The 225774-nt window shown below is 65.9% G+C and carries 194 protein-coding genes and 3 pseudogenes (1 of these 197 cut by a window edge); 104 read left to right on the top strand and 93 right to left on the bottom strand.

Annotated elements, in window-relative coordinates:
- Positions 1–310: 310 nt before the first annotated feature.
- Positions 311–808: a DUF4142 domain-containing protein gene (locus ABKS89_RS15300; RefSeq protein ID WP_242015402.1), complete on the bottom strand. Its 498-nt coding sequence runs from the start codon at positions 806–808 to the stop codon at positions 311–313.
- Positions 809–1033: 225 nt separating this feature from the next.
- Between ABKS89_RS15300 and ABKS89_RS15305 the strand changes: the two genes are divergently transcribed.
- Together ABKS89_RS15305 and ABKS89_RS15310 are read left to right on the top strand one after the other, a co-directional pair.
- Entirely contained in the window at positions 1034–2989 is a 1956-nt protein-coding gene (locus ABKS89_RS15305) for a hybrid sensor histidine kinase/response regulator (protein WP_348589979.1), read from the top strand.
- A 65-nt stretch (positions 2990–3054) separates the two neighbouring features.
- Positions 3055–3264, top strand: coding sequence for a hypothetical protein (locus tag ABKS89_RS15310; protein ID WP_138215778.1), 210 nt, complete (start codon positions 3055–3057; stop codon positions 3262–3264).
- A 178-nt stretch (positions 3265–3442) separates the two neighbouring features.
- On the opposite strand, the gene ABKS89_RS15315 is transcribed toward ABKS89_RS15310, so the two are convergent.
- Positions 3443–3787 (bottom strand): hypothetical protein, encoded by a 345-nt coding sequence (locus ABKS89_RS15315; protein WP_138215777.1) that lies wholly within the window; start codon positions 3785–3787, stop codon positions 3443–3445.
- Between the two features lie 383 nt (positions 3788–4170).
- Between ABKS89_RS15315 and ABKS89_RS15320 the strand changes: the two genes are divergently transcribed.
- The 3 genes from ABKS89_RS15320 to ABKS89_RS15330 are packed head-to-tail and all read left to right on the top strand — an operon-like array spanning position 4171 to position 8226.
- Complete coding sequence (locus ABKS89_RS15320; protein WP_138215776.1) at positions 4171–5718, top strand: AMP-binding protein; 1548 nt, start codon at positions 4171–4173, stop codon at positions 5716–5718.
- Positions 5719–5729: 11 nt separating this feature from the next.
- Positions 5730–6899, top strand: coding sequence for an acyl-CoA dehydrogenase family protein (locus ABKS89_RS15325; protein ID WP_348589981.1), 1170 nt, complete (start codon positions 5730–5732; stop codon positions 6897–6899).
- A gap of 52 nt (positions 6900–6951) precedes the next feature.
- Positions 6952–8226 (top strand): MFS transporter, encoded by a 1275-nt coding sequence (locus tag ABKS89_RS15330; protein ID WP_138215774.1) that lies wholly within the window; start codon positions 6952–6954, stop codon positions 8224–8226.
- A gap of 21 nt (positions 8227–8247) precedes the next feature.
- Here ABKS89_RS15330 and ABKS89_RS15335 read toward each other — a convergent pair whose 3' ends face one another.
- Positions 8248–9195 (bottom strand): LysR family transcriptional regulator, encoded by a 948-nt coding sequence (locus ABKS89_RS15335; RefSeq protein ID WP_138215773.1) that lies wholly within the window; start codon positions 9193–9195, stop codon positions 8248–8250.
- 314 nt (positions 9196–9509) lie between these two features.
- Between ABKS89_RS15335 and ABKS89_RS15340 the strand changes: the two genes are divergently transcribed.
- The 5 genes from ABKS89_RS15340 to ABKS89_RS15360 are packed head-to-tail and all read left to right on the top strand — an operon-like array spanning position 9510 to position 14300.
- Positions 9510–11339, top strand: coding sequence for a DUF1302 family protein (locus ABKS89_RS15340; RefSeq protein ID WP_518301047.1), 1830 nt, complete (start codon positions 9510–9512; stop codon positions 11337–11339).
- A gap of 13 nt (positions 11340–11352) precedes the next feature.
- Positions 11353–12705, top strand: coding sequence for a DUF1329 domain-containing protein (locus tag ABKS89_RS15345; RefSeq protein WP_348589985.1), 1353 nt, complete (start codon positions 11353–11355; stop codon positions 12703–12705).
- A 13-nt stretch (positions 12706–12718) separates the two neighbouring features.
- A complete protein-coding gene (locus tag ABKS89_RS15350; RefSeq protein ID WP_138215770.1) occupies positions 12719–13084 on the top strand; it encodes a YidH family protein in 366 nt (121 codons plus the stop codon).
- Positions 13081–13401 (top strand): DUF202 domain-containing protein, encoded by a 321-nt coding sequence (locus ABKS89_RS15355; RefSeq protein ID WP_348589987.1) that lies wholly within the window; start codon positions 13081–13083, stop codon positions 13399–13401. The genes ABKS89_RS15350 and ABKS89_RS15355 overlap by 4 nt, the downstream gene beginning before the upstream one ends.
- Positions 13402–13403: 2 nt before the next feature.
- Entirely contained in the window at positions 13404–14300 is an 897-nt protein-coding gene (locus tag ABKS89_RS15360) for a LysR family transcriptional regulator (protein ID WP_348589989.1), read from the top strand.
- Here the strand turns inward: ABKS89_RS15360 and ABKS89_RS15365 are convergent.
- The 4 genes from ABKS89_RS15365 to ABKS89_RS15380 all read right to left on the bottom strand — a co-directional run bounded on the left by ABKS89_RS15365 (position 14297) and on the right by ABKS89_RS15380 (position 20390).
- Positions 14297–15868: a sensor domain-containing diguanylate cyclase gene (locus ABKS89_RS15365; RefSeq protein ID WP_138215767.1), complete on the bottom strand. Its 1572-nt coding sequence runs from the start codon at positions 15866–15868 to the stop codon at positions 14297–14299. The genes ABKS89_RS15360 and ABKS89_RS15365 overlap by 4 nt on opposite strands.
- Before the next feature lie 153 nt (positions 15869–16021).
- Positions 16022–17215 (bottom strand): aminotransferase class V-fold PLP-dependent enzyme, encoded by a 1194-nt coding sequence (locus ABKS89_RS15370; RefSeq protein WP_138215766.1) that lies wholly within the window; start codon positions 17213–17215, stop codon positions 16022–16024.
- Positions 17216–17371: 156 nt separating this feature from the next.
- Complete coding sequence (locus ABKS89_RS15375) at positions 17372–18808, bottom strand: aminotransferase-like domain-containing protein (protein ID WP_348589990.1); 1437 nt, start codon at positions 18806–18808, stop codon at positions 17372–17374.
- 127 nt (positions 18809–18935) lie between these two features.
- Complete coding sequence (locus ABKS89_RS15380) at positions 18936–20390, bottom strand: high affinity choline transporter 1 (protein ID WP_192295768.1); 1455 nt, start codon at positions 20388–20390, stop codon at positions 18936–18938.
- A 383-nt stretch (positions 20391–20773) separates the two neighbouring features.
- Between ABKS89_RS15380 and ABKS89_RS15385 the strand changes: the two genes are divergently transcribed.
- From ABKS89_RS15385 to ABKS89_RS15395, 3 genes are all read left to right on the top strand, one after another.
- A complete protein-coding gene (locus tag ABKS89_RS15385) occupies positions 20774–21367 on the top strand; it encodes a DedA family protein (protein WP_348589991.1) in 594 nt (197 codons plus the stop codon).
- 82 nt (positions 21368–21449) lie between these two features.
- Entirely contained in the window at positions 21450–22331 is an 882-nt protein-coding gene (locus tag ABKS89_RS15390; RefSeq protein WP_348589992.1) for a Dyp-type peroxidase, read from the top strand.
- 255 nt (positions 22332–22586) lie between these two features.
- A complete protein-coding gene (locus ABKS89_RS15395) occupies positions 22587–23000 on the top strand; it encodes a cupin domain-containing protein (RefSeq protein WP_348589993.1) in 414 nt (137 codons plus the stop codon).
- Between the two features lie 110 nt (positions 23001–23110).
- Here ABKS89_RS15395 and ABKS89_RS15400 read toward each other — a convergent pair whose 3' ends face one another.
- Complete coding sequence (locus ABKS89_RS15400) at positions 23111–24445, bottom strand: MFS transporter (RefSeq protein ID WP_138215761.1); 1335 nt, start codon at positions 24443–24445, stop codon at positions 23111–23113.
- A gap of 541 nt (positions 24446–24986) precedes the next feature.
- Between ABKS89_RS15400 and quiC the strand changes: the two genes are divergently transcribed.
- Positions 24987–26897: a 3-dehydroshikimate dehydratase QuiC gene (gene quiC / locus ABKS89_RS15405; RefSeq protein ID WP_348589995.1), complete on the top strand. Its 1911-nt coding sequence runs from the start codon at positions 24987–24989 to the stop codon at positions 26895–26897.
- 98 nt (positions 26898–26995) lie between these two features.
- On the top strand, positions 26996–27661 hold the full coding sequence (locus ABKS89_RS15410) for a TetR/AcrR family transcriptional regulator (protein ID WP_138215759.1): 666 nt from the start codon (positions 26996–26998) through the stop codon (positions 27659–27661).
- A 242-nt stretch (positions 27662–27903) separates the two neighbouring features.
- Here ABKS89_RS15410 and ABKS89_RS15415 read toward each other — a convergent pair whose 3' ends face one another.
- From ABKS89_RS15415 to ABKS89_RS15440, 6 genes are all read right to left on the bottom strand, one after another.
- Entirely contained in the window at positions 27904–28752 is an 849-nt protein-coding gene (locus ABKS89_RS15415) for a shikimate dehydrogenase (protein ID WP_348589996.1), read from the bottom strand.
- Positions 28753–28757: 5 nt separating this feature from the next.
- On the bottom strand, positions 28758–29198 hold the full coding sequence (gene aroQ / locus ABKS89_RS15420) for a type II 3-dehydroquinate dehydratase (RefSeq protein ID WP_348589998.1): 441 nt from the start codon (positions 29196–29198) through the stop codon (positions 28758–28760).
- 411 nt (positions 29199–29609) lie between these two features.
- Complete coding sequence (lpdA, locus tag ABKS89_RS15425) at positions 29610–31016, bottom strand: dihydrolipoyl dehydrogenase (protein ID WP_348589999.1); 1407 nt, start codon at positions 31014–31016, stop codon at positions 29610–29612.
- A gap of 14 nt (positions 31017–31030) precedes the next feature.
- Complete coding sequence (locus ABKS89_RS15430) at positions 31031–32314, bottom strand: dihydrolipoamide acetyltransferase family protein (protein WP_348590001.1); 1284 nt, start codon at positions 32312–32314, stop codon at positions 31031–31033.
- Positions 32315–33367, bottom strand: coding sequence for an alpha-ketoacid dehydrogenase subunit beta (locus ABKS89_RS15435; protein WP_081519779.1), 1053 nt, complete (start codon positions 33365–33367; stop codon positions 32315–32317).
- Complete coding sequence (locus ABKS89_RS15440) at positions 33364–34596, bottom strand: 3-methyl-2-oxobutanoate dehydrogenase (2-methylpropanoyl-transferring) subunit alpha (RefSeq protein ID WP_151187004.1); 1233 nt, start codon at positions 34594–34596, stop codon at positions 33364–33366. Before ABKS89_RS15440 ends, ABKS89_RS15435 begins: the two co-directional genes overlap by 4 nt.
- 273 nt (positions 34597–34869) lie before the next feature.
- Between ABKS89_RS15440 and ABKS89_RS15445 the strand changes: the two genes are divergently transcribed.
- On the top strand, positions 34870–35331 hold the full coding sequence (locus ABKS89_RS15445) for an Lrp/AsnC family transcriptional regulator (protein ID WP_015477328.1): 462 nt from the start codon (positions 34870–34872) through the stop codon (positions 35329–35331).
- A 218-nt stretch (positions 35332–35549) separates the two neighbouring features.
- Here ABKS89_RS15445 and ABKS89_RS15450 read toward each other — a convergent pair whose 3' ends face one another.
- Positions 35550–36512 (bottom strand): GlxA family transcriptional regulator, encoded by a 963-nt coding sequence (locus ABKS89_RS15450; RefSeq protein WP_348590002.1) that lies wholly within the window; start codon positions 36510–36512, stop codon positions 35550–35552.
- A 260-nt stretch (positions 36513–36772) separates the two neighbouring features.
- Between ABKS89_RS15450 and ABKS89_RS15455 the strand changes: the two genes are divergently transcribed.
- On the top strand, positions 36773–37015 hold the full coding sequence (locus ABKS89_RS15455) for a DUF2790 domain-containing protein (protein ID WP_138215752.1): 243 nt from the start codon (positions 36773–36775) through the stop codon (positions 37013–37015).
- A gap of 1 nt (position 37016) precedes the next feature.
- Here ABKS89_RS15455 and ABKS89_RS15460 read toward each other — a convergent pair whose 3' ends face one another.
- From ABKS89_RS15460 to ABKS89_RS15505, 10 genes and pseudogenes are all read right to left on the bottom strand, one after another.
- On the bottom strand, positions 37017–37772 hold the full coding sequence (locus ABKS89_RS15460) for a methyl-accepting chemotaxis protein (protein ID WP_518301048.1): 756 nt from the start codon (positions 37770–37772) through the stop codon (positions 37017–37019).
- A 150-nt stretch (positions 37773–37922) separates the two neighbouring features.
- Positions 37923–39140, bottom strand: a pseudogene (locus ABKS89_RS15465) (cache domain-containing protein); the annotation flags it as partial.
- Between the two features lie 32 nt (positions 39141–39172).
- Positions 39173–40510: an alginate export family protein gene (locus tag ABKS89_RS15470; protein ID WP_192295756.1), complete on the bottom strand. Its 1338-nt coding sequence runs from the start codon at positions 40508–40510 to the stop codon at positions 39173–39175.
- Between the two features lie 217 nt (positions 40511–40727).
- Positions 40728–41675, bottom strand: a complete 948-nt coding sequence (locus ABKS89_RS15475) for a helix-turn-helix domain-containing protein (RefSeq protein WP_138215749.1) — start codon at positions 41673–41675, stop codon at positions 40728–40730.
- A 92-nt stretch (positions 41676–41767) separates the two neighbouring features.
- A complete protein-coding gene (locus ABKS89_RS15480) occupies positions 41768–42802 on the bottom strand; it encodes a phosphotransferase enzyme family protein (RefSeq protein WP_348590005.1) in 1035 nt (344 codons plus the stop codon).
- Between the two features lie 9 nt (positions 42803–42811).
- Positions 42812–44086: an aspartate aminotransferase family protein gene (locus tag ABKS89_RS15485; protein WP_348590007.1), complete on the bottom strand. Its 1275-nt coding sequence runs from the start codon at positions 44084–44086 to the stop codon at positions 42812–42814.
- Positions 44079–45398, bottom strand: coding sequence for an amino acid permease (locus ABKS89_RS15490; protein WP_348590009.1), 1320 nt, complete (start codon positions 45396–45398; stop codon positions 44079–44081). The genes ABKS89_RS15485 and ABKS89_RS15490 overlap by 8 nt, the downstream gene beginning before the upstream one ends.
- 299 nt (positions 45399–45697) lie before the next feature.
- Positions 45698–46030, bottom strand: coding sequence for a YegP family protein (locus ABKS89_RS15495; protein WP_138215745.1), 333 nt, complete (start codon positions 46028–46030; stop codon positions 45698–45700).
- A 147-nt stretch (positions 46031–46177) separates the two neighbouring features.
- A complete protein-coding gene (locus ABKS89_RS15500; RefSeq protein ID WP_348590011.1) occupies positions 46178–47443 on the bottom strand; it encodes a carbohydrate porin in 1266 nt (421 codons plus the stop codon).
- A gap of 107 nt (positions 47444–47550) precedes the next feature.
- Positions 47551–49977: a glucose/quinate/shikimate family membrane-bound PQQ-dependent dehydrogenase gene (locus ABKS89_RS15505; RefSeq protein ID WP_348590013.1), complete on the bottom strand. Its 2427-nt coding sequence runs from the start codon at positions 49975–49977 to the stop codon at positions 47551–47553.
- Positions 49978–50317: 340 nt separating this feature from the next.
- Between ABKS89_RS15505 and ABKS89_RS15510 the strand changes: the two genes are divergently transcribed.
- From ABKS89_RS15510 to ABKS89_RS15525, 4 genes are all read left to right on the top strand, one after another.
- Positions 50318–52315 (top strand): TonB-dependent receptor family protein, encoded by a 1998-nt coding sequence (locus tag ABKS89_RS15510; protein WP_348590079.1) that lies wholly within the window; start codon positions 50318–50320, stop codon positions 52313–52315.
- A gap of 109 nt (positions 52316–52424) precedes the next feature.
- Entirely contained in the window at positions 52425–53048 is a 624-nt protein-coding gene (locus ABKS89_RS15515; RefSeq protein WP_348590015.1) for a hypothetical protein, read from the top strand.
- Positions 53049–53348: 300 nt separating this feature from the next.
- Positions 53349–54734, top strand: coding sequence for an NAD(P)/FAD-dependent oxidoreductase (locus ABKS89_RS15520; RefSeq protein WP_348590016.1), 1386 nt, complete (start codon positions 53349–53351; stop codon positions 54732–54734).
- A gap of 10 nt (positions 54735–54744) precedes the next feature.
- Entirely contained in the window at positions 54745–55089 is a 345-nt protein-coding gene (locus ABKS89_RS15525) for a cupin domain-containing protein (protein WP_169939025.1), read from the top strand.
- Here ABKS89_RS15525 and ABKS89_RS15530 read toward each other — a convergent pair.
- A complete protein-coding gene (locus ABKS89_RS15530; protein ID WP_348590018.1) occupies positions 55079–56566 on the bottom strand; it encodes a PucR family transcriptional regulator in 1488 nt (495 codons plus the stop codon). The genes ABKS89_RS15525 and ABKS89_RS15530 overlap by 11 nt on opposite strands.
- Before the next feature lie 263 nt (positions 56567–56829).
- On the opposite strand from ABKS89_RS15530, the gene ABKS89_RS15535 reads away from it, so the two are divergent.
- Complete coding sequence (locus ABKS89_RS15535; protein WP_138215738.1) at positions 56830–57870, top strand: ABC transporter substrate-binding protein; 1041 nt, start codon at positions 56830–56832, stop codon at positions 57868–57870.
- 801 nt (positions 57871–58671) lie between these two features.
- On the opposite strand, the gene ABKS89_RS15540 is transcribed toward ABKS89_RS15535, so the two are convergent.
- Positions 58672–60033, bottom strand: coding sequence for an MFS transporter (locus tag ABKS89_RS15540; protein WP_348590019.1), 1362 nt, complete (start codon positions 60031–60033; stop codon positions 58672–58674).
- Between the two features lie 199 nt (positions 60034–60232).
- Positions 60233–61969, bottom strand: coding sequence for a response regulator (locus tag ABKS89_RS15545; RefSeq protein ID WP_348590020.1), 1737 nt, complete (start codon positions 61967–61969; stop codon positions 60233–60235).
- Positions 61970–62117: 148 nt separating this feature from the next.
- Here ABKS89_RS15545 and ABKS89_RS15550 point away from each other — a divergent pair, with 148 nt between their 5' ends.
- The 5 genes from ABKS89_RS15550 (at position 62118) to prrA (ending at position 68167) form a co-directional block, all read left to right on the top strand.
- Positions 62118–65048 carry an autotransporter outer membrane beta-barrel domain-containing protein gene (locus ABKS89_RS15550; protein ID WP_348590022.1) on the top strand — a complete coding sequence of 977 codons (2931 nt, stop codon included), beginning with the start codon at positions 62118–62120 and terminating at the stop codon, positions 65046–65048.
- A 48-nt stretch (positions 65049–65096) separates the two neighbouring features.
- Positions 65097–66653: an EAL domain-containing protein gene (locus ABKS89_RS15555; RefSeq protein WP_348590024.1), complete on the top strand. Its 1557-nt coding sequence runs from the start codon at positions 65097–65099 to the stop codon at positions 66651–66653.
- A 30-nt stretch (positions 66654–66683) separates the two neighbouring features.
- Entirely contained in the window at positions 66684–67088 is a 405-nt protein-coding gene (locus ABKS89_RS15560; protein ID WP_348590025.1) for a hypothetical protein, read from the top strand.
- A 397-nt stretch (positions 67089–67485) separates the two neighbouring features.
- Positions 67486–67851, top strand: a complete 366-nt coding sequence (prrT, locus tag ABKS89_RS15565) for a type II toxin-antitoxin system prophage regulator toxin PrrT (protein WP_348590027.1) — start codon at positions 67486–67488, stop codon at positions 67849–67851.
- On the top strand, positions 67844–68167 hold the full coding sequence (gene prrA, locus ABKS89_RS15570) for a type II toxin-antitoxin system prophage regulator anti-toxin PrrA (protein WP_348590028.1): 324 nt from the start codon (positions 67844–67846) through the stop codon (positions 68165–68167). The genes prrT and prrA overlap by 8 nt, the downstream gene beginning before the upstream one ends.
- A gap of 101 nt (positions 68168–68268) precedes the next feature.
- Here the strand turns inward: prrA and ABKS89_RS15575 are convergent, their stop codons facing one another.
- The 16 genes from ABKS89_RS15575 to ABKS89_RS15650 form a co-directional block, all read right to left on the bottom strand.
- Positions 68269–69063 (bottom strand): hypothetical protein, encoded by a 795-nt coding sequence (locus tag ABKS89_RS15575; RefSeq protein WP_348590030.1) that lies wholly within the window; start codon positions 69061–69063, stop codon positions 68269–68271.
- A gap of 566 nt (positions 69064–69629) precedes the next feature.
- On the bottom strand, positions 69630–70085 hold the full coding sequence (locus ABKS89_RS15580) for a hypothetical protein (RefSeq protein WP_348590031.1): 456 nt from the start codon (positions 70083–70085) through the stop codon (positions 69630–69632).
- Positions 70086–70323: 238 nt separating this feature from the next.
- Positions 70324–70785 (bottom strand): hypothetical protein, encoded by a 462-nt coding sequence (locus tag ABKS89_RS15585; protein WP_348590032.1) that lies wholly within the window; start codon positions 70783–70785, stop codon positions 70324–70326.
- Positions 70782–71357, bottom strand: coding sequence for a type VI secretion system amidase effector protein Tae4 (locus ABKS89_RS15590; protein ID WP_348590033.1), 576 nt, complete (start codon positions 71355–71357; stop codon positions 70782–70784). The genes ABKS89_RS15585 and ABKS89_RS15590 overlap by 4 nt, the downstream gene beginning before the upstream one ends.
- Positions 71358–71439: 82 nt before the next feature.
- Positions 71440–72072 (bottom strand): PAAR domain-containing protein, encoded by a 633-nt coding sequence (locus ABKS89_RS15595; protein WP_348590034.1) that lies wholly within the window; start codon positions 72070–72072, stop codon positions 71440–71442.
- Positions 72069–72566 carry a hypothetical protein gene (locus ABKS89_RS15600; RefSeq protein WP_348590035.1) on the bottom strand — a complete coding sequence of 166 codons (498 nt, stop codon included), beginning with the start codon at positions 72564–72566 and terminating at the stop codon, positions 72069–72071. Before ABKS89_RS15600 ends, ABKS89_RS15595 begins: the two co-directional genes overlap by 4 nt.
- A 155-nt stretch (positions 72567–72721) precedes the next feature.
- Positions 72722–73135, bottom strand: coding sequence for a hypothetical protein (locus ABKS89_RS15605; protein ID WP_348590036.1), 414 nt, complete (start codon positions 73133–73135; stop codon positions 72722–72724).
- A gap of 116 nt (positions 73136–73251) precedes the next feature.
- Positions 73252–73632 carry a hypothetical protein gene (locus ABKS89_RS15610; RefSeq protein ID WP_081520400.1) on the bottom strand — a complete coding sequence of 127 codons (381 nt, stop codon included), beginning with the start codon at positions 73630–73632 and terminating at the stop codon, positions 73252–73254.
- Positions 73633–73820: 188 nt separating this feature from the next.
- On the bottom strand, positions 73821–74567 hold the full coding sequence (locus tag ABKS89_RS15615; RefSeq protein WP_348590037.1) for an AraC family transcriptional regulator: 747 nt from the start codon (positions 74565–74567) through the stop codon (positions 73821–73823).
- Positions 74568–74899: 332 nt separating this feature from the next.
- Positions 74900–75637 (bottom strand): type I methionyl aminopeptidase, encoded by a 738-nt coding sequence (gene map, locus ABKS89_RS15620; RefSeq protein ID WP_518301049.1) that lies wholly within the window; start codon positions 75635–75637, stop codon positions 74900–74902.
- Between the two features lie 26 nt (positions 75638–75663).
- Positions 75664–75873: a ParD-like family protein gene (locus ABKS89_RS15625; RefSeq protein ID WP_081520395.1), complete on the bottom strand. Its 210-nt coding sequence runs from the start codon at positions 75871–75873 to the stop codon at positions 75664–75666.
- Between the two features lie 96 nt (positions 75874–75969).
- On the bottom strand, positions 75970–77244 hold the full coding sequence (locus tag ABKS89_RS15630; RefSeq protein WP_348590039.1) for a CaiB/BaiF CoA transferase family protein: 1275 nt from the start codon (positions 77242–77244) through the stop codon (positions 75970–75972).
- 26 nt (positions 77245–77270) lie between these two features.
- A complete protein-coding gene (locus ABKS89_RS15635) occupies positions 77271–78593 on the bottom strand; it encodes an MFS transporter (RefSeq protein WP_348590040.1) in 1323 nt (440 codons plus the stop codon).
- 80 nt (positions 78594–78673) lie between these two features.
- Complete coding sequence (locus tag ABKS89_RS15640; RefSeq protein ID WP_348590041.1) at positions 78674–79672, bottom strand: acyl-CoA dehydrogenase family protein; 999 nt, start codon at positions 79670–79672, stop codon at positions 78674–78676.
- An 8-nt stretch (positions 79673–79680) separates the two neighbouring features.
- A complete protein-coding gene (locus ABKS89_RS15645; RefSeq protein ID WP_518301050.1) occupies positions 79681–80829 on the bottom strand; it encodes an acyl-CoA dehydrogenase family protein in 1149 nt (382 codons plus the stop codon).
- Positions 80826–81299: a MaoC family dehydratase gene (locus ABKS89_RS15650; protein ID WP_138215721.1), complete on the bottom strand. Its 474-nt coding sequence runs from the start codon at positions 81297–81299 to the stop codon at positions 80826–80828. Before ABKS89_RS15650 ends, ABKS89_RS15645 begins: the two co-directional genes overlap by 4 nt.
- Before the next feature lie 110 nt (positions 81300–81409).
- Between ABKS89_RS15650 and ABKS89_RS15655 the strand changes: the two genes are divergently transcribed.
- Positions 81410–82309 carry a LysR family transcriptional regulator gene (locus ABKS89_RS15655; RefSeq protein WP_348590043.1) on the top strand — a complete coding sequence of 300 codons (900 nt, stop codon included), beginning with the start codon at positions 81410–81412 and terminating at the stop codon, positions 82307–82309.
- On the opposite strand, the gene ABKS89_RS15660 is transcribed toward ABKS89_RS15655, so the two are convergent.
- From ABKS89_RS15660 to ABKS89_RS15690, 7 genes are all read right to left on the bottom strand, one after another.
- Positions 82306–83541, bottom strand: a complete 1236-nt coding sequence (locus tag ABKS89_RS15660; RefSeq protein WP_348590045.1) for a hypothetical protein — start codon at positions 83539–83541, stop codon at positions 82306–82308. The genes ABKS89_RS15655 and ABKS89_RS15660 overlap by 4 nt on opposite strands.
- Positions 83538–85028, bottom strand: a complete 1491-nt coding sequence (locus ABKS89_RS15665; protein WP_348590047.1) for a VWA domain-containing protein — start codon at positions 85026–85028, stop codon at positions 83538–83540. The genes ABKS89_RS15660 and ABKS89_RS15665 overlap by 4 nt, the downstream gene beginning before the upstream one ends.
- A complete protein-coding gene (locus tag ABKS89_RS15670) occupies positions 85029–86003 on the bottom strand; it encodes a VWA domain-containing protein (protein ID WP_348590048.1) in 975 nt (324 codons plus the stop codon).
- The gene (locus ABKS89_RS15675; protein WP_348590050.1) at positions 85990–86484 is read right to left on the bottom strand and encodes a DUF4381 domain-containing protein; all 495 of its coding nucleotides are present in this window, start codon (positions 86482–86484) and stop codon (positions 85990–85992) included. The genes ABKS89_RS15670 and ABKS89_RS15675 overlap by 14 nt, the downstream gene beginning before the upstream one ends.
- Positions 86481–87431, bottom strand: coding sequence for a DUF58 domain-containing protein (locus ABKS89_RS15680; RefSeq protein ID WP_348590051.1), 951 nt, complete (start codon positions 87429–87431; stop codon positions 86481–86483). Before ABKS89_RS15680 ends, ABKS89_RS15675 begins: the two co-directional genes overlap by 4 nt.
- Positions 87412–88386, bottom strand: coding sequence for an AAA family ATPase (locus ABKS89_RS15685; protein WP_348590053.1), 975 nt, complete (start codon positions 88384–88386; stop codon positions 87412–87414). Before ABKS89_RS15685 ends, ABKS89_RS15680 begins: the two co-directional genes overlap by 20 nt.
- A gap of 86 nt (positions 88387–88472) precedes the next feature.
- Positions 88473–90065 (bottom strand): arylsulfatase, encoded by a 1593-nt coding sequence (locus ABKS89_RS15690; RefSeq protein ID WP_348590055.1) that lies wholly within the window; start codon positions 90063–90065, stop codon positions 88473–88475.
- 341 nt (positions 90066–90406) lie between these two features.
- Here ABKS89_RS15690 and ABKS89_RS15695 point away from each other — a divergent pair, with 341 nt between their 5' ends.
- The 3 genes from ABKS89_RS15695 to ABKS89_RS15705 all read left to right on the top strand — a co-directional run bounded on the left by ABKS89_RS15695 (position 90407) and on the right by ABKS89_RS15705 (position 96236).
- A complete protein-coding gene (locus ABKS89_RS15695; protein ID WP_348590056.1) occupies positions 90407–92263 on the top strand; it encodes a DUF1302 domain-containing protein in 1857 nt (618 codons plus the stop codon).
- 27 nt (positions 92264–92290) lie between these two features.
- Positions 92291–93658 (top strand): DUF1329 domain-containing protein, encoded by a 1368-nt coding sequence (locus ABKS89_RS15700; protein ID WP_348590057.1) that lies wholly within the window; start codon positions 92291–92293, stop codon positions 93656–93658.
- Positions 93659–93818: 160 nt separating this feature from the next.
- Positions 93819–96236 carry a helix-turn-helix transcriptional regulator gene (locus ABKS89_RS15705; RefSeq protein WP_348590058.1) on the top strand — a complete coding sequence of 806 codons (2418 nt, stop codon included), beginning with the start codon at positions 93819–93821 and terminating at the stop codon, positions 96234–96236.
- Here the strand turns inward: ABKS89_RS15705 and ABKS89_RS15710 are convergent.
- Complete coding sequence (locus tag ABKS89_RS15710; protein ID WP_348590059.1) at positions 96216–97130, bottom strand: LysR family transcriptional regulator; 915 nt, start codon at positions 97128–97130, stop codon at positions 96216–96218. The genes ABKS89_RS15705 and ABKS89_RS15710 overlap by 21 nt on opposite strands.
- A 155-nt stretch (positions 97131–97285) precedes the next feature.
- Between ABKS89_RS15710 and ABKS89_RS15715 the strand changes: the two genes are divergently transcribed.
- The 5 genes from ABKS89_RS15715 (at position 97286) to ABKS89_RS15735 (ending at position 102808) form a co-directional block, all read left to right on the top strand.
- Complete coding sequence (locus ABKS89_RS15715) at positions 97286–98113, top strand: HTD2 family dehydratase (RefSeq protein WP_348590062.1); 828 nt, start codon at positions 97286–97288, stop codon at positions 98111–98113.
- Between the two features lie 47 nt (positions 98114–98160).
- The gene (locus ABKS89_RS15720; protein WP_081520377.1) at positions 98161–99321 is read left to right on the top strand and encodes an acyl-CoA dehydrogenase family protein; all 1161 of its coding nucleotides are present in this window, start codon (positions 98161–98163) and stop codon (positions 99319–99321) included.
- Between the two features lie 18 nt (positions 99322–99339).
- On the top strand, positions 99340–100689 hold the full coding sequence (locus tag ABKS89_RS15725) for an MmgE/PrpD family protein (protein ID WP_348590063.1): 1350 nt from the start codon (positions 99340–99342) through the stop codon (positions 100687–100689).
- Positions 100690–100769: 80 nt separating this feature from the next.
- Positions 100770–101960, top strand: a complete 1191-nt coding sequence (locus tag ABKS89_RS15730) for a CaiB/BaiF CoA transferase family protein (RefSeq protein WP_138215708.1) — start codon at positions 100770–100772, stop codon at positions 101958–101960.
- 14 nt (positions 101961–101974) lie between these two features.
- A complete protein-coding gene (locus ABKS89_RS15735; protein ID WP_138215707.1) occupies positions 101975–102808 on the top strand; it encodes an HpcH/HpaI aldolase/citrate lyase family protein in 834 nt (277 codons plus the stop codon).
- Positions 102809–103121: 313 nt separating this feature from the next.
- Here the strand turns inward: ABKS89_RS15735 and ABKS89_RS15740 are convergent, their stop codons facing one another.
- Entirely contained in the window at positions 103122–105842 is a 2721-nt protein-coding gene (locus tag ABKS89_RS15740; RefSeq protein WP_348590065.1) for a winged helix-turn-helix domain-containing protein, read from the bottom strand.
- A 273-nt stretch (positions 105843–106115) separates the two neighbouring features.
- Here ABKS89_RS15740 and ABKS89_RS15745 point away from each other — a divergent pair, with 273 nt between their 5' ends.
- The 22 genes from ABKS89_RS15745 to ABKS89_RS15850 all read left to right on the top strand — a co-directional run bounded on the left by ABKS89_RS15745 (position 106116) and on the right by ABKS89_RS15850 (position 129940).
- A complete protein-coding gene (locus ABKS89_RS15745) occupies positions 106116–107246 on the top strand; it encodes a CaiB/BaiF CoA transferase family protein (RefSeq protein ID WP_348590066.1) in 1131 nt (376 codons plus the stop codon).
- 49 nt (positions 107247–107295) lie between these two features.
- Positions 107296–108984, top strand: a complete 1689-nt coding sequence (locus tag ABKS89_RS15750; RefSeq protein ID WP_348590067.1) for a GMC family oxidoreductase — start codon at positions 107296–107298, stop codon at positions 108982–108984.
- A gap of 368 nt (positions 108985–109352) precedes the next feature.
- A complete protein-coding gene (locus ABKS89_RS15755; RefSeq protein WP_348590068.1) occupies positions 109353–110909 on the top strand; it encodes an acyl-CoA synthetase in 1557 nt (518 codons plus the stop codon).
- Positions 110910–110944: 35 nt separating this feature from the next.
- Positions 110945–112129: a lipid-transfer protein gene (locus tag ABKS89_RS15760; RefSeq protein ID WP_138215702.1), complete on the top strand. Its 1185-nt coding sequence runs from the start codon at positions 110945–110947 to the stop codon at positions 112127–112129.
- 16 nt (positions 112130–112145) lie between these two features.
- Positions 112146–112589 carry a MaoC family dehydratase N-terminal domain-containing protein gene (locus ABKS89_RS15765; RefSeq protein WP_348590069.1) on the top strand — a complete coding sequence of 148 codons (444 nt, stop codon included), beginning with the start codon at positions 112146–112148 and terminating at the stop codon, positions 112587–112589.
- Positions 112590–112599: 10 nt separating this feature from the next.
- Entirely contained in the window at positions 112600–113007 is a 408-nt protein-coding gene (locus tag ABKS89_RS15770) for a MaoC family dehydratase (protein WP_081520367.1), read from the top strand.
- A gap of 15 nt (positions 113008–113022) precedes the next feature.
- Complete coding sequence (locus ABKS89_RS15775) at positions 113023–113850, top strand: SDR family NAD(P)-dependent oxidoreductase (RefSeq protein WP_138215700.1); 828 nt, start codon at positions 113023–113025, stop codon at positions 113848–113850.
- A 77-nt stretch (positions 113851–113927) separates the two neighbouring features.
- Positions 113928–115076: an acyl-CoA dehydrogenase family protein gene (locus ABKS89_RS15780; RefSeq protein ID WP_138215699.1), complete on the top strand. Its 1149-nt coding sequence runs from the start codon at positions 113928–113930 to the stop codon at positions 115074–115076.
- A gap of 67 nt (positions 115077–115143) precedes the next feature.
- Entirely contained in the window at positions 115144–115935 is a 792-nt protein-coding gene (locus ABKS89_RS15785; protein ID WP_138215698.1) for an enoyl-CoA hydratase/isomerase family protein, read from the top strand.
- Positions 115936–115965: 30 nt separating this feature from the next.
- Positions 115966–117372 carry a coniferyl aldehyde dehydrogenase gene (locus tag ABKS89_RS15790; RefSeq protein WP_348590071.1) on the top strand — a complete coding sequence of 469 codons (1407 nt, stop codon included), beginning with the start codon at positions 115966–115968 and terminating at the stop codon, positions 117370–117372.
- Between the two features lie 9 nt (positions 117373–117381).
- Positions 117382–118473, top strand: coding sequence for a Zn-dependent alcohol dehydrogenase (locus tag ABKS89_RS15795; RefSeq protein WP_348590072.1), 1092 nt, complete (start codon positions 117382–117384; stop codon positions 118471–118473).
- A 16-nt stretch (positions 118474–118489) separates the two neighbouring features.
- Complete coding sequence (locus ABKS89_RS15800; RefSeq protein ID WP_348590074.1) at positions 118490–119467, top strand: NAD(P)H-dependent flavin oxidoreductase; 978 nt, start codon at positions 118490–118492, stop codon at positions 119465–119467.
- Positions 119464–119916 carry a PaaI family thioesterase gene (locus tag ABKS89_RS15805; RefSeq protein ID WP_348590075.1) on the top strand — a complete coding sequence of 151 codons (453 nt, stop codon included), beginning with the start codon at positions 119464–119466 and terminating at the stop codon, positions 119914–119916. The genes ABKS89_RS15800 and ABKS89_RS15805 overlap by 4 nt, the downstream gene beginning before the upstream one ends.
- Before the next feature lie 14 nt (positions 119917–119930).
- Complete coding sequence (locus tag ABKS89_RS15810; RefSeq protein WP_138215693.1) at positions 119931–120320, top strand: Zn-ribbon domain-containing OB-fold protein; 390 nt, start codon at positions 119931–119933, stop codon at positions 120318–120320.
- On the top strand, positions 120317–121468 hold the full coding sequence (locus ABKS89_RS15815; RefSeq protein ID WP_138215692.1) for a thiolase family protein: 1152 nt from the start codon (positions 120317–120319) through the stop codon (positions 121466–121468). Before ABKS89_RS15810 ends, ABKS89_RS15815 begins: the two co-directional genes overlap by 4 nt.
- Positions 121469–121828: 360 nt before the next feature.
- Positions 121829–123022, top strand: a complete 1194-nt coding sequence (locus tag ABKS89_RS15820; protein ID WP_348590076.1) for an acyl-CoA dehydrogenase family protein — start codon at positions 121829–121831, stop codon at positions 123020–123022.
- Between the two features lie 13 nt (positions 123023–123035).
- Complete coding sequence (locus ABKS89_RS15825) at positions 123036–124175, top strand: acyl-CoA dehydrogenase family protein (protein WP_348590077.1); 1140 nt, start codon at positions 123036–123038, stop codon at positions 124173–124175.
- Positions 124176–124326: 151 nt separating this feature from the next.
- Positions 124327–125076 carry an electron transfer flavoprotein subunit beta/FixA family protein gene (locus tag ABKS89_RS15830; protein ID WP_348590078.1) on the top strand — a complete coding sequence of 250 codons (750 nt, stop codon included), beginning with the start codon at positions 124327–124329 and terminating at the stop codon, positions 125074–125076.
- Entirely contained in the window at positions 125076–126005 is a 930-nt protein-coding gene (locus ABKS89_RS15835; protein ID WP_518300941.1) for an FAD-binding protein, read from the top strand. The genes ABKS89_RS15830 and ABKS89_RS15835 overlap by 1 nt, the downstream gene beginning before the upstream one ends.
- Positions 126006–126184: 179 nt before the next feature.
- Complete coding sequence (locus ABKS89_RS15840) at positions 126185–127588, top strand: DUF2252 family protein (RefSeq protein ID WP_518300942.1); 1404 nt, start codon at positions 126185–126187, stop codon at positions 127586–127588.
- Positions 127589–127712: 124 nt separating this feature from the next.
- Positions 127713–129050, top strand: coding sequence for a putrescine-ornithine antiporter (gene potE, locus ABKS89_RS15845; protein ID WP_348586089.1), 1338 nt, complete (start codon positions 127713–127715; stop codon positions 129048–129050).
- On the top strand, positions 129047–129940 hold the full coding sequence (locus ABKS89_RS15850) for an amino acid ABC transporter substrate-binding protein (RefSeq protein ID WP_138215686.1): 894 nt from the start codon (positions 129047–129049) through the stop codon (positions 129938–129940). The genes potE and ABKS89_RS15850 overlap by 4 nt, the downstream gene beginning before the upstream one ends.
- A gap of 45 nt (positions 129941–129985) precedes the next feature.
- Here ABKS89_RS15850 and ABKS89_RS15855 read toward each other — a convergent pair whose 3' ends face one another.
- The gene (locus tag ABKS89_RS15855) at positions 129986–130660 is read right to left on the bottom strand and encodes a MarC family NAAT transporter (protein ID WP_138215685.1); all 675 of its coding nucleotides are present in this window, start codon (positions 130658–130660) and stop codon (positions 129986–129988) included.
- 180 nt (positions 130661–130840) lie between these two features.
- Between ABKS89_RS15855 and ABKS89_RS15860 the strand changes: the two genes are divergently transcribed.
- Complete coding sequence (locus tag ABKS89_RS15860; protein ID WP_348586090.1) at positions 130841–132568, top strand: SulP family inorganic anion transporter; 1728 nt, start codon at positions 130841–130843, stop codon at positions 132566–132568.
- Here ABKS89_RS15860 and ABKS89_RS15865 read toward each other — a convergent pair.
- From ABKS89_RS15865 to ABKS89_RS15890, 6 genes are all read right to left on the bottom strand, one after another.
- Positions 132565–133581, bottom strand: a complete 1017-nt coding sequence (locus ABKS89_RS15865) for a DUF2955 domain-containing protein (RefSeq protein WP_138215683.1) — start codon at positions 133579–133581, stop codon at positions 132565–132567. The two genes, ABKS89_RS15860 and ABKS89_RS15865, sit on opposite strands and share 4 nt — an antisense overlap.
- Positions 133571–134695, bottom strand: a complete 1125-nt coding sequence (locus ABKS89_RS15870; protein ID WP_138215682.1) for an HlyD family secretion protein — start codon at positions 134693–134695, stop codon at positions 133571–133573. Before ABKS89_RS15870 ends, ABKS89_RS15865 begins: the two co-directional genes overlap by 11 nt.
- Positions 134692–136212 carry an efflux transporter outer membrane subunit gene (locus ABKS89_RS15875; RefSeq protein ID WP_348586091.1) on the bottom strand — a complete coding sequence of 507 codons (1521 nt, stop codon included), beginning with the start codon at positions 136210–136212 and terminating at the stop codon, positions 134692–134694. The genes ABKS89_RS15870 and ABKS89_RS15875 overlap by 4 nt, the downstream gene beginning before the upstream one ends.
- A 13-nt stretch (positions 136213–136225) precedes the next feature.
- Positions 136226–137329, bottom strand: a complete 1104-nt coding sequence (locus ABKS89_RS15880) for an AI-2E family transporter (RefSeq protein ID WP_348586092.1) — start codon at positions 137327–137329, stop codon at positions 136226–136228.
- A gap of 11 nt (positions 137330–137340) precedes the next feature.
- Positions 137341–139167 (bottom strand): monovalent cation:proton antiporter-2 (CPA2) family protein, encoded by a 1827-nt coding sequence (locus tag ABKS89_RS15885; protein ID WP_348586093.1) that lies wholly within the window; start codon positions 139165–139167, stop codon positions 137341–137343.
- 324 nt (positions 139168–139491) lie between these two features.
- Positions 139492–140220, bottom strand: coding sequence for a hypothetical protein (locus ABKS89_RS15890; RefSeq protein WP_348586094.1), 729 nt, complete (start codon positions 140218–140220; stop codon positions 139492–139494).
- 590 nt (positions 140221–140810) lie between these two features.
- Here ABKS89_RS15890 and ABKS89_RS15895 point away from each other — a divergent pair.
- From ABKS89_RS15895 to ABKS89_RS15905, 3 genes and pseudogenes are all read left to right on the top strand, one after another.
- Positions 140811–141365: pseudogene (locus ABKS89_RS15895) on the top strand (iron ABC transporter permease); the annotation flags it as partial.
- Positions 141366–141406: 41 nt separating this feature from the next.
- A pseudogene (locus ABKS89_RS15900) lies at positions 141407–141502 on the top strand (hypothetical protein); the annotation flags it as partial.
- 27 nt (positions 141503–141529) lie between these two features.
- Positions 141530–142612, top strand: coding sequence for an ABC transporter ATP-binding protein (locus tag ABKS89_RS15905; protein WP_348586095.1), 1083 nt, complete (start codon positions 141530–141532; stop codon positions 142610–142612).
- 76 nt (positions 142613–142688) lie between these two features.
- Here the strand turns inward: ABKS89_RS15905 and ABKS89_RS15910 are convergent, their stop codons facing one another.
- The 3 genes from ABKS89_RS15910 to epsC form a co-directional block, all read right to left on the bottom strand.
- Entirely contained in the window at positions 142689–145652 is a 2964-nt protein-coding gene (locus ABKS89_RS15910; protein ID WP_348586096.1) for an autotransporter family protein, read from the bottom strand.
- Positions 145653–145996: 344 nt separating this feature from the next.
- The gene (gene dapA, locus ABKS89_RS15915) at positions 145997–146863 is read right to left on the bottom strand and encodes a 4-hydroxy-tetrahydrodipicolinate synthase (RefSeq protein ID WP_138215671.1); all 867 of its coding nucleotides are present in this window, start codon (positions 146861–146863) and stop codon (positions 145997–145999) included.
- A 341-nt stretch (positions 146864–147204) separates the two neighbouring features.
- Positions 147205–148158, bottom strand: a complete 954-nt coding sequence (gene epsC, locus ABKS89_RS15920) for a serine O-acetyltransferase EpsC (protein ID WP_138215670.1) — start codon at positions 148156–148158, stop codon at positions 147205–147207.
- A 381-nt stretch (positions 148159–148539) separates the two neighbouring features.
- On the opposite strand from epsC, the gene ssuD reads away from it, so the two are divergent.
- Positions 148540–149682, top strand: coding sequence for an FMNH2-dependent alkanesulfonate monooxygenase (ssuD, locus tag ABKS89_RS15925; RefSeq protein WP_348586097.1), 1143 nt, complete (start codon positions 148540–148542; stop codon positions 149680–149682).
- Positions 149683–149793: 111 nt separating this feature from the next.
- Positions 149794–150012 carry a hypothetical protein gene (locus ABKS89_RS15930; RefSeq protein ID WP_138215668.1) on the top strand — a complete coding sequence of 73 codons (219 nt, stop codon included), beginning with the start codon at positions 149794–149796 and terminating at the stop codon, positions 150010–150012.
- A gap of 9 nt (positions 150013–150021) precedes the next feature.
- On the opposite strand, the gene ABKS89_RS15935 is transcribed toward ABKS89_RS15930, so the two are convergent.
- The gene (locus ABKS89_RS15935; RefSeq protein ID WP_138215667.1) at positions 150022–150267 is read right to left on the bottom strand and encodes a hypothetical protein; all 246 of its coding nucleotides are present in this window, start codon (positions 150265–150267) and stop codon (positions 150022–150024) included.
- A gap of 94 nt (positions 150268–150361) precedes the next feature.
- A complete protein-coding gene (locus ABKS89_RS15940) occupies positions 150362–150601 on the bottom strand; it encodes a hypothetical protein (RefSeq protein WP_138215666.1) in 240 nt (79 codons plus the stop codon).
- A gap of 185 nt (positions 150602–150786) precedes the next feature.
- Here ABKS89_RS15940 and ABKS89_RS15945 point away from each other — a divergent pair, with 185 nt between their 5' ends.
- The gene (locus ABKS89_RS15945) at positions 150787–151047 is read left to right on the top strand and encodes a hypothetical protein (RefSeq protein WP_138215665.1); all 261 of its coding nucleotides are present in this window, start codon (positions 150787–150789) and stop codon (positions 151045–151047) included.
- Between the two features lie 6 nt (positions 151048–151053).
- Here ABKS89_RS15945 and ABKS89_RS15950 read toward each other — a convergent pair whose 3' ends face one another.
- Entirely contained in the window at positions 151054–151278 is a 225-nt protein-coding gene (locus tag ABKS89_RS15950; RefSeq protein ID WP_348586098.1) for a hypothetical protein, read from the bottom strand.
- 348 nt (positions 151279–151626) lie between these two features.
- Here ABKS89_RS15950 and ABKS89_RS15955 point away from each other — a divergent pair, with 348 nt between their 5' ends.
- On the top strand, positions 151627–151794 hold the full coding sequence (locus ABKS89_RS15955) for a con-10 family general stress protein (protein WP_138215663.1): 168 nt from the start codon (positions 151627–151629) through the stop codon (positions 151792–151794).
- A 125-nt stretch (positions 151795–151919) separates the two neighbouring features.
- Here ABKS89_RS15955 and ABKS89_RS15960 read toward each other — a convergent pair whose 3' ends face one another.
- The 3 genes from ABKS89_RS15960 to ABKS89_RS15970 form a co-directional block, all read right to left on the bottom strand.
- Entirely contained in the window at positions 151920–152093 is a 174-nt protein-coding gene (locus tag ABKS89_RS15960) for a hypothetical protein (protein WP_171039446.1), read from the bottom strand.
- Between the two features lie 59 nt (positions 152094–152152).
- A complete protein-coding gene (locus ABKS89_RS15965; protein WP_138215662.1) occupies positions 152153–152545 on the bottom strand; it encodes a response regulator in 393 nt (130 codons plus the stop codon).
- 450 nt (positions 152546–152995) lie between these two features.
- Positions 152996–155545 carry a bifunctional diguanylate cyclase/phosphodiesterase gene (locus tag ABKS89_RS15970; RefSeq protein ID WP_348586099.1) on the bottom strand — a complete coding sequence of 850 codons (2550 nt, stop codon included), beginning with the start codon at positions 155543–155545 and terminating at the stop codon, positions 152996–152998.
- A 296-nt stretch (positions 155546–155841) separates the two neighbouring features.
- Here ABKS89_RS15970 and ABKS89_RS15975 point away from each other — a divergent pair, with 296 nt between their 5' ends.
- Positions 155842–156483, top strand: coding sequence for a phosphoribosyltransferase (locus ABKS89_RS15975; protein WP_138215660.1), 642 nt, complete (start codon positions 155842–155844; stop codon positions 156481–156483).
- Positions 156484–156694: 211 nt separating this feature from the next.
- Here the strand turns inward: ABKS89_RS15975 and ABKS89_RS15980 are convergent, their stop codons facing one another.
- Positions 156695–157735: a LacI family DNA-binding transcriptional regulator gene (locus tag ABKS89_RS15980; protein WP_348586100.1), complete on the bottom strand. Its 1041-nt coding sequence runs from the start codon at positions 157733–157735 to the stop codon at positions 156695–156697.
- A gap of 234 nt (positions 157736–157969) precedes the next feature.
- On the opposite strand from ABKS89_RS15980, the gene ABKS89_RS15985 reads away from it, so the two are divergent.
- The 4 genes from ABKS89_RS15985 (at position 157970) to ABKS89_RS16000 (ending at position 163682) form a co-directional block, all read left to right on the top strand.
- Complete coding sequence (locus ABKS89_RS15985; protein ID WP_348586101.1) at positions 157970–160228, top strand: TonB-dependent receptor; 2259 nt, start codon at positions 157970–157972, stop codon at positions 160226–160228.
- Between the two features lie 107 nt (positions 160229–160335).
- Entirely contained in the window at positions 160336–161658 is a 1323-nt protein-coding gene (locus tag ABKS89_RS15990; protein ID WP_348586102.1) for an LLM class flavin-dependent oxidoreductase, read from the top strand.
- A 46-nt stretch (positions 161659–161704) separates the two neighbouring features.
- Entirely contained in the window at positions 161705–162748 is a 1044-nt protein-coding gene (gene mgrA, locus ABKS89_RS15995; RefSeq protein WP_348586103.1) for an L-glyceraldehyde 3-phosphate reductase, read from the top strand.
- A gap of 4 nt (positions 162749–162752) precedes the next feature.
- Positions 162753–163682 (top strand): sulfonate ABC transporter substrate-binding protein, encoded by a 930-nt coding sequence (locus ABKS89_RS16000; RefSeq protein WP_348586104.1) that lies wholly within the window; start codon positions 162753–162755, stop codon positions 163680–163682.
- A gap of 107 nt (positions 163683–163789) precedes the next feature.
- Here the strand turns inward: ABKS89_RS16000 and ABKS89_RS16005 are convergent, their stop codons facing one another.
- The gene (locus tag ABKS89_RS16005) at positions 163790–164539 is read right to left on the bottom strand and encodes a DUF899 domain-containing protein (protein ID WP_138215654.1); all 750 of its coding nucleotides are present in this window, start codon (positions 164537–164539) and stop codon (positions 163790–163792) included.
- Positions 164540–164634: 95 nt separating this feature from the next.
- Here ABKS89_RS16005 and ABKS89_RS16010 point away from each other — a divergent pair, with 95 nt between their 5' ends.
- From ABKS89_RS16010 to ABKS89_RS16040, 7 genes are all read left to right on the top strand, one after another.
- The gene (locus tag ABKS89_RS16010; protein WP_348586105.1) at positions 164635–165831 is read left to right on the top strand and encodes a winged helix-turn-helix domain-containing protein; all 1197 of its coding nucleotides are present in this window, start codon (positions 164635–164637) and stop codon (positions 165829–165831) included.
- A gap of 41 nt (positions 165832–165872) precedes the next feature.
- Complete coding sequence (locus ABKS89_RS16015) at positions 165873–166523, top strand: Vgb family protein (RefSeq protein ID WP_348586106.1); 651 nt, start codon at positions 165873–165875, stop codon at positions 166521–166523.
- Positions 166524–166588: 65 nt separating this feature from the next.
- Positions 166589–167038, top strand: a complete 450-nt coding sequence (locus tag ABKS89_RS16020) for a methyltransferase family protein (RefSeq protein WP_138215651.1) — start codon at positions 166589–166591, stop codon at positions 167036–167038.
- A 96-nt stretch (positions 167039–167134) separates the two neighbouring features.
- Positions 167135–167836 carry a response regulator transcription factor gene (locus tag ABKS89_RS16025; protein WP_138215650.1) on the top strand — a complete coding sequence of 234 codons (702 nt, stop codon included), beginning with the start codon at positions 167135–167137 and terminating at the stop codon, positions 167834–167836.
- Positions 167836–169224 carry a HAMP domain-containing sensor histidine kinase gene (locus tag ABKS89_RS16030; protein WP_348586107.1) on the top strand — a complete coding sequence of 463 codons (1389 nt, stop codon included), beginning with the start codon at positions 167836–167838 and terminating at the stop codon, positions 169222–169224. The genes ABKS89_RS16025 and ABKS89_RS16030 overlap by 1 nt, the downstream gene beginning before the upstream one ends.
- 72 nt (positions 169225–169296) lie before the next feature.
- Positions 169297–171531, top strand: a complete 2235-nt coding sequence (locus tag ABKS89_RS16035; RefSeq protein WP_138215648.1) for a TonB-dependent siderophore receptor — start codon at positions 169297–169299, stop codon at positions 171529–171531.
- A gap of 16 nt (positions 171532–171547) precedes the next feature.
- The gene (locus ABKS89_RS16040) at positions 171548–172441 is read left to right on the top strand and encodes an alpha/beta hydrolase (protein WP_348586108.1); all 894 of its coding nucleotides are present in this window, start codon (positions 171548–171550) and stop codon (positions 172439–172441) included.
- A 152-nt stretch (positions 172442–172593) separates the two neighbouring features.
- On the opposite strand, the gene ABKS89_RS16045 is transcribed toward ABKS89_RS16040, so the two are convergent.
- Entirely contained in the window at positions 172594–173487 is an 894-nt protein-coding gene (locus tag ABKS89_RS16045) for a LysR family transcriptional regulator (RefSeq protein ID WP_348586109.1), read from the bottom strand.
- 89 nt (positions 173488–173576) lie between these two features.
- Here ABKS89_RS16045 and ABKS89_RS16050 point away from each other — a divergent pair, with 89 nt between their 5' ends.
- Positions 173577–174353, top strand: a complete 777-nt coding sequence (locus ABKS89_RS16050; RefSeq protein WP_348586110.1) for an NAD(P)H-dependent oxidoreductase — start codon at positions 173577–173579, stop codon at positions 174351–174353.
- Positions 174354–174467: 114 nt separating this feature from the next.
- On the opposite strand, the gene ABKS89_RS16055 is transcribed toward ABKS89_RS16050, so the two are convergent.
- Complete coding sequence (locus tag ABKS89_RS16055; protein ID WP_348586111.1) at positions 174468–175283, bottom strand: aminotransferase class IV family protein; 816 nt, start codon at positions 175281–175283, stop codon at positions 174468–174470.
- Positions 175284–175422: 139 nt separating this feature from the next.
- Here ABKS89_RS16055 and gcvA point away from each other — a divergent pair, with 139 nt between their 5' ends.
- Together gcvA and ABKS89_RS16065 are read left to right on the top strand one after the other, a co-directional pair.
- The gene (gene gcvA, locus ABKS89_RS16060) at positions 175423–176337 is read left to right on the top strand and encodes a transcriptional regulator GcvA (protein WP_138215643.1); all 915 of its coding nucleotides are present in this window, start codon (positions 175423–175425) and stop codon (positions 176335–176337) included.
- 90 nt (positions 176338–176427) lie between these two features.
- Positions 176428–176769: an FKBP-type peptidyl-prolyl cis-trans isomerase gene (locus ABKS89_RS16065; protein ID WP_138215642.1), complete on the top strand. Its 342-nt coding sequence runs from the start codon at positions 176428–176430 to the stop codon at positions 176767–176769.
- 15 nt (positions 176770–176784) lie between these two features.
- Here ABKS89_RS16065 and ABKS89_RS16070 read toward each other — a convergent pair whose 3' ends face one another.
- Positions 176785–178761, bottom strand: coding sequence for a UvrD-helicase domain-containing protein (locus tag ABKS89_RS16070; RefSeq protein WP_348586112.1), 1977 nt, complete (start codon positions 178759–178761; stop codon positions 176785–176787).
- Positions 178762–178927: 166 nt separating this feature from the next.
- Between ABKS89_RS16070 and ABKS89_RS16075 the strand changes: the two genes are divergently transcribed.
- Positions 178928–179695 (top strand): ATP-binding cassette domain-containing protein, encoded by a 768-nt coding sequence (locus ABKS89_RS16075; protein ID WP_138215640.1) that lies wholly within the window; start codon positions 178928–178930, stop codon positions 179693–179695.
- Between the two features lie 226 nt (positions 179696–179921).
- On the opposite strand, the gene fhuF is transcribed toward ABKS89_RS16075, so the two are convergent.
- The 4 genes from fhuF to ABKS89_RS16095 all read right to left on the bottom strand — a co-directional run bounded on the left by fhuF (position 179922) and on the right by ABKS89_RS16095 (position 184025).
- Positions 179922–180677 (bottom strand): siderophore-iron reductase FhuF, encoded by a 756-nt coding sequence (gene fhuF / locus ABKS89_RS16080; RefSeq protein ID WP_348586113.1) that lies wholly within the window; start codon positions 180675–180677, stop codon positions 179922–179924.
- A gap of 31 nt (positions 180678–180708) precedes the next feature.
- Positions 180709–181695 carry a GNAT family N-acetyltransferase gene (locus tag ABKS89_RS16085; RefSeq protein ID WP_348586114.1) on the bottom strand — a complete coding sequence of 329 codons (987 nt, stop codon included), beginning with the start codon at positions 181693–181695 and terminating at the stop codon, positions 180709–180711.
- A 99-nt stretch (positions 181696–181794) separates the two neighbouring features.
- The gene (locus tag ABKS89_RS16090) at positions 181795–183129 is read right to left on the bottom strand and encodes a lysine N(6)-hydroxylase/L-ornithine N(5)-oxygenase family protein (protein WP_348586115.1); all 1335 of its coding nucleotides are present in this window, start codon (positions 183127–183129) and stop codon (positions 181795–181797) included.
- Positions 183130–183518: 389 nt separating this feature from the next.
- A complete protein-coding gene (locus ABKS89_RS16095; RefSeq protein WP_518300943.1) occupies positions 183519–184025 on the bottom strand; it encodes a sigma-70 family RNA polymerase sigma factor in 507 nt (168 codons plus the stop codon).
- Positions 184026–184151: 126 nt separating this feature from the next.
- Here ABKS89_RS16095 and ABKS89_RS16100 point away from each other — a divergent pair, with 126 nt between their 5' ends.
- From ABKS89_RS16100 to fhuB, 5 genes are all read left to right on the top strand, one after another.
- Positions 184152–185195 carry a FecR family protein gene (locus ABKS89_RS16100; protein WP_348586117.1) on the top strand — a complete coding sequence of 348 codons (1044 nt, stop codon included), beginning with the start codon at positions 184152–184154 and terminating at the stop codon, positions 185193–185195.
- 283 nt (positions 185196–185478) lie between these two features.
- Positions 185479–187167 carry a cyclic peptide export ABC transporter gene (locus tag ABKS89_RS16105; RefSeq protein ID WP_348586118.1) on the top strand — a complete coding sequence of 563 codons (1689 nt, stop codon included), beginning with the start codon at positions 185479–185481 and terminating at the stop codon, positions 187165–187167.
- A gap of 170 nt (positions 187168–187337) precedes the next feature.
- Positions 187338–189728, top strand: a complete 2391-nt coding sequence (locus tag ABKS89_RS16110; protein ID WP_348586119.1) for a TonB-dependent siderophore receptor — start codon at positions 187338–187340, stop codon at positions 189726–189728.
- A gap of 141 nt (positions 189729–189869) precedes the next feature.
- Entirely contained in the window at positions 189870–190775 is a 906-nt protein-coding gene (locus tag ABKS89_RS16115) for an ABC transporter substrate-binding protein (protein WP_138215632.1), read from the top strand.
- Positions 190768–192777: a Fe(3+)-hydroxamate ABC transporter permease FhuB gene (gene fhuB, locus ABKS89_RS16120; RefSeq protein WP_348586120.1), complete on the top strand. Its 2010-nt coding sequence runs from the start codon at positions 190768–190770 to the stop codon at positions 192775–192777. The genes ABKS89_RS16115 and fhuB overlap by 8 nt, the downstream gene beginning before the upstream one ends.
- A gap of 256 nt (positions 192778–193033) precedes the next feature.
- On the opposite strand, the gene catA is transcribed toward fhuB, so the two are convergent.
- Both catA and hpaC read right to left on the bottom strand, forming a co-directional pair.
- Positions 193034–193966: a catechol 1,2-dioxygenase gene (catA, locus tag ABKS89_RS16125; protein ID WP_348586121.1), complete on the bottom strand. Its 933-nt coding sequence runs from the start codon at positions 193964–193966 to the stop codon at positions 193034–193036.
- Positions 193967–193999: 33 nt separating this feature from the next.
- Positions 194000–194521: a 4-hydroxyphenylacetate 3-monooxygenase, reductase component gene (hpaC, locus tag ABKS89_RS16130; protein ID WP_081519852.1), complete on the bottom strand. Its 522-nt coding sequence runs from the start codon at positions 194519–194521 to the stop codon at positions 194000–194002.
- Positions 194522–194803: 282 nt separating this feature from the next.
- On the opposite strand from hpaC, the gene ABKS89_RS16135 reads away from it, so the two are divergent.
- Positions 194804–195430 (top strand): response regulator transcription factor, encoded by a 627-nt coding sequence (locus ABKS89_RS16135; protein ID WP_138215629.1) that lies wholly within the window; start codon positions 194804–194806, stop codon positions 195428–195430.
- 29 nt (positions 195431–195459) lie between these two features.
- On the opposite strand, the gene ABKS89_RS16140 is transcribed toward ABKS89_RS16135, so the two are convergent.
- Positions 195460–196449, bottom strand: coding sequence for an asparaginase (locus tag ABKS89_RS16140; RefSeq protein WP_348586122.1), 990 nt, complete (start codon positions 196447–196449; stop codon positions 195460–195462).
- 89 nt (positions 196450–196538) lie between these two features.
- On the bottom strand, positions 196539–197981 hold the full coding sequence (locus ABKS89_RS16145) for an alanine/glycine:cation symporter family protein (protein WP_138215627.1): 1443 nt from the start codon (positions 197979–197981) through the stop codon (positions 196539–196541).
- Positions 197982–198149: 168 nt separating this feature from the next.
- Here ABKS89_RS16145 and ABKS89_RS16150 point away from each other — a divergent pair, with 168 nt between their 5' ends.
- Positions 198150–198968 (top strand): helix-turn-helix domain-containing protein, encoded by an 819-nt coding sequence (locus ABKS89_RS16150; RefSeq protein WP_138215626.1) that lies wholly within the window; start codon positions 198150–198152, stop codon positions 198966–198968.
- A gap of 52 nt (positions 198969–199020) precedes the next feature.
- On the opposite strand, the gene ABKS89_RS16155 is transcribed toward ABKS89_RS16150, so the two are convergent.
- Entirely contained in the window at positions 199021–199905 is an 885-nt protein-coding gene (locus ABKS89_RS16155) for a DMT family transporter (protein ID WP_138215625.1), read from the bottom strand.
- 516 nt (positions 199906–200421) lie between these two features.
- Between ABKS89_RS16155 and ABKS89_RS16160 the strand changes: the two genes are divergently transcribed.
- Entirely contained in the window at positions 200422–201672 is a 1251-nt protein-coding gene (locus ABKS89_RS16160; RefSeq protein ID WP_348586123.1) for an OprD family porin, read from the top strand.
- Positions 201673–201851: 179 nt separating this feature from the next.
- On the opposite strand, the gene ABKS89_RS16165 is transcribed toward ABKS89_RS16160, so the two are convergent.
- Positions 201852–203078, bottom strand: a complete 1227-nt coding sequence (locus ABKS89_RS16165) for a PilT/PilU family type 4a pilus ATPase (protein WP_171039445.1) — start codon at positions 203076–203078, stop codon at positions 201852–201854.
- Between the two features lie 185 nt (positions 203079–203263).
- On the opposite strand from ABKS89_RS16165, the gene ABKS89_RS16170 reads away from it, so the two are divergent.
- From ABKS89_RS16170 to ABKS89_RS16190, 5 genes are all read left to right on the top strand, one after another.
- Positions 203264–203542, top strand: a complete 279-nt coding sequence (locus tag ABKS89_RS16170) for a peptidylprolyl isomerase (protein WP_138215623.1) — start codon at positions 203264–203266, stop codon at positions 203540–203542.
- Between the two features lie 50 nt (positions 203543–203592).
- Entirely contained in the window at positions 203593–203955 is a 363-nt protein-coding gene (locus tag ABKS89_RS16175) for an MmcQ/YjbR family DNA-binding protein (RefSeq protein WP_138215622.1), read from the top strand.
- Positions 203955–204509: a putative glycolipid-binding domain-containing protein gene (locus ABKS89_RS16180; protein WP_138215621.1), complete on the top strand. Its 555-nt coding sequence runs from the start codon at positions 203955–203957 to the stop codon at positions 204507–204509. The genes ABKS89_RS16175 and ABKS89_RS16180 overlap by 1 nt, the downstream gene beginning before the upstream one ends.
- A 260-nt stretch (positions 204510–204769) precedes the next feature.
- A complete protein-coding gene (locus ABKS89_RS16185; RefSeq protein ID WP_348586124.1) occupies positions 204770–205951 on the top strand; it encodes an MFS transporter in 1182 nt (393 codons plus the stop codon).
- 282 nt (positions 205952–206233) lie between these two features.
- Positions 206234–207511, top strand: coding sequence for an OprD family porin (locus ABKS89_RS16190; RefSeq protein ID WP_138215619.1), 1278 nt, complete (start codon positions 206234–206236; stop codon positions 207509–207511).
- 87 nt (positions 207512–207598) lie between these two features.
- Here the strand turns inward: ABKS89_RS16190 and ABKS89_RS16195 are convergent, their stop codons facing one another.
- Together ABKS89_RS16195 and ABKS89_RS16200 are read right to left on the bottom strand one after the other, a co-directional pair.
- Positions 207599–207880, bottom strand: a complete 282-nt coding sequence (locus ABKS89_RS16195) for a hypothetical protein (protein ID WP_138215618.1) — start codon at positions 207878–207880, stop codon at positions 207599–207601.
- Positions 207881–208034: 154 nt separating this feature from the next.
- Positions 208035–208985 (bottom strand): phospholipase D family protein, encoded by a 951-nt coding sequence (locus ABKS89_RS16200; protein WP_138215617.1) that lies wholly within the window; start codon positions 208983–208985, stop codon positions 208035–208037.
- A gap of 247 nt (positions 208986–209232) precedes the next feature.
- Between ABKS89_RS16200 and ABKS89_RS16205 the strand changes: the two genes are divergently transcribed.
- Complete coding sequence (locus tag ABKS89_RS16205) at positions 209233–210822, top strand: ABC-F family ATPase (protein WP_138215616.1); 1590 nt, start codon at positions 209233–209235, stop codon at positions 210820–210822.
- A 110-nt stretch (positions 210823–210932) separates the two neighbouring features.
- Here the strand turns inward: ABKS89_RS16205 and ABKS89_RS16210 are convergent, their stop codons facing one another.
- Both ABKS89_RS16210 and ABKS89_RS16215 read right to left on the bottom strand, forming a co-directional pair.
- Entirely contained in the window at positions 210933–211946 is a 1014-nt protein-coding gene (locus ABKS89_RS16210; protein ID WP_138215615.1) for an alpha/beta hydrolase family protein, read from the bottom strand.
- Positions 211947–212144: 198 nt separating this feature from the next.
- Positions 212145–212753 carry an FMN-dependent NADH-azoreductase gene (locus ABKS89_RS16215; protein ID WP_348586125.1) on the bottom strand — a complete coding sequence of 203 codons (609 nt, stop codon included), beginning with the start codon at positions 212751–212753 and terminating at the stop codon, positions 212145–212147.
- Positions 212754–212884: 131 nt separating this feature from the next.
- On the opposite strand from ABKS89_RS16215, the gene ABKS89_RS16220 reads away from it, so the two are divergent.
- Entirely contained in the window at positions 212885–213790 is a 906-nt protein-coding gene (locus tag ABKS89_RS16220; RefSeq protein ID WP_138215613.1) for a LysR substrate-binding domain-containing protein, read from the top strand.
- 31 nt (positions 213791–213821) lie between these two features.
- Here ABKS89_RS16220 and ABKS89_RS16225 read toward each other — a convergent pair whose 3' ends face one another.
- Entirely contained in the window at positions 213822–214532 is a 711-nt protein-coding gene (locus tag ABKS89_RS16225) for a DUF1294 domain-containing protein (protein ID WP_348586126.1), read from the bottom strand.
- A 17-nt stretch (positions 214533–214549) separates the two neighbouring features.
- Positions 214550–215380: an undecaprenyl-diphosphate phosphatase gene (locus ABKS89_RS16230; RefSeq protein ID WP_138215611.1), complete on the bottom strand. Its 831-nt coding sequence runs from the start codon at positions 215378–215380 to the stop codon at positions 214550–214552.
- A gap of 628 nt (positions 215381–216008) precedes the next feature.
- Here ABKS89_RS16230 and fapA point away from each other — a divergent pair.
- The 6 genes from fapA to fapF all read left to right on the top strand — a co-directional run bounded on the left by fapA (position 216009) and on the right by fapF (position 220971).
- Positions 216009–216461: a functional amyloid chaperone FapA gene (gene fapA, locus ABKS89_RS16235; RefSeq protein ID WP_348586127.1), complete on the top strand. Its 453-nt coding sequence runs from the start codon at positions 216009–216011 to the stop codon at positions 216459–216461.
- A gap of 1 nt (position 216462) precedes the next feature.
- Positions 216463–217041, top strand: coding sequence for a fibril amyloid subunit FapB (gene fapB / locus ABKS89_RS16240; protein WP_138215609.1), 579 nt, complete (start codon positions 216463–216465; stop codon positions 217039–217041).
- A gap of 55 nt (positions 217042–217096) precedes the next feature.
- Entirely contained in the window at positions 217097–218101 is a 1005-nt protein-coding gene (fapC, locus tag ABKS89_RS16245; RefSeq protein WP_138215608.1) for an amyloid-like fimbrin subunit FapC, read from the top strand.
- 75 nt (positions 218102–218176) lie between these two features.
- The gene (gene fapD, locus ABKS89_RS16250) at positions 218177–218857 is read left to right on the top strand and encodes a fibril amyloid maturation endopeptidase FapD (protein ID WP_045217496.1); all 681 of its coding nucleotides are present in this window, start codon (positions 218177–218179) and stop codon (positions 218855–218857) included.
- Between the two features lie 46 nt (positions 218858–218903).
- On the top strand, positions 218904–219644 hold the full coding sequence (fapE, locus tag ABKS89_RS16255; protein ID WP_348586128.1) for a fibril amyloid subunit FapE: 741 nt from the start codon (positions 218904–218906) through the stop codon (positions 219642–219644).
- Positions 219645–219696: 52 nt separating this feature from the next.
- Positions 219697–220971, top strand: coding sequence for a fibril amyloid transporter FapF (fapF, locus tag ABKS89_RS16260; protein WP_348586129.1), 1275 nt, complete (start codon positions 219697–219699; stop codon positions 220969–220971).
- Positions 220972–221249: 278 nt separating this feature from the next.
- On the opposite strand, the gene ABKS89_RS16265 is transcribed toward fapF, so the two are convergent.
- Together ABKS89_RS16265 and ABKS89_RS16270 are read right to left on the bottom strand one after the other, a co-directional pair.
- Positions 221250–222584: a sigma-54 dependent transcriptional regulator gene (locus ABKS89_RS16265; protein ID WP_081519827.1), complete on the bottom strand. Its 1335-nt coding sequence runs from the start codon at positions 222582–222584 to the stop codon at positions 221250–221252.
- Positions 222585–222715: 131 nt separating this feature from the next.
- On the bottom strand, positions 222716–224206 hold the full coding sequence (locus ABKS89_RS16270; protein WP_138215605.1) for a RimK family ATP-grasp domain-containing protein: 1491 nt from the start codon (positions 224204–224206) through the stop codon (positions 222716–222718).
- A 141-nt stretch (positions 224207–224347) separates the two neighbouring features.
- On the opposite strand from ABKS89_RS16270, the gene ABKS89_RS16275 reads away from it, so the two are divergent.
- Positions 224348–225442, top strand: coding sequence for a peptidase C39 family protein (locus tag ABKS89_RS16275; RefSeq protein ID WP_518300944.1), 1095 nt, complete (start codon positions 224348–224350; stop codon positions 225440–225442).
- 2 nt (positions 225443–225444) lie between these two features.
- Here ABKS89_RS16275 and ABKS89_RS16280 read toward each other — a convergent pair whose 3' ends face one another.
- On the bottom strand, positions 225445–225774 hold the 3' portion of the coding sequence (locus ABKS89_RS16280; protein ID WP_348586131.1) for a response regulator. 327 nt of this gene lie beyond the right edge of the window; only the last 330 of its 657 coding nucleotides appear in the window; its start codon lies beyond the right edge, outside the window; the stop codon is at positions 225445–225447.

Consider the following 225774-nt stretch of genomic DNA (forward strand, 5'->3'; position numbering starts at 1 on the left):
CGAACGCCTCCAGCAGTTCGTTATCTGTGTAGAACCGATGACTGCCCAGCCAGTCGAGTGTTCATACAACCTGACCGGGCAGCCAACCGAGGAGCACCGCATGAACGACGCCGACCGCCCACGATTTCCCGCTCCCTGACCTTGCCTGCGCGCCCCGCCCCTACAGGACTGGGGGAGCGCATGGGCGCCAGAGCCTGCCGGAACAGCTCCATGCGGAAACCCCGGCGCTGATTGGTGGCGCCGGATTCGCCGTGTAGGAGCGCGCCATGCCCGCGATCGCGCCCATGGCGCGCTGCTACAGGTCAGCTAGTTACTTCGACGGATGCGCCTTGACCAGTTCCTGCGCCATTTCCAGGTGCTGCTGCAGCACCGGCAGAGTCTTCTGCGCAAAGGCCTTGATCTCGGTATCGGAGGAGTTGTTCGCCGCATCGGTGAACAGCTTCACCGCGTCCTCGTGGGCGCCCACCTGGTTTGTGGCATAGGCGGCATCGAACGACTCGTCCCGTACATCCAGCACCTTCACCTTGGCCTGGTCGACCATGCCTGGCGAGTCGGACAGCTCCAGCTTCTGTTTCCGGGCGATGGCCTTGAGCTCCTCGCCGGCCTTGGTGTGGTCGTCAATGATGTGCTGGGCGAAGGTCTTCACATCGGCAGACTGGCTCTTCTTCAGCGCCAGCCTGGCGGCGTCGATCTCCGCCATGCCGGCGGCGGAAGCTTCGCTGGCGAAGTTCTGCGCCTGCGAGTTGGGATCGTCGGCCAGCAGCGGGCCGGCGAACAGCAACGCGGCCGATACGATCGCGCCGCGCAAGATGGCTGATCCTTTCATGGCTGATCCTTTCATGGGGAGTCTCCCGGTCGGGTGGACTGATCCTCGCCAGGCTGGGCGTCTGTCGAGGCACAGTCGGTTGACGGGTGGCCCCGCGCGGGGTTCAGAGTTTTCCGTCAGTGGCGCGCAGCGCGCCGTCCGGCGGCATCCGGGGTAGGATGGCCGCGCCTATGCTTTGCTCCAAGGAGCCAGGGGAGCCCGGACCACATGCCAGAAACCATCGCCAGCACCGCTCAACTCGTCGAAGACGCGCGTTACCGCCTGCTGGTCGAGGCGGTGACCGACTACGCCATCTACATGCTCGACCCCGATGGCCGCGTCAGCAGCTGGAGCTCCGGAGCGCAGCGCCTCAAGGGCTACGCCGCCGACGAGATCCTCGGCGAGCACTTTTCGCGTTTCTACACCCCCGCCGACCGCGAGGCCGGGCTGCCCGAGCTGGCGCTGGGCGAGGCGGCGCGGGTCGGGCGCTTCGAGAGTGAGGGCTGGCGCCTGCACCGCGACGGCAGCTCGTTCTGGGCCCACGTAGTGATTGACGCCATCCGCGACGTTTCCGGCGAGCTGCTGGGCTTCGCCAAGATCACCCGCGACCGCACCGAGCAGCACGAGACCGAGCAGGCCCTGCGGCGCAGCGAGCAGCATTTCCGCCTGCTGGTGAATGGCGTCACCGACTACGCGCTGTACATGCTCGACCCCGAGGGCAATGTCACCAGCTGGAACCCTGGTGCGGAGCGGATCAAGGGCTACCATCCCGAGGAAATCATCGGTCGTCGTTTCGAGTGTTTCTACTGCGACGAGGATCGCCAGGACGGCGTTCCCGAGACCAGCCTGAGCACCGCGCTGGCCGAAGGGCGCTATGAGGAAGAGCGCCTGCAGATGCGCAAGGACGGCTCGCGCTTCTGGGCCAACATCGTCATCGACCCGGTATTCGATGACACCGGCAAGCTGCTGGGTTTCGCCAAGATCACCCGCGACATCACCGACAAGCGCCGTGCCCAGGAAGAGCTGGAGCGCGCCCGCGACGAACTGATCCAGTCGCAGAAGATGGAATCCCTCGGCCAGCTCACCGGCGGCGTCGCCCACGACTTCAACAACTTGCTGACGGTGATCCTTGGCGGGCTGCAGCTGCTCGAACGACAACTGCCCAAGGACAACGAGAAGGTTCAGGCCATCTGGCGCAACGCGCTGGAGGCGACCCGCCGCGGCGCCCAGCTGACCCAGCGGATGCTGGCCTTCGCCCGCAAGCAGCGGCTGTTCCCACAGCCGATCCAGCTGCCGGCGCTGCTGCAGGACATGAGCGAGCTGCTGGTCAGCTCCCTGGGCCCGACCATCAGCCTGGAGACGCGCTTTCCGCTTCAGCTGGACTGCGTGATGAGCGACCAGAACCAGCTGGAGCTGGCGATCATCAACCTCGCCACCAACGCCCGCGACGCCATGCCTGGCGGCGGCAGCATCACCTTCTCGGCGCGCAATACCCAGGTCGGGCCGCGCCAGAGCGGCAAGCTGGCGCCGGGGGAATACGTGTGCCTGGCCGTCACCGACTCGGGGCAGGGCATGGACGAGGACACCCTGCGCCGCGCCGCCGAACCCTTCTTCACCACCAAACCGACCGGCAAGGGCACCGGGTTGGGCCTGTCCATCGTCCACGGCCTGGCCCAGCAGCAGGGCGGGGCGCTGCTGTTGCGCAGCACACCGGGGATGGGGACCTCGGCGGAAATCTGGTTGCCGGCGGTGAAGGTGAAGGTCAAGGCGGAGCCGGGGGCGGTGGATGAAGCGCCGGCGGCCGCTGCCGAGGTCGAACTGACCGAACCACTGGGGCTGCGGGTGCTGGTAGTGGACGACGATGCCCTGGTGCTGGCCGGCACCAGTGCGTTGCTCGCAGACCTTGGTTGCCAGCCCGCGCGGACCGACTCGGCGCGGGCGGCACTGCAACTGCTGGAGCAGTCGGACTTCGACCTGATGATCACCGACTTCGCCATGCCGGACATGGACGGCATGCTGCTGATCCAGCAGGTGCGCCAGTCCCACCCCGCATTGACCTGTGCGCTCACCACCGGTTACGCGGGACGGCTGGACACCCTGGCCGACCCGGCGCTGCGCCTGCCCAAGCCGTTCGACCGCGAGCAGTTGCTGGCGCTGTTGCTGCAGGTGAAGCGCACCGGGTAGAAAAAACGAACCTCCGCGGGCGTGGCGTACCCAATGGTGACTGCCATTGCCCCGGAGGATTCGCCATGTATGCCCATCCCCATGTGCCGTTCCACGCCCATTCGCCTGCGTTGCTCCATGCACAGCGCCCCGAACCCATGGAACCGCCCCCGGACCGCGAAAGCCAGATTCCCGAGGATTTCCCCGAGGAAGTGCCGATGGAGCAGCCTCCCGAGGAGCCGATTCCGGCGCCGGAGCAGCGCGCGTTCCGCTTCTCGACGGGAGCCTTGGCATAAAACGTTCGTACGGCACCGATCGTAGGGCGCATAACGCGCCAGCGTTATCCGCCACCGTGGCATTCGGCGGATAACCCGTTCCGGGTTATGCGCCCTACGTGGCTGGAGCGCGCGGTGCCCGTGACCGGACGCATGGCGCGCTTCTGCTCAAGGTTGGTAATTGTCGTGTAAGGCGATGTCAGTGTCCCGTGGTCCCGCGCGCGGGGCGCAGGCCTTCGGCGACTTCCATCTCGATCAGCGATCCGGGGTCTTCATTGCCCGGGTCGTTGATGGAAGGCTCGGCCATGGCAGGGTCCAGGCTGCCCTGGGGCATCAGGCCTTCGCTGCGGTCGCGGCGGTCGAGCAGCGGCAGCAGGCCATCGTGGAACTCCTGCTGCTGCGCCTCGGAAAGCGCGGCGAAGCCGTGGTTGAGGATATAGCGGGCGAGGACTTCCTGGCGGCTGTCAGCCTCCAGCACTCCTTCGTCGAGCAGGCGGCGAAGGCCCTCTGAGCGTTCAAGTTCGCTGTGTTCGTTGCAGCCCATCGTTCGCACCTCCCAGGTCTGTCCAGCGAGAGTGGTTAAGCGTGAGCGGCTCGGTATGAGCACTGGCAGTGGGCGACGTCTGTCGCGCCGCCTTATCGAATGACAGGCGCCGGGGCTGGCTGTTCACGGCGAGGGACGAACGGTCCCCGCTACTGGCTCACGGTAGGAGCGGGCCACGCCCGCGATCCGTCGGTGGGGCCGACGGTCAACCCGGTCGCATTCCTGCCAGCGTACGCGGGCAGGGCCCGTTCCTGCTCAGGTACGGCGCGTGCGGCGGGCAGCCATCGCATTCCGGCATGGCCGGCATCGACCTATGGTATTGGCCGGGTCCGGCACGCGGCTCTTAGCATCTCGTGCGTTTCCCCTGACAACGAGAACAACAAGTGGACCTGGGTAAAATCCTGCGCCGTAGCGCGCTTTACTGGCCTGACCGCGAAGCCGTGGTCGACTCCCGCCAACGCATTACCTTTGCCAATCTCGAGCGCCGCACCAATCGCCTGGCGTCCGGCCTGCTGGCGCTGGGACTGGAGCAGGGAGCCCACGTGGCGATCCTGGCACTCAACCGCGTCGAGCTGGTGGAGGCGGAAGTCGCCCTCTACAAGAACGCCATGGTCAAGGTGCCGATCAACGCGCGGCTGGCCCCCGATGAAGTGTTGAGCGTGCTGAAGGATTCGCGCAGCCAGGCGGTGATCGCCGATGCCGCCTTCGCCGCGCTGATCGACCAGCGCCGCGCCGAGCTGGCGGACCTGAAGCTGATCGTCCCGCTGGCGGACGAGGGCGCCGACGTGCCCTACGAGCAGGTGCTCGAGCGCGGCTCGGAAGCGCCGATCAGTTGCGACCCGGCGGACGATGCGCTGGCCGTGCTGCACTACACCTCCGGCAGTTCCGGCGTGCTCAAGGCCGCCATGCTCAGCGTCGGCAACCGCAAGGCGCTGGTGCGCAAGAGCATCGCCAGCCCCACCGGCCGTTCCGGCCCCGGCGATGTGATGGCCCATGTCGGCCCGATCACCCATGCCAGCGGCATGCAGATCATGCCCCTGCTCGCCGCCGGCGCCTGCAACCTGCTGGTGGAGCGCTACGACGACCGTCTGCTGCTGGAGACCATCCAGCGTGAGCGCGTCACCCGGCTGTTCCTGGTGCCGGCGATGATCAACCGCCTGGTGAACTTCCCCGGCGTGGAAACCTATGACCTGAGCAGCCTGCGCCTGGTGATGTACGGCGCCGCGCCCATGGCTCCGGCCCTGGTGCGCCGCGCCATGCAGGTGTTCGGGCCGATCCTCGCCCAGGGCTACGGCGCCGGCGAGACCTGTTCGCTGGTCACCGTGCTCACCGAGCAGGACCACATCGCCGCGCTGGACGACCCCAGGCGCCTGGCCTCCTGCGGGCGCTGCTATTTCGACACCGATCTGCGGGTGGTCAACGAGGACTTCGAGGACGTGCAGGCCGGCGAGATCGGCGAGATCGTCGTGCGCGGGCCGGACATCATGCAGGGCTACTGGCAGGCACCGGAGCTGACCGCCGAGGTCATGCGCGAGGGCTACTACCTCACCGGCGACCTCGCCACGGTGGATGAGCACGGCTACGTGTTCATCGTCGACCGCAAGAAGGAAATGATCATTTCCGGCGGCTTCAACATCTACCCCACCGAGGTGGAGCAGGTGCTCTACAGCCTGCCGGAAATCTTCGAGGCGGCGGTGGTCGGCGTGCCCGACGAGCAGTGGGGCGAGGCGATCAAGGCAGTGGTGGTGCTCAAGCCCGGCATGCAGCTGGACGAGGCGCGGATCATCGAGCTGTGCGCCGCGCAGCTGGCCGGCTTCAAGAAGCCGCGCAGCGTGGACTTCGTGCGCGAACTGCCGAAGAACCCCAACGGCAAGGTCGTGCGCCGCCTGGTGCGCGAACCCTACTGGCAGAACCAGGATCGGCGGATCTGAGGAGCATGACCATGCAAGCGATTCAACCCAGCCCCAAGGCGCAGGCGATCATCGACGACCTGCGCGGCTTCATCCGTGAAGAACTGCTGCCGCTGGAGCAGCGCCAGGGCATCCGCTTCGGTGAGAAGCACTCCCGCGAGCTGCTGCGCAACCTGTGGAAACGCTCCTGCGAGCGCGGCTTCTACAACATCATGCTGCCCGAGGAACTGGGCGGCGCCGGCCTGGGCATCGCTGACCTGTGCGCGGTGAAAGAAGCCGCCGCCAGCAGCGGCGCAGTGCTGGCCGCCCATGTGCTGGGCGAGCTGAGCGGCCCGCCGCGGGTCGGCCACCTGTTCCGCGTGGCCAGCGAAGAGCAGATCGAGCACTTCCTGCGCCCGGTGTGCCGCGCCGAGAAGGCCGTGTGCTTCGCCCTGACCGAGGCCGAGGCCGGCTCCGACGCCACGGCGATCAAGACCAGTGCGCGCCTGGAAGGCGACCACTACGTGCTGGACGGCGCCAAGCGCTACATCTCCGGCGCGCCCTACGCGGACTTCGCCGTGCTGCTGGCGGTGACCGGGCCGGGCAAGGGCGCGGAAGGCATCTCGGCGTTCTTTGTCGATCTTTCGGCGCCGGGCGCCAAGGTGGTCTCCGACTACCAGGCCATGTCCGGCCCCGGCACCCACGGTGACATCCTCCTCGAAGGGGTGAAGGTGCCGGTGGCGCACCGCATCGGCGAGGCGGGGAAGGGCTTCAAGCTGGCCATGGGGCGCATCACCCTGAATCGCCTGCTGCATTGCGCGACCATGCTCGGCATGGCCGACCTGGCGCTCAACCTGTCGGTGGATTATGCCCGCACGCGGGTGCAGTTCGGCCGGCCGATCGGCATGTTCCAGGCGGTCAGCCACATGATCGCCGACATGGCCACCGAGCTGTATGCCGCGCGCAGCATGATGTACGCCACGGCAGCCAGCTATGACGCGGGCGGCGACATCCGCACCCAGTCGTCGATGTGCAAGGTGTTCAGCTCGGAGACCGCCTTCCGCATCGCCGACCGCGCGGTGCAGGTGCACGGCGGCGCCGGGTTGATCAACGGCCATCCGGTGGAGTGGCTGTTCCGCGCGACCCGTATGATGCGCATCCTCACCGGGACCAGCGAAATCCAGCGCAACACCATCGCCAAGGGCATCCTGATGCCCGATTGACCGGCAGACCTGACAGCGCAGCGCCCACAAGAACAAGAGAGAGACAAGCAACATGCACGATGCTCATGCCTTCCAGCCCCGCAAAGCCTGGACTGTCGCCTTCCTGCTGGCGGCGATGATGCTGGTGAACTTCCTCGACAAGGTGGTCACCGGCCTGGTGGCGGTGCCGATGATGAAGGAGTTGAACCTGACCCCGGCCGAGTTCGGCCTGGTCGGTGGCAGCCTGCACTGGCTGTTTTCCATCTCCGCGGTGGTCGGCGGCTTCCTCGCCAACCGCCGCTCCACCCGCTGGATGCTGCTGGGCATGGGCGCCTTCTGGGCGCTGGTGCAGTTGCCGATGCTCTATGCCACTTCGCTATGGACGCTGGTGGCCTGCCGGGTGCTGCTCGGTGTGGGCGAGGGGCCGGCGTCGCCGGTCGCCACCCACGCGCTGTACAAGTGGTTCCCCGACGAGCGCCGCAGCCTGCCAGTGGCGCTGCTGCACTCGGGCAGCGCCATGGGCCTGCTGATCGCCGGGCTGATGATCCCGTGGATCAGCACCCACTACGGCTGGCGCAGCAACTTCGCCATCCTCGCGATTCTCGGAGCGGTGTGGTGCGCGGCCTGGTTCTTCTTCGGCCAGGAAGGCCGGCTGGGCGAGGTTCGTCAGGGCCAGCCGGGTGGCGAACGCCTGCCGTACCGCCGCCTGCTGGGCGACAGTACGGTGCTGGCCAACTACTTCTGCCACTTCGCCGCCAACTGGTCGCTGGCGCTGACCCTGACCTGGGTGCCGGCCTACCTGGAAAGCGGCCTGGGCCTGAGCGGGATGAACGCCGGGCGGCTGTTCGGCCTGTTCGTGCTGGTGACCATGCCGCTGAGCCTGTTCATGGCGTGGCTGTCGCAGCGCATGCTGCGCGCCGGGGTGTCGTCGCGGGTGGCGCGGGGTGTGTTCGTCTCCGCCTGCCTGATGGCCAGCGGCGTGCTGTCCATCAGCCTGCTCGCGGACATGCCGGTGGTCCTGCGCATGACCTACATGACCCTGAGCGGCGGCCTGGCGCTGGTGATGTATTCGGTGGGCCCGGCGATGCTGGCGGAAGTCACGCCCACCGCCCAGCGCGGCAGCATCCTCGCCATCGGCAACGCCTTCTCCTCGCTGGCGGGGCTGAGCGCGCCCATCGTCACCGGCTTCCTGGTGCAGCGCTCCGGCGGCCTGGACGGCGCCGGCTACGCCCACGGCTTCGCGGTCAGCGGTGTATTGCTGGTGGTGGCGGGGCTGGTCGGGCTGGCCTGGCTGCGCCCGCAGCGTTCGCGGGCCCAGTTGTCCGCTGAGCTGGCCACGGCCAGCTGATCGGGGGCGTTGAAAAAGCGGTCAATCGACGAGATGGACCGCCGGCAGAGGCGAGCGCTCGATCAGCTCGCCTTTCCACGTTCCGTTGCGCACCGATTCCACCAGCAGTTCGCGCACCAGGTCGTGCACGCAGGACGCCGCGAAGCTCAGCGGCTTGTGCGCCGAGTGGGCGATGGAAATGGTGCGTTCGATCTGCGGCTCGACGATGCGCCTCGCCAGGGACTGCGAGCCCACCTCGATGGGCGGCCAGTTGCTGATCGATGCCGCCAGCCCGCTGACTACCAGGCCCGTGATGCCGTAGGCGGACTGCTGCTCGTACTTCACGTTCAGCTCCAGCCCGGCTGCCATGGCCGCCTGCTCGATGCGCCGGCGCAGGTGCATGCCCCGTGGCGGCATCACCAGCGGCTGGCTGAGCGCCTCGGCGAGGGTAATGGTGTCGCCCTCGCTGGCCAGCTGCATCTGCCCGACCCAGTAGAGCTGCTCGACGAAGATCGGCTCGGCGATCACGCCCTCCAGCTCCTCGGCATTGGGCACGATGCCGAAATCCACCTTGCCCAGCTCGATGGCCTCGCCGCCTTCCTTGCTCAGGCCGTCGCGCACTACCAGGTCGATGCCGGAGAACTTCTCCTGCACGCGCTGGATGATCGCCGGCAACAGCAGGGCGGAGGTGGTCACGGGGATCGCCACGGACACCCGGCCGCGCGGGTCGCCCCGGCTGGAGACCAGCTCGTCCTTCACCGAATCGATCTTCTGCACCACCGAGCGCGCCACTTCGTAGAGGCGCCGGCCGGCGTCGGTGAGGTCCACGCCGTCGTGTTGGCGCAGCAGCAGTTGCACCTCCAGTTCGCTCTCGAGCATGCCGATCTGCCGGCTCAGCGCCGGCTGGGCGATATAGGCCTTGCGGGCGGCGGCGGAGAAGCTGCCGGCCTCGGCGATGGCGATCAGGTAACGCAACTGCTTGAGGGTCATCGACTTGCCTTCCGGCCATGCCGGTTTGTTATGGGGTCCATCTGAAGACGATATTTGTTCGCGCTTCAGGGGCTATTTAGTATCGACTCATCGCCACAGATCAAGGGTCGGTAACGATAAGCCAACAATCCGAAAAGTGTTCCGCAAGTTAATCCGAAGAGTAACTCTTCGACTACAAATATCCAGACAATTCAATCATATGCGCTCGAATCCTCACGTGACCTCATGTGATTTCGAGATTGGCTTTGTATTGCCTGAAGATCGCTCGAACAAGAATAAAGAGGATAAGAGTGATGACGCCGAAAGTTCGCATCATGGTGCGAGGCTCATGGCTATTGGTCGCAACTTGCACCTGCCATTCCGCCTGGGGTTACAACTTCGAGATCGGGGAAATCCAGGGTCAGCTCGACTCTGCGCTGTCGCTGGGCGCCAGCATGTCCACCCACAACCCGGAGCAGCGCCTGATGCGCAGCGCCTCGGGCGATGACGGCCGCCGCAACTACAAGGCCGGCGATGTCTTCTCGAAGATCTTCAAGGGTCGCCACGACCTGGAACTGAAGTACAACGACAGCGGCGTGTTCCTGCGCGGCAGCTACTGGTACGACTACGCCCTGCGCGACGAGAGCCAGCGCTTCAAGGACGTCGAGGACAACGGCCGCAAGAACCCCAACAAGTCCGCCGGCTTCGAGCTGCTCGACGCCTTCGTCTACCACAACTTCCAGATCGCCGATGAGCCGGGCTCCGTGCGCCTGGGCAAGCAGGTGGTGAACTGGGGCGAAAGCACCTTCATCCAGGGCGGCCTGAACGTGGTCAACCCGACCAACCTGTCGGCCATCCGCCGGCCAGGCTCGGAGGTGAAGGACGCGCTGGTGCCGGTGAACCTGTTCTACGTCACCCAGAATCTCAGCGAGAACCTCTCCGCCGACTTCTTCTACCAGCTGGACTGGGAACAGACCAACCTGGACAACTGCGGCACCTTCTTCTCCAGCAACGACTACATCCCCGATGGCTGCTACGGCCTGGACGTGGGCAAGAACCTGCAGGGCAATGCCGCTGCCGTGCGCGCGCTGTCGCCGTTCGGCGTCGACCTGACCAGCGAAGGCATCCGCCTGCAGCGCGCCGCCGACCAGGACGCGCGCAACAGCGGGCAGTGGGGCCTGTCGCTGCACTGGTTCGTGCCGATCCTGGACACCGAGTTCGGCGCCTACGCCGCCAACTACCACAGCCGCCTGCCATACACCGGCTCGATCAGCAGCCCGTACCTGACCAATACCAACTTCGTCCCGCAGCTGTGCGGCAACCTCGGCCTGTCCGGTGCGGCCTGTAACGGCCTGATGAACAGCAGCGCCGGCAAGACGCTGACCGATGCACTGCGCATGGGCACTTCCAGCTACTTCGTCGAGTACCCCGAAGACATCCGCCTGTACGGCCTGACCTTCGCCACCACGCTGTCGAGCGGCACCGCGCTGCAGGGCGAGATCAGCTACCGGCCGAACCTGCCGCTGCAGTTCAACGGCCCGGACCTGATCCAGTCCGGCCTCGGTGATCCGTCGCGCACGCCCTTGTACAGCAGCGGTGTCGTGGCCTACGCCGACAGCAACGCCACCGACGGTTACCGCCGCAAGGAAGTGACCCAGGCGCAGATGACCGCCACCCAGACCATCAGCCAGGTCATGGGCGCGGACCAGCTGGTGCTGGTGGGCGAGGTGGGCGCCACCTTCGTAGGCGGCCTGGAGGGCAACGGCGGCCCGCGCTACGGGCGCAACAGCACCTTCGGCTCGGGCGAGCTGGCCAACAACGCGGTGTGCATCGCCAACTCGGCCACCCCGGAGAACTGCAACAACGAAGGCTTCGTCACGTCCTTCTCCTGGGGCTACCGCGCCCGGGCGATCTGGAGCTACGCCAACGCCATCGCCGGTATCGATCTCAAGCCCGGCCTCTCCTGGTCCCACGACGTGAAGGGCTACGCCCCGGCGGAGGTCTCGGGCTTCAACGAGGGCTCCAAGGCGGTCGGCGTCTCGCTGGATGCGGACTTCAACAGCACCTACACCGCCGGCATTTCCTACACCAACTATTTCGATGGCGACTACGGCAACCGCGGCGACCGCGATTTCGTCTCGCTGTCGGTCGGCATCAACTTCTGACGGAGCCTGCCCCTTGAAACGCATCTACTGCCTGTTCTCCGCCATCCTCCTGGCCCACGGCGCGCATGCCGCCGTGCCGGCCGGGGAGGCTGCCAAGCTGCAAGACAGCCTGACTCCCCTGGGCGCCGAGCGCGCCGCCAGCGCTGACGGCAAGGTCCCTGCCTGGCAGGGCGGGCTGTCCGGCGACGGCCTGAAGATCCAGGGCAACGGCACGCCAGCCGACCCTTACGCCGGCGACCAGCCGCTGTTCACCATCGACTCCAGCAACTACCAGCAGTACCAGGCCAACCTCACCGCCGGCCAGATCGCACTGCTCAAGCGCTACCCCGGCCAGTACAAGCTGCCGGTGTATCCGAGCCGCCGCAGCGTGGGCATCTCGGACTCGGTGAAAGGCTGGGTGGCGCAGAACGCCACTGGCGCCAGGCTGGTCAACGAAGGCAACGGCATCGAAGGCTTCCATGGTGCGGTGGCGTTCCCGATTCCGCAGAACGGCCTGGAAGCGATCTGGAACCACATCACCCGCTACCGCGGAGGCAGCCTGCTGTCGGTCAACGACAGCGCGGCGCCCCAGGCCGGCGGCGACTACGTGATCACCACCACCGAGCAGCGCTTCACCATGGCCGACCAGGTGAGCAACTACGCGCCGGGCAAGGTGGACAACATGCTGTTCTATTACAGCCACCGCATCACCGCGCCGTCGCGCCAGGTGGGCGAGGTGGTGCTGGTCCACGAGACGCTGGACCAGGTCAAGCAGCCGCGCCTGTCCTGGGTCTACAGCTCCGGCCAGCGTCGCGTGCGCCGTGCCCCGGACAACGCCTACGACGCTGCCGGGCCGACCACTGCCGGCCTGCGCACCGCCGACAGTCGCGACATGTACAACGGCGCTCCGGATCGCTACGACTGGAAGCTGATTGGCAAGAAGGAGTTGTACATCCCCTACAACAGCTACCGTCTGGCCTCGCCGAGCCTGAAGTACGCAGACTTCCTCAAGCCCGGCGTGATCGACGCCGCGCCGACCCGCTACGAGCTGCACCGCGTCTGGGAGGTGGAGGCGACCCTGAAGCCCGGCGCCCGACACATCTACTCCAAGCGCCGCTTCTACCTCGACGAGGACAGCTGGACGGTGGTGGAGAACGACCAGTACGACAGCCGTGGCGAGCTCTGGCGGATTGGCGAGAACCACACCTTCTACCGCCCGGACGCCCAGGTATTGCTGTCCGCCGCGCAGGTGTTCTACGACCTGCAGGCCGGCCGCTACATCGCCTCGAACATGAGCAACGAGCAGTCGCGCGGCTATGACTTCGGCTTCCGCGCGACTACCTCAGACTATTCGCCGGGCGCCCTGCGCGGGCTGGGCATCCGCTGATGGCGCAAGGGCAATGAGCAGCGGCCGCAGCCGCCTGGCCGACCGTCTGCTGGGCGGCGGCCAGGAGCCGGACCCGCGTTTCACCCTGGCCAACGAGCGCACTTTCCTCGCCTGGATTCGCACCGCCATGGCGCTACTGGCCGGCGCCATCGCCGTGGACGCCTTTGCCGAACCCGCGCTGCCGGGCCCCGCACGGACTTTCCTGGCGCTGGTGCTGGCCGGCCTCGGCCTGCTCACCGCCGGCGCGGCAGGGTTGCGCTGGCTGGGCGTGGAGCGCGCGCTGCGCCAGGGGCGGCCCTTGCCGGTGCCGCTGCTGGTGCCGCTACTGGCACTGGCCTGCGTGGTGCTGGCTGCCGGGCTGATCGGCTACCCGCGATGAGCAGCGACAAGGGATTGCAGGCCGAGCGCACTACGCTGGCCTGGACGCGGACCCTGCTGGTGCTGCTGGTGTTGGCGGCGCTGGTGCTGCGGCGGATCGGCGAGCTGTCCGCACTGGCGCTGATACCCGCGGCGCTGCTGGTGAGTTGCGCGCTGGTCTGCCTGGTCGGGCAGGGCGGCCACTACCGGCGCAGTTGCCTGGCGCTTGCGGGTGACTGCCGTGGCGGCAATGGCCGCGCCGTGGCCTGCCTGTGCCTGGCGCTGATGCTGGCCGCCGGCTTGCTGCTCGGCCTGATCCTGCTGCACGACGAAATCTGACCATGCACGACCTGTACGACCTCGACCTGAACCTGCTGTCGGTATTCGATGCCATCTACCAGCAGCGCAGCATCACCCGTGCGGCGCGGCTGATGGGGCTGAGCCAGCCGGCGGTGAGCAACGCCCTGAGCCGCCTGCGCAAGCATTGCGGCGACCCGCTGTTCATCAAGAGCCACCTGGGCGTGACGCCCACCGTGGCAGCGCACCGCTTGGCCGACCACGTGCGCCTGGCCTTCGAGAGTCTGCGCGAAGGCTGGCGGCAGGTGCCGGGGTGCGAGCCTTCCACGCCGGAACTGCGGGTCAGCTGCATCGACTGCCTGCAGCCGCTGTTCCTCGACACGGCCCTGGCGCGGCTCGGCGAGGACTGGCGGGTGACCTTCTACCAGCCGCAACGCCGCGCGGCCTTCGACGAACTGCGCGGTGGCCAGCTGGATATCCTGCTGGACATCGATCAGGTGGTGCCGTTCGGCTATGGCATCGAGCGCATCACGGTCCCGGCGGATCACTACGTCTTCGCCCATGGCGCGGCGCTGGAGCGGCCACCGGAAAGCCTCGCGGACTACCTGCGCCAGCCGCAGATCCAGGTCTCCGCCCGGCGCGGCGGCCTGTGCCCGGTGGACCTGCAATTGGGTTTGCGCGGGCTGCGCCGCCACATCGCCTGCCGTGTGCAGAGTGCGTTGGCCGCGCGGCTGATGCTCGACCGTCATCCGCTGGGGGTGACGTTGCCGGCGCGCATGGCGCGGCTGCTGGGCCTGAGCTGCCAGCCGTTGGCGCTGGACGAAACGGTGGCGTTCCCCGTGGCCATCTACATCGCCCCCGGCCTGGGCGATGGCGGGCGGATCGCCGCTCTGGCACGGGCCCTGGCGTCGCGCCTGGCGACGCTGGATGCGGCGGCTTAGGTTTCGTCGCTGCTGACGACGCGGTTGCGACCGGTCTGCTTGGCGCTGTACAGGCGCTGGTCGGCGAGCTTGAGCACCGCCTCCGGGGTCAGGGCCCGTGCGCCGAGATCGGCGACGCCGATGGACAGCGTGACCAGCCCCACCTGCGGTATCTGCGTGACGGCCACGGTTTCGCGGATGCGCTCGGCGATGGCGGCGGCGGTTTCCAGAGGCGTCTGTGGCAGCAGCAGGACGAACTCTTCGCCGCCGGCGCGGCAGGCCAGGTCGCCGGCGCGGGAGGAGTCGCGCAGCACCGCCGCGATCCGGCGCAGGGCTTCATCGCCGGCATCGTGGCCCCAGGTGTCGTTGACGCGCTTGAAGTGGTCTATGTCCACCGCGAGTACCGAGTAGGCCACCCCGGATTGTTCCAGCGCATCCAGCGCCACACCCAGCGCGCGACGATTGGCCAGGCCGGTGAGGGCGTCGCTTTGCGCCTCCTGGCTCAGCTGGCCGAGCTTCTGCTGCATCAGCCCGACGCCGGTGAGCAGCGCCTTGCGGATCGCCGCCGCTTCGCGGTACCAGGTGTTGATGTCCTGCAGTTCGCGCGGCGTTTCCGGGTTCGACAGTTGCTCGGCGCTCTGTGCCAGCTGACGCAGCGGGCGGGTGATCAGCAGGGTACCGGCCCAGATCGCCAGCACACCGATCAGGCTGGCCGGGATCAGGCCGAGAAACATGTCCTTCATCAGCAGGTGCAGCGGCGAAAGGCTGAGGTCTCTCGGCTGCTGGGCGACCACCGCCCAGTTGGCATCAGGCACCTGGGCGAAGCCGGCGAGCATGGGCACGCCCTTGTAGTTGAGCACTTCCATCGAGCCGCTCTCGCCGCGAAGGGCGGCGTCCACCGTGGTGCTATGCCCGAGCAGCTCGCCGACGCGCTGGCGGTCGGGATGGTGCAGCAGGCGGCGGTTGGCGTCGGCGACGAAGGCGAAGGTTCCTTCCTGCTGGAAGTGGCTGCCGATGATGCTGTGCAGCACGCTGGGCTTGAGGATGTACACCGAGCCGCCGACCAGCCCCAGGTACTCGCCGCTCGGGCTGGTGATCGGCTGCGAGATGAGCACCACGAGGTTGCCGGCGATGGACTCATAGGCCTGGCTGATCTTGGGTTGCTTCAGGCGCAGGGCTTCCTGTACGGCCTCCGAGCGCAGCGTGGTGCCAACGATCTGCAGCGAGTCGGGGTAAGCCTGCAGGACCTTGCCGCTGGCGTCGACGATGATGATGGAGTTGAAGAAGGTGTCCTGAGCCTGCAGGCGCATTGCTTCGGCGTGCAGCACCGGCGGCTCGTGGAAGTGGTTGGCGAGTATCCCGGAGCTGTAGGCCAGGTTGCGCCGCGCGGAGCCGAGGAACTCGTGGATGCTCGACGCCACCTTGGCCGCATAGGCGCGGTTGGCCTCCAGGGTCGAGTGGATCAGCGCGCTGCGTTGCACGTTGTAGGCGACCACCAGGCTGTTGCCGAGGGTAGCCAGCGCGGCGAGCAGCACGAAGACCAGAATCAGCATTCGCAGGGTCAGCGGTTTGCGGCTCCAGCGCTTCATGGGCTGGCCTGCAGGATGGGACGTGTTCGCGTTGTCGGGGTCTGATCCATGTATGCGTCGGCGCTGGTGAAAGACGTGCAGCCTACCCGCCGATCCTCGACGGGGCGAGGTTCAGGATAGGCAGGCTTGCGGCGTCCGTCACATCGCCGGCACTCAATCGTCCAGGCGGATCAGCGCTTCCAGCAGGCGGGCGAGGTCCTGCTCGTCGTTGTAGGCGTGGGGCGTCACGCGGATGACTTCGCCGACGGCCTGCGCCTGCGGGGCCAGCGGCATGTAGCCGGGCAGGTTGAGCGCGGTCTCGATACTGTGCCGGCGCAAGTGGGCATGCACTTCACGGGTGGCGTGCCCGGCCAGGGTAAAGGTGACGATGCCGGTCAGCTCCAGGCCGTGGTCGTGGACCCGTACGTCGGGACCCATTTCCTCCAGGGCGTGGCGCAGGGTCTGCGCGAGGTGGCGAATGCGCGCCTGCAGTCGCGGCACGCCGCACTGGTGGGTATAGTCCAGCGCCGCGCACAGCCCCAGTCGCACGGCCACCGAATGCTCGGCATTTTCGAAGCGCCGGGCATCGCGGCGTGGCTGCAGGCAACCCTCGATGATGGGCGCGGAGAAGTAGTCGACCATGACCGGGCGATGGTTTTCGAGGAAACCGCGGTTCGCGTAGAGCAACCCCGTGCCGCGGGGCGCCCGCAGCCATTTGCGCCCGCTGGCAGCCAGCAGGTCGCAGCCCAGTTCGCGTACGTCCAGCGGTACTTGCCCGAGCGCCTGTGAGGCATCGATCAGGTAAGGAATGCCGGCGTTCCTGGCAATGGCGCCGACCTTGGCGGCCGGGTGCAGAACGCCGTTGCCCGAGGGCGCCCAGCACAGTTCGATCAGGCGCACGCGCTGGTCAATCATCTCGCGCAGCAGATCCGGATTCAGACTGCCGTCGGCGTGGCACGGCACACAGCGGATATGCGCGCCGTGGCGACGCGCGTGGCCAACCAGCGCTGCGTAGTTGCCGCCCCAGATCGATGGGGTGGTGAGGATCACGTCGCCGGGCTTCAGCTCGATCGCTTCCAGGGCCAGCTGCCAGGCGCGCGAGCCGCTCTCGACGAAGGCGATCTCGTCTGCCTGCGCGCCGATCAGTTCGGCGGCGCGGCCGTAGCCAGCGAGCAGGCGCTCGTGGACTTCTTCGGCGGCGCGATAGGCGCCCAGGTTCGCCTCGCGGGCGAGATGCGCCTGCACGGCCTGCTGCACCGGCAGAGGCATCAGGCCTGCGGCGCCGTTGTTGAGGTAGGTGGTGGCGCAGCCGGGGGTGTCGTTGCGCAGCGCCTGGAGGTCCAGCGGCCCGGTGGTGGTCGGGGTCATGCATCAGTCCCTGAGTGGCTCGAGGACGGGGATTCTAGGAACCGCTGCGCGATGGATACAGAAGCAAAACCGGGCGATTTCGATGGTGACAGTTGCGCTCCGGGTGGCCCAGTGGGCGTGATGCGCCCTGCGGTGGAATCCGATCAGTCACAGGAATCAGGCGATGCGAGACTCGTTGGATTCCTGGCTGATTTCATGGGCCAGCCGCCCCAGCGTGGCGATGGCATCCGCGTATGCCGCATCGATCACCTGGCAGCAGGACATGCGGAAGCATTGCCTATAGCGCGCGCCCTCCGAGTAGACCTGCCCTGGCATGATCACCACGCCGGCCTCGAAGGCGCGCTCGAACAGGTCCAGGCTGTCCACTTCCGGCGGCAGCTCGACCCACAGCAGGAAGCCGCCCGAAGGCCGGGTGGCGCAGGTGCCCTCGGGAAAATGGCGGGCGATCAGCCCGCGCGCCTGGTCGATCTGCACCGCATAGAGCCGGCGCAGGTTGCGGATGTGGTGCTCGTAGCCGCCGCTCTCCAGGTAGAGCCCGACCGCCTCGCTGAGCAGGCTCGACTCGCAGCCGCTGGAGGTCCACTTCAGAGCCTGCACGCGGCTGGCGTAGCGCCCGGCCTCCAGCCAGCCGATGCGGTAGTCCGGCGCCAGGGTCTTGGAGAAGCCGGAGCAGACCAGCACCCAGCCTTCGCTATCGAAGGAGCGTACCGTGGGGTCCGGCGGATCGGCGAATTGCAGTTCGGCGTAGACGATGTCCTCGATCAGCGGCGTGCGGTACTGGCGCAGCAGCCCGGCCAGGCGGCGCTTGGCGTCCAGCGGCATGCTCGAACCCAGCGGGTTGTGCACCGTGGGTGTGGCCACCACGGCGGCGATGCGACGTTGCTCGAGCAGCGGCTCAAGGCTGTCGAGGTCCAGGCCGTCGCGCGGGTGGGTGGGGATCTCCAGCGCGCGCAGGCCGAGACTTTTCAGCAGTGGATAGAGGTTGTAGTAGGCCGGCGCTTCGATGCCCACGGCATCACCCGGCTGGGTGACGGCACGCAGGGCCAGTTGCAGCGCTTCGGTGGCGCCGTGGGTGATCAGCACGCTGCTGGCATCCAGCTGCATGCCCAGGCGCAGCGAGCGCCGTGCGATCTGTTCGCGCAGCAGGCTGGAGCCCGGTGGCAGCGCGTAGGTGGTGGCGATCTCGCTCCGGCGGCGCAGCAGGTTGCTGGTCAGGCGGTTGAGTTTTTCACCGGGGTAGAACGGCTTGCCGCCGGGGCAGGCCAGGGCGAGGTTGAAGTAGCCGCCGCGATGCTCGGCCTCGAAAACACGGGTCATCAGGCTTTCCTGGTGCCGTCCGGTGGCCAGGGTCGGCGTGCGGCGCAGCGATTGCCGCGGCTCGGCCAGCGTGCTGCTGACGTAGAAGCCCGACTGCGGGCGCGCTTCCACCAGGCCCTGGTCCTCCAGCAGGCGGTAGGCGGCGGTCACGGTGTTCAGGCTCATGCCGCGCTGGCTGGCGCATTCGCGCAGCGAGGGCAGGGCGCAGCCGCCGGACAGCCGGCCGCTGCGGATGGCGTCGGCCAGTTCGGCCGCCAGTTGCTGGTATCGGTGCACGTCGGGCCTTCCTGGCTGGAGCGGGGGCGCTATTCAATCACAGGGGGCGGCTTGCAGGAGTGGGGCATTCCCGCAGCCATGAAAAAGCCCCGCACAAGGCGGGGCTTTTTCTTTATCTATTGCGTGATCAGTTGGCAGCGGCAGCGGCGGCCATCTCCGACACGCTCTCGCCACGGTGTTGGCTGAACTGCGGAGCCAGGGAGCCGGCGATCATGCCCAGGGCGCTGCAGATCAGGCCCACCAGCTGCGGCGGCCAGAAGTCGCCTTCCTGGTGGCCCAGCTCCAGCGACACCCAGCCGATCAGGCCACAGGCGATGGCGGTCAGGGCGCCCTGGGTGGTGGCGCGCTTCCAGAACAGGCCGAAGAACAGCGGCACCACGGCGGCGACCAGGGTCACCTTGTAGGCGTTGCCGACCATCTCGTAGATGCTGGCGTTGGACAGCAGGGCGAACAGGCAGGTGGCGACGGTCATCGCCAGTACGCTGCAACGCATGGCCAGCAGGGCCTGGCGGTCGTTCATGTTGGGCAGGAAGTGCTTGACGATGTTTTCGGTCAGGGTCACCGACGGGGCCAGCAGGGCGCCCGAGGCGGAGGACATGATGGCCGAGAGCAGGGCGCCGAAGAACATGATCTGGGCGAACAGCGGGGTACGCTCCAGGATCAGGCGCGGCAGGATCTGCTGGGAGTCTTCGGTCAGCCAGTGCTTGACCATCTCCGGCTCGATCATCTGCGCGGCGTAGATCAGGAAGATCGGCAGCATGCAGAAGACCAGGTAGCAGCAGGCACCGGTCATGGTGGCGCGCTTGGCGATCGTCTCGGTCTTGGCCGACATCACGCGGGCATACACGTCCTGCTGCGGAATGGAGCCGAACATCATGGTCACCGCGGCGCCGAGGAAGGCGACGATGTCCTTGGCCGAGGTGCCGTGCAGGAAGGTGAACTTGCCTTCGCTGGCGGCGTGGCTGATCACGTTGACCGGGCCGCCGGCCATGTCGCCGATCAGCCAGACCAGGTAGAACAGACCGCAGACGATGATGATCATCTGCAGGAAGTCAGTCAGCGCCACCGACCACATGCCACCGAACAGGGTGTGCAGCAGGACGATGATGGTGCCGATGATCATGCCCTGGGTGGTGGTGATGCCGCCGTCGGAGAGCACGCTGAACACCACGCCCAGCGCGGTGATCTGTGCGGCGACCCAGCCCATGTAGGAAATGATGATCACCAGGCTGGTGAAGATTTCCACGTGCTGGCCGAAGCGCTTGCGGAAGAAGTCACCGATGGTGAGCAGGTTCAGGCGGTACAGCGGGCGGGCGAAGACGACGCCGACCAGCATCAGGCAGCCGAAGGAGCCGAAGGGGTCTTCGATGATCCCGGCGAAGCCTTCTTCGAGGAAGGTGGCGGGAATGCCCAGCACGGCTTCGGAGCCGAACCAGGTGGCGAACACCATGGTCACGACGAGGGGGAAGGACATGCTCCGGCCAGCGGCGGCATAGTCCGAGGAGTTGTGCACGCGGGTGGTGGCGTAGAAACCGACAGCTACGGTGATCACCAGATACACCGCTACAAACCAGATCAGCATTTGTTCGTTCCGTTGGCTCGCCGAGAACCTTGCTGCCGAGACGAAGCTCGGGCAGGTGGGCCACGACTGACAAAGTTGTTTTTGTTGGGTTGCGCGGCCGAGGTCATCCGGTGCACCAGGCAGTGGGAGCCGGAAAAACGTAACCAGTTGCGACAACGGGCCGCAGTCTGCCAAATCCGTCAAATATGTCAAACACTTGAATTGCTCATGAGCGAAAAAAATTACATCTCAAGACGAATGGCGTAGTTAAAGGATTGATTTGATTGGTTGCTAACGATCCTGACTGACCAGTTAGTCGTTTATTTTTTACAGGCGATGTTCGATAAGCAGAACATTCGCCAAGCCGCTAGGCTCTTGGCACGGCACGTTTTCGAAGGACCTTCATGTTCGAGCATCTCGACCTCGCGCAACTGCTTTCCAGCTACGGCTATCCGGTGCTTTTCCTCGGTTGCCTGCTGGAGGGCGAATCCATGCTGCTGTTGGCGGGCATCGCGGCGCACCAGGGGTTGCTCGGCTTCACCCCGGTAGTGGTCTGGGCGACGCTGGCCGGCACCCTGGGCGATCAGTTGCTGTTCTGGGGCGGCCGCCGCGCGGGCGACCGTGCCGTGCCCTGGCTGCAACGGCGCGGGCTGGCCATCGAGCGGGTCACCGGGTTGATCGAGCGGTATCCGCACCTGTCGATCTTCGCAGTGCGCTTTCTCTACGGCATGCGCCTTGCCGGGCCGCTGTTGATCGGGGCGAGCCGGGTAGGGCCGCTGCGTTTCCTGCTGATCAACCTGCTCGGCGCCTTGTGCTGGGCGCTGCTGTTCGCCAGCGCCGGATACTGGGCCGGCGAGTTGCTGGAACAATGGCTGGGCAACCTGCGGCCGTACCGTCTGCCGGTGTTCGTCGCGGTGCTGCTGGTGTTCGGCGGCCTGGCGTTGTGGCGCTACGGGCGGCATCGACACAAGCGCAAGCTCGACACATCCGCGAACTGATCGCCAAGTCCTTGATACAGAGCGGTTTGGATTCGCGCGCGGCGCGATTAGAATCGCCGCTCTTTCGTTCAAGGACGCTGTCATGAGCCTTTACCAGCCCGGCATTCTCGCCACCCCGGTTCCCGCCCACGCACGCCATCTGTTCTTCGATCTGAAGTCGCTGCAGGACCTGCCCGCCGCGCTGGATCGCCTGATGCAGTTCGCCGATGGCGAACGCGCGGTGGTCGGTTTCGGCGAGTCGCTGGTGCGTGCGCTGGGCCGCCGCATCGAGGGGCTTCGCGAGTTCCCGGCGATCTCCGGCGTGGGCGTCGACAACCCGTCCACCCCGCATGCGCTGTGGGTCTGGCTACGTGGTGACGAGCGCGGTGACTTGCTGCTGCGTACCCAGGAAGTCCAGTCCCTGCTGGCCCCGGCGCTGGAGCTGGGCAGCCTGACCGAGGCCTTCCGCCACGGCAGCGGCCACGACCTGACCGGCTACGAGGACGGCACCGAGAACCCGCAGGACGACGACGCCATCGCCGCCGCCATCATTGAGGGCGATGCCGGTATGGCCGGCGGCAGCTTCGCCGCGATCCAGCAATGGCGTCATCAACTGCAGGACTTCGCCGCGCTGCCGCAGCACGAACGCGACGACATCATGGGCCGTCGCCTGAGCGACAACGAGGAGCTGGACGACGCGCCGGAATCCGCCCACGTCAAGCGCACCGCCCAGGAGAGCTTCGAGCCGGAAGCCTTCATCGTGCGCCGCTCCATGCCCTGGACCCAGGGCCAGGACGCCGGGCTGATGTTCCTCGCCTTCGGCTGCACCCTGGATGCCTTCGAAGTGCAGCTGCGCCGCATGAGCGGACTGGAAGACGGCATCACCGATGCGCTGTACCGCTTCAGCCGGCCGCTGACCGGTGGCTACTACTGGTGCCCGCCACGCAAGGATGGGCTGCTGGACCTGAGTGCGTTGCTGGGCTGATCCTGCCGCTGCGCAGCCAAATCCCTGCCGTAGTGCGGGGCTTTTTTGTGGCCGCTGCGCGGCCAGATCGCGGGCATGGCCCGCTCCTACAGGGGCCGCGTGCTGTTGTAGGAGCGAGCTTGCTCGCGAACCCGACGTCGCACAAAACCACCGGCGTTTGCCAATGGCACCCCGATCTTCCGCCGAATTGGCTGTTGGCCCTACTGGCCGCCGGGCGTAGCGTGGACTCACCTTCCCGCTGCCGAGAACGCCGCCATGCCTGCCACCACTTCCCTGAAATGTCTCCTTGCCGGCCTCGGTCTGGCCCTGAGCCTGCCGCTCTTCGCCCACGACGCCACCCAGGAAAAGATCGAGGTCCAGCAGGAGCACAAGCTTCCCGACGCGGTGGGCAAGAAGGGCCTGATGATCACGGTTTCCTATGCGCCCGGGCAGTCTTCCGGGGCCCACGTGCACAGCGGCTCGGTGTTCGCCTACGTGCTCGAAGGCGCGGTGATCTCCCAGCTGGAGGGACAGAAGCCGGTGACCTACCAGGCCGGACAGTCCTGGTACGAGGCGCCGAACACGCCGCACCTGGTCTCGCGCAACGCCAGCAACGAGAAGCCGGCCAAGCTGCTGGTGTGGATGCTGCTGGACGAGAAGGCCCCGGTGCTGACGCCGCTGAAGCAGTGAGCGCATAACGAAGAACCCCGCCGATTGGCGGGGTTCTTCGTTACAGCACCGGCCCGTAGGGCGGATAACGCGCCAGCGTTATCCGCCACAGAGGTCCGGCGGATAAAGGATCACTCCGGCGCGCCGGGCACCTTGCGCGGCGCCATGAAGAACATCCAGGCCAGGGCGAGGAAGTACATGGTCGGGATGATGGTGAAGAGGATCGCGTAGTTGTTGTGGGTCGCGGTGAGGATGTAGCCGACGATCTGGGTCATGAACATGCCGCCAATCGCCGCGAACATGCCGCCAAAGCCGAATACCGTGCTCATCAGGTGCTTGGGCGTGTAGTCCATCACCAGACTCCAGATGTTCGCCGTCCAGGCCTGGTGCGCGCCCACGCCCAGGGCGATGGCAGCCACGGCGACCCAAAGGCCGCTGGCCTTGGCGGCAAAGATCACGCCGATGATGGCGCAGGCGCAGATGAACATCGACAGCAGGCGCGCATGGATGGAGTTCATGCCGCGGCCGATCAGCCAGGACGAGAGAATGCCGCCGCCGATGCTGCCGAAGTCCGCGGTCAGCCAGATCAGCATCAGCGGGATGCCCATCTGGGTGACGCTGATACCCAGGCCGTACTGCTGGTTGAGGAAGGGCGGCAGCCAGTAGAGGTAGAACCAGAACACCGGCGCGGTCAGCGAGTAGGCCAGCGCAAAGGCCCAGGTGCCGCGCATGCGCAGGATGGTGGAGAAGGGCACGCGCTCGGCGGGCGGCTCATCGGCTTCCTGGATGTAGTCCAACTCGCTCTGCTTCACCGTCGGATGTTCTTCGGGGTTGAAGTACTTCAGGCTCCACAGCACCACCCAGACGAAGCCCAGCGCGCTCATGCACAGGAACGCCGCCTGCCAGCCCCAGGCCGCGAGGATCAGCGGCAGCAGTGCGGGGGTGACCATGGCGCCGACGTTGGTGCCGGCGTTGAAGATGCCGGTGGCCATGGCCCGCTCGCCGGCGGGGAACCACAGGCGCGTGGTCTTCACGCAGGCCGGGTAATTGGCCGCCTCGGTCAGGCCGAGGATGAAGCGGCAGACCATGAAGCCGGCCGCCGAACTGGCCAGGCCGTGGGCGCCAGTGGCGAAGCTCCACAGCAGCACGGCGAAGAAGAACGCGCGCTTCACGCCGATGCGGTCGATCAGCCGGCCCTGCAGCACGAAGCCGATGGCATAGCCGACCTGGAACCAGAAGTTGATGTTGGCGTAATCCATGGCCGTCCAGGCCATTTTCTCGGCGAGTACCGGCTGCATCACGCCCAGCGCGGCGCGGTCGATGTAGTTCAGGGTGGTGGCGAAGAACACCAGGGCGAGCATGCCCCAGCGCACCTTGCCGACGGCCATGGCGCCACGCACCTTGCCGAAGAAGGAGGAACCGTGCGGGGCGACCGCAGCGAGGGGAGCGGATTGCGTATGGATCATGATCGGGGCCATCCGTTATCGGGCTGACGCGCAGCCTCAGGAATTATTGTCGTGCCGCAGGCATTGCGCGTGGTCCGCCGCCGATCGGCGTGGACTGACACAAGGACGTGCGGTGGCTGGCGAAAATCAGTGCGCGCGACTGCGCCCGAGCAAGCAGCACAGGCCTGGCATCAGGCGGGCCAGGACGGTTTTCCGATGGGGGATGGAGGCGGCGAGGCGAGGGTGGGGGATGTACATGAGCATTTACCCGTTCTTGAAATTGTTATGGATGACACGCAGGCCATCTCGCAGCGGCTTTCAATACTTCTCCAGGCAAAGGCAGGTGGCTGGAGAGCAGCCGGATTGCGTCGACGTGGCTAAATCTTGAGCAGCGGCCGGAACAGCGTCAATTCGATAAACGGCCTTTGGTTCGGTAATCGAACACAAAACTAACCAGTTAGTACACTTTAAATTGCCGGCAACCCGGACCGCCAGAATAATCAGACTCAGCCGGAGACCGATTCCAACAAGCCCCTCAGCAGATCCGGCAGGAGTCAAAGAAATGCAACGTTCGATCGCCACCGTTTCCTTGAGCGGGACCCTGCCGGACAAGCTCGAAGCCATCGCCGCCGCCGGTTTTGATGGCGTGGAGATCTTCGAGAATGATCTCCTTTATTACGGCGGCAGCCCGCGCGAAGTGCGCCGTGTCTGCGCCGATCTGGGGCTGGCGATCACCCTGTTCCAGCCGTTCCGCGACTTCGAGGGCTGCCGCCGTGACCGCCTGCCGCGCAACCTCGACCGCCTGGAGCGCAAGTTCGACCTGATGCAGGAGCTGGGCACCGACCTGGTGCTGATGTGCAGCAACGTTGCCGCGGATTCGCTGGGCGAGCGCGAATTCCTTCTCGAAGACCTCGGCCTCGCCGCCGAACGTGCCGGCGCCCGTGGCCTGCGCGTGGGCTACGAAGCCCTGGCCTGGGGCCGCCACGTAAACACCTGGCAGCAGGTCTGGAATCTTGTGCGCGAGGTCGATCATCCGGCGCTGGGCGTGATCCTCGACAGCTTCCACACCCTCTCGCTGAAGGGCGACCCAGCCGGTATCGCGCAGATTCCGGGGGAGAAGATCTTCTTCGTGCAGATGGCTGACGCACCGGTCCTGGCCATGGACGTGCTGGAGTGGAGCCGGCATTTCCGCAACTTCCCCGGCCAGGGCGAGTTCGACCTGGCGGGCTTCCTCGCGCCGATCCTCAAGAGCGGCTATCGCGGCCCGCTGTCGCTGGAAATCTTCAACGACGGCTTCCGTGCCGCACCGCCGCGCGCCAATGCCGCGGACGGACTGCGCTCGCTGCTGTACCTGGAGGAGAAGACTCGCGAGCGCCTGCTCGGCGAAGGCACACCGCAGGCGCAACTCGATTGCCTGTTCGCGCCGCCGCCGGCCAGCCAGCTGGATGGCGTGGAGTTCCTCGAGTTCGCTGTCGACGAAGCCCTCGGCGCACGCCTGGGCAACTGGCTGGAACGACTTGGCTTTGCCCGTGCGGGCGAGCACCGCTCCAAGGCGGTGAGCCTGTTGCGCCAGGGCGATATCAATATCGTGCTCAACGCCGAACCCTATTCCTTCGCCCACAGCTTCTTCGAGGCCCACGGCCCGTCGCTGTGCGCCACCGCGTTGCGCATGCGTGACGCCGCCAGCGCGCTGGAGCGTGCACAGGACTATAAGGGCCAGCCGTATCGCGGGCTGGTTGGCCCCAACGAGCGGGAGATTCCTGCGGTGCGCGCACCGGACGGCAGTCTGATCTACCTGGTGGAGGAACGAGCCGCCGGGCAGACCATCTACGACATCGACTTCCGCCTCGACCCTGAGGCCAAACCTGGCGGCCAGCTGCAGCGCATCGACCACATGGCCATGGCGCTCCCGGCGGACGGACTCGACAGTTGGGTGCTGTTCTACAAGGGCCTGTTCGACTTCGAGGCCGACGACGAAGTGGTGCTGCCCGATCCCTACGGCCTGGTGAAGAGCCGCGCCCTGCGCAGCGCCAACGGCAGCGTGCGCTTGCCGCTGAACATCTCCGAGAACCGCAACACCGCGATCTCCCATGCGCTGTCCAGCTATCGCGGCTCCGGCGTCCACCACATCGCCTTCGCCTGCGAAGACATCTTCGCCGAGGTGGCGCGGGCGAAGGACGCCGGAGTGCCGCTGCTGGAAATCCCGCTGAACTACTACGACGACCTCGCCGCGCGCTTCGACTTCGATGACGAGTTCCTCAGCGAGCTGGCCTACTTCAATGTGCTCTACGACCGTGACGCCAGTGGCGGCGAGCTGTTCCACGTGTACACCGAGCCGTTCGAGGAGCGCTTCTTCTTCGAGATCATCCAGCGTCGCGGCGGCTATGCCGGCTATGGCGCGGCCAACGTCGCCGTGCGTCTGGCGGCCATGGCCCAGGCGCGCAACGGCACCACGCGGCGGCCGAAGGTCTGAGTCGCCGCGCTTTGCCTGAATGGCGTGGGGACGCGCATAATCCGCGCACCCCTTCACCACAGCAGGCGCCCCTGGCGCCTGCTCGACGATGCAAAGCCATGACCGACAGCGCCACCCAGCCGATTCCCGCCGAAACCGCTCGCCGGGGCCGCAAGAACAACCCGGAGAAGACCCGCGAGGACATTCTCCAGGCGGCCATCGTCGAGTTCGTCCAGCAGGGCCTTTCCGGCGCGCGGGTGGATGCCATCGCCGAGCGCATGAACACCTCGAAGCGGATGATCTACTACTACTTCGGCAGCAAGGAGCAGCTCTACCAGGCGGTGCTGGAGAAGCTCTACGGTGATATCCGCGGCACCGAGCAGAGCCTGCACCTGGCCGAGCTGGAACCGCTGGAGGCCATGCGCCGGCTGGTGGATTTCACCTTCGACCACCATGACCGCAACGTGGATTTCGTGCGCATCGTCAGCATCGAGAACATCCATTACGGCCAGTTCGCCTCAGGTTCCGAGGCGATCCGTTCGATGAACAGCAACATCCTGCGCACCATCGAGGACATCCTCCACCGCGGCGCCGCCAGCGGTGCGTTCCGCGATGGCCTGCAGGCCATCGACGTGCACATGCTGATCAGCGGGTTCTGCTTCTATCGCGTGTCCAACCGGCATACCGTCGGCTCGCTGTTCCAGGTCGAGCTGGAGGACCCGGCGATCAAGGCGCGGCACAAGGACATGATCATCGAGGCGGTGTTGCGGTACGTGCAGCCGTAAGGTGGGCTGACCCTGTAGGAGCGGGCCATGCCCGCGACTGCATCCGGCGCGTGTTGATTCACCCGGTAACTTCGTGCCGTTCCAGCGCCGGCCCTGCCGGCGGATCGCGGGCATGGCCCGCTCCTACATGTTGGAATCGGCGTAGGAGCGGACTTTGTCCGCGATCGACTTATCGCGGCTCCGGTCGACCAGGAAGCTGGGCCAATCCATCGCGGACGGAGTCCGCTCTTACGCTCCGTGGGTCACATCGCGGCGAAATGCGCCAGCATCCGCTCACTGTCCGCTTCGACGCCACTGAACAGCTCGAAAGCCTTCACCGCCTGGAACACCGCCATGTTGCCGCCATCCAGCGTGCGGCAGCCGAGGCTGCGGGCATGCCGGAGCAGCTCGGTCTCCAGCGGGAAGTAGATGATCTCTGCCACCCACAGGCCGGAGTGCAGCAGCTCCAGCGGCAGCGGCGCGCCGGGCAGCTTGGCCATGCCCACCGGCGTGGTGTTGACCAGCCCGTCCGCTTCGGTGACTGCTCCAGCCAGGTCGTGTCCGACCCGCGCGCGCTGGCCGCCGAAATGGGCGTTGAGGTTGTCCACCAGCGCCTGGGCGCGGGCCGAGTCCACTTCGAAGATCGTCAGTTGCCGCACGCCTTCGCTGAGCAGGGCATGGGCGACCGCAGCGCCCGCGCCGCCGGCACCCAGTTGCACCACGCGCTCGCGCGGTGCGTCGCTGAGGTTGCGCCGGAAGCCTTCGGCAAACCCCAGGCAGTCGGTGTTGTGGCCGATGCGCCTGCCATCGCGGAGCACCACGGTATTCACCGCGCCGATGCCGCGCGCCTCGTCGGACAGCTCGTGCAGCAGCGCAATCACCGCCTGCTTGCAGGGGAAGGTGATGTTCAGCCCGGTGTAGCCCATGCGCTCGGCTGCGGCGAGCAGGTCGGGCAGGGCGCCGGCATCGACGCCGAGGGTGTCCAGGTCAATCAGCCGGTAGAGATAGCGCAGCCCCTGGGCGTCGCCCTCGCGCTCGTGCAGGGCCGGAGTGCGCGAAGCCTGGATGCCGGCACCGATCAGGCCGGCGAGTACGGTGCGGTATTCGGTCATGGTGCTCATCCCTTCAGCAGCTTGGCGAAGTGCTGGATGCCGGCGCGATAGCCGTCGCTGCCGAGCCCGGCGATGACGCCCACGGCGATGGCGGAGACGAAGGAGTGATGACGGAACTCCTCGCGCCGGTGCACGTTGGACAGGTGCACCTCAATCACCGGCAGCTCCACGGCGGCGAGCGCGTCGCGGATGGCTACCGAGGTGTGCGTCCAGGCTGCCGGGTTGATCAGGATGCCTGCGCAGCGACCGCGCGCCTGATGGATCCAGTCGATCAGCTGGCCTTCGTGGTTGGTCTGGTGGAATTCGATTTCCAGGCCGTTCTCGGCGCCGGTGCGCTGGCAGAGCGCAGCGATGTCGTCGAGGGTTTCGTGGCCGTAGGTGGCGGGTTCACGGGTGCCGAGCAGGTTGAGGTTCGGCCCGTTGAGCACAAGCAGGGTGTGGGGCATGAGGGTGGCTCCGTTGTTTTTGTATGGCCGAGTCGGGAATGGCCTGCAGGAGCAAAATGTACCAAATAGTTAATTTGGTCAATGCGGCGATAAAGTGGTGGGTTCTGTAGCGATCTGACGGGTTAAAACCATTTAATTGGCCTCAATGGCGTCGATCTCTCGATGAGATGCGCATGAGTGGCGGCGGAAGCAGAACGACAATCCGTGCGGTGATCGACCACGGAGCGTAGGGGCGGACGTTGTCCGCCGTTCGCGGGCATGGCCCGCTCCTACAGGGAGCCTCATGCTTTTGTAGGAGCGGGCCATGCCCGCGATCCGCCCAGCGCCAAACCCGCCGGAAAAAAAAGACCCGCCAGAGGGCGGGTCAGGAGGGGGAAGCCTGGAGGCCAGGCCAGTTGGAGAGATCAGACTTCAGACGTGCAAGGCATGCCCCAGCGCGCGCAGCGCAGCTTCCTGCACCGCTTCACCGAGGGTCGGATGGGCGTGGATGGTGCCGGCGATGTCTTCCAGGCAGGTAGCCATTTCCAGCGACTGCACGAAGGCCGTGGACAGCTCCGACACCGCCTTGCCCACGGCCTGCCAGCCGAGGATCAGGTGGTTGTCCTTGCGGGCCACCACGCGGACGAAGCCGTCGCTGGACTCCAGGGTCATGGCGCGGCCGTTGGCGGCGAACGGGAAGCTCGCGGTCAACACCTCATGGCCGGCAGCCTGGGCCTGTTCCGGCGACAGCCCGACCGACACCACTTCCGGATCGGTGAAGCACACCGCCGGGATCGCCGTGGGGGTGAAGGCGCGGCGCTTGCCGGCGATGATCTCGGCGACCATCTCGCCCTGGGCCATGGCGCGGTGGGCCAGCATGGGCTCGCCGGCGATGTCGCCGATGGCCCAGACATCGCGCATGGAGGTGCGGCACTGGTCGTCGATCTGCACGGCGCGGCCGTTCATGTCCAGGCGCAGGGTGTCGAGGTTCCAGTCGGCGGTGTTGGGATGGCGGCCGACGGCGACCAGCACCTGGTCGGTCTCGATCACCCGCTGTGAACCTGCACCATCCTGCACGCGCAGTCCTTTGCCGTCCGGCTCCAGGCCCATCACGCTGTGGCCCAGGTACAGCTCGATGCCCAGCTTGCGCAGGGAGTTGGCGACCGGCTTGGTCAGTTCCTCGTCATAGGTCGGCAGGATGCGCGGCTGCGCTTCCACCACCGTGACTTCCACGCCGAGCTTGCGATAGGCGATGCCCAGTTCCAGGCCGATATAGCCGCCGCCAACCACCGCCAGGCGCTTGGGCAGCGCCTTGGGTGCCAGCGCCTCGGTGGAGGAGATGACGTTGCCGCCTACCGGCAGGAAGGGCAGTTCCACGGATTTCGAACCGGCCGCCAGCAGCAGGTGTTCGGTGTGGATGTGCTGGATGCCGCCTTCGGCGAGATCGACCTCGACGGTCTTGCCGTCGACGATCTTCGCCCAGCCGTTGACCACGGTGACGCCGTGCTTCTTCAGCAGCGCTGCAACGCCGGTGGTCAGGCGGTCGACGATGCCGTCCTTCCATTCCACGGTGCGCTGGATGTCGATGCTCGGCGCCTGCACGCTGATGCCCAGCGGCGACTTGCCGGCGAACTCGCGGGCCTTGAGGTATTCCTCGGCGGCGTGGATCAGCGCCTTGGAGGGGATGCAGCCGATGTTCAGGCAGGTGCCGCCCAGGGCGGCGCCTTCCACCAGCACGGTGCGGATGCCCAGCTGGCCGGCGCGGATCGCCGCGACGTAGCCGCCGGGGCCGCCACCGATCACCAGCAGGGTGGTTTCGAGAGTCTGGTTCTGTTTCACGATAAGGCTCTCCGTCAATCGATGAACAGGGTGGCGGGGTGTTCGAGCAGGGCGCGCACGGCCTGAATGAAGGCTGCCGCGTCCATGCCGTCGACCACCCGGTGATCGAAGGACGAGGACAGGTTCATCATCTTGCGCACGACCACCTGGCCGCTGACCACCATGGGCCGCTCGACCATGCGGTTGACGCCGACGATGGCGACTTCCGGGTAATTGATCACCGGCGTGCTGACGATGCCGCCCAGGGCGCCGAGGCTGCTCAGGGTGATGGTCGAGCCGGAGAGCTCCTCGCGGCTGGCCTTGCCATGGCGCGCGGCTTCGGCGAGGCGCGCCACTTCCGCGGCATTGCCCCACAGGTCGCGGGACTCGGAGTTGCGCAGCACCGGCACCATCAGCCCGTTGTCGCTCTGGGTGGCGACGCCCAGGTGTACCGCGCCGTAGCGGGTGATCACATCGGCTTCGTCGTCATAGCGCGCATTGAGCTGCGGGAAGTCGCGCAGGGCGACGACCATGGCGCGGGCAATGAACGGCAGCAGGGTGAGCTTGCCGCGTGCCGCCGCGTGCTTGGCATTGAGGTGCACGCGCAGCGCTTCGAGGTCAGTGACGTCGATTTCCTCGACGTAGCTGAAGTGCGGGATGCGCCGCTTGGCCTCGGCCATCTTCTGCGCGATCTTGCGACGCAGGCCGATCACCGGGATCTGGTGTTCGTCGTGGCGCGCGGCGTAGCCGGAAGCGATGGTCGCGCCGCCGTGTTCCAGGAAGTGTTCCAGGTCTTCGCGCAGGATGCGCCCGGCCGGGCCGCTGCCCTGGACGAACTGCAGTTCCACGCCCAGGTCGCGGGCACGCTGGCGCACTGCCGGCGAGGCCAGCGGCTTCTCGCCCGGCGCGCGGCGCGGGGCCGGCGACGGAGCAGGGCGCGCGGCCGGGGCTACCGGTTTGCTCTCGACGCGCGGCGCAGGCTTGGGTGCCTCTGCGACGGGGGCCGGCTTGGCTTCCGGCTTCGCGGGGGCTTCTTCGTGAGGCTTGGGTTGCGCGGCTTCACGATGGTTGCCGTGGCCTTCCACTTCCAGGCGGATCAGCTCGCCGCCCACGGCCATCACCTGGCCGGGCACGCCGCCCAGGGCGATGATCTTGCCGGCCACCGGCGAGGGGATTTCCACGGTGGCCTTGTCGGTCATGACTTCCGCCAGCAGCTGGTCCTCATGGACCTCGTCGCCGACCTGGACATGCCACTCCACCAGCTCGACCTCGGCGATACCTTCGCCGATGTCCGGCATCTTGATGACGTGAGTGCCCATTCAGACCTCCATGGCGCGCTTGAAGGCCGCGCCGACGCGCGCGGGCCCCGGGAAGTAGTCCCATTCCTGGGCGTGCGGGTAGGGGGTGTCCCAGCCGGTCACGCGCGCAATGGGGGCTTCGAGGTGGTGGAAGCAGTTTTCCTGGACCAGCGACATCAGCTCGGCGCCGTAGCCGCAGGTGCGGGTGGCTTCGTGGACGATGACGCAGCGCCCGGTCTTCTTCACCGACTCGACGATGGTGTCCAGGTCCAGCGGCCAGAGGCTGCGCAGGTCGATGATCTCGGCATCGATGCCGGTTTCCTCGGCGGCGGTCTGGGCCACGTAGACGGTGGTGCCGTAGGTCAGCACGGTCAGTTCCGAGCCAGGGCGAGCAATGGCTGCCTTGTCCAGCGGCACGCTGTAGTAACCCTCCGGCACCTGGCTGGCCGGGTGCTTGGACCAGGGCGTCACCGGGCGGTCGTGGTGGCCGTCGAACGGGCCGTTATACAGGCGCTTGGGTTCGAGGAAGATCACCGGGTCGTCGTTCTCGATGCAGGCGATCAGCAGGCCCTTGGCGTCGTAGGGGTTGGACGGCATGACGGTACGCAGGCCGCAGACCTGGGTGAACATCGCCTCCGGGCTCTGGCTGTGGGTCTGCCCGCCGTAGATGCCGCCGCCGCAGGGCATGCGCACGACCATGGGTACAGTGAAGTCGTTGACCGAGCGGTAGCGGATGCGCGCGGCTTCCGAGACCAGCTGGTCGGTGGCCGGGTAGACGTAGTCGGCGAACTGGATTTCCACCACCGGGCGCAGGCCGTAGGCACCCATGCCGACGGCGGCGCCGATGATGCCGCTCTCGGAGATCGGCGCGTCGAACACCCGCGAGGTGCCGTATTTCTTCTGCAGGCCTTCGGTGCAACGGAACACGCCGCCGAAGTAGCCGACGTCCTGGCCGAACACCACGACGTTGTCGTCGCGCTCGAGCATCACGTCCATGGCCGAGCGCAGCGCCTGGATCATGGTCATGCTGGTGACCGCCTGGGCGTTCTCGTGTTGCTGGTTCATGGCATTCATACCCCGAGCTCCTGGCGCTGCCGGCGCAGGTGTTCCGGCAGGTCCTTGTAGACGTCGTCGAACAGATTGGCGGCGCTGAACACATGGCCGTCCACCAGCGAGCCGTGGCGTTCGGCTTCCTTCTGCGCGGCGATCACTTCGGCTTCCAGTTCCTTCTTCAGCGCTTCCTGCTGCTCCTCGGACCAGATGCCGAGGCCGATCAGGTGCTGCTTGAGGCGGGCGATGGGGTCGCCCAGGGGGAAGTTGGTCCAGTCGTCAGCGGGGCGGTACTTGGACGGATCGTCCGACGTGGAGTGCGGGCCCGCACGATAAGTGACCCACTCGATCAGGCTCGGGCCATGGCCACGGCGGGCGCGCTCGGCAGCCCATTGCGAGGCGGCGTAGACGGCGAGGAAGTCGTTGCCATCCACCCGCAGCGAGGCGATGCCACAACCCACGCCACGGTTGGCGAAGGTAGTGCCTTCACCGCCGGCGATGGCCTGGAAGGTGGAAATCGCCCACTGGTTGTTGACCACGTTGAGGATCACCGGCGCGCGGTAGACGTGGGCGAAGGTGAGGGCGGTGTGGAAGTCGGATTCGGCGGTGGCGCCGTCGCCGATCCAGGCGGACGATATCTTGGTGTCGCCCTTGATCGCCGAGGCCATGCCCCAGCCGACGGCCTGGATGAACTGGGTGGCGAGGTTGCCGGAGATGGAGAAGAAGCCCTTCTCGCGGCTGGAGTACATGATCGGCAGCTGGCGACCCTTGAGCGGGTCCTGCTCGTTGGAGAGCAACTGGCAGATCATGTCCTTGAGCGGGTAGTCGCGGGTGATCAGGATGCCTTGCTGACGGTAGGTCGGGAAGGTCATGTCACCGTCGCGCAGGGCCATGGTGTGGGCGGTGGCGATGGCCTCTTCACCCAGGCACTGCATGTAGAAGGACATCTTCTTCTGGCGCTGGGCGGTGAGCATGCGCGCGTCGAAGATGCGCGTCTTGAGCATCAGGCGCATGCCGCGCAGCAGCTGCTCGTGGCTCAGGTCCGGAGCCCAGGGGCCGACGGCGTTGCCGTCTTCGTCGAGCACGCGCACCAGGCTGAAGGCCAGGTCGGTGGTCTGCGCGGGTTCCACGTCGATGTCGGGTTTGCGCACCTCGCCGGCGGGCGACAGGTGCAGGTAGGAGAAGTCGGTCTTGCAGCCCGGACGCCCGGTGGGCTCGGGGACGTGCAGGCGGAGCGGGGCGTAGTCGGTCATGGCGGGTCTCCAGTTGTGATCGTGGGTGTGGATCAGCAGACGGAAGAGGCCATGCCTGGCGGGCGCACCCGGCCGGGTAGGGCTACGGTGCGGGTGCCGCGCGGGGTCGCGTGGCGGGTGGTGACATCACTCATGGTGAGGTCCTCGGTTGTTGTAGTTGTGGTTTCAGTATAGGTGTGACCGGTTGGTTTTTTGCTCCAAATTGACTAGCTATAAGCTTCGGGATTAGTGTGTTTGAACTATAAAAACAACTTTCCGTAGTACTGAGGAAAAATGGCTGATCTCGACCGCACCGACCTGAAAATCCTCCGCGCCCTGGCCGACGATGGCCGGCTCTCCTGGCGCGATCTGGCGCAGAACATCGGCTTGTCGCTGACCCCGACCCTGCGCCGGGTGCGCCGCCTGGAGGAGGAGCAGTACATCCAGGGTTACTTCGCGCGCCTCGACGAGGAGCGCCTGTCCGGCGGCATGAGCGTGTTCGTCTCGGTGTCCCTGGAAAAACAGACCGGCGACTACCTCGCCCGGTTCGAAGAACGCATCGTCCAGGCGCCGCAGGTGATGAGCTGCTTCCAGATGACCGGCGACGCCGACTACATGCTGCGGGTGGTGGTGAAGGACCTGTCGGCCTACCAGCTGTTCCTCACCAACACGCTGACGCAGATTCCCGGCGTGGCGGGGATCAAGTCGGCGTTCGCGCTGAAGTCGGTGATGCTGCGCTCGGCGCCGCCGATCTGAGTCGCTGGGTGGGCATGATCCATTGTAGGAGCGGGCCATGCCCGCGATCGCGCGCATGGCGCGCTCCTACAGTAGAGCTCGCGCAGGAGCTATCAGTGTGCGCATAGGTAGGATGGGAGGAGCGCAGCGATACCCATGCTGATCGTGCGTCGGATTGATGGGTATCGCTGCGCTCCACGCCATCCTACGACGAGGTACGCCGGCCACCTGGATGCATTTCAGGTCTCGCGGCGGAACTGCTCGCGATACTGCGTCGGCGTCACCCCCAGGCGCTGGGCGAACACCAGGCGCATGCGCGCCGCGCTGCCGAAGCCGCAGCGCCAGGCGATCACCTTCAGCGCCAGATCGCTGCCTTCCAGCAACCCACGAGCGGCATCGATGCGGGCGCGCTGAACGAACTCGGCCGGCGTCACGCCTGCTTCGCGGACGAACACGCGGGCGAAGCTGCGCGGGCTCATCGCCACTTCGGCGGCCAGTTGCGGCACACCCAGCGGCTGGTCGAGGTTCTCCTGCACGTAGCGCTGGATGCGCGCCACCGGCGAGCTTTCGTCGGCCGGCGCCTGCAGGAAGGGGCTGAACTGCGACTGCCCGCCCTGACGCTGCGCGACCACCAGCAGCCGTTTCGCCACCGCCAGCGCCACCGCCGCGCCATGGTCCTCGGCGACCAGGGCCAGCGCCAGGTCGATACCGGCAGTCACGCCGGCCGAAGTCACCAATGCACCATCGCGCACATGAATCCGATCCGGCTCGACCTGCGCGAGCGGGAACAACCCCGCAAGGCGCCGCGCATCGCTCCAGTGGGTCGTCACGCGCTTGCCGTCGAGCAGCCCGGCATGACCGAGCAGGAAGGCGCCGGTGCAGATCGAGCCGTAGCGCGGGGAAGCTGCGCAAGCACCGCGCAACCAGTCGAGCAAATCCGGCGCAGGCGATTCATCCGGCAAGGCCGGCCCGCCCGGCACCAGCAGGATGTCGGCGGCGCCATGGCCCTGTTCGAGGCTGAAGTCGGCGCCGAGCCACTGGCCGTTGGAGGCGCGCAGCGGGAAGGGCGGCGCGGCGAGGGTCACCACCTGGTAGCCCTGGCCGGCAGGGACGAAGGCATTGGCCTCGGCGAACACGTCCAGCGGCCCGGAAACATCCAGCGCCTGTACGCCAGGGAAAAGCAGCATGGCCACGCGCTTCATGGCGCCTCCCGATCCGATCGATGGCGTTAATTCTTGCGGGAGAAAGCGCTGGCCGCAAACGCTTCGGGGGTTCGAATGCTGCCAATCAGCCAACAGCCGGCGTGACAATCACCAGTCGGGAAGGCTCGCAAATCGCCATTGTTACGCGATCTGCAGAAATCCATTGTCGAAGTCGCGCTGTGTCCCGAGCGGCTGCTCAGCTAGATTTATGGCTGTGGGCCACGATCGACGCGACCCGCGTGATCCCTGAGGTTCCTGCCATGAAATCCACCCTTAGCGCACTCTTCGCTATCCCCGCCTTGCTGTTGTCCTTCAGCACTTTCGCCGACGATGCGGCCGTGTACCACTACGGCATGCCACTGGATGTGGCCAAGGTGCTGAGCATCTCCCAACCCAACGAGCGCTGCGAAGTCAGCCAGGCCACCATGGTCTACCTGGACTCCAAGGGCGAGCAGCATACCGTCAAGTACCTGCGCCAGACCCCGATGTGCAGCAAGGTCTGACTCAGGCGCGGAACTGCTCCACCAATCCCTGCTGCCGGCTGGCCAGGTCGTTCAGTGAACGACTGGCGCTGGCGGCTTGCTGCGCGTGATCGGAAATGGTCTGGGTGACGTCGCGGATGCCGGCGATGTTGCGGTTGATCTCCTCGGCGACGCTGCTCTGTTCCTCCGCCGCGCTGGCGATCTGCAGGTTCATCTCGCTGATCAGGTTCACCGCCTCGCCGATCCGGCGCAGCGCGTCGATCGCCTGGCGCGCCTGATCGACGTTGCCCTGGGCCTGGGTGAAGCTGCCCTGCATCGCGCTGGTCACTGACTGACCGCGCGCCTGCAGGTTTTCGATCACCTCGCGAATCTCTTCCACCGATTCCTGGGTGCGCCGGGCCAGCCCGCGTACTTCGTCGGCGACCACAGCGAAGCCGCGCCCGGCGTCGCCCGCGCGCGCCGCTTCGATGGCGGCGTTGAGGGCCAGCAGGTTGGTCTGCGCGGCGATGCCGCAGATGACTTCGAGGATCGAGCCGATCTGCTCGTTGCTCGCCGCCAGCTGCTGCAACTCCGCCATCGCCTGGTTCATCCCGGCGGCGAGCAGGTCGATGCCGCTGTTGGTGGCGTCGAGGGTGCGGAAGCCATCGTCGCAGGCCTGCTCCGCGGTGCGTGCGGCTTCGGCGGCGCGGGCGGCGCTGCGGGCCGAGTCTTGGGCGGTAGCGGACATCTCCTGGAGCGCCGTGGCAACCATGTCGATCTCGCGGAATTGTTGCTGCATGCCGTCGCTGGTCTGCCGGGCGATCTGCGCCGAGCGGTCGGCGGTGGAGTGTGCCTCGCGGGTCGCCGACTGCACGGCGGCGATGCTCGGCTGCAGCTTGTCGAGGAAGCGGTTGAAGGCAGTGGCCAGGCGGCCCAGTTCGTCGCGGCGGGGGTAATCGAGGCGGCGGGTGAGGTCGCCTTCACCGTCGGCGATATCTTCCAGCATCCGCGCCAGGCGCAGGATCGGCCGGCTGATGCCGAGCGCGGTGAGCGCCACCAGCAGCATGCCGAGCAACCCGGCAGCGATGCCGACGCCGGTTTCCAGCGCGGTGCTTTTCCAGCGCAGGTCATCCAGCGTGCCCTTGAGGCGCTGCGCCGGTGCGAGCATCAGCGCGCGCGGCACGCTGAGCAGGATGCCCCAGGGCGCGGCGTCCTGCACCGGGGCGAGGCTGTGCAGCACGCTGATGGATTCGCCGTCATCAAAGGACTGCGAGCGTCCGGCGGCGATTTCCTCGAGCACGGTTTTGTCTTCGAATTTCTGCCCCAGCTTCGAGGCGTCGCCGCTGTCGCTGGCGATCAGGCCGTTGGGGCTGAGGATGCGGATACGCCCCTGGCCGTCGAACAGACTGCGGCTGCCTTCCGCGCTGCTTTGCTGCAGGGCCGCCAGGTCGATGTCGAAGCCCACGGCGGCAATCGCCTTGCCGTTCTCCAGCAGCGGCAGGGTGACGCTGGTGACCAGCCGGCGCTGGCCCGAGGCGTCGTCGAAATACGGGTCGAGCACACAGGGGCGGGCATGCCCGGTGGAGCAGGTGAAGAAGGCGTTGTAGGGCTGGCCGCTGGGGCCGGGCGTGGTGTCGCCGAGAACCTGCTCGGTGCCGATCACCCGCTGGGTATCCTTGCCGTTCTGCAGCAGGTAGAGGGCGAAGCGGCCGGTCTCGTTGCTGCCCAGGTCTTCGCGGGCGGCGAACTGGCTGTCGGCGGCGTCCAGCGCATCGGGCTGGAACACCAGGAACAGGCCGAGCAGCTCCGGGTGCGCGCCGAGGGTATCGGCCATCGAATGATTGAGGGCGGTGCGCAGTGCGGCGGGGTCGAGGACGCCCTGCTGCTGTTGTGCGCGCAGGGTCTGCACGCTGCGCAGCAGTCCTTCGCCGAGCAGCAGGTTGTTCTGCAGGCGTTCGCGGATCAGCAGGGCCTGAACCTGGCCCTGGGTTTCCAGGTTGTGCCGCGCGGCAACGGCGAACAGTTCGCCGCTGTCGTGCTGGATGGTGCGGCTGTCCTGCCGCGCCTGGTACAGCGAGAGGCCGATCAGGACGCTGGCGACGAGGATCAGGCAGAGGCCCGCCAGCCAGGTGATACGGCCCTGGATTGACGTCAGGAGGCTGGGCATGGCGGGCTTTCCTCAGGCTTTGAATCCGTGGATCAGAACGTGGTGGAGAACAGCAGCTGGCTGTAGAGGTTGCTGTTGTCGTTGCCGATCTGGGTGCCGCCTTCGGCTGCGCTCTTCTTCGGCTGGTACAGGCCCACCAGCGGAATGATCACCAGGTGCTCGTTGATCGCCCACTCGGCGTAGAGATCCAGCTCGCGACCGTCGGTGTTGCCCAGGTCGGTGTCCAGGGTGTGGAAGTCGAAGTACTGCGCGCCGATGGAGAGGTTCTCCAGCGGGGTGACCTTGGCGCCGACGTTGTGTACGCGCGTGTTGTTGTTGAACGGGCCGGAGTAGTTGCCCGCCACCTCGCCCTGGAACCAGGTGCCGAAGCCACGGCTGAAGCCGTAGAAGAGGGTGTCGTAGCCTTCGGAGAAGCGGCTGAAGCGGTAGCTGATATAGGGCTTCCAGGTGACGTCGGAGAAGGTCCAGCCGGCCTCCAGGTACCAGGCGTTGGCGGTGTCGTCGGTGTACTGGGCGTCGCGCTTGTCCTGCCAGGCGTACTCGCCGGAGAGGAACAGGTTCTCCACGCCGGCGTTGCCGGTGCCGCGCAGGCTGTAGGTCTTCATGTCCTTGCGGTCGAGCTGGATGGGGGAGGCGTAGCGCTCGTCCACGTCGGTGACGTCGATGTAGGTCAGGCCGAAGGTGGCTTCCGGGGCGACGTGTTCGAGGGTGGCGACATACAGCTCGGAGTTGGCCTGGGCGCGGTTGTCCGACTTCAGGCGCATCAGGTCGCCACGCCAGCCTTCCTTGCCGCCAATGCGCAGCACGGCGGTTTCATCGAAGTCGCGGCGCGCCGCCAGGTAGTAGCCGCCACCACGGTTGTATTCCCCATCGGCCAGGCCCTTGCCCATGTTCAGGGCGTCGCCGTCGATCAGGAAACCATCGCCGACCACGATGTTCTGGCGGCCGAAGGACAGGTCGATGCCATCGTCACCCAGCACCGGGAACAGCCCGGCCGAGCGCCAGCCGGCGTAGGCGTCCTCGATCTTGGTGGTGCGCTCGGAGCCGTCGCTGAAGCCGGCGGCGTCGCCGTCGCCCCAGGTGCCGGAGCTGAGCAGGTTGAAGGCGCCGTAGGCGGTGCCCGCGCCGCCCAGCTTCTGGTCGCCGCTCAGGCCGTACTTGATGAAGCCTTCCTGCCAGGACGACGAGCCCTCATCCAGGGTGCCGGTCATGTTGTAGCGTTCCTGGCTGTGGAACAGCCCGAAGGTCGCCGAGAGGTCGGCGTTCAGGTGCGTGTCGTCGGTCGCGTACAGCTCGTAGGCGCTGGCGGAACTGGCCCCGGCGATGAGCAGGGCGAGCAGGGTGGGGCGCAGCACGGCGGCGTGGGTCATGGTGAAGGCATCCGTTTCGTTATTGTCGATTGAGGGGATGTGACTTCTGCCGATGCTAAGTAAGGGCTGGCCCTGTGCCGTTGCTCCTGTCTGCCAAGTGATTGGGTGTGGTTGCCAGATCGGACGGAGCGAGTTTTTCCGGGCCGCGCCGCACCCTGTAGGAGCGCCCCATGGGCGCGATTGCGGGCATTGCCCGCTCCTACACGTGGCTGGGACTTCAGCGTGCGCGGGAGATGACGGAGGGTTGTTCGGCGTACAGGCGCTTGTAGAGCGCCGAGAAATGGCTGGAGCTGGCAAACCCCAGATCCAGCGCCAGGTTGGTGATGCTCTGTTGCGGCTCCTGCTTGAGCCGGCGGCGCGCCTCGGCCAGGCGCAGGCTGAGGAAGAACTGCTGCGGCGTGCTCTGGCAGATCTGCCGGAAGCAGTACTGCAGGGTGCGCTGGCTGGTGTTCAGGCTCTGGCTCAGTTCCAGCAGCGACAGCGGTTCGGAGAGGTCCGCCTGCATGCGCTCGATGGCCGCCAGCACCAACCGGCGATGCTGCTGCAGCGAGCGCGGCGCGCCTTCGCGGTCATTGCCGGGGAGGATTTCCTCCAGCGCCTGCAGCACGTGGCTCAGCACCAGGGCAACCGCGTGCCCGGCCTGTTGCGGATCGTCCACCCGCCAGGGTTCGCCTTCGAAGGCGGCGAGGGCGTCGCACAGGCTGCGGCGCAGATCGCCGGCCCCGGTCGGCGACAGTTGCAGGCGCCGTTGCTGGAGCGCGCGCTCGAACAGCTCGCGCTCCTCGGCACCGAGCAGGCGTTCCAGCTGCGGCTGGCTGAAGGTCAGGCCGAGCATGTGGATTTCCCCGGCGGCGCAGATCTCCAGCTCGCGGCCGCCTTCGAGCACCAGCAGGGTGTCGTCGTGCAGGGCCTGGCCGTTGAAGCGCGAATCGGCACTGGCGCGCAGCGGGATGCCGATCACCAGATGGCCGGCCGGCGGCGCCATGTTTTCGTGCAGGTGCAGGTTGGAGTGTTCGTAGATCAGCGAGGCGTCGGGCAACTGAACATGCAGCAGCTCTGCCTGCAGGCGGCCATGGCCGAGCTGGGTGTAGTCCTGGCTCCAGCCGGCGAGGGCGCAGGCCAGTTCATCGGAGTCGGTTGCCTGGTGGCGGGCTATGCCGGTCATGGCGGTTCACCTCGGTTGTGCGCCGAGTATCGGCCAGTGCTGGCGCACAGGCTTGTGCCTGTGCGCCAGGGTGTTGCGGCGCTCTGCCAGTTTCAGCGGCCGGCGAGGTAGGCGGCGGCCAGTGTACAGGCGCGCTCGATCAGCATGGGCGCCAGTTCCCGGGCGGTTTCGCTGTTGCGTCGGGTGTGTACCCAGCCCAGGTAGGTGGTGCCGCGCAGGGCGAGGAACAGCGGCAGGGCGGCGCGGTCGGCAGCGGACAGCGGCTTGACCGAGTCGTAGCCGGCCAGCAGCGCCGCCTGGATCCGCGCCAGGCGCGGGTCGTCCAGGCAGAAGTACAATGCGGTGGCCAGCTCGAACATGTGCCAGCCGAAGCCGGCATCGTCGAAGTCGATCAGCTGCAGTTCGCCGCCTTCGAGTAGCAGGTTTTCCGGCACCAGGTCGGCGTGGATCATGCCGAAGTTGCCCAGGTTGCGGCCGTAGCGGCGCAGGTCGAGACGCGCTTCCTGGCGCGCGCGCTGGAGCAGTTCGTGCTGCTCGGCGCTGAGCAGGTCCAGCTCCCAGAAGCGTCCCCAGAACGGGTTGGCGCCGACCAGACCTTCCTCGTCCCAGGCGTGCCGGGTGAATTCGTTGGGCTGGCGCCACTGCGCTGAATTCAGGTGGATGCGCGCGGCCACGGCGCCGGCCTGATGGAACAGCGCTTCGATGTCGCCGTCGGCGCTCAGACCTTGCTCGGCGGAGCCCAGGGTACTGCCGGACAGCCAGCCGAGCATGTCGACGAAGCGCGGCTCTGCCAGGGACGCGCTGCGCACCTCGGCCAGGTGTTCGCCGCTGCGGGTGCGGATGATGCTCGGTACGCCGATGCCACTGGCGGCCAGTTGCTCCATCCAGGTCAGCTCCGAACGCAGTGCCGCTTCGCTGTGGTAGCCGCCGCGGTGCACGCGCAGGGCGCTGCGCGTGCCGTCGCTGCGGGTGGCGCAGAACACCGCGTTCTCGCGGTACTTGAGCAGTTCCAGGCCGACGAAATCGCCGTCCCAGTGGCGCAGGGCGTCCAGCGCCAGGTCGCGCAGGCAGGCGATCTGCTGGTCGTGATCGAGCTCTGCGAAACAAACCTTGGAAAAGTCGTTCATGGTGGCTCCTCAGAGTTCGCTCAGGACCTGGTCCAGGGTGTCGATGAACAGCTCGCCGTGCTCGGCCTCGAACACCAGCGGCGGGCGAATCTTGAGGATGTTGTCGTCGCCGCCGATCTTGCTGATCAGCACGCCACGCTGGCGCATGCTGTTGACGATGCGCCGCGCTTCGAGGCCGGCCGGCTCGCGGCTGGAGCGGTCGCGCACCAGTTCCACGGCGAAGAACAGACCCTGGCCGCGAACGTCGCCGATGATCGAGTGGCGCTCGGCGAGACGGTGCAGCTCGGCGCTGAGCTTGGCGCCCTGGCGCCGGGCGTTGCCTTGCAGGTCCTGCTCGGTGATCACGTCCAGCACCGCCTGGCCGACGGCCGCGGCCACCGGCGAGCCGCCGAAGGTGTTGAAGTACATGTTGCTGCGGCCGAAGGTCTCCACGCGCTCGCGGCTGGTCACCACGCCCGCCAGGGGGAAGCCGTTGCCCATGGGTTTGCCGAGGGTGACGATGTCCGGCACCAGCGGGTGCGACTGGTGGCCCCACAGGTGGTCGCCGGTGCGGGCGAAGCCCGATTGCACCTCGTCGGTGATCAGCAGGCCACCGGCCTCGCGCACCAGCTTCGCCACGCGCTCCAGGTAGCCTGCCGGCAGGCGCGGGATTCCTTCGTTGGCGAACAGGGTGTCGATCAGCATGGCCGCCAGGCCGACGCCGGCCGCCTGCAGCTCGGCGATGGCCTCGGCGACCTTGGCTACATAGCGGTCGGCCACTTGCTCGGGCGTGCCATCGGCATGGTAGAGGCAGGGGATCGGCACGGCCCGCGCATGCATCGAGAACGGCTCGGAGCTGGGCAGCGCGGTGGTCACCGCCGCCAGCGTGGTGGTGTTGCCGTGGTAGTTGTAGTCGCTGACGATCACGCCCTTGTTGCCGGTGGCGAAGCGCGCCATGCGCAGGGCCAGTTCGTTGGCCTCGCTGCCGGTGCAGGTGAACATCAGGCTGTCCAGCGGTTCGGCAAAGGTCGCGGTGAGGCTCTCGGCGTAGCGCACCACGCGCTCGTTGAGGTAGCGGGTGTGGATGTTCAGCGTCGCCGCCTGTTCGGCCATGGCCGCCACCACCTTGGGGTGGCAGTGGCCGACGCAGGGCACGTTGTTGTAGCAGTCCAGGTAGCGCTTGCCGGCGGCGTCGATGAGCCAGACGCCTTCGCCTTTCACCAGCTCCAGCGGCTCGTCGTAGAACAGCGGCGAGGCATCGCCCATGACCTGGTGGCGGCGTTGCAGCAGGGTCGATTCAGACATTCTCGGCATTCTCCAGGGGCTTGCCGGCGCGGGATGCGGCGCGCAGCAGGTAGTTGAGGATCAGGGCGGCGACCACCAGCGCCAGGGCACTGAGCATCGCCACTTCCAGCTGGAAGCAGGCGGCGATCACCACCAGCGTCAGCAGCATGCCGACGCTGGCCACGAGCGGGCCGCCGCGCAGGCGGAAGGGGCGCACCAGGCCGGGCTGGGTGCGGTGCAGGCGCAGGTAGGCGGCGAACAGCACCAGGTGGCAGCTGCCCAGCAGCAGGACGATGCACAGCAGGAGCTTTTCCGGCGGCACCAGGGTCAGCGGCAGGCCGATCACGGTCAGCATCAGCAGGGCGACGTAGGGCGCGCCACGGCGGTTGGTGCGGGCCAGGGCGGCGGGGAAGAAGCCGTCGCGGGCCAGGGCGAACAGCTGGCGGGAAGCGGAGAACACCACCGAGAAGAAGGTCGCCAGCAGGCCGCACACGGCGCCGGAACCGACCAGCAGAGGCAGCCAGTCACGCTCGCCGTAGAGTCCGCCGTGGGTCATGGCGGCGTACAGCGGGTCACCGGCGTTGCCGACCACTTCCACACCGGCGGCGCCCGGCGCGCTGATCACTACGGTCAGGGCGGTCAGCAGCAGGGTGCCGACGGCGGCGATGATCCCGCGCGGCATGCTGCGGCCCGGTTCAGCGGCTTCCTCGGCGGCCGAGGCCACCTGCTCCAGGCAGATGAACATCCAGATGGCGAAGGGTACGCAGGCAAATACGCCGCCGACGCTCACGCCCGGCAGGGCGCTGCCGGCGCTGGGCAAGAGGTTTTCCCAGTGCACGTGGGGCAGCATGGCGCCGCCGAAGGCCAGCAGTGCGATGGCCGCCACGGCGCCGGCCAGCAGGGTCAGCCCGAGAGCCTCGCCGACGCCGATGATGTGGATGCCGATGATCAACGCGAACAGGCCGATGCGCACCGGCCAGCCGCCGAAGCCGAACACCGACTCCATATAGGCGGCGAGGAAGTTGGCGGCCGCGCCGGTGCCGATGGTCAGTGCCAGCGCGCAGGCGGCGCCGACCAGGTAGCCGACGAAGGGCCCGAAGGCCAGCTGCGCGTAGGCGAATACACCGCCGGCATGGGGCCGCGCGGTGGAAAGTTCGCACACGCAGAGCGCCAGGCCGCCGCAGAGCACGGCCATCAGCAGGGTGGCGACGAGCATATTGGCCCAGCCGCTGCTGGCCAGGCCGTAGTTCCAGCCGGAGAACTGCCCGGCGATGACCAGTGAAATGCCGAGCCCGGCGATCTGGGGCCAGCGGAGTACGCCTTGTTTGAGCATGGTGAGTGTCCCTTGCCTGTGAGTGATGGAGGTTGAACGGCAGTCAGCCGCGCGCGCCGGAGCGCAGCGGGCAAGGGAAGTGTTCGGCGGGTGCCGACGGTTGGATGCGTGGAGTCATGGGGCGGCCCTTCTTTTTGTTTTATGGGTTGGTGCACGCGCCGGCCGTCAGGTGCGGCGGGCAGGGAGAAGGTACGAAGGGCGCGGGGTGGGGCGATATCAGAAATGCGCAAAGTCGCGGAGCGGGCGTGCGCCCACAAAAAAGCCCCGCATTGCGCGGGGCTCTTTCATTCACTCGTCACTCAGGCGTGCTTGCGCAGCTCGGTGCTGAGGCCGGCCTGGGCGATCGTTGCGATCGCCTGGTCCCGTGTGGCCTCGGAGTCGTACAGCTTGCTGGTCAGCAGTTCTGCACCGGTGTTATCGCGGATCACGAAGAAATTCTTGCCGCCGGGGGACATCTGGCGCTTGTAGCGCTCGACGGCCGCACAGGAGCTGCGGAGGCTGTTGATGGCCTGCTCGGCTGCCTCCTGTGTCGGGTAGGCCAGAGTTTCCAGCAGAGTACCGTGGGCAGTGTTCTTGAGCAGAACGCGACGGTTGCCGCTGCTGAGTTCCTTGATTTCATACCAACCGGGCATGTGTAGCTCCATATAACCGGTGTCAACGTCCTGCGGGTGTTCCCGCAGGGTGACAGGCCAGTTTAGGAGTACGGGCGTTCTATTTGTATAGGAAAAGTCCTATGAATCATGAGGTTACTGTATCAATTTGTCTCAGGGTCGCAGGTTTCAGAACGTCGCCTTGACCTGAAGGCCGAGCAACAGGGTGTTGTCGATGTCCTGGCCGGAGAAGGCGCCCGGCTCGATGACGTATTGCAGATCCGGGCGCAGGGTCAGCCAGGGCGTGGCCTGGTAGCCGTAGCTCAGTTCGATGAGTTGTTCGCCGCTGTCCAGGTCCGGGTAGTCCTGGCCGTTGGCGAGAGCGTTGTTCTCCTGTACCTCGCGGCTGCGCGGGTTGGGTACGGCGCGGCCATAACCCAGTGCGAGGCTGTCCTTCGGGCGGCTTTCGAAGGGCTTGTAGAGCACGACGCCGGCGCCATACCACTTGGTGAAGGGCGAGGCGGCGCTGCTGGCGGCCGAGGCCTGGCCGAAGACGTGCAGGCTGCGCCCCCTGGAGGTCGGGTCGCTCCACACGGCCTGGTCCACCAGCAGGTAATGACCGCTGCGGCCGGACTCCTGCTTGTCGCTGCCGATGCGCTGCACGTCGGAGCTGTCGTAGTACCAGCCCAGTTTGTACTCGCCGGGCAGCTCGCCCTGAGGTTTGTAGATCAGCTCGATGGGTACCACCGTGCCGGTGGTGTGCTTGGGGGTGAGGTGCCAGGCGCGGCTGGAGTTGCCGTTGCTTTCCGGGTCGACGTTGAAGGCGGCGATGCGCAGTTGCCAGTCCGGCGCGAAGCTGTACTTCACCCGTGCGCCCAGGTGCGCGTTGGGGTAGTTGGTCCAGCCGCTGCCGCCGGACATGTTCAGCGGGTGGCCGCAGAAGCCGGCGTTCATGAAGTTGCAGAGGATGCCGCTGTCCAGTCCGCCGACATCGTTGCCCATGGCCATGTAGCCGAGCTTGAGGTTCACCGCCCGGCTCAGGTCGCGCTCGTAGCTCAGCTCGGTCAGGCGGGTGTAGAGGCCGCCGTAGTTTTCCTGCACCGGCAGGCGGTTGCCCACCAGGTCTTCCGAGGCGCTGTTGCCGCGGCGGTCGTTGATGGTCAGCTGGACCTTGCCGCCGTTGTCCAGGCCATAGAGTTTCGACAGGTCGAACTGCACGCCCAGCTTGATGTTCTGCGAATAGCGCGCCGAGCGGTGCAGGCCGCCGTGGGCGTTGTAGGCGGTCTCGCCGCTGTAGTCGCCGGTGAACTTGACGCCATCCTGCTCCATCTGGTGGCGCAGGCCGCCCCAGTCGCCGGTCATGGTGGGTCGGTCGAGCAGGCCTTCTTCAGCCAGCGCAGGCAGCGAGGCGACGCACAGCAGCAGGCCGGGCGTGAGGCGAAGGGAAGTGCGCATGGGATTTCCTGAACGTGAAGCGAATAAAAAAAGGCGCGGTGGTAGTGCCGCGCCGGAAGGAGACGCCCGCACGAGGCGGGCGCGATGGGATCGTTACGCCGGGCCGCTCACTGCTTGTCGGGCAGCGCGTAGGCCATCACGTAGTCGCCGCGGTCGGTGGACTGGCGCGCACCGCCAGCGGTGATGACGATGAACTGCTTGCCGGTCTTGGGCGACACGTAGGTCATCGGGCCGCCCTGGCTGCCGACGGGCAGGCGGGCCTTCCAGATTTCCTTGCCGTTGCCGCTGTCGTAGGCGCGCAGGTAGAAGTCCTGGGTACCGGCGATGAACACCAGGCCGCCCTGGGTGGACAGCGTGCCGCCGAGGGTCGGCAGGCCGATGGGGATCGGCAGGTGCATGCGGATGCCCAGCGGGCCGGTGTCTTCCACGGTGCCGACCGGTACCTGCCAGGCCACCTGGCGGGTCTTCATGTCGATGGCGGTGAGGGTACCGAACGGCGGTGCCTGGCACGGGATGCCGGCCACCGAGAGGAAGCGGTTCTTGTTCACCGCGTAGGGCGTGCCCTTGAGCGGTACGGCACCCATCCCGGTGTTCAGCGCTTCGCCGCCGCCGGCCGCCGCGCCCTTGTTGGCCGAGGGAATCATCTGGATCCACAGGCCCAGGCGCATGTCGTTGACGAAGATGAAACCGTGCACCGGGTCGGTGGAGAGGCTGCCCCAGTTCATGCCGCCCAGGGAACCGGGGAAGCTCAGCGACAGGTCGGTGCCCGGCGCGGTGTAGAGGCCGTCGTAGCGCATCTTCTTGAAGTCGATGCGGCACAGCAGCTGGTCATACGGCGTGGCGCCCCACATGTCCGATTCGGTGAGGGTCTGCGCGCCGATCTGCGGCATGCCGACGGATTTCGGCTGGGTCGGCGAGTAGGGCTCGTTGGGGATATTGCTCGGTTTGACCGGCACGTCCTTCACCTCGGTGAGCGGCTTGCCGGTGGCGCGGTCGAGCACGTAGATCTGCCCGGCCTTGGTGCCGATCACCACGGCCGGCACGGTCTTGCCGTCGTCTTTGGTGAAGTCGATCAGGCTCGGCTGCATCGGCAGGTCGAAGTCCCAGAGGTCGTTGTGCACGGTCTGGTAGACCCACTTCTCGGCACCGGTGGTGGCGTCCACGGCGAGGATGGAGGCGCCGTAGGTGTGGTCGAGCTTGCTGCGCTCCACGCCATAGATGTCGGTGGAAGAGCTGCCCATGGGCAGGAAGACGGTATTCATCGCCGGGTCGTAGGACATCGGCGCCCAGCTGTTGGGGGTGCTGCGCACGTAGGTCTTGCCGTCCGCCGGGGCCTGCTTGTCCTCCGGGTTGCCCGGGTCGAAGGCCCAGCGCATGGCGCCGGTGATGACGTCAAAGCCACGGATCACGCCGCCGGGCATGTCGGTCTGGACGTTGTCCGCGACGCGGCCGCCGACCACCACGGTGGTGCCGGCCATCAGCGGGGCGGATGAGAGCTGGTAGTAGGAATCGGGCACGTCACCCAGGCCGGCCTTGAGGTCGACCTGGCCATTGTTGCCGAAGCCCTGGCAGAACTCGCCGGTGTCGGCGTCCACCGCGATCAGGCGCGCGTCGATGGTGTTGGTCAGCAGGCGACGCTGGCAGTTGGCGCCGGCCGGAACGCTGGCGGCGATGACTTGCGAGCTGTTCGGCTGGGTCGGCTGGACGATCTCTTTGGTGGCATCGAAATAGGCCATGCCACGGCAGCGCTGCCAGACCTTGGACTGGGCGTTGATCTCGTTCTTCCAGAGTTCCTTGCCAGTGTCCGCGTCGAGGGCGATCAGGTTGTTGTGCGGGGTGCAGATGAACACCTTGTCGCCGACCTGCAGCGGGGTGAGCTGGTCTTCCGCGCCGTTGCCGTCGCTGATCGCCACATCACCGGTGTGGTAGGTCCAGGCCACCTTGAGCTTGTCGACGTTGCCACGGTTGATCTGGTCCAGCGCAGCGAAGCGGCTGCCGCCCTCGGTGTTGCCGTAATGGGCCCAGTCCTTCTGCGCGTGGGCCGGGTCAACCGGCGTCAGGCCAGGACCGTTGCCAGTGGGGGCGACGCTGGGGTGGGCGACGAACATGTTGCCGGCGGCAATCACCACCAGCACTGCCAGCACGCCAGCGATGCCGTATGCACCCCTACCAGCCTCGCGGCCTGCGGAGCGGGCCAGCAGCGGGTAGACCAGAGCAACTACCACGCCGATCGCGCTGAACATGAACAGGCGCGAGAACAGCGGCCAGAACACCAGCCCGGTGTCGGCCATGGCCCAGACCGCGGTTGCCACCAGGAACGCGGCGAACAGCCAGGCGCCGGCCGGCTTGCGAAGGGCGATCAGCATGCCGGAAAGGGCCATGGCCAGACCGCCGATGAGGAAGTACCAGGAACCGCCGAGGCTGACCAGGCGGATGCCGCCGGCGGCCAGGGCGAGGCCGAGGAGGGCGATGACCACACCCAGGCCGAGGAGGATGAAAGTGCTCACGCGGGAGGCGCGCTGTATCGGTTTCATACAGAAGGTTCTCACTGTTGGATTCGCCGATTATACTCTTAGCAAGCTAATTAACTAGATAGTACAATCGTCGAAGATGCAAAACCGGACGAATGAAATAGCCTCCCGCACCGGTTCTTACCCAGAACATCCTGACCCACAATACCCCTGTGCAGCGGCTGCCGAGACTGTCAGCATCGCTGCTCGGTCCTACAGAAGAATCCTAGCTGCCGTGCCTGTTTCCCGCTCCGTTGTGCCCGCCCGACTCAAACTGCTGCCGCTGCTGATCTGCGGTGTTGCCCACGGCCAGCTGGCCCGCGCGGCTGACCCGCAGAGCACCGAGCAAGCCCTGGCCGCGCCCATGGTGGTGACGGGCGCCTATGCGCCGGTGTCGAGCTTCGACCTGCCGTTCTCCATCGACACCGTGCAGCAGCCGCAGCTCAGCGATGGCCAGCTCGGCGTCAATGCCTCCGAAGTGCTGCAGCGCGTGCCCGGCCTGGTGGTGCAGAACCGCCAGAACTACGCCCAGGACCTGCAGATTTCCTCCCGTGGTTATGGCGCGCGCTCGGCCTTCGGCATTCGCGGGCTGAAGCTGCTCAGCGACGGCATCCCCGCCAGCACGCCGGACGGCCAGGGCCAGGCGGCGACGCTGAACCTCGACGCCGCCGACCGCATCGAGGTGCTGCGCGGCCCGGCCTCTACGCTCTACGGCAGCAACAGCGGCGGGGTGATCCAGATGTTCTCCCGCGACGGCTACGGACCGCCGAAGGTCGGCGCGGAAAGCACCTTCGGCAGCGACGGCTTCAACAAGAATCACCTGTATGCCGAGGGCGGCACCGACCAGGCCGGGTTCCTGCTCGACGCCTCGCGCATGGACACCGACGGCTACCGCGACCACAGCGCTACACGCCGCGACCAGACCTTCGCCAAGCTCAACTTCAAGCCCGACGAAGACAGCCGCATGGCGCTGATCTACAGCAGCCTGGAGCAGAACAACACGCAGGACCCGCTGGGCCAGACCTGGGACGCCTATAAGCACGACCCGCGCTCCGTCGCTCCAGCTGCCGAGCTGTACAACACACGCAAGAGCATCGATCACCAGCAGCTGGGCATGAACTACGAGCGCTATTTCGGCGATGCGACCCTGCAGTTCAACCTCTACGCCGGCCAGCGCAGCGTGGTGCAGTACCTGTCGATCCCCCGGACCGTGGCCTCCAACTCCCAGCGTGGCGGCGGGGTGGTGGACTTCGACCGCGAATTCCACGGCGGCACCCTGCGCTGGATCCAGCCGGTGCACGGCGTGCCGGGCGAGCTGACCGTCACCACCGGGGTGGACTACGACCGCAGCGAGGATGACCGCAAGGGCTTCCAGAACTTCAGCGGCGACCAGTTGGGCGTGAAGGGTGAGATGCGCCGCAACGAGAACGACATCGCCACCAGCCTCGACCCTTACGTGCAGGCACGCTGGGAACTGGGTAACTGGACCTTCGACGCCGGCCTGCGGCACAGCACCATGAAGATGGAAGTGGACGACCGCTACCTGGCCAACGGCGACTCCAGCGGCTCGAAGAAGTACCAGCAGAACAACCCGTCGCTGTCGGTGATGTACGCCTTCACCCCCGAGCTGCACGGCTACGTCAGTGCCGGCAAGGGCTTCGAGACTCCGACCCAGGCCGAGATGGCCTATGCGCCAGGGCTGGCCGAAAGCTTCAACTTCGGCCTCGACCCGGCCACCAGCACCCAGTACGAGATCGGCCTGAAGGCCAAGGTCGCCGGTAATACGCGGGTCAACGCGGCGATCTTCGAGATACGCACCGACGACGAGATCGTCGTCGCCAGTTCCAGCGGCGGCCGCACCAGCTATCAGAACGCCGGCAAGACGTTGCGCCGCGGCTTCGAGCTGGGCGTGCAGAGCGACCTGTCTGACCACTGGCAGGCCAACCTGGCCTACACCCGCCTGGATGCCACCTACGACGAGGACTTCGTCGAGAGCGGCGCTACCATCGACAAGGGCAACCACCTGCCCGGCGTGCCCGGCAGCAGCCTGTTCGGCGAGCTGGTATGGAAACCGCAGGATGGCATCAGCATGGGCGTCGAAGGCCAGTACCGCAGCAAGGTCTATGTCGAGGACAGCAACGAGGACAAGCCGGCTCCCAGTTACGCGGTGTTCAACTGGCGCACCCGCTTCGAGCAGCATGTCGGGCCCTGGACCTTCCACCAGCTGGTGCGCCTGGACAACCTGCTGGATCGCCAATACGTCGGTTCGGTGATCGTCGGCGACAGCAACGGGCGCTATTACGAGGCGGCGCCGGGGCGGTCGTGGTATGCGGGGGCGGGGCTGGAATACCGGTTCGAGTGAGCCGGCGGCAGGATCACCTTCCAATGTTCCGATTGTCGTCTGCGGGGCGCCATGACGCCCCTGAATCCTCTATCCTCGCGTCCTTTGCATTTCCTGAGACGAGTTTGTAATGGGCAGATGGGTAATGGGCGCACTGTTGATGTGCGTGGCGGGCATGGCGTCGGCGGCTGATCCGCTGTTCGGCAAGTACAACTACGGTGCGGCGCAGAAAGGCTTCGGCAAGCAGCAGGGCTTCGTCGAATGCCTGCAGCCCATGGGTGTCACCGCGCGCTGCAAGGATGGGGTGGACTACGCGGGCACGCGCTTCCGCCTGGCGCTGACCTTCGACAAGCAGAAGCTGGTCGAAGCGGTGCTCTACAGCGAATACAACGACGCCGCCTACCGGCGCGTGCTGCAGGAAGTGGCCAAGCGCTTCATGCTGGTGGCCATCGCCGACGACAAGAACGTGGTCGACGTCCTGGCGCACACCCTCAACCCGAACCGCACCGAGGCCGACGCCAAGGCCATCGGCGACTTCGAGACCCATGCGCTGCGCAGCGGGATGATCAGCTATCGCCTCTACGAGCAGCTCGACAAGTACATCAAGCCGGGCCTCGACGCCCGCCAGGTACTGGCTACCGTGCCGGCGAGCATTCGCGTGGCCGAGGTCACGGTGAAGCACGGCAAGTCCGATAACTGGCTGATCGTGAAGTTCTCCAAGCCGGGCCTGGCGCCGAAGAAGCCCAAGGCCTGATCCGCACTCGCCTGATCGCGGTTACCCCTGTAGGAGCGGGCCATGCCCGCGAATTCGCCGGCAGGCGAATGGGCGTTCAGGCTGAATCCGAGCCTGCATCCCTCGCGGACAACGTCCGCTCCTGCGGAAAACACCTGCGCAGGGGAAGCTCGGGCACTGCTCCGGACGAACAACCCCTTCGCCCACCGGCTTCATATCTTCGTATGAGGCCTTCCCCCGGATTGCATGGAATGGACGATTGTTCGCCACTGGCCTGACGCAGGACAGTGGCGCCACTACCGTTCAACCTGGAATCCGCACATGAAACGTTCCCTGTGGCTGGAGGAAATCGCCTCCGAGCTGACTCCGCTGCCTGCGCTGGAAGGCCCGCTCGACGTCGACGTGGCCATCGTCGGCGGCGGCTTCGTCGGCCTCTGGACCGCGCTGCGCCTGCTGGAGCTCAAGCCTGACTGCCGTATCGCCATCATCGAGCGCGACATCTGCGGCGGCGGCGCCTCGGGGCGCAACGGCGGCTTCGTCATGTCCTGGTGGCCAAAGATCAGTTCGCTGGCCGCGCAGTGCGGCAAGGACGAGGCACTGCGCCTGGCCCGTGCCTCGGCGGCGGCCATCGGTGAGATCGAGGATTTCTGCAAGGCCCACGACATCGACGCGCACTTCCGCCGCGCCGGCTGGTTGTGGACTGCCACCACCGACGCCCAGCGCGGTGCCTGGAAGGGCGTGCAGCAGACCTGCGAGCGCCTTGGCGAACCGGTGTTCCAGTCACTCTCCGACAGCGAAGTGGCGCGCCGAGCGGGCTCCGCGAAACACCTCGAAGGCGTGCTCGAAGCCAGCAACGCCACCGTGCAACCAGCCCGCCTGGTGCGCGGCCTGCGCCGGGTGGCGCTGGAAAAGGGCGTGCGCATCTTCGAGAACACCCCGATGCTCAGTTTCGAGCGCGGCCGGCCGGCGGTGATCCGCACCCCCGGGGGCGAACTGCGCGCACCGAAGGTGGTGATGGCGACCAACGCCTGGGCGGCAGCGATTCCCGAACTGCGCCGCACCATCCTGCCGGTGACCAGCACCGTGGTCGCCACCGCGCCGATCCCCGAGCGCCTGGAGCAGATCGGCTGGACCGGCGGCGAAGCCATTACCGATTCGCAACTGATGGTCGACTACTACCGCACCACGCAGGACGGCCGCATCGCCTTCGGCAAGGGCACCGGGATGATCAGCTTCGCCAGTCGCATCGACGAGAGCTACGACCACAACCCGCAGCTCAGCGAAGACACCGAGCAGGACCTGCGCCGCACCTACCCGCAGCTGGACGACGTGGCGGTGACCCACAGCTGGTCCGGCCCCATCGACCGTACCTACGACAGCCTGCCGGTGTTCGGCCACCTCGATGGCGCGCCACACATCGTCTATGGCATCGGCTGGAGCGGCAACGGCGTCGGCCCGAGCCGCCTGGGCGGGCGCATCCTCGCCAGCCTGGCACTGGGTATCGATGACGAATGGAGCCGCTGCGGCCTGGTTGGCCGGCAGCCCAAGCGCTTCCCGCTCGAACCGGTGCGCTACGTCGGCGGCCTGATGGTGCGCGGCGCGGTGCAACGCAAGGAGCAGGCCGAGGCGCAGAACCGCAAGGGCGGCTGGCTCGACCGCACCCTGGCCGGCTTTGCCCCGGCGGGGCTCGAAGACAAGGACCTCTAGGAGAAAAACCATGCCCCAACCGATCCTGCTCACCGGCACCGCCGGCCTCGAACTGCCGGCGCCGCAGCCGGTGAAGGAACCCCTGGGTACGCCGGTATCCAGCACCGCAACCCACGCCGAGGAAGGCGAGGGCGGCCTGCTCACCGGTGTCTGGGAATGCACGCCCGGCCGCTGGCGGCGCCAGGTGCTGTCGCGGGAGTTCAGCCACTTCATCAGTGGCCACTGCCTGTTCATCCCGGACGACGGCGAGCCGATCGAATTGCGCGCCGGCGACGCCGTGCTGTTCCCGGCGAACTGTCAGGGCACCTGGGATATCCGCGAAACCGTGCGCAAGAGCTTCGTCATTATTCCCTGATCCCAGCGTCTATTCCGGCAATCTGCGCCGAGCGCAGCGCGATCCAGAGGACGGCCACGTCCTCGGTGCAGTCCAGCGAGCGCTCGGTGATTTCCTCGATACGGCGGATGCGGTAGACCAGCGTCTGCTTGTGTACGTTGAGCCGTTGCGCGGCCTTCTGCCAGGAGCGGTTCTGCTCGAGGAAGACGCGCAGGGTGTGCTGCAACTGGCCGCCCTGCTGCGCGTCGTAATCCGCCAGCGCGCCCAGCACCCGGCGATGCACGCGCCGTGCTTCTTCCAGGCTCGCCGGCAGCCAGGACTGCTCGCCCTGGGCATCGGCGTAGGCCACCAGCGGCCGCTGACGGTTGGCATGGGCCAGTGCAAGACGCGCCTCGCGCAAGGCTTCCACCGCCCGTAATGCATGGCCCAGCGGGTTGCTGTGGCCAAGGGTGCAGTCCAGCTCGGACTGGAGGGTTTCGGCCTGCGCCGGATCGCTCAGCAGCAGGATCAGCTCGTTGCCCTGATGACGCACCAGCAGGCCCATTCCCAGTCGCTGAAGGCGTTGCTGCCAGTGCCTTGGCAGCTCGCCGGCGGCGCGCGCCAGTACCAGGCAGGCGGCATCCACCGGGCAATTCAGCTGCGCCAGCCGCTCCTGCGCGGCGCGCTCGATGAGGCGCTGCTGCAGCAGGTCGTCCAGCAATTCAGAACCCAGGCGCAGCATGCGCTCGTGCTCGACCTGGGCGCGCTCCAGCTCGATCCCCAGTACCGCCACGATGTGATGCAGCAGGCCGTAGTCGAGCAGCTCGCCGCCGGTGGCGAGGATTTCGCAGGTGGTCAGCGACGGCAACGGCATCACCAGCGCTTCCTGCTCGCCATTGCTGCAGCGGGTCACGGTGTCCGGTACCGAGCGGCGCTGGGCGAGGGTTTCCCGCCAACTGGCCGGCAGCGGCGGCAGGCCCTCTTGCCAGGGTTGCAGGGTGGCCGAGTCGAACAGATAGAGCTGCGCGCGCACGTCGCTGCACAGCCGGCGCAACAGCCCGGCGAGGCCGAGACCGCGCAGGCCGATGCGGGCGCTTTCATAGATGCGCGTCACGGCGCTGCGGCGCTCGTGTTCTTCCTGCTTGCTGGCGTCGACGATGGCGCGGGTCACGGCGGAGAAGGGCACCGCGTAATCGGTCATCAGCAGCGGGAAACCCAGTTGGCAGGCTTCGTCCTGCAGGGCCTGGATATCCGCCGGGGCCTGCATGTTCTCGCCGATCATCAGCCCCGAAATGCGCGCCCCGGCCAGCCGCTTCAGGTAATCCCGCTGTGCCTGTGCCTGGAGGGGAATGCCGATGCCGGTGGTCATCAGCAGGTCACCTTCGCCCAGCCACTCGGTCGGGTCCGCCAGCTCGCACACATGCGCCCAGCGCAGGCGCCGGCCGACGCCCTCGCTGCCGCCGAGCAGGCGGGTGCGCAGGGAGGCGTTGTCGAGGATGTCCTGGATATGGAAAGGCATGGCAGGTCCGCGGGCAGGAGTGACGATCGATCGGGCCGGCAAGCATGCCACCAAGCGCGAGGCCTTGTCGCGCCTGGCTTGAGCGAGCCTTGCGGGCTTCGTACCGGGATACGAGCAGGGCCCTTCGAATTGTAGTTCCGTCTGATTGTGGAGCCTGGCGGCGGCCCCAAGACTAGCTGGCAGTGCGCCATGCGAGCCCTTGGAGGCCCCGGATGGCGCCGCCTGCCGCGAGGCGGGCCGTCTACTCACCGGAGACCATAACAATGAACAAGATCCTGAGTTCCTCCATCGCCTGCGCCCTGGGCTGCGCGGCGACTTTCCCTGCTTTCGCCGACCTCACCGTGGTCTCCCACGGCGGCGCCAACAAGGCTGCCCAGGTCAAGGCCTTCTACCAGCCCTACATGCAGCAGAGCGGCAGCCGTCTGATCGCCGACGAGTTCAACGGCGAGATGGCCAAGGTCAAGGTGCAGGTCGATACCGGCAGCGTCTCCTGGGACGTGGTGGAGATGGAAATGCCGGAACTGGCGCGGGCCTGCGACGAGGGCCTGCTGCAGGAAATCGGCGAGCAGCCAGGCATCGCCAAGCTCGCCCCGGATCTGCTGGACGGCGCGGTACAGCCGTGCGGCGTGGGCTTCTTCGTCTGGTCCACGGTGTTGGCCTACAACGCCGACAAGCTCAAGAGCGCGCCAACCGGCTGGGCGGATTTCTGGGACACGCAGAAATTCCCCGGCAAACGCGGCCTGCGCAAGGGCGCGATGTACACCCTGGAGTTCGCCCTGATGGCCGACGGCGTGGCGCCGAAGGACGTCTACGCCGTGCTCGGGACGAAGGAAGGCCAGGATCGCGCCTTCAAGAAGCTCGACCAGATCAAGCCGAGCATCCAGTGGTGGGAAGCCGGCGCCCAGCCGCCGCAGTACCTGGCTTCCGGCGACGTGGTGATGAGCTCTGCCTACAACGGCCGGATCGCCGCCGTGCAGGATGAAAGCCAGCTGCGCGTGGTGTGGAACGGCGGCATCTACGACATGGACGCCTTCGCCATTCCCAAGGGCGCGAAGAACACCGAGGAAGGCCTGCGCTTCATCCAGTACGTGCTGCAGACCGAGCAGCAGAAAAACTACGCGCAGCAGATCGCCTACGGTCCGGTGAACCGCGCCGCCGTCCCGCTGGTGGACGCCGCCCGCCGCACCAACATGCCCACCGACGAGGCCAACCTGGCCGGCCAGGTGGCGATGAACGCGGCCTTCTGGGCCGACCATGGCGAGCAGCTGGAGCAGCGCTTCAACGCCTGGGCCGCCAAGCAGTAAAACTTCACAGTGTGCGGCGTCGCCGCACTTTCAGGCCGCCTCAGGGCGGCCTTTTTTGTGGGCGCTCCTACAACGACTAGCACCGTGACTCCCTTGTAGGAGCGGGCCATGCCCGCGAACCGCGGACGAAGTCCGCGCGTCCCGTCGTGCATCGGTACCGTAAGCCCTGCTTACGGATCGCGAGCATGGCTCGCTCCTACAAAGACCAGCACCGCGACGCCCTTGTAGGAGCGGGCCATGCCCGCGAACCGCGGGCGAAGTCCGCGCGTCCCTTCGCGCGTTGGTACCGTAAGCCCTGCCTACGGATCGCGAGCGTGGCTCGCTCCTACAAAGACCAGCACCGTGACTCCCTTGTAGGAGCGGGCCATGCCCGCGAACCGCGGACGAAGTCCGCGCGTTCCTTCGTGCGTCGGTACCGTAAGCCCTGCTGACGGATCGCGAGCATGGCTCGCTCCTACAACGACCAGCACCGTGACTCCCTTGTATGAGCGGGCCATGCCCGCGAACCGCGGACGAAGTCCGCGCGCCCCTTCGTGCGTTGGTACAGTAAGCCCTGCTTACGGTTCGCGAGCATGGCTCGCTCCTACAAAGACCAGCACCGTGACTCCCTTGTAGGAGCGGGCCATGCCCGCGAACCGCGGATGAAATCCGCGCGTCCCGTCGTGCATCGGTACCGTAAGCCCTCTTACGGTTCGCGAGCATGGCTCTCTCCTACAGGGAACTCCGTGCCTGGCCGGATCGCCGGGCACAAAAAAGCCCATCGGCGCTGCCGATGGGCTTTGGGTCAAACGCGAGCGCGGATCAGGTCGCTAGGCTCAGCGACGCCGACTGCTGCAGCGAACGGCCCTTGGTTTCCGGCGCCCAGGCCAGGCAGATGAAGAACGCCAGCAGCGTGATGCCCGCACCGATCAGCAGGGTGGCCTGCAGGCCTATGGACTCGATGCCGATGGGCATCAGGTAGGTGCCGGTCGCCGCGCCGATGCGGCTGAAGCCGACCGCCACGCCGACAGCGGTAGCGCGCACGGAAGTGGGGAACAGCTCGTTGGGGTAGATCCACTCCAGGATGCTCGGGCCGCCGGAAACGAAGGCGTAGAAGGCGAAGGCGCCGACGATGAACCAGGCCGGCGCGTCCGCCCACAGGCCCAGGGCCAGCAGCGGCAGCGCCATCAGCGCGAAGGGCACCACCACCATGGGGCGGCGGCCCCAGGTTTCCACCAGTTTCAGTGCCGGGATCACGCCGATGGCGAAGAGGATGGCGATCATCAGCTCGCCCAGGGTGGAGGAGTTCTCGCCTTTGATGCCGGCGGTCAGCAGGATCATGCTGCCGAAGGTGTAGAGCACGTATTGCGGGGTGATCTGCGCGAAGTAGAGCATGCCGCACATGATGGTGCGCTTGAGGTAGCCGCCCGAGGAAATCATCTTCAGGTCGCTTTTCCACGAACGATGACGGCCACCGTCGTTCAGCTCGGCGACGTCGGCAGGGGTGATCACCACGTCCTTGCCGTAGACCAGCTTGATGACCTTCTGCGCTTCCTCGATGCGCCCCTTGCTGGCCAGCCAGCGCGGCGATTCCGGGATGCCGCGGCGGATCAGCACGACGATGATGCCCACCACCGCGCCGCTGAACAGCATCCAGCGCCACAGCGAGTGGTCACCGGTCCAGGAGACCATCAGGTAGCCGACGATGAACGCGGTCATGGCACCGCAGGACCACGCCAGCCCCGACACGCCGATCATGAAGCCACGGCGCTTGGACGGGGTGAACTCGGTGAGCAGCGAGGTGGCGATGGGGTAGTCCGCGCCGACCGCGAGACCGATGACGAAGCGCAGCACGATCAGTTGCCAGGCCTCGGTGACGAAGGCCGACAGGCCGCAGGCGATCACCAGCACGGTGAGGTCCAGGGCGTACATGGTTTCCCGGCCGATGCGGTCGGTGATGGCGCCGAACACCGTGGCGCCAAAGAAAATGCCCAGCAGCGAGGCCGCGCCGATCAGGCCGGTTTCCACCGAGGTGGCGGCGATGTCCTGGCCGAAGCCGATCAGCGCGATGCCGATCAGGCTGAGGATGTAGCCATCGAGGAAGGGACCGCCGCAGCAGGCCAGCAGCAATTTCCGGTGAAATTTCGATACCGGGGAATGTTCAATGACATCAAACACGCTCATGGGTACAACCTTTGTTGAATTTATAAGTGGCCGGGCAGGCAGCTTTCTGGAGCCGGCAGCGGGCGGCAGGAGCCCGCGTTCAGCGGCCGGCAAGGAGGAGGGAGAGGGTGCAGGGGGAGGCCTGGGCGGACAATTCACCCAAGGTAAGAAGCAGCGCAGAGGGCTTTGTACGATCGTATGAGCGGCGCCGCTGTGGCGCTCAGCGTGTGCTGGCCTGTTGCAGCAGCAGGTGCACGGTGGCGCAGCAGCCTTGCCCCGGCAGGTGGGAAACCTGCAGCTCGCCGCCGATGCTGTTGATCAGGTGCTGGGCGATATTCAGGCTCAGGCTGTTGCGGGCCGGGTTGCGCGCGGGGTAGTCGCGGGTCAGTTCGGACAGGGAATAGGCGCGCATTTCCCGGCGCTTGCTGCCCGGCAGACCTTCGATGGTGATGCGCACGCCCATCTGCTGCTGTTTCGGGCTGGCGGCGATGCGCAGCTGGACGCTGCCGTCGTCGGTCAGGTCGATCACGTACAACCCCAGATGGCGCAGGGCCTCGCGCAGGGACTTGGCGTCGACCAGCAGGGATTTGCGCGAGCGACTGTCAGCCTCCAGTTGCAGCGGCAGCCGTTTCTGGTCGGCCGGTGCGTGCAGGACGTCGAGGACCTCGGCGGCGAGCTCGTCCAGCCGCGTCGGCATCAAGGGTACGTCGTCCTGGGCGACGAGCGCCCGCTTGAGCGAGGCGCCGTGGACCTTCAGTTCCTCGAGTATCGCCAGGGCCTGGTCTAGGTCCTTGGAGTCGGGCTGCGCGAGGGTGTCGGCGAGCGCCTCGATACGCTCGTTGAGATGGGTCGTCGCGCTGGTGAACAGATCGGTCAGTTGCTGGTGCGCCAGTTCGCTGGCTTCGGCGCGGCTGCGCAGTTCGTTGAGCTGGTCGTAGCGCTCGGTGATATCGGTACTGCAGCAGATCATCCCGAGCAGGTTGCCGTCGCTGTCGCGGTAGGGCGTGCCCCAGTGGTGCAGTACCCGGCGCTGGCCATGGACGCTGAGTTCGATGTCCTTGTTGAAGGACTGCTCCTCGCTGATGGCCCGCTGCAGGAAGCGCAGCATGTTGCGGGCGTCGCTCGGCTGGTACCAGTCCACCTCGGTGGTGCGGGTGCCGAGCACATCGTCCAGCTCCGACTGGTACAGCTCCAGGTGCGCCGGGTTGGCGTACACCAGGCGTGCTTCGGTATCTCGGACGTAGAAAGCCGCCGGCAGGCTTTCCACCATGGAGCGCCACATGGGTGCTTCGCCGCCGTCGGCGCCCGAGTCATGGGTATGACTCGCCGGTGCCGCGAGATGGTTGCGGCGGGCGAAATCGATCAGGTCCAGCATGCTGGAGAGGTTGAGCTTGCTGCGCATGCGGGCGCGGTAGGTGCTGACGGACTTCTCGCTGATGGTCAGCTCGTGGGCGATTTCCTGGTTGCTGTACCCACTGGCGAGCAGGCTGAGCACGCTCAGTTCGCGGTTGGACAGTGAGGCCACGCGCTCGGCATCGTTCTCGTGGACGCTGCCGCGGTGCACGCTGCCGAGCATGTCAACGGGGAAGTAGCTGTGCCCGCGCAGGAGCACCGCCAGGGCTTCCTTGAGCCGGTCGATGTCCTGGTGCTTGCTGACGAAGCCCGAGGCGCCCACCTGAAGGAAACGGCCGACGTAGTGCTCTGAATCCTGGGTGCTGTAGCCCAGGATCGGCAGCGTCATGCCCCGGCTGCGCAGGCGCGAGATGACGTCCAGGCCGGTGAGCTGCGACAGGTCGATGTCGATGATCAGCAGGTCCGGCGCGAGGCGGGTGGTCAGGCTCAGCGCCTCCAGGCCGTTGCAGGCTTCGCCGACCACGCTGTGGCGCTCCGCCTGCAGCAGCATGCGCACCGCGTAGCGGGTCATCGGGTGTTCGTCCGCGATCAGTATCCGCGCCATCTCATCCCCCAGGTTTGCCCTTCACTCTAGGGCATGGCGATCTTTCTCGTGTAATCATTTTCCTACAAATCGTGACTGGTTTTCGCATCCTCACTGGGGCCGGGCACGCAAAGAATGGCGTCATCCGCTTCTCCCAAGGTGACTCGCCATGGAACCCCTCACACGCAGGCCCAACCTTTCCCACACGCCGTTGGCGCTGATTATCGCCATGTTGATCGCCACCCCGGTGCTGGCGACGGACTTCACTGCTCCCCAGGTTTTTACCGCCGCCAGTGGGCAACCCCACGCGCTCTCGCAGTCGCGCGTCGATATTCCCGACAATGGCCCGGCCATCAGCGTGCAGGGCACGGATTTCTCCCTGCGCGATGTGCTGCTGCGCAATGCCGGTAGCGGCGGCGCTCTGCAAGCGCTGGGCGGCGCGGCACTGAGCGCGACTACACTCGATGCCGAGACGCTCGGCGCCTCGAGCCCGGCCATCCGCGTCGACGGCAGCGATCTGCAACTGAGCGATTCGAGCCTGGTGACGCGGGGCATCCTCAGCCAGGGCATCCACCTCGGCGCGCAATCCGGCCTGCTGGTTCAGCGCACGACCATCGAAACCTTCGAGTCCAGCAGCACCGGCATTCTGGAGGAGAGCAACGCGCTGAGCGGCAGCGTCAGCGATTCCGCTATCCACACGCACAAGGCTGAAAGTGCCGGCGTGGGCATGACCGACAGTGGTCCGCTGGCGCTCATCAACACCCGAATCGTCACGGAGGGCACCGGCAGCGAGGGTGTCACACTGCGCAATAACAGCCGTGCGGCGCTGAGCCAGGGCAGCAATGTTCATACGCTGGGGGACAACGCTGCGGCGCTTGCGTCCGCCTACGGCTCTGCACTCAGCATGAGCGACGGCACGCTGTTCACCGAGGGCCGCCGGGCCACGGGAGCCTGGGCGCGCAACAGCAGCAGTATTGACCTGCAGCGCACCCAGGTACTGAGCGCTGGCACCCAGGCGCCGGCCCTGGAAATCGACGGCGACAGCCGCATCAGTGTGCTGGAAGGCTCGGTGGCCAACGTCGACGGCGGCACCGTACGGTTCACCGGCAGCTCCGGCGTCGGCCAGTTGAGCCTGACCGACACCGCGCTGACCGGGCAGCAGGCACTGATCGAAACCACCGGTGGCAGTCACGGACAGGCTACCGTGCAAGGCACCCGTTTGAATTCCAGCGGTGGCGCCGCCTTTGCCGTCGCGGCGGACAGCACGCTGGCGGCCGACCTGAGCGGCAGCACGGTCGATGCGCCGATACTTGCCAGCGTCGCCGGCAACGGCCAGCTGGCACTGGCTGCGGACGGCAGCTCGCTGCGCGGCAACACCTTCCTCCAGGACCCGTCCCGCGGCCGTCTGGACATGGACCTGCACTCGGGCAACTGGTCCTTCGACAGCCACTCCGCCGTGAGCAACCTGAAGCTGCAGGACGCCACGGTGTTCTTCAGCGGCACCGGCTACCAGGTGCTGACGGTCAACGGCGACCTCAGCGGGAACGGCAAATTCCAGATGAAGACCGACCTTTCCAGCTCCCAGGGCGACCTGCTGCAGGTGCTGGGCCAGGCCCAGGGCAGCCACGAGATACTGGTGGCTGACAGTGGCCGGGACGCCCAGGGCGCCCCGCTGAAACTGGTCGGCACTGGTGGCGGCGCCGGGCAATTCAGCCTGCTGGGCGGCCACGTGGATGCTGGCGCCTTCCGCTACGGCCTGCAGCAGCAGGGTAATGACTGGTACCTGGTGCAGAAAGGCCAGTTGGCCCCGATGCTCGCGCTGACCCCCTCGAAACAACCACAGCAGGTGCCGGTGCCCAACGGCTCCAGCATCCCGATGACCGCACTGACGCCTGCCATGCTTCCGCAGAAGGTGCCCGTGCCCACCGGCAGTACGCTGCCGATGACCGCACTGACCCCGTCGCTGCCCCCGCAACGGGTGCCGCAGCCCAATGGCAGCAGCATTCCGATGACCGCCTTGACTCCCTCGATGCCGGCCCAGCTCCTGCCCCAGCCGCAAGTGAAGCCCGACACGCAGCCGATGACCGCGCTGACGCCGGCGCAGCAGACGACGCTCACCACCAGCGTACCCAGTGTGGCCATGAGCACCCTGACCCCGGCAACCCGCCCGACCCATCAGGCACAGCGCCTGTCCAGCGGCGCGAATGCCGCGCTGGGCATGCAGACGGCGGCCGCCAACCTCTGGCAGAGCGAGCTGGGCACCCTGACGCGTCGCCTGGGCGAGCTGCGCCAGGGCCATGACCAGGGTGGCCTCTGGACCCGCGCCATGGGCGACAGAATGAATGTGGACACAGGCGACAGCCGCGCCTTCGAACAGAGCCTGAGCGGAGCCGAGATCGGCGCCGACCGCGCCTTCGAACAGACTGACGGCACCCTCTACGTCGGCGGCATGCTCGGCGCCGGCCATGCCGACCAGGACTTCGGCGAGCACAGCTCCGGCGATCTCGACAGCCGCAGCGTCGGCCTCTACGTCACCTGGTTGCGCGAAGACGGCTGGTATCTCGACTCAGTGCTGAAGTACGACCACCTGCGCGGCGAGGTAAAGGTGCCGACCAACATCGGTGGCCAGGTCCGCGGCCACTACGACTCCGATGCCTACGGCGCCAGCGTCGAGGTGGGCCGCACCCTGCAACTGGGCCAGGGCTGGTTCGTGGAGCCGCAGGTGCAGCTTTCTGGCGCCCATCTGCAAGGGCCGCAGTACACCAGCAGCGACGAACTGGAAGTGGACGGCGACGCAGTGGACTCCGTCCAGGCTCGGGCTGGCGGGCGTGCCGGGCGCAACTGGCAACTGGACTCCGGCGCGCAGTTGCAGGGCTACCTCAGCGCCTCGTGGATCGATGAGCTGGCCGGCGACAGCACGGTCAAGGTCAACGGCCACGAGCTCGATAACCAGCTGCCGGGTTCGCGCGCCGAACTGGGTGCCGGCGGTTCGCTGCTGGTCAGCGCCCACCAGAAGCTGATGGTCGAAGTCCACTACGCCAATGGCCACGAGATCGAGCAACCGCTGTCGCTGACCCTCGGCTACCGCTACCTCTGGTAGTCGACCATTCCGCTCGGGCGCACGCCGTGCGCCCTCTGGAGACCCATCATGAGTCGCGCTCGCATCGTCAGGACCGGCGCCATCGCCAGTCTGCTGGGTGTTGCTCTGGTACTGGCCGGCACCGGCTACCTGGCCTGGAGTCTGGTCGTGCAACACACCGGCGAACGCCTGGAGACGCTGGCCAGGCTCGCCTCCCAACGGGCGGACGACACCTTCGCCCAGGCCGCCGCAACGCTGCGCGAGCTGAACCGCTCGCCGCTGCCTCCATGCTCGGCGGAAGGCATCGAGCAGATGCGCCTGCTGGCCATCGACACACTGGCGGTGAAGGCGGTCGGGTACGTCGAGGAAGAGGTATTCGTCTGCAGCTCCTGGGGCCTGGTCGGACGCCCGGCGGAGCGCTGGCCGGAAGATTTCCGCACCCGCGAAGGCATGGGCGTATCCATCAACGTGCAGCCCTACGTGGCGCCGGCCAAACCCATGCTGGCCCTGCGCGATGCGGCGTTCAACCTGCTGATCGACCCCGAGCACTTCCTCGAAACCTCCCTCGCGCCCGGCGTCAGCCTGGCGTTGGGCACGCCGGCAGGGCACTGGCTGGGCACGCCGGCCGCCGGTTTCGCCCAGGTTCTCACGCGTATCCACAGCGAACCGCACACCGCGCTGCGGGACGGCTACCTCTATACGCGGGTCAACCACGGCAACTGGCAGACGGTGGCCGCCGTCAGCCGCGAGGCGTTGATCCGCGACCTGTGGCGCGAGCTGCTCATGCTCACGCCGCTGGCCCTGCTGCTTTCCGGCCTGTGGTGCTGGGTGATCGCACGCCGCGTGCGGGCCTACCTGTCACCGCTGGCAGTACTGACGCGTGCCGTGGCAAATGACGAATTCACCGCCTTCTACCAACCCATCCTCGACCTGCGCGACGGCCGTTGCATCGGCGCCGAGGCACTGGTGCGCTGGCTTCGCAAGGACGGCTCGGTGGCCATGCCCGAGAGCTTCCTGCCCCTGGCCGAATCCAGTGGGCTGGTCGAGTCGATCACCGCGCAGGTGATCGCAACGGTCTGCCGCGACCTGGGCGCCAGCCTCGCCTCGGGGCAGTTGCAGCACGTGTCGATCAACCTCTCCGCGCTCGACGTGGCAAGCGGGAATTTCCTGCCGCACCTGGTCGAAGCACGGCAGCAGGCGGGCATCGACCCCGGCAGCATCTGGCTGGAAGTAACCGAAAGCTGCCTGTTGAGTATCGACGCCGCGCACCGGACACTGGCGCAAAGCCGCGAGGCGGGCCACCCGATCGCCCTGGACGACTTCGGCACCGGTTACTCCAGCCTGCAATACCTGCGGCGCCTGCCGCTGGACCTGCTGAAGATCGACCGTTCCTTCGTCCAATCGCTGTCGGCCGGCGCGCCTTGCCCGGTGACCGACCACACCATCGCCATGGCCCGCCAGCTGGCCTTGCTGATGGTGGCCGAAGGCATCGAGACCGACGAACAACTGCAGTACCTGCGCCAGCGCAGCGTGCAGTACGGCCAGGGCTGGCTGTTCGGCAAGGCGATGCCGCTGAACGAATTCCTCGCTTACGTCGCCGGCCAGACCTGGCTGGTGGCCTCATGACTTCCAACCCCTGACCACAGGATGATCACCATGAAAACCTCCCTGCTGCTGTTCTGCCTGCTCAGTGCCACCCCGGCACTGGCGCTGGCCGCCGATACCGTCACCACGGTCCCGGTGCACTTCGCCAAGGGCGCGAGCAGCACCACCGTCAAAGGCAGCTTCAAGGGCTACGACACGGTTCTCTACAAGCTGTCAGCCAAGGCTGGGCAGCACATGAAAGTCGCTGTCAGCGGCAGCAACAACGCCAACTTCAACCTCTACGCGCCAGGCGACGAACCCGGCGAATCCACCGCTCTGGGCAGCGGCGCCGTCGGCCAGGACTGGAGCGGCGCGCTGCCAGCCTCCGGCACCTACAGCGTGCAGGTCTACCAGATGCGCGCCACCGCCCGCCGCGGGACGAAGGTGGACTACAGCATTCGCTTCGGTATCGAGTGAGGCTGCGACCACAGTTGTTGATCGCAGACGCTGCGCTTGTTGTGGCACTAGTCTGAGAGCATGGGGGGCTTCGCTAAATTCCGACTCAATGCGAAGAGCCCCATTGCTTATACGTAGAACTGCTGGCCTGTTCTCGTTAATAGTCATAAATGGCCAAGGCTGGACGGCACTAAGGCTGGAGAGGAGAGGGCAGGTTACGTTCTGTGCTATGCCGGCCTGTATTGGCGAGTGATTTCGACACTTTTTCGACATGCGGAACGGGGCTGCTTCGCTGGTCCTGGTGCGTCCACCTAGTGCCGGGTCGTCTTCAGGACCCCGTGCGCTTCGGTCCGTTGCCGGGAAGTGGTCACTTTCAGTAGGATTCCTTTGATAGAATATTCCATGGAGGTTATATTCTGTGGCGTGGGATATCGAGTACACCGACGAGTTCGGTGATTGGTGGGGTTCCCTGTCCGAGGATGAGCAGGAGTCTCTAGCTGTGACTGTTCGCTTGCTGGAGGAGCGAGGGCCATCCCTGGGGCACCCCTACAGCAGCGGCATCAATGGCTCCCGCCATGGGCATATGAGAGAGCTACGGACTCAACACGGCGGGCGACCTTTCCGAACGCTTTACGCGTTTGATCCCAGGCGTTCGGCGATACTGCTGATCGGTGGCGACAAGACTGGCGATGATCGTTGGTACGAATTGAACGTGCCCATTGCCGACCGCCTGTATGACGAACACTTACATCAGCTCCGTGAGGAGGGACTGATCGATGGCTAAGAAATTCTCCGACCTTCGGGCGCAGATGTCGCCTGAGGCACAAGCCCGCGTCGAGGCCAAGGCCCAGGAACTGCTCGTAGAAATGCCGCTGAATGAGTTGCGCCAGGCTCGGGGCTTATCGCAGAAGATGCTGTCGGAAGTGCTGCACGTGCAGCAACCCGCTATCGCCAAGATGGAGCGGCGTACGGATATGTATATCTCCACTTTGCGCAGCCACATTGAAGCCATGGGCGGTCAGTTGGAAGTGATTGCACGCTTCCCGGATGGCGCGGTGAAGATCAGCAATTTCGCGGATATTGAAGAGGCGGGCGCCTGATGTGTGTCTTTCGATATCACGTCCGTTCTGTAAGTTGTGAGAGATAGTCCTCTGAGGATCACTAGATCGGATGATAGGCAGATTCTTACCCTATCACTTAGCTAAAGAAGACGAGGGATAGTTACGACTGCAACTGCCAATAGCACTAATAAACAGCAGAAAACTGCATTTGCTATGAAGTTAAATAGAGCGCTATCGCCATAGAGGGCTTTCATGCCATGCCCTTTGTTCCTGGCTTCCAGCAGAACTAGTAAGCCGATTGCGCAAAATATAACGGCGGCTATTGGTGTGTGGGTATTTAGGTACTCAGAAATTCTCTGTGCATTGCCTTCGGATTTCCAAAGGGCAAGAACGGTTAGATGAGCAGCGCCTGAGAAAATCAGCGCCCAGGCCGATGTTGATACAACAAAGTATTTAAGCGGTGCATCGTGGAGATGGGGCGCCCATTTCTTCAGGAGCTTTATAAGGCCGAAGTGATAGAGCCAGTGAGAGTAAGCTAGAGAATAAATTGTCACCGCTGCGAAAAAGAATGCGCCCCAAGAGTAAAGACTCTTCTTCGAGTGCAACAGAGAGAAGAGTTCGTCTGCGGGGATTTTCGCTTTTTGGGAATGCACGGAAAACCAAAAAAACCAATCATAGAAGGAATCGAATGCCGATTTATATATTGCGGCGACTAGAATTGGTGCGGCCATTAGCCCAGGAAGTTTTGCGTAAAGAGGCTGAGGTTTGCCGAGAGTTTTTGAGAACGCCAACGGCTTGATGAACATCGGGCAAAGTAGAAGGAAGATATAGAGCGTTGGCTTGGAATTTCGCACAATACGCCAAGCGTTCTTGATGTTAATTGCTGTTATCATTGGCTGCCTGCTGTCCTGGTTGGATGATTGAATAATTTTCAAGGTTCTCTAGGCTTCGTGTCGACACATCATTCCGGAAAAAAGCCCCTGGTATTCATTGGTAGAAGCAATATTCATGCTGAAATAAGTGCTCAAGAATTTAGTCGCCACTCATCCTCAATGGATTTTTATCTTCTCCCCAGAGCATATTTCGAAGGTGGCTCTACTTGCTCTTGAGGAATTCTTTCACGAACCTATCCAGGTTGTTCGATTGGTAAAAATCCATGCACTTTGCGAAAACTGTATTGTAGGGGCGCGGCCCTTCCTTCATTGCCATGGATGTATCATTGATATGAAAGTTTTTCGTGTTTTTCTTGACAAAATTTCGGAAGGCAGTAGGGCGGCGACCGGTCCCGTCTCGATCAAATGTAACCTTTTCGACATAGTAGGAGACATCGTATTGGTACGCAGGGTTATCGCCGGATATGGCTCTATAGTTGTTTAATATGCACTGCTGTAGCGCCAATTGTTTTACTCGCTCCGGCGAGAGGGTTGCTTGCTTTGCGAGGAGAGGGCTGGAGAGCAAAGGAATGCAGATAAATAGAGCTGCCTGTATTGGTCGGATCATTTCATTCTTCCAGTTTTTTAATGAATTCGATTAGTTCGCGAGATTTGTAGAAATGCATGCAGCGCGCAAATATGGCGTTGTAGGGCGGGCTTTTTTCCATTTGTATAGGGAGGTTTTCCGTGTAGAAGTGCCCGGTCTTTTTCGCTATAAAATTTGTGAGCGCCAAGCTTTTTTCGGTATCCAAGGTGCTTTCTATTTCTGAGTAGTCTCTTAAATCTTCTGTCTTATAGGCTCCGATCTTTTCGTAATTTATATTTAGGCAGTAACGAAGCGCGGCCTCGCGCTGAGTAATTAAATAGCTTCCACCTAAGGGTTTTTCTGCAGGAATCGCTTCTCTGAGTGTTCTTAATATAATTTTTTCCTGTGGCGTTGAGGCTGGTGCATTTTCGGCTTGAACAGGAATAGGAGCTAGTTGTAGAGCTGTTGCTGCAATTGCGGCCAACGATCGCTGTTTCATTTCAATCCCCCGGAAAATAGGTTTGTACAGCCCGCTTTGGGAGCGCTGGGGAATAGTTGGAATACAAGGTTTTCTACTCTAGTAGCCATAGGTTGCTGGGCTGTCGCGACTCGCATATGCGGTGCTCTGAGCGTCTCGTAGAATGAGCTATTGATGAGTTCATGGGGCCATTCAAGCGACTGCCACCCTGTTAGGCAGGTTGTAATTCATTGCGACGGGAGATTGGGCTGCAAATAATTTAATTTTCGTGCTCCAGATTTTGAATGAAATCGCTTAGCCCTTGAGATTTATAGAAATGTATGCAGCGACCAAATATTGCGTTATAGGGGGGCGGGTGCGACTCTGATTTTATTGGGAGATTTTCAGTGTGAAAGAAGCTCGTGTGAGCTTTTGTAAAGTCTATGAGTTTTAATATCTTAGCCGGTGGCATATTTTTACTTAAGCTAGTGTGATCCATCAACTCCTTGGCCTTGTAGGAGTCGAGCTTCTCGTAGTTTGTGTCAAGACAGGTTTTTAATGCGAATTCTTTCGGGGAAATTGTATAGTCCCCCTCGAGCATCCTTATCGGTGGATATGGGTCTTTTAGCTCGACGCTCGAACTGCTTGAATGTCCCGGTAGGGTTGTCTCCATAGCTTGTGAGGTTAATGGATATATTGCCGCCAATGTTAGTGTGTAGATATATTTTTTTGCGGCCTTCATTTTAACTCCCAAAAAGTAACCTTTACTGTTTGTACTGCGACTTGTTCTTTTTCATTGAATTGTGCGAACCAGAAGTAATAGGCAGTGGTAGTGTCGTCATTGTGATAACCATCACCCACATAAACTAAATCACTTCCATTCCATAGCGTAAAATGTCCAGTTGCGCCATCCCAACCTTTAACATCAAAGACAATAATTCCATGCCTTCCTTGAATTTTTCTTATTATATTTTCGCGTGCTTCTTCGGCTCTTTTTAGCATTTCAGATTTATGTGTTATGGGGCTCAGTTCGTACTCCACGTCTCCATCGCGAAACCGATCTCTGAGATATTTTTTTAAGTCTCTGACTCTTATCCAGTAGTAGCGACCATCGTCTCCTTTGAGCGTGCCTCCTTTGGGGGAGGTTTCTGATGGTAATTTTATTCCGCTTCGGTTCAATGCGTATGACATTCTGATTGCGCAAGTATTCTCCCAGGCCTTATCATTCTCTTGATAGAGCCGGACAAGTTGCGCGGAAATCATTGGGTATAAGGTTTCCCGAGAAACATCCTCCCCCATGTAGTTCTTGCTCATATCTTTCCAGGATGGTCTATTTGGTTTTATGCCAGCTGAGACGTCGCCGCTTCTTGCAATAATGGATGTCATAATTATTCCCTTATTTGAGGTTCAACGTTCCGTTCTTGAATAGATTCCTGAAAATCACAGCGCCCTGAGTATTCGTGGTTCCCGTTAGGTTCAATTGCCTTGCGTCATTAATCAGCGCGTCGCCGTCGGCGTACTCGATGATTACACTGATAGATTCACCCGGCTGGTAGTTCTGGGTTTCGGCGTGGAGATTCAGATCGACGTAGTGACGGGATGGGCCGTTTAGGCGAATGAAGCTGTCGCCGTACGACCAAAAGAGTTGAGTGACCTTTTTTTCGGGTTTTTGATTCACTCGTTCAGTACCAGCCAACGCTGGTCGCGTTACGCTGCCAGATGTGCTGGTGGACAACAGCCCCAATGGCGCAATGATCCGATTGCTTCCATCCGGACAGTCGCAACTGACGATGCATCGGTCCACGGCAATCGGGATTCCCTCCCAGCTGTAACCTTCAACACCTTCGACAATGACGCCGGGTTTCCCGCATTTGGGGCAGTCCGTGGTTTTATCGCCGCGCAGCACGAATCCTCGTCCGTCACAGCTTCCCCAGGGGGTGATGTAGCTGATGAGCAAGGCGCCGGTGGTGGTTCTGTCACCGGCAAGCGCCTGGCCTTTGCCGTCGATATCGGGACGATACAGCGTCATGCTTCATCCTCCAGGGCGGGGAGGAAGTCGCTAGCCACCGGTGTGTCTCTTCGTATGCAGATACTGCCTGTGTGCTGCCGGGTATTGATGATTTCATCGCCGTTATCCAGCCGGCTGCCAACCAGGGCGAGGTTGCCATTGGCTTTGCCGGCGCCGGTCTTGACGTAGGCAAGCGAGCCATCGGGGTATTGGATTGGGTCGCCGGTTCGGGCAACGGTCAGCTTTTCACCGGATTCGGTAAGGATGACGAGGGGGGAAGTGCCTTTCTGGATGACGCCGCCACGCTTGGTCTGGCTGCCTTCGGTTGCGAATAGCCGAATGCCTATTGCCGGGTTCGCGAGTTGCGCTGCCTGGTTTTGCCGAATAATTGCCGCTGCTTCGGGGGCAAAGGTTTGTATTTGCTCTTCGGTGAAATAGGGCGTGTTCAGTTTGTGCAGGCGTTCTGGTGTTATGTCGTTGGTATAGAAGGGCGTGGAGGGTTGATTGGCGGTCATGCTCTTTGCTCCAGAAAGTAGAGGTGCAGCTGATTTGTTCAGCGGCTAACCGGACTCTACTCAGGAGCTGATTGGCAAGTATGTAGGAATAGGCTCTGTGGCGCGGTGCTTATTCAGCGTGGGGCGAGGAAAGTGTGGGGGAGCTGTCCGATTATTTACTCTTCATCTAATTCCTTGAGTCCGGCTAGAACGATATAAAGCTCATCCACGCTCATGACTTGCTGTCGAGGATTACTGGCGGAAAACATCCAGCACATTACGCGGCTTTCAGTTACTGGGTAGCCTTGGGTGTGAGCGGCCGCGACCAAGTCCTGGGTTCTCTTTTTGCTAGTGACGAGCTTGAGTATTTCGTTGGGCGTTATATAGGGGCCGATTTCCGTAATGTCGGCTCGACCATCGCACAGTGCGCTGTGTAATACCTCATCTCCTTTGCTGATGCTGGCCAGAGGGCGCTGTGCTCGAAGGTCACCACGCCGTAGCAGGCGACGATAAGTCTCCCACGCGGCGGCTTCGTTTGATGTGGCCGTGATGAGTTCATTGTTCAGCGTTACGCGGTACTGATCGGGCATTGCTGTGCCTCTAGGGCAGGCTGTGATGCCGCTCTCTGTTAGAGCGGCTCGATAACGGTCGGTGCCATGGTAGCGGCTATCGGATGCAGCGCAACAGCCGCGCCAAGGCATCCCGCTTAGGTTCCAGAAGAGTGAGCGCTACCCTTGTTTAGGCGATCCCAAGCGGAGTGGACGTGCATACGCAGCAGGTGGGCCAGCGTCCATTCCGCAGCCTTCGTCCCGGCCGGGCCACCTATCCCTGCACGGATATCGAGTTGAGTCACGCCAGATTCCAGCTTCGCCAGCTCCACCAGTATGTCGACTTTACCGATGAGGTTTTTGGCGTGATCGAGGTCTTCGGGGGTGGGCGGCTGGCGCGCCGCGCGGATGACGAACAAGGTTGTAGCGACGCCGTCGATCAGTTGATCGATAGGATTCTCGGGTCTTCTGGCTTGGATGTATCTTTCATCGTCCGCTGCAATTTGCAGAACGGGGTTGGAGCAGGGCTTCTTTTTCATTTTGTCCTCGTAGATGGAGGAAGTTAAAGGAAAGAGCGCAGCCCCGATAAAGTGCCGATTCCGAGTATTCAAAACAACGCGGCTGATCAGACAGACTGAGTGGATCGTTCCGACAAAACTGTAAGGCCGCTCTTTCAGCTCGGACCACTAGTACGGCGGTTTCTATTCATCTCGATTGCCGGCAAGCCTCAGGCCCGCTCCGCCCGATACTGGCTGGGCAATCGCCCGAGAACCCGCTTGAAGGTCTGCGAGAAGGCGCTCGGGCTCTGGTAGCCGTGTTCCAGCGCCACTTCCAGCACCGAGGCGCCGGCGATCAGGCGTTGCAGGCTGAGGACCATGCGCACGCGGGTGCGCCAGTCGCCGAAATTCATTCCCAGCTCGCGCTGGAACAGCCGGGCGAGGGTGCGGCTGCTCATGTTCAGTTGTTGCGCCCAGTCCTCCATGCCGGTTTCGTCCGCGGGTGTGCCGATCACCGCGTTGCACAGCCGCAGCAGGCGCGGGTCCTGCGGCATGGCGAGGTGGATGCCGACTGTCTGCGCCGCGTCCATCTCCACCAGCAGCAGTTCGTGCAGGCAGCGGCGGCGGTGCTCGTTGCCATCGCCGGGCTGCATCGCACTGGCGGCCACCAGCAGCTCGCGCAGCAGTGGGGTTACCGCGATCAACTGGCACTGCTGGCCGCCCCGGGGCCAGGTGGAGGCGGGCATGAACAGGGTGCGCATGCGCACGTTGCCGAACATGCGGATCTGGTGCTCGGTGCCTGGCGGTACCCACAGCGCGTGGCCGGCCGGCACCACCCAGTTCTTCTGCGCCGCGCCCACCAGCATCACGCCGGAGATCGAGTGGATCAGCTGTGCGTGAGCGTGGCAGTGCGGCAGGATTTCCTCGCCATCCTGGTGGTCGTAGGCCAACGCTTCGAGGGAGAGGGCGCAGGTCATGGCGGGCTTCCTTGCAGTGAGCGGAGAGGGGCGCAGGGCATCTGGAGTTCTCCGGGTTGGTGGGAGAACAGTGTATGGGAAGCGGCTGGCTGATTTGTGGCGTTCAGTTGCGATGGAATGGCTGTGATGGCAATAAAATCGCGCAAAAATCGATTCTTGCGCAATATAAGGTGATGGTTTGTCCCCGGCAGCCCGGTGCCAGGGCTGTCGCAGGCATGGCCAGCTCCTACAGGGAGAGTTCCGGAGTTCACCTGTAGGAGCGGGCCATGCCCGCGAATTCGCCGACAGGCGAATTGAGCTCCGTATCGGGCCGGTCGCTTGAATGGCCCAATCTATGCGAGCGCGCGCTCCTCGGGGCGCAGGGTGAGGACTTCGAAGCCCGTGGCGGTCACCGCCACAGTATGTTCGAACTGCGCGGAGAGCTTGCCGTCGAGGGTGACCACGGTCCATTCGTCCGCCAGGGTTTTCACCCCGGAATGCCCCTGGTTGAGCATCGGCTCGATGGTGAAGGTCATGCCTTCCCTGAGCACCTGCCCGGTGCGCGGGCGGCCGAAGTGCAGTACCTGCGGCGGCTCGTGCATCTCGCGGCCGATGCCATGGCCGCAGTAGTCCTCGACCACGGTGTAGCCGTGCTGCCGGGCGTGCCGCTCGATGGCGTGGCCGACGTCGCCCAGGCGCGCGCCGGGCTTCACCGCGCGGATGCCTTTCCACATTGCCTCGTAGGTGATGTCGACCAGTCGCCGGGCGGCGGGTGAGACGTTGCCTATCAGGTAGGTCTTGCTCGAATCGGCGATGAAGCCGTTCTTCTCCAGGGTGATGTCGAAGTTGACGATGTCGCCGTCCTGCAGGCGATCCGTCTCGGACGGCACGCCATGGCAGACCACCTGGTTGCGCGAGGAGTTGAGCACGTAGGCGAAGCCGTACTGGCCCTTGCTGGCCGGCCGCGCGTGCAGCTCATCGACGATGTAGCGCTCGACCCGGTCGTTCACTTCCAGGGTCGTCATGCCTTCCAGCGCCAGCGTGTCGACGAAGCCGAAGACCTTCGCCAGCAGCCGGCCGGATTCGGCCATCAGTGCCAGTTCCGCCGGAGTCTTGGTCACTTGGCGCCTCCGGCGGCGGAGTATTTGACCCCGGCTTCCTGCAGTTCGCGGGTGATGATCTCGTTGAAGCTCAGGGTCGGTTCCAGCTCGCAGAGCATGCCGATCTTGATCCAGAACGCCGCCTGGGCGTTGATCGACCGGCAGGCCACGGAGCTGGCGCGGCGCAGCTGGTCGTGGAGGTCGTCGTCCAGGTTGATGATGCCCATGATTCTCTCGCCTCTCTCTGACGCAATTCGCTATGAAGCATTACAAAACATATATGCATCATATTGATCGAGGCGAGGGAATGCAAAGCCGGCGGCTCAGCCCACCTGCGAGACGGGCTCCGCCAGTGGCTGGGCCAGGGCAATCGCGCCCTTGCCAGCCAGTTCCGCCAGTTGCTCGGTGGCCAGTCCCAGTTGCTCGGCCAGTACCTGCGCGGTGTCCTGGGCGAACATCGGGGGCGCCAGGCGGTAGGTCGGCGGCGAGGCGGAGAAGCGCGCCGGGTAGCCAAGCAGGGTGACTTGGGTGCCGTCCTGCCGGGTCAGGGTCTGCAGCAGGCCGCGGGCCTGTACCTGCGGATCGGCGAGGGCTTGCTGCAGGTTGTTGATCGGCCCGCCGGGCACGCCGGCCTTTTCCATGGCCGCCAGCAGGTCGGCGGCGCGCCAGCCGGTGATGCTTTTCGCCAGTTCCACTTCCAGTTCCCGGCGGTGCTGGCTGCGGCCGGGGTTGCGGGTGAAGCGCGGGTCGTCGCCAAGGTCGTCACGGCCGAGCAGGCGGCACAGCGCCTGGAACTGCCCGTCGGATCCGCAGGCAACGAGGATGTAGTCGTCGTTGCAGGCGAAGTCGCGGTACGGCACCACGTTGGGGTGGGCGTTGCCCAGGCGCTGCGGCACCTGCCCGCTGACCAGGTGGTTCATCGCCTGGTTGGCCATCAGCGACAGCTGGCTGTCGAGCAGCGCGCAGTCGATGTGCTGGCCTTCGCCGCTGGTGTGGCGGTGGTTGAGCGCGGCGAGGATCGAGATGGTCGCGTACAGGCCGCAGAACAGGTCGCTCACCGGCAAACCGACCTTCAGCGGCCCGGCGCCAGGCTCGTCGTCGCGGCGCCCGGTGATGCTCATCAGCCCGCTCATGCCCTGCACCAGGAAGTCGTAGCCGCCGCGCCCGGCGTAGGGGCCGGTCTGGCCGAAGCCGGTGACCGAGCAGTAGATCAGCTTCGGGTTCAGTGCCTTGAGCGCCGTGTAATCCAAGCCGTAGCGCGCCAGGGTGCCGACCTTGTAGTTTTCCACCAGCACATCCGCCGAGGCGGCCAGGCGGCGCAGCAGCGCGGCGCCGTCGGGGTGGCCGAAGTCCACGGCGATGGCGCGCTTGTTGCGGTTGGCGCAGAAGTAGTAGGCGGCGTCCCAGGTGGGGCTGCTGTCTTCCAGGAAGGGCGGGCCCCAGGTGCGGGTGTCGTCGCGCCGGCTGGGGCGTTCCACCTTGATCACGTCCGCGCCCAGGTCGCCGAGTATCTGCGTGGCCCAGGGGCCGGCAAGGACCCGCGACAGGTCGAGGACGCGCAGGCCCGAGAGCGGGCCGTGCTGTTGAGTGTTGCTCATGCTTCTCTCCAGTTCGCTGCGGGGCTTCAGTGCAGGTCTTTGCCACGGGTTTCGGGCATGCGCACGAAGGCCACCAGGGTGATCACCGCCATGACCGAGACGTAGACCAGGAACCACTGCTCCTGGCCGCGGCTCTGCAGCCAGGTCATCAGGTAGGGCGTGGTGCCGCCGAAGATCGCCACCACCAGGTTGTACGGCAGGCCGATGCCCAGGGCGCGGATGTCGGTGCTGAACAGCTCCGACTTGATCGCCGGGGCGATGGCCGAATACAGCCCGTAGAGCAGCAGGCCGAACAGTTCGACGGCGAGGATCGAGGTGAACGAGGCGTTCATCGAGCGCACTACCGGGTAGAGCAGCGCGGCGTAGCCCAGGGCGAAGACGATCAGCTGCGGGCGCCGGCCGATGCGGTCGGACAGCCAGCCGAACAGCGGCTGGGAAATCATGAACACCACCAGCGCCAGGCTGCTGGCGGCATAGGCGGTGCCCGGCTCCACGCCGAGGCTGCGGATGGCGTGCACCGGCAGGTAGCTGACGAACAGGTAGAAGGCGAAGGCCCCCAGCAGGCTGATGCCGACCAGGCGCTTCACGGCTTCCGGATGCTCGCGCCAGAGGGTGCGCAGCGGCTGCTCGATGCGCTGGCCGTGGCGCTGTTCCTGGCCCTTGCGGAAGGCCGCGGTTTCCTCGACGCCATGGCGAATCCAGAAGCCGGCGAGGCTGCCCAGGCCGCCGATGAAGAACGGTATGCGCCAGCCGAAGTCGATCAGTTGTTCACGGCTCAGCCACTGGCTCAGCACCCAGGCCAGGCCCGAGGCGAACAGCAGGCCGAGGGCGATGCTGGCGAAGAAGAAACCCGAGTACAGGCCGCGCTGGCTGGCCGGCGCCGATTCGGCAAGGAAGGTCGCGGCGGCGCCGTACTCGCCACCTACCGAGAGCCCCTGGACCATGCGCGCCAGCACCATCAGCACGGGCGCGGCGATGCCGATGGTGGCGTAGGTCGGCATCAGGCTGATCAGCAGCGAGGGCAGCGCCATCATCAGGATGGTCAGGTTGAGCGCTGCCTTGCGCCCGGCGCGGTCATTGAAGATGCCGATCAGCCAGCCGCCCAGCGGGCGCATGGCGAAACCGATGGCGAACACCGCGAAGGAGGCGAGCAGGGCGGTGGTCTCGTTGTCCGAGGGGAAGAACTGGTGGCTGAAGTAGAGCGCGAAGGCGGTGTAGACCGTCCAGTCGAACCACTCCACGGTGTTGCCGACGCTGCCGGCGATGATGGTGCGCCAGGCGATGGGCCGGGCGCTGGCGGCCGCGTCCGCTGAGGCGGCGCGGTGCGGTTGGCTGAGAATGTGGGCCATCGGTGTTCTCCATTGTCATTATTTTGAGAAGCACGGTTTGAGAAGCAGGTTGCGAAGGTGCCGCCGGTAGGCGGCACGCTTCAGGCCGCGGGCAGGTGCCGGCGCAGGAAGGCCAGGCTGTCGCCGCTCTCCCGCAGGGCTGCGCGGCCGATCTGCGGTTGCCAGTACGCCTCGCTGCCGAAGTCCGAACGCCAGGCATACAGGCGTCGCGTGTAGAGCTGCAGCTCGCATTCCTCGGTGACGCCGATGGCGCCGAAGACCGCGTGGGCGATGTTGCAGATGCGCACCGCCGCGCTGCTGCAGCGCGCCTTGGCCACGGAGGCGGGGATGCCTTGCGGCCATGTCGACCCGCGCAGCGCCAGTTGCGCCGCCATGCGCGCGGCGAAGACTTCCTCGGCGAGCACGCTGATCTGTTGCTGGATGGCCTGGAAGCCACCGACCGGCTTGCCGAACTGCTGGCGGGTAGTGGCGTAGTCCAGGGTCAGTTGCAGCACCCGCTCGGCGGCTCCGGCGATCAGTGCTGCGCTGAAGGCCGCGCCGAGAGCGCGCCAGTCACGATTTGGCGGCAGGCGCTGGGCGTTGTCCGGCAGGCTCGGCCAATGCAGTTCCTCGGTGCTGCTGGCGTGGACGCCATCCGCCCGCCGTTGCGCGCTTTCTGCCGGCAGCAGCCAGGCGCCTTCCGCCAGCGTCGCCAGTACCCAGCAGGATTGCGCGGCAAACGGCACCGCATGGCAGCGCAGGCCCTGACCATCGCGTTCGCCATTGGCCAGGGCGATGGGCCCTTCGGGCAGCGCGAGGCCAGCTTCGGCCAGCGCCAGGCGCGCCCACCAGGTGCTGGCGAGCGGCAGCGGCAGGGCCGCGCCGCCGGCAGCGAACAGCAGGTGACAGGCGGTTTCCGCGCTGGCCGCCGCGCCGCCGAGCTCCTCGGGCAGCAGCAGATCGGCGAAGCCGTGTTCGGCCAGCGAGCGCCACAGCCCGTCGGCGGATTCGCCCAGGTCTATGCGGCGCACGCGCTCGGCGCTGACTTCGCCTTCGAGCCACTGGCCGAAGGCGTCGAGAATGAGGTTGTCGAGGCTCATGGGGGTTCCTATCGCAAGCCGAGGCCGCGGGCGATCACGCCGCGGAGGATTTCGCGGGTGCCGCCGCGCAGGGAGAACACCGGGGCCATGCGTTCCAGGTAGGCCAGGGTGCGTTGCAGCAGGTGCGGAGCGGCGGCGCCCTGCACCGCGCCCAGCAAGTCGCCGAGCAGGGTCGGGATGGATTGCTCGAAGCTGGTGCCCAGGTCTTTCACCAGCGCCGCTTCCACCACCGGGCTGCGGCCGTCCGCCAGTTGCGCGGCGAGGCTGACCGACAGCGCACGCAGCACCATCAGCTCGCTCAGAAGTTGGCCCAATAGACGTTCCTGGCCCGCCTGCGGGTGGGTGCGCAGCCAGTCCAGCCAGGCATCGAGCAGGGCGATGCTGGAATAGATGCGCTCCGGCCCGCTGCGCTCGAAGGCCAGCTCGGCGGTCACCTGCTTCCAGCCGTCGCCCTCCGCACCGACCAGCGCCTCGGCCGGTAGCTGCACGTTGTCGAAGAACACTTCGCAGAAGTGCTCGGCGCCGGTGAGGTCGCGGATCGGGCGGATGCTCACGCCCGGCAGGGACAGGTCGACCAGCACCTGCGACAGCCCGCGATGGCGGTCCTGGGCGCTGCCGGAGGTGCGCACCAGGGCGATCATGTAGTGACTGTGCTGGGCGTAGGTGGTCCAGATCTTCTGTCCGTTGAGCAGCCAGCCGCCGGCATTGGCTTCGGCGCGGGTGCGCACGCTGGCCAGGTCCGAGCCGGAGTTCGGTTCGCTCATGCCGATGCAGAAGAACTGCTCGCCGCGGCAGATCGCCGGCAGGTGCAGGCGCTTCTGCTGCTCACTGCCAAAGCGCAGCAGCAGCGGGCCGCTCTGGCGGTCGGCGATCCAGTGCGCGGCCACCGGTGCGCCGGCGCAGAGCAGTTCTTCCACCACCACGAAGCGCGCCAACGGGTCGAGACCGGCGCCGCCATACTCCTGCGGCAGGGTCAGGCCGACCCAGCCGCGCTCGGCCAGCACGCGGCTGAAGTCGGCATCGAAGCCTTGCCAGCTGCGTGCTCGCAGATCAGTCGGATAGTCCCGCAGGCGCTCGGCGAGGAAGCTGCGCAGCTCCTCGCGCAAGGCCTCGTGCCGCGCCGGCAGCGCGCGGAAGTCGAGGGCTTCGAGCATCAGCCTTCACTCCGTTCGGGGCGGCCGGCGAGCAGGCGCTTGACCTGGTACTCCATCACCGTTTCCTCGCGCTGGTTGAGCACGAAGACGCGGGAGGTGACCACGGCGCGGTTGTTCTTCGAGGTCGGGCGGACTTCCTCGATCTCCACCACGGCTTCCAGGGTGTCACCCACGACCACTGGGCCTTTCACACTCTTGTGCAGTTCCAGCAGGGCCAGGCCGGTGCCTTGCAGCATGGTCTGCATGAGGATGCCTTCGATCAGGCTGTAGCTCAGCGCCGCCGGCACCGGGCGGCCCTGGATGGCGCCGTTGAAGGTGCTGTCGATGAAGATCACTTCGGTCTGCCCGGTGACGCCGACGAAGCCGATCAGGTCGGCCTCGGTGACGGTCCGGCGGAAGGTGCGGAAACGCTGGCCGGCTTCGATCTGCTGCCAGTAGTAGCCTTGCCCGAGGGCGATTTCGTTGTGCGCCATGCACCACTCTCCTGTTGGGATTGTTGTCGTCGAGTGGGGTCAGGCTATGGGCAGGGCTCGTACTCATCCAATATTATTTGGAGAACGATTGATACACATGGAGTATCAGTATGGAGCTGCGCCAGATTCACCAGTTCCTCGCCCTGGCCGAGACCCTGAATTTCCGCGAGGCCGCCGAGCGCCTGCACATGTCCCAGCCGCCGCTGTCGGTGTCGATCCGCAAGCTGGAGGAGGAGATCGGCTTGCCGCTGTTCGAGCGCACCACGCGCCAGGTGGCCCTCACCGAAGCCGGCGAGGCGGTGCTGCCGGAGCTGCGCAAGGCGTTGCTGCATCTGCAGCAGGCGCGGCGCTACGCGCTGGAGGCGGGGGCGGGCGAGCGCGGGCAACTGACGCTGGGCTCGGTGGGCTCGGCGACGCTTTCGCTGATTCCGCAGCTGATCCCGGAGTTCCGCCGGCGCTATCCGGGTATCGCCCTGGAGCTGCGCGAGCTGCCTTCCAGCGGCGTGCTGGAGCTGGTGGAGAACGGCGGCGCCGATGTCGGTCTGGTGCGTTTCCCGCTGCCGCAGCCAACAGCGCTGAAGCTGATCCCGCTGGTGTGGGAGCCGATGATGCTGGTCGTCCCGCAGGACAGCCCGCTGGCACTGAGCGGGCGCAGCCGCGTGCACCTGGCGGAAGTCGCCGACCAGCCGCTGATCGATTACCCGCACACCGAAGGCCTGCACTACGTGCTGCTGCAGCTTTGCCAGGCGGCAGGGTTCGTGCCGCAACTGGTGCATTCCACCACCCAGGTGCAGGCCGCCATCAGCCTGGTGGCCTGCGGCCTGGGCGTGGCGCTGGTGCCGGCGCTGCATGCGCGCAACTCATCGGCGCCGGTGTGCTTCCTTGAGCTGGAAACCCCGCATCAGGAACGCACCGTGGCGCTCGCGCTGGTCTACAACCCGGACAACGAAAGCCGCGTGGTGCGGCAATTCCGCGATGTGGCGGTGGAGTTGCTGGCGACGGAAGGCTAAGGGTTGAGCTTGTGCAACGCCGGCGGGTGGGATTGGCGCTCGCCACGCAGACGGCGCAGCTTCGGCAGCAATCCACGCAGCATGCGCAGGCCCCGTTCGGCATCGGGTGTGCTGCCGTACAGCAGGCGCAGGGTCCGTTGCAGCTCGGCCGAGCGCACCTGCCGCTTCTGCAGCCAGAGGTAGAGACCATCCAGGCGCGTAGGCCGCTGCTGCAGTTGCCGGTGCAGCCGACGCCAGGCCCGATGTTCCGAATGCCGGTAGCGTTGGCGCAGCCGGCTGACGAGTCGCTGCAGCCATTGCAGGGCCGCTGCGGCTGGCGGGGCCAGCCAATGCCAGCCCAGTGCCAGACCGCCGATCAGCAGCAGGGCGGCCAGCGCGTGCTGTTCGATCCACAACCCCAGTCGATCGCGCCACGCCATAGGGTTCACCGAAGGCGGTGCTGCGGCTACCTCCAGCGTCAGGCCCGGCAGCTGCTCCACGTGCAGTTCGCCGCTGCCGGCTCCCCGCCAGCTCAGTTCCAGTGGCGGCAGCTCGACGCGTCCCGCGCGCTCGAACTGATAGGCGACGCTGTCGACACGCAACGCGCCATCGCTGTGGCCGCGTCCGTCGTCGAGCTCCTGTAGTTGGACGGGGTTCGGGTACTGGCGGGTGCCTTCCACGGCGGTGAATTCGGCGGGAGGCAACAGCTCCATCGGAGCTCCGCGCACTCGCAGCTCGACGCGGCGTTCCAGGCTGTCCCCTACCTGAAATGCAGCGGCTGATGGTTGCAGAATCTGCTGCAGTTGCACCGAGTCGGCGACCAGGCGGGCGCCGTCGTCCGGTGCGGGCGCTACCTCGAAGTTCAACGGCAGGCTGTTGGCGTGAAGTGCGGCCGTGGCTTGCCCGACCTGCGCGCTGACCTCGAGCGCGGGAATCTCGAACCGCTGTGCCTGACGGGGTGTGACCCGGTACTGGTAACGCAGGCCGAAGAAGGTCTGCCCGTCACGCTCCACCGTCAGGTGCACGGGAGAGCCGGCGGGCTCGGCCACGCGGGTGCCTGGCAGCTGCAGGACCGGGAGTTGCGGCGCGGCGGTGAACCAGGTGTCGGTCAGTACGTCCAGTTGCAGGGTCAGCGTCGCGCCAAGACTTACCTTGGAATCGGGGAGAAGCTGTGCTTCGACGCGCAATTGTGACCCGTCTGCATACGCGGCAGTGGCGAGCAGCATCAGCAGCAACTGCAGGACACGCTTCAAGGCCGGGCCTCCCTGGCGTGGCTGGCCTGCGCGCGGAACTTGTTGCGCAGGAAGGCGGCGGGCGAGGTCTGCAGGCTGTCCAGCCAGTGCTCGTCGGCCGGTCGTTGGCCCGAGGGCTGGGCAATGCTGCGGCCCTTGTCCGCCGAGTCGTCGATGACTTCATCGTCGCCGCGTTGCTTGGGTGCGTTTTGCTCGGCGTCTTCTCGGTCCTTTTCCAGCGCTTCCACCAGCGCAAGGTTGGCGCGGGCTTCGGGGAAGTCGGTCTTCAAGGCCAGGGCCCGGCGATAGGCTTTGATGGCCTCGGTGAGGCGGTATTGTCGGGCTTGGCTATTGCCTGCGTAGAACTGCGCCTCGGCCGTGTCCAGGCGGGAGAACAGCGCGAGGGCGCCGGCGTAGTCCGCTGCCTGATAGGTCGCCAGTGCCTTCCAGTAGGGATCGTCGAAGCGCTCCGCGGCCAGTGCCGGGCGCCCGTGCTGGAGAGCCCAGCGGCCTTGCTGGTCTGCACTGGCGAAGGCGTCCAGCCAGCTGGCGGCCATGGCGGGCTGGCTCGGCAGGGCACAGCCCAGGGCCAGCAGCACAGCTCCCAGCCAGTGGACCTTGCAACCGCGGCGCAGGCTGAGCAGTACGAGCGGCAGCAGCGCCCAGCTCAGCCAGTAGCCCACCTCCCGCGAACCGTCCGTGGCCTGCTGGCGGGACTGGAAATGCCGCACGGCTTGCCGGCCGATCCAGCGCACGTCGCTGTCGTCCGGGCTCAGCGCGCGCAGGCCGGCATCCAGGGCGCTGGCCAGCTCGGTCAGGGGGGCGGAGCGACCTGAGGGCGCTGCGCTGCAATCCACCAGCAGCCATTGCAGCGCATCGCTTGCGTGGCGCTGCAGGTCTTTGAGTTCGCGCGGGTCCGCGCTGTCGGCGAACAGAACCAGGCTGGCGGGCGCGCCCGCTTCCTCCGAAAGGCTCGCGGCCAACCGCTGGACGCCGCGCAGGTCACTGCCGGATGTTTCGATCAGAGCGGTGGATAGCGCCTGTACGTAGCTTTGCAGCAGACCGGGGTCGTCGGTCGGCGGCAGCACCAGATGCGCGTGGCCGGCATAGGCGATCAGGGCGGTGGGCGCGCCCTGGCGCTCCTTGAGCAGATCGCGCAGCTTGCGCTTGGCGGCTTCGAGGCGGGTGGGGCGCAGGTCCGGCGCATCCATGCTGGGCGACAGCTCGACGGCGAGGATCAGCAGGCCGCGGTCATCGGCCAGGTCCGCGGCGTGCCCCGGCCAGAGGGGGCCGGCAGCCGCTACCGCGCCAAGGCAGAGGAACAGCGTCAGCAGGTGTGCGGGGCCGAGCCGGCCCGTACCGGGCTGATCGAGCAACAGGTGTTGCAGCAGGTGCGGGGCGATGCGTTTGGCGAGCCGCTGGCCGAGGTTCTGGCGACGGCGCCAGAGTTGCAGCAGCAGGAGCGCCACGACGATCAGCAATAGCCAGAGCGGCCGATGGAATGGCATTCAGGTTCTCCGCAGACTGGGCAGGCGCAAGGCGCCGGCGCCCAGCAGATGGCCGCAGCAGGTTAACAGCAGGGCCAGCCCCAGCGGCCAGTAGAAGCCTTCATGGCGGGGGCGGGGGCCCATTCTTGGCTGCGGATGGGGGGCGTTGCGGTCCAGCTCGGCGTAGACACCGGCTAGCGCCTGCCTGTCCTCGGCACGGAAGAAGCGCCCGCCAGTTGTCTCGGCCAGGGCCTGCAGGCGCGCGCTGTCGACTTTCTCCGCACCTTGCCCACCGCTGCCACCGATGGCGATGGTCTGCAGCACGACGCCGCGCTGCACCGCCAGTGCAACCGCGCGCTCCGGAGGAACGGCGCTGGCGTTGTCGCTGCCGTCGGTGAGCAGCACGATCTGCCGTGCACGCGGCGCCGGCCCGTCCAGCACGCGCAGACTCAGGCCGATGGCATCGCCGATGGCGGTGTCCGCCCCGGCCATGCCGATGGCGCTGTCGTCCAGCAGGCGCAGCAGGGTTTTGTGATCGAGAGTCAGCGGGGCCTGCACGTAAGCACCGCTGCCGAACACCACCAGGGCGAGACGGTCGCCACTGCGCCGGGCAATGAAGTCGTGCAGCACCTGCTTCACCGCCGCGAGCCGGTCCAGCTGGCGGCCGTTGGCGTCGCGATAGTCGCGGGTGGCCATGGATTGCGACAGGTCCAGGGCCAGCACCAGATCGCGCGCCGGCTCGACCAGCATCTGCGGCGGTTCATAAAAGGCGGGGCGGGCGAGGGCCAGCAGCAACAGGCACCAGTTGAGCTGGTTCAGCCAGCCCTGCCAGCGTGCGGGAGCCTTGCCCAAGGGGGCGTGATGCACGCGGCGCAATTCGCTGAAGAACGGCACGCGCAATGCCGTGCGCGCCACGCGCTGCTCGGGCAGCAGCCAGATCGCCAGCAGGCCCAGCGGCCACAGGGCCAGCACCCAGGGATAATCAAGCTGCCACACGGTGGGCCTCCAGCCAGAGGCGCGCCTGGGCGAAGAGGGCGTCCCAGTCCGCTTGCGGCCAGCGCTGCAGTTGCGCGGCGGGGACGTAGGCGAGCTGCGCCAGGCGTTCCGCGAGATCGGAAGCCAGCGGTCGCGGACAGTGACGCTGCAGGAAGGCCTGCCAGGCCGGGCCGTTCAGCGTGGTGATCTCCGCGCGGCGATTGCGCAGCGCGGGGATCGACAGCGCGCAGCGCTTGAGCAGCGCCGCCAGCTCGCGACGTTGTTCCGGGGCTTGCTGCGTCAGGAGATCAAGTTGTGCCAGGGCTTCACGCCGGTACTGCTGGCTGCGCCAACGTTGGTAGCGACGCAGGCCGAGCAAGGCGGCCACGACGATCAGGGCCATCAGCAGCACCCACCAGCCCCAGGCCGGCGGCCAGTAGGAAGGCAGTGGCGGCAGCGGCAACTCCTGCAATTGCCGCAGGTCCGGTGCCACGCTGCTCACGCGAGGACTCCGGGGCGCAGCAGTTCGCGGCGCAATTGGTCCAGCGGCGCTTCGGCAGTGCTCAGGCGCAGCAGCGGCACCTGGGCCAGGCGCAGGTGTTCCGCGACGCTGTCCAGGCGCCCACGCAGGTAGTCCTGCACGGGATGGCGCACCGGCTTGCGACGCAGGTCGAGCTCCAGCCAGTCGTTGCCGCCGCTCAGGCTCAGTGGCGTGTCGCCGTGCAGCTGCAGGACCAGTGGGTCCTGTACCTGCAGCGCAAGAATTCGGTGGCGCCGAAGCAGTTGCTGCAGCAGGTCACGGGTACGCTCATCGCAACCGGAGAAGTCGCTGATCAGATACAGCTGTCCGCCACGCTCCGGGCCACTGAGCAGCGTTTCCAGCAACGAGTTCAGCCGCGCACTGTTTGCCGGGGCGCTATCGGCGGACAAGGCATGGTTGTGTCGCAGCATCGCCGCGCAGAAGGCGCGAATGCCGGCCGGGTTGCGGGTGGGGCGCAGGCGCTCTTCCTGGCGGTCACCGAACACCAGCCCGCCGACCCGGTCGCCGCCGTGCAGCGCGCTCCAGGCCAGCAGTGCGCCCAGCTCCACGGCCAGGGTGGATTTCAGGTAGCGCCGCGAGCCGAAGAACATGTCCATGCGCTGGTCGACCCAGATCAGCGCCGGACGCTCGCGCTCCTCGCTGAAACTGCGTACCAGCGGCGTGCCGTGACGCAGGCTGGCGCGGCTGTCGAGACGCCGCAGGTCGTCACCGGGGCGGTAATGGCGCAGTTCCTGGAAGTCCAACCCGCGCCCGCGCAGGGTCGAGGCGTGTTGGCCGATCAGGCTGGCGGCGGCAAGGCGGGTGATGCGTGCGCTCAGGCGCCGCGCGGGCATTTCCAGGGCCAGCAGGCGACCGAGGTCGGCGTAGGCCAGGCCGTCGGCGCGGCGCTCAGGCGGGAATGGCGACATGGTCGCGCAGCCGGCAGAGCACGGCGTCGGTATCGATGCCCTCAGCCACCGCCTCGTAGCTGAGCAGCAGGCGATGGCGCAGGACCGGCAGCAGCACTGCGTGGATGTCGTCGGGCAGGACGTGGTCGCGGCCTTCCAGCCAGGCGTGGGCGCGTCCGGCGCGGTCCAGGCTGATGGCGCCGCGCGGGCTGCAGCCAACCTCGATCCAGCGCGCCAGTTGCGCGTCGTAATCGGCGGGGCGGCGACTGGCGCGCATCAGGTCTACCAGATAGCGGTCGATGCTCGGCGCCACTTCGATGGCGGCGACCTGCTCCCGCGCGGCCAATAGGATCTCGGCGTCCAACGGCTCCACGGCCTCGCGGGCGCGTGCGCCGCCGCAGCCTTCGGCACGCAGCAGGCGCAGCATGGTTTCCTCGTGCTCGGGGGCCGGGTAGTCGAGCTTGAGTTTCATCAGGAAACGGTCCAGCTGCGCTTCGGGCAGCGGGTAGGTGCCTTCCTGCTCGATCGGGTTCTGCGTCGCGAGCACCAGGTACAACTCGGGCAGCGGGTAGCTGCGGCCGGCGCAGGTGATCTGGCGTTCTTCCATGGCTTCTAACAGCGCCGCCTGGACCTTGGCCGGCGCGCGGTTGATCTCGTCGGCGAGGATCAGGTTGCCGAACAGCGGGCCGGGCTGGAACTGGATCTCGGCATGCCCGCCATGGGCGTGGAGGGTTTCCGCGCCGGTGATGTCCGAGGGCAGCAGGTCGGGGGTGAACTGGATGCGACTCATCCTGCCGTGCAGGTGTTGCGCCAGGGCCTTGACCGTGCGGGTCTTGGCCAGCCCGGGGAGGCTTTCCAGCAGCAGGTGGCCGTCGGCGAGCAGGGCGATGAGCAGTTGCCGGATCAGCGTTTCCTGGCCCAGCACGACGCGGCAGAGGTTGCGCTCCAGGTCCAGGAGCGGGGTGCGAATGTCCAAGAGGGGGCTCCGTGCGGTCACGCCTGGGGTTTTACAGCGCGCGGTGAAGCACCACACCCCTCGTAACGGAGGGGTGTGGTGGTGGCTCAGGGCTTGGCGGCGGCCTGTTGCTGCCTGGCCTTCTCGGCGATCTTCTGGTACACGGCCTGCTGCACCTGGTCGATGGTGAAGCTGGCCGGGCGCTGGCTCGGCGGCCAGTCGACGAAGGTCTGCAGGAATTGCGCGGATTTCATGGTGGCGATGCCGAGCAGGTAGGCGTTCTTCACCAGCCAGTCGCTGTACTGGTCGGAGACGATGTCGGCGGTCTCGTACGGGTCCATGCGCAGGTTGAACAGCTTTGGAATCCGCAGGCAGACGAAGGGCTCGCTCCACACCTCGAAGCCGCCGGGCTTGCGTTGCTCGCAGAACACCGCCTTCCAGTCGCCGAAGCGCATGGCCACCAACTGGCCGTCGTCGTTGAAGTAGAAGAACTCGCTGCGCGCGCTCTTCGGGCTCTTGCCGGTCAGGAAGGCGAGCTGGTCGAAGCCGTCGAGGTGGACCTTGAAACTGGTGCCGCCGGCAACCGGCGCCCAGCCCTTGAGCAGCTTTTCCTTGGCGTCGGGCACGCCGACGGCGGAGAGCAGGGTGGGGAACCAGTCCAGCCCGGAGAACATCCCGTTGGTGACCTGTCCCGCCTCGATGTGCCCCGGCCAGCGGACCATCGCCGGCACGCGGAAGGCGCCCTCGTAGTTGGAGTTCTTCTCGTTGCGGAACGGCGAGGTGGCGGCGTCCGGCCAGGTGAAGCGGTTCGGCCCGTTGTCGGTGGTGTAGATGACGATGGTGTTTTCGGTGAGTTTCAGGTCATCCAGGGTCTTGAGCAGTTTGCCGACGTCGCCGTCGTGCTCGAGCATGCCGTCGGCGTACTCGTTGCCGGGCATGCCGCTCTGGCCCTTCATCGAGTCGCGCACGTGGGTGTAGAGGTGCATGCGCGTGGTGTTCATCCAGACGAAGAACGGCTTGTCGGCCTTGGCCTGCTTGTCGATGAAGTTGATCGCCGCCTGGGTGGTCTCGTCGTCGATGGTCTCCATGCGCTTCTTGGTCAGCGCACCGGTGTCCTCGATCTTGCCGTCGGCGTAGGAGTGGATCACCCCGCGCGGGGAGAAGAGCTGGACGAAGGGGTTGCTCGGGTCCTTGGGCCAGTACGGGCGCTCGGGCTCTTCCTCGGCGTTGAGGTGGTAGAGGTTGCCGAAGAATTCGTCGAAACCATGTTTGGTTGGCAGGTATTCGTCGCGGTCGCCCAGGTGGTTCTTGCCGAACTGGCCGGTGGCGTAGCCCTGGCCCTTGAGCGCCTGGGCCAGGGTGATGTCGCGGTCCTGCAGGCCAACCGGCGAGCCCGGCACGCCGACCTTGGTCAGCCCGGTGCGCAGCGAGGCCTGGCCGGTGATGAAGGTCGAGCGTCCGGCGGTGCAGCTGTTCTCGGCGTAGTAGTCGGTGAACAGCATGCCTTCCTTGGCGATACGGTCGATGTTCGGCGTGCGGTAGCCGACCACGCCCTGGGAATAGGCACTGATGTTGGTCTGGCCGATGTCGTCGCCGAAGATCACCAGGATGTTCGGTTTGTCGGCCGCCTGGGCGCCGGCTCCTGCCAGCAGGCCGACGGCCAGGGCGAGCCGCGGCAGCCAGCTGCGTTTGCGGGTCATAGCACGGTTCTCCGTGATGCTTGTTGTTGTGGTTTGCAGGCCCTGGCGCAGGTGGCCGGGCACAGGGCGCCATTGAACGCGGCAAGGGGTGGGGTGCAAATCACCCGTTGGGGTGGTTCGCCGGATTGTCGTGAGAGGGCGATGCCCAGGGGGGTTACGTGGGGTATCGCGGGGTCGGCTCGCCCCTGGGGAAAGGCTCGCGGGAAAGCAGTCGGATACTGCGAAAAAAACCGGAATCACCTGCACGGGTGAGGGCGAAAATCACCTGATCGGGCGGTTTTGGCCGGCTTCGGGCACTGCCAGCATGCGCACTCCAACACCTGGACCACCTGGAGTACCGCATGCCAACAATAACAATGCGCGGACACTTTCGACCGCAGGCGCTGGCCCTGGCCATCGCCCTGGCGAGCGCACCCTGCGCACACGCCGTGAACTTCAATATCGGGGAGATCGAGGGGCAGCTGGATTCGTCCGCGTCCCTGGGGATGAGCTGGGCCCTGAGCAATCCGGACCCGAAGTTCATCTCCAACTACAACGTGGTCGGCGCCAAGGGCAAGGCCGCCTCACGCACCGCCGACGACGGCCGGCTGAACTTCAGCAAGGGCGACGTGTTCTCGAAGATCTTCAAGGGCACCCACGACCTCGAACTCAAGTACGGCGACTCCGGCGCCTTCCTGCGCGGCAAGTACTGGTACGACTTCAAGCTCAAGGACGAGGACCTGCGCTACTACAACATCGACGACCATGGCCGCGACCAGTCGGCCAAGGCCTCGGGCGGCGAGTTCCTCGACGCCTTCCTCTACCACAACTACCAGCTGGGCGACCTGCCGGGCAACGTGCGCTTCGGCAAGCAGGTGGTGAGCTGGGGCGAGAGTACCTTCATCCCCAACTCGATCAACTCCATCAACCCGGTGGACGTCTCGGCCCTGCGCCGCCCCGGCGCCGAGGTGAAGGAAGCGCTGGTGCCGATCCAGTTGCTGTACTTCTCCCAGGGCCTCTCCGAGAACGTCACCGCCGAGGCCTTTTACCAGATCAAGTGGGACAAGACAGTCACCGAGAACTGCGGCACCTTCTTCGCCGTGGACGCCGTGGCCAAGGGCTGCGACGACCGCCTGGTGATCGCCGGCCCGGACTTCGCGCCCAATGATCCGCGTGCCAACGCCGGGAGCATCCTGGATGTGGCGGGCAATCGCGCCAACGCCTACATCCCGCGCACCGACGACCACGAGCCGGGCGACTCAGGGCAGTTCGGCCTGGCCATGCGCTGGTTCCTGCCGGACTTCAACGACACCGAACTGGGCGCCTACGTGATGAACTATCACAGCCGCAACCCGTTCCTGAGCTTCACCCGCACGACCTTTGCCGGCGCTTCCAACGCGCTGACCACAGCCAGCCGCGTGCGCGGCGCGAGCTACTTCGTCGACTACCCCGAAGACATCCGCCTGTACGGCCTGAGCTTCCAGACCAACCTGGCGGGCGTGGCGCTCAACGGCGAGGTCAGCTTCCGCCCGAACATGCCGATGCAGATCAACACTGCCGACCTGAACCTCGCGGCGGTCAACCAGGTCGGTCTGGTCAACGGCGTAGCCACGGCGGTTTCGCCGGTGTTCGTCGATGGCCAGGCGACCAACGCGCCCGGCGCGGCCATCGAAGGCTACAAGCGCCTGCCGTTTACCCAGGTGCAGGTCAGCGCCACGCAGTTCTTCGATCAGGTGCTGGGCTCCGAACGCCTGACCCTGGTGGGCGAGGTTGGTTACGACCACATCAGCGGTATCGGCAACTCGGTGGGCGACCTGCGCTTCGGCCGCAGCCCGACCTTCGGCGCCGGCGAGCTGCTCGATCAGTCGGTGTGCGTGGGGACAGCAGCCGGCACCAAGTCCGCCAGCAACCCGCAGCAGGAATGCAACAACAAGGGCTTCTACACCACCAGCTCGTGGGGCTACCGCGTGCGCGGCATCCTCGACTACCCGAACGTCATTGCCGGCATCAACTTCAAGCCGAACATGGCCTGGTCGCAGGACATCAACGGCACCGGCCCGAGCTTCGAGGAAGGTGCCAAGGCCATCAGCCTGGGCGTGGATGCCGACTACCAGAACACCTACACGATGAGCCTGAGTTACACCAACTACTTCGGCGGCGATTACAACACCCTGACCGACCGCGACTACATGTCGGTCAGCGTCGGCGTGAACTTCTGACCCCCGCCCGCAAGCACTGGAGAGCACATGCAAGCAAAGACAATGATCAAGGGCGCCATCCTCGGCCTCAGCCTCCTGGCCTGCTCGGTGCAAGCCGCCGTGTCCGCACAGGAAGCGGACAAGCTCGGCAGCGCGCTGACTCCCATGGGCGCGCAGAAGGAAGGCAACGCCGACGGCAGCATTCCCGCCTGGACCGGCGGCCTCAAGCCCGGCGCGGCGAAGGTGGATAACGGCTTCCTCGCCGATCCGTTCCCCACTGACAAGCCGCTGTTCGTGATCACCGCGGCCAACGCCGACCAGTACAAGGACAAGCTCACCGCCGGCCAGCTGGCGATGTTCAAGCGCTACCCGGACAGCTACAAGATGCCGGTCTTCACCACCCGCCGTACCGCCGCGAGCCCGCAGGCGGTGTACGACGCAGTGAAGCAGAGCGCGGTGACCACCCAGGAAGCCAACGACGGCAACGGCCTGGCCAACTTCAGCTCGCACTACTACGCCTTCCCGATTCCGCAGAACGGCGTGCAGGTGATCTGGAACCACATGACCCGCTACCGTGGCAGCAACCAGCACCGCGAGACCGTGCAGGCCACGCCGCAGACCAATGGCTCCTACAACACGGTGAGCATGGTCGAGGACATCGCCTACCCGCAGACGCTGACCGGCGGCGCCGACAGCAAGCAGAGCGAGAACGTGCTGTTCTACTACAAGCAGCAGGTGACCGCGCCTTCGCGCCTGGCGGGCAACGTGCTGCTGGTCCACGAGACCATCGACCAGGTCAAGGAACCGCGCCTGGCGTGGATCTACAACGCCGGCCAGCGCCGCGTGCGCCGCGCCCCGCAGGTGGCCTACGACGGCCCGGGCACCGCTGCCGACGGCCTGCGCACTGCCGATGACCTGGACATGTACAACGGCGCGCCGGACCGCTACCAGTGGAAGCTGGTGGGCAAGAAGGAAATGTACGTCCCGTACAACAACTACCGCCTGTGGTCCACGCAGCTCAAGTACGACGACATCCTCAAGGCCGGGCACATCAACCCTGAGCACGCACGCTACGAGTTGCACCGCGTATGGGTGGTGGAAGCCACGCTGAAGCCAGGCGAGCGGCACATCTACGGCACCCGTCGGATGTACGTCGACGAGGACACCTGGGCGATCGTCGCCACCGACCAGTACGACGGCCGCGGCCAGCTCTGGCGCGTGGGCGAGGGCTTCCAGGTGAACGACTACGAGCAGGGCATCTCGGTGTACGCGGTGCAGTCGCTGAACGACCTGATCGCCGGGCGCTACATCGCCATGGGGCTGGTCAACGAGTCCCGCAAGGGCGCTCAGTTCGGCGTCAGTGCCGCGATGAACGACTTCACCCCCGCGGCCCTGCGCAACGCCGGTATCCGCTGATCCGCTCTGCCTGAAACAGCCCGGCGCCGCGACTCTCGTGGCGGCGCCGGGTCAGGGCTAGTCCTGCGGCTAGTCCGAACGACCGATTGTCCCGCCTCGCCCCGCAATGATCTTCTGACACCCCGACGCAGCACGAACTACAACGATAACGGGTGTCGCCATGTCCAGTTTCCCCGCCATTGCCGCCGGTACGCCGGTCGCCCTGCAACTGCCCCGCGAGCCTCTGCTGCACGCCCTGCTGGAATCGCCCCGACGCCTGAACCTGCTGTGCGCCCCGGCCGGCTACGGCAAGAGCGCACTGGCGCGTGCCGTGCTGGAACGCCTGCCGTCGAGCTGCGCCCGCGTCTGGCTCGACTTCGCCGGGCAGCCCCTGGCGTTGAGTGCCTGCTGCGCCCAGATCGCACGCCAGCTGGGCTTGATGGACAGCGACCCGGCCAGCGTGCAACTGGCCCTGCAGTCGCGCCGGCAACCCCTGTGGCTGGTGCTGGACGACTACCCTCAGGCCGCCGACCCGGAGCTCGACGCCTGGCTGCAGCGCCTGCTCGGCCTCGCAGAAGCACCGCTGTATCTGCTGGTGAGCAGCCGCCAGCGGCCGGCCTGGAATCTCTCGCGCCTGCTGCTGGATGAACGCCTCTGTGAACTGGGCACCGCGCGCCTGGCGTTCAGCCGTGACGAATGCGACCTGCTGGCGCTGGCGCAGGGTTACGACGCCGACTGCCGCGAGCGCCTGTGGGCCGCGACGCAGGGCTGGTGCGCCGGCGCGCGACTGGTGCTCAGCGCGCGCGACGGCGTGCACGCGCCGGGGGAGGTGGCTTCCTGGCTGCGGACCTACCTGTCCCAGGAGCTGCTGGGCCGACTCGATGCCGAGACCGGCGCGATGCTCTGTGGCCTTGCCTACCTGCCGCGCTTCAACCGGGAAATCTGCGCCAGCCTGTGGGAAGAGCAGGGCGGCGTCCTGTTCGACCGCCTGCACCAGGGGCAGGGCTTCTTCCTCGCCCTGGATGCCGAGGCCAGCTGCTTCCGCCTGCCGCCGCTGGTGGCCAAGGCATTGCAGTGCCATCTCCAGGGACCGGCGCTGACCCGCCTGCGCCTGCGCGCCTGTGGCGTGCTGGGCCAGGCCGGCTGGCTGGACGAAGCCATCGAGATGGCGCTGGAAGCCGGCCAGCCGGAAGTCGCCGCCGGCTACATGGACCGCCTGGACATGGACTGGCTGTTCAGCGGCCGCCACCTTGGCCTGTTGCTGGAGTGGCGCGAGCGGCTACCGGCGACCTTGCTGGAAAGCACGCCACGACTGATCAGCCTGAACGCCCGCGCGCTGCTGTTCAGCTGGCGCCTGGACGAAGCGCACCACTGCATCGAACGCCTGGGCAACTTCCTGCCGCAGCCCCAGGCTCCACGCAACCGCCGCCTGTTGGCCAACTGGCTGGCGCTGCGCGGTGCGCTGGATGGCATGCACGGTCGCCTCGAACAGGCCCGCGACCACTGCAACGCGGCGCTCGAAGACCTGGAGCCGCGCGACTGGCGTTCGACCCTGCTGTGCCTGACCACCCTGGCGCGGCTGGACATGGCCACCGGCGCGCTGCCGCAGGCCCGGCGCATCCTCCAGGCTGCGCTGGAGCTGGCGCGACGTCAGGGCTGCCTGGCCAGCGAAGTACTGATCGACTTCGACCGCGTGCGCCTGTGCCTGCTGGCCGGCGAACGCGAACAGGCCCGCAGCCTGCTGGACGCTTGCCGCGAACGGCTGCCGGCCAGCGGCGAAGGGCATGAATTGCTGCGCGGACGTCTGGCCTTCCTCGATGGCGAACTGCGGTTGCTGCAGGGCGATGCCATGGCTGCTGCGGCCGCGCTGGAAAGCGGGCTGGGCCTGGCGCGTGCCTGCGCCGATCCCTACATCCTGCATGGCCTGCTGGGCCTTGGCGAAGCGGCCTCGCGCAGCGGTGACGCAGCGTCCGCGCAACGCTACTGCGAGGAAGCCGAACGCCGCATGCATTGCTGGAACGTGCAGCCTGACTGCTACCGGCTGTCGCTGGAGAGCCTCAAGCTGCGCCTGCTGGCGCGCCAGGGACAATGGCTGCGCCTGCACCACGAGGCGACGGTGCTGGACGGGGAACTGGAGCAACGACCCGAGCGGGTCGCGCCGCTGCATACACCGTCACTGCCGCAGCGCGTGCGTTACCTGCTGGCGCTGGCCGAGGCCGGTTGTGGCCGGATCGAGGCTGCTCGGGCCCGTCTGCTGCGGTTGCGCGAAGAGTGCCAGGCCCTCGGCTATCAGGCGTTGGCAGGTGAGACCGAACATGCCTTGAACAGTCTGCGGGTCGAGATCGCCCCGGAGCGCCTGCCCAGCCTGTTGCCGACGTCCAGCGGCGAGACCGAGGACAGCGCCCACGGTCTCACCGCGCGGGAAGTGGCCGTGCTGCGCCTGCTCGCCGAGGGCCTGTCGAACCAGGAGATCGGCAACAGCCTGTTCATCTCGCTCAACACCGTGAAAACCCATGCCAAGAAGATCAACGTCAAGCTCGGCGTGCGCCGGCGCACCCAGGCCATCGTCCGCGCCAAGTCACTGGGGCTGCTGGGTTGAACCGGCCTCCTGCCGGCCGCGCAGCAGGTCCACCAGCGCGCGGGCGCAGGCGGGCAGGGCCTCGCGGTCGCGCAGCAGCACGCTGCGTTCGCGCACCACCCAGGGCTCGTCCAGCGGCAGTATCCGCAGGTTCATGGTGCGGCTGTGGCGGATGGCGGCGGTCTCCGGAATCACGCCGATGCCGACCCCGGCCTCGACCATCCGGCAGATGGCTTCGAAGCTCGCTACCTGGATGCGCAGGTTGAGGTCGCCGCCCGTGCGCTCGACCCGTTCGCGCAGGAAGCTCTGCAGGGTGCTGCCTTCATGCAGGGCGATGTGCGGATAGTCCAGGGTGTCGGCCAGGGTCAGGCGGGGCAGGGCGCACAACGGGTGGTCGGGCGCTACCGCGAGCACCAGCCGGTCGGTGCTGAAGTGGACGATCTGCAGCCCTTCGGCACGCACCGGGCCGGCGACTATGCCCAGGTCCGCCGAGCCGTCGAGGATGGCGCGGACGATATCGCGGTTCAGCCGCTCCTGCAGGTCGACGCTGACGCCGGGGCGCTCGGCGAGGAAGTCCGCCAGCAGCTCGGGGAGGAATTCGGTGACCGCCGTGGTGTTGGCGAAGATGCGGATGTGCCCGACCTGGTCGCCGGCCTGGCCGCTGAAATCGCTTTTCAGGTGGTCCACCTGGCGCAGGATCAGCCGCGCGTGCTGCAACAGGCGCTGGCCCGCCGGGGTCAGCTCGACGCCACGGTTGTCCCGGTAGAGCAGGCGGCAGTCGAGCTGGCCTTCCAGCGCCTTGATCCGCGCGCTGGCGGCGGCCGCCGAAAGATGGGCGCGGCGCGCGCCCTGGGTCAGGCTGGGGGCTTCGGCGATGTGCGCGAAAAGCCGCAGGTCGGCGAGGTCGAAATGCATGGGGCGGTTCTCCGCGAAGCGACAAACAGCAGCGCTAGGCTTGAAGTGTGGAAATGGCGTTAGGCTTTGCCTAACGCTGGATTATGAAAATGTGGATTCGACGAACGCAAGCCCTGTTGCATGCTCCGTTCATCAAACCTGCCTAGAGGTCCGCAATGAGCGATTCACCCTACGCCGACTGGATCGGCCGCTCCCAGGAGCGCGAGGAAGAACTGAGTACGCTGCTGGTCCGCCGTCTGGCGGTGACCCTGGCCGAAGACGCCCCGGCCGCCGGCGAGGCGCTGCCGCCGCTGTGGCACTGGATGTTCTTCCAGGATGAAGTGACTGAGCCGGGCCTCGGCGCCGACGGCCACCCGGCGCGCGGCGGCTTCCTGCCTCCGGCCGATGGGCGCAACCGCATGTGGGCTGGCGGCCGCCTGGAATTCCACGAGCCGCTGCGTGTCGGCGGCGTGGCGAAGCGCACGACCACCATCCTGAATGTCGAGGAAAAGCAAGGCCGCACCGGCTCGCTGCTGTTCGTCACCCTGCGCCACGAGTTCACCCAGGACGGCCGTCTGGCGTTCAGCGAGGAGCAGGACATCGTCTACCGCGAGCCCACTCCGCCCAAGCTCACCAGCGGCGATGCAGTGCCCGCCGGCGACTGGAGCGAGGCCGTGGTGCCGTCGCCGATCCTGCTGTTCCGCTACTCCGCGCTGACCTTCAACGGCCACCGCATCCATTACGACTGGCCCTACGTCACCGAGGTCGAGGGCTACCCCGGCCTGGTGGTGCACGGCCCGCTGATAGGCACTCTGAACCTGCGCGCGTTCTGCCGCGCCAACCCCCAGGCACGCCTGCGCCGCTATGCCTACCGTGGCTTGCGCCCGCTGATCAGCCCCGAACCGTTCGAAGTCGGCGGCCGCCTGAACGGCCCCGGCAAGGCCGAAGTCTGGGCCGGCAACGGCGCCGGCATCGCCCAGCGCGGCGAAGTGGAATTCGACTGACCGCACCGCTTCCGGTGCCTCCAACAAGAAAGACATGAGGTGTTTCGATGACGTCCACCCCCGAAGAACTCCAGGCCATCCGTGACGGCGTGCGCGCCCTGTGCGCGGAGTTCCCTGCCGAGTACTGGCGCAAGATCGACGAAGAGAAAGGCTTCCCCGAGGACTTCGTCCGCGCCATGACCGAAGCCGGCTGGCTCTCGGCGATGATCCCGGAAGAGTACGGCGGTTCCGGCCTGGGCCTGGCCGAAGCCTCGGTGATCCTCGAGGAGGTGAACCACTGCGGCGGTAACTCCGGCACCATCCACGGGCAGATGTACAACATGTTCACCCTGCTGCGTAACGGCAGCGCCGAGCAGAAGGCCTACTACCTGCCCAAGCTCGCCAGCGGCGAACTGCGCCTGCAGTCCATGGGCGTCACCGAGCCCACCACCGGTACCGACACCACCAAGATCAAGACCACCGCCGTGCGCCAGGGCGACAAGTACGTGATCAACGGCCAGAAGGTGTGGATCTCGCGCATCCAGCACTCCGACCTGATGATCCTGCTGGCCCGCACCACGCCGCTGGCCGAGGTGAAGAAGAAGTCCGAAGGCATGTCGATCTTCCTCGTCGACCTGCGCGAGGCCATCGGCAACGGCCTGACCGTGCAGCCGATTGCCAACATGGTCAACCACGAGACCAACGAGCTGTTCTTCGACAACCTGGAGCTGCCGGCCAGCAGCCTGATCGGCGAGGAAGGCAAGGGCTTCAAGTACATCCTCGACGGCCTCAACGCCGAGCGCACGCTGATCGCCGCCGAGTGCATCGGCGACGGCCGCTGGTTCACCGAGAAGTCCGCGCAGTACGCCCGTGACCGCGTGGTGTTCGGCCGCCCGATCGGGCAGAACCAGGGCGTGCAGTTCCCCATCGCCGAGGCGCATATCGAGATCGAGGCCGCCGACCTGATGCGCTGGCGCGCCTGCCAGGAGTACGACAGCGGCAAGAACGCCGGCGCCGCCGCCAACATGGCCAAGTACCTGGCGGCCAAGGCCAGCTGGGAAGCGGCCAACGCCTGCCTGCAGACCCACGGCGGCTTCGGCTTCGCCAACGAATACGACGTCGAGCGCAAGTTCCGCGAGACCCGTCTGTACCAGGTGGCGCCGATCTCCACCAACCTGATCCTGTCGTACGTGGCCGAGCACCTGCTCGAACTGCCGCGCTCCTTCTAAGCCGGGACGAGAAGAACAATGAACAATACCCACGCCCTTGCCGAGTTCCTTGCCGGCCTGCGCTACGAAGACCTGCCCACGTCCGTGGTCGAGTACACCGAGGAACTGTTCCTCGACTGGCTCGGCTCGGCCTTGGCCAGCCAGAACCGCCACCCGATCCCGCTGTTCCAGCGCTACGCCCAGCGCATGGGCCCGGCCAGCGGCAAGAGCCGCGTGCTGGTGGACGGCACCTCGACCTCCGCGTATTTCGCCGCGCTGGTCAACGGCGCCAGCTCGCACCTGGTGGAGCAGGACGACCTGCACAACAGCTCCGTGCTGCACCCGGCCACCGTGGTCTTCCCGGCGGCCCTGGCGGCGGCGCAGGAGCTGGGCAAGTCCGGCCGCGAGCTGATCCTCGCCAGCGTCGCCGGCTATGAAGCCGGCATCCGCATCGGCGAGTTCCTCGGCCGCTCGCACTACCGCATCTTCCACACCACCGCCACGGTCGGCACCCTGGCCGCCGCAGTGGCCGTGGGCAAATTGCTGGGGCTGGACAGCCGGCAGTTCGTCAACTGCCTGGGCAGCGCCGGCACCCAGGCCGCGGGGCTCTGGGAGTTCCTCCGCGACGCCGCCGACTCCAAGCAGCTGCACACTGCGAAAGCCGCCGCTGACGGCCTGCTCGCCGCCTACCTGACGGCCGACGGCCTGACCGGCGCGCAGAATATCCTCGAAGGCGAGCAGGGCATGGCTGCCGGCATGTCCAGCGACGCCGACCCGAGCCGTCTGGTGGACGGCCTGGGTACCCGCTGGGCGCTCTGCGAGACCTCCTACAAGTTCCACGCTTCCTGCCGCCACACCCATCCTGCCGCCGATGCGCTGCTGGGCCTGATGCAGCGCGAAGGGCTCAGCCATGGCGACATCGCCAAGGTCACCACCCGCGTGCACCAGGGTGCGATCGATGTGCTCGGCCGCGTAGTCGTGCCGCAGACCGTGCACCAGGCGAAGTTCTCCATGGGCACCGTACTCGGCCTGATCGCCGTACACGGCAAGGCCGGTCTGGTGGAGTTCGAGGAATTCTCCCTGAGCGATGCCCAGGTCTCGGACTTCCGCGAGAAGGTCAGCATGCAGCTCGACCCTGAAGTGGACGGCGCCTACCCGCGGCGCTGGCTGGGCCGCGTCGACGTGCTGACCACCGACGGCCGCCAGCTGCACGGCGCCATCGATGAGCCCAAGGGCGACCCGGGCAACGGCCTGAGCCGCGCCGAACTGGAGGACAAGTTCCGCCGCCTGCTGGCCTTCGCCGGCCAGCGCAGCCAGGCCGAGGCGGATCGTCTGGTGCAGGCCAGCTGGGCTCTGCACCAGTTGCCAAGCCTCGACGTCTTCCACTGAGTCTGCTGCGGGCGGCTGGATGGCCGCCCGGTACTACTGACTATGCGCGTCGGCCAGCCGGCCGGCGTCTGGAGTTGCCCATGAGTTCGCGTCCCCTCGACGGCATCACCGTCGTCAGCCTGGAACACGCCATCGCCGCGCCGTTCTGCACCCGTCAGCTGGCCGACCTTGGCGCCCGTGTGATCAAGGTCGAGCGCCCCGGCGTCGGCGACTTCGCCCGTGGCTATGACGAGCGCGTGCGCGGCCTGGCCTCGCACTTCGTCTGGACCAACCGTTCCAAGGAAAGCCTGTCCCTGGACCTCAAGCAGGAACCGGCGCAGGCAGTGCTGGAGCAACTGCTGGAAACCGCCGACGTTCTGGTGCAGAACCTCGCGCCGGGCGCCGCCGCGCGTCTTGGCCTGTCCTTCGACGCGCTGCATGAACGCTTCCCGCGGCTGATCGTCTGTGACATCTCCGGCTACGGCGAAGGCGGCCCCTACGAGCAGAAGAAGGCCTATGACCTGCTGATCCAGAGCGAGAGCGGCTTCCTCTCGGTAACCGGCGGACCGGGCGCCGACGAGATGGCCAAGGCCGGTTGCTCGATTGCCGACATTTCCGCCGGCATGTACGCCTACAGTGGCATCCTCTCCGCGCTGCTGCTGCGCGGCCGCACGGGGGAGGGCAGCCGCGTCGAGGTGTCGATGCTCGAGGGTATGGCCGAGTGGATGGGCTTCCCCATGTACTACGCCTTCGACGGCCAGTCGCAGCCGCCGCGCGCCGGCGCTGCCCACGCCACCATCTATCCCTACGGGCCGTTCCCCACCGGTGACGGCGGCAGCGTCATGCTCGGCGTGCAGAACGAGCGTGAATGGAAGCTGTTCTGCGAAGTGGTCCTGCAGCGTCCGGAGCTGGCGGTCGATCCGCGTTTCACCGCGACCAGTCTGCGAGTGGCCAACCGCGACGCCCTGCGTGGGCTGATCGTCGAAGCCTTCGCCAGCCTTGGCGCCGAGCAGGTGGTCGAGCGTCTGGAGCAGGCGCAGATCGCCAACGCCCACGTCAACGACATGCGTGGTCTGTGGCAGCACCCGCAGCTGGCCGCCCGCGATCGCTGGCGTGAGATCGACAGCCCGGCCGGCCGCCTGCCGGCGCTTTTGCCGCCGGTGAACAGCAATGCCTACGCGCCGCGCATGGATGGCGTGCCAGCTTTAGGTCAGCAGACCGATGACGTATTGAAGGAACTGGGTTATACCCCCGGTGATATCCAGCGCCTGCACGAGCAGGGCGCGGTATGACCCAGGAGAACCCAATGATTCAGCAAAGCCCGGCGGATTCCATCGTACGAACCGCGCTGTTCGTCCCCGGCAGCCGCCCGGAGCGTTTCGCCAAGGCCCTGGCCAGCGGCGCCGACGCGGTGATCGTCGACTTCGAGGACGCCGTCGAGACGTCGCTCAAGGCCCAGGCTCGCGACAATCTGGAAGCCTTCCTCGGCGCCAACCCGGAGGCCCGCGTGCGGGTGCGGGTGAATGCCGCTGGCGATCCGGAACAGGCCGCCGATCTTGAACTTTGCCGGCGCCTGCCGGGCGTCATCGGCATCCTGTTGCCCAAGGCCGAGCGCGCCATGCAGGTGCGGATCGCCGCGTCCTGCGGCAAGCCGGTGTGGCCGCTGATCGAGAGCGCCCGCGGCCTGCTCGCACTCGGCGAAATCGCTGCCTGCGAGGGCGTGGAACGCCTGACCTTCGGTGGCCTCGACCTGGCGCTGGATATCGGCATGAGCAGCGGCACCCCGGCTGCCGCGGTGGTCTACGACCAGGTGCGCCTGAGCCTGCTGCTGCATTCGCGGGTGAACGACCTGCAACCGCCGCTGGATACCGTGTTCCCCGCGTTCGACGACGCCGAAGGCTTCGCCGCGACCATCCGCCATGGCCGCGACCTCGGCTTGCTGGGTGCGCTGTGCATTCATCCCAAGCAGGTGGGCGTTGCCCATGCGGCGCTGGCCCCGAGCTCGGACGAGCTGGACTGGGCGCGGCGGGTGGTGGCTGCGGCCGAGAGCGGCGCGGCGGCCTTCCAGGTCGACGGGCAGATGGTCGATGCCCCGGTGCTGGGCCGCGCCCGGCGGTTGCTGGCCAGCGCTGGCGACTGACGGCTCTACTGCTTGCTCGCGAACGCCACATAACGCCGGCGCATCCGGTGCTGTGCGATCGCGAGCAAGCCCGCACCTACACTCGGGGCCAACTTGTAGGAGCGGGCCATGCCCGCGATCGCGCGCATGGCCCGCTCCTACAGGTCAGCTCCGCGCTTGCGCTTCCCCCTCACCCCAGCCCTCTCCCTGAGGGAGAGGGCTAGTACGTAGGGCGCCTAACCCGGAACGGGTTATCCGCCGATTGCCTCGCGGCGGATAACGCTAACGCGTTATGCGCCCTACGATCTGACCCGCAGCAGTGCGCCATGCACGCTCAATCCAGCAAGCCCCGCGCCCGAGCAATCGCCACGGCCTCGGTGCGCCCCTGGGCGCCGAGCTTGGCGTTGATGTTGCGCAGGTGCGACTTCACGGTGAACTCGGAGAGGAACATCTTCTCGGCGATCACCTTGTTCCGGTGGCCGGCCGCCAGCAGGCGGATCACCTGGATCTCGCGGGTGGTCAGGCCTTCGCCGGCGGCGCCAGGCGCCTGGCCGTTGCTCGGCGTCTCGCCGTGGCCGACGAAGCGCTGTAGCAGCGTGGTGAGGAAGCGCGGCTCGATGCCCAGCGCCCGCGACTGTGCCTGGTGCGGCACCGCCCAGCGTTGCAGCAGGCTGCCCAGGCGCGGGCCCTCGTCGAGGAAGGTGCGCATGAAGCCTTCATGGCTGGCGAAGCGCAGGGCCTCGCTGAGTGCCTCGAAGGACTCCTCGGTGCGCTCCAGGGCACTGAGCGCCAGGGCATGCAGCAGGCGCAGCTTGAGTTCGCGGCGATGGTGCTGGCGGATGTTGGCCTCGGCCATGGCTTCGCGCAGCTCGCGCTCGGTGTCCTCGCAGTCGCCCTGGGCGATGCGCAGGCGGAAGCGGGCGATGCTCGGGGTATCGACGTCGTTGCCATGCAGCAGGATGCCCGGCCGCTCCCAGTCGCCATGCAGTTCGGCATAGCGCAGGGCCTGGCGGGCCGATTCCAGGCGATTCTCCAGGGTCGCCGCGCGGGCACGCTCCAGCCAGGCCGAGCAGATCACCCGCGCCGAACCGGACTGCTGGCCGATCTGCTCCAGGTCCGCCAGCAGGCGTAGCCAGGCGTCGCGGTCGCCCTTGAGCAGGGCCACGCGGGCCAGCAGCACATGGCAGGAAATCAGTGAATCCGGCGGGCTGCTTTCCTTGGCGTGGGGCAGCACTTCGCCCAGCAGCTGTTCCACCTCGTCCAGCGCGTCGGTTTCGTAGAGCGCAATGGACAACGTGATCTCCAGCGACGGCCGCCCGGCGAGAATCTTCTCCGCGCCGCCCGCGGTCTGCGTCGGGAAGGCCGCCTGCAGGCGCGCCACGGCATTGCCCAAACGCCCCTGAATCATGTCCAGCGCGCCCTCCAGGCAACTGGCGACGCTGCCCATGGACTGGGTGCGGCTCTGCGAGCAACGCAGGATCGCCCGCGACAGCAGGCGTCGGGCCTCTTCGTAACGGCCGGTGGAAACCAGGCTGTAGCCCAGGCAGTTGGCGATCACGCCGTACTGGAACTGCTCGTCATCGGGGATGCGCTGGATATGCGCCAGGCCCGCCTCGCAGCAAGCCTCCACCTGGTCGGCGAGGGCGAACAGCAGGCAGCGGATGGTTTCCGCTTCCAGCGCCAGCGGTTGCTCGCCGTCCTCGGTGGCACCACGGATCAGCGCGATGCTGGCCAAGGCGTCGGTGTAGCGGCGGTGCAGGGCGAGGGTCCAGGAGTAGCCCAGGCAGAGGTTCGGGTAGCGTTGCAGGGTCTGCGGCGGAATCTGGTCCAGCCAACGCAGCAGCAGGCGCGAACGGCCGACGTCCATGAATTCGCCGACATGCCGGGTCAGGTGCAGGGCGGCCTCGTCGCGGGCTCCGGCCTGCAGCAGGTGGTCGATGGCTGGCACCGGGCGCTGCTCGGCTAGGTACCACTGGGCCGCCAGCTGGTGCAGCCGCGCGGCATGGCCGGGGTAGTAGCGCTGCAGGGCGTCGCGCAGGTAGCTGGCGAACAGGCTGTGGTAGCGGAACCACTGGTGCTCGCTGTCCAGCGGGAACAGGAACAGGTTGGCGCGTTCCAGGTAGGCGAGCATTTCCTGGCCGTCCTGCCCGCCGGTGACGGCATTGCACAGCGGCACGCTGAGCTGGTCGAGCACGCTGGTGAGCAGGAGGAACTGCCGGCAGGCCTCGCTCTGCCGCGCGAGGATGTCCTCGGTCAGGTACTCGGCCAGTTCCAGGTTGCTGCCGGAGAAGCTGGAGACGAAGGCCGCGTGGTCGTTGCGCCCCTGCAGCGACAGGCTGGCGAGGTAGATGGCGGTGATCCAGCCCTCGGTGCAGCGGTAGAGCGTGGCGATCTCGGCGTCGCGCAGCGGTAGTTCGCGCTTGTCGCGGATGAAGCGGGTCGCCTCTTCGAGGGAGAAGCGCAGCGCACCGGGGTTGAACTCCAGCAACTGGCCACGGGCGCGGATGCGCCCCAGGCCGATGTCCGGGGTCGAGCGCGAGGCCAGCACCAGAACGCCGCAAGGCGGCAGGGTGTCGATCAGCTGCTGGACGAAGTTGAGCACCGCCGGGTTGTGGATCGCCTCGAACTCGTCCAGCAGCAGGGCGAAGGGGCGGGTGCGGTCGGAGAGTTCTTCCAGCAGCGTCTGCATCTGCTGGGACAGGCCCTGTAGCTCGCCGGTCGGCGTGGCGTCGAGTTGGCGCAGGCCGTTGCCGAAGTGCGCGACGAAACGTTGCAGGTCGTTGTCCGCAGCATCCAGGTTGAGCCAGAGCACCTGGCGCTCCTGGGCCAGGCAGCGCTCGCGGTACTGCTGCAGGAGGGTCGTCTTGCCGAAGCCGGCGGCGGCGCGGATCAGGATCAGCCGCGCGCTGGACTGTTCCATCTGCTCCAGCAGGTGCAGGCGCGGCAGGTGGCTGGCGGAGATGGACGGGGTGGCGAACTTGCTCGACAGGATACGCGGTGGCGCGGTGGCCCCGGAGACAGAGCTTGCCGAGGTGGCAGGAAACTGGGCAGACATGGCGACTCCGCTGGCCGGTCGTGTGGCTGCGCTGGGCGCGCCGCCGGCTCGATTGTTTTTCTATGTCGCGGCATCTTGCCACGGCCGGCGGCGGGATCGCAGTCGTCCATTCGAACTACTCGACAGTTTGAGGCACGCCAGAGCCCCGAAATGCGGCCCGAGCGGACTAGTCCGTGTTTCGTCCGTTCGATCCATTGTTGCCCGCTGGCCCGTCGCTAGGCTGGGGAGCCGCCGGATACCCCGGCGCTTGCACAGCCAGACAGGAGCGATGCGATGGCGGGCCCGCTGACGGGATTGAAGGTAATCGAGATGGTCGGCCTGGGGCCGGCGCCGTTCTGCGCCATGCTGCTGGCCGACATGGGCGCCGAAGTGATCCGCGTGCAACGCCCCGGCCAGGCGCTGGGCGAGCGGGCGCGCTTCGACGTACTCGGTCGCGGCCGCCGCGCCGTCGCCCTGGACCTGCGCCAGAGCGAAGGGGTGGAAACCCTGCTGCAACTGGTGGAGGGCGCCGACGCGCTGATCGAAGGCTTCCGCCCTGGCGTGATGGAGCGCCTGGGTCTGGGGCCGGAGCAATGCCTGCAGCGCAACCCGAAGCTGGTGTTCGGCCGCATGACCGGTTGGGGCCAGAGCGGCCCGCTGGCCCAGGCCGCCGGCCACGACATCAACTACATCGCCCTGGCCGGCGCGCTGCACGCCATCGGCCGGCCCGGCGAGAAGCCGGTGGTGCCGCACAACTACATCGGCGACTTCGGCGGTGGCGGCATGCTGCTGGGCTTCGGCGTGCTCTGCGCGCTGCTGGAAGCGCAGCGCTCCGGCAAGGGGCAAGTCGTCGACGCCGCCATGACCGATGGCACCGCGCTGCTCTCGGCAATGATGTACGGCTTCCGCGCGGGCGGCCGCTTGAGCGACGAGCGCGGCGCCAACCTGCTCGACGGCGGCGCGCACTTCTACGACACCTACGCCTGCGCCGACGGCCGCTTCATCGCCCTGGGCGCCATCGAACCGCAGTTCTACGCCGAGCTGCTGCAGCGCTGCGGCATCGACGACCCGCAGTTCCAGCAGCAGATGGTCCCGCGTCAGTGGCCGCAGCTCAAGGCCAAGCTCACCGCGCTGTTCCTCCAGCGATCCCGCGCCCAGTGGTGCGACCTGCTCGAAGGCAGCGACGCCTGCTTCGCCCCGGTGCTGGACTGGGCCGAGGCCGCCGAGCACCCGCACAACCGCGAACGCGGCACCTACCTCGAACTCGGCGGCGTGCTCCAGCCGGCGCCGGCGCCGCGCTTCAGCCGCACACCCGCCGCAACACCGACGCAGGCCGCGGGTGAACCGCAGAGCGAGGCGGTGCTGCGCGACTGGGGACTGAGTGACGAACGCATCGCCGACCTGCAGCAGGCCGGCGTCATCTGAACCCCGCAGCGGCGGGGGCCACAAGCACAACAACAAGAAAGGTGAACCGATGGAACGCTTGTACGAATACATAGTGGTAGGCGCCGGCTCGGCCGGTTGCGCAGTGGCCGGGCGGCTGGCCGATGCCGGCTGCAGCGTGGCGCTGCTGGAAACCGGTGGCCACGACCACACCGGCAAGATCACGGTGCCGGTGGGCCTGGTGCTGACCATCCCGCGCAAGGGCGACTACAACTACGCCTATGAAAGCGCCGCGCAGCCCAGCCTGGCGGGGCGCGCCAGCTACCTGCCGCGCGGTCGCGGGCTGGGCGGCAGCTCCTCGATCAACGGCATGCTCTACCTGCGCGGGACGCCTTCGGACTATGACGGCTGGGCCGCTGCCGGCTGCGAAGGCTGGAGCTGGAACGAGGTGCTGCCGTACTTCAAGCGCGCCGAGAACAACGAGCGCGCCGCCGGCAAGGACGACGCGCTGCACGGTGGCAGCGGCCCGCTGCACGTCACCGATCCGCGCTCGCCGTGCTCCTGGGCGCGCCATTTCATCGAGGCGGCGGCCAGCGTCGGTCACGCCTACAACCACGACTTCAACGGACCGCAACAGGAAGGCGTGGGGTATTTCCAGGTCACCCAGTTCAACGGCGAACGCTGGAACGCCGCACGCGCCTACCTGCACCGTGGCAATGCCGACGATGCGACGTACAACGGCGGCCGCGATAACCTGCAGGTGCTGACCGGCAGCCGGGCGCTGCGCATCCTGTTCCAGGGCAAGCGCGCCACCGGCGTACTGGTGGAGCGTGACGGCCAGGAAGTGGCGCTGCATGCCTCGCGGGAAGTGATCGTCTGTGCCGGCAGCCTGGTGTCGCCGCAACTGCTGATGGTTTCCGGCATCGGTCCGGCCGCGCACCTGCGGCAACTGGGTATCGCGCCGCTGCACGACGCGCCCGAAGTCGGGCAGAACCTGCAGGAGCATCCGGACCTGATCCTGCACAAGCGCATCTTCAGCACCGACCTGTTCGGCGTGACCGTGCGCGGCGCGCTGAGCTACCTGGGGCAATGGCGCAAGTACAAGCGCGAGCGCGGCGGCCTGTTCACCCGTACCTTCACCGAGGCCGGGGCCTTCCTCAAGACCGATCCGACGCTGGCCGATCCGGACATCCAGCTGCATTTCGTGATGTCCTCGGGCGACAACCACGGGCGCACCTTCCACTACGGCAGCGGCTATTCGATCCACGTCTGCGTACTGCGCCCGCACAGCCGCGGGCAGATTCGCCTGCACAGCGCCGACATGCGCGTCGACCCGCTGATCGAGCTGAACCTGCTCAAGGACGAACGCGACATGGCGACCATGCTCAAGGGCGTGAAACTGGTGCATGAAATCCTCGAGCGGCCGGTGCTCACGCGGTTCGGCGGCAAGCCGCTGTTCCATGGCCACCTGAAGTTCGACGGCAGCGACGACGAAGCGGTGAAACAGATGATCCGCGAGCACTGCGACAACGTTTACCACCCGGTGGGCAGTTGCCGGATGGGCGGCGACGAGCAGTCGGTGGTTGACCCGCAGCTGCGCGTGCGCGGCGTCCAGGGCCTGCGCGTGGCGGACGCCTCGGTGATCCCGCTGCAGGTGGGCGGCAACACCAACGCGCCGACCATCATGATCGGCGAGAAGTGTGCCGACCTGTTGCTGGCCGAGCGCAACGACGCCCAGCCAGGCCGCGCCGCATCGCTGGGTGAACTGCAGCCCAGCTGATACGCAGGTTGTACGGGGGAGGGCCAGGCGGCTTCGGGCGCCTGGCCCTTTTTTTGTGCGCGGCTCCCTCGTAGAGCGGATAACGCCAGCGGCGTTATCCGCCAGCGCGGCGGATAACCCGTTCCGGGTTATGCGCCCTACGTGCCTGCCTCCGGCTCGCTATTCCCCTGTAGGAGCGGGCCATGCCCGCGATCGCGCGCATGGCGCGCTCCTACACCCAGCGCCATGCCACCCGGAGAGCGCGGAGCGATCTAGTCCCTTCGAACCACCCGCCAAACCACCGCAGCTTCATCCCTTCGACCGACGCCGCGGGCAACGCCCCTCCCTAGTATCGGACTCACAAGAACAACATCGATTGGAGACCTGCCATGTACCTGACCCAAGGCCTGCAACGCATGCTGCAGCAGGACCCGGACCACGTCGCGACCATCTTCCGCGGCCGCACGCGGACCTTCCGCGAGCAGGGCGAGCGCGTCTCGCGCCTGGCCGCGGCCCTGCAATCGCTGGGCATGCGCAACGGCGACCGGGTCGGCATGCTGGCCCTGAACTCGGACCGCTACCTGGAATACATGCTGGCCACCTGGTGGAGCGGCGGCGTATTGAACCCGGTGAACATCCGCTGGAGCGTGCCGGAGATCGTCTATTCGCTGGACGACTGCCAGACCGAAATCCTGCTGATCGACGATCACTTCCTGCATCTGGCCGAAGGCATCCGCGCCGGCGCCAGGAGCGCCCCGGTGCTGATCCACGTCGGTGACGGCGCGGCGCCCGAGGGCATGCATTCCTTCGAGGGCCTGATCGCCAGCCACGAGCCCATCGAAGACGCCCTTCGTGGCGGCAACGACCTCGCCTCGATCATGTACACCGGCGGCACCACCGGCCTGCCCAAGGGCGTGATGCAGTCGCACCTGAACCTCTGGTCCTCCGCCGTGGCGCGGATGGCCGAGTTCCCCGCCGAGGACGACTCGCGCACCCTGCACGCCGCGCCGATGTTCCACACCGCCGCCATGGCGCGCTGCCTGAGCCAGGTGATCGGTGGCTACGTCAACGTGTTCATCCCGATGTTCGATCCGCTGGAAGTGCTGCAGACCATCGAGCGCGAGCGCATCAACGAGATGCTGCTGGTGCCGACCATGCTGCAGGCGGTGATCAACCATCCGGACTTCGAGCGCCACGACCTGTCCTGCCTCAAGCGCATGGCCTACGGCGCCTCGCCGATCTCCCTGCCGGTGCTGGAACAGGCGCTGGCCAAGTTCCCCGGCATCGCCTTCATGCAGGCCTACGGCATGACCGAGACCTCGCCGGTGATCTCGGTGAGCCCGGACTGGACCCACCAGGCCGAGGGCATCGCCAGCGGCCTGGTACGCAGCGCCGGGCGCGGCGGCTTCGGCGGCCTGGTGAAGATCGTCGACGAGGAGGGCAACGAAGTCCCCCGTGGCGTGGTGGGCGAGATCATCGTCTGCGGCCCGAACGTGATGCTCGGCTACTGGAATCGCCCGGAAGAGACCGCCAAGACCCTGCGCAATGGCTGGCTGCACACCGGCGACGGCGCCTACATGGACGAGCGCGGCTTCCTGTTCATCGTCGACCGCCTCAAGGACATGATCGTCACCGGCGGCGAGAACGTGTACTCCGCCGAGGTCGAGAACGTGGTGGCCCGCCACCCGTCCGTGCAGAGCTGCGCGGTGATCGGCATTCCCCACGAGCGCTGGGGCGAAGCGGTGCACGCCGTGGTGGTGCTGCACGCCGGCAGCGACGTCTGCTCCGATGACATCCGCGCCCACTGCGCCCAGCACATCGCCGGCTACAAGTGCCCGAAATCCGTCGAGTTCGTTGCCGCGCTGCCGCTCTCGGCGGCCGGCAAGGTGCTCAAGCGCGACCTCCGCGCTCCCTACTGGAAAGACCAGAACCGCGCCGTCAACTGACGGCGCGCGACACGCCCATCCCCAAGGAGAAACACATGAGCAATAAAGTAGTGGTGGCCGGGGTCGGCATGATCCCCTTTACCAAGCCGGGCCAGAGCGACGAGTACCACATCATGGGTGCCAATGCGGCCAAGGCCGCGCTGGCCGACGCCGGCATCGACTATGCGCTGGTGCAGCAGGCCTACGTGGGTTACGTCTACGGCGACTCCACCTGCGGCCAGGCCGCGGTCTACGGCGTCGGCCTGACCGGCATTCCGGTGGTCAACGTCAACAACAACTGCGCCACCGGCTCCACCGCGCTGTTCCTGGCGCGCCAGGCCGTGGAGAGCGGCGCGGTTGAATGCGCCATCGCCCTGGGCTTCGAGCAGATGGTCCCCGGCGCGCTGAAGGGCGCCTACACCGACCGCACCGGCCCGATGGACCGCTTCGCCAAGACCATGACCCAGGTGCAGGGCTTCGACGAGGCCGCGCCGCGTGCCGCGCAGTTCTTCGGCGGTGCCGGGCGCGCCTACATGAAGGAATACGGCATCAGCCGCGAAGTCTTCGCCCGCATCCGCGTCAAGGCCAGCCAGCACGCCGCGCGCAACCCGCTGGCGGTGTTCCGCAACGTGGTCAGCGTCGATGAAGTCATGGCTTCGCCGATGATCTTCGACCCGCTGACCCGTCTGCAATGCTGCCCGCCGACGTGCGGCGCGGCCGCCGCCATCGTCTGCACCGAGGCCTTCGCCAGGAAGCATGGCCTGCGCACCGACGTGGTAATCGCCGCCCAGGCCATGACCACCGACCGCAACAGCACCTTCGACGAAGGCGACATGCGCAAGGTCGTCGGCTACGACATGACCCGCAACGCCGCCAACATCGTGTACGAGAAAGCCGGCGTCGGCCCGCAGGACATCCAGGTGGTGGAACTGCACGACTGCTTCACCGCCAACGAACTGATCACCTACGAAGGGCTGATGCTGACCCCCGAAGGCACCGCCGAGAAATTCATCCTCGACGGCGACAACACCTACGGTGGCCGCATCGTCACCAACCCCTCCGGCGGCCTGCTCTCCAAGGGCCACCCGCTGGGCGCCACCGGTCTGGCCCAGTGCTTCGAGCTGACCCGCCAGCTGCGCGGCACCGCCGACGCCACCCAGGTGGACGGTGCGCGCTTCGCCCTGCAGCACAACCTGGGCCTGGGCGGCGCCTGCGTCGTCACCCTGTTCCAGCGCCAGTAACCGGGGAGCCGCGAGCATGATCGACAAGAGCCATATCGGCGCGCTGGTCTCCAGCCACACGCAAATGGTCGAGGCGGGGCGCCTGCGCTTCTTCACCAAGGCCACCGGCCAGGCGGATGCGCGCTACAGCGACGAAACCGCCGCCCGCGACGCCGGCTACCCCGGCCTGCCGGTGCCGCCGACCTTCCTCTTCTGCCTGGACATGGAAGCCGGCGGCTCGGGTTCGGTGCTCAAGCGCCTGAACATCGACCTCGGCCGCATCCTCCACGCCGAGCAGGGCTTCACCTACCACCGCATGGCCTTCGCCGGCGAGCGCCTGTCCTTCGAGACGAAGATCGTCGACATCTACGACAAGAAGGGCGGCGCCCTGGAGTTCGTGGTGCGCGAAACCCGCGTCAGCAATGCAGCCGGCGAGCTGGTGGCGGAACTGCGCAACAGCCTCGTCGTACGCAACGGATAAGGAGCCGAACGTGAACCTGAATGCAATCGCCGTCGGCGACGAACTGCCGAGCTTCACCACCGATCCGGTGAACCGCACCACCCTGGCGCTGTACTGCGGCGCCTCGGGGGACCACAACCCGATCCACGTCGACATCGACTTCGCGAAGAAGGCCGGCATGCCCGACGTGTTCGCCCACGGGATGCTGTCCATGGCCTACCTCGGCCGGCTGCTGACCAACTGGGTGGCGCAGGAGCGCCTGCGCAGCTACTCGGTGCGCTTCGCCGCGATCACCCAGCTGGGCGACGCCATCACCTGCTCCGGCCGCGTGCTGGAGAAGGACGAGGCCGCCGGCACCCTGCGCCTGGAAATCACCACCCGCAACCAGGCGGGTGAAATCAAACTGTCCGGCGAAGCCGTCGTGGCCCTGGACGCCTGAAACAGGAGAACAACAATGAACAACAAACTCGCAGGCCAGGTCGCCATCGTTTCCGGTTCCGGCCGTGGCATCGGTCGTGAAATCGCCCTCAAGCTGCATCGCGACGGCGCCGCCGTGGTGGTCAACGACCTCGACGCCGCCCCGGCCGAGGAAGTGGTCGCGCAGATCGTCGCCGAAGGCGGCCGCGCCGTTGCCTGCGTCGGCAGCGTGACTGAAAAGGACTTCGGCGAGCGCTTCGTGAAGACCGCCCTGGAGTCCTTCGGCGGCCTCGACATCATCGTCAACAACGCCGGCTACACCTGGGACAACGTGATCCAGAAGATGACCGACCAGCAGTGGGACGACATCATGGAAGTCCACGTCTCCGCGCCGTTCCGCATCCTGCGCGCCGCTTCCGGGCACTTCCGCGAAGCCGCCAAGAAGGAAGCCGAGGAGGGCCGCGAGGTGTTCCGCAAGGTGGTCAACATCTCCTCCGTTTCCGGCGTGATGGGCAACCCCGGCCAGGCCAACTACTCGGCCGCCAAGTCCGCGATCAACGGCTTGACCAAGGCCCTGGCCAAGGAGTGGGGCCGCTACAAGGTCTGCGTCAACAGCGTCGCCTTCGGCCTGATCGAGACCCGCCTGACCTCCGCCGCAGCGGGCGAGGGCGCCACCATCAACGTCGGCGGCCGCGAGCTGAAGGTCGGCATCAGCGAGCAGATGGCGAAGAACGTTGCCGCGATGATCCCCATGGGCCGCGCCGGCACCCCGGAAGAGGCCGCCGGTAGCGTCTACCTGTTCTGCATCCCCGAGTCGAACTACGTCTCCGGCCAGGTGCTGGTTGTCGGCGGCGGTCGCCCCTGACCGTCCCTTTGCCGGCCGCCTCGTGCGGCCGGCCTTCTTATCCGAATCGTTCCCGAATCGCTTGCCGAGGAGCCGCCATGAGCGCCACTCAATCGCCGTGGATCACCGACGACCTGGTGATCTTCCAGGACTCCATCCGCCGCTTCATCGCCAACGAACTGGTGCCCCATGAAGAGCGCTGGTGGAAACAGCAGTACATCGACCGCGACATGTGGCTGAAGGCCGGCGAGTTCGGCATGCTGCTGCCGAGCATCCCCGAACAGTACGGCGGCGGTGGCGGCACCTTCGCCCACGACGCCATCGTCACCCTGGAACAGAGCCGGGCTATGTGCTCCAGCCTGGGCACCAACGTGCACAGCGGCATCGTCGCGCACTACCTGCTGCGCTACGCCAGCGAGGAGCAGAAGCTCGACTGGCTGCCGAAGATGGCCCGTGGCGAGATGGTGGGCGCCATCGCCATGTCCGAGCCGGGCGCCGGCTCCGACCTGCAGGCGATCAAGACCCGCGCCGTGCGTGACGGCGACGAGTACGTGATCAACGGCTCGAAGACCTTCATCACCAACGGCTACCACGCCGACATCATCCTCGTGGTGGCCAAGACCGACCCGGAGAAGGGCGCCAAGGGCACCTCGATCATTGTCGTGGAAACCAAGGACCTGGCCGGCTTCCGCCGTGGCCGCATCCTCGAGAAGATCGGCCAGAAGGGCCAGGACACCACCGAGCTGTTCTTCGACGACGTGCGCGTGCCGGCCAGCAACCTGCTGGGTCCGGAGGAGGGCAAGGGCTTCATCCAGCTGATGCAGCAGCTGCCCCAGGAGCGCATGATCATCGCCCTCGGCGCGCTGGCCACCATGGAGCGCGCGGTGGCCGAGACGGTGGAATACGTGCGCAACCGCAAGGTGTTCGGCCAGACCCTGCTGGACCTGCAGAACACCCGCTTCAAGCTCGCTGAGTGCCAGAGCACCGCCGTCATTGCCCGTGCCTTCGTCGACGACTGCATGGTCAAGGTGCTCAAGGGCGAGCTGTCCGGCGAGACCGCGGCCATCGCCAAGTGGTGGAGCAGCGAGCAGAACTGCAAGGTGATCGACGAGTGCCTGCAGCTGCACGGCGGCTACGGCTACATGCTCGAGTACCCCATCGCGCGGATGTACGCCAACGCCCGGGTGGGCCGCATCTTCGGCGGCTCCAACGAAATCATGAAGGAAATCATCGCCCGCACCCTGTGATGCGGGTGGGCCGGGCCGCCGCGTGCGGGCCGGCCATTCCCGCCGGGATGCCTGCCGCGAGGTACGCATGTCGAGCATCGAACTCTGTATCGAAGACGGATTGGCGCGCCTGACGCTGGCCAGCCCGGAACGCAAGAACGCGCTGTCCACGGCGATGGTCGCCGAGCTGATCGACGCGCTCACCGGGCTGCGCCGCAACCCCGAAGTGCGCGCGCTGTTGCTGTCCGGTGCTGGCGGGGCTTTCTGCTCCGGCGGCGACGTCAGCAGCATGGGCGGCACGCCCGAAGCCGGCGCGGTCCGCATGCGCATGGCGGAAACCAATCGCCTGCTCGCCGCCCTGGCCGATTTCGACCGCCCGGTGGTCGCGCTGGTGGACGGCGTTGCCTACGGGGCCGGCTTCAGCCTGGCGCTGGCCGCCGACTTCGTCATCGCCAGCGAGCGCGCGCGCTTCTGCATGGCCTTCGCCCGCATCGGCCTGGTGCCGGACCTGGCCGCCTCCTGGCTGCTGCCGCGCCTGGTGGGCATGCAGCGCGCCCGCGAGATCATCTATTCCGCCCGCGAGATCGGCGCCGCCGAAGCCGTGCAGCTGGGCATCGCCCTGGAACGGCACGACGGCGGGCGCGCCATTGAACGCGCCGAGGAACTGGCTCGCGCACTGGCGCAGATGTCGCCCCCGGCCTTCGCCATGAGCAAGCGCCTGCTGGCCCGCAGTTTCGAGAACGACCTGGCCACCCAGCTCGATGCCGAAGCTGCCGCCCAGGCCGTGGCGCTCACGTCCGGCTACGTGAAGGAAGCCTCCGCGCGCTTCCTGCGCAAGGAAGCCCCGCAATACCAGTGGCCGTCGCGCCGCGACGACTGACCGACAACAACAACGAGGCACAGACCCGCCATGACCCAGACCAGCCCCGGCACCGCCATCCGCGCCGTGCTCGACCGCCAGCGCGCCGCGCACCTGTCCAGTGAACCGATGAGCGCCGAGCGGCGCATCGAGCTGATCGACCGCGCCATCGGCCTGCTGGTCGATCACCAGCAGGAAATCGTCGAAGCGGTGCGCGCCGATTTCGGCCAACGCAGCGACGACTTCTCCCGCGTGGTGGAAGTGCTCTCGCCACTGATGAGCCTGAAGCAGACCAAGGCCCAGCTGCTCGGCTGGATGCAGCCCGAGCCGCGCCACTGCGAGCGCGGCGAAGCCTGGGTGGAGTACCAGCCGCTGGGCGTGGTGGGCATCGTCACGCCGTGGAACTTCCCGGTGAACATGGTCTTCAGCGGCCTCGCCGGCGTGCTGGCCGCCGGCAATCGCGCGATCATCAAGCCCTCGGAGTTCACCCCGCACAGCTCGGCACTGATAGCCCGGATGATCGCATCGGTATTCGCCGAGGACGAAGTCGCGGTGATCACCGGCGGGCCGGAGGTCGGCCAGGCGTTCTGCGCCCAGCCCTTCGACCACCTGCTGTTCACCGGCGCCACCAGCATCGGCCGCCAGGTAATGCGCGCCGCCGCCGAGAACCTGGTGCCGGTGACCCTGGAGCTGGGCGGCAAGTCGCCGACCATCATTTCCCGCTCCGCCGACTTCCAGGCTGCGGTGCAGAAGATCATCGCCGGCAAGCTGCACAACGCCGGGCAGATCTGCCTGGCGCCGGACTATGTTTTCGTTCCCGAGGAGTCGCTGGACGACTTCATCGCCAGCGCCCGCGAAGTGATCGCGCGCTTCTACCCGAGCCTGCTCGACAACCCCGACTACACCTCGGTGATCAACGTCCGCCACCAGCAGCGCCTGCAGGGCTACCTGGACGAAGCGCGCGCCGCAGGCGTGGAGCTGATCGAGCTGAACCCGGCCGGCGAGGACTTCGCCGCGCAAACCGGGCACAAACTGGCGCCGACCCTGCTGTGCAACCCCGGCGACGAGCTGAAGGTGATGCAGGACGAGATCTTCGGCCCGCTGCTGCCGATCAAGCCCTACAAGACCATCGACGAGGTGATCGGCTACATCAACGCCCACCCGCGTCCGCTGGGCCTGTACTACTTCGGCGTCGATGCCGACGAGCAGGCGCAGGTGCTGCGCCGCACCACTTCCGGCGGGGTGACCATCAACGACGTGATCAAGCATGTGGGCGTCGAGAGCCTGCCATTTGGCGGCGTCGGACCTTCCGGCATGGGCTCGTACCACGGCCGCGACGGCTTCCGCGCCTTCAGCCACGCCAAGGCGGTGTTCAAGCCGGCCGATGGCCCGGACCTGATGCGCCCGCCTTACGTCGAGCCGCTGCGCCAGGCCGTCGCCGCGATGATCACCCGCTGAGGAGTTGCCATGAAAGCCGCCGTACTGCGCCAACCGGGCACGCCGCTGACCATCGAGGAAGTGGCCATCGGCAAGCCGGGCCCGCGCGAGGTGCTGATCCGCACCCGCGCCGTGGGCCTGTGCCACTCCGACCTGCATTTCATCGAGGGTGCCTACCCCTGGCCGATGCCGGTAATCCTCGGCCACGAGGCCGCAGGCGTCGTCGAACAGGTGGGTTCCGAGGTGCGCTCGGTGAAACCGGGCGACCACGTCGTCACCTGTCTCTCGGCCTTCTGCGGGCACTGCCCGCACTGCGTTTCCGGGCACCTGTCGCTGTGCGTGTCGCCGGAAACCAAGCGCGGCAAGCACGATGAACCACGCCTGAGCGAAGTCACCAGCCTCAAGCCGGTGAACCAGTTCATGAACCTCTCGGCCTTCGCCGAACAGATGCTGGTGCACGAGAACGCCTGCGTCGCTATCCGCCGCGATATGCCGCTGGACCGTGCCGCCGTGCTCGGTTGCGCGGTGATCACCGGGACCGGCGCGGTGTTCAACACCGCCCAGGTACGACCGGGCGAGACCGTGGCGGTGATCGGCTGCGGCGGCATCGGCCTGTCCACCCTCAACGGCGCGGCGCTGGCCGGGGCAGGGCGGATCATCGCCATCGACCGGCTCGACTCGAAGCTGGAGCTGGCGAAGACCTTCGGCGCCACCGACGTGATCAACGCCGCCGACGGCGACGCCGTGCAGCAGGTGCTGGAACTGACCCGTGGCGGCGTGCAGCACGCCTTCGAGTGCATCGGCCTGAAGCAGACCGCCGAACAGGCCTTCGCCATGCTCGCGCGCGGCGGCAGCGCCACCGTCATCGGCATGATCAAACCGGGCGTGAAGCTGGAGCTGAGCGGCCTGGACTTCCTCGCCGAGCGGCGCATCCAGGGCTCGTTCATGGGCTCCAACCGCTTCCCGGTGGACCTGCCACGGCTGGTGGACTTCTACCTGCAGGGCCGACTGAAGCTGGACGAGCTGATTTCCCAGCGCATCGGCCTGGACCAGATCAACCAGGGCTTCGACGAGCTTCGCCGGGGCGAACTGGCGCGCTCGGTCATCGTCTTCGATCAGTGAAACGCGGAGAAACCCCATGAAGACACGCATTACCGAACTGCTCGGCATCCGCTACCCGATCATCCAGGGCGGCATGATGTGGGTCGGCCGCGCCGAGATGGCCGCCGCCGTTTCCAATGCCGGCGGGCTGGGCATCCTCACCGCGCTGACGCAGCCGACCCCGGAGGCGCTGGGTGAGGAAATCGAGCGCTGCCGAACCCTCACCGACAAGCCTTTCGGCGTGAACCTGACGCTGCTGCCGTCGATCAACCCGCCGCCCTACGAACGCTACCTGGACGTGATCATCGCCAGCGGCGTGAAGGTGCTGGAAACCGCCGGCAACAACCCCGGTGAATTCATCGCTCGCGCCAAGGCCGCCGGAATGACGGTGATCCACAAGTGCGTGGCCGTGCGCCATGCGCTGAAGGCACAGAGCCTGGGCGTGGATGCCGTGTCCATCGACGGCTTCGAGTGCGCCGGGCATCCGGGCGAGGACGATGTGCCCGGCCTGGTGCTGATCCCGCTGGCGGCGCGCCGCCTGCAGGTGCCGGTAATCGCTTCCGGCGGCATCGCCGATGGCGAAGGCATGGCCGCTGCCCTGGCCCTGGGCGCCGAAGGGGTGAACATGGGCACGCGTTTCTGTGCCACCCAGGAGGCGCCGATCCACGAGAACATCAAGCGCTCGCTGGTCGGTGCTACCGAGCGCGACACCCGGTTGATCTTCCGCACGCTGCACAACACCGCACGGGTACTGCGCAACCCGATCTCCGAGGAAGTGGTGAGCATCGAGAAGCGCGGCAACGCGCAGTTCGAGGATATCCGCCACCTGGTGGCCGGCGCCCGTGGCCGTGCGGCGCTGGAGAGCGGCGCGGCGGACGACGGCATCGTCACCGCCGGGCAGTGCGTCGGCCTGATTGACGACATTCCCAGCTGCGCCGAGTTACTTGAACGCATGGTTCGCGATTGCCGGGCCAGCCTGCAACGTGCCCAGCGTTACGCGGGGAGCGAAGCATGAGTGCCGGCGATTTCATCGAGGAGGAGGGCGCCATACCCGCCGGTTTCCAGCCCATGTCGCGGCCCGGATTCGTCAACAACTGCCGGGGCGTGTACGTGAACCTGGAGCGCCGCGTGGTGGCGGCACGCATCCTCGAGGAACACCTGAACCCGTTGGGCATCGCCCATGGCGGCTTTCTCGCCACCCTGGCTGACACCGGCTTCGGCACGGCGATCAAGCTCACCGCCGGAAGCGAGCTGCCGCCGGCCACCATCAACCTCGACATGGACTACCTGAGCCCGGCGCTGCCGGGGCGCTGGATCGAAGTCCATGTGCAGATCCACAAGCTCGGCCGCAGCATCAGCGTGGCCAGTTGCGACCTGCTCGACGGCGACAAGCTGGTGGCGCGCGGCAAGGGCACCTTCATCAACAACACGCGCAGCCTGCACGGCCGCGTCGATCAGCAGTGAATCAGGAGCCTGTCATGGCCGAGACTCCCCAAGCCGCCGCGCCCGTCGGGCCGGAGGCGCAGTACCAGCGGTTCCTCCAGCAGGGCCGTTTGATGATCCAGCGCAGCGCTTCCACTGGCCGCCATGTGTTCTACCCGCGCGTGGCCGTTCCCGGCAGCGGCGAGACCGACCTGGAATGGGTCGAGGCCGCCGGCACCGGACGCATCTATGCCATCACCGTGAACCGCTCGCGCAACGCAAGCCACAACGTGGCGCTGATCGATCTCGATGAAGGCGTGCGCATGATGTCGCGCATCGAGGGCCGGGAAACCGCGCCCATCGGCAGCCGCGTCAAGGCGCGGGTGATCGAGGAGGACGGGCAGGCGCTCGTGGTGTTCGACGTGATCGATGAGGTGCAGGCATGAATTCGCCTCTTCGCGGCAAGACCGCCATCGTCGGCATTGGCAGCGCCGGAATCGGCGAAGCCCATGGTTTCAGCGCCATGGAGCTGCTTGGCCAGGCTTCGCTGAAGGCCATCGCCGATGCCGGCCTGAAACTCTCCGACGTCGATGCGGTGTTCTCCGCCACCAGTTCCCATGCCTTCCCGACGCTGTCGGTGTGCGAGTACCTCGGCATCAAGCCGAAGTTCGTCGACGGCACCAACGTCGGCGGCTCCAGCTTCGAGTGGCACCTGCTGCAGGCGACCCTGGCGCTGCAGGCCGGCCTGTGCGACGTGGCGTTGATCTGCTACGGCTCCAACCAGCGCACCGCCGGCGGCAAGCTGGTGTCGATGAGCGAGCCGCAGTGGCACGAGACGGCCTACAAGCCGCGCCACCCGATCACTTCCTATGCGCTGGCGGCCAGCCGGCACATGCACCAGTACGGCACCACCCGCGAGCAACTGGCGGAAGTGGCGCTGGCGGCGCGCGGCTGGGCCAATCTCAACCCGGAGGCCTTCGCCCGTGGTCCGCTGAGCATGGACGACGTGCTCGGAGCGCGGATGGTCAGCGACCCGCTAAGCGCCGCCGACTGCTGCCTGGTGACCGATGGCGCCGGCGCCTGCGTGATGGTCCGCGCCGACCGTGCGCGCGACCTGCCGAACAAACCCGCGTACTTCCTCGGCGCCGGCGGCGCGCAATGGCACCGTTCGGTGGTGTGCATGCCGGACCTGACCGTCACCGCCGCCTCGGAAAGCGGCCCGCGCGCCATGCAGATGGCCGGCGTGAGCCACGCCGACATCGACCTGGTGATGCTCTACGACGCCTTCACCATCAATACGATCCTGTTCCTCGAAGACCTCGGCTTCTGCCCGAAGGGCGAGGGCGGGCGTTTCGTCCAGGGCGGGCGAATCGCCCCCGGCGGCGAGCTGGCGGTGAACACCAATGGTGGCGGCCTGTCGTGCGTGCATCCGGGGATGTACGGGATGTTCCTGATCCTCGAAGCGGTGACGCAGATTCGCGGCCAGGCCGGCGCGCGGCAATTGAAGAAGGCCGATATCGCGCTGCTGCATGGTAATGGCGGGACGCTGTCGAGCCAGGTCACGGCGTTCCTGGGGAGCGAGGCGGTGCTGTGATGGGCATCCTGCAAGAGCCCCTCACCCTAACCCTGGCTGCGCGCCCCGCTCAGAGGGAGAGGGGACCGTTCGGAGCAGGATGAAACCAATGCGTCAGCCGGCACGGATGGCTCCCTCTCCCTGAGGGAGAGGGCTGGGGTGAGGGGGAAGCTCAGGCGCGTAATCATCAGGCAAATACCGAAAGCCCGCCCGGCCCATGTCGCGCGGGCTTTTTGCTTTCCGAACGGGAGGAAAATCCCCTCCGAAATTGGTCCGAACGAACTACAGCCAGCCCTGCGCCGCATCCCGATACTCGACCGCAGCACCCAACCCGTCGCCCCTGCGCGGCGCACAAGAACAACAGGTCTGAGGAACACCTCGATGGATATCCACTACACGCCCGAAGAGCTGGCCTTCCGCGAGGAAGTGCGGGCCTTCCTGCGCGACAAGCTGCCCGCCGAGCTGGCCGCCAAGGTCAAGCTCGGCAAGCGTCTCTCCAAGGAAGACAACGTCTTCTGGATGCGCACCCTGAACGATCGCGGCTGGCACGCTTCCCTCTGGCCGGTGGAACACGGTGGCACCGGCTGGAGCGTGGTGCAGAAGTACATCTTCGAGGAAGAGTGCGCGATCTTCGGCGCGCCGCGTGTCCTGCCGTTCGGCGCGGTCATGGTCGGCCCGGTGATCATCAACTTCGGCACCGAGGAGCAGAAGGCCTACTTCCTGCCGCGCATCCTCGACATGACCGACTGGTGGGCCCAGGGCTATTCCGAGCCGGGTTCCGGCTCTGACCTGGCCAGCCTGAAGACCCGCGCTGTGCGCGAAGGCGAGCACTACATCGTCAACGGCCAGAAGACCTGGACCACCATGGGCCAGCACGCCGACTGGATCTTCTGCCTGGTGCGCACCGACCTGCAGGCCAAGGCCCAGCGCGGCATCAGCTTCCTGCTGATCGACATGAAATCCCCCGGCATCACCGTGCGTCCGATCATCACCCTGGACGGCGAGCACGAGGTCAACGAAGTCTTCTTCGACAACGTGAAGGTGCCGGTTTCCAACCTGGTGGGCCAGGAGAACGATGGCTGGACCTGCGCCAAGTACCTGCTCACCCACGAGCGTACCGGGCTTGCCGGCATTGGCTTCTCCAAGCAGTTGCTGCGCCAGCTCAAGGGCATCGCGGCGCGCGAGCGCAAGGGCGGCAAGCCGCTGATCGACGACCCGCTGTTCCGAGCCCAGATTGCCGATCTGGAAGTGCAGCTGATGGCGGCAGAAATGAGCAACCTGCGCATCCTCGCCGCCGCCCGCGAAGGCGGCGGCAGCGGCGCGGAAAGCTCGATCCTCAAGGTGCGCGGCACCGAGATCCGCCAGGCGATCACCCATCTGCTGCGCAAGGCCGTAGGCCCCTACGCGCTGCCGTTCCTCGAAGAGGAAATGGAAGCCTGCTCGGGCGACCTGCTGCACACCGACTACAGCGCTACCGCCGCCAGCCAGTACTTCATCATGCGCAAGCTCTCGATCTACGGCGGTTCCAACGAAATCCAGAAGAACATCGTTTCCAAAGTGAACCTCGGACTCTGAGAGGCAGCCGACCATGGACTTCAAACTCAATGAAGAGCAGCAGATGCTGCAAGACACGGCGGCGCGTCTGGTACGTGACGCCTACGGATTCGAACAGCGCGAGGCTTATCGCCGCAGCGAGCTGGGCTACAGCGCCGACTTCTGGCGCCAGCTCGGCGAGCTGGGCCTGACTGGCGTGTCCCTGCCCGAAGCCTACGGCGGCTTCGGCGGCGGCGTGGACAGCATGCTGGTGCACACCGAGCTGGGCCGTGGCCTGTGCCTGGAGCCTTACCTGCAGTCGGTGGTGTTCGCCGGCGGCCTGCTGGCCCAGCTGGGCAGCGATGCGCAGAAGGACCTGCTGCTGACCCGCGTCGCCAGTGGCGAGCTGCAACTGGCGGTGGCCTTCGAGGAACCGCAGAGCCATTACGAACTGAACAGCGTGGCGACCCGCGCCGAGCCGGTGAACGGCGGCTGGCGGCTGACCGGGCGCAAGGTCGCGGTGATCGGCGGGCATAGCGCCGGATTGATCCTGGTCTCGGCCCGCGTGGCCGGCGGCGAGCAGGACGAGCAGGGCATCGGCCTGTTCCTCCTCGACCCGGCCGAAGCCGGCGTGAAACGCCGCGTCTACCCGACCGCCAACGGCCTCAAGGCCTGCGAGCTTTACCTGGACGGCGCTTTCGTCGCCAGCGAGCGCGTGCTCGGTGAGCCCGGCGAAGCCTTCGATGTACTGCGTTACCAGCAGGGCCGTGCCATCGCTGCGCAGTGCGCCGAGGCGGTAGGTGCCATGGAAGCCACCTGCGAGCTGACCTTGGAGTACCTGAAGACCCGCAAGCAGTTCGGCGTCGCCATCGGTTCCTTCCAGGTGCTGCAGCACCGCATGGTGGACATGCGCGCCGAACTGGACCAGGCCAGCAGCATGGCGATCCTCGCCGCCTGCGTCGCCGACCAGCCCGACAGCGCCGAGCGCAGCCGCGCCCTGGCGGCCGCCAAGTACATCACCGTCCGCGCCGGGCGCCTGATCTCCGAGCAGTGCATCCAGCTGCACGGCGGCATCGGCCTCACCGACGAATACCTGGGCTCGCACTACGCCAAGCACCTGGTGATGATCAGCCACCAGTTCGGCGACGACGACCATCACCTGCAGGCCTTCAGCCAGCTGATGGACGTGGCCTAGAACGTAGGGCGAATAACGCGCCAGCGTTATCCGCCGCTGTCCCGAATGACGGCGGATAACCGCAAGCGGTTATTGGCCCTACGAACCGAACCTGCACAGAGTCACCCCTTGTTCCGGGCCGCAAGGCCCGGTTTTTTTCCAGGAGTCCCCGATGAAAGTCCTCGTAGCCGTCAAGCGCGTGGTCGATTACAACGTCAAGGTCCGCGTCAAGGCGGACAGCACCGGCGTCGATCTGGCCAACGTCAAGATGTCCATGAACCCCTTCTGCGAAATCGCCGTGGAAGAAGCCGTCCGCCTGAAAGAGAAGGGCATCGCCAGCGAGATCGTGGTGGTCTCCGTTGGCCCGAGTGGCGCGCAGGAGCAACTGCGTACCGCACTGGCCCTCGGCGCCGACCGCGCGGTGCTGGTCGAGAGCAACGACGAGCTGAATTCGCTGGCGGTCGCCAAGGCTCTGAAGGCTATTGTCGACAAGGAGCAGCCGCAGCTGGTCATCCTCGGCAAGCAGGCCATCGACAGCGACAACAACCAGACCGGCCAGATGCTGGCTGCGCTGACCGGCTACGCCCAGGGCACCTTCGCCTCCAAGGTCGAAGTCGCTGGCGACAAGGTCAACGTCACCCGTGAAATCGACGGCGGCCTGCAGACCGTTGCCCTGAACCTGCCGGCCATCGTCACCACCGACCTGCGCCTGAACGAGCCGCGCTACGCGTCGCTGCCGAACATCATGAAGGCGAAGAAGAAGCCGCTGGAAGTCCTCACCCCCGATGCACTGGGCATCTCCACGGTCTCCACCGTGAAGACGCTCAAGGTGGAAGCGCCTGCTGCTCGCAGCGCCGGCATCAAGGTGAAATCGGTGGCCGAACTGGTCGAGAAACTGAAGAACGAAGCGAAGGTGATTTGATGGCTGTTTTGGTTGTTGCAGAACATTCGAATGGCGCGCTGGGCTCGGCGACGCTGAACACCGTTGCTGCCGCGCAGAAGATCGGTGGTGACATCGCTGTTCTGGTCGCTGGTCAGAACGTCGGTGGCGTGGCTGAAGCCGCTGCCAAGATCGCCGGTGTTGCCAAGGTGCTGGTCGCCGACAACGCGGCGTATGCGCACCAGCTGCCGGAGAATGTGGTTCCGCTGATCGCGTCCATCGCCCGCGATTTCGGCCACGTGCTGGCCGCCGCTACCACCAACGGCAAGAACTTCCTGCCGCGCGTCGCCGCCCTGCTGGACGTCGACCAGATCTCCGAGATCATCGAAGTCGTCAGCGCCGACACCTTCAAGCGCCCGATCTATGCCGGTAACGCCATCGCTACCGTGCAGTCCTCGGCTGCCATCAAGGTCATCACCGTGCGCGGTACCGGCTTCGACGCCGTGCCAGCCGAAGGTGGCTCGGCCAGCATCGAACAACTGGGTGAAGTGTTCGATGCCCGTCAATCGGCCTTCGTAGGCGAAGAACTGGCCAAGTCCGACCGTCCGGAACTGACCGCTGCCAGGATCGTCGTTTCCGGCGGCCGTGGCATGGGCAATGGCGACAACTTCAGCATCCTTTACTCCCTGGCTGACAAGCTGGGCGCTGCCGTCGGCGCTTCCCGCGCTGCCGTGGACGCCGGCTTCGTGCCGAACGACATGCAGGTCGGCCAGACCGGCAAGATCGTTGCTCCGCAGCTGTACGTGGCCGTCGGTATTTCCGGCGCCATCCAGCACCTGGCGGGCATGAAGGATTCGAAAGTGATCGTTGCGATCAACAAGGACGAAGAGGCGCCGATCTTCCAGGTCGCCGACTACGGCCTGGTCGCCGATCTGTTCGAGGCCGTACCGGAGCTGCAGGGCGCACTCTGAAACCGGGGCGGAAACGGGGCAGGGCGGCTGCGCGATAAAAAGCGGCCCGGCCCCGGTGGCGCCGTCGAAACTGATCTAGCTTCAATGGAGGGGAGCCGGCACCCGCGCCGGCTCCGCGAGCAGGACGGCGCCGCGTTCGCGTGCGCCTCACGCCCCTGACCTCTGGTGACGACAGCATCATGGCCTCCCCGAAGAAAGCTTCCGGCAAAAAGGCCGGCTCGCCCGAGCCCGCCAATCAGTTCCGTTCCCGCGAGGAGCTCCTGGACATCGGCCGACGCCTGCGGCAGAAAATCCCCCGCGAGGCCCACGGTCAGTGGAAGGCACCCGGACGCGGGCGCGATGTCATCGCCATCCTGGAAAAGTCCAACAGCGACCGGCTCAAGGAACTGGTGCCGATCCGCTACGGGCGCATGTTGCGCAGCCCCTTCACCTTCCTCCGTGGCTCCGCCGCGCTGATGGCCCACGACCTCGCCGGGGCCCCGCACATCGGCGTGAACGTGCAGGCGTGCGGGGATTGCCACCTGCTCAATTTCGGCCTGTTCGCCACGCCGGAGCGTAACCTGGTCTTCGACCTCAACGACTTCGACGAAACCCTGCCAGCGCCCTGGGAATGGGACATCAAGCGGCTGGCGGCGAGCTTTGCGGTGGCCGCGCGCGATGGCGGCCTGTCTGATGTCCGTGCGCGGGATGCAGCAGTCACCTGCGTGCGCTCCTACCGCGAGAACCTGCGCGCCTACTCGAAGATGAGTCCGCTGGAGGTCTGGTATTCGCGCCTGGATACCGATGCGCTGCTGGACATGGCGCCTGACGCCAAGGCCCGCAAGTTCCGCCAGCAACTGTTCGACCGTGCCCGCGAGCGGGTGATGGAAAGCGCCTTCCCGAAGATCACCGAGCAGGTCGCCGGCCAGCCACGGATCATCGACCAGCCGCCGATCATCTATCACGTTGCCGAGGCGGACTTCATGCAGCGCGTGCAGCGCGCGCTGGCCGACTACCGCAAGAGCCTCACGGACGATCGTCGGGTGTTGTTCGACCGTTACCGCCTCGCGGATGCGGCGATGAAAGTGGTCGGCATCGGCAGCGTCGGCACCCGTTGCTTCATCGTGCTGATGTTCTCCGAGGAGAACCATCCGCTGATCCTGCAATTCAAGGAGTCCTGCCATTCGGTGCTCGCGCCCTACGCTGGCAAGAGCCAGTACGACCACCAGGGGCAGCGGGTCGTGATGGGGCAGCGGCTGATGCAGTCCTCCAGCGACATTTTCCTCGGCTGGACACGCAGCCCCGGCGGGCGCGATTTCTTCGTCCGGCAATTGCGCGACATGAAACTGTCGGTGCCGGTCGATAACTTCAGCGCGGCACAACTGGAACGCTACGCCGAGATCTGCGGCCTGACCCTGGCCCGCGCCCACGCGAAGTCCGGCGATGCGGCGGGCATCAGCGGCTACCTGGGCAAGGGTGACACCTTCGATGAAGCCATGGGCAATTTCGCCTTGCTCTATGCCGACCAGACCGAGCGCGACCACGGCGTACTGGCCAAGGCCATGCGGGCAGGGCGGGTGAAGGTGCTGCTGGAGGACGAGTAGGGGCGTGCCGAGCACTCCGGGCTACGAGCTGCGTCGCGTCAGCAAAATTTAATCGGCGCAGCGGCGGCGGCCACGCAGGACTGCTCCTATCGTGTGATCACTTCTCCTGCAAAAGAGCGCGCATATGGAAGCATCCGGCAAGAAAATGACCCTGACCGGGCTCACCACCCTGGTCGCGGTCAACATGATGGGCTCGGGCATCATCATGCTGCCCACCAGCATGGCGCAGCTGGGGGCAATCTCCCTGCTGTCGTGGATCATCACTGCCGTCGGCTCGATGGCCATTGCCTACTGCTTTGCCCAGTGCGGCATCTACTGCCCACGCTCGGGCGGGATGTCGGCCTACACCGAGGAGGCCCACGGCAAGTCGGCGTTCTTCCTCTGCTCCTACCTGTATTTCCTCTCGCTGGCCATCGGCAACGTGGCCATCGCGATCTCCGCGGTGGGCTACCTGACACCCTTCATTCCCTGGTTGGGCACCGGCGCCATGCCGCTGTTCATCGGCAGTGTCGGGCTGATCTGGCTGACCACCCTGGCCAATTTCGGCGGACCCAAGGTCACCGGGCAGATTGGCTCGATCACCGTGTGGGGCGTGATCATCCCGGTGGCCGGGTTGTCGATCATCGGCTGGTTCTGGTTCGACAAACAGGTGTTCGACGCCGCCTGGAACCCGAATAACATCGCCATGAACGATGCCATCACCCAGAGCATCCCGCTGACCCTCTGGGCCTTCCTCGGCATGGAATCGGCAGCACAGAACTCCGACGCCGTGGAGAACCCCAAGCGCAACGTGCCGCTGGCCTGCCTGCTGGGCACCCTCGGTGCTGCCGTGGTCTACGTACTGTCGACCACGGTGATCATGGGCATCGTGCCGAACGCCGAGCTGGCCAATTCCAGCGCGCCGTTCGCCTACGTCTACGCGCAGATGTTCAATCCGATGGTGGGCAACATCATCATGGCGCTGGCGGTGATGGCCTGTGTGGGCTCGCTGCTGGGCTGGCAGTTCACCCTGGCGCAGACCGCCAAGGTCACCGCCGACCAGCACATGTTCCCGCGCCTGTTCAGCAAGGTGACGCTGCTTGGCGCGCCGATCCTCGGGCTGGTGGCCAACGCCGCGCTGCAGAGCGCCATGGCCGTGTCGACCATTTCCCCCAATGCGTCGGAGCAGTTCGGCAAGCTGGTCAGCCTCGCGGCGGTGACCAACATCGTGCCCTATATCACCGCGCTGTCGGCGCTGCTGGTGATCATGCAGAAGGCTGGCGTGACCGGTTACCCGCACCACCGTAACGTGGCGGCGCTGCTGGTCGCCATGGCTTACAGCTTCTATGCGCTCTACGCGTCGGGGATGGAGGCGGTGTTCGGCGGCATGCTGGTCACGGCGGTGGGCTACCTGATGTTCGGCTACATCGCCGACCGTTTCATCGAACCGCAGGCGAAACTCAACGCGGAGGGTCGACCATGAAAAGCTGGTTCCCCCGCGTCATCCTCCTGCTGGCCGCAGCAGTGCCGTTGGTGGCTTCCGCCCAGACGCTGGAGCGCATCCGCAGCAGCCACACCCTGACCCTGGGCTACCTGCCAGAGCGCCCGCCGTTCTCCGCCAGCGAAGGCGAGGGCGCCGTCGGCTACGGAGTCGACCTGTGCCAGAAGGTGGCAGACCAGTTGCGCACCCAGCCGGGCCTGGCGCAACTGCAGGTGCGCTTCGTCCCGCTGAGTGCGGACAAGGCGCTGGAAACAGTGGGCGCCGGCGGCGTCGATCTGCTCTGCAGCCCGATGGTGGAAACCCTCAAACTGCGGCAGAACCTCGATTTCTCCCTGCCCGTGTACACCGCCGGCCTCGGCGTGGTGGTGCGCAAGGATGCGCCGTTCTTCCTGGTGCGCTCGCTCAACGGCGAGGTGGACAAGAGCGGCCCGACCTGGCGCGCCACGCTCAACCGTGGCCTGGCGGCCTACACCTTTGCGGTGCCCGCTGGTACTCGGGTGGAAACCTGGGTGCGGGAAAAGCTGCGCCTGCTCAAGGTGCTGGTCACCGTGCAGACGGTGGCAGGCCCGGCGGAAGGCGTCGAAGCGGTGGCCGCCGGCAAGGCCGATGCTTTCTTCCATGACCAGATGACCCTGCGCAGCCTGGTGGAGCACAGTGCGGGCAAGGCCAATCTGATGGTGCTCAGCCGGCGCTTCGAGTCCGCCCCGGTGGCGCTGGCGATGCCGCGCGGCGACGAGGACTTCCGCCTGCAAGTGGACACGGCGTTGAGCGAGCTGTATCGCTCCGATGCCTTCGTGCCGCTCTACAGCAAGTACTTCGGCGCGCCGAGCGAGCTGGACCAGAACCTGTTCAAGGTCTATTCGCGTCCGTAGGCCGCGGTGGGATTGCCAGCGGGCACTTCGGTGCCCGCTGGCGTTTCAGGGTTGTGCGAGCAGATGCGCATTACTGTTGATCAATGTCTGCGCAACCTCCACCAGGCCGTTGATGGCGAACTGCACGCCCATGCACACCAGCAGGAAACCCATCAGCCGCGAGATGGCGTCGATGCCGGATTTGCCGGTGGCCTTCATGATCAGGTCCGAGGCGCGCAGGCAGCCCCAGAGGATCAACCCGGTGCAGAGGAAGATCAGCGGCGGCGCGACCAGGATCACCCAGTGCGGGAAGGTAGTGCTGTGCTTGATGCTGGACGCGGAGCTGATGATCATCGCGATGGTGCCGGGCCCGGCGGTGCTGGGCATGGCCAGGGGAATGAAGGCGAAGCTGGTGCGTTCGGGCAGGTCTTCACGGGAGTCCGGGGAGGGCATGGGGGCGGGGAACAGCATGCGTCCGCCGATGATGCAGAGGATGCCGCCCCCGGCAACGCGCAGGCCGGGAATCGAGATGCTGAACACCCCCATGATGAACTCGCCGATGTAATAGGTCAGCGTCATGATGATGAACACGTAGCAGGCGGTCAGCAGCGCCTGCTGGTTCTTCTCTTCGCGGCTGAAACCCTGAGACAGCGCGAGGAACAGAGCGACCGTGGTCGGTGGGTTGATCAGCGGCAGCAGGGCCAGCAGGCCGAGAAGGATGGCGTCGAACAGACTGCTCATGAGCGGGCGTTTCCCCAGTGGCGGACGGCTGGGGGGAGTTTAGGTGCGAATCGGCCTGTGGCGCGGAAACTATCGTGACCGGTTCGACACTGGCTGCACGGCCGCTGATCTACGCTGTATGACGATAAGGTTGCCGCTTCGCTTGAACCTTGCGCAGTACTCGCCTGGAGTCATTCCCTGATGCCCGAAACCCCGTCGCAATCCCGATCCGGCTTCGACTGGCAGCGCTGGCTGCCTGGCCTCGTCACCCTGCGCCATTACCAGGCGGGTTGGCTGCCCAGGGACCTGGCCGCCGGCCTGGTGCTGACCACCATGCTGGTGCCGGTGGGCATTGCCTACGCCGAGGCTTCCGGCGTGCCGGGCATCTACGGGTTGTACGCGACCATCATCCCGCTGCTGGCCTATGCGCTGTTCGGGCCAAGCCGGATTCTGGTGCTCGGCCCCGACTCGGCGCTGGCCGCGCCGATCCTCGCGGTGGTGGTGCAGTACGCGGCGAGCGACCCGCAACGGGCCATCGCCATCGCCAGCCTGATGGCGCTGGTGTCCGGCGCGGTGTGCATGATCGCCGGCCTGCTGCGCCTGGGTTTCATCACCGAGCTGCTGTCCAAGCCGATCCGCTATGGCTACATGAACGGCATCGCGCTCACGGTACTGATCAGTCAGCTGCCCAAGCTGTTCGGCCTGAAGGTCGACAGCGAGGGCCCCATGCGGGATATCTGGCACCTGGGCCAGGCGCTGATGGAGGGGAGGGCGAACTGGACCAGCTTCGCGGTGGGGGCGGGCAGCCTGGTGCTGATCCTGCTACTCAAGCCCTACAAGCGCATTCCGGGGATCCTCATCGCGGTGATCCTGGCGACGCTGGCGGTCAGCCTGTTCGACCTCGGCAGCCATGGCGTCAAGGTGTTGGGTCAGCTGCCCCAAGGGTTGCCGTCCTTCGCCTTCCCGTGGGTGAGCGATATCGATCTGCTGGAAGTGGTGCTGGGCGGTGTCGCGGTGGCGCTGGTGTCCTTCGCGGACACCAGCGTGCTGTCGCGCACCTACGCGGCACGACTGAAAAGCCCGGTGAATCCCAACCAGGAAATGTTCGGCCTCGGCGTGGCGAACGTCGCTTCCGGGCTGTTCCAGGGCATTCCCATCAGCAGCAGTTCCTCGCGTACGCCGGTAGCCGAAGCGGCGGGATCGAAAACCCAGCTCACCGGCATCATCGGCGCGCTGGCGGTGACCCTGTTGCTGCTGGTGGCGCCGAACCTGATGGAGCACCTGCCCAACAGCGCGCTGGCCGCCGTGGTCATCGCCGCCGCGCTGGGGCTGTTCGAGTTCACCGATCTGAAGCGCATCTACCGCCTGCAGCAATGGGAGTTCTGGCTGTCCATCAGCTGCTTCGTCGGCGTGGCGGTGTTCGGCGCCATTCCGGGCATCTGCATCGCGGTGGTGATCTCGGTGATCGAGTTCCTCTGGGACGGCTGGCGGCCCCACCATGCGGTGCTCGGTCGGGCCGACGGGGTACGCGGCTATCATGATGTAACGCGTTACCCGAATTCCCGGCGCATACCCGGGCTGGTGCTGCTCCGCTGGGATGCGCCGCTGTTCTTCGCCAACGCCGAGCAGTTCCAGAACCAGGTGCTGGCGGCGCTGGACGAGTCACCGACGCCGGTACAGCGGCTGGTGATTGCCGCGAGCCCGGTGACCAGCATCGACGTGACTTCCGCGGACATGCTCGCCGAGCTGGACAAGGTGCTGGAGCAGCGTGGCGTCGAACTGCAATTCGCCGAGATGAAGGACCCGGTGAAGGACAAGATGAAGCAGTTCGAGCTGTTCGAGGGCCTGGGCGAATCGGCGTTTCACCCGACGGTGGGTGCCGCCGTGGATGCCTACCTGGCCGATTCCGGGGTGGACTGGAAGCCCTAGGCCGCGCGGGCCCGTGCACGGCGACCGTCGATCCAGATGAGCATGCCGCTGGCGTAGAGCGACACCGCGAGGAACAGCGCCATGCGGATGGCGAAGGCGCGGTAGACATCCTGGCCGCCGGCGCTGTCCGCCACAGACTGGCCGAGCAGGATCAGCATGGTGGTCAGGCAACTGACCCAGTACGCCGGGCTTTTTCGCGTAGCCACCGCGGCATACAGGCGACGCCCTTGCCAGAGGGTGAGCAGCAGCACCCAGAGGAAGAACATCCACAGGTGAACGAACAGGCTCAGCGCGCCCCAGATCAGGATTGCCAGTACGCCGGCCAGCAGGGTGGAGCCGATCAGCTCGCGGCTGGCGTGGCGCGCGCGGGTTTCCCCGGCCTGCTGGCCGAGGCTCACCGACTTCATGATCAGCGGCATGAAGCGGTCCGGCGCGATGATCGCCAGCAGGAAGGCCGGCATCACGATCAGCACGGCGCGCAGGGCGATCCAGGCGGCATCTTCCTCGCTGGGCAGTGGCGGGGCGGGAGGCGAGGGCGCATTGGCCGGCTCCGGGAACAGCGCATGGGCGACAGCGGTGCTCAGCACGGCCAGCAGCATGCCCTTGGCCAGGGCTTCCACCACCGACAGTGCCAGGGTGAAATCGCTGGTGCCGGCGGCGGCAATCATGGTCAGGCCGATCACCAGCAGATTCGCCAGCAGGCCGTTGCCACCGCGCAGCGCATAGCGGAATACGCAGTACAGGCCGACGCCCACCAGCAGCACACCGCTGAGGGGCGCGTGGCGCAGCAGCGGGATCAGCAGCAGGCCGACGCCGCAGCTGAGCATCACCAGCACCGCCAGGGCCGGAGCTGCCTTCAACGGCAGCGCCTGGGCGCGCATCGCCAGCAGGAGCACGGCAAGCACGGGGGCGAGGAACGGGATCGGCATGCCGATCCCGTAGCTGGCGGCCAGGCACAGCGCCGTGCCCCAGGCCAGCCGGAGTGCCCGCCGGCGACGCAACTCAATAGGCATACGACAGCCAGCTCATCAGCCACATGAACACACGGCCGAGCAGGTTCAGCGGATTGCCTTCGCTGGGCAGTGCCATGACTTCGGCCTGGCCGCCCACGCGCAAGCCGGCAGGGCTTTCCAACTGGTCGCGATCCAGCTCGACAATCACCGGGAAGCGCTGCGCCGAGCGCAACCATTCGCGGCTGTTCTGCACCGTCGGCAGCGAACCCGGCGGCGTACTCTGGCCGACACTGACCCCATAACCGATGCTGCGGATGCGCCCCTTGAGCAGTTCGCCGGGAAGCGAATCGAGCACCACCAGCACCGGCGTGCCGTTGCGCAGGTGACCCAGGTTGTTCTCGGTCATGTCGGCGCTGATCCACAGGTCATGGATGGCGATCAGTGTCATCACCGGGCTGCCGGGGCCGACGTAATGGCCGACATCCGTGCGCAGGTCGGTGATCAGGCCGTCGGAATCGGCGCGCACCGTGGTGCGTTCGAGATCCAGACGTGCCTTGGCGACGTTGGCTGTGGCGCTGCGCAGCTGGGCGTTGTCTTCGTCGTGGCCGCCTTGCTGTTCGCGGGCGCGCTCGACTTCGGCGCGGGCTGCCGCTACCTGGCTGGCCGCCTGTTCGCGGGTCGCCTGCGCGCTTTCCAGCCGGCGCACGGAAACCGTGCCGGGGTCTTCCTGGTAGAGCCGTTGCAGGCGCTCGGCATCCTGCCGGGCCTTGCGTTCGTTGGCCTGTGCGGCGGCGAGCGAGGCCTGGGCCGAGTCGATGCCGGCGGTGCTGGCACCGATCTGCCGACGCACCGTATCCAGGTCCGCCTCGGCGCGCTGCAGGGCAATGCGGTATTGCTCCTGATCCAGCTCGAAGAGCACGTCGCCCTTGCGCACTTCCTGGTTGTTACCCACCGCCACACGCTTCACCGGGCCGGCCACCTCGGCGCTCACCGCGACCACGTAGGCCTGCAACCGAGCCTGCTGGGTGTAGGGCGTGAAGCGATCGGCGAGCAGGTACCAGACCAGGCTGACGACGATCAGCAGCAACACCACGCGCATACCGCGATCCGGCGCGGACTTGCCGGGGGCGGGGGGCGAGGGCGGTGCCGGCGGGGTAGCGGGGGTGTCGCTCATTTCGGGCTTCCTTGATCCTTGGCGGCTGGGGAGGGCTCATCGAGCAGGTCGCTCCAGTCGGTGCGTTGCTGCATCTGTTGCCGGGTGGCGGAATCGATGGGCGCGCGCTGGCTGTCCCAACCGCCGCCGAGCGCCTTGTATAGCGCCACCAGGCTGCTGACCGCGTTGCCACGGCTGACCAGATAGCCGTCCTGCTGTTGCAGCAGCAGTTGCTGGGCATCGAGCACGCGCTGGAAGTCGGCGAAACCTTCGCGGTACTGCGAGCTGGCGAGGCTCAGCGAACGCTGTGCCGCCTGCGAGGCCTGTTCGCGGATGTCCGCGCTCTGCAGCGAGCGCACCAGGCCGCTGGCGGCGTCGTCGGCTTCGCGCGCGGCGTTGCGCACGTCCTGCTGGTACAGCTCGATCAGTTGCTGCAGGCGCGCATCTTCCACACGCACGGCGTTCTTGCGCCGGCCGTAGTCGAAGGGATTCCAGATCAGGCTCGGCCCGGCGGCGAGGTTGAAGCTGTCGGGCAGGTTGCTGGCCGAGACGAAGCTCCAGCCCAGACTGCCGATCAGGCTCAACGACGGGTACAGATCGGCCTCGGCGACGCCCACCAGCGCCGACTGCGCGGCCACCGCCTGTTCGGCGGCGCGGATGTCCGGGCGGCGCTGCAGCAGGCGGGCCGGCACATCCTGGAGGATCGCGCCGTTGGGCATCGGCAATTGGCCGTGGCGCGCGATCAGTTCCGGCATCTCGCCGGGCGGGCGGCCGAGGAGGGCGCAGAGGATGTTGCGCAGGGCGTTCACCTGGTTCTCGAATTCGGGAATGGTCGCCTTGGTGGCGAGGTACTGGGTGCGGGCCTGCTGCCAGTCCAGTTCGTCGTTTTCGCCGTGGCGGAACAGCCGCTCGGTGATTTCCAGGCTGCGCTCCTGGCGCTTGGCGTTCTCGCGGGCGATGTCCAGGCGCGCTTCGGCGGTGCGCAGGCCGAAATAGGTGTCGGCGACCTGCGCGCGCAGCAGCACCATGGCATCTGCATAGTTGGCCTGGGAGGCGAAATACACCGCGTCAGCCGACTCGATGGCGCGGCTGAAACGCCCCCAGAAGTCGATTTCCCAGCCGATGTCGAAGCCGGCGCTGGATTGCCAGAACACCGAATCCCGAGCGCTGGGCGCGCCGTGCTGGTTCTGCTTGAGGTAGAGGCTGTCGGCGCTGATCTGCTGCAGTTGCGGATAGCGCCCGGTCTCGGCGATGGACAGTTGTGCGCGCGCCTCGGCGATGCGCAGGCCGGCCACACGCAGGCTGGTATTGTGCGCGTCGGCCTCGGCGATCAGCGCATCCAGGGTCGGGTCAGCGAACACCGTCCACCAGCGGCTGAAATCCGGCGCCGCCGCCCGGTGGCCGGCCTGGTCCAGCGGCGGCGTGCTCCAGTCGTTCAGCCACGGCTGTTCCGGCTTCTGGTAGTCCGGGCCGACCTGGGTGCAGCCGCCCAGCAGGGCGGCGAGGATCAGGGTGCAGCGTCTGACGCGCTCTGGCATGGCGATCCCTGGGTCATTCGGACGGAGTGGCGGGCTTGTCCATCTTCGGCACCTGCTGGTCCACCCATTGCCAGAACAGTTTGTAGGTCACGGCGAGGATCACCGGGCCGAGGAACAGGCCGATAATGCCCTTGACCACCATGCCGCCGAGGGCGCCGATCAGCACCACCGGCATCGGCACGTCGACGCCACGCCCGAGCAGAAGCGGCTTGAGCACGTTGTCGGCGAGGCCGGCGACGAAGATGTAGATGGCGAACACGATGGTGGTGCCGGTGAAGCCTTCGGTGCTCAGCACGTAGATGATTACCGGCAGGGTGATCAGGCTTGCCGGTGCCTGGGCGATGCCCAGCACCAGAATGATCAGCGCCAGGATGCCGGCACCGGGCACGCCCTTGATCACGAAGCCGATGCCAATCAGCAGCATCTGGATGAAGGCGATGCCGATCACGCCCAGGGCGACCGCACGGATGGTGGCGGTGCACAGTGCGGAGATGTGCAGGCCGCGTTCCGCGCCGGAAATCCGCAGGGCAATGCGTTGCGCGGCGACGGTACCCATCTCGCCAAAGGCCATGATGATGCCGGAGATGATGATCGCGCCGATGAACAGCAGGAAGGCGCCACCCGCGCTGGCGGCAGCGCCCAGCAGCATGCGTCCGGCGTCCTTGAGGTTGGGCATCAGGCTGCGCAGCACATCGCTCAGGCTGTTGGAGGCGGCCAGCCAGAAGTCATAGACGCGCGGCCCGATCAGCGGCCACTCGGCCACCGAGGGCGAGGGCGCCGGTACGCTCAAGGTGCCGCTCTTGAGGACCGCTCCGACGCTGTCGACCGAGTCGGCAATGGACGTCGCCATCAGGTAGATCGGCGCGATCAGGACCAGCAGCACGAAGAGCACGATCAGCGTCGCTGCGTGGCCGTCCTTCAGCCCGGTGCGCGCCTTGACCCAGCGCAGCACCGGATAGAGGGTGACCGCGAGGATCACCGACCACAGCATCAGTTCGAGGAACGGCTGGAACACCTCGAAGGAGAAGATCACCAGAGCGGCGACCAGCCCGGCCTTGATGAGGATGTCGAGCATGCCCTGGGAGAGGGCGCCGTCGAGCTTGAATCCTGGTTGCATGGTTCTTCTCCTCAGGCGGGGCGGTTGTTGCGCTGTTCAGCGCCTGGTTGGGGTTGTTCGGGTGGTTGTGCGGCGGGCGGGGTAACACCGGCAAGGCCGTTGCCATCGTCAGCAAAGAGGCCGCCCGGTTCGTCATCGCGGCCCTGGCGGTGCAGCTCCAGCAGCGACTGCACTTCCTGCTGCTGGTAACGGCGTACCCAGGTGGCGGCCTGTTCCTCGCTCACACCCAGTTCGATGAAGGCGCGGCGGCCCATCTCCAGGCTGGAATGAAAGGTTTCGCGCACCGGATTGGCGCCCCGGTCGAGCAATTGCAGGACCTGTTGGCGGTTGAGCGCGCGGGCGATCACCCGGGTTTGTGGATAGAGGCGGGCGAGGGCGTCCACGGTGTTCAGGTTGATCTGCGGATCGTCGGTGGCGACTATCACCAGCTCCGCCTCGCCGACCTTGGCGGCGTGGAGGATTTCCGGGCGCGTCGGATCGCCGTAGTACACCGGCACGCGGCCTTCCTTGCCCTGGCGAACGATGGCGTCCATCGAGGTGTCCAGCGCTACCACAGGCACGCCCTGGGCCTGCAGCAGATTGGCGACTACCCGGCCCATACGGCCCATGCCGGCTATCACCACGCGCGGTTCGTCGCTCACCTCCGGCGGCCCATCCGGCACCGCGGCGGCGGGCGTATCGCCGCGAATCTGGCGGGCCAGCGCCATCATCACGAGCGGCACCACGGCCATCGACAGGGTGATGACCAGTACCAACACGTCGTGCACCCGCTGTTCCAGCAGGTGGTGATCCAGGGCCAGCTTGAACACCACGAAGGCGAACTCGCCACCGGACGCCAGCACCACGCCCAGGCAGATCGCCTCGGAACGTTCCAACCCCCCGGCGAAGCGCCCGAGGCCGAACAGCAACGGCAGCTTGATGCCCACCAGCAGCACCGTCAGGCCCAGTACCAGCAACGGCGCACTGACCAGCAGGCTGAGATCGGCCGTCATGCCCACGCCGACGAAGAACAAGCCGAGCAACAAGCCCTTGAGCGGCTCGATCTGGGATTCCAGCTCATGGCGGAACTGCGACTCGGCCATCAGCATGCCGGCAAGGAAGGCGCCTAGCGCCATGGAGACACCCACGTGCTCCATGATCCAGGCGGTGCCCAGCACCACCAGCAGAGCGGTGGCGGTGGAAAGCTCGCGCAAGCCCGAACCGACCGCCCAGGTGAACACCGGGCGCAGCAGGTAACGCCCACCGATGACCACCACGCCAATCCCGACAGCCACTGTCAGCAACGGGCGAATGCCTTCGTTTGACGGGTCACCGCTACCGGCCAGCAACGGCACCACGGCGATCAGCGGTATGGCGGCGATGTCCTGGAATAAAAGGATGCCGACGGCCAGCCGGCCATGGGGTTTGCCCAGTTCCTTGCGCTCAGCGAGCACCTGCAGGCCGAAAGCGGTGGAGGAGAGCGCCAGGCCCACGCCCAGTACCACGGCAGCGGCAGGCGACTGGCCGAACAGCAGGAAGGCAATCAGCCCGAGCACCAGCGCGGTCAGCCCCACCTGCAGCGACCCTACGCCGAACAGCGAGCGGCGCATCATCCACAGACGCCGCGGGGAAAGCTCCAGGCCGATGATGAACAGCAGCATCACCACGCCCATTTCCGAGAGGCGGCTGACGTTCTCCGGATGACTGACCAGGCCCAGCACGGACGGGCCGATCAGGATGCCGGCTAGCAGATAGCCCGGCACGGCACCGAGCCTCACGCGCTGCGCCAGGGGTACGAGAATGACGACCGTCAGCAGGAAGATTACCGTCGCCTGCAACAGGCTCCCGTCATGTGGCATTCATCAGCCCTCTTGTGATTCCTTGCGGGCCGCTTGGCCCTGTCGATACTGCCCGGCGGGTATTTAGCCCGCCGGCTGCTTCCTGGCTGCCACGTCACCCCGCTCCCAGGGCTTCTCAAGGGAAAGAGAGCAGGGGGCTTGCATCTGCTACTGCGCCGCTCAGGCACTCAGGCCTCTCGTTGCGGAGGGCTTGGCGGGCGCTGATCGGTGTGAAATGAGTATGGGTGATCCGCAGCTTTTTGCCGGCCGGCGAGCTTAAGTCTCGATCACCCGTCTAGAAAGACAACTCCAGCAGATTCAAATAGTTACGAGGGAAACGGAATGTTAGAGCTTCCAGATCGGGCCGTAGCTGCCAAAACAGGCATTGGACAGCGCCTGCGGGCGCACGCCATGGGTTTCGTAGCCGCCGAACTCGTTGATTTCCAGGGTCAGCTGAGGGGTGAGTTCCTTGCCGCTTTTCAGCCGAACGCTGTCGAACACCTGCAGTTTCTTGCCGGTGTTGACCACGCTGGTTTCCATCCAGGCGTCGGGCGTGCTGCCTTCATCCAGGCGCGCCAGAAGTGCGTTGTAGAGCGGCAGGTAACGACCATCGGGAGCCTTGCAGTCGATATTGATCTTCTTCACCAGCGCCTCGGCCTCGGCGGAACTGAAATACAGGCGACTGCCAAAATCACGCTGCAGCCTGTCGATGTAGCTTCCCTGGCCATCGTTCTTCATGGCAGTCGCCATCGGTTGCGGGGAAAGCTCCGCCAGGCAGGACTGCCGGCTTTTATAGAAAGTGTGCGAAACGCGAATACCCGTAGGTTTGTAGATCGCCGAAGTGATCAGCACGTCGCCATCGGCGCTCAGGTGTTCACCATCGGGAACGTAATCGCCGCCATTACCCCAGACACCGTCAGGAAGGCCGTTTGGCCATTCGGTGCAGGTGGCAGGCGAAGTATCGCGGCGTAGCTCGTAGAGGTGGCCCTGGAGAAAAGCCACCTGGGTTTGCGCATGAGCGAAGAACGAAATCAGGGACAGGCAGGATGCGATGAGCAGTCGAGTCCGATTCAAGAAGCGTCTCCTTGTTGCCCATCGGAGTTCCGGCAGGCCATACGCACAGAAGAATAGTCGGGCTCGTGCCAAATGCTTTCGAAGTTGTCGCTGGATGCGCAGAGATGAAGCTGCGTTGACGCTGACGAGTTGATCGATGGTTTCCTGATGAGTCGATCTTGGAGAGAGCTGGAAAAGTAGTGGTGGGGAATGAGGAATTTACAGATAGCCCCGGATAGCGATCCATCGATCTATGTGCAATTTAACATAATATACATTATGCGAAGTTACCTATAGGGAGCGCAGGGTCGAGTATCACAGAATCAATGCCGTCAGACCGGCTGCTTTGCCACCCAGGGCTTTCCAAATCGCTGCCGACTCTTTTCCGGCTGCCACGTCGTACTCGACTGCACATCCCCTTCAGTTTCTCCGACACCTACCTGACCTGCGAATCCCTCTGGCTCGGCCTGCACCTGCTGGCGGAGTACGGCCTGTTCGCGCTGATTCGTTTCGACACCTTCACCACCGCCATTTTCGACCAGTTCCAGTCCTCCTTCAGCGGCCCTGCGGCGAACATGCTGGCCGGCGTCCTGGCCCTGGGCTGTCTGATGATGCTGAGCCTGGAGTCGGCCACGCGGGGCTCTGCGCGCTATGCACGCATTGGTGCTGGCAGTCCGCGCTCACCCCGGCAGTACCGGCTGGGCTGGAAGTGGTCAGTGCTCGTGCTGACGCTCTGCGCGGCGTTTACCGCAGCCTCTCTGGGCGTCCCGCTGATAACCCTGGGCAAGTGGCTCAAGGCTGGCGGAGTCGCAGTCTGGAGCTCGCAGGAGTTGCTCAACTGCCTGGGCCAGACCCTGTTGCTGGGCGCGGCGGGAGCACTGCTGACCACCGTTGCCGCCGTTCCGATCGCCTGGATTTCCGTCCGGGCGCCGAGCCGCTTCCAGCGCCTGCTCGAAGGCAGTAACTATGTGACCAGTGCGCTGCCCGGGATTGTGATCGCCCTGGCGCTGGTCAGCGTCACGATCCGCTTCGCCCAGCCGCTGTACCAGACCGTATTCACCGTGCTGCTGGCCTATGTGCTGATGTTCCTGCCGCGGGCCCTGGTCAGCTTGCGCGCAGGGCTCGCCCAGGCGCCGGTCGAACTGGAGAACATCGTCCGCAGCCTGGGTCGCACGCCAATGCAGGCCTTGTGGGGCGTCACCGTCCGCTTCGCCGCGCCGGGGAGCGAGATCGACTACGCCGCGGCGGCGCCTTACGCCCTGCTGATGATTCTGCTGTCCCTCCCCTGACCGGGATTCTCTACCCACCAATCCAAGCGAGTAGCAGGTCGATGAGCACGCTCGAACTGAAGTCCGTCTCCCGGTTCTTTGGCGCCTATGCAGCGACCGAGAACTTCAACCTGTCCGTGGCCAGCGGCGGCCGCGCCGCGATTGTCGGCCCGTCGGGCTCGGGTAAGACCACCCTCCTCCGTCTGATTGCCGGCTTCGAGGTGCCCGACCTGGGGACGATCACGCTCGATGGCGTGACACTCGCCGGCGACAGCACCTTCGTCCCGGCACACCGCCGGGTCATCGGTTACGTTCCGCAGGACGGTGCGCTGTTTCCTCACCTGTCGGTGGCCGAGAACATCGGTTTCGGCCTGCCCAAGGGGATGGAGAATCGCGACCGGCGAATCCAGGAGCTGCTGGCAATGGTCTCGCTCAATGCGTCCATGGCCGGCCGCTGGCCCCACGAACTGTCCGGCGGCCAGCAGCAGCGCGTGGCGCTGGCCAGGGCGCTGGCGCAGAGCCCGAAGCTGATGCTGCTCGATGAGCCCTTCTCCGCCCTGGACAGCGGCCTGCGCGTGTCCATGCGCAAGGCGGTATCGAAAGTCCTGAGCGATGCCGGGGTCACCGCCATCCTGGTGACCCACGACCAGGAGGAAGCGCTGTCGTTTGGCGATCAACTGGCGGTCATTCGCCAGGGGCGGCTGGTGCAGGTAGGCGCGCCGAAGGACCTCTATCTGCGGCCCGTCGATGAGGAAACCGCTGCGTTCCCCGGGGATGCCCTGGTGTTTCGCGCCCATGTCAGCAACGGCTGGGCACGCTGTGCGTTGGGCAATGTGATCGCGGGCAACGCCGCGTTCAGCGGGCACGCGCAGATTCTGCTGCGCCCCGAACAACTTCACCTGAGCCGCAGCACGCTGCTCCCCAACAGTGCCGACGGCTGTTACGGCGTCGTGGTGGGCAGTGACTTTGGCGGCGACAAGTGCACGGTGATGGTCCGGCTCGAGACGCCCCTGTCAGAAGACGAGCTGACGATTCCGGTCCGGGTACCAGCAATGGACTGCCCCGAGCCGGGCGCGCGAGTCCACATCCTTGTCAGTGGCGCCGCTCACTCCTTCACTGCAGACAGGCTGGTGCAAGCCCACTAGCAGGCGGCCCTGACGACCCGCGCGACAGCGTCCTTGCGGATGCTGTCGGGCAGGTCTTCCACAGGCTAGCCTGCGCTTACCACATCACCCGCACGCCGACCTTGGCGCCGACCGAGTGGCTGTCGCCGAAGTCCTGCAGGCTGGTACGGCCCAGCAGCTCGCCGAACAGCATCGAGCGGTCGTCGTCCCAGTTCAGCGATGCGCCAACACCCAGACCGCCCCACAGCGCCTGTTCCTCGCTCTTCACGTGCAGGTCCGACACGTCGGCCGAGGTCCCGTTGGCGAAGTCGTAGTACAGGTTGGTGATGCCGTAGAGGTGCGAGCGGCTGGTCTTGCCGTTGCTGGCAGTCCACTGGGTTTCGCGGTCCAGGGATACGCCCAGGCGCGAGACCAGACTATCGCCGTTGTCGTCGGAGACCTTGGCATCGTAGTCGTCGGTGAACGAATCGAAGCGCACTTGCGACCAGCTCAGCTGAGCTTGCGGCGTCACCGACCAGATGTCGTTGAGCACTACGCGATGACCCACCTCGACGCCGGCAGCGACGCCGTTGCCACGGTTGCCGGTCTCCAGTTTCTTGCCCAGTTGCGAGGAGCGCAGATCACTGTCGAACCAGCTGACGGTCGCCTGCCCATCGACGTAAGTGCCGTCGTTGCCGTACCAGGTCGCCGCGCCGCCGAAGCCGTAGCCGGTGACGTCGATGGAGCCGTCGCCGTACTGCGAGGTCACGCTGGAATTGGCAGTGCCGTAATGCACGGTCGGGCCGACCACCAGGGTGCCGGCGTCACTTTCATAGACCGGCGCGTCGAAGCCGGCTTCGAACTTCCACAGGTGTACGTCGTAATTGGCGCTACTGGTGCTCGAAGACGGATCGATCTGGCTGTCCGAGCCCTCCGCCCTCACCCACGCGCCGCGCCCGATGGCGGGTCTGCCGTCCTTTGCTTCGCTCTGTAGCTCGGCGTCCGGCTGCCAGTAGCGGTTGCCGACGCGCTGCTGCAGCGTGCCCAGTTCGTTGAAGCGCTGCAGGACGCTGGAGTAGCTCTCATAGAGAGCAACAGTCGGCGCCAGCAGCGGGCCGGACGGTGGCGTCACAGGCGGAGTTACTGGTGGCTCCACTGGCGGGGTTACCGGAGGCGTCACCGGCGGCTCCACTGGCGGTGTCACGGGTGGCGTAACCGGCGGGGTCACTGGCGGAGTGACGGGAGGAGTGACGGGAGGAGTCACCGGCGCATCCAGCGAGGAGCGCAGGTACCAGCCGCCATCGCTGGATGCGGTCACGCCGTTCTGATACAGGCGATAGGCGTAGGCGCCTGCCACCACGGCCGGCTGGCCCTGGTAGGTGTAGTTGCCAGCCAGGCTGAACAGGCCGTTGGACAGGCCCTGCACGTCGATCAGCTTGATGCCTTCCACGGTCGGTGCGCCCAGGCCGCCGACGTTGGTGACGCGGATAGTGCCAGTGCCGGAGGTATCGCCGGTGATCACCAGGCGGCCGGTCGCCGAGCTGTCGTCGCCCAGCACGGTATTGACGGCCACCACGCCGCCATTGCCGATGTAGTCGCCATCGATGGTCAGCACGCCGGAACCGCCGCCCGGCGTGATGGTGCCGCTGTTGCTGACGTTGCCGATCACAGTGCCGTTGCCGGACAAGGTACCCTGGGCGTTCACCGTCACCGGGCTGGTGATCGAGCCGTCGATGGCGAGGGTGCCGAGGTTGACCGTGGTCGGGCCGCTGTAGGTGTAGGTATCGCTGAGGATGGTGGTGCCGCTGCCGTTCTGCGCCACGCCGCCCGCGCCGGTGATCTGCCGGTTGAAGGTGTAGGTGTCGCTGCGGTTGAAGGCGAAGGTGGCGCCGCTATCGACGGCCACATCTCCAGCAAGAGTGCCGCTGGTGCCGCCATTGCCGAGCTGCAGCGTGCCTTCCTTCACCTGCCAGGGTGTGGTGACGGTGCTGTCGCCGGTCAGCGACCAGGTGCTGGTGCCGGTTTTCTCGAAGATATCGAAGTTGCGGTACTGCACGCCGAGGCTGGAAACGTCGAACACATCATCGGCATTGCCGCCCAGGCGGAATACGTCGGCAGTATTGACCGCGCTGGCAATGACGTCGCCACGGATATCCGAGCCGGCCTGCAGCTCCAGGGTCGAGAGACCGGCGCCGGTGGCGAACTCGATGGCGTTGGCACCGTTGCCGGCGTAGATGCGCCCGGAGTTGGTGACGGTGAGATTGCCGGCAGGCCTGAACATATAGATTGCAAGTGCGCCGTCACCGCCCTCGATCAATCCGGAGTTGGTGACATCGCTGGCGCCTTGCGTGAGGCGGATACCCATGCCGCCGGTACCGCCATTCAGGGCAGCGCCGCCGCGGATGACACCCTGGTTGACGATGCTGTTGCCGACCGACACCCCACTGTAGACGCCGTTGCCAGACACGCCGCCGTCGCTCGTACCACCTGTAATGACACCGCTGTTTGAGTTCACCAGATTGGAATTGAGGGTCGACAGTGTGACGCCGGCGCCAGGACCGCCAGCGCTTGCGTTATAGCTGGCTGAGGAACCGCCGGTGATCGTGCCGTTGTTGGTGAGCGTCGCTCGCGCAGAAACGGCGATGCCGGTGTTGCCTCCGACGCCGGCCCCGATTCCATCACCGCCAGTCACGTTGCCATTGTTGGTGAACACTCCATTGCCAACGCTCAGGCCAGTGCCCGGCGTAGTTGCGCTCGCCGCTCCGACATAGGTGCCTTCGAAGGTGTAGGTCGAATTGATCGGCGTCGAGCTGTAGTTGTTGGTCAGCACGAACCCCTGCGTATCGATGGTGATGTTCTTGCTCGTGACAAGCGTCTGGCCAGTAAAGGCAAAGCTGGCGGTCAACCTGATCGTGGCCGCGCTGTCAGGGTCCGCATTGGCGGCGCTGACTGCAGCAGTAAGTTCGCTCTGATTGGAGGCGGTATAGACCCCCGCATAGGCATCCTGTGGAGCCAGGTGCGCCGCGGCAAGGGCAAGAGTGATGGCAGAGAGTTGAGGCACGCGCACGCAGGTGCGCTGCATTCCTTGGCACTTATAGGAGGACTTCATGTGATCCCGCTCGGGTGTGTTGTATTTGTTACAGGATTGGAGCGGCGGCGAGCTTAGATCACGGCTTGATCAGGAGATGCGAACGGTTAACAGCGATGGGATTTAATGTTGTCAGTAGATCTCAATATTTATCAGACTCCCGTCATTACTGGCTTTCCTGCGAATTTTCGGCACGCTGGTACTTGCACCATCGTAACGCGTTACCCGAAAATCACTCGTTATCAGGTAACGCGTTACCATGCGCATCTCTGTAGCTTATCCTGTACAGAATCCGCGCAGGCATTCGACCCGGAGCGCCGGGTGCGTGCCGGCAGCGCCTAGTCGGCCAGTTCCGCCAGCACGCTTTTCAGACGTTCCAGGGTGGTCGACGTACACGCCTGCATCGGCTCGCGCACCTCGTTGGCGATCACCCCCTGGAGCGCCAGCGCACCTTTCACGGCAGCAGGATTCGGCTCGGCGAAAGCCACCTGCATCCACGGCAACAGCCGGTAGAACGTACGTCGCGCGGAGATCAGATCGCCCTCTTCCATCTCCCGGTACATCTGCACGTAGAGATCGGCGCGCACATGGGAAGAAGCCGAGATGGCGCCGGCGCCGCCCAGGCAGAGGTTGGTGAATATCTGCAGGTCTTCCCCGGTGAGCACGGAGACCTGGCCGTCGGCGATCAGCGCCAGGGTCGTTTCCACATCGCCCGCGCAATCCTTGATCGCCGCGATGTTCGGGTGGCGCACGATGCGGCGCAGTGTCTCGCGCTCGATGCGCACGCCGGTGCGGTAAGGGATGTCGTAGAGCACGAGCGGAACGCTGGCGGCGTCGGCCACGGTGCGGAAGAACGCTTCCAGCCCGGCCTGGGATGGGCGGATGTAGTACGGCGCCGGCACCAGCACACCCGCCACCGGGCGGCGCTGGATGTCCTGCAGGAAGGCCAGCAGCTCGCGCTGGTTGTTGCCTGCCAGCCCCATGATCACCTGCTGCGCGGGAACCCACTGCAATACGGCATCGAGCACTTCGAGCTGTTCTTCATGGCTCAGCGCGGCCGCCTCGCCCGTGGTGCCGCAGACCACGAAACCTGCGACGCCCTGCTCCAGCAGCTGCGCAACCAGCCCCTGCAGCGCCGGGTAATCGACTGCGCCATCACGAAAGGGAGTGACGAGTGCCACCCAAATCCCACGAAAATTCGACATGCAAAAACTCCTGTTGGCTGACCGTCGGGTCGCCGTCAGGGAGGGATGCGGGAATCAAGCGGGAGGGAGGTTCGACCTTGCGCCTTGTGTCCTGTCAGCCCATCTGACGGGACAGCGCCCCGGTCAAATGAGCGACTGTTTCTTCGATTTCTTGGCAACGACAACGCACGCGCAGGCCCGGGCAAGGAAGCCCGAAGCGGAGAGCGAGTGGTTGAAGATGGAGAACATGGAGCTCTCTTACCCAATATCAGGTTGCGCGAAATGTCTGACGGATACTGCTGAAGGAGCGGGAGAGCTGTCAACTCCCCCGCTTCGCTTTGCGTGTCCGCAGGGAGTGCCGATCAGTCCTTTCCGCAACGACTCTCATCGTGCTGCAGGCTGGCCTGGCTTACCTGGCTGCCCGGCGGAACGCTGCGGGTCAGCCAGACGTTGCCGCCGATGGTCGAGCCCTTGCCGATGGTCACTCGGCCGAGAATAGTGGCGCCGGCGTAGATCACCACTTCGTCCTCGACGATCGGGTGGCGCGGTTCGCCCTTGTGTAGCTGGCCGGTTTCGTCGGAGGTAAAGCGCTTCGCACCCAGGGTCACTGCCTGGTAGATGCGCACCTGTTTGCCGATGATCGCGGTTTCTCCGATCACCACGCCGGTGCCATGGTCAATGAAGAAGCTGCTGCCGATCTGCGCGCCAGGGTGGATGTCGATGCCGGTCGCCGAGTGCGCCAGCTCCGAGATGATCCGCGCCAGCAGCGGCAGGCCAGCGTTGTACAGATGATGCGCGAGACGGTGGTGAATGATCGCCACCACGCCCGGATAGCACAGCAGTACCTCGTCGACGCTGCGTGCAGCAGGGTCGCCCTGGTAGGCGGCCATCACGTCGGCGTCGAGCAGCCTGCGCATCTCCGGCAGTGCGCGGGCGAAATCGCGTACAAGCACCACGGCATGCTCATCGATCCGGCTGTCCACCACATCGCCGCGCTGCCGCGCGCTGTAACGCAGTTCCAGGCGAGCCTGAACCAGCAGCGCATTCAGCGCGGCGTCCAGGGTGTGGCCGACGAAGAAATCCTCGCTCTCTTCGCGCAGGTCGTTCGGGCCCAGACGCATGGGAAACAGCGCGCTCGCCAGACGCTCCACCACTTCCTCAATGGAGTGACGCGAAGGCAGTTCGCGGCCGCCCTGCTCCGGGTGGCGACCCGTGCGGCTGCGCCATTCATTGCGTGCGCCACGCAGGTCCTCGACGATTTGCGCCAGTTGCCAGTTCACCGGGCCATTCTCGTTCAGTCGGTTGGCGTCATTCATCGCTTGTTGTGTTCCTTGATCCACGGGGGCTTTCAATCACGATTGCCTATCCTGATCGGTCGCGCCGCGCAGGACAAATCGCCGGAAGGCATAACCTAATGCCTTTTTCGTAGTACGAAGTGTTTCCCTGGCAACAGCGAATCAACAGCGATGTCTCTATAGCAACACTCTTCTGCCTTCAGAGGCGCGGAAACCGCGGCCTCCCGCTCTGGCACAGGCCTTGCTGCCGTGCAATGCCCGCCATGCAGCCGCCCTCTTCTCTTTCTGCCTGACCGAACGCACCGATAACGACGGCAGCCGGGCCCGAATTCCAATGAAGACTTGCCACGCGTGCACCGACGGGGCGACGCCCCATTTCGACGATGGCAACGAGGACATCCCATGAGTCTCGATATTTTCTGGTTCCTGCCGACTTCCGGCGACACCCGCTACCTGGGCCATTCCAGCAGTGGTCGCCCGGCCACCAACGAATACATGCGGCAGATCGCCGTGGCCACCGACCAGCTCGGCTATGACGGCCTGCTGATCCCCACCGGCAGCAGCTGCCTCGACCCGTGGGTGACTGCCGCCAGCCTGGTGCCGGTCACCCAGCGCATCAAGCTGCTGGTGGCCCTGCGCACCTCGCTGGGCAACCCCACCGCCTCGGCGCGCCAAGCCGCGACCCTCGATCAGGCCAGCGGTGGCCGCCTGCTGCTGAATGTCGTCCCCGGCGGCGACAGCACGGAACTGGAGGCTGACGGTGTTTTCCTCAACCATGACGAGCGCTACGCCGCTTCCGACGAATTCCTGACCATCTGGCGTCGCCTGCTGTCAGGCGAAACCGTGGACTTCGCCGGCAAGCATCTGAAGGTCAATGGCGCGCAGAACTTCTTCCCGCCCGTACAGAAGCCTTACCCGCCGCTGTACTTCGGCGGCTCGTCCCCCGCCGCCCACGATCTCGCCGCCAAGCATGTGGATGCCTACCTGACCTGGGGCGAGCCGCCTGCCGCCGTGGCCGGGAAGATCGCCGACGTACGTGAACGCGCTGCGCGCCTGGGGCGCACGGTTCGTTTCGGTGTGCGCCTGCATGTGATTGTCCGCGAGACCAACGAGAAGGCCTGGGCCGCTGCAGACGAACTGATCAGCCACCTGGACGACGCCACCATCGCCGCTGCGCAGTCCAACTACGCGAAGATGGATTCGGTCGGTCAGCAGCGCATGGCCGCGCTGCATGGCGGTGATCGCAACAAGCTGGAAGTGGCGCCGAACCTGTGGGCTGGTGTCGGTCTGGTGCGCGGTGGCGCGGGGACTGCACTGGTGGGCGACCCGGAAACCGTTGCCGAGCGCCTGCTGGAGTACGCCGCACTGGGCGTCGACAGCTGCGTGCTGTCGGGCTATCCGCATCTGGAAGAGGCTTATCGTTTCGCTGAACTGGTGTTCCCGCTGCTGCCCGGCAAGGGGCGCGTGACGGTGGACGGCGTGCTCACCGGCGGTGCCTTCGACGTGCGCGCCGGGCGTCAGAAGGACACCGAAGCTGCCGCCTGAGGCGCGACCCAGAGAGCCCGGCCGACGGCCAGCATTGCCCCTGCGTGATCAGGGGCTACTATTCCTTCAGCCCATTCTGCAGGTCGGCTCTGCCAAGGACGCAGAACGACCATGCAGTGGCTGATCGAATATCGATTCAATGGCGAGGACCGCCATTTGCTCATGCGAGCGCGAACCATCCCTCACATCAAGGCCATCGCCTTCTCCATCTACGTTCGCGAATTCCCCGAACAGCCCCGGCCGCCGCACGCCACTGTCGAGGTCGAAACCTGGCTGGGCGCCTGCGGCATCACCATCAGTGACGTGCGCCTCACCTCCGCGCAGGCCTGAGGCAATTGCCTACTCGCCGACACCCACCGCGTAGAAGGAAACGTCCTGCACGTTATGCGCCTCCACGTTGCGCCGGATGGTGTGGTAGCGCTTCTGATAGCCGCGCAGATCGTGGGTCGGAATATGCAGGTGGCGCGCTACATGGCTCCACGCCCGCGCCTCGCTCATGGCTTCGTCCTCGGCTTCGAATTCGAACTCCCGCCCATCTCTCACAAAGCTGACGTGGTACCGCCTTGTCAGGGATTCGTCCTGCATGGCGCCTCCGGGTTTCTGGCTGTATTTCAAGCACTGACCGGACGCCGGCATCGGCGGTTCAAAGAGAATGATGGCCAGGCCATCGGAACGGGGTTCAGTCCATTACGACCAGGGAGAGCGTGCCGCCTTCGGCAGGCGCATGGTGCAGGACGAGATCGATCCGGTGGGCGGCGTGAAGCAGAGTTTCGGCGTCGTGTTCGAGCAATAGCGCGGCTGCCATCAGCGCCGTTGCCGTATCGGGAGTGGTGGCCTTGAGTGCGGCTTCACGCAGTACCTGAACGACGCAGGTCTCGTTGAAAGCCGAGGCCATCAGTACCTTTCGCAGTCGTTCCACGTCAGCCTCCCTTCCTTGTAGATGCGTGCTCGCGGGTGAACATTGCAGGAATAGCCCGGTTTTACCTTTCCCATCCCGCCAGCCGACGATTGGCGGGGCTTGCAGCAACAGCTATGATTCGTAACGCGTTACCAGAAAGATGCTCAAATTACAGTAACGCGTTACTTGACCCCAAGGGAGCCAGGATGAAAGACGCCAAGGACAAAGCCACGCGCGACGCCTTCGAAGCACCGCGCAAGGGCCGCCCCCGCAAGGAAGGCGCCATGAGCAACGCCGAGAAACAGGCTGCGTATCGCAAGCGCCGGGCGGAGTCCGGTGGCGGCGCGGTGATGCTCAACAACGAGGAAATCTGGCTGATCTGCCATGCACTGGACGGCAAGGTCTGGGAAGCCGACGCCGAACAGCGACAGAAGCTGATCGCCCGCCTGCGCAAACGGGTCGTCTGAAAAGTCTTACATCAGCCCGCAGATCAGCTCCATGCCAAGGTCCCTCACCTGTCGATCCGTGCGCAGTTCACGCCCGTGAATGCCGATCACGTTGGTTCGGGGTGTAGAGGTGTAACGACTCTGGAGGCTGATCAGGTAGCGACCGTCGTCCTGGCGGTCGCAGGTGAAGTCGAACAGCGGGTAACTCCGGTGAAGGAGATCGGCGACGTCGTGACAGCTTGGCGGATTCATCAGCTTCTCCTGCATTGCTGCGACCATCCTGCGCCGCTGCGCCAGGAATAAAACCGCGGCCATTGGCCACCACCCTCGGCGCCGCTTTCGTTACTGCCCCTGCAAAGGTCAAGGTTTTGAGCGGCTTGAACCGAGCGTGACGGCAACTCTCCGGCTTCGCCAATAAACCAACCCGGACCGACGGTAAGACTTTACATATAACGGCTTTTCGCCGGAGTCATGACGGATCGTTCTGAAAAAGAGTCGAACACCCCTGCGCGATATGTTTCGGATGAAGGGAATGCACGGCATTCGCCTGTGCATTTCTCACGGACATTTCTCACATACATTGCCCACGGAGTAGTTCCCATGGCCGAACATAGAGGCGGTAAAGGCAACTTTGCAGAAGACCCCCAGCGTGCTTCCGAAGCCGGCAGGAAAGGCGGCCAGCACAGTGGTGGCAACTTCAAGAATGATCCGGCACGCGCTTCCGACGCGGGCCGCAAGGGAGGTCAGCGCAGCCACGGCGGTCACTGATCACCGGGCTGGCAAAGCGTTTTGACGCTCGCCAGCCCGCTGCACATCGTTATTTCCCCGCAAGAACGAAAACGGCGCCGAAGGATCGGCGCCGTTTTTCGTGGAGCGTCGAGCCGACGCCCTGGTCACTGGGTGCAGAGCACCTCGCTCACCTGGATATCCGAGCGCGAATCGCGCCCGACCGGGCCATGCAGCGCACGGACGAACCTCTGAGCCTGCTCGCGATTCAGGCTTTCCTGTCGCAGCACAGTGCTCATGGGTTGGCCGTTGCGGCTGTAGCGGATCAGGTATGCATGCATGGTGCTTCCTCCCCGGTGGCGGCCATTCCGCGGATCGGACGGCCTTTGTGCGCAGGAGTCTAGTTCAGCATCCAGGGCTGCACGGGCGGGCTGAGCAATGTGCGCTGAATGGCACCCTCCAGTTCGTCGAGGTCCGCCGACTTGGGCAGCACCGGGTAGGGCGCGCCCTCCTCGCCTTTCTCCGCCCAGGGCGACAGGACCAGTACGCGCATGCGCGGGCGCAGCGGCAGGCAGGCTTCGATCAGCGCGGCGCCCGTCAGTGGCCCGGTGAGTTGCTCGTCGATCAGGAACAGATCGATGACCGAGGACGACACCAGGTGCTCGATGGCTTCTTCTTCGCTGAGGGCGCTGAGTACCGCGTGGCCCTGGCCGAGCAGATGGTCTTCCAGGCGCTGAAGTTGCTCGGGCCTTTCCTCGAGGACCAGCACCATCTTGCTTTCGTGTGTTTGCATGTTGTGCCTCTCCGTATTCGAGTACGGGCTTCCAGAGACCATCGTGCAGCAAGTTCCACGCCTGTTTGGCGCTGTATGCCAAAAGCTCGGCGCAGAGCGGTTTGCAGATCAATTGATTGCACGGCGCCAGCAGCAGAACGCCCGAATACGGGATTTGCTCGATGCAGAATGCCCGGTCGGAGGTGAGATGGTTTCCATGGCACGGCATCGCCTGTCGGCGATTTCGCGGGCGCGGCCCGCTCCTACAAGGGGCATCGCTGCTGGCGTCGTCATGACAGGGGCATATGCCCTCAACCGTAACGGCCTATCGCCACAAGTTGCTTGGCACGACGGCCCAGGCTGCTAGGGTGAAGGCAATTTCCAGATTTTCCCCTGGCCCCTCTCCGACGGGGCCTTCTTTTTATCCTCCCAATACAGTGCCCCCCGGCCCCTCCTCTGCGTTGCACCGAGCTAACTTGCCGCAACCTGCGTGTTCTCCAGCAGGCGCGCCAGGCTCTTCCGATCCACCGCTTCGCTGAACAGAAAGCCCTGCACTTCGCCACATTGCTCGTCTTCGAGGATGCGCAGCTGATCTTCGGTTTCCACGCCCTCGGCGGTGACGGCCAGGTTCAGCGCCCTGCCCAGCCCGATGATGGCCTGGACGATGGAGCGGTCGCGGCCGGTGGTGTCGAGGGTGGCGACGAAGCGGCGGTCGATCTTGATGCTGTCGAACGGGTACGCGCGCAGGTAGCCCAGGGATGAATAGCCGGTGCCAAAATCGTCCATATTCAGCTTCACGCCCAGTTCCTTGAGCGCCTGCATGGTCAGCAGCGCGCACTCCACGTCGCCCAGCATGGTGTTCTCGGTGACTTCCAGCTCCAGTCGTCCAGCGGACAACCCTGACTCCACCAGCGCCCGCTTCACCTGGCCGACGATGTCCGCGTGGGTGAACTGGCTGGGCGAGATGTTCACCGACACCAGCATCGATTGGGGCCAGCCGGCGGCTTCGCGACAGGCTTGATTCAGGACCCATTCGCCGATGTCGACGATGAGGTCGCTCTCTTCCGCCAGCTTGATGAACTCATCCGGCCCCACCAGCCCGCGCGTGGGGTGATTCCAGCGCAGCAGCGCCTCGGCGGAAACGATGGCGAGGTCGCCGATGCGGTAGCGCGGCTGGTAGTAAAGCTCCAGCTGACCCTCACGCAGGGCTTCACGCAGTTCGGTTTCGCTGCGTTTGCGCGCCTTGAGCTGCAGGTCCATGTGCTCGGAATAGAAGCGCCAGGCATTGCGCCCGGCGGTCTTGGCTTCGTACATCGCCACGTCCGCGCAGCGCAGCAGGTTCTGCGCGTCGCCATGGGCGTCGCCCGAGAGCACGATGCCGATACTGGTGCCGATGTTCAGCTGGCTGCCGTTGTATTCGATGGGCTGGTTGATGAGGCCCACGAGGCGCCGGCAGAAGGCTTCGGCGTCATCGCGCCCCTGGGACTGGCTGTCGACGATGACGAACTCGTCGCCGCCCAGGCGTGCCACCAGGTCCTCGCCGCGGATCGAATCACGCAGGCGCTCGGCGACTATCTGCAGCACCGCATCGCCGGCCGGGTGGCCGAGCGTGTCGTTGATGGGTTTGAAGCGGTCCAGGTCGAGCATCAGCACGGCCATCTGCTCCTCGCGACCGCTGCTCAGCAGGTCATCCATGAAGCTGGCGAGCTTGGCGCGGTTGGGCAGCCCGGTCAGGGCGTCGTGCAGCGACAGGTGCTGGATGCGCGCGTGGGCTTCGACCTCGTGGGTGATGTCGGCGCTGGTGCCGCGATAACCGAGACCGCCCGCTCCGGAAGCGGTGAACTTGCAGATGCGCCGCAGGCCATGGGCATCGCGGAAGCCGCAGGTCAGGGTGGTGGAATGGCCTTCCTGGGGGATCTTCTCCAGCCAGGCGACCAGGCTCGTCGTGTCGCAGGTGATCAGGTCGTCGATGCGCCGCCCCAGCCAGTCGTCGATGCGGTAGCCGGTGAGCGTTTCGAAGCGTGCCGAGAGGTAGCTCAGGCGGTAGTTTTCGTCGGTTTCCCAGATCCAGTCGGAACTGGCCTCGGCGATGGCCTTGAAACGCTGTTCACTGGTCTCCAGCGCCTGGTTGCTGGTCTTCAGGCTGCGCTGGTAATGGTCCACCACCCGCGCATTGGCCATGGAAGCGCGGATCAGCCAGACCAGGAAGATGAACACCAGCACCACGACCGCCGCCCAGACGCCGGCCAGTCGGTGCAGCATGTCGCTGCCGGGCGTGGGCGTGCGCCAGCTGAGCTCGAAGCCCGAATCGCCCAGGTCGACGGCACTGCCGTCACTGACCCGCACGTCGTCGGCGCGCACCTGCAGCCCGGTCAGGCCGAAATCCCGCGCCACTTTCTGCAGTTTGGCGGGGGTGAGCCGATCGACGAAGATCATCAGCGGGCCATCCAGCGGCGGGTTGGCGTGTGTCGGGCGGACCAGCGCAGCGGTGGCAATGGCCGGCTGATCGCCCAGGGTCACGTAGCGCGTTACCACTGCGTCATGTCGCGCGGCAACCGTGGCGGCTTCGCGCAGCTCGTCGAGGTTGACCGGCATCTCGCTGGTGCAGTGGCTGCGCGTCGGCTGGCCGTCGCGCATCACGTACTCCTCGCCGGCCTGGTTGAGCACGCAAACCATCTCGTACTCGTTGGCGGTGTACAGCAACGGGCCGACGTTGTCCTCGCGGTAGGCCCAGTCAGCGTTGAGCGGCGGATTGAGGTAGCGATAGGCATCGTTCCAGAAGGCGTAGGTGCGGATCAGCGATTCGGACGCGGCGATGCGGTTCTGCAAGGCCTTGCCGGCGTAGAACCGGGTCTGCTCCCGGGCCATCTCGTCCTGCAGCGAGGCGATGTGCCCCATCACCGCGCCGCTCACTCCCAGCGCCCCGATCAGGATCAGGATGAACAGCGTCAGGTGCCAGGTGACGGTGCGCTGGGCGGATATCTCGCGTGGCGCGGCAAGCCGGGTGACGTGGGTATTCATCGGCGTCTCTTCTGGGAGGACTTACCACTAGGAGTGACGGGGCGTGCCGATGTTCAACCTGAGCGCCGGGCGTGGGGCGGCGACCGTTCGTGCGCAATACCTGAACCTTCGACGGGGTTGCGGCTCACAGCCCACAGCAGACCCGCCCGCGCCCGGTTCGTCCGGGCCAGGCGGGCGCAAACGCTTCCCGGCAGGTCGCAGGCGCCGAAAGGTCCGTCTAACCTCCAAGCGGAAACGCATCCGCGAGCTGCCCATCACCCTGGACAAGCTGCTGTGACTCGCGAAAGGAGGTTCAGATGCCCAGTCCGCGCTACACCAACCGTCGTCACGCCGGAATCGCCCTGGCGATGGTCCTGCGCGACATGCCCCTGGTCGCCCCGCTGATCCTCGCCCTGCCCCGTGGCGGCGTGCCGGTTGCCAAGGAAATCGCCCGCATCCTCGGCGCCCCGCTGGACGTGCTGCTGGTGCGCAAGATCGGCGCACCGGGCAACGAGGAGTTCGCCCTCGGCGCCATCGTCGACGGCCCCGAGCCGAACTGGGTGGTGGACGAGCAGATGCTCGAGCGCTTCGACCCGCCGCCGGAATGGTTCGAGCAGCAGGTGCTGGAGCAGATCCGCGAGCTGGAGCGCCGCCGTGTGCTCTATCGCGGCGTAAAGGCCCCGGCGCAACTGGAGGACCGCGACCTGATCGTGGTCGACGACGGCCTGGCCACCGGCAGCAGCATGCGCGCCGCGCTCAAGTGCCTGCGAGCGCAGCATCCGCACAAGGTGGTGCTGGCCGTTCCGGTCGGCCCGGCGGAAACCGTGCAGAAGCTGCGCGATGAAGTGGATGCGCTGGTCTGCCTGGACACCCCGTCGCCGTTCCACGCGGTGGGCGATCACTACCGGGACTTCCGCCAGCTCAGCGATCAGGAAGTGATCGACCTGCTGGCAAAATAGCGTCTCCCTTGTAGGAGCGAGCCATGCTCGCGATCCGTGAGCAGGGCTCACGGCTTCGATGCATGCAGGAATACGCGGACTTTGTCCGCGGTTCGCGGGCATGGCCCGCTCCTACAGGTCCAATCGTCTGCCAGGCCATTGCCTCGATGCTGGGCAAAGCCCGCGATCCGTCAACAGGGCAGACAGTGTCCAGGCACGCCGGGTGCGCACCTCAGGCGCTTTCGCGCTCCAGCACCCGACAACTGAGCAGGTTCAGCCGCTCCACCGCGCCTTCCAGCGGTGCCACACCAATGGACTGCAGCACGCGCAGCGCGGCGATCTCGCCGATTTCGCGGGCCGGCGGTTTGATGGTGGACAGGCTCGGCAGCAGCATTGGTGCGAAGGGATAGTCGCCAAAGCCCAGCACCGCGCAATCCTCGGGAATTCTCAGCCCGGCGCGCTGGCCGGCGAGCAGGCCGCCGGCGGCGAGGTTGTCGTTGGCGAAGATGATCGCCTCCGGCCGCTGCGCCCCCCGCGCCATCAGCGCCTCCATGGCCTGCCGCCCGGCTTCGAAGGGCGCGCTTTCGGTGGGCACGAACATCCACGGCTCGCCCCCCAGTTCGCGCAGGGTGTCAGCGTAGCCGTCGCGGCGGTCCAGGGCGCTGAAGTCACCGGGCGCGCTGTTCTGCATGAAAGCGATGCGGCGATAACCCTTGCCGTGCAGGTGTCGCACCGCATCCACTCCGACCTGATAGTGGGAAAAACCGACCTGGATCGGTGCGCGCTCGGGCTGGTAGTCCCAGACCTCCACGACGGGCATGTCCGCGCCGGCAATCAGCTTCTCGGTGGCGGCACTATGGAAATGGCTGGTGAGCACCAGCGCCGCCGGGTTCCAGCCAAGGAAGGCGCGTACGGCGCTTTCTTCCTTGTCCTCGGAGAAATAGCTGGAGGCGAGCAGCAACTGGTAGCCGTGGGCAGCCAGGGTGTCGCTGAAGGCCTGGATGGTGTCGGCGAAGATCGGCCCGGATATGTTCGGAACCACCATCCCCACTACCCTGCCCCGCGCCGAGGCCAGCCCGCCGGCCACCTGGTTGGGCACGTAGCCCAGCTCCTCCACCGCCGCGCCGATGCGTTCGCGCAGGTCCTCCGAGAGCTGCGCCGGCTGGTTGAAATAGCGCGACACGCTGATGGCGGAAACGCCGGCGCGCTCGGCGACCGCAGTCAGCGTCACGCGTCCTGCGCCACGGCGCTTGCGGGGTGTCTGGTTGGCCAACGCGGCTCTCCTGCTGCTGGGTGCTGAAATAGCACTTCAGGAATATAAACGTAATTTTTAATTATTTGACGATCTATCAGGCGATTCAGGATACTCGCCGATGTTAGCGCTAACAACACAAACTGTCCGCAACGATCCCAGCCACTCGCACGAGCGAGCGCTCATGACAGTCCCGCAGAAAAAGGCGCCCCGGCAAAGAGAACCGAGGGCGGACCAGGGCACGAAGGAGTGGCTATGCAATCGCAACAACGGGGGACGCTCGGCCGTCCGCAATTCACCGGCCGGCGCAGCGCGCTGGCCCTGGGCATAGCCAGTGTGATCGGCGCACTGGCCTGCAGCGTGCAGGCAGCCGAAACCACCAGTGGCGACGGCCAGTCGGCCGACTCGGCACCGACATTGAAAGCCGTAACCGTCACCGCCACCCGCCGCGAAGAGTCGCTGCAGAAGGTCCCGGTGGCAGTCTCGGTAATTGATGGCGAACAACTGGAACGCGACAACCGCAATAGCGTGTCGAGCATCGTCCAGCAGGTACCGACGCTGAACTTCCGCACCGGCGCCTCGAACAAGGACACCTCGCTGTTCGTCCGTGGCGTGGGCACCATCTCCACCTCCCCCGGTGTCGAGCCGAGCGTGTCGACGGTGATCGACGGCGTGGTGCTCGGCCGTCCCGGCCAGGCCACCCTGGATCTGCTCGACGTCGAGCGCATCGAAGTGCTGCGTGGCCCGCAGGGCACGCTGTTCGGCAAGAACGCCTCGGCCGGCGTGCTCAACGTGGTCACCCGCGAGGTGCCGGACGACACCACCGGCTACATCGATTACTCGCATTTTGGCGGCGGCAACGAGAACCGCACCCGCTTCGGCATCGGCGGCACGCTGATCCCCGGCAAGCTCAAGGCCAGCGTCACCACCCTGCTGGGCAGCTACGACGGCAACGTGGACAACGTCTACAACGGCCACGAGGTGAACGGCTACAACCGCGCCGGCGCGCGCACCAAGTTCGAGATCACCCCGAACGACGACCTCAAGGTCACCCTGATCGCCGACTACATGAAGGGCAATGACGACAGCCCCAGCGGCGTCATCACCAGCACTTCCAGCACAGCCTTCGCCAATGCCCTGCGCCCGGTGACGCCGGACAGCGACAACCGCAAGATCAACAGCGACTACCGCACCCATGTCGACGACACCAACAAGGGCCTGTCGGCACAGCTGGACTGGAACCTGGGCGACTACACCCTGACCTCCATCAGCGCCTGGCGCGGCTGGGACAACACCCAGTGGCAGGACGGTGACCGTCTCTCCCAGATCACCGCGAGCATCCCCAGCTCCCACGACAAGGGCGAGCTGAACTACGACCAGTATTCCCAGGAACTGCGCCTGGCCTCGCCCAAAGGCGAGTTCCTCGAGTACGTCGGCGGCCTGTACTACATGCACGCAGTGGACGACGAGACCTACCGCCGCGTGGTGACTTCCACCACCGCACAGAACACCGGCGTAGCCGACTACAGCACGCGCAGCGACACCTACGCGGTGTTCGGCGAGAGCACGCTGAACTTCACCGATGACTTCCGTGGCATCGCCGGCCTGCGCTACACCCACGACGACCTGGAATACGACCATCGCCGCCGCTCTACCTCGGCCACGGCGGTGACCGGCATCCAGCCGTCCACTTCCAGCTCGGGGTCCACCGACGAGGACGGCTGGTCCGGCCGCCTGGGCCTTCAGTACGACCTCAGCGAGCAGCTCACCAGCTACCTGACCTACTCGCGCGGCTACAAGGGCCCGGCCTACAACGTGTTCTTCAACATGCAGCCGCGTGACACCGAGGCACTCAAGCCGGAGACCTCCAACTCCTGGGAAGCCGGCCTGAAGGCGACCGCGCTGGATAACCGCCTGACCACCAACCTCGCGGTGTTCCACACCGTCTACGACAACTACCAGGCGAACTTCTACGACACCGTCGCCGGCCAGGTGGTGACTCGCCTGATCAACGCCGGCAAGGTCAAGACCGAGGGCGCCGAGCTGGACTTCAGTTACCAGGCGACCCGCCAGCTGAAGGTCTCCGGCGCCGTTGCCTACACCAAGGCGCGCATCGACAGCTTCGCCTGCCCGGCCGGTGCGGCCGCTGCCTGCAACGTCGACGGCAAGCCGCTGCCCTTCTCGCCGGACTGGAAGAGCTACGTGCGCGCCGACTACAGCATCCCGCTGGACAACGGCCTGGATGTGGAGCTGGGCACCGACTACAGCTGGCAGGACAAGGTGCAGTACGACCTCAGCCAGAACCCCGACACCATCCAGGGCGCCTACGGCCTGTGGGGCGCCAGCATCGCCCTGGCCGACTACAACGACGGCTGGCGCGTCGCCCTGCTGGGCAAGAACCTCACCGACAAGTCCTATTCGCCCCTGCTGGCCACCGGCGGCAGCTACGTCTATCGCATGGTGCCGCGCGACGACGGCCGCTACTTCGGCGTCGAGCTGCGCAAGGACTTCTGATCACTCCCCAGACGGAGCAACTCGCAGCGCCGGCTCGCCCCGGCGCCGCCGACAACAACACCCACGCCGCCTTGCGTCCCTCCCGACGGACACACAGGAAAACCGACATGACACGCACCCTTTCCCTTGGCGCCTTCCTCATGGCCACCGGTCACCACGTCTCGGCGTGGCGCCACCCGGACGTGCCGGCCAACGGCGGCCTCGACTTCCGCCTCTACAGGCGCCTGGCGCAGGTGGCCGAAGGAGCGAAGTTCGACGCCGTCTTCGTTGCCGACAGCGTGGCCGCGCCTACCGGCGACATCGCCAGTCGCATGGCGCGTTCCGACCACTTCGAGCCACTGACCCTGCTCTCGGCGCTGGCGGCGGTGACCGAGCGCATCGGCCTGGTGGGCACGGTGACCACCAGCTACAACGAGCCGTACCACGTGGCGCGCAAGTTTGCCTCGCTCGACCATCTCTCCGCCGGTCGCGCCGGCTGGAACCTGGTGACCTCCGATGCTGCCGCCGAAGCGCTGAACTTCAACCGCCAGGAACACTTCGGCCACGCGGAGCGCTATGCCCGCGCGCGTGAATTCCACGAAGTGGTCACCGGCCTGTGGGACAGCTGGGAAGACGACGCCTTCACCCGCGACAAGGCCAGCGGCCAGTACTACGACCCGGCCAAGCTGCATGTGCTGAACCACGAGGGCGAACACTTCCAGGTGCAGGGCCCGCTGAATGTCGCGCGCTCGCCCCAGGGTCGCCCGGTGATCGTCCAGGCTGGCAGCTCCGAGACTGGCCGCGAGCTGGCCGCGCAGACCGCCGAAGTGGTGTTCACCGCGCAGACCTCCCTGGCCGCCGCCCGCGACTTTTACAACGACCTCAAGGGCCGCCTGCCACGTTTCGATCGCGGCGCGGATGACCTTCGCATCATGCCCGGCGTGTTCGTGGTGGTCGGCCAGAGCCAGGCCGAGGCGCAGGAGAAGTTCGAGGAGTTCCAGGAACTGGTGGAACCGCAGGTCGGCGTCGCGCTGCTGTCGCGCATGCTCGGCAACTTCGACCTATCCGCCTACCCGCTGGACGGCCCGCTGCCCGAGCTGCCGCTCACCGACAGCGGCCAGCGCAGCCGCCAGTTGCTGCTCACCGAACTGGCCGGGCGCGAGAGCCTCACCCTCGCCCAGCTGGGCCGGCGCATCGCTGGCGGACGCGGACACTACAGCCTGATCGGCACACCGGCGCAGATCGCCGACGAACTCCAGGCGTGGTTCGAAGGCGGCGCCGCCGACGGCTTCAACGTACTGGTCCCGCACCTGCCCGGTGGGCTGGAAGACGTGGCCAACCATGTCGTGCCGGAACTGCAGCGACGCGGGCTGTTCCGCCGCGAGTACAGCGGCAGCACCCTGCGCGAGCACCTCGGGCTCAAGCGCCCGGCCAACCGCCACACGATCTGACGATCTACGGGCCGCCCCTCTGCGGCCCGTCTGCAAAGGAGTTTTCATGACCTACCTCGCCCATCCCGACCGCTACCAGCACGTCCCCTACCGCCGCGTCGGCCGCAGTGGGCTGGTCCTGCCAGCTCTCTCCCTGGGCCTGTGGCACAACTTCGGCGACAGCGTGCCGCTGGACCGCCAGCGCGCCCTGCTGCGCACCGCCTTCGACCTGGGTATCAACCACTTCGACCTGGCCAACAACTACGGCCCGCCCTACGGCAGCGCCGAGATCAACTTCGGCCGCCTGTTGCGCGAGGACTTCGCTGCTTACCGCGACGAACTGGTGATCTCCACCAAGGCGGGCTGGGACATGTGGCCCGGCCCTTACGGCCAGGGCGGCAGCTCGCGCAAGTACCTGCTCTCCAGCCTCGACCAGAGCCTCAGGCGCCTGGGCGTGGATTACGTGGACATCTTCTACTCGCACCGCTTCGACCCGGACACGCCGCTGGAGGAAACCGCCGGCGCACTGGCCACTGCCGTGCAGCAAGGCAAGGCACTGTACGTGGGCATCTCGTCCTATTCCGCCGGCAAGACCGCCGAGCTCGCCGCGCTGCTGAAGGAATGGAAGGTGCCGCTGCTCATCCACCAGCCGGCCTACAACCTGTTCAACCGCTGGGTGGAAAAGGACCTGCTGGCCACCACCGACGAGCTGGGCACCGGCGTCATCGCCTTCACCCCGCTGGCGCAGGGGCTGCTCACCGATCGTTACCTGAACGGCGTACCGGCCGATGCGCGGGTCAACCAGCCGGGCGGCGCTTCGCTGCGGCCGGAGCATCTGTCCGAGGACAACCTGCGCCGTGCCCGCGCCCTGAACGAAGTCGCCCAGCGTCGCGGCCAGAGCCTGGCGCAACTGGCGCTGGCCTGGGTGCTGCGCGATGCCCGTGTGACTTCCGCGCTGATCGGTGCCAGCCGGCCGGAGCAGATCGTCGAGAACGTCGCCGCGCTGGATAACCTCGCCTTCAGCGCCGAGGAGTTGGCAGAGATTGATCGTCACGCCGTGGAAGGCGGGATCAACCTCTGGGAAAAACCCTCCCACGACTGGAAGGAATAAGGCTGTGAGACTGCTCAATCGACTGCTCGCCGTATTACTGCTGCTCGTGGCTGGAACTGCCCAGGCGCATGACCCGGCGCAACTGCGCATCGGCTACCAGAAGGCCTCGGTCAGCCTGGTGCTGGCCAAGGAGCATGGACTGCTGGAGAAGCGTTTCCCGCAGACGCAGGTCCAGTGGATCGAATTCCCCGCCGGGCCGCAGATGCTCGAAGCGCTGAACGTCGGCAGCCTGGATATCGGCTCCACCGGCGACATCCCGCCGATCTTCGCCCAGGCCGCCGGCGCCGACCTGCTCTACGTCGGCGTCGAGCCGCCCAAGCCGCAGGCTGAAACCGTGGTGGTGCCCAGGGACAGCCCGATCCGCAGCGTCGCCGAACTGAAGGGCAAGCGCGTGGCATTCCAGAAGGGCTCCAGCTCGCACAACCTGCTGCTGCGCCTGCTGCAGAAGGAAGGCTTGAGCCTGAAAGACATCCAGCCGCTGTACCTGACGCCGGCCGATGCCCGCGCCGCGTTCGAAAGTGGCCGGGTGGATGCCTGGGCGATCTGGGACCCGTGGTATTCGGCGCTGCTGCTGGACGGCCATGCGCGCTTGCTGGCGGACGGTTCGGCGGTGGGCCTGAGCGGGCCGTTCTACCTGTCCAGCCGGGAATACGCGGGCGCCAACCCGGCGTTCATTCACCAGGTACTGGACGCTCTCAACGAAGCCGAAGCCCTGACCCGCAGCGACGAAGCCGGCAGCGTGGCGATCATGGCGCGCGTGACCGGGCTGGCGCCGGCGGTGATCGAGGAAACCTTCAGGCACCGTCCGCCCTCGCCCATTCAACCCGTGGGTGATGCGGATATTGCCGCGCAACAGCGCACCGCCGACCTGTTCCTCGCCGAGCGCATCCTGCCGCGCGCCGTGGATATCAGCGCGGCGCGCTGGGCACCCTGATTGTAGGAGCGAGCCATGCTCGCGATCCGTAAGCAGGGCTTACGGTGCCGATGCGCGTCTGGGCGCGCGGAATCCGTCCGCGACGTTTCCGGGCGGCGCGGAGGCCCTCAGTACTCATCGTGCCGGCGCCACCAGACGCCCTGCTCGTTGCGCCCCAGCGGCGCGCGGTCGAGCCACTGGAACAGGCCCCAGAGCGAGTCCAGGCCACGAGCGTAGGTGGAGTAGCAGTGGTAGATGCGGTCGCCTTCGCGGATGAAGCTGCTCATCCCAGGCAGATCGCGGGTGAAGGTCGCCACGTCGGTGCCGCAGCAGGCGGCGGTTTCCACCACGGGAGCCGGCGCCGGACCCGCGGCGGGGCCTTCGCGGCGGAAGTTGTAGTCGACCTCCCCACCCCGTTGCTGCGCTTCGGTGAACGACACGTTGAAGTCGTAGTTGAAGCCGCTGCCGTGGGATGACGCCCACGGGAAGCTCCAGCCCATGCGCCGGCGGTACGCCAGCAGCTTCTCCAGCGGCGCGCGGGAGACCGCCAGCAGGCTCACATCGTGGTTCGCCAGGTGGGTGGCGTAGCCGTCGAAGCCATCGGCGATGTTCGAGCAGGACGGGCAGCCGGCGCGGTAGTCCGGGCCGAACATGAAGTGGTAGACCAGCAGCTGCGAACGGCCGGCGAACAGCTCGGCAAGGCTCGCCGGGCCGTGCTCGGTGTCGAAGCGGTAGTCCTTGTCGACCAGCACCCAGGGCAGCGCCTGGCGTTTGCGCGCCAGTTCGTCGCTGCGCCGGGTCAGGGCCTTCTCCTCGGCCAGCAGTTCCAGGCGTGCGGCCAGCCATTCTTCACGGGTAGCGGTGGGATGGGCAGTCATGATGGTTCTCCTCCGCCTGCGGCGGCTTGGTGGGCATGGCTTAGACTAGGCAGCGGGCCGTGCCCGACGGGAGTGACAAAGTTGGCAGGATTTCCATGGATTCGCTGATCACGGCGGCAGCTCGTGCCCTGGCAGCGGGCGACCCGCTGGGTGCTCTGAACCGCGTGGCACTGCGCGAAGACCCGCCGGCGCTGGCCCTGCGCGGCATCGCCATGGCCCAACTGGGCGATTTTCCGCGTGCGCGCACTCTGTTGCGCCGAGCCGCCCGCACCTTCGGTGCCCACGAGCCGATGGAGCGCGCCCGCTGCCGGGTGGCCGAAGTGGAAGTGGCGCTGGCCAGCCGCGAGCTGAACTGGCCAACCGCACCGCTGGAACAGGCGGCGCAGGTGCTGCACAGCCATGGCGACAGGCTCAACGCCGCCCACGCCCGTTACCTGCTGATCCGCCGTGCGTTGCTGATCGGCCAGCTCGATCAGGCCCATGCAGCACTCGCCGAGGTGCAGCCGGAATCGCTACCAGCGCCGCTGCTCGCTGTGCATTGGCTGATTGCCTCCGGCATCGCCGTGCGCCGGCTGCAGGCCGGTGAGGCACGCACTGCGCTGCGCAGGGCCGCCGAGGCAGCCGCCGCGTCGGGTATTCCCGCCCTGCGCGCCGAGGTCGATCAGGCGGCACGCACGCTCGAAGCGCCGGCCGCCCGGCAGATCGACCGCCAGCACACGCGCCTGCTGTCGCTGGATGAAGTGGAAGGCCTGCTTAACTCCGACGCCCTGGTGGTGGATGCCTGCCGCAACCGCATCGGCGACCTGTCGCTGGGTAGCCGTCCGGTGCTGTTTGCCCTTGCCCGCGCGCTGGCCGAAGCCTGGCCGGGCGATGTGACCCGCACCGAGCTGATCGGCCGGGTGTTCCGCACCCGTCACCCGGACGAAACCCACCGTGCGCGCCTACGGGTGGAAATCGGCCGCTTGCGCCGGCTGCTGCAACCCCTGGCCGGCATTGAGTCGACGCCTCGCGGTTATCGGCTGGTCGCCGCCAATCCGGTGGTCCTTGCGCCGCCGCTGGATGACGCCAACGCTGAAGTGCTGGCGCTGCTCAGTGATGGTCAGGCCTGGTCCAGTTCGGCCCTGGCAATGGCGCTGGATACCAGCCAGCGCAGCGTGCAGCGCGCCCTCGAAACGCTGGCCGAAGCCGGCCGGGTGCAGGCGCTCGGGCAAGGCCGCGCCCGGCGCTGGACGCTGCCACCAGCGCCGGGATTCGCGACGACCTTGTTACTCCCCGCGCCCTTCGGTGTCTGAATAGGCTGAAGGCTCCCACCCATAACGTGCAGGGCAACATCATGACTACCCACTACAAGCAATCCCCGGCGCAGGTGCTGCAGGAGTACGGTCCCTTCCCCGGCGTCAGCGCCGTCCACGGCCTGACCTTCGACGGCAACCGCGTCTGGTTCGCTGTCGGCGAGCGCCTGCAGAGCCTAGACCCGCAGGACGGCCACCTGGAGCGCGCCATCGAAGTGCCTGCCCACGCCGGCACCGCCTTTGACGGCAAGCACCTGTACCAGATCGGCGAAAGCATCATCCAGAAGATCGACCCGGCCAGCGGCAAGGTGCTCTCGACCATCCCGGCACCGGGCAATGGCGGCGATTCAGGCATGGCCTGGGCGGAAGGTTCGCTCTGGGTCGGCGAGTACCGCGCACGGAAGATTCATCAGATCGACCCGGAAAGCGGCGAAATCCTCCGTACGATTGATTCAAATCGTTTCGTCACCGGGGTGACCTGGGTCGAAGGCCAACTCTGGCATGGCACCTGGGAACCGGAATCGACCTACAGCGAGCTACGCCGCATCGATCCGCAGTCCGGCGCGGTTCTGGAGCAGCTGGATATGCCCGAAGGCGTGCATGTATCCGGCCTGGAAGCCGATGGCGACGAGCGTTTCTACTGCGGCGGCGGCAACAGCGGCAAGGTCCGCGCAGTACGCCGGCCGCGCTAAGGGCATCGATCTGGGCTAGTGTGGGTACCTCACTGGAGATGGCCGCACTGGCCCGGAGACCGAGCATGGATTGGCTGGAACACCGTATTCCCCCGCCCCTGGTGGCAATCATCACCGCCGTGCTGATGTGGCTGGCAGTGCGTCCGATCGATCCGCCGGGCAACAGGCTATGGCTGGCCCTGCTGGTGGCGCTGGCCGGGGTCGCGGTCTGCCTGGCGGGCGTCGCGTCGTTTCGCCGCGCGCGCACCACGGTCAACCCGTTGAAGCCGGAGTCCGCCTCCTCGCTGGTGGTCGCCGGTATCTACCGGTATACGCGCAATCCCATGTACCTGGGCTTCGCCATCGTCCTGCTGGGCTGGTGCGTTTTTCTCGGTTCGGCGCTGGCGGTGCTCGGTGTCGCGGTCTTCGTGCTGTACATCGGACGCTTCCAGATTCGCCCGGAAGAGCGCGCGCTGCGCGAGCTGTTCGGTGCCGAGTTCGAGGCGTTCTGCGACCAAGTACGGCGCTGGGTCTGAGGCCGTTTCTGACAGGTGTCAGACAAATCGCCATTGCCTTCTGACGGAAAGGGGTGAGATATTTGCAAATGCTAAATATTCTCATCAAGGCTTACTGTGTCCCCTTCGCTCTTGCTGGTGGAAGACGATTCCCGTCTTCGCCTGGACCTCGAACGTCATTTCTGTCAGCGCGGTTTTGCCGTCACTACTTGCGCGAACGGTGACCAGGGGCTGGTGGCCGTCCACCAGCACGACTTCGACCTGGTCCTGCTGGACATCATGCTGCCCGGCGTCGATGGCCTGTCCCTGCTGGATACGCTGCGCAGCGCGCGCACCACGCCGGTGATGCTGATGTCCGCCCTGGGCGCGGAACAGGACCGCATCACCGGCTTCACCCGCGGCGCCGACGACTACCTGCCCAAGCCATTCAGCCTGGCGGAGCTGGATGCGCGCATCGATGCGCTGCTGCGCCGGGTCAGCCTGGATCGCGCCCGCACGACGCAGAGCGAGCCTCAACGGCACAGCTCACTGCAGTTCGACGATGAACTGCAGGACGTTTCCCGCAACGGTGAACACGCTGGTCTTACGCATTCCGAGTACCGCCTGCTGGCGACGCTGAACGCCCATGCCGGCGAAGCGCTGAGCAAGAGTTTCCTCTACCAGAGCGTGCTGCACCGTGCCTACACGCGGCTCGACCGGGGGCTGGACGTGCACGTCTGCAACCTGCGCCGCAAGCTGGCGGGCATCGGTGCGCAACAGGTGCAGATCCAGGCCGTGCGCGGCCAGGGGTACATCCTGGTAGACGCGGAACGTCACTGATGCGCCGTCACCCGTTGCTGTGGAAGATCGCAGCGCTGCAGGTCGGCTTCTGCCTGCTGCTGACCTGGCTGATCTGGACCTGGGGCCTGTCGCTGGAGCGCAGCACCTATTTCCTCGGCACCGAGGACCGCGACTACCTGGCGCGCTATGCCGAGCAGGCCGAAAGGGTCTGGGAGCTGCAGGGCGCCGAGGGCGTGGAGCGATTCCGCCGAGAGCTTTCCGCTGCCGAGGACACCTGGGTTGCGGTGATCGGCGAACACCTGCAGAGCCTGGGCACCACACCGCTGACAGCGGAGGAATCCAGCCACCTGACCTTCATGCGCATGCTGCACTGGCCCATGAGCCGGCGCCTGCAGGACGAGCTGCCCTATGTCAGCATCGAATTCCCCCGGCATCCCGAGCGCGGCCGACTGGTCATGCAGTTGCCCGAGCGCCTGCTGCCGGGCGGCCTGACGCCCTGGACGCACCTGTTCAGCCACGGCGTTGTGCCGACCCTGCTGGCCGCCCTACTCGGCCTGCTGATCTATCGCCACCTGGTGTTGCCGCTCAATCGTCTGCGCGCCCGCGCCGATGCGCTGCGCGCGGACGACCTGGACAGCGAGGGCCCCGGCACCCCGCTGGCCCATCGCCGCGACGAGCTGGGCGAGCTGGCGCTGGCCTTCGACCACATGGCCGACCGCCTGCGGCATAGCCTGGCGCAGCAACGCCTGCTGCTGCGCACGCTGTCCCACGAATTGCGTACACCCTTGGCGCGCCTGCGCATTGCCCACGACAGCGACCTGCCGGCGGATCAGCTGCGGCAGCGCCTGGACCACGAAATCCAGGACATGCAGCGCCTGCTGGAAGACACCCTCGACCTCGCCTGGATGGACACCGAACGCCCGCAACTGGAGCGTGAGCCAGTGCTCGTGCTGTCGGTCTGGGAAGCGTTGCGCGAGGACGCCTGCTTCGAAAGTGGCTGGGAGCCCGAGCGGCTGCCCTGCTCACTGGGCACCGAGTGCGTGGTGCAGGTGCATCTGGACAGCTTTGCCCAGGCCATCGAAAACCTGCTGCGCAACGGCATCCGCCATTCTCCGCGCGGTGGCAGCGTGCGCCTGGACGGCTGGCGCGAGGGCGCGTTCTGGCACCTGTGCGTCAGCGACGACGGTCCCGGTGTGGCCGAAGCAGACCTCGAACGCATCTTCCAGCCCTACCAGCGGCTGCAGCCGTCGGAGTCCAGCGGATTCGGACTTGGCCTGGCCATCGCCCGGCGCGGTGTCGAGCTGGCGGACGGGCGGCTGTGGGCGGAAAACGGCACGGCCAATGGCAACTCGGGGCTTTGCCTGCACCTGCTGTTGCCCGCCGCCGAGACCGAAAACCTTGGCCAACAAAGCACCGCAAGTGTTTAGAAAGTTAATGCGCTTTACTGGCAAATAGCAGTCATTATCATTTGGCGATCTTTCAGTTGCCGGAGATCACCGATGTCGTCCCGTCCGATGCAGTTCCTTCCGCCCTTCCTGCTGCTGTCCAGCTGCCTGCTGTCCTTCGCCGTGCAGGCCGCCAGCGCCGATTCCGATGTCGTCGAGTTCGACAGCGAGACCATCGTCGCCACCGCCGCCGAGGAAGCCAAGCAGATGCCGGGGGTGTCGATCATCACCGCCGAGGACATCAAGAAGCGCCCGCCGGCCAGCGACCTGTCGCAGATCATCCGCACCATGCCGGGCGTCAACCTGACCGGCAACTCCACCAGCGGCCAGCGCGGCAACAACCGCCAGATCGACATTCGCGGCATGGGCCCGGAAAACACCATGATCCTGGTCGACGGCAAGCCGGTCTCCAGCCGCAACGCCGTGCGCTACGGCTGGCGCGGCGAGCGTGATTCGCGCGGCGACACCAACTGGGTGCCGGCCGACCAGGTGGAGCGCATCGAAGTCCTCCGCGGCCCGGCGGCGGCGCGCTACGGCAACGGCGCGGCAGGCGGCGTGGTGAATATCATCACCAAGCAGGCCGGTAAGGAAACCCACGGCGACGTCACCGTCTACAGCAACTTCCCGCAGCACAGCGATGAAGGCGCCACCCAGCGCATGACCTTCGGCCTCAACGGCCCGCTGACCGACAGCCTGAGCTACCGCGTGTACGGCAACGTCGCCAAGACCGACTCGGACGACTGGGATATCAACGCCGGCCACGAATCCAACCGCACCGGCAACCAGGCCGGCACCCTCCCCGCCGGCCGTGAAGGCGTGCGCAACAAGGACGTCAACGGCCTGCTCAGCTGGCACCTGACGCCCGAGCAGACGCTGGACTTCGAGGCCGGCTTCAGCCGTCAGGGCAACATCTACACCGGCGATACGCAGAACACCAACAGCAACGCCAACGTGAAGTCCATGCTCGGTCACGAGACCAACCGCATGTACCGCGAGAACTACTCGATCACCCATCGCGGCGAGTGGGACTTCGGCAGCTCCATGGCCTACCTGCAGTACGAGAAGACCCGCAACAGCCGCATCAATGAAGGCCTGGCCGGCGGCACCGAGGGCATCTTCAGCAACACCGATTTCTACACCGCCACCCTGCGCGACCTCACCGCCCATGGCGAAGTGAACCTGCCGCTGCACGCCTGGCGCGACCAGACCCTGACCCTGGGCAGCGAATGGGTGCAGCAGAAGCTCGACGACCCCAGCGCCAACACCCAGACCACCAGCGAAGGCGGTTCGGTGCCGGGGCTGACCAGCAGCAACCGCGATACCACCTCGCAGGCGCAGATCTTCTCGCTGTTCGCCGAAGACAACATCGAGCTGATGCCCGGCACCATGCTCACTCCAGGCCTGCGCTGGGACCACCACAGCATCGTCGGCGACAACTTCAGCCCGTCGCTGAACCTGTCCCACGCGCTGACCGATACCGTCACCCTGAAGGCCGGCATCGCCCGCGCCTACAAGGCGCCGAACCTCTACCAGCTCAACCCCGACTACCTGCTCTACAGCCGCGGCCAGGGCTGCTACGGCCAGAGCACCAGCTGCTACCTGCAGGGCAACGAGGACCTCAAGGCGGAAACCAGCGTCAACAAGGAGCTGGGCATCGAGTTCCAGAAGGACGGCCTGATCGCCGGCCTGACCTACTTCCGCAACGACTACAAGAACAAGATCGAGTCGGGTCTGTCGCCCATCGATCAGGCCAGCGGCGGCACCGGCAGCTACGCCAACGCGGCGATCTATCAGTGGGAAAACGTGCCCAAGGCGCTGGTCGAGGGCCTGGAAGGCACCCTGACCATTCCGCTGATGGAGCAGCTGAAGTGGAGCAACAACTTCACCTACATGCTGCAATCCAAGAACAAGGAAACCGGCGACGTGCTCTCGGTAACGCCCAAGTACACCCTCAACTCCATGCTCGACTGGCAGGCCACTGACGCGCTGTCGCTGCAGGCCAGCGTCGCCTGGTACGGCAAGCAGACGCCGAAGAAGTACGACTACCACGGCGACCGCGTCACCGGCAGCGCCAACAACCAGCTCTCGCCCTACGCCATCGCCGGGCTGAGCGGCACCTACGTGTTCACCAAGAACCTGAGCTTCACCGCCGGGGTGGACAACGTCTTCGACAAGCGCCTGTTCCGCGAGGGCAACGCCCAGGGCGTGAACGGCATCGAGGGCGCCGGCGCCGCCACCTACAACGAACCGGGCCGTACGCTGTACACCAGCCTCACCGCGTCGTTCTGATCAGAGGAAAAGCCCGATGAGAATTCGCCTCCTGGCCCTGGCACTGGCGTTCGCCGTGCCGGGGCTGGCAGCGCACGCCGCGCCTGCCCCCGACCAGAAAATGGACACCCACCTGCTGCAACGCAACGACCTGGCCTACCGCTTCAGCGAGCTGAAGCTGGACTCCGCCGACGGTCAGCGTCACTACCAGCTGTGGATCGCCCGCCCGAACCATCCCGCCCCAGCCGCCGGCTACCCGGTGGTGTGGATGCTCGACGGCAACGCCGCCATTGGCGCGCTGGACGAGAAACTGCTGACCGACCTGAACAATGGCAAGGCACCGCTGCTGGTCGCCGTCGGCTACCAGACGCCCCTGCGCATCGACCGCAGCGGTCGCACTCGCGACTACACGCCACTTCGTCCGCAGTTGGCCGAACAGAATGACCCGCTCACCGGCGATCCCAGTGGCGGCGCCGACGCCTTTCTCGACCTGATGCGTGACCAGATGCTGCCGGCGGTTTCTGCACAAGCCCCCATCGACCGTTCGCAACAGACGCTCTGGGGCCATTCCTACGGCGGCCTGCTGACGCTCCACGCGTTTCTGACCCGGCCGCAGCAGTTCAGCTTCTACGCTCCGGCGAGCCCTTCGCTGTGGTGGGGCGACGGCGCCATCCTCAAGGAACAGGACGGCTTCGCCCAGCGGCTGGCCGGTCACTCTGCACAACTGCTGCTGATGCGCGGCGGTGAAGAACCCTTCCGCCCGCGCGAGGACATCACCCCCAGCGCGCCCCGCGCCGCCCAGCAACTGGTGGAAGACGTCGCCAGGGCGCCCGGCATGCAGGCGCAGTTCCATGCCTTCGACGGCATGAGCCACGGGCAGACGCTGGCCGCTTCGCTGAAGTACCTGTTGCGGACGAAGTTCGTGGACTGACTGGATATCCACCGCAGGCTGAATCACCTCACCCCAGCCCTCTCCCTCTGGGAGAGGGCTGGGGTGAGGGCTTGCCCAGCCGTGATGCCGCCAGCAAGCCCATTCGCGAGCAAGAACTAGGCGTCCCCCTCGCTCCTACGAAAAGCCCCCCGTCAGACCGATGCCGCAATCTGCTCCCGCAACCACCGATGCGCCGGGTCGCGGTGCGAGCGCTCGTCCCAGAGCATCGACATCTCGTAGCCCGGCACCTCCACCGGCGACTCCACCACACGCAGCGCCGGGTTATCCCGCACCAGCCGCGCCGGCACCATGGCCACCAGGTCACTGCTGGCGAGCGCCGAGATGACAAAGAGGAAATGCGGCACCGACAGCGCCACGCGCCGGCTCAGGCCCGCCGCCGCCAGCGTCTCGTCGGTCACGCCGCTGAAGCCGCCGCCATCGGGCGACACCATCACATGCTCCAGTTGGCAGAACTGCGCCAGGCTCGGCTTGCGCTTGAGCTTCGGGTGCCCGGCGCGGCCGGCCAGCACATAGCGCTCGCTGAACAGCGTGCGGCGGCGCATGCCCGGCGGGCTGCCTTCGGTGGTGTGGAAGGCCAGGTCGATATCACCCTGCTCCGCCTGCCGGGCGATGCGCGGCGGCGACAGCTCCAGCAGCGCCAGGCGGGTGCCCGGCGCGCTGCCTCGAATGGCGCTCAAGGCCGGCAGCAGGATGGTGGATTCGCCGTAGTCCGTCGCGGCGATGCGCCAGGTGTTGTCCGCCTGGGCCGGGTCAAAAGGCGCCGAAGGCGCCACCGCCTGTTCCAGCGCCTCCAGAGCAATGCGCAAGGGTCCGCGCAGGGATTCGGCCCGCGCCGTCGGGCGCATGCCGCGCGGGCCGGGCAGCAGCAGCGGGTCGTCGAAGATGTCGCGCAGCTTCGCCAGGTGCACGCTCACCGAGGGCTGCGAGAAGTTCAGCCGCTCCGCTGCGCGGGTCACGTTGTGCTCGGAAAGCAACACGTCCAGGGTCACCAGCAGGTTGAGGTCGAGCCTGCGCAGATTATTCATTCATATACCTGGGATTCCGTATATTCATTTCCACTATACCTGCGGCAATCGCATCCTGCGCACACCCCCTCTCAACGGAAGCAGCCGCCATGAATGTACTGATCGTCTACGCCCACCCCGAACCGCGCTCGCTCAATGGTTCGCTGAAGGATTTCGCCGTGCGCCGCCTGCAGGCCGCCGGCCATGAGGTACAGGTCTCGGACCTCTACGCGATGAACTGGAAAGCCACGTTGGACGCCTCCGACAGCCTCGACCGCGACCCCGAGGCGCGTTTCGACCCATCCCTGGACTCCAAGCGCGCCTACGCCGCCGGCCGGCAGAGCAGCGATATCGCCGCCGAGCAGGAAAAGCTGCGCTGGGCCGACACGGTGATCCTGCAGTTCCCGATGTGGTGGTTCACCATGCCGGCGATCCTCAAGGGCTGGTTCGAGCGGGTCTACGCCTATGGATTTGCCTATGGCGTCGGCGAGCACTCCGATGCCCGCTGGGGCGACCGCTACGGTGAAGGCAACCTGGCCGGCAAGCGCGCCATGCTGGTGGTCACCACGGGCGGTTGGGAATCGCACTACAGCGCGCGCGGCATCAACGGGCCGATCGACGACCTGCTCTTCCCGATTCACCATGGTGTGCTGCACTACCCCGGTTTCGACGTACTGCCACCCTATCTGGTCTACCGCACCAGCCGTGTCGATGCGCAGCGCTACGCGCAGATCGAGCAGGAGCTGGGCGAGCGTCTGGACAACCTCCAGACCACCGCACCCATCCCCTTCCGCCGGCAGAACGGCGGTGATTACGACATTCCCGCGCTGACCCTGCGCGAAGAGATCGAGCCCGATGTCAGTGGGTTTGCCGCGCATCTGGAGTGAGCCGCTGTACGCGAGCAAGAACCCGCAGTAGGGCGCATAACGCGACAGCGTTATCCGCCGAGTGGCCGGCGGATAACCTGTTCCAGGTTATTCGCCCTACCTTTCTGCGTACCTTCAGGGCTTCACCCGAGGCTCCGTCTCGAAGGCGCTGCGCAGCAGCTCGACGAACTCCGGCGCTGGCGTAATCTCCACCTCGCCGATGCGGCTCACCGGCACCGCTGGCGTCCAGGAGTTCATCAGCACGGCGCCGGCCAGTCGCGGCAGATCCTGCTGGTCGATGCTCAGCGACGACTGGCGCGCGCCGAGCCTTTCCAGCTGGCGCTGGAGGATGCCCATGGTGGTGCCGGCGAGCATCCTCGCCCGCGGCCAGATCACCGTTTCTCCGTCCCAGAACGCCAGGTTCCAGATGGTCGCCTCGCTGAAGCGGCCCCGATGGTCGGTGAACACCGCATCATCGAAACCGGCAGCCACCGCCTCGCGCAGGTACCAGGTCTTGGCGATCTCGCCGACGTGCTTGATCTCCGGCAGCACCCGCTCGTGCCCGGCGATGGCCAGCGACAACGGGCCCTGCGGACCATCCGACGGCGGCGCGGTGCGCACCAGCAGCTCGGGCCGGTGCTCGGGCCCTGCGACAGTGAACTCCCCGGCGGGCGAGTACACCGTCGCCATCAGCGAAGTCTCCGCAGGCGCCTGTTCCAGTGCAGCACGCAAGGCAGCGCGGATTTCCTCGTCGGTGTGGCTCCGGCCGAACAGCCGCAGCGAGGCATTGCGCAGTCGCTCCAGGTGCAGGTCCAGACCACGGATGCCGCCGCCGCGCACCTGCATGGCAGTGAAATGGGCATAGCCGGCGAAGGCCAGCGGTGCGAGGTCGTCGGCGCTGGCGGGACGGGCGTTGCGCTGGGTGATGTAGGGATGGATGGCGGCTGACATGGCTTTGGCTTCCTCTGCTCGGTGTTTCACTGCATGGACATCTGCATATCCAGCATCAAGTGGAATCACTATCGGCCTTTGACGAAGCCAGGAGAAACGAGTATTTCTCGACGGATCATCAAACAGGATTTGAAGATCGATGAGCCGCCCCTTTCCCGGTATCCGCTCGCTGCGCACCTTCGAGGCCGCCGGCCGCCACCTGAACTTCACCCGCGCCGCGGAAGAAGTCGGCCTCACGCCGGCGGCGGTCAGCCACCAGATCAAGGAGCTGGAAGACCAGCTCGGCCTCGGCCTGTTCGTGCGCACCAGCCGCAGCATCCAGCTGACCCCGGCGGGCGCCCTGCTGCTGGAAGCGGCGGCGGAATCCCTCGGCCTGCTGCATCGCGCCACCGTGCGAGCGCGGCGGCTGGCGCGCACCTCGGAACAACTGCGGGTCTCGCTCACCGCGCGCTTCGCCACCCACTGGTTGCTGCCGCGCCTGCCACAGTTCCGCGCGCTGCATCCGGGGCTGAAGCTCAGCTTCGATGTCAGTGACGAGCTGCGCGACTTCGCCGTCGACGACATCGACCTCGCCATCCGCTTCGGCAGCGGCCGCTATCCCGGCCTGCTGGCCGAGCGCCTGTTCGACACGCAGATCGTCCCGGTGTGCTGCCCGAGCCTGCTGGAAGACGGCCCGCCCTTGCGCGAGCCGCGCGACCTGCAGGCCCACACGCTGTGCCATGTGGTGTGTGAAACCGAAGGCGCACCGTGGCCGGACTGGTCACGCTGGATGGAAGCGGCCGGCGTGGAGGACTTCGACGCCAGCGGCTGCGTCACCTTCGAGGACACCAGCCACGTGGTACAGGCGGTGCTCGAAGGCGGCGCGATCGGGCTGGCCGACCACGCCATGGTCGCCCGCGAGCTGGAACAGGGCCTGCTGGTGCAGCCGTTCGAACTGGGCGTGCGGGTTGCCGAGGACTATGCCTACAACCTGGTCTACCCGCAGGCCAGCGCGGACGAGCCGCGCGTCAAGGCCTTCCGCGAATGGATTCTCGGGGAGATGGCCATCGGCTGATCGCTACGGCAACTTGCAAAGGCCGGGCATTCCTGCGAAAACGCACGCCCTTGCGGCGCTCGTGCCGCACCCGCAGCACCGGAGAACGCCATGAGCAGCGAACTGCAGATCGAAGATATCGTCGTCGGCGACGGCAAGGCCGTGGTCAAGGGCGCCCTGATCACCACCCAGTACAAGGGCACCCTGGAGGACGGCACCGTCTTCGATTCGTCCTGGGACAAGGGTCGCCCGTTCCAGTGCGTGATCGGCACCGGCCGGGTGATCAAGGGCTGGGATATCGGTCTGATGGGCATGCAGGTCGGCGGCAAGCGCAAGCTCTTCGTGCCCGCGCACCTGGCCTACGGCGAACGCCAGGTCGGCGCGCACATCCAGCCCAACTCCAACCTGCTGTTCGAGATCGAACTGCTGGAAGTCCTCACCCGCGACGACTGATCGCTCTCTTCGGGCTCAGGCCGGCTCGGTTTCCACGTTGCGCCGCAGCGCCAGGATCGCCGTGGGCCCCTGGGCCTTGCGGGTGAACCAGAAGACCCGGCTCACGCCACGGGTGATCGCCACATAGGCCAGGCGCAGCTGCTCGTCCTGCTGGGCCTGGTCGTAGCTGCTGGCGAAGAAGCCGCAAGCCGCGTACAGCGCGCCGCGCAGCGGGTGCTTCTCCGGCGGCGCGCAGTCGTCGACGATGATCGCCACTTCCGCCTGCAGACCCTTGGCGCGGTGGATGGTCATGCCCTTCACCGGCAGCTTGCGGTCCAGCTCACCAAGGATCGTCTGCAGGGTTTCATTGCGCCGGCTGAGCAACAGCACGGCGGTTTTCTCCCGCGAGCCGCGCGCGGCGACGTGCTCGCACTGCTTGCGGATTTCTTCCAGCAGCAGCGGCAGGCTGTTGCGCGCGTCAAAGCGTTGCACCAGCTTCACCCCGTGGTCGCCCGCCTCCGCCGATTTGAACGCGCGGCAGGTCTTGGCCTGCTTGTTGGTTACTCCCACCAGCACCCGCTCGCCGTCGCGGATCACCGGGTCGATGCTGCGGTAGTTGGTTTCCAGCAGCAACACGCGGCTCTTGCGCCGACCCTTACTGGGGAAGTGCCGGTCGAAGTCCATGAACAGCTCGGGCGAGCTGCCGCGCCAGGCGTAGATGGACTGCCAGTCGTCACCGATGGCCATCAGGCTGACGGCTTCGCCGCGCTTGGCGAGGTCGCGGTGCAGCGCCTGCAGCCATTGCACGATCTGCGGCGAGACATCCTGGAACTCGTCGATCAGCAGATGCTGGAACGGCGCAAGCGCTTCGGCCGGCAGCTTGCCGTCGCCGAGTTGGTCGGTCAGGCGCTGGAAGGCCAGATTGAAGGTCAGCAGGCCCTGCTCCTGCAAGGCCGCATCGAAGGCCGCCCAGAACAGCTGCAGGGCCTCGATGAACTGGCGCTCACGCGGCGGGCAGGCGAGTTTCTGCGGCTGCAACTGATCGATGCGCAGGCCGATGCTTTCGATGAATCCGGATTGTGCATAGAAGGCTTCGAACAGCGGCAGCGCGGTAAATTCGCCGGCCAGTTTGAAGGTATCCAGCGGCGCCTTGCCGATGCGTGGCGGCTTGCCGTCTTCGCCGGCTTGCGGCGGCGGTGGCAGCTCCAGCAACTGGTGCGCCAGGGCGCGGAACGCTGGCTGATCGGCGTAGCACTGCTGGTAGACCTGCTTGAGCAGGCGCTGCTGCGCCGGTCGCAGGCGGCCGGCGAGCAGGGGGTTGTCCAGTTCGCTGGCGGGGGCGCGCTCGTCCAGTTGCTCGAACCAGCGCGGATTCTTCAGCGCGACTTTCGCCAGGGTGCCCATGGCCGAATGGAAGGTGCGCACGCACTGTCGCGCCTGCGCCGCATCGAACGGATGGCCCCAGTAGCCGAGCACCTTCACCAGTTGCTCGCGCAGCTGTGCGCAGGAAGCGTTGGTGAAGGAAATCACCGTCACCTTCTCGGCATCCATCCCCAAGTGGCAGAGCATGTAGACCACCCGCAACACCAGCGTGGTGGACTTGCCGGAGCCGGCGCCGGCGAAGATGCGGGTCAGCGGTTCGGGCGCGAGGATCATCGCCCACTGTTCGTCCGACGGCAGGCTGACTATCCCGTGGGCAGCCGCCTGGGCCACGCGCTGGCGCATGTCGAGGGCGTGCTGCTCATCCGCTGCACTGGCGCTGCCGTAGATGCCGGCAACGGCCGGAGTGCGCACGCGCTTGGGCGCAGGCGCGCCGCCATCCTTCTGGGCCTTGGCGCCGCGCTTGGCGGGCGCCTTGCCCGCCGCTTTCGCCTTGCCCTTTGCCTTGCCGCGCGCGCTGGCCTTGGGCTGCGCCGCCTCGCGCTCGGCGCGCAGGTATTCGGTGGTACGGGGGAAATAACGCGCAAGGGCTTCGGCAACCAGCCGCTTGTAGCGTTCGACAGCAGACTCCATGGGCCCTACCAGATCAGTTACAGCGTTGAATCATAAGCGGTTTGCGACAGTGACAGGCAATCAATCCGACGGTTCCGCAGCGCCCTTGAAAATTGATAACCATTAGCAATTGGATTAGAGTCGGGCTCCCGCTTTTTCCGGCCTCGCTGCCCCTACGGATGACCCCATGTTCGAACTGGAAAATGTCAGTTTCAGCGTCCCCGGTCGCACCCTCCTGCAACCGCTGAGCCTGCAGCTGGCCGACGGCAACATGATCGGCCTGATCGGCCACAACGGTTCGGGCAAGTCCACCCTGCTCAAGCTGCTGGCCCGCCAGCAACAAGCCAGCGGCGGCAGCATCCGCCTGGACGGCAAGCCGCTGCGGGACTGGGGCAACCGCGACTTCGCGCGCCAGGTGGCGTACCTGCCGCAGCAGCTGCCGCAGACCGACGGCCTGACCGTGCGCGAGCTGGTCGCCTTCGGCCGCTATCCTTGGCACGGCGCACTGGGACGCTTCACCGGTGAGGACCGCAAGCAGATCGATCGCGCGCTGGACCTCACCGATACCCTCGCCTTCGCCGACCGCCCAGTGGACCTGCTCTCCGGCGGCGAACGCCAGCGCGTCTGGCTGGCCATGCTGCTGGCGCAGAACAGCCGCTACCTGCTGCTGGACGAGCCGACTTCGGCGCTGGACATCGCCCACCAGGTCGAGGTGCTCTCCCGCGTCCACGAACTCAGCCGCGAGCTGGGCCTGGGCGTGCTGGTGGTGCTGCATGACATCAACATGGCGGCGCGCTACTGCGACCACCTGCTCGCCCTGCACGGCGGCCGCCTGCTGGCCCAGGGAGCCCCGGCGGAGCTGATGCGCGGGGAGACGCTGGAAGACATCTACGGGATTCCCATGGGCGTGCTGAACAACCCGGTGGATGGGTCGCCGATCAGCTACCTGCGCTGAGCCCCTATAGGGGCGAACCACCGCCCTCCCCGGCGAGAAGATTTGTAGGATGGGTGGAGCTTGCGATACCCATGCTGCTGCGGGTGCGCGGATATCGATGGGTATCGCTGCGCTCCACACCATCCTACGTCCGTGCGCCACCGAGATTCCCCTGTGAGCGGAAGCGCCGGTCGCGGGCATGGTCCGCTCCTACAGGTAGACGTGTGTCATGCCGGCGCAGGGTGCGTTACAGATCGCTCGCTTCCGGCGGCGGCTCGTCGATCAGCGGGCAGTTGTCGCAATGGCCGATGGTGCCCAGCCGATAGCGAATGCAGCAGGTTCGCCGTTGCCGCCATAGCCCGTTGGCCCGCTGCTCGCACGAAACCTCGACGTACTGGATCGGCTTGAATAGCGGGTTGCGTGTACCGTCCGGGCGACGCTCGGTCTCCAGCAGTTCACGGCCATGGCCGAGCATCGGGGCCAGCGGCGGCAGCCTGGCCATCTCGCCGATGAACCATTCGAAGTAGTTGCCGGCATTGCTCCAGAGCACCTTGGGCGACAGGCGCGCCTCGGCGGCCAGTGTCTGGATGAAGGGCTGCAGGTGGCCTTCCAGCAGATGGGCGAAGCGCTTGAACGGATCGCCCGGCGGCGCGGCGAAGGGTCCGCCCTCCCCCGGCAACTTGAATGCCTCGGGAATGCCCTGGGCATCCAGCACCACCTCCACCTCATCGAATGCCAGCGGCAGTGTGCGACCGAGCACCAGCGCGGCAGCCACCACCGGAGGGATGAGACGCACCAGGTACCACTTGGACCACTGCGAAGCCAGCGCGCGGCGGTCGCCATCGGCATGGGGCGGGTCGAAGCGGCGCAGCACGCTGTCGAGCATCTCCCGCTCCAGCAAGGCGCGCGCCGGGATCGAAGGACGGGGATCGTCGCGGGTCACCAGCACCTCGCGGTAGCTGGCGAACTCGCCGAAATACAGGGGAGCGAGGGCTGCGATCACCGGCAGCCCTCAGGCACGCAACGAACCGCTGTCAGCACAGGCCACAACGCTCGAAGAAGGTTTCCCGGCTCTGCACCATCAGCGCGGCGCGCTTGTGCGGGAAGTTGAATTCCTTCTCGCGCCAGAAGCCCAGACGCTGCATGTGGCCGATCATCTTCGCGTTGTCGGCTCGCGGCTCGGCGACGATGCGCTGGGTGCGCGGGTCGTCCAGCAGCAGGTAGTGCACCAGCGCGGTCATCCAGCTTTCCACCTTGTGCGGGCCACGATGGCTTTCTTCGCCCACCAGCATGTGGATGCCACGGTCGTAGTCGCCCACTTCGTAGAACGGCGCGATGCGGTCTTCCTTGGCCCAGTAGGCTTCGTAGTAGGCGAAAGGCTCATCGTCGATGCAGCCGATCAGGGTGGTGGTGTGCGGGTCGGCGGCGGCTTTTTCCAGATAGGCGCGATGTTGCTCAAGGGTGCCGCCTTCCTGCCAGAACTCCAGCACGCGCGGACTGTTCTGCCAGCGACTGAAGCGCTCCAGGTCCAGTTCGATGTCCAGGGTGCGCAGGGAAATCCACTGACCCAGCTTGGCGTCGAAGCGGCGATAGACCTCGCCCTGCGGCTTGGGCGCGCGCAGCGGGTGGCGGCGGCCGCCGCTCAGGCGATAGACCTGCGGGTAGTTGGCACTGGCCAAGCCCTTGTGCCAGGCAGCCCCCAGCTGCCAGAACGCGCTGCGTTCGATCTGCACGCGCCCGCCGACCTCGCCGAGGCTCACCAGGCCTTGCTCGAATGCTTCAACCGGAACGTTGCCGGCGGCGAACTGCACGCGCTCGCTCTGCGCATCGCCGGCGAAGGTCCAATAGGCCAGCGCCCACAGCGCCTCCGTGGTTGGCACTGAACTCAGCTGCCAGCACTCGCCTTCGCGTTGCGCGCTCAACAACGGCTGGCCGTCCAGCAGCAGCGTCAGACCTTGGGTGCCGTGGTCAGCGGAGAGCTTGCGGCCATCGGGCAGCGGCAGGGAAAAACTGGGCGTCATGGTGGGTCCCCTTTTCGTGAATGCAACGACCCCGCCCGTATGACGAGCAGGGTCGGCCGAAATTTAGTCGGCCCGGACATCGATTCCGGGCCTTGCGGGTCAGGCGCTTTCCGCAGTCAGCGGGCGCGCCGGCTTGTGCGCGGTTTCGTGCGGCGGCAGGTGTTCGAACATCGACGCAGCGATTTCCTGCGCGCGCATCGGCAGCACCGACAGCAGCGTGTCGCTCAGGCCGTGGCTGTCCTGGGTGAAGCCCTGCAGGTAGATGCCGGCATGCAGGCGCTTGTCGGCCAGCACGCGGTAGTCGCGACCGACTTCGAAGTCACCGAGATAGTCCTGCAGCGGTGCGAGCAGTTCGCGGTGCGACTTGCGCTCGTAGCCGGTGGCGAGGATCACTGCGTCGTAGCGATGGGTTTCCACCGCGCCAGTGGCGCTGTCGCGCAGGGTCAGCTCGATGCCATCGGCGTCAGCCTTCGCCGCCTCAACATTACGGCGGCAAAGGAAGGCATGGCGATCCACACCGGCCACTTTCTGGCGATAGAAGATGCCGTAGATGCGCTCGATCAGGTCCAGGTCCACCACCGAGTAGTTGGTGTTGTGGAACTCCTGGATCAGCTTCTCGCGCTCGGCCTTGGGCTCGTTGAACACCAGGTCGGTGTAGCGCGGGGCGAAGATTTCGTTGACGAAGGGGCTGTCGTCGGCCGGCTTGAGCACCGCCGCGCGCAGGACCATGTCGACCTTCACCGAGGGGAAGCTGTCGTTCAGGTCGATGAAGGCTTCGGCCGCGCTCTGGCCGCCGCCGATCACCGCGATGCGCATCGGCTCGTTCTGGTTGCAGCGCTGCCTGGCCATGCATTCCAGGTAGCGGGCATGGTGGAACACGCGCGGGTCGTCACGCAGGTGACTGAAGGCCGACGGGAAGCGCGGCGTGCCGCCGGTGCTGACCACCACGCTGCGCGCCAGGCGGAAGCGCTCGTGGCCACGGGCGTCAGTGGACAGCACCTTGACCAGCTCGATGCCATCCGGCCCCTGCACCGGCTCGACGCGGCTGACGGTCTCGCCGCAGACGCGCTGCTCGGCGAACTGCTCGCTGACCCAGCGCAGGTAGTCGTTGTACTCCATGCGGCACGGGTAGAAGGTGCCCAGGTTGGTGAAGTCGATCAGCCGGCCCATGGCGTGCAGGTAATTGACGAAGCTGTACGGGCTGGTGGGGTTGCGCAGGGTCACCAGGTCCTTGAGGAAGGAAATCTGCAGCTCGCTCTGCGCCACCAGGGTGTTGCCGTGCCAGCGGTAGTCGGCCTGCTTGTCGAGGAACAGCGCGTGGTAGTGGCGACCCTCGCGTCGCGCCTGCTCCTGCAGGGCGATCGCCAGCGCCAGGTTGGAGGGGCCGAAACCGATGCCGAGCACGTCGTAGGTCGGGGTGATCATCTGGGTCATGGTGCCAATGTCCTGTATCGCGATGGCCGTGGGGCGTGACCACGCGGGAGTCGGCGGCTTACTGCTCTGCCCGGAGCGCCCCGCCAGCCGGCGGTCGGCGCTCGCTCCCGCGTGTCGCCCATGATTTGCGCTGTCGATAGCGCGTTATCTGGAGAGACGAGACAGGCTGGGCGAAATTTAGAATGATTCTCACTAAGTCATGAAAATTTCAGAATGACGGTCAGCTATCGAGGGCGGAATCTTTCCCGGAAAACCCGCGCGGGCCGCGTGGGACTAATTCCTGAGCCTTTCCATGCGTCTGTGTAGGTAAAGGGGCCGCGGCGATCGAGGCTGGCTCTGTGCAGTGCGGTTCGCGAGGCGGCTCCCCAGGCAACAATGAAAAGAGGGCTTCAGTCCTGACCGCTCCAGGCTTTCAGGCGCAGCCGGCAATGCTTCATCGCGTTGACGATGTGTTTCTCCACCATGTCGCGGGAGATGCCCATGGTCTGCGCGATTTCGACATGGCTGCAGCCCTCGACCTTGCGCAGCACGAAGGCACGGCGACAAGCTTCGGGCAATTCGCCGAGGGCGCGCTGAAGCAATTGCAGTTGCTGCTGGCGGCTGGCTTCTTCCTGCGGGCAACGCTCGTCGAGGCAGCCTTCGCGGTCGAGGGTTTCCAGCTCTTCGGTACGGCGCACGCGGCCGCGCCGGTGCAGGTCGATGCTGAGGTTGACCGCCGTGCGATAGAGAAATGCACGGGGTTGTTCGATATGCTCGTCACCCTTGCGGTCGAGCAGGCGCAGGAAGGCTTCCTGTGTCACATCGGCAGCCGCCTGGCGATCGCCAAGACTGCGATTGAGGTACAGGACCAGTTCCTTGTAATACCGGATGAACGCGCTTTCCACCCCGTCGGGCATCCTATGAAAAACAGTCGAGGCTGCAGGCGCCTGCTGACAGTCCGAGTCAGGCTTATTTATAATCACTCGCATCAACGCGAAAAGAAAGTGTGATATCGGCCGCAAACGGCCTTACCGAGATTCCCGATGACCAGCTCCCCCTCCCCGCTCGACGATGACCGCATCAGCGCCGAAGCTGCGCACTGGTGCGCGCGTCTGCACGACGAAGAGTGCAGCGATGCCGAGCGCGCCGAGTTCGCGCAATGGCTCGCGCTCGACGCGCGGCACGAGGTCGAATACCAGGCGATGCTGGAAATCTGGCAGCTCTCGGAACTGCTGCCGCCGACCCCGCAAATCGCGCCCGCACCCGCATCCATGGCAACGACAGCACCAGCGCCACTGAGCGGCCGCCGTCCCCGCAGCAACGATCGCCGCCCTCGCAGCGGCAAGCGCATCGCCGCTGTGGCTGCTGGAGTGCTGGTGGCCATCGGCGCCGTGTGGTCGGCAGGCTGGTCCGCCGGCTGGCTGCCCTCGAAGGTCGGCTACTACGCCGCGCAGCCCGGCGCACACGAGGTGGAACTGGCCGACGGCTCGAAAGTCGAGCTCAACAGCAACTCGCAACTGTTCTTCGCCGACTTCCGCGACCGCCGCAGCGCCTGGTTGAAAAGCGGCGGCGAGGCGTACTTCCGGGTGACCCACGACACCCTGCAACCCTTCTCGGTCTACACCGACAACGGCAGCGTGCGGGTCACCGGCACGCGCTTCAACGTCTGGACCGACCCGCACCAGATGCTGGTCACCCTGCTCGAAGGCTCGGTGGTGGTCAGCCCGCCCGACAATGTCGACGGCAACAGCGCCCAGCTCACGCCGGGCATGCAGGCGCGCTACAGCCAGGGCAGCCAGCGCATCGAACTGGCCCAGGTCGCGCCCGCCGGCGCCATTGCCTGGATCGAAGGCAAGCTGGTGATCGATGACCTGACGCTGCAGTCGGCCATCCCGCTGATCAATCGCTACCTCAAGCAGCCGGTGTTCCTCGACGATGCCACCGTTGCCGGCATGCGTATCGGCGGCATCTACCGCACCGACGACCTGCAGGCGCTGGTGGACTCGCTGCCCAAGGTGCTGCCGGTGGAGCTGCGCAAGGACAACCAGGGCCGCACCGTACTGGCCAGCCGTTACGCGCAGCTCTAGCCAGGCTGGCGGATAAGCCGTTCCGGGTTATCCGCCCTACACTGCCGCACCGTGACTTCCCGTAGGGCGGATAACGCGCCAGCGTTATCCGCCGTCTAGCGACCGAGAACCGACGAATCCACTCCCGCCTGTTTGAGAGGCTTTCGCAAATTCTCTTCAGTTTTTCCTACGCTCATTCGTCTTGATAGGAACGATTCGGATTTGCCGATGATTTCCTGACTCGCGCGCCGTCTCGCCCCGTTGTGCGGCCTGCCCCCTGGCAGGCCGGGTCCAGGAAAAGACGATGCAAATTCCCGCTCCAAGCGCCTTTCGCGAGATGCTCAAACTGCTGCGGCCGCACTGGCTGCCGCTGACCGCCGCCACCCTGCTGGGGATTCTCGGCGGCTCGGCCATCACTGCGCTGCTCGCCACCATCAACTACAGCCTGCATTCGCAAGGCGACATGCCCGCCGGCCTGCTGCTGGGCTTCGCCGGGCTGTGCGTGCTGGCGCTGCTGGGCTCGATCATTTCCGACATGGGCACCAACTACGTCGGCCAGCACGTGATCGCGCGGCTGCGCAAGGACCTGGGCAGCAAGATCATCTCCGCGCCCATCGAGCAGATCGAGCGCTACCGCAGCCACCGGCTGATCCCGGTGCTGACCCACGACATCGACACCATCAGCGACTTCGCCTTCGCCTTCGCGCCGCTGGCGGTCGCACTGACCACCACGCTCGGCTGCCTGGGCTACCTGGCCTGGCTGTCGCCGCCGATGTTCCTCGCCACCGCCATCGCCATCGTCGTCGGCAGCGCCGTGCAATACGTCGCGCGGGCCAAGGGCATCAAGGGGTTCTTCGAGGCGCGGGACAAGGAAGACGAACTGCAGAAGCACTACCGCGCCATCGCCGAGGGCGCGAAGGAGCTACGCATCAGCCGTCCGCGGCGCTTCCAGCACTACAGCGAACGCCTGCAGGGTACCGCCGACGAAATCTGTGACATCCAGCTGCGCTCGATCAACCTGTTCAACGTCGCCAAGGGTTTCGGCTCGACGCTGTTCTTCATCGTCATCGGCGTGGCGCTGGCCTACCAGTCGCTGTGGCCGAGCACCGACCAGGCCACCCTGTCCGGTTTCATTCTGGTGTTGCTGTATATGAAGGGGCCGCTGGAGGGCCTGATCGGCCAGCTGCCAGTGGTGACCCGCGCCCAGGTCGCGTTCCGCCGCATTGCCGAGCTGTCGGTGCGTTTCTCCTCGCCGGAGCCGAACCTGCTGCTGGCCGATGACGGTCGCAAGCCGCTGGACTTCCAGTCCATCGAGCTGCGCGAGCTGGCGTACCACTACCCCACCGACGACGGCTCCCGTGGATTTGGCGTCGGCCCGCTGAACCTCAAGGTCAGCCGTGGCGAAATCCTCTTCATTGCCGGCGAGAACGGTTGCGGCAAGACCACGATGATCAAGCTGCTGCTCGGCCTCTACGCCCCACGCGGCGGGGAGCTGCTGCTCAACGGCGAGCCGGTGACCGATGCCGGCCGCGACGATTACCGCCAGCTGTTCACCACCATCTTCGCCGACTATTTCCTCTTCGAAGACCTGCTCAAGGGCAGCCAGGACATCCCGGCCGAAGCCGGCCGTTATCTGGAGCGCCTGGAGATCGCCCACAAGGTCAGCCTTGAAGGCCAGGAGTTCTCCACCACCGACCTCTCGACCGGCCAGCGCAAGCGCCTGGCGCTGGTACAGGCATGGCTGGAGAAGCGCCCGGTGCTGGTGTTCGACGAATGGGCAGCGGATCAGGACCCGGAATTCCGCCGGATTTTCTACACCGAGCTGCTGCCTGAGCTGCGCGCCCAGGGCAAGACGCTGATCGTGATCTCCCACGACGACCGCTATTTCGACGTCGCCGACCGCCTGCTGCGCATGAGCGCCGGGCAGATCGTGGAGATCAAAGACCACCACGCCACGGCGCCGCGGGGCGGTTCCGGCATGGCAATGCACTGACGGCGCGGCGGCCCGGATGGCCGCCCTTTTCTGCCGCCGTCACTCAGCAACAAAAAAGATCGAAAGGATTTTTCCGGTTTTTTCCCGCCGGCGCGTCACATAAAGCTGAATCATTCTTATTAGAAATTGCATTACAAGATCATGCCTTCAAGGTTAAAGGAGCTAAACAAGTGAGTCGCAACCGCTACGCGCTGCAATCCCAGCACAAGGTGAAGCCTCTGGCCCGCCTGGTCCGCGCCACCGCCCTGGGGATGGTCCTGGCGGCTTCCGCCGTCGAGGCCGCTCCGGTGCGCATCGACATCCCGGCCCAGTCCCTGGCTTCCGCCCTCACCAGCCTGGGCGCGCAGTCGAACCTGCAGATCGTCTTCAACCAGAGCCAGGTGCAGAACCTGCGCGCCCCCGGCGTGCGCGGCGAGATGGAGCCCGCCCAGGCGCTGGAACGCCTCCTGCAGGGTACCGGCATCAAGTACCAGGTCGAAGGCAGCCGCGTAACCCTGCTGGGCGCCGACTCCGCCAGCGGCGACACCCTGAACATGTCCGCCCAGGTCATCACCGGTACCGTCGAGGGCGAAGACAGCTACGTGCCGCGCACCTCCAACAGCGGCAGCAAGACCGACACCCCGCTGCTGGAAATCCCCCAGTCGATCTCGGTGATCACCCGCAAGCAGATGGATGCCCAGGGCGCACAGACCGTGACCGAAGCGCTGCGCTATGTGCCCGGCGTCAAGGTGGAAGCCTATGGCCTGGACCCGAAAGGCTTCGACTGGCTGTACATCCGCGGCTTCAATGCCCAGGCCACCAGCGACTACCTCAACGGGCTGCGTCAGCAGAACAACAGCTACGCCTTCTTTCGCAGCGAGCCCTACGCCTTCGAGCGCATCGACGTGGTCCGCGGCCCGAGCTCGAGCCTGTTCGGCATGGGTGACGCCGGCGGTATCGTCAACCGCGTGAGCAAGAAGCCCACTGCCAACCACATCAACGAAGTCGAACTGACCGGCGGCAACCACGACCGCAAGCAGGGCCAGTTCGACCTTGGTGGCGCGCTGGACGACCAGAACCAGTTCCTCTACCGCGTGGTGGGCCTGGCCCGCGACGCCAACACCCAGGCCGAGTATGACGACGGCCACGAGGTCGAGGACGACCGCTACTACATCGCCCCGTCCTTCACCTGGGCCCCGGACGAAGACACCAGCCTGACCGTGCTCACCGACTTCCTGCGTGACCGCAACTCCGGCTCGATCTTCGACTACAGCGTCAACGGCCACCCCACCGGCACCCTGCTCGGCGACCACAACTACAACCACTTCGACCAGGACCAGTACACCCTGGGCTACGAGTTTCGCCATCGCTTCAACGACACCTGGGAATTCCGCCAGAACGCGCGCTACGGCCAGGTCGACCTGATCTTCAACAACCTGCTGCCACAACTGCAGGTGGGGCGGAACATCATCCGCACCGCAGATCGTTTCGACCAGCACATGGACACCTTCAACCTGGACAACCAGCTGCAGGCCAACTTCGACACCGGCTCCATCAAGCACACGCTGCTGATGGGTATGGACTACAGCTGGCAGGACGCCAATGTCGCGCGCTGGCGCACCCTCGGCCCGTCGCTGAACCTGGATAACCCGATCTACGGTCAGAGCGTGCCGCGTCCGAGCAAGGACACCAGCATCCAGTCCATCGACTACGACCAGAACATCGAGCAGATCGGCGCCTACCTGCAGGACCAGGTCAAGTTCGACGACCACTGGATCCTCACCGCCGGCGGCCGCTACGACTACGTGCGTAACGATCTGGACAACAATGTCGGCGCCCACACCATGCAGAAGGACAACGCCTTCACTGGTCGCGTCGGCCTGACCTACCTGACCGACTTCGGCCTGGCGCCCTACGTCAGCTACTCCGAGTCCTTCGTGCCCAACACCGGCATCAGCTCCGACGGCAGCGCCTTCAAGGCCAGCGAAGCCCACCAGTACGAAGCGGGCGTGAAGTTCCAGCCGGACGAAACCCTGCTGATCACCCTGGCCGCCTACGAGCTGACCAAGGAGAACATCCTCACCAACCAGCTGAACGCCAACGGCGTGCCCACCGGCTTCAGCGAGGCCACCGGCGAGCAGCGTTCGCGCGGCATCGAGGCCGAGCTGAAAGCCAAGCTGGACCAGAACTGGGACCTGCTGGCCTCGTACACCTACACCAAGGCCAAGATCACCAAGAGCAACGACGCCAACGAAGGCAACCGCCCGGCCAACGTGCCCGAGCACATGGCCAACGGCTGGCTGAATTACACCTTCCACGAAGGTGCGGTCGACGGCCTCTCCATCGGCGGCGGCGTGCGCTACACCGGCTCGCTATACGGCAACAACGCCAATACCTACCACGTCGACAACTACACCCTGTTCGACGCCGGCGTGAGCTACCCGCTGAACAAGAACGTGACCCTCTCGGTGAACGCCCAGAACCTGCTGGACGAGGAATATGCCGCGACCTGCGACAGCCCGATCTCCTGCTACCCGGGCCTGCGCCGCACCGTCATGACCAGCGTGAAGTACAGCTGGTAAGGCACCGGCGGAGGCGGCCGCGGGCTGCTTCCGCCTGCTGTTTCCGGGCGCCCTGTTCGCAGGGGGCCTTTTCTTGTTTCTAAGGCAGGTCGTTTCTGAAGCCTGTTGTTCCAGAAGCCCGTTCAACGCGAGGAGTAGTGCATGTCCCTCACCCGTCGTCACCTGCTGCAGGGCCTCGCCATCGGCGGGCTGGCCTGCGCCTCCGGCCTGCCGGTGTTCGCCGGCGAGCGCCTGACGCGGATCGTCGCGCTCAACTGGGTGGCCGCCGAGACACTGCTGACCCTGGGCGTGCCGCCCCTGGCGATCTCCGACGATCGCTACTACCGCGTGCGCATGCCCACCCAGCCGCTGCCCGAAAGCGTGCGCGACGTGGGACCGTACTGGGAACCGAACCTCGAACTGATCCAGCAGCTACAACCGCAACTGATCCTCAGCGACCCGATGACCCCGACCCTGGAGCGCCGCCTCAACGGCATCGCGCCGACCGAGCGCGTGGCCATCTACCCGGCCGCCGACGGCGCCTGGCGCGCCACCACCGACTTCATGAACGACCTGGCGCGGCGTCTCGGCGTCGAACAGGTCGCCGCTGATTACATCGCCGCGGGCGAGCAGCGTCTGGCCGAGCTGCGCGCGAAACTGGCGAGCCGCCCGCTGCCGCCGGTGTGCGTCGCGGTGCTCAACCAGGACGGCCGCCACGCGGCCGTCTACGGGAAAAACAGCATGGTGCAGGACGTGCTCGACCGCCTCGGCGTCGAGAATGCCTGGCAAGGCCCCGTCGGCCCGGTCGGCCTGGCCATGGTCAGCATCGAACGGCTAGCCGAGCGCCCGGACGCGCACCTGGTCTACGTCGACATTCCCACCACCTCGGCACGCCTGCAGAGCCTGCGACAGCCCAACGATCTCTGGGCCAACCTCCCCGCTGTACGCCGGGGCCACACCCTGACGCTGCAGCGCTTCTACCCCTACGCCGGCGCCGCCTCGGTGCTCGACCTCGCCGAACGCATCGCGGCGTACCTGGACAGCGCCACGGAGGTCGCCCATGTCTGAATCGACGCTCGGCCTCGCCGCCCCGCGTAATGGCCTGCCACTGGGGCCGGCGCTCTGCACGCTGGTGCTGGCGATTCTCGCTGGCCTGCTGGTGTTCCACGGCCTGCAAGGCGCCCTGCCCCGCGACCTCTGGTGGCAGGCACTGTGGTCGCCGGACCTGGACGACGTGCGCCAGGTGCTGCTGCACTTCAGCTTCTTCCCGCGCCTGGCGGTGAGCCTGATGGCCGGCGCCGCGCTGGCCCTGGCCGGCACGTTGTTCCAGCAGATCCTGCGCAACCCGCTGGCGGAGCCGGTGACCCTGGGTGTGTCCGCCGGCGCCAACCTCGCCCTGTCGGCGGCCACCATCTTCGCCCCGGCCCTGCTGGTGCACGGCCTGGAAGCCGTCACCCTGACCGGCGCGGCACTGGCGGCCTGCCTGCTGTTTGCCTTCGCCTGGGGCCGCACCCTGTCGCCGCTGCGCTTCATCCTCGCCGGCATGGTCATCAGCCTGTACTGCGTGTCGCTCAACGCGCTGCTGGTGCTGTTCAACCACGACTACCTGATCGACCTGCTGCTCTGGCAGGCCGGCTCGCTGAACCAGAGCGGCTGGGATGGCGTGTTCTATCTTGCCCCACGCCTGGCAGTGGCCATGGTCATCGCGCTGCTGATGGTGCGTCCGCTGGCAGCACTGGGGCTGGAGGATGAAGGCGCCGCGGCGGTGGGCGTGAATCTGCTACGCACCCGCGTAATGGGGCTGGCCGTGGCTGTGGCGCTGAGTGCGTTCGTCACCAGCGCCGTGGGCATGCTGGCTTTCGTCGGCCTTGCCGCACCGGCCATTGCGCGTTTGTGCGGTGCGCGCACGCTCAAGCAACGCCTGATCTGGGCGCCACTGCTGGGCGCCGCGCTGCTCTGTGTGGTCGACCAGATCGCCCGCGAACTGTCGCGTTTCGCCGGGGAAATTCCCGCCGGCATCCTCACCGGCATCTTCAGCGTGCCGCTGCTGCTGTGGCTGCTCAGCCGCCAGCGCAGCGGCGGCATCGTCCCGCGCCCGGCGCCGGCCAAGCCGCAGCGGGAGCACCCGTGGCGGCTGATCATCGGCGCGGCGATCCTGCTCGGCCTGCTGACCTTGCCGGCGATCTACTTTGCGGTGGACGCCAATGGCTGGCACTGGGGCGATGCCGGCCTGAGCGACGCCATCGCGCAATGGCGCCTGCCGCGCGTACTCGGCTCACTGGCTGCCGGCGCCATGCTCGCCGTGGCCGGCCTGCTGGTGCAGCGCCTGACCGGCAACCCCATGGCCAGCCCGGAAGTGCTCGGCGCCACGTCCGGTTCGGCGATTGCCGTGCTGGTGCTGTTCCTGGTGATGCCGCAGCCGCAGGCCTACATGGTCCCGGCTGCCAGCGTCGGCGCGCTGCTCACCCTCGGCCTGCTGCTGTGGTTCGCCTGGCGCAAGACCTTCAATGCCGAGCGCCTGCTGCTCACCGGCGTGTGCCTGACGACCCTGCTGCACTCGCTGAGCACCCTGCTGCTGGCCAGCGGCGACCCGCGCATGACGGCGATGATGAGCTGGATGACCGGTTCGACCTACCAGGTGGACGTGCTGTCGGCGAGCACCGGGCTGGTAGTCGGTGCGGTGATGATCGGCGTCAGCCTGCTGCTGGCTCGCCCGCTGGACCTGCTGACACTGGGCAACGGCACGGCGACTGCACTGGGATTGCGGTTGCGTCTGAGCCACCTGACGATCCTGCTGACTGCCGCAGTGCTCACGGCTACCGCGACCATCATCGTCGGCCCGCTGAGTTTCGTCGGTCTGATCGGCCCCCACATCGCCCGCCACCTAGGCGTGCGCCGCGCGGCACCGCAAGTGCTGCTGAGTGCGGTGGCCGGGGCGCTGATCATGGTGGTAGCGGACTGGCTGGGACGGAACATTGCCTATCCGTGGCCGGTATCGGCGGGATTGCTGGCGGCGTTCATCGGTTGCCCGTACTTCCTCTGGCTGATGCATCGGGAGCGGCGGGGCTGAACTGAGCGTTTCTGAATACAGCGGACTTTGTCCGCTGTTCGCGGGCATGGCCCACTCCTACAAGGAGCGCGTAGGCCCGCCCTTGTAGGAGCTGGCCATGCCTGCGACAGCCCAGCGCTGGAGCTACAGAGAGCTCTGCGTAGGACGGGTGGAGCGGAGCGATACCCGTGCTGCCGGCGCACGGATTGATGGGTATCGCTGCGCTCCACGCCATCCTACGGCGGGGTTACCGGAAAGGCCGGAGCGCTGGCGGGAGTCAGGCTTCCTGCAAGGCGCGGGGACGGTTGCTGCGGTCCTCAGCGTCGGCGGAAACCGCCTGCTGCAGCTGGAAGTCGAATTCGATCTCGGCGAAGCGCCCATCCACACCGCGCGCCTTGGAGGCAGCCGCGTCCTCGACGAAACGCACCTCGCCGATCAGCCCGTCACGGGTCGCGTAAGCGAAGTCGTCCCACAGGTACTGATCACCGGCGAGGTTGATCTGCGTGGTCAGGTGGCGATGCCCCGGCGCGGAGATGAAGAAGTGGATGTGCGCCGGGCGCTGGCCGTGGCGGCCGAGTTGATCGAGCAGCTCCTGGGTCGGGCCGTCCGGCGGGCAGCCGTAGCCGCTGGGCACGATGCTGCGCACCTGGTAGCGCCCTTCAGCGTCGGTGACGATGCGCCGGCGTAGGTTGAACTCGGACTGGGTGCTGTCGAAGTACGAGTAGGTGCCCTTGGTGTTGGCGTGCCAGAGGTCGACCACGGCGCCGGCCAGCGGCTTGCCCTGCGGGTCGAATACACGGCCGGAAAGGAACATCACGGTACCCGCATCCTGGCCGTCGTCCATCCGCGCCTCGCCTTCGGACAGCGGCGCGCCGGCCACATACAGCGGGCCTTCGATGGTGCGCGGGGTGCCGCCGCCGATGCCGGCAGCTTCATCCTGGGCGTCCAGCAGCAGGTCGAGGTAGTGCTCGACGCCGAGGCCGGCGACGACCAGGCCGGCTTCCTGGCGCGAGCCGAGTCGGTTGAGGTAGTCCACCGCCTTCCAGAACTCGTCGGGGGTGACGTTCATGTCTTCGATGAGCCTGGCGGTGTCCTGCAGCACTCGAAGGATCAACTGCTTCACGCGCGGGTTGCCGGCGTCATTGAGCGCGCCGCTGGCTTCCTGGAAGAACTTCTGGATATCGGCAGTCTGGGAAATCTTCAGGGTCACGGTGATTACCTCGTTCTTGTTGTTGGATAGGGATCAACTGGCGCAGCGCACGGCCTCGCGGTCGACGCGGTGGAAGACGCGGTTGAAGTACACCAGGCTGTCCTGGCGCTCGCGCACCGCGACCTTTTCCAGCTCGACGAACATCACGGTGTGCGAACCGACTTCCTTGCAGTCGCTGATCCGCCCTTCCAGGCTGACCAACGCCTGACGCAGCACCGGCAGGCCGGCGTAGCCGTCATCCCAGAGGTCCCAGGTGAAGCGTTCTTCCATGGATACCTTGGTCATTCCGGCGAAGTGCTTGGCCAGTTCTTCCTGCTCGCCGCACAGCACGTTGACGCACAGGTGGCCGTTGCTGCGGAACACATCGTGGGTAGCGCTGCCGCGATTGACGCAGACCAGTACGGTAGGCGGCGAGTCGGTGACCGAGCAGACCGCGCTGGCGGTGATACCGCAGCGGCCTTCCGGACCGTTGGTGGTGATGATGTTCACCGCCGCCGGCAGCTGCGCCATGGCGTTGCGGAAGTCGATCTGGGTCTGGCTGAGGGTGTTGGCCATTTCTTCGCTCCTATTTGCCGGAGTGGCATGTGCTGGAGTGGCCGGCACGCCCGGCCTTTCTTGTATGGAGCCAGCGTAGGGCAGCACGGCGGCGCGCCATATTCAGACGATCACCACGCTTTGGGGGGCGGGCCGCTAGTCATCTAGGTGGTTTCTTTATCGTCAGCACCGGCGACTATGGGTATGCTCCGGGTCATGCCATTCCGACGACCGCGGCAAAAGCCCGGCGTACGCGGCCTACGTGCAGCTTCACAACGATAAGAAAGAAAGTGGCAACGCCTGATGGAAGCTAGAAAACCCGTGGTCTACATCGTCGACGACGACAAGGACCTGCGCACCTCCCTCGCCTGGCTGCTCGAATCGGTCAGCATCGAATCGCTTTGCTTTGGCGGCGCCGAGGAGTTCCTGCGCGAATACGACCCAAGACTCCCCGCCTGCCTGGTGCTCGACGTGCGCATGCCCGAGACCAGCGGCTTCCAGCTGCAGGAGATGCTCAACGACAAGGGCATCAACCTGCCGACCATCTTCGTCACCGCCCACGGCGATATCCCGATGTCGGTGAAGGCGATGAAGAACGGCGCGCTGGATTTCGTCGAGAAACCCTACAACCCGCAGCAGATGCTGGACCGTATCCAGGCCGCGCTGAAAAGCGCAGTACAGGTGCACGCGGGCCAGGAGCAGAAGCAGAACCTGCAGCACAAGCTCGACCTGCTCACCGGCCGGGAGAGGGAAATCCTGATGATGGTGGTGGACGGCAAGGCCAGCAAGGTCATCGCCCGCGAGCTGAACATCAGCGTCAAGACGGTCGATGTGCACCGCACCAAGATCAAGGAAAAGATGGGCGTGAGCAGCATCGCCATGCTGGTGCGCGAGGTGCTCAACGTGCCGGTGGAAGAATCGCGCCCCTGAGCGGGGCGCGTTGTTTCTCAGTCAGTCAATCAGTCGACGCGCTCGCCGCACAGGTCGAGAGCGAACAGCCGCTCCACTTCCGCAGCCGGCAGGCCACAGCCCAACAGGCTGAACAGCTTGCCCAGCGCCGCTTCGCGGGTCATGCCACCACCGGATACCAACCCGGCATCGCGCAGGCGACTGCCAGCGGCATACACGTCGAAGGCCACATGCCCCTGCGGGCACTGGCTGATCGCCGCCAGCACCACGCCGCGAGCGTGGGCATCGCGCAGCGCAGCCAGCAGGTCTTCGTTGTCCGAAGGGCCCGTGCCGCTACCGAAACACTCCAGCAGCAGTGCCTGAACGCCGCTCTCCAGCAGCGCGCACAGGTGCTCGGGGCGCAGGCCAGGGAACAGCGGCAGCACCATTAGATTCACCGGTTGGCGCGGCTGGCGGTAGCTCAGCTCGACGGGCGGCGACTCGGCATGTTCGCCATTGCGCTCACGCGGCAGTACGGCAAAAGCATCGAAGGCATCGCTGCGCAGCTTGGTGACGCGGGCGCCATGCATCAGCTCGCCATTGAAATACAGCCATACACCCGGCTCGACGCCGGTTTCCAGCGCCTTCAGTGCGCCCAGCAGGTTGCCCGGCGCGTCGCTGCCCGGCGCGCCCATGGGCTGCATGGAACCGGTCAGCACGACGGGCACATCGAGACCCAGCAGCAGGAACGACAGCGCAGCGGCGCTGTAGGCCAGGGTGTCGGTGCCGTGCAGCACCAGTACGCCGTCATGGCCGCCCTGCTCCAGCGCATTGACGATGGCGTCGCGCATGGCCAGCCAGTTGGCCTGGGTCATGTTGGCGCTGTCGAGCAGCGGTTGCAGCTCCGCGAAGGACCAGTCGAGGTGAATCTCGCCATGGCCTTGCAGTTGTTCGCGCATGCGAGCTTCGAAGCCGCCAGCCGGCGCCAGGCCTTCGGCGGTCTGCAGCATGCCGATGGTGCCGCCGGTATAGAGGACAAAGAGGTTCTTCACGCGACGCATGCCAGTGCTCTTGTAGGAAAGTTCACAGGATAAACCGCGAGGCCGGGAGAAGTCCCGGCCTCGCGTGTCAGACCTTGGTCCGAGAGGGATCAGCCCTGGGCCGGCAGGCTGCCGTGGGCTGGAGCGGTCGAGTTGATCTTGTGGGCATCGCGCCAGGCATCGTGGTCGATGTCCAGGTCGGCGAACTTGCTGGCGTCGAACACCGGGCGCTCGATGCCGGCGGCGCGCTGCTCGTCGTAGTCGCGCATGACGCGCAGGCCGGTCTTGATCAGCATCGCCAGGGCCACCAGGTTGACGAAGGCCAGGCAGGTCATGGTGATGTCGGCGAAGGCGAACACGGTACCCAGGTTCTGCATCGAGCCCCAGAGGATGAGGCCCAGCACCAGCACGCGGAAGGCGATCAGCGCGGAACGGCTGCGGCCGACGATGAACTGCAGGGCGTTCTCGCCGAGGTAGTAGTTGTAGGTGATGCAGGTGAACACGAACAGCGACAGCGCGACGCTGACGAAGATGCGGCCCCAGTCACCGACCACGGCGGCCAGCGAGTTCTGGGTCAGGGTGATGCCGTCGCCTTCGAAGCCCGGGGTATAGAAGCCCGAGAGCAGGATCAGCAGCGCGGTGCAGGTGCAGATGACGAAGGTGTCGAGGAACACGCTGAACGCCTGGACCACGCCCTGGGACGCCGGGTGACGCACGGCGGCAACGGCAGCCACGTTCGGCGCACTGCCCAGGCCGGCTTCGTTGGCGAACACGCCACGCTTCACGCCCATCACGATGGCCGCGCCCAGCAGGCCGGCAAAGGCCGGTTCCAGGCCGAAGGCACTCTTCACGATGGTGGTCAGCATGCCCGGCACCAATTCGATCTGGGTGATGATCACGTACAGGGTCACGGCGATGTAGGCCAGGGTCTTGACCGGCACCAGCAGGTCGGACACGGCGGCGATGCGCTGGATACCGCCAAAGAACACCACGGCCAGCAGCACGGCCAGGGCGATGCCCGAGTACAGCACCGGGATGTCGAAGGCGTTCTGCAGCGAATGGGTCACGGTGAAGGCTTGCAGGCCGTTGAAGGCGAAGCCGTAGGTGACCAGCAGCAGGACCGCGAAGGTCATGGCCATCCAGCGCAGCTTCAGGCCGTGCTGGATGTAGTAGGCCGGGCCGCCGCGATACAGGCCGTCGCCGTCGCTGCGCTTGTAGACCTGGGCCAGGGTGCACTCGAAGAAGCTGCTGGACATGCCCACCAGCGCGGTGACCCACATCCAGAACACGGCGCCGGGGCCGCCCAGGGTCACGGCGATGCCGACACCGGCGATGTTACCGGCGCCCACGCGGCCGGCGAGGCTCAGCATCAGGGCCTGGAACGAGCTCAGCTGGCCGGACTGGCCACGGATCGATTCCTTGAACACGCCGAACATGTGGCCGAAGTGGCGGAACTGGACGAAACGGGAACGGATGGTGAAGTACGCACCGAGTCCTACGATGAGGACGATGAGGACTTTCCCGGAGAGGAAATCGTTGATCGCGTCGAGCATGTGCTGGGGCCTCGATTGTTATTGTGGGAGCACGGACCTGGGGCTGGCCCGCTCACTGGGGGCGCATGGTTGCGCCCGAAGCCTCCCGAAACAATTTCGCGGCCTGCTACGAATTGATGCTACCTGACGCTATAATTGCACCAGTCGCATCACCTGGACCTGGCACGAATGTCCGAAAACCTCGGCCCCAACCTCAAACTGCTTTGCGCTCACTACCGCTCTATCTCGGAGGTTTGCCGCAAGCTCTCGATCAACCGCGCGCAGTTCAACAAATACCTCGGCGGGCAGAGCCAGCCCACTCCATTCAACCTCAAAAGGATTGGAGATTTCTTCGGCGTCGAGGATTACGAGCTGCAACTGCCGCCGGAGCAGTTCGCCCGCCTGATCGGTGCGCGCGGCACTTCGCCGGCCAACGTGCAGCGCGACGATCCGCTGCTGGAGATGCTCCGCCCGCTGCGCGACCACGCGGGCAACTTGTCGCGCTACTGCGGCTATTACTTCGAGTATTCCAACTGCATGTCGGTGCCCGGCTCGATCCTGCTGTCGCTGGTGCATCTGTACGAGCAGGACGGCAACTTCCTGTTCGAGCGCCAGGAGCGCCAGGAGCGTTCCAGCAGCACCGACGTGCAGGCTGAAGACTGGGTGCGCTGCCGCTACCTGGGCGCGGCCTTCCAGCTACAGGACCGGCTGTTCCTGATGGACTACGAGTCGCTCACCGTCAACGAGATGAGCCAGACCATCCTCATCCCCAGCTTCAAGAGTCGCATCACTCGCCTGAACGGCCTGAAAACCGGCGTCTCCAGCGGCGACCGCCGCACCCCGGCGTGCACCCGCGTGGTCTGGGAATACCTGGGCCCGGAGATCAATCGCATCAGCGCCTATCGCCAGGTGAAGCTGTACCAGCCGGACGACCCGCGCATCGACGATGACGTGCGCCAGCGCCTGCAGGTCGGGCCGATCCGCCATGGCCTGTTCGAGATCGAATGATGGGGCCCGTGTAGGAGCGGGCCATGCCCGCGATCGCGGGAAAAGTCCGCGTCTACCGCTTGCGACTCTGCAACCACGCCGCCGCCAGCCCGCTGCCGCAGATCACCGCGATCCCCAGCAGCGCCGACGGCTCCGGCGTATGGCCGAAGATCACGAAACCCAGCAGCCCGGCGAAGACGATCTGGCAATAGCTGAACGGTGCCAGCAGCGCTGGCGCGGCATGCCTGAAGGCCTGGGTCAGGAACAGGTGCGCAGTCATCCCGCAGGTGCCAAGGGCCAGCATCATCAGGCCATGCACCAGCCCCGGCCATTGCCAGAAGAACGGCACCAGCGCACTGACGATCAGGGTGTTGCATAGCCCGGCGAAGAAGTTGCTGGTGGTCGGGCTGTCCACTTGGCTGAGCTTGCGCGTCAGCAGCTGGTAGAAGCTGAAGCACAGCGCCGAGCCGAACGGCAGCAGCACCGCCGGGGTGAACAGGTCGCCACCGGGGTGGACGATGATCAGTACGCCAACAAACCCCACCAGCACCGCAGCCCACTGGCCAGCACTGACGCGCTCGCCCAGCAGCGGCACCGACAACGCCGTCACCAGCAGCGGCGCGAGGAAGTTCACCGAGGTCGCCTCGGCCAGCGGGATGTACTGCAAGCCCGTGGTGAACAGGAAGCTGGTGCCCAGCAGGCACAGCGCGCGAGCCGTCTGCAGGAACGGGTGACGGGTACGCAGCACGGCCAGGCCGGCGCGCGGCAGGAAGATGCCCGCCATCAGCAGCGTGTGCACCACGTAGCGCGCCCACACCACCATGACGATGGGATAGATGCTTGCCAGGTACTTGGACAGCGCGTCGTGGCTGGAGAACAGGAAAGTCGCCAGGACGATGAGCAGGATGCCCTTGAAGGGCTGGTGGACGCCGGACAACGGCGATTGGCTGGTACTCATCGACTCACGGAATCACTGGGCAGAAAGGTTGGCGTACGCGACTCGACAGCCTAGCAAGTTGCGCCGGGGAAAGAACCCGCCCCACGCCGGCGCGCGGACCTCGCGGGTCCGCTGCAAGGCCGGGCGATGACAGTCCCGCGCGGCGTTATGCCGGCCATGCTACGCGGAATCGCCCTACACAAATGTTCCATTTGGTTAATTCGTGTTCGAACAACGAACGCTTACGCCTCTGGCGAATTGCGGCGAGCCTCCGGCGAGCACCACTATGCCCCCAGCCGCCGCCTCGATGTGGCGCCAACAACTATAAGAAAGGTCCGTTCACATGCCCACGTTCTCCCTGGCACGCCTGCGCGCGTGCATCGCACCCGCCGCCCCTCCCAGCGCTTCCCCCGCGCCTGGCTGATCGCCTGATCCGCGCTCGCTGACTGCGTTCAACCTCCATCCGCCGCTCCCGACAGAGCCGCGCGGAGGACCCCGTTCGCCCCGAACAACGACAAGAATGCCGAGGGAACACCCATGCTCCGTCATCTGCCCCGCCTCACCATCAGTGCCTGCCTGCTACCCACCCTGCCCGTCCTGGCCCATGCCGACGAAGGTGGCTTTCTCGAAGACGCCAAGGCCAGCCTGCAGCTGCGCAACTTCTACATGAACCGCAACTACGTCGGTGACGCCCGGCAGAACAAGGCGGAGGAATGGACCCAGAGCTTCATCCTCGACGCCCGCTCCGGCTACACCCAGGGCACCGTCGGGTTCGGCCTGGACGTGCTCGGGCTGTACAGCCTGAAGCTCGACGGCGGCAAGGGCACGGCTGGCACCCAGCTGTTGCCGACCCACGACGACGGCCGCCCCGCCGACGACTTCGGGCGCCTGGCGGTGGCCGGCAAGGCCAAGGTATCGAAGACCGAATTCAAGGCCGGTGAATGGATGGTGGCTCTGCCGATCCTGCGCTCGGACGACGGGCGCTCGCTGCCGCAGACCTTCCAGGGCGCGCAGGTCACCTCGAAGGAAATCGACGGCCTGACCCTCTATGGCGGCCAGTTCCGTCAGAACAGCCCGCGCAACGACGCGAGCATGGAAGACCTGTCGCTGTTCAACCGCCCGGCCTTCACCTCGGACCGCTTCAACTTCGCCGGCGGCGAGTACCGCTTCAACGGCGACCACACGCTGGTCGGCCTGTGGAATGCGCAGCTGAAGAACATCTACCAGCAGCAGTACCTGCAACTGCAACACAGCCAGCCACTTGGCGACTGGGTACTCGGTGCGAATATCGGCTACTTCTGGGGCAAGGAGGACGGCAGCGCCCGTGCGGGCAACCTGGATAACCGCACCTTCTCCGGGCTGTTCTCGGCCAAGTACGGGGCGAGCACCTTCTACCTCGGCCTGCAGAAGGTCATGGGCGAGGACGAGTGGTTCCGCGTCAATGGCACCAGTGGCGGCACCCTGGCCAACGACAGCTTCAACGCCAGCTACGAGAGCGCGAAGGAGCGCTCCTGGCAACTGCGCCATGACTATGACTTCGTCGCCTTCGGCATCCCCGGCCTGACCCTGATGAACCGCTACATCCAGGGCCGCGACGTGCACAACGCCAGCACCGACGACGGCAGTGAATGGGGCCGCGAGAGCGAGCTGGCGTATACGGTGCAGAGCGGCACCTTCAAGACGCTGAACATCAAGTGGCGCAACTCCACCATGCGCCGCGACTGGGGCAGCACCAACAGCTTCGACGAGAACCGGCTGATCATCAGCTATCCGCTGTCGTTGCTGTAGTCACCGCCGATTGCCATCCGTAGGGCGCACAACCTGGAACAGGTTATCCGCCGCTTCGCTAACCGGCTTGTGGCGGATAACGCTGGCGCGTTATGCGCCCTACGAAACCGGCGGTCCGCTCCTACAGGCAACAAAAAAGCCCCGGCATGCCGGGGCTTTTCCGTTCAGTTCGCGGCTTATCAGCCGGCCGGCTTGTCCGCGTCTTCCGCTTCGATCTCTTCCAGCGCCAGTTCCAGCCCCCAACTGGAGGCTTCCACCGGCTGGGCGGCCACGGGCGGTGCAACCGGTGCCGGTGCGGCTGGCTTGGCTGCGGCGGGAGTGGCAGCACTACCGACGCTGCCCGGATTGTCCTTGTAGAGCTTGAGCTTCAGGCGCAGGTTGTTCGCCGAGTCGGCGTTCTTCACCGCCTCTTCCTCGGTGATCGCCCCTTCCACTGCGAGGTCGAACAGTGCCTGGTCGAAGGTCTGCATGCCGAGGGCGCGGGACTTGTCCATGATCTCCTTGATCGAGCTGAAGTCACCGCGCTTGATGATGTCGCTGATGGTCGCCGTGCCCAGTAGCACTTCCACCGCCGCGCGGCGCTTGCCGTCCTGGGTGCGCACCAGGCGCTGGGAGACGAAGGCCTTGAGGTTGTTGCCCAGGTCGTTGAGCAGCTGCGGCCGGCGCTCTTCGGGGAAGAAGTTGATGATGCGGTCCAGCGCCTGGTTGGCGTTGTTCGCGTGCAGCGTGGAGATCGCCAGGTGGCCGGTATCGGCGAAGGCCAGGGCGTGCTCCATGGTCTCACGGTCGCGGATCTCGCCGATCAGGATCACGTCCGGCGCCTGGCGCAGTGTGTTCTTCAGCGCGGCGTGGAAGCTGCGGGTGTCCACACCCACTTCGCGCTGGTTGATGATCGACTTGCGGTGCCGGTGTACGTACTCGATGGGGTCTTCGATGGTGATGATGTGGCCGCCGCTGTTGCGGTTTCGGTGGTCGATCAGCGCCGCCAGGGAGGTGGACTTGCCCGAGCCGGTGCCGCCGACGAAGAGCACCAGGCCGCGCTTCTCCATCACCACCTTGAGCAGCACTTCCGGCAGGTTCAGGTCGGCGAACAGCGGGATGTCCAGCTTGATGTTCCGCGCGACGATGGATACTTCGTTGCGCTGCTTGAACAGGTTGATACGGAAGCGGCCGACACCAGGCACGGAAATCGCGAGGTTCATTTCCAGCTCACGGTCGAACTCCGCGCGCTGCTCCTCGTCCATCAACCCGTAGCCGATGCGGGCGACGTCGCCGGCCTTCATCGGCTCGTTGGTCAGGGGCTTGAGCACCCCGTTGAACTTGGCGCAAGGCGGAGCGCCGGTGGAGAGGTAAAGATCCGAACCATCCTGGGTGGCCAGGATCTTGAGCATCGCTTGGATATCCATTGAACTGCATCCGTACGCTAGGTGGCGGCGGGCGCCGTCTGTAAGCAGCGCCCTATAAATAAGAATTTGCTTATTGACTCTATGGAGCGCCCCTGCGCCAGACAATGCAACCCATCGTGAAATGCGACCTGCATCACTGCTGCCGTACAATGCCGCCCAGACGTTTTCATTCAAGGACACAACCAATGCCCGTCGCCATGGCCCGCCACATCCTGGTCAAGACCTCCGCCGAAGCCGAGCAGATCAAGCAGCGCCTGGCCAAGGGCGAGGACTTTGCCGCCCTGGCGCGCAAGCATTCCACCTGCGCTTCCGGCAAACGCGGCGGCGACCTGGGCGAGGTACGCCCCGGCCAGATGGTGCGCAGCATCGACCAGGTGATCTTCAAGAAGCCGGTCGGCGTGATTCACGGGCCGGTAAAAAGCCAGTTCGGCTACCATCTGGTCGAAGTCTATTTCCGAGACTGAGCATGGTCGTGACTGATCAAGCGCGTGACTGACCGAGGGAACGCTCGCACATGACGCCGCAACAGATAGCCCGCTTCTGCCTGGAACTCCCCGGCGCCCGCGAAGACATCAAATGGGGCAGCAACCGGGTGTTCTCGGTGGCCGGCAACAAGATGTTCGCCATCCTCGACTTCCTCGACAGCGGCAACGGCGGCCTGGCCTTCAAGGTCGGCCCGGATCTGTTCCTGGGCTACGTCGACCGCCCCGGCATCCGCCCGGCGCCCTATCTGGCGCGAGCCTTCTGGATTTCCATGCAACGCCCCTACCCCATGGGCGACGCCGAATTGCGCGAAGCGCTGACCCGCTCGCACCAACTGGTCGTCGCCCGCCTGCCCAAGCGCCAACGCCTGGGCCTCGTGCTGGAGACGCCCTGATGCGTACGCTCGGCTGGGAAGGCATCTGGCGCGCGCCGACGGCCAGCTGGGAATCGCTGCAACTGGGTGAGCGGCGCGCCGAGAGCCAGTTGCGCGCCATCGATGAAGCAGGCGGACCGTCCTATCAGCTCGACTACCAGCTGGACTGGGACGACCAATGGCGGCTGCGGGGGGCGCGTTTCAGCGTGGAAAGCGCACTCGGTACGCATCAGTTGCACCTGCTGACCGATGGCGAAGGCCACTGGCAGGACGCCGAGGGCGAATCACTCAAGGACCTGGATGGTTGCCTGGATATCGACATCTGGCCGTCGCCCTTCACCAATACCTTCCCCATTCGCCGCCTGCATCTGGCCGATGGCGAGCGCCGGGAGCTGGCGGTCGTCTACCTGGAGGCGCCAAAGCTCAAGCCGGTGCGGATGCGCCAGGGCTACACGCGGGTCGATGCCCATCACTATCTCTACGAAAACCTCGAAGGCACGGATTTCAAGGCACTACTGAGCGTGGATGACGACGGGCTGGTGATCGATTACCCGACGCTGTTCCGCCGAGTCTGACCCCATTGTTTCCTGCAGGAGCGGGCCATGCGCGCGATCGCGGGCATGGCCCGCTCCTGCAATCAGTCGGCAAGTGAAGGTGCCTGCGTAGGGCGTACAACCTGGAACAGGTTATGCGCCGCCCCAAACAACGGCGGATAACGCTGACGCGTTATTCGCCCTACGGACGGATGTTATTTCAGGTAGTTCGTTAGCTAGCTTTCCTACACGTCAGACGCGGTCCATCATGTAGGACCACTCGCCGTACCGAACTGCAGCACATGTCCGCCGATTCCCGCTCGTCCTCGTCCACCACCCTGCAGGTGGTGTCCGTCGTCCTTTTCACCTTCATCGCCTACCTGAACATCGGCATCCCACTGGCCGTGCTGCCTGGCTACGTGCACAGCGACCTGGGCTTCGGCTCGGTGATGGCCGGCCTGGTCATCAGCGTCCAATACCTGGCCACCCTCCTCACCCGCCCGTACGCCGGCAAGGTCATCGACACCCTCGGACCCAAGCGCGCCGTGCTCTATGGCATGGTCGGCTGCGCCGGCAGCGGTGCACTGATGCTCGGCTCCTGGGCGATACAGAGCCTGCCATTGCTCAGCCTCGGCCTGCTGATGGTCGCGCGCCTGGTGCTGGGCACTTCGGAAAGCCTGGTTGGCAGCGCGTCGATCGCCTGGGGCATCGACCGCGTCGGCGCGGCGAACACCGCAAAAGTCATCTCCTGGAACGGAATCGCCAGCTATGGCGCCCTGGCCATTGGCGCGCCGCTGGGTGTGCTGATGGTCGGCCAACTCGGGCTGGCCAGCCTGGGTGGCAGCGTGGTTCTGCTGGCCGCGCTCGGCTTCGTCCTGGCCTGGCCCAAGCGTGCGGCAGCTCTGGTGCATGGCGAGCGGATGCCCTTCCACCACGTGCTCGGCCGGGTGTTCCCCCACGGCATGGGCCTGGCGCTGGGCGGCATCGGCTTCGGCACCATCGCCACCTTCATCACCCTCTATTACGCCAGTCTTGACTGGAAGGACGCGGTCTACTGCCTGACCGCCTTCGGCGGCTGCTTCATCGGCGCACGCCTGTTGTTCGCCAACGCCATCAACCGTCACGGTGGTTTCCGTGTCGCTATCGCCTGCCTGTCGGTGGAAAGCCTCGGCCTGCTTCTGCTGTGGAGCGCCCCGACGCCCTGGATCGCCCTCGCCGGCGCTGCGCTGACCGGTTTCGGCTTCTCCCTGGTATTCCCCGCACTGGGGGTCGAAGCCGTAGGCCTGGTGCCCGCGTCCAACCGTGGCGCCGCGCTGGGCGCCTATTCGCTGTTCATCGACGTATCCCTGGGCGTCACCGGGCCGCTGATGGGTGCGGTTGCCAACGGTTTCGGCTTCAGCTCGATCTTCCTCTGCGCCGCACTCGCAGCATTCAGCGGGCTGATCCTCAGCCTCTGGCTGTACCAGCGCTCGTACTCCCGCTGAGCCCGGCGACGCGGCAATCTGCCGCGACTTCGCCCATCCCCCGCGAGCCGCCGCGATCCGGCAGGCAAAACCGCTGATCAGGTAATCATGACGGGAGCGTGACAGAGGCTGGACGAAAAAGTTCGAACCTCTGCTATCATCCCGCGGCGCCGGGGCGACCACGCCCCGAATACAACCAAAAGAATATGCCAGCACAGGACTCCACCTACCCCGATCACGCACTTCGGGGCGGAGAGCTTTTTTCTTTCTGCTCGCTGGCGCTGCACCATTAAGGAAATCAAGATGCTGAACCACCGGATCAGTCTGCTCGCACTGGGGATCCTCGCGTCGACCGCTGCAATGGCCGATGACCAGTCCGCCGCCAAGGGCTTCACCGAAGACAGCCACCTGGACCTGTTCTTCCGCAACGCCTACATGAACCGTGACTACAAGCACGGTCGTGACGACAAGGCCGAGTGGGGCCAGGCCGCCACCGCCACCTTCACCTCCGGCTTCACCCAGGGCACCGTAGGCTTCGGCGTTGACGCGTTCGGCATGTACGCCCTGCGTCTGGACGGTGGCCAGGGCAAGAGCGGCGCCGCCGGCATCGACTTCTTCAAGCAGGGCGACAGCGGCGAAGCCGCCAACGACCTGGCCCGCGCCGGTGGCGCAGTGAAGGCTCGCTTCTCCAACACCGTGATCAAGTACGGTGACCAGATGCCGGCCCTGCCGATCCTGAGCTACGACAACTCCCGCCTCCTGCCGGAAAGCTTCACCGGCACCCTGATCACCTCCAAGGAGATCGAAGGCCTGGAGCTGAACGTCGGCCGCTTCACCTCGGAAACCCGCAAGAGCGCCGAAGGGCGTGACAGCGGCGGCCTGAAGCGCATCGACGTGTTCGGCGGCAGCTACAAGTTCACCGACAACTTCAGCGGCTCGCTGTACGGCTACGAGAGCGAAGACGTCGCTCGCAAGCAGTACATGAACCTGAACTACGTCATCCCGGTGGCCGACAAGCAGTCCCTGACCCTGGACTTCAACGGCTACCGCACCCGCGTGAACGAAGACTTCGCCTCCGACAACGGCATCGACGGCACCAAGAACACCATCTGGAGCCTGTCGGCCGCCTACAACATCGGCGTCCACACCTTCATGATCGCGCACCAGCGCAACAACGGTGATTCCGGCTACAACTACGGCTGGTACCAGAACCAGGGCGGCCTGGGCGACGGCGGCACCACCATCTGGCTGGCCAACTCCTACTGGTCGGACTTCAACGGTGAAGACGAGCGTTCCTGGCAGGGCAGCTACAGCCTGGACTTCTCCGAGTACGGCGTACCGGGCCTGAGCTACACCGTGGCCTACGTCTACGGCGACAACATCAAGACCGCCGAGACCAGCAATGGCAAAGAGCGCGAAATCTTCAACCAGCTGAAGTACGTCGTACCGAGCGGCCCGGCCAAGGACCTGTCGGTCAAGCTGCGCGGCTCCTGGCTGCGCGTGTCCAACGACGCCCGCTCCTACAACGACGACGGCAACGAAGTGCGCGTCTTCGTCGAGTACCCGGTCAACATCTTCTGATGACCTGATCAGGCTCGAAAGAAAACGCCCCGTGGCAGCGATGCCACGGGGCGTTTTTCATTCCGGCGCCACTCTGGTCCAGGCGATCTACTCCAGGGAGCGGCGCCTGTGCAGCCAGGGCAACGGCGGCAGCGCCATGCGCAGGATGTGGAAGCACAACAGCAGGATCAGCGCGCCCGCCACGAACGAGCCCAGGCGCTGGGCTGGTTCGAGCGTGTCGTTGAGCACGTTGAGGAACAGCATCGCACTGCCGCCCAGCATGCAAGCCAGCAGGAACACCGAGAGGATGTAGATCTTCAGCGTCAGCAGTCGCCAATGCCAGCGCATGCGGCGGCGGACGGGGACTTCATCGGGGGGAAGTTGCGGCATGATCCATTGCCTCCTGACAGGTTTCTGACGGGCTCACGCAACTGCAGCATGCGACGTCGAGATATTGGCAGGAGGCTAGCCATCATCGTGCAGAATGCCAAGTCGCACAGCGTGCGACCGTCGGATTGCAGGCTGTGCGCCGATGAATGGCTGCTCAGCGCACGACGCTATTGATGTCGTGGCGGTTGAGCGAGGTGCGCATTTCTTCGTACCACTCCGGGATCACGTCCTTCAGGCGCTCCTTGGCGTCCTCCAGCTTGAACGGCTGGGTGTAGCGCTTCTTGCGGTAGGAGTAGATGTAGTACGTGCCGTCGCGATAGAGGATGCGGTCGAAGGTGTAGAAGCCAATATGCGTGCCGTTGCAGCGTGCGGTCAGCACCATGTCGCCCTCTTCGTAGGGCAGCACGCCTTCAGCGCACTCATAGGTGAAGAACTCGCGCACGTCGTCCCAGTCCACACCATCGCTGCTGGCGTGCAGGAAGGCCTCGGCCTTCTCTTCGGAATCATCGGAGTGATCGCTGTACCAGATGAACAGCGGGATGCTCTGGTTGGTCTCGTCGCCCAGCCAGCTCTCGCCGTCCAGGTACTGCGCACTGCGCGCCAGGCTGGCCTGCACGCGGCGGTGGCTCTGGCGGTATTCCTCCAGTTGCTCGTCGAAAGCCGGCGAATCCTCACCCAGCACCACGCCTTCCATGCCCTTGATCTCGGCCACCCGCGCCAGGTACTCGGCGTAGAGCGCCGTGTCCTGGATCACGGTGCAGGTGTCGCGGGTCAGGCTCAAGCCGACTTCGGTGAAGTTGGCGCTACCCAGCACGACCACGTCCGGCTCGATCAGGATCAGCTTCCAGTGCACGCTGTTCTGCGCGCGGAAGTCGACGTGCAGGGTGACGCTGGTGCCGGCATCGCGGATGCAGAAGTCGATGAAGTCCGGCGAACTGAACGAGTTGATGGTGCCCACCAGCAGGTCCAGGCGATTGCCCTTCTCCACCAGGGTTTCGATCAGTGACTCGGTTTCACTGGCGGAGGCCGAGACCACAGTGATCAGCTTGCCGCTGACCTGCTCCAGGTACTGCTTGAGCGATTTTTGAGCGTTAAGGATTTGCATACAGCCCCCACCAGAATTCTGAACACCGAATTCTGATGCAGGAGCATGAGCGGTTTCAACTGTCGGATATCGCCATAAGCCCGCATCACGGGCTCTGCAGCGGCAATGCATGCAGCGCGGGCCCGGCTGTGGCATAATGAGCGGCTTTGCCAGGCGCCTGTCGGCCTTCTTCGACAGCGCAGGCCTTCCCTGCCCGCCCGCGCCGTCCGCGCCCGGCGCGCACCATGTCCAGCCAAGGGTCAGTCAGTTGATTTCCACCGCCAATATCACCATGCAGTTTGGCGCCAAGCCGCTGTTCGAAAACGTTTCCGTCAAGTTCGGCAACGGCAACCGCTACGGCCTGATTGGCGCCAACGGTTGTGGCAAGTCCACCTTCATGAAGATCCTCGGCGGTGAGCTGGAGCCTTCGGGCGGCCAGGTAATGCTGGAAAACGGCGTCCGCCTGGGCAAGCTGCGCCAGGACCAGTTCGCCTATGAAGACTTCAGCGTGATCGACACCGTGATCATGGGCCACGAGGAGCTGTGGAAGGTCAAGGCCGAACGCGATCGCATCTACTCCCTGCCGGAGATGAGCGAAGAAGACGGCATGGCCGTCGCCGAGCTGGAAGTCCAGTTCGCAGAGTTCGACGGCTACACCGCCGAATCCCGCGCCGGTGAGCTGCTGCTGGGCCTGGGCATTCCGCTGGACCAGCACTTCGGCCCGATGAGCGCCGTCGCCCCAGGCTGGAAACTGCGCGTGCTGCTGGCCCAGGCGTTGTTCTCCGACCCGGACCTGCTGCTGCTCGACGAACCGACCAACCACCTGGACATCAACACCATCCGCTGGCTGGAAAACATCATCACGGCGCGTAACAGCACCATGATCATCATTTCCCACGACCGTCACTTCCTCAACAGCGTCTGCACCCACATGGCGGACCTGGACTACGGCGAGCTGCGCCTGTTCCCGGGCAACTACGACGAGTACATGACCGCGGCCGAACAGGCCCGCGAGCGCCTGCTGTCGGACAACGCCAAGAAGAAAGCCCAGATCGCCGAGCTGCAGACCTTCGTCAGCCGCTTCTCGGCCAACGCCTCCAAGGCCAAGCAGGCCACCAGCCGTGCACGCCAGATCGACAAGATCCAGCTGGAAGAGGTCAAGCCGTCCAGCCGCGTCAGCCCGTTCATCCGCTTCGAGCAGCACAAGAAGCTGCACCGCCAGGCAGTGACCCTGGAAAAGGTCAGCCAGGGCTTCGACGGCGGCTCGCTGTTCAAGAACCTGAGCCTGCAGGTGGAAGCTGGCGAGCGCATCGCCATCATCGGCCCCAACGGCATCGGCAAGACCACCCTGCTGCGCACCCTGGTAGGCGAAATGGCGCCCACCGCCGGTGAAGTGAAGTGGACCGACAGCGCGGACGTGGGCTACTTCGCCCAGGACCACGCCGAAGACTTCGAGGACGACTACAACCTGTTCGACTGGATGGCCCAGTGGACCCAGGGCGGCGAGCAGCTGGTGCGTGGCACCCTCGGCCGCATGCTGTTCTCCAACGACGAGATCAAGAAGTCGGTGAAGGTGATCTCCGGTGGTGAGCAGGGCCGCATGCTGTTCGGCAAGCTGATCCTCAAGCGCCCCAACGTGCTGGTGATGGACGAACCGACCAACCACCTGGACATGGAATCCATCGAGTCGCTCAACCTGGCGCTGGAGAACTACCCGGGCACGCTGATCTTCGTCAGCCATGACCGCGAGTTCGTGTCCTCCCTGGCCACCCGCATCATCGAGCTGTCGGAAAACGGCGTGACCGACTTCAGCGGCACCTACGATGACTACCTGCGCAGCCAGGGTGTGATCGTCTGATCAACACCACGTTGCGATGAAAAAGCCCCGCCGAGTGCGGGGCTTTTTCTTGGGCGTTTCTCGGCAGGCGCGGACGTGGCCCGCCCCTACAGGGGGCGCATGGCGCGGAATCAACGCCCTGACGTCTGCATCGTCGCGCTGCCCAGGCTGACGTCGAAGAACTCCGCCGCCGAGGCGGCCAGGTCACGGTGGATGGCCTTGCGATCCACACGCTGGGTGTCGGTGCACAGGTCGGGGGTGGCTTCCACCTCCTCCTCCGAACAGGGCGACATGAAGACGAAGTGCCCTGCTCCATCCAGCACCCGCAGGTCCGCCTGCTGCGGCAGCTTGCGAGCCAGCGCGCCGGCATTTTTCTTCCAGTCGAGAATCTGGTCCTCATTGCCGGTGTAGAGCAACACCGGCACCTGCACGTCTTCCAGCTCATGGACGCCATACATCAGGCTCAGCGGCGCCAGCAGGAGCAAGGCGCCGATGCGCGGATCGGCCATGGGCACCAGGTCGTTGCGATCGCCGCGCACCTCGCCCTTCTCGCTGCAGGCGTCGGCGTCGTCCGGGCGCTCCTGGCAATACTTGATCAGCCGATCCAGGCGCGGCTGGGCGCCGGCGAGGATCAGCGCCGTTTCACCACCGGCGGAATAGCCGATCACGCCGACCTTGCGCGGGTCGGCAATGGCCGCGACCTTGGGATCGAGCAGCGCGGCACTGATGGTTTCCGACACCTGCAGCGGCCGCCCGTAGAGGTTGCTCTTGGCGCCCAGGCGACTGTGGTCATGCAGGTTGTCGCCGGGGTGCAGCAAGGCCACCACCACGAAGCCCTTGCGCACCAGCGCCTCGATCAAGTCGCGGTGGGCCAGCGGTGTTCCGTAGTTGCCGTGGGACATCACCAGCAGCGGAAAGCGACCGTTGGCGGTCTGCCCTTCGTAGGCGACGTCGAGGATGAAATTGCCCAGGTGCAGGGGCTGTTCCGGCGCGCGCGTGGGGTAGAAGGCGATGGCCTTCATCGGCTGCTGGTCCAGCGGGTCGCTCACCTGAAGGCGGTGAAAACCCACATTCCAGCCTTGTGCCGCCCAACTCGCGGTACTGAAGGTAACGAGCAGCAGGAACCAGAACAGGCGCCTCGCCATGGTGCAGTTCGCTCCGATTTGTCTCCGGATCAGGCGCCACGAGGCTTGTTGGTGAATGCAGAGACCACCGGGCGCCGCCTGGAGGGAACCTCTGCATAGTACGCGCCAGCGAGACTCGCTCCGTGCCCGCAGACAGGCGGCACTGCCCAGGCACAAAAAAGCCCCGCATGGGCGGGGCTTTTCTGCTCAGGGCAACGATCAGGCAGCGGCGAACTGGCTGGCGATGCTTGCCTGAGCGCCGGCGATGGCGTTGCGGCGCGGCTCGTCACCGTAGGCCAGGCCTTCAGCGCGAACGACCTCGATGTCGGTGATGCCGAGGAAGTTCAGCACCAGTTCCAGGTAGTTCTCGTGGGCGATGCCAGTCGGTTGGCCAGCATGGATGCCGCCTGCGGTGGAAACGATGATCACTTTCTTGCCGACTGCCAGGCCTTCCGGGCCGCTCTCGGTGTAGCGGAAGGTCTTGCCGGCGACGGCGATGCGGTCGATCCAGGCCTTCAGCTGGCTGGGAATCGAGAAGTTGTACATCGGCGCGCCGATGACGATGGCGTCGGCGCCGAGGAACTCCTCGATGCTCTTCTCCCCCAGGTCGGCTTCGTGCTTCTGCGCAGCATCGCGCAGCTCGGCCGGGGTGCCGGCGGCAACCAGGCTGGCGGAGGACAGGTGGCTGATCGCGTCGGCAGCCAGGTCACGGTAGGTGACTTCAACGCCCGGTTCGGCGGCAGCCCAGGCGGCGACCAGTTCGGCGCTCAGTTGGCGGGAAGTGGAGTTGTCGCCAAGGATGCTCGAGTCGATGTGCAGCAGTTTCATGTGTGTTCTCCAGGAATGTGGCCAAGTGGGTTGGCGGAGGAATTCGTCGTTGGAAGCAAGACTACGCATGTAGCCAATCTTCGATAAGTCGGCAAAAATGCAATGATTCGTCTCACCAACAGGACAATCCCATGCAGGACCTCAATGACCTCTTCTACTTCGCCAAGGTGGTGGAAGCCGGTGGCTTCGCCGCAGCCGGACGCCTGCTGGGCCTGCCGAAGTCACGCCTGTCGCGGCGTGTAGCGGAACTGGAAGCGCGCCTGGATGTGCGCCTGCTGCAGCGCACGACCCGCAAACTGGCGCTCACCGACCTGGGCGAGCGCTATTACCGGCACTGCCAGGCCATGCTGGTGGAAGCCGAGATGGCGGACGAAGTCGCGGCGCAATTGAGCGCGGAACCGCGCGGACGAGTGCGCCTGTCGTGCCCGGTGGCGCTGGCGGAAACCTCGCTGAACGAGATGCTGCCCGGTTTTCTTGCAGCCTATCCGCAGGTGAATCTGGAGCTGATGCTGACCAACCGCCGCGTCGACCTGCTCAACGAAAGTATCGACGTCGCGCTGCGCGTGCGGGCACCGGGGGATGAGGACCTGTCGCTGATCTCGCGGCGCCTGCGCCTGGCGAAGACTGCGCTGGTGGCCGCACCGTCACTGCTCAAGGGCGTCAAGCTGCGTGCGCCGGAGGACCTGGCTGCCCTGCCCGTCCTCGGCGCCATCGACAACGATCGCCGCGTGCACATGAAGCTGACCGGCCCACAGGGCGAGGTGAAGGAAGTGGCGCTGGAGGCGCGTCTGGCGGTCGAAGACTTCAACCTGCGCAAGAACGTGGCGCTGGCGGGGTTGGGCGTGACACTCCTGCCGCTGCACTACTGCACCGAGGAACTGGAGGATGGCCGGCTGGTGCGCGTGCTCCCCGCCTGGAGCGAACCGGAAGCCTACCTGCAGGCGGTATATCCGCACCGACGCGGCATCCTCCCGGCGGTGCGGGCGCTGCTCGACTATCTGCAGGAAGGCTTCTCGAGGGACGACTGGCCGGTCTGACGACGAGCCAGCCCCTGAATGGGGACGCCGATTACGCCGGGGTGACGCCCAGGCCCATCAGTGCGCCGATCCAGCCCAGCAGACGGCCGCCACTAAGCCAGTCGATCCAGAACACCTGGTGCAGCACGACGATAGCCCAGAACACCAGCTGGAAGGACAGCTTGCGGGCCTTGTGGCGAAACACCTGCTGGGCGAGGAACGCGCCCGGCCAACCGCCGAGCAGTTCCAGCAGGTGCAGGCTCTGTTCGGGGGTACGCCAGTCGTTGCGCTCGGCGCTGCGCTTGTCACGCCAATAGGCGAAGAAGGCCAGGACGCTGAAGACCGGATAGAGCAGCAGGAACCAGACGAAGTAGGCGTCCTTCAGCCAGAGCACCGAGCCGATGGCGGGCAGCGCCAGCAGCACGGCGAGGATCGCCAGCGCCTTGCCCAGAGAGCGCTTTGGCGCACTGGGGAAGGCGACTTCGCGGCCACTGCGAACCCGCTCGCGAGTGGCTGTCGCAGCGGGCTTGCGGCGAATTGCCGGGGTATCGATGGCCAGCCCGGCAAGGCGGGCATGATCGGCGCGGGGGCGGCCGTCCTTGCCGGTGCCTTCGACGTAACGGACCTGGTCGCCCTCTTCCGGGCGGCGGTCGCCACGGAAGTCGGAGATGTGCAGGAAGACTTCCTTGCCGCCGGCCTGGGGGCGGATGAAGCCGAAGCCCTTGTCATCGTCCCAGCGGCTGATGGTGCCGTTCTTTTCCACGTTCACTCGCTATCGGATCAGGGTTTGACGCTGCTCCAGTCGATCAGGGCGAACTGCCAGGTCGCCAGGATCAGCAGGCCGAACACGATACGGTACCAGGCGAAGGCCGCATAGCTGTGGTTGGCGATGAACTTGAGCAGGCCGCGCACCGCGATCATCGCGAAGATGAAGGAGGTGACGAAGCCGATGGCGAATACCGGCAGGTCCGAGGGCTGGAAGATGTCGCGGTACTTGTAGCCCGAGTAGACCGCGGCGCCGACCATGGTCGGCATGGCGAGGAAGAACGAGAACTCGGTGGCCGCCTTGCGCGACAGGCCGAACAGCAGGCCGCCGATGATGGTGGCGCCGGAGCGCGAGGTGCCCGGTATCAGCGCCAGGCACTGGCAGCAGCCGACCTTCAGGGCTTCCTTCCAGGTCATGTCGTCGACGGTCTCGGCGTGGACCACGTGCTGGCGTTTCTCCGCCCAAAGCATGATCACGCCGCCCACCACCAGGGCCACGGCCACGGTGATCGGGTTGAACAGGTAGTGGTGGATGTAGTCGGCGAAGGCCACGCCCAGGATCACCGCCGGGAAGAAAGCGATCAGCAGGTTGACGGTGAAGCGCTGCGCCTTGCGCTGGGTGGGCAGGCCGACGACGATCTCGAGGATCTTGCGGCGGAACTCCCAGACCACGGCCAGGATGGCGGCCAGCTGGATGATGATGTTGAAGGCTTCGGCACGCTCACCGCCAAATCCGATGAGGTCCGCCACGATGATCTGGTGGCCGGTGCTGGAGATCGGCAGGAACTCGGTAAGCCCCTCGACCACGCCAAGAATGAAGGCCTGAAAGGCGCTCCACAGATCCATACTACTGTCCCCCGCGAGGCACGCTGGCTCGCACGTTTCTAATGGTTTTGTCCCGCTGCCTGCTCCTGGCGCGCAAGCGCCGCAACGGCGTCGGCATGCTAATGCATTGCCTGCGGTTCGCTACGAAATTCACAAAAATTTCTCTTCCACGGCGCGAGCAGAGGAAGCGTTGGCAGTTCGGCAAATTCGAGCTGCCTTTCATCGCCAGGAAGATGCAGACAACCGCGATCCGGACCGGTTCGCGCCATCATGCAAAATGCCTAATTCATTGAAAAGCCTGCTGCACTCAAGTACCAGAAAGGCTACAAACCACCCGATTCTGTTAACGGCACGAAACACTCGAAACGCCGCAAACGCTGACGGGCCCTGCCTCGGGCCTTCCCACCCAAAGTTGTGTATCAGGAACGCAACAGAATTCGCTTCTCCCGTGAGACGAGCCCCGTTCTAGGGGCCGCGCAGGGCTTTCGTACGCTCGTTCTGTATCAGCGCCGAGACATCCGCTCCGTGATGGCTCATGTGGCCTAACGCCATGTCATTGATTCTCAATAGCTGATTAAAAGCGGCACGGCCCCTGCTCCACCTTGGTACCGCTGGTTAGGGCTCAGCGCACCAAGAAGGAACCGCCATCATGGGGAAAATCGACTCACGGATAGTCGGCATTCTCGTCACGCTCGCTTGCGGCGCGGCCAGCGTCCCGCTGTGTCCGGTCGCACAAGCCGGCGACGGCACCATCGTCCTGCAGCGCCAGGTGCAGCCACGCGTCGCCACCCGGCCGACCGACATTCCCGACCCGAACCCGATCACCGTCAACCCGAACATCTCCGACCAGATCGTGCGCCAGACCGGTAACGCCGAGCTGAGCGACAGCGATTTCGCCGGCGTCACCAGCGGCTCCAGCCTGCAGCGACACATCCTGCCCGGCGGCCAGTTGGTGGGCATGGACAACGGCGCCAACCAGAGCCTCAACGGTAATGGCATGGGTGCTGGCGCAGCTGGCGGCGGCGCCGGCATTTCCAACTCGGTGAACCGCACTGTCCAGCAAGGGCTCTCGCCCCTGCGCATGCTGACGGGGGACCGTTGAGATGAACGCCCGCCTGCTCGCTCTCCCGCTCCTGATCTGCAGTGCCACGGCCCTTGCCGCTGATCCTTCGACGGTCAACAACGCCAGCATCGACAGCGCCGTGCGCAATTACCGAGGCGTCGCCAGCGTGAACCAGGCCGCCGGTGACTCCCAGCAACAGGCCAACGGCCGCGCCATCGCCATCGGCAGCAACGCCCAGGCCACCACCCAATTCCGCCAGGCGGTCAACACCAGCGTCGACCTCAACCAGGCCGCGTCCGCCAGCATCACCGGCAACGCCTTCACCAACGGCAACGGCGCACTGGGCGTGAACCAGGCCGCCGGGGCTGCCAACCAGCAAGTGAACGCCATGCGGATCAGCGTCAGCGCCATTCCGCAGAGCGTCGATGACAGCGTGCTTTCCCAGCAGAACGTCGCGCTGCCAGTGAACTCAGGCTCGAAGGACTCCACCACGGGAAGCCGGCAGGTCGTCACCAGCGACCAGGCCTTTGCCGGCAGCCGGGGTGTCGTGCAGATGAGCCAGAGCGCCGGGGTCGGCAATCGCATTGCCAACACCCTGAGCATCCGGGTCGCGGATTGACCCAAGCCAACTCCAATAACACTAAACACGCCAAACAAAGCAAAGGAGATACACCATGAAACCAAGAATGGCTCTGAAGCCTCTGGTTTTCGCTGTTGCAGCGGTCATGGCTGTAGCAGTGCAAGCAGATAATCGCGACAACGACCGTGGTCGTGGCCATCACGACAACCATGGCCATCATCACCAACAACCCAAGACCCCGTACGATCCCTACAAGGACCCGCGGATCGATGCAGGCGCCAGCGCCACGGTGGAAGACACCCAGGAGAGCAGCGACAACACCGTGGTGAACATGGGCACCAAGAACAACGCGACAGTCGACGGATCGTTGGGGAACGCATCCGGCAACGTGGGCGTCAACGTCGCCGCTGGCGACATGAACCAACAGGCCAACGCTGCCGCCCTGGCGACTGCCGATGAGAAATTCATCTTCGGTACCGCCTATGCGTCGACTGAAGTGACCCAGAACAACACGGACAACCAGGCCTGGAACTTCTCCACCACCAACAAGGCTTCGCTGAACAACTCCGGCAGCAACTCCTCCGGGAACATCGGCATCAACATCGCCTCGGGCAACTACAACCAACAGAAAAACGACATGGCAGCCGCCGTGTCCGGTGGTCGTAGTGCCGACTCCTACAGTGGCGCCACCCAGACCTCCAGTGGCAACACCGTGGGCAACGTGGCCTTCCTGACCTACGAGAAGGAAACCCTGCGGTCCACCTTCAGCGCCCATGGCACCTACAAGGGCGCCGGTGCGGGCTACGTGGTCGACGAGTCGGGCCGTGGCGGTCATGACGACAGCCGTAACAGCGGTGGCAGCAAAACCGACAAGGATCCGCTGTTCTTCGTCGAAGCTGGCACTGTCGATCTCAGAGGCCAGGCCACCTATCAGGTGCTGATCCCCACCGGCTGGAAAGACCCGGTGCGCAACGATGCCTCCATCAACAACTCGCTCAACAACGTCTCGGGCAACCTGGGCGCGAACGTTGCGGCTGGCGTAGGCAACCAGCAGAGCAACTCGCTGTCCATCGCCGCAGGCTGCAAATCCTGCCTGTAAGCGAAACGGCGTAGCACCTGGAGGCTCCGGCAACGGAGCCTCCTTCTCCGCAAGCCACCCCAAGGCGTCACGATCATGCGTACGTCCGCCCTGCTTTTGCTCGCCCTTTTCAGCCTCACGACGCAGGCCGCGCAACTCCCCTTCGCCATTCTTCCCGGCGGGTCGATGGCCTACAAACACGTCGAGAGCATCCGCGAGCGCAAGTTCAGCAACCTGGTCCAGCAGAAGACCGACTTCAGCTGCGGCGCCGCCGCGCTGGCGACGATCCTCCGCCAGGCCTATGCGCTGGACGTGGACGAGGAATTCGTGATCAAGGGGATGCTGGTCCGGGCCGACCCGGACCTGGTGCGCACGCAGGGCTTCTCGATGCTCGACATGAAGACTTACCTCGAAGGCATCGGCATGCGCGCACGCGGGTACCGAATCCCGCCGGCATCTCTGGAGAAGCTGACGATCCCGGTGATAGTGCTGATGGATATCCGTGGCTACAAACACTTCGTCGTCATGCAGCGTGCCTACAAGGGCTACGTCTACATCGGCGACCCGGTGCTGGGCCACAAGCGCTTTACCCAGGAAGATTTCCTCAAAGGCTGGAACGGCATCATCTTCGCCGTCATCGGTCCGGGCTACGAACAGGCCAACGCCCTGATGAACCCGCCCGACCCACTGACGGCCAGGGACCGAATCAATGCGTTCAGCCCGGTCAAGGATGCAGAGCTCATGGAATTCGGTTTCATCCAGAGCGACTTCCTCTGAGACCGCACAAGAACGGAAGGCAGGAATCCTTCCGGGGAGAACCCTAATGAAAGTGATCCCGCTGCTTGCCGCCACCTGCATAGTGGCCTGCCTGCCGGTCCAGGCGGAAAGTGTCTTCAAGCCGATCGAGCTGAAGGATCAGGAGCTGGCCCAGCTTCGCGGCAAATACGTGATGCCGGGCCGGGTCATCAGCTTCGGCATCGTCATGAGCAGTACCTGGAAGAACGCCGTGGGCGACAACATCGGCGCCAGGGTCAGCATGCAGATCCAGGAATCCACCATCAAGCCGCAGTTCTACGTCACCACCATCGACGAGAAAGGCACCGGCGCGGCACCGGCCGCGGGCACCGGCACGGTCACCGGTGGAGCCGGCCTCAACCAGACCCAGGGCGTCACCCAGAGCGTTCGCGCCGCCGGTGATTACAACACGGCATCGAACAACGTCAGCATCGACGTCAAGGAAGCCAACCAGGCCCCACCTGTGGCAGCCCCGCAGGGAACGCCGCTGGACGCCGCCCCTGTCACCGCCAGCAATGCGGCCGGTACCGTCAGCGTGTCGCCGAGCAACGGCGGCGTGCAGATGGCAATCAACGCCAACGGCCAGGGCGCCGCCATGCAGCAACTCGCCGCCGGCGGACTACTCCAGGCCGCGCAGATGGTGGGTGGGAATAATGCCGTCAATAACCTGGCACAGCTCAGCGTGGTACTCAAAAACAACCTTCCGTCGACTGGAGCGCTGGACTGCAACCTCGACCAACTCAAAGGGCTTCGCACCATGGGTATGTGATCTACGCTCCAGTGCGACTGTGAGGTCCAACCTATAAGAAGGACAGCGCGCCATGCACCGATCGCTAACGCTAGGAACTGCAATCTGTGTATCCGCATTACTCCCCTCGACCTTCGCCGCCGCCGCGACGGAAGCCGAGGTGGAGACGTTGAAGCAGGAATTGCTCGAACTCAAGCAGCGCTACGAGGCCCAGCAGAAGGCCCTGATGGTGCTCGAGCAGCGGGTCAGGCAGGTCGAGGAAGCACCGGCCACGCCCGCCCAGCCCAAGCGCCTGGTCACCTCCACCGGCAAGCCGACACCGCCCGGAACCGGCAACACCGTTGCCTCCAGCGGTAGCTCCTACGGCGAGTCGCTCAAGGACGACGCCAGTCCGCCCAAGAGCGTGGAGAACCTCTACGACGAAGCCAGCGGCTTCTTCGGCAACGGCGCGTTCAGCTTCGAGACGGGCATCACCTACACCCACTACGACACCAAGCAGCTGATCCTCAACGGCTTCCTGGCGCTGGACACGATCTTCCTGGGCAACATCGGCGTGGACAACATCAACGCCGACAACTGGACCCTGGATCTCACCGGCCGCTACAACTGGAACAACCGCTGGCAGTTCGACATAAACGCCCCCGTGGTTTACCGCGAGAGCACCTTCGAATCGGCCGGCGCCGGCAACTCCACGGCGCAGTCCACCGACGAGAAGGTCACCCGCGACCCGACCCTGGGCGACGTCAACTTCGGCATCGCCTACAAATTCATGGACGAAACCGAATCGCGCCCCGACGCGGTGGTCAGCCTGCGGATCAAGGCTCCTACCGGCAAGGAACCCTACGGCATCAAACTCAAGCGCGCCTCGGACAACGACAACCTCAACGTGCCCGAGTCCCTGCCCACCGGCAACGGCGTCTGGTCCGTCACCCCCGGCATCTCGCTGGTCAAGACCGTCGACCCGGCCGTGCTGTTCGGCAGCTTCTCCTACACCTACAACATGGAGGAGTCCTTCGACGACATCAGCCCCACCCAGGGCGTGAAGCAGAAAGGCAAGGTCGACCTCGGCGACTGGTTCCAGATCGGTGCGGGCGTAGCCTTCGCCCTCAACGAGAAGACCAGCATGTCGTTCTCCTTCTCCGACCTGATCGCCCAGAAGAGCAAGATCAAGGCCGACGGCGGCGACTGGACCACCGTCACCGGCAGCGACGCCAACGCGGCGTACTTCAACTGGGGCCTGACCTACGCGTGGAGCCCCAACCTGACCATCGTGCCGAACCTGTCCATCGGCATCTCGCCGGATGCGCCGGATTTCAGCTTCAGCGTGAAATTCCCGTATTACTTCTGACGGCTCGGCTGTCCTAACGCAAAGGCCCCTTTTCGGGGCCTTTGTCATTCTTGCCATCGCAGACATCAACCGCGCCCGCCTTCTGTAGGAGCGGGCCATGCCCGCGATCCGCCGGCAAGGCCGGCGCTTCAGGGGGACTACCCGGTCGGCAACAGCTCCATCAGCCTGCATGAGCGCCCCATGGGCCCGCTCCTACAAGGGGGATTCCGGCACGCGGGAGAAATGTGGAAGGCAGCCGGGACGGACCTGCGTCCGCCCGCCGTGCCGACCACCCCGCCCTAGCGCAACTGATGCTTGTGCAACAAGCGATAGAAAGTCGGCCGCGAGATACCCAGCATCCGCGCCGCCACGCTGAGGTTGTCACCGTGCCGGGCCAGCGCATCGCACATGGCCTGACGCTCGGCGCCGAGCTTGTACTCCTCCAGGGTCACCAGCGGCAGATGCGCCGAGCGGCCCTTCTCCCGCTCCAGGCCCAGGTCGCGGGCCTCGATCTGTCGCCCCTCGGCCAGCACCAGGCCGCGCCGCACCCGGTTGGCCAGCTCGCGCACGTTGCCCGGCCAGCTGTGCTCGGCCATCGCCGCCAGCGCATCGTCCGAGAAGCGCCGCGGGCGGCGACCGGTCTCGACGCTGTAAAGGTGGGCGAAGTGGTTGGCCAGCAGCGCCAGGTCGCCATTGCGCTCACGCAGCGGCGAAGTGGATACCTGCAGGACATTGAGCCGGTAGTAAAGATCCTCGCGGAACAACCCGGCGCGGATTGCCTGTTCCAGGTCGACGTGGGTCGCCGCCAGCACCCGCACATCGACATCAATGGGCTGGCTGCCGCCGACACGCTCGATCTGCTTCTCCTGCAGCACCCGCAGCAGGTTGGCCTGCAACTCGAGCGGCAGGTCGCCCACCTCGTCGAGGAACAACGTGCCGCCATTGGCCTGTTCGAAGCGACCGATCTTGCGCTGGTGCGCCCCGGTGAACGCGCCCTTCTCGTGGCCGAACAGCTCGGACTGGATCAGCGCCTCGGGCATCGCCCCACAGTTGATTGCCACAAACGGCCGGACCGCCCGCCGCGACTGGCGGTGCAGCGTACGCGCCACCAGTTCCTTGCCGGTGCCGCTCTCGCCGCGGATCAGCACGGGTGATTCGGTCGGTGCGAACTTCGCCAGCAGCTTGCGCAACTCGCGCACGTCGCGGCTTTCACCCAGCAGTTCGTGCTCGTGCTCGTCGCTGTGCACGCTGCCACGCCCGCGCAGACGGGCCATGCCGAACGCGCGCCCGAGGGTGACCTGCACCCGCGCCACATCGAAGGGCAAGGTATGGAAATCGAAGAACCACTCACTGACGAAATCGCCGACTTCATTGAGTGGCAAGGTGTCCGGGCTGAGCACGGCTATCCACTCCGTGCCGCTGCGGCTGATGAGTTCCTTGACGGACTCCCGGCGTTCGAGATGCCGGGGTTGAAGGCGCAGCAGGCCGACGTCACAACCGCGATTGCCGGCGTTATCCAGCTCGCAGCTGTCTACTTCCCACCCTGCTGCCCGGAGTCCGGGTAAAAGCCTGCGGCAGTCGTCGCACGGATCGACCACCAGCAGGCGACGAAGATTCGTGGCTGCCTCGAGCATGCTCCCTTCCTTGGCGCCATTATTTTGAAAAACTTTAAAAAACAGTCGGTTGGCGCTCCAATTTGTAACGCTAGCAATATCTTGACGCAGCCCATCGACCGTTTTCCTATAAGGTCAATGCCGAATCGATCTCACCACCCGCGACCACGCCGCTTGACTTCCAGCCGCCGCACGAACTCCTCGAGGACCAGCTTGTAGAGGTCGTCCCCCAGGTAGACGTCCTCTACCCCGCAGTCGATGTTCGGGTTGTCGTTCACCTCGATGACCACCACGCGGTCCCCTGCCTGCTTCAAATCCACGCCGTAGAGCCCGTCGCCGATCAGGTTGGCGGTTTTCACCGCCAGTTCCACGACCTTGCGTGGCGCCTCGTGGACGGCCATCGTGCGGAAATCGCCGCTCACTTCCTGGGCGTCCGGGCTGTGGTCGTAGATCTGCCAGTGCCCCTTGGACATGAAGTACTGGCAGGCGAATATGGGTTTCTGGTTCAAGACGCCGATCCGCCAGTCATATTCGGTATAGAAGAACTCCTGGGCGAGCAGCAGTACCGACCGCTCGAACAGTTCCGCGCTGGCCTTGAGCAGCTCCTCCTGATTGGCCACCTTGATCACCCCGCGGGAGAAGCTGCCGTCGGGAATCTTCAGCACCAGCGGGAAGCCCAGGCGTTCGCCGACCTTCTCCAGTTCCTGCGGGTTGTCCTTGTAGAGGATTTCGGTAGCCGGCATGCCCAGCTTGTGGCTGCGCAACAGGTCGGCGAGGTAGACCTTGTTGGTGCAGCGCAGGATCGACACCGGGTCGTCCATCACCACCATGCCCTCGCTCTCGGCCTTCTTGGCGAAGCGGTAGGTGTGGTCGCTGACGCTGGTGGTCTCGCGGATCAGCAGGGCGTCGTACTCGGCGAGACGCGAGTAGTCCTTCTTCTCGATCAGTTCGACGTCGATGCCAAGACTGCGGCCGATGCGGATGAAGTTCTTCAGTGCCTTGCGATCGGACGGCGGGAAGGCTTCCTCCGGGTCGTGGAGGATCGCCAGGTCGTAGCGGTACTGCTTGCGCGAACGCGGCTTGCGCCAGATCTGCCGGCTGAAGCCGTCCAGGGCGTTGGCGAACTGCTCTTCCTGATCCTCGCGCAGCTTGTGGATGTTCCCCGGTTTCACCCCTTCGATATGCCAGCCGCGGTTCTTGCGGAACTCCACCAGCAGCATCGGGCACGGCAGCGCCTCGAACAACTGGCGCGCCAGGTCCTGCAGCGGCTCGATGTCGGTGCGGCCGAAATACAGCGTCAGGGTGAAGCCATCGGTGCTGCCGTAGGGATGGTCCGCCAGCGCCTTGTCGAGGGTCTTCTCCAGGTCTTCCAGCGCCAGGCTGTAGAGCGACTTCTTCGCCAGCTCGCTGATGCTGCGCACCGACGGGATCACCTTGTGCCCGCGCGCCTCGGCCAGCAGCGAGCAGTAGTAGCCGTGGCCCAGGTACTTGTAGTTGCGGCACAGGTTGATCACCTGCACGCGCTTGCCGTTGTCGTCGTCGATCGGCATCTCCAGGTACTCCTGGGCGCTGACCACATCTTCGCTGGGATAGTAGGAGGCCCAGTCTTCCTTGCGTTCCACGATGATGAACAGCTTGCTCACGACACCTCCGAAGCTGGCTGGCGCGCTTGCCGCGCCCTGGCCCTGGGACAATACTGGTTGAGCTTCGACCGCACGACGCAACGCCCGTTCGCAGCCAGCACCGGACAAGGTGCGCCCCGCAGATTAACGAATGCTTACCCTATGAAACTCCAGTTCCGCGCCGCTTCAGCCGACGACCTGCATGCCCTGGTCGAGATGGAAAACCGCTGTTTCGAACATGACCGACTGTCCCGCCGCAACTTCCAGTGGATGATCAGCCGCGCCCACGCCAGCCTGACCGTCGCCGAATCCGACGGCCAGTTGCTGGGTTACGCGCTGGTGCTGTTCCACCAGGGCACCTCGCTGGCGCGCCTGTATTCCATTGCCGTGGACGAGCGCGCCCGCGGCATCGGACTGGGCCAGAAGCTGCTGGACCGTGCCGAGGCCGAGGCGCTGGAGAACGACTGCGCCTACCTGCGCCTGGAAGTACGCCCGGACAACCGTGGCGCCATCGCCCTTTACCAGCGCAACGGCTACCGCCCGTTCGCCACGGTGCGCGACTACTACGAAGACCATAGCGAAGCCCTGCGCTTCGAGAAGCGCATCCGCCACATCAACGAGCGCACCCACCGCCACGTGCCGTACTACCGGCAGACCACCGAGTTCACCTGCGGCCCCTCGGCGCTGCTGATGGCCATGGGCGCACTGGAGCCCAAGCGCCACCTGGAGCGCCGCGAGGAGCTGCGCCTGTGGCGCGAGGCGACCACCATCTACATGACCGCCGGCCACGGTGGCTGCAGCCCGCAAGGGCTGGCGCTGGCGGCCCTGCGCCGGGGCTTCCGCGTGCGCCTGCTGCTGTCGGAAGACGGCCCGCTGTTCCTCGACGGCGTGCGCAGCGAGGAGAAACGCGAGGTGATGCGCCTGGTCCACGAGGATTTCAGCGCCGAACTGGCGCAGAGCGACGTCGAGCAACTGCTGGTCAACCAGCTGGATATCGAGGGTGCGCTGGAAGCCGGCGGCCAGCCGCTGGTACTGATCAGCAGCTATCGGCTGACCCGCTCCAAGGCGCCGCACTGGGTGGTGGTCACCGACTGCGACGAGGACTTCGTCTACCTGCACGACCCCGACGTCGATCACAGCCAGCACCGCGAACCACTGGACTGCCAGCACATCCCGGTGAGCCACGCGGAATTCGAGCAGATGAGCCGCTTCGGCCGCAGCAAGCTGCGCGCGGCGGTGATCCTCTACAAGCGCTGATGCTAGCCGGCCAGCGCCTCGCCGCCGACCCGCAGCACGCCGGCGTCGATCGCCAGGTGAACCAGCTCGGCGTGGGACACCACCTGCAGCTTCTGCTTGAGCAGGGTGACGTGGTTCGACACCGTCTTCGCGCTGATGCACAGGTGCTCCGCCACCTGCCGTACCGGCAGGCCGCGGGCGAGCATCACGAAGATCTCGAACTCGCGCTGGGTCATGCCTTGCAAGCGCGGGTCCTGGCCATCGGCGCCCTGGGGCCGGCGCGCCAGCTGGGTGGCCAGCGGCTGCTCGATGTAAGCGTGGCCGGCGAGGATGCGCCGCACTGCTTCGACCAG

Source organism: Pseudomonas sp. LABIM340, from assembly GCF_040017195.2.
Lineage (GTDB): Bacteria > Pseudomonadota > Gammaproteobacteria > Pseudomonadales > Pseudomonadaceae > Pseudomonas.

What these genes read in the sequence shown, in the direction of transcription:
- prrA (WP_348590028.1), top strand. Translation starts at nt 67,844, where the DNA reads ATGGCTAAGAAATTCTCCGACCTTCGGGCGCAGATGTCGCCTGAGGCA.
- ABKS89_RS15600 (WP_348590035.1), bottom strand. Translation starts at nt 72,566, where the DNA reads ATGACCGCCAATCAACCCTCCACGCCCTTCTATACCAACGACATAACA.
- ABKS89_RS15480 (WP_348590005.1), bottom strand. Translation starts at nt 42,802, where the DNA reads ATGAACGACTTTTCCAAGGTTTGTTTCGCAGAGCTCGATCACGACCAG.
- ABKS89_RS16085 (WP_348586114.1), bottom strand. Translation starts at nt 181,695, where the DNA reads ATGACGCCCAGTTTTTCCCTGCCGCTGCCCGATGGCCGCAAGCTCTCC.
- epsC (WP_138215670.1), bottom strand. Translation starts at nt 148,158, where the DNA reads ATGAATGACGCCAACCGACTGAACGAGAATGGCCCGGTGAACTGGCAA.
- fapE (WP_348586128.1), top strand. Translation starts at nt 218,904, where the DNA reads ATGAAAGTGATCCCGCTGCTTGCCGCCACCTGCATAGTGGCCTGCCTG.
- ABKS89_RS15950 (WP_348586098.1), bottom strand. Translation starts at nt 151,278, where the DNA reads ATGAATCCGCCAAGCTGTCACGACGTCGCCGATCTCCTTCACCGGAGT.
- ABKS89_RS16065 (WP_138215642.1), top strand. Translation starts at nt 176,428, where the DNA reads ATGAGCAGCGAACTGCAGATCGAAGATATCGTCGTCGGCGACGGCAAG.
- ABKS89_RS16100 (WP_348586117.1), top strand. Translation starts at nt 184,152, where the DNA reads ATGACCAGCTCCCCCTCCCCGCTCGACGATGACCGCATCAGCGCCGAA.
- ABKS89_RS16155 (WP_138215625.1), bottom strand. Translation starts at nt 199,905, where the DNA reads ATGAGTACCAGCCAATCGCCGTTGTCCGGCGTCCACCAGCCCTTCAAG.
- ABKS89_RS16190 (WP_138215619.1), top strand. Translation starts at nt 206,234, where the DNA reads ATGCTGAACCACCGGATCAGTCTGCTCGCACTGGGGATCCTCGCGTCG.
- ABKS89_RS15415 (WP_348589996.1), bottom strand. Translation starts at nt 28,752, where the DNA reads ATGACCGAATACCGCACCGTACTCGCCGGCCTGATCGGTGCCGGCATC.
- ABKS89_RS15990 (WP_348586102.1), top strand. Translation starts at nt 160,336, where the DNA reads ATGACACGCACCCTTTCCCTTGGCGCCTTCCTCATGGCCACCGGTCAC.
- ABKS89_RS15505 (WP_348590013.1), bottom strand. Translation starts at nt 49,977, where the DNA reads ATGAAACCGATACAGCGCGCCTCCCGCGTGAGCACTTTCATCCTCCTC.
- ABKS89_RS15435 (WP_081519779.1), bottom strand. Translation starts at nt 33,367, where the DNA reads ATGAATGCCATGAACCAGCAACACGAGAACGCCCAGGCGGTCACCAGC.
- ABKS89_RS15395 (WP_348589993.1), top strand. Translation starts at nt 22,587, where the DNA reads ATGCCTGCCACCACTTCCCTGAAATGTCTCCTTGCCGGCCTCGGTCTG.
- ABKS89_RS16150 (WP_138215626.1), top strand. Translation starts at nt 198,150, where the DNA reads ATGTCCGAAAACCTCGGCCCCAACCTCAAACTGCTTTGCGCTCACTAC.
- ABKS89_RS15390 (WP_348589992.1), top strand. Translation starts at nt 21,450, where the DNA reads ATGAGCCTTTACCAGCCCGGCATTCTCGCCACCCCGGTTCCCGCCCAC.
- ABKS89_RS15785 (WP_138215698.1), top strand. Translation starts at nt 115,144, where the DNA reads ATGTCGAGCATCGAACTCTGTATCGAAGACGGATTGGCGCGCCTGACG.
- ABKS89_RS15330 (WP_138215774.1), top strand. Translation starts at nt 6,952, where the DNA reads ATGCACGATGCTCATGCCTTCCAGCCCCGCAAAGCCTGGACTGTCGCC.
- ABKS89_RS15590 (WP_348590033.1), bottom strand. Translation starts at nt 71,357, where the DNA reads ATGAGCAAGAACTACATGGGGGAGGATGTTTCTCGGGAAACCTTATAC.
- ABKS89_RS16095 (WP_518300943.1), bottom strand. Translation starts at nt 184,025, where the DNA reads ATGCCCGACGGGGTGGAAAGCGCGTTCATCCGGTATTACAAGGAACTG.
- ABKS89_RS16160 (WP_348586123.1), top strand. Translation starts at nt 200,422, where the DNA reads ATGCTCCGTCATCTGCCCCGCCTCACCATCAGTGCCTGCCTGCTACCC.
- ABKS89_RS15765 (WP_348590069.1), top strand. Translation starts at nt 112,146, where the DNA reads ATGATCGACAAGAGCCATATCGGCGCGCTGGTCTCCAGCCACACGCAA.
- ABKS89_RS16090 (WP_348586115.1), bottom strand. Translation starts at nt 183,129, where the DNA reads ATGACCCAGATGATCACCCCGACCTACGACGTGCTCGGCATCGGTTTC.
- ABKS89_RS16140 (WP_348586122.1), bottom strand. Translation starts at nt 196,449, where the DNA reads ATGCGTCGCGTGAAGAACCTCTTTGTCCTCTATACCGGCGGCACCATC.
- ABKS89_RS15610 (WP_081520400.1), bottom strand. Translation starts at nt 73,632, where the DNA reads ATGAAAAAGAAGCCCTGCTCCAACCCCGTTCTGCAAATTGCAGCGGAC.
- ABKS89_RS15540 (WP_348590019.1), bottom strand. Translation starts at nt 60,033, where the DNA reads ATGAGCGTGTTTGATGTCATTGAACATTCCCCGGTATCGAAATTTCAC.
- ABKS89_RS15455 (WP_138215752.1), top strand. Translation starts at nt 36,773, where the DNA reads ATGAAATCCACCCTTAGCGCACTCTTCGCTATCCCCGCCTTGCTGTTG.
- fapC (WP_138215608.1), top strand. Translation starts at nt 217,097, where the DNA reads ATGAAACCAAGAATGGCTCTGAAGCCTCTGGTTTTCGCTGTTGCAGCG.
- ABKS89_RS16145 (WP_138215627.1), bottom strand. Translation starts at nt 197,981, where the DNA reads ATGCTCGACGCGATCAACGATTTCCTCTCCGGGAAAGTCCTCATCGTC.
- ABKS89_RS16005 (WP_138215654.1), bottom strand. Translation starts at nt 164,539, where the DNA reads ATGACTGCCCATCCCACCGCTACCCGTGAAGAATGGCTGGCCGCACGC.
- ABKS89_RS15585 (WP_348590032.1), bottom strand. Translation starts at nt 70,785, where the DNA reads ATGAAGGCCGCAAAAAAATATATCTACACACTAACATTGGCGGCAATA.
- gcvA (WP_138215643.1), top strand. Translation starts at nt 175,423, where the DNA reads ATGAGCCGCCCCTTTCCCGGTATCCGCTCGCTGCGCACCTTCGAGGCC.
- ABKS89_RS16015 (WP_348586106.1), top strand. Translation starts at nt 165,873, where the DNA reads ATGACTACCCACTACAAGCAATCCCCGGCGCAGGTGCTGCAGGAGTAC.
- ABKS89_RS15750 (WP_348590067.1), top strand. Translation starts at nt 107,296, where the DNA reads ATGGAACGCTTGTACGAATACATAGTGGTAGGCGCCGGCTCGGCCGGT.
- ABKS89_RS15470 (WP_192295756.1), bottom strand. Translation starts at nt 40,510, where the DNA reads ATGACCCACGCCGCCGTGCTGCGCCCCACCCTGCTCGCCCTGCTCATC.
- ABKS89_RS16010 (WP_348586105.1), top strand. Translation starts at nt 164,635, where the DNA reads ATGGATTCGCTGATCACGGCGGCAGCTCGTGCCCTGGCAGCGGGCGAC.
- ABKS89_RS15930 (WP_138215668.1), top strand. Translation starts at nt 149,794, where the DNA reads ATGCAGTGGCTGATCGAATATCGATTCAATGGCGAGGACCGCCATTTG.
- ABKS89_RS16075 (WP_138215640.1), top strand. Translation starts at nt 178,928, where the DNA reads ATGTTCGAACTGGAAAATGTCAGTTTCAGCGTCCCCGGTCGCACCCTC.
- ABKS89_RS15790 (WP_348590071.1), top strand. Translation starts at nt 115,966, where the DNA reads ATGACCCAGACCAGCCCCGGCACCGCCATCCGCGCCGTGCTCGACCGC.
- ABKS89_RS15885 (WP_348586093.1), bottom strand. Translation starts at nt 139,167, where the DNA reads ATGCCACATGACGGGAGCCTGTTGCAGGCGACGGTAATCTTCCTGCTG.
- ABKS89_RS15830 (WP_348590078.1), top strand. Translation starts at nt 124,327, where the DNA reads ATGAAAGTCCTCGTAGCCGTCAAGCGCGTGGTCGATTACAACGTCAAG.
- ABKS89_RS16210 (WP_138215615.1), bottom strand. Translation starts at nt 211,946, where the DNA reads ATGGCGAGGCGCCTGTTCTGGTTCCTGCTGCTCGTTACCTTCAGTACC.
- fapD (WP_045217496.1), top strand. Translation starts at nt 218,177, where the DNA reads ATGCGTACGTCCGCCCTGCTTTTGCTCGCCCTTTTCAGCCTCACGACG.
- ABKS89_RS15745 (WP_348590066.1), top strand. Translation starts at nt 106,116, where the DNA reads ATGGCGGGCCCGCTGACGGGATTGAAGGTAATCGAGATGGTCGGCCTG.
- ABKS89_RS15840 (WP_518300942.1), top strand. Translation starts at nt 126,185, where the DNA reads ATGGCCTCCCCGAAGAAAGCTTCCGGCAAAAAGGCCGGCTCGCCCGAG.
- ABKS89_RS15410 (WP_138215759.1), top strand. Translation starts at nt 26,996, where the DNA reads ATGACCGACAGCGCCACCCAGCCGATTCCCGCCGAAACCGCTCGCCGG.
- ABKS89_RS16030 (WP_348586107.1), top strand. Translation starts at nt 167,836, where the DNA reads ATGCGCCGTCACCCGTTGCTGTGGAAGATCGCAGCGCTGCAGGTCGGC.
- ABKS89_RS15460 (WP_518301048.1), bottom strand. Translation starts at nt 37,772, where the DNA reads ATGCAGCAACAATTCCGCGAGATCGACATGGTTGCCACGGCGCTCCAG.
- ABKS89_RS15525 (WP_169939025.1), top strand. Translation starts at nt 54,745, where the DNA reads ATGCCCCAACCGATCCTGCTCACCGGCACCGCCGGCCTCGAACTGCCG.
- ABKS89_RS15875 (WP_348586091.1), bottom strand. Translation starts at nt 136,212, where the DNA reads ATGCCAGAGCGCGTCAGACGCTGCACCCTGATCCTCGCCGCCCTGCTG.
- ABKS89_RS15960 (WP_171039446.1), bottom strand. Translation starts at nt 152,093, where the DNA reads ATGCATGCATACCTGATCCGCTACAGCCGCAACGGCCAACCCATGAGC.
- ABKS89_RS15340 (WP_518301047.1), top strand. Translation starts at nt 9,510, where the DNA reads ATGGTGCGAGGCTCATGGCTATTGGTCGCAACTTGCACCTGCCATTCC.
- ABKS89_RS15975 (WP_138215660.1), top strand. Translation starts at nt 155,842, where the DNA reads ATGCCCAGTCCGCGCTACACCAACCGTCGTCACGCCGGAATCGCCCTG.
- fapB (WP_138215609.1), top strand. Translation starts at nt 216,463, where the DNA reads ATGAACGCCCGCCTGCTCGCTCTCCCGCTCCTGATCTGCAGTGCCACG.
- ABKS89_RS15490 (WP_348590009.1), bottom strand. Translation starts at nt 45,398, where the DNA reads ATGCTCAAACAAGGCGTACTCCGCTGGCCCCAGATCGCCGGGCTCGGC.
- ABKS89_RS15955 (WP_138215663.1), top strand. Translation starts at nt 151,627, where the DNA reads ATGGCCGAACATAGAGGCGGTAAAGGCAACTTTGCAGAAGACCCCCAG.
- ABKS89_RS15555 (WP_348590024.1), top strand. Translation starts at nt 65,097, where the DNA reads ATGAGTCGCGCTCGCATCGTCAGGACCGGCGCCATCGCCAGTCTGCTG.
- ABKS89_RS16195 (WP_138215618.1), bottom strand. Translation starts at nt 207,880, where the DNA reads ATGCCGCAACTTCCCCCCGATGAAGTCCCCGTCCGCCGCCGCATGCGC.
- ABKS89_RS15535 (WP_138215738.1), top strand. Translation starts at nt 56,830, where the DNA reads ATGAACAAGATCCTGAGTTCCTCCATCGCCTGCGCCCTGGGCTGCGCG.
- ABKS89_RS15550 (WP_348590022.1), top strand. Translation starts at nt 62,118, where the DNA reads ATGGAACCCCTCACACGCAGGCCCAACCTTTCCCACACGCCGTTGGCG.
- ABKS89_RS15360 (WP_348589989.1), top strand. Translation starts at nt 13,404, where the DNA reads ATGCACGACCTGTACGACCTCGACCTGAACCTGCTGTCGGTATTCGAT.
- ABKS89_RS15665 (WP_348590047.1), bottom strand. Translation starts at nt 85,028, where the DNA reads ATGCCATTCCATCGGCCGCTCTGGCTATTGCTGATCGTCGTGGCGCTC.
- ABKS89_RS15310 (WP_138215778.1), top strand. Translation starts at nt 3,055, where the DNA reads ATGTATGCCCATCCCCATGTGCCGTTCCACGCCCATTCGCCTGCGTTG.
- ABKS89_RS15625 (WP_081520395.1), bottom strand. Translation starts at nt 75,873, where the DNA reads ATGGGCATCATCAACCTGGACGACGACCTCCACGACCAGCTGCGCCGC.
- ABKS89_RS15615 (WP_348590037.1), bottom strand. Translation starts at nt 74,567, where the DNA reads ATGACCTGCGCCCTCTCCCTCGAAGCGTTGGCCTACGACCACCAGGAT.
- ABKS89_RS15370 (WP_138215766.1), bottom strand. Translation starts at nt 17,215, where the DNA reads ATGACCCCGACCACCACCGGGCCGCTGGACCTCCAGGCGCTGCGCAAC.
- ABKS89_RS15380 (WP_192295768.1), bottom strand. Translation starts at nt 20,390, where the DNA reads ATGCTGATCTGGTTTGTAGCGGTGTATCTGGTGATCACCGTAGCTGTC.
- quiC (WP_348589995.1), top strand. Translation starts at nt 24,987, where the DNA reads ATGCAACGTTCGATCGCCACCGTTTCCTTGAGCGGGACCCTGCCGGAC.
- ABKS89_RS15735 (WP_138215707.1), top strand. Translation starts at nt 101,975, where the DNA reads ATGATTCAGCAAAGCCCGGCGGATTCCATCGTACGAACCGCGCTGTTC.
- ABKS89_RS15315 (WP_138215777.1), bottom strand. Translation starts at nt 3,787, where the DNA reads ATGGGCTGCAACGAACACAGCGAACTTGAACGCTCAGAGGGCCTTCGC.
- ABKS89_RS16185 (WP_348586124.1), top strand. Translation starts at nt 204,770, where the DNA reads ATGTCCGCCGATTCCCGCTCGTCCTCGTCCACCACCCTGCAGGTGGTG.
- ABKS89_RS15365 (WP_138215767.1), bottom strand. Translation starts at nt 15,868, where the DNA reads ATGAAGCGCTGGAGCCGCAAACCGCTGACCCTGCGAATGCTGATTCTG.
- ABKS89_RS15780 (WP_138215699.1), top strand. Translation starts at nt 113,928, where the DNA reads ATGAGCGCCACTCAATCGCCGTGGATCACCGACGACCTGGTGATCTTC.
- ABKS89_RS15795 (WP_348590072.1), top strand. Translation starts at nt 117,382, where the DNA reads ATGAAAGCCGCCGTACTGCGCCAACCGGGCACGCCGCTGACCATCGAG.
- fapA (WP_348586127.1), top strand. Translation starts at nt 216,009, where the DNA reads ATGGGGAAAATCGACTCACGGATAGTCGGCATTCTCGTCACGCTCGCT.
- ABKS89_RS15325 (WP_348589981.1), top strand. Translation starts at nt 5,730, where the DNA reads ATGCAAGCGATTCAACCCAGCCCCAAGGCGCAGGCGATCATCGACGAC.
- ABKS89_RS15650 (WP_138215721.1), bottom strand. Translation starts at nt 81,299, where the DNA reads ATGGCGCACAACGAAATCGCCCTCGGGCAAGGCTACTACTGGCAGCAG.
- fhuB (WP_348586120.1), top strand. Translation starts at nt 190,768, where the DNA reads ATGTCTGAATCGACGCTCGGCCTCGCCGCCCCGCGTAATGGCCTGCCA.
- ABKS89_RS15595 (WP_348590034.1), bottom strand. Translation starts at nt 72,072, where the DNA reads ATGACGCTGTATCGTCCCGATATCGACGGCAAAGGCCAGGCGCTTGCC.
- ABKS89_RS16215 (WP_348586125.1), bottom strand. Translation starts at nt 212,753, where the DNA reads ATGAAACTGCTGCACATCGACTCGAGCATCCTTGGCGACAACTCCACT.
- ABKS89_RS15510 (WP_348590079.1), top strand. Translation starts at nt 50,318, where the DNA reads ATGGTGGTGACGGGCGCCTATGCGCCGGTGTCGAGCTTCGACCTGCCG.
- ABKS89_RS16055 (WP_348586111.1), bottom strand. Translation starts at nt 175,283, where the DNA reads ATGTCAGCCGCCATCCATCCCTACATCACCCAGCGCAACGCCCGTCCC.
- ABKS89_RS15880 (WP_348586092.1), bottom strand. Translation starts at nt 137,329, where the DNA reads ATGCAACCAGGATTCAAGCTCGACGGCGCCCTCTCCCAGGGCATGCTC.
- ABKS89_RS16035 (WP_138215648.1), top strand. Translation starts at nt 169,297, where the DNA reads ATGTCGTCCCGTCCGATGCAGTTCCTTCCGCCCTTCCTGCTGCTGTCC.
- ABKS89_RS16070 (WP_348586112.1), bottom strand. Translation starts at nt 178,761, where the DNA reads ATGGAGTCTGCTGTCGAACGCTACAAGCGGCTGGTTGCCGAAGCCCTT.
- ABKS89_RS15755 (WP_348590068.1), top strand. Translation starts at nt 109,353, where the DNA reads ATGTACCTGACCCAAGGCCTGCAACGCATGCTGCAGCAGGACCCGGAC.
- ABKS89_RS15335 (WP_138215773.1), bottom strand. Translation starts at nt 9,195, where the DNA reads ATGACCCTCAAGCAGTTGCGTTACCTGATCGCCATCGCCGAGGCCGGC.
- ABKS89_RS15400 (WP_138215761.1), bottom strand. Translation starts at nt 24,445, where the DNA reads ATGATCCATACGCAATCCGCTCCCCTCGCTGCGGTCGCCCCGCACGGT.
- ABKS89_RS15760 (WP_138215702.1), top strand. Translation starts at nt 110,945, where the DNA reads ATGAGCAATAAAGTAGTGGTGGCCGGGGTCGGCATGATCCCCTTTACC.
- ABKS89_RS16170 (WP_138215623.1), top strand. Translation starts at nt 203,264, where the DNA reads ATGCCCGTCGCCATGGCCCGCCACATCCTGGTCAAGACCTCCGCCGAA.
- ABKS89_RS16220 (WP_138215613.1), top strand. Translation starts at nt 212,885, where the DNA reads ATGCAGGACCTCAATGACCTCTTCTACTTCGCCAAGGTGGTGGAAGCC.
- ABKS89_RS16115 (WP_138215632.1), top strand. Translation starts at nt 189,870, where the DNA reads ATGTCCCTCACCCGTCGTCACCTGCTGCAGGGCCTCGCCATCGGCGGG.
- ABKS89_RS16275 (WP_518300944.1), top strand. Translation starts at nt 224,348, where the DNA reads ATGAAACTCCAGTTCCGCGCCGCTTCAGCCGACGACCTGCATGCCCTG.
- ABKS89_RS15695 (WP_348590056.1), top strand. Translation starts at nt 90,407, where the DNA reads ATGCCAACAATAACAATGCGCGGACACTTTCGACCGCAGGCGCTGGCC.
- ABKS89_RS15635 (WP_348590040.1), bottom strand. Translation starts at nt 78,593, where the DNA reads ATGGCCCACATTCTCAGCCAACCGCACCGCGCCGCCTCAGCGGACGCG.
- ABKS89_RS16135 (WP_138215629.1), top strand. Translation starts at nt 194,804, where the DNA reads ATGGAAGCTAGAAAACCCGTGGTCTACATCGTCGACGACGACAAGGAC.
- fapF (WP_348586129.1), top strand. Translation starts at nt 219,697, where the DNA reads ATGCACCGATCGCTAACGCTAGGAACTGCAATCTGTGTATCCGCATTA.
- ABKS89_RS15730 (WP_138215708.1), top strand. Translation starts at nt 100,770, where the DNA reads ATGAGTTCGCGTCCCCTCGACGGCATCACCGTCGTCAGCCTGGAACAC.
- ABKS89_RS15775 (WP_138215700.1), top strand. Translation starts at nt 113,023, where the DNA reads ATGAACAACAAACTCGCAGGCCAGGTCGCCATCGTTTCCGGTTCCGGC.
- ABKS89_RS16265 (WP_081519827.1), bottom strand. Translation starts at nt 222,584, where the DNA reads ATGCTCGAGGCAGCCACGAATCTTCGTCGCCTGCTGGTGGTCGATCCG.
- ABKS89_RS15305 (WP_348589979.1), top strand. Translation starts at nt 1,034, where the DNA reads ATGCCAGAAACCATCGCCAGCACCGCTCAACTCGTCGAAGACGCGCGT.
- ABKS89_RS15580 (WP_348590031.1), bottom strand. Translation starts at nt 70,085, where the DNA reads ATGAAACAGCGATCGTTGGCCGCAATTGCAGCAACAGCTCTACAACTA.
- ABKS89_RS15985 (WP_348586101.1), top strand. Translation starts at nt 157,970, where the DNA reads ATGCAATCGCAACAACGGGGGACGCTCGGCCGTCCGCAATTCACCGGC.
- ABKS89_RS15815 (WP_138215692.1), top strand. Translation starts at nt 120,317, where the DNA reads ATGAATTCGCCTCTTCGCGGCAAGACCGCCATCGTCGGCATTGGCAGC.
- ABKS89_RS15810 (WP_138215693.1), top strand. Translation starts at nt 119,931, where the DNA reads ATGGCCGAGACTCCCCAAGCCGCCGCGCCCGTCGGGCCGGAGGCGCAG.
- ABKS89_RS15800 (WP_348590074.1), top strand. Translation starts at nt 118,490, where the DNA reads ATGAAGACACGCATTACCGAACTGCTCGGCATCCGCTACCCGATCATC.
- ABKS89_RS15440 (WP_151187004.1), bottom strand. Translation starts at nt 34,596, where the DNA reads ATGACCGACTACGCCCCGCTCCGCCTGCACGTCCCCGAGCCCACCGGG.
- ABKS89_RS16020 (WP_138215651.1), top strand. Translation starts at nt 166,589, where the DNA reads ATGGATTGGCTGGAACACCGTATTCCCCCGCCCCTGGTGGCAATCATC.
- ABKS89_RS15970 (WP_348586099.1), bottom strand. Translation starts at nt 155,545, where the DNA reads ATGAATACCCACGTCACCCGGCTTGCCGCGCCACGCGAGATATCCGCC.
- ABKS89_RS16175 (WP_138215622.1), top strand. Translation starts at nt 203,593, where the DNA reads ATGACGCCGCAACAGATAGCCCGCTTCTGCCTGGAACTCCCCGGCGCC.
- map (WP_518301049.1), bottom strand. Translation starts at nt 75,637, where the DNA reads ATGGCCGAATCCGGCCGGCTGCTGGCGAAGGTCTTCGGCTTCGTCGAC.
- ABKS89_RS16050 (WP_348586110.1), top strand. Translation starts at nt 173,577, where the DNA reads ATGAATGTACTGATCGTCTACGCCCACCCCGAACCGCGCTCGCTCAAT.
- ABKS89_RS15715 (WP_348590062.1), top strand. Translation starts at nt 97,286, where the DNA reads ATGAGCGATTCACCCTACGCCGACTGGATCGGCCGCTCCCAGGAGCGC.
- potE (WP_348586089.1), top strand. Translation starts at nt 127,713, where the DNA reads ATGGAAGCATCCGGCAAGAAAATGACCCTGACCGGGCTCACCACCCTG.
- ABKS89_RS15705 (WP_348590058.1), top strand. Translation starts at nt 93,819, where the DNA reads ATGTCCAGTTTCCCCGCCATTGCCGCCGGTACGCCGGTCGCCCTGCAA.
- ABKS89_RS15965 (WP_138215662.1), bottom strand. Translation starts at nt 152,545, where the DNA reads ATGCAAACACACGAAAGCAAGATGGTGCTGGTCCTCGAGGAAAGGCCC.
- ABKS89_RS15710 (WP_348590059.1), bottom strand. Translation starts at nt 97,130, where the DNA reads ATGCATTTCGACCTCGCCGACCTGCGGCTTTTCGCGCACATCGCCGAA.
- aroQ (WP_348589998.1), bottom strand. Translation starts at nt 29,198, where the DNA reads ATGCCCCACACCCTGCTTGTGCTCAACGGGCCGAACCTCAACCTGCTC.
- ABKS89_RS15355 (WP_348589987.1), top strand. Translation starts at nt 13,081, where the DNA reads ATGAGCAGCGACAAGGGATTGCAGGCCGAGCGCACTACGCTGGCCTGG.
- ABKS89_RS15605 (WP_348590036.1), bottom strand. Translation starts at nt 73,135, where the DNA reads ATGCCCGATCAGTACCGCGTAACGCTGAACAATGAACTCATCACGGCC.
- ABKS89_RS15910 (WP_348586096.1), bottom strand. Translation starts at nt 145,652, where the DNA reads ATGCAGCGCACCTGCGTGCGCGTGCCTCAACTCTCTGCCATCACTCTT.
- ABKS89_RS15720 (WP_081520377.1), top strand. Translation starts at nt 98,161, where the DNA reads ATGACGTCCACCCCCGAAGAACTCCAGGCCATCCGTGACGGCGTGCGC.
- ABKS89_RS16200 (WP_138215617.1), bottom strand. Translation starts at nt 208,985, where the DNA reads ATGCAAATCCTTAACGCTCAAAAATCGCTCAAGCAGTACCTGGAGCAG.
- ABKS89_RS15520 (WP_348590016.1), top strand. Translation starts at nt 53,349, where the DNA reads ATGAAACGTTCCCTGTGGCTGGAGGAAATCGCCTCCGAGCTGACTCCG.
- ABKS89_RS15820 (WP_348590076.1), top strand. Translation starts at nt 121,829, where the DNA reads ATGGATATCCACTACACGCCCGAAGAGCTGGCCTTCCGCGAGGAAGTG.
- ABKS89_RS15870 (WP_138215682.1), bottom strand. Translation starts at nt 134,695, where the DNA reads ATGAGCGACACCCCCGCTACCCCGCCGGCACCGCCCTCGCCCCCCGCC.
- ABKS89_RS15680 (WP_348590051.1), bottom strand. Translation starts at nt 87,431, where the DNA reads ATGTCGCCATTCCCGCCTGAGCGCCGCGCCGACGGCCTGGCCTACGCC.
- ABKS89_RS15700 (WP_348590057.1), top strand. Translation starts at nt 92,291, where the DNA reads ATGCAAGCAAAGACAATGATCAAGGGCGCCATCCTCGGCCTCAGCCTC.
- ABKS89_RS16165 (WP_171039445.1), bottom strand. Translation starts at nt 203,078, where the DNA reads ATGGATATCCAAGCGATGCTCAAGATCCTGGCCACCCAGGATGGTTCG.
- ABKS89_RS16230 (WP_138215611.1), bottom strand. Translation starts at nt 215,380, where the DNA reads ATGGATCTGTGGAGCGCCTTTCAGGCCTTCATTCTTGGCGTGGTCGAG.
- ABKS89_RS16105 (WP_348586118.1), top strand. Translation starts at nt 185,479, where the DNA reads ATGCAAATTCCCGCTCCAAGCGCCTTTCGCGAGATGCTCAAACTGCTG.
- ABKS89_RS15855 (WP_138215685.1), bottom strand. Translation starts at nt 130,660, where the DNA reads ATGAGCAGTCTGTTCGACGCCATCCTTCTCGGCCTGCTGGCCCTGCTG.
- ABKS89_RS15500 (WP_348590011.1), bottom strand. Translation starts at nt 47,443, where the DNA reads ATGCGCACTTCCCTTCGCCTCACGCCCGGCCTGCTGCTGTGCGTCGCC.
- ssuD (WP_348586097.1), top strand. Translation starts at nt 148,540, where the DNA reads ATGAGTCTCGATATTTTCTGGTTCCTGCCGACTTCCGGCGACACCCGC.
- ABKS89_RS15905 (WP_348586095.1), top strand. Translation starts at nt 141,530, where the DNA reads ATGAGCACGCTCGAACTGAAGTCCGTCTCCCGGTTCTTTGGCGCCTAT.
- ABKS89_RS15560 (WP_348590025.1), top strand. Translation starts at nt 66,684, where the DNA reads ATGAAAACCTCCCTGCTGCTGTTCTGCCTGCTCAGTGCCACCCCGGCA.
- ABKS89_RS15835 (WP_518300941.1), top strand. Translation starts at nt 125,076, where the DNA reads ATGGCTGTTTTGGTTGTTGCAGAACATTCGAATGGCGCGCTGGGCTCG.
- ABKS89_RS15945 (WP_138215665.1), top strand. Translation starts at nt 150,787, where the DNA reads ATGAAAGACGCCAAGGACAAAGCCACGCGCGACGCCTTCGAAGCACCG.
- ABKS89_RS15385 (WP_348589991.1), top strand. Translation starts at nt 20,774, where the DNA reads ATGTTCGAGCATCTCGACCTCGCGCAACTGCTTTCCAGCTACGGCTAT.
- ABKS89_RS15530 (WP_348590018.1), bottom strand. Translation starts at nt 56,566, where the DNA reads ATGCCTTTCCATATCCAGGACATCCTCGACAACGCCTCCCTGCGCACC.
- ABKS89_RS15545 (WP_348590020.1), bottom strand. Translation starts at nt 61,969, where the DNA reads ATGGCGCGGATACTGATCGCGGACGAACACCCGATGACCCGCTACGCG.
- ABKS89_RS15445 (WP_015477328.1), top strand. Translation starts at nt 34,870, where the DNA reads ATGGCTGATCTCGACCGCACCGACCTGAAAATCCTCCGCGCCCTGGCC.
- ABKS89_RS15640 (WP_348590041.1), bottom strand. Translation starts at nt 79,672, where the DNA reads ATGAGCCTCGACAACCTCATTCTCGACGCCTTCGGCCAGTGGCTCGAA.
- ABKS89_RS15825 (WP_348590077.1), top strand. Translation starts at nt 123,036, where the DNA reads ATGGACTTCAAACTCAATGAAGAGCAGCAGATGCTGCAAGACACGGCG.
- ABKS89_RS15725 (WP_348590063.1), top strand. Translation starts at nt 99,340, where the DNA reads ATGAACAATACCCACGCCCTTGCCGAGTTCCTTGCCGGCCTGCGCTAC.
- mgrA (WP_348586103.1), top strand. Translation starts at nt 161,705, where the DNA reads ATGACCTACCTCGCCCATCCCGACCGCTACCAGCACGTCCCCTACCGC.
- ABKS89_RS15630 (WP_348590039.1), bottom strand. Translation starts at nt 77,244, where the DNA reads ATGAGCAACACTCAACAGCACGGCCCGCTCTCGGGCCTGCGCGTCCTC.
- ABKS89_RS15690 (WP_348590055.1), bottom strand. Translation starts at nt 90,065, where the DNA reads ATGACCCGCAAACGCAGCTGGCTGCCGCGGCTCGCCCTGGCCGTCGGC.
- ABKS89_RS16040 (WP_348586108.1), top strand. Translation starts at nt 171,548, where the DNA reads ATGAGAATTCGCCTCCTGGCCCTGGCACTGGCGTTCGCCGTGCCGGGG.
- ABKS89_RS15350 (WP_138215770.1), top strand. Translation starts at nt 12,719, where the DNA reads ATGAGCAGCGGCCGCAGCCGCCTGGCCGACCGTCTGCTGGGCGGCGGC.
- ABKS89_RS15860 (WP_348586090.1), top strand. Translation starts at nt 130,841, where the DNA reads ATGCCCGAAACCCCGTCGCAATCCCGATCCGGCTTCGACTGGCAGCGC.
- ABKS89_RS15740 (WP_348590065.1), bottom strand. Translation starts at nt 105,842, where the DNA reads ATGTCTGCCCAGTTTCCTGCCACCTCGGCAAGCTCTGTCTCCGGGGCC.
- ABKS89_RS15805 (WP_348590075.1), top strand. Translation starts at nt 119,464, where the DNA reads ATGAGTGCCGGCGATTTCATCGAGGAGGAGGGCGCCATACCCGCCGGT.
- hpaC (WP_081519852.1), bottom strand. Translation starts at nt 194,521, where the DNA reads ATGGCCAACACCCTCAGCCAGACCCAGATCGACTTCCGCAACGCCATG.
- ABKS89_RS15485 (WP_348590007.1), bottom strand. Translation starts at nt 44,086, where the DNA reads ATGTCTGAATCGACCCTGCTGCAACGCCGCCACCAGGTCATGGGCGAT.
- ABKS89_RS15655 (WP_348590043.1), top strand. Translation starts at nt 81,410, where the DNA reads ATGGAGCTGCGCCAGATTCACCAGTTCCTCGCCCTGGCCGAGACCCTG.
- ABKS89_RS15450 (WP_348590002.1), bottom strand. Translation starts at nt 36,512, where the DNA reads ATGAAGCGCGTGGCCATGCTGCTTTTCCCTGGCGTACAGGCGCTGGAT.
- ABKS89_RS15865 (WP_138215683.1), bottom strand. Translation starts at nt 133,581, where the DNA reads ATGCCTATTGAGTTGCGTCGCCGGCGGGCACTCCGGCTGGCCTGGGGC.
- ABKS89_RS16045 (WP_348586109.1), bottom strand. Translation starts at nt 173,487, where the DNA reads ATGAATAATCTGCGCAGGCTCGACCTCAACCTGCTGGTGACCCTGGAC.
- ABKS89_RS15495 (WP_138215745.1), bottom strand. Translation starts at nt 46,030, where the DNA reads ATGCCCGGTTGGTATGAAATCAAGGAACTCAGCAGCGGCAACCGTCGC.
- ABKS89_RS15475 (WP_138215749.1), bottom strand. Translation starts at nt 41,675, where the DNA reads ATGACCGGCATAGCCCGCCACCAGGCAACCGACTCCGATGAACTGGCC.
- ABKS89_RS15430 (WP_348590001.1), bottom strand. Translation starts at nt 32,314, where the DNA reads ATGGGCACTCACGTCATCAAGATGCCGGACATCGGCGAAGGTATCGCC.
- ABKS89_RS16180 (WP_138215621.1), top strand. Translation starts at nt 203,955, where the DNA reads ATGCGTACGCTCGGCTGGGAAGGCATCTGGCGCGCGCCGACGGCCAGC.
- ABKS89_RS15935 (WP_138215667.1), bottom strand. Translation starts at nt 150,267, where the DNA reads ATGCAGGACGAATCCCTGACAAGGCGGTACCACGTCAGCTTTGTGAGA.
- ABKS89_RS15850 (WP_138215686.1), top strand. Translation starts at nt 129,047, where the DNA reads ATGAAAAGCTGGTTCCCCCGCGTCATCCTCCTGCTGGCCGCAGCAGTG.
- ABKS89_RS15515 (WP_348590015.1), top strand. Translation starts at nt 52,425, where the DNA reads ATGGGCAGATGGGTAATGGGCGCACTGTTGATGTGCGTGGCGGGCATG.
- dapA (WP_138215671.1), bottom strand. Translation starts at nt 146,863, where the DNA reads ATGTCGAATTTTCGTGGGATTTGGGTGGCACTCGTCACTCCCTTTCGT.